The organism is Arthrobacter sp. TJ-266 (assembly GCF_058269115.1).
The window spans coordinates 341,147-565,467 of the sequence record NZ_JBZCNC010000003.1 but is presented as its reverse complement, the minus strand read 5'-3'; the positions used below and the strand labels follow the sequence as shown (position 1 = coordinate 565,467).

217 protein-coding genes, 4 tRNA genes and 2 riboswitches (2 of these 223 running past the window's edge) are annotated in these 224,321 nt (G+C 69.0%); of the genes, 105 read left to right on the top strand and 116 right to left on the bottom strand.

Annotated features, from left to right (window positions below):
- Positions 1-211, bottom strand: partial view of a DUF4287 domain-containing protein gene (locus AC4D12_RS11335; protein WP_490950020.1) — the 5' portion only. 92 nt of this gene lie to the left of the window's left edge; the window shows 211 of its 303 coding nt (coding positions 1-211); it begins with the start codon at positions 209-211; its stop codon lies off the left edge, out of view.
- Between the two features lie 2 nt (positions 212-213).
- Positions 214-777: a dihydrofolate reductase family protein gene (locus AC4D12_RS11330; protein WP_490950019.1), complete on the bottom strand. Its 564-nt coding sequence runs from the start codon at positions 775-777 to the stop codon at positions 214-216.
- Between the two features lie 131 nt (positions 778-908).
- Here AC4D12_RS11330 and AC4D12_RS11325 point away from each other — a divergent pair, with 131 nt between their 5' ends.
- The 3 genes from AC4D12_RS11325 (at position 909) to AC4D12_RS11315 (ending at position 2,689) form a co-directional block, all read left to right on the top strand.
- Entirely contained in the window at positions 909-1,928 is a 1,020-nt protein-coding gene (locus AC4D12_RS11325; protein ID WP_490950018.1) for a sigma-70 family RNA polymerase sigma factor, read from the top strand.
- A 104-nt stretch (positions 1,929-2,032) separates the two neighbouring features.
- On the top strand, positions 2,033-2,365 hold the full coding sequence (locus tag AC4D12_RS11320; RefSeq protein ID WP_490950017.1) for a histone-like nucleoid-structuring protein Lsr2: 333 nt from the start codon (positions 2,033-2,035) through the stop codon (positions 2,363-2,365).
- A gap of 18 nt (positions 2,366-2,383) precedes the next feature.
- Positions 2,384-2,689, top strand: a complete 306-nt coding sequence (locus AC4D12_RS11315; protein WP_490950016.1) for an NIPSNAP family protein — start codon at positions 2,384-2,386, stop codon at positions 2,687-2,689.
- Between the two features lie 55 nt (positions 2,690-2,744).
- Here AC4D12_RS11315 and AC4D12_RS11310 read toward each other — a convergent pair whose 3' ends face one another.
- The gene (locus AC4D12_RS11310; protein WP_490950015.1) at positions 2,745-3,179 is read right to left on the bottom strand and encodes a hypothetical protein; all 435 of its coding nucleotides are present in this window, start codon (positions 3,177-3,179) and stop codon (positions 2,745-2,747) included.
- A 192-nt stretch (positions 3,180-3,371) separates the two neighbouring features.
- Here AC4D12_RS11310 and AC4D12_RS11305 point away from each other — a divergent pair, with 192 nt between their 5' ends.
- From AC4D12_RS11305 to AC4D12_RS11290, 4 genes are all read left to right on the top strand, one after another.
- Entirely contained in the window at positions 3,372-4,469 is a 1,098-nt protein-coding gene (locus tag AC4D12_RS11305; protein WP_490950014.1) for a WD40/YVTN/BNR-like repeat-containing protein, read from the top strand.
- Positions 4,470-4,482: 13 nt separating this feature from the next.
- Positions 4,483-4,779 carry a MoaD/ThiS family protein gene (locus AC4D12_RS11300; RefSeq protein ID WP_490950013.1) on the top strand — a complete coding sequence of 99 codons (297 nt, stop codon included), beginning with the start codon at positions 4,483-4,485 and terminating at the stop codon, positions 4,777-4,779.
- Between the two features lie 171 nt (positions 4,780-4,950).
- Entirely contained in the window at positions 4,951-6,237 is a 1,287-nt protein-coding gene (locus AC4D12_RS11295) for an ammonium transporter (RefSeq protein ID WP_490950012.1), read from the top strand.
- Positions 6,238-6,378: 141 nt separating this feature from the next.
- A complete protein-coding gene (locus AC4D12_RS11290) occupies positions 6,379-7,305 on the top strand; it encodes an aldo/keto reductase (RefSeq protein ID WP_490950011.1) in 927 nt (308 codons plus the stop codon).
- Positions 7,306-7,346: 41 nt separating this feature from the next.
- On the opposite strand, the gene AC4D12_RS11285 is transcribed toward AC4D12_RS11290, so the two are convergent.
- Positions 7,347-7,715, bottom strand: coding sequence for a hypothetical protein (locus AC4D12_RS11285; protein WP_490950010.1), 369 nt, complete (start codon positions 7,713-7,715; stop codon positions 7,347-7,349).
- Between the two features lie 208 nt (positions 7,716-7,923).
- Between AC4D12_RS11285 and AC4D12_RS11280 the strand changes: the two genes are divergently transcribed.
- The gene (locus AC4D12_RS11280; RefSeq protein ID WP_490950009.1) at positions 7,924-8,283 is read left to right on the top strand and encodes a histone-like nucleoid-structuring protein Lsr2; all 360 of its coding nucleotides are present in this window, start codon (positions 7,924-7,926) and stop codon (positions 8,281-8,283) included.
- A 138-nt stretch (positions 8,284-8,421) separates the two neighbouring features.
- On the opposite strand, the gene AC4D12_RS11275 is transcribed toward AC4D12_RS11280, so the two are convergent.
- The 12 genes from AC4D12_RS11275 to AC4D12_RS11220 all read right to left on the bottom strand — a co-directional run bounded on the left by AC4D12_RS11275 (position 8,422) and on the right by AC4D12_RS11220 (position 20,680).
- The gene (locus tag AC4D12_RS11275; protein ID WP_490950008.1) at positions 8,422-10,002 is read right to left on the bottom strand and encodes a 5-oxoprolinase subunit B/C family protein; all 1,581 of its coding nucleotides are present in this window, start codon (positions 10,000-10,002) and stop codon (positions 8,422-8,424) included.
- Positions 10,003-10,006: 4 nt separating this feature from the next.
- Positions 10,007-10,756, bottom strand: coding sequence for a LamB/YcsF family protein (locus AC4D12_RS11270; RefSeq protein ID WP_490950007.1), 750 nt, complete (start codon positions 10,754-10,756; stop codon positions 10,007-10,009).
- Positions 10,757-10,827: 71 nt separating this feature from the next.
- The gene (locus AC4D12_RS11265) at positions 10,828-11,805 is read right to left on the bottom strand and encodes a serine hydrolase domain-containing protein (protein WP_490950006.1); all 978 of its coding nucleotides are present in this window, start codon (positions 11,803-11,805) and stop codon (positions 10,828-10,830) included.
- A 131-nt stretch (positions 11,806-11,936) separates the two neighbouring features.
- Positions 11,937-13,829 (bottom strand): IucA/IucC family protein, encoded by a 1,893-nt coding sequence (locus AC4D12_RS11260; RefSeq protein ID WP_490950005.1) that lies wholly within the window; start codon positions 13,827-13,829, stop codon positions 11,937-11,939.
- Complete coding sequence (locus AC4D12_RS11255) at positions 13,826-14,386, bottom strand: GNAT family N-acetyltransferase (RefSeq protein ID WP_490950004.1); 561 nt, start codon at positions 14,384-14,386, stop codon at positions 13,826-13,828. The genes AC4D12_RS11260 and AC4D12_RS11255 overlap by 4 nt, the downstream gene beginning before the upstream one ends.
- Entirely contained in the window at positions 14,383-15,732 is a 1,350-nt protein-coding gene (locus tag AC4D12_RS11250) for a lysine N(6)-hydroxylase/L-ornithine N(5)-oxygenase family protein (protein WP_490950003.1), read from the bottom strand. The genes AC4D12_RS11255 and AC4D12_RS11250 overlap by 4 nt, the downstream gene beginning before the upstream one ends.
- The gene (locus AC4D12_RS11245) at positions 15,725-17,239 is read right to left on the bottom strand and encodes a pyridoxal phosphate-dependent decarboxylase family protein (RefSeq protein ID WP_490950002.1); all 1,515 of its coding nucleotides are present in this window, start codon (positions 17,237-17,239) and stop codon (positions 15,725-15,727) included. The genes AC4D12_RS11250 and AC4D12_RS11245 overlap by 8 nt, the downstream gene beginning before the upstream one ends.
- Before the next feature lie 153 nt (positions 17,240-17,392).
- On the bottom strand, positions 17,393-17,755 hold the full coding sequence (locus AC4D12_RS11240) for a hypothetical protein (RefSeq protein ID WP_490950001.1): 363 nt from the start codon (positions 17,753-17,755) through the stop codon (positions 17,393-17,395).
- 38 nt (positions 17,756-17,793) lie between these two features.
- Complete coding sequence (locus AC4D12_RS11235; RefSeq protein ID WP_490950135.1) at positions 17,794-18,003, bottom strand: CDGSH iron-sulfur domain-containing protein; 210 nt, start codon at positions 18,001-18,003, stop codon at positions 17,794-17,796.
- Positions 18,004-18,044: 41 nt separating this feature from the next.
- Positions 18,045-19,079 carry an iron-containing redox enzyme family protein gene (locus AC4D12_RS11230; protein WP_490950000.1) on the bottom strand — a complete coding sequence of 345 codons (1,035 nt, stop codon included), beginning with the start codon at positions 19,077-19,079 and terminating at the stop codon, positions 18,045-18,047.
- Between the two features lie 216 nt (positions 19,080-19,295).
- Entirely contained in the window at positions 19,296-19,757 is a 462-nt protein-coding gene (locus AC4D12_RS11225) for a DUF4383 domain-containing protein (RefSeq protein ID WP_490949999.1), read from the bottom strand.
- Between the two features lie 41 nt (positions 19,758-19,798).
- The gene (locus tag AC4D12_RS11220) at positions 19,799-20,680 is read right to left on the bottom strand and encodes a manganese catalase (protein ID WP_490949998.1); all 882 of its coding nucleotides are present in this window, start codon (positions 20,678-20,680) and stop codon (positions 19,799-19,801) included.
- A gap of 281 nt (positions 20,681-20,961) precedes the next feature.
- On the opposite strand from AC4D12_RS11220, the gene AC4D12_RS11215 reads away from it, so the two are divergent.
- Genes AC4D12_RS11215 through AC4D12_RS11205 form a run of 3 tightly spaced genes read left to right on the top strand, consistent with a single transcriptional unit; the run spans position 20,962 to position 22,966 of the window.
- On the top strand, positions 20,962-21,822 hold the full coding sequence (locus AC4D12_RS11215) for a hypothetical protein (protein WP_490949997.1): 861 nt from the start codon (positions 20,962-20,964) through the stop codon (positions 21,820-21,822).
- Complete coding sequence (locus AC4D12_RS11210) at positions 21,822-22,274, top strand: phage holin family protein (protein WP_490949996.1); 453 nt, start codon at positions 21,822-21,824, stop codon at positions 22,272-22,274. Before AC4D12_RS11215 ends, AC4D12_RS11210 begins: the two co-directional genes overlap by 1 nt.
- Positions 22,271-22,966 (top strand): DUF3618 domain-containing protein, encoded by a 696-nt coding sequence (locus AC4D12_RS11205; protein WP_490949995.1) that lies wholly within the window; start codon positions 22,271-22,273, stop codon positions 22,964-22,966. Before AC4D12_RS11210 ends, AC4D12_RS11205 begins: the two co-directional genes overlap by 4 nt.
- 137 nt (positions 22,967-23,103) lie before the next feature.
- On the opposite strand, the gene AC4D12_RS11200 is transcribed toward AC4D12_RS11205, so the two are convergent.
- Both AC4D12_RS11200 and AC4D12_RS11195 read right to left on the bottom strand, forming a co-directional pair.
- Complete coding sequence (locus tag AC4D12_RS11200) at positions 23,104-23,715, bottom strand: cysteine hydrolase family protein (RefSeq protein ID WP_490949994.1); 612 nt, start codon at positions 23,713-23,715, stop codon at positions 23,104-23,106.
- Positions 23,702-24,097 carry a hypothetical protein gene (locus AC4D12_RS11195; RefSeq protein WP_490949993.1) on the bottom strand — a complete coding sequence of 132 codons (396 nt, stop codon included), beginning with the start codon at positions 24,095-24,097 and terminating at the stop codon, positions 23,702-23,704. The genes AC4D12_RS11200 and AC4D12_RS11195 overlap by 14 nt, the downstream gene beginning before the upstream one ends.
- 416 nt (positions 24,098-24,513) lie before the next feature.
- On the opposite strand from AC4D12_RS11195, the gene AC4D12_RS11190 reads away from it, so the two are divergent.
- Both AC4D12_RS11190 and AC4D12_RS11185 read left to right on the top strand, forming a co-directional pair.
- Positions 24,514-25,398 carry a DUF2382 domain-containing protein gene (locus AC4D12_RS11190; protein WP_490949992.1) on the top strand — a complete coding sequence of 295 codons (885 nt, stop codon included), beginning with the start codon at positions 24,514-24,516 and terminating at the stop codon, positions 25,396-25,398.
- Positions 25,399-25,599: 201 nt separating this feature from the next.
- Positions 25,600-26,022 (top strand): MarR family winged helix-turn-helix transcriptional regulator, encoded by a 423-nt coding sequence (locus AC4D12_RS11185; RefSeq protein WP_490949991.1) that lies wholly within the window; start codon positions 25,600-25,602, stop codon positions 26,020-26,022.
- On the opposite strand, the gene dnaB is transcribed toward AC4D12_RS11185, so the two are convergent.
- From dnaB to AC4D12_RS11120, 13 genes are all read right to left on the bottom strand, one after another.
- Positions 26,019-27,395, bottom strand: coding sequence for a replicative DNA helicase (gene dnaB / locus AC4D12_RS11180; protein WP_490949990.1), 1,377 nt, complete (start codon positions 27,393-27,395; stop codon positions 26,019-26,021). The two genes, AC4D12_RS11185 and dnaB, sit on opposite strands and share 4 nt — an antisense overlap.
- 631 nt (positions 27,396-28,026) lie before the next feature.
- On the bottom strand, positions 28,027-28,476 hold the full coding sequence (gene rplI / locus AC4D12_RS11175; RefSeq protein WP_490949989.1) for a 50S ribosomal protein L9: 450 nt from the start codon (positions 28,474-28,476) through the stop codon (positions 28,027-28,029).
- Positions 28,477-28,491: 15 nt separating this feature from the next.
- Positions 28,492-28,731, bottom strand: a complete 240-nt coding sequence (rpsR, locus tag AC4D12_RS11170) for a 30S ribosomal protein S18 (RefSeq protein WP_005273147.1) — start codon at positions 28,729-28,731, stop codon at positions 28,492-28,494.
- 114 nt (positions 28,732-28,845) lie between these two features.
- Positions 28,846-29,421 carry a single-stranded DNA-binding protein gene (locus AC4D12_RS11165; protein ID WP_490949988.1) on the bottom strand — a complete coding sequence of 192 codons (576 nt, stop codon included), beginning with the start codon at positions 29,419-29,421 and terminating at the stop codon, positions 28,846-28,848.
- A gap of 78 nt (positions 29,422-29,499) precedes the next feature.
- Positions 29,500-29,805: a 30S ribosomal protein S6 gene (gene rpsF / locus AC4D12_RS11160; protein WP_043442549.1), complete on the bottom strand. Its 306-nt coding sequence runs from the start codon at positions 29,803-29,805 to the stop codon at positions 29,500-29,502.
- A gap of 209 nt (positions 29,806-30,014) precedes the next feature.
- Positions 30,015-31,295 carry a M18 family aminopeptidase gene (locus AC4D12_RS11155; protein ID WP_490949987.1) on the bottom strand — a complete coding sequence of 427 codons (1,281 nt, stop codon included), beginning with the start codon at positions 31,293-31,295 and terminating at the stop codon, positions 30,015-30,017.
- A 156-nt stretch (positions 31,296-31,451) separates the two neighbouring features.
- On the bottom strand, positions 31,452-32,156 hold the full coding sequence (locus AC4D12_RS11150; protein ID WP_490949986.1) for a response regulator: 705 nt from the start codon (positions 32,154-32,156) through the stop codon (positions 31,452-31,454).
- Entirely contained in the window at positions 32,062-33,441 is a 1,380-nt protein-coding gene (locus AC4D12_RS11145) for a sensor histidine kinase (protein WP_490949985.1), read from the bottom strand. The genes AC4D12_RS11150 and AC4D12_RS11145 overlap by 95 nt, the downstream gene beginning before the upstream one ends.
- A gap of 24 nt (positions 33,442-33,465) precedes the next feature.
- A complete protein-coding gene (locus AC4D12_RS11140; RefSeq protein ID WP_490949984.1) occupies positions 33,466-34,368 on the bottom strand; it encodes an ABC transporter permease in 903 nt (300 codons plus the stop codon).
- Between the two features lie 2 nt (positions 34,369-34,370).
- Entirely contained in the window at positions 34,371-35,336 is a 966-nt protein-coding gene (locus AC4D12_RS11135) for an ABC transporter ATP-binding protein (protein ID WP_490949983.1), read from the bottom strand.
- Positions 35,337-35,516: 180 nt separating this feature from the next.
- Complete coding sequence (locus tag AC4D12_RS11130) at positions 35,517-36,302, bottom strand: ABC transporter permease (RefSeq protein WP_490950134.1); 786 nt, start codon at positions 36,300-36,302, stop codon at positions 35,517-35,519.
- A gap of 86 nt (positions 36,303-36,388) precedes the next feature.
- The gene (locus AC4D12_RS11125; RefSeq protein ID WP_490949982.1) at positions 36,389-37,435 is read right to left on the bottom strand and encodes an ATP-binding cassette domain-containing protein; all 1,047 of its coding nucleotides are present in this window, start codon (positions 37,433-37,435) and stop codon (positions 36,389-36,391) included.
- 32 nt (positions 37,436-37,467) lie between these two features.
- On the bottom strand, positions 37,468-38,658 hold the full coding sequence (locus tag AC4D12_RS11120) for an MFS transporter (RefSeq protein ID WP_490950133.1): 1,191 nt from the start codon (positions 38,656-38,658) through the stop codon (positions 37,468-37,470).
- A gap of 185 nt (positions 38,659-38,843) precedes the next feature.
- Between AC4D12_RS11120 and AC4D12_RS11115 the strand changes: the two genes are divergently transcribed.
- A complete protein-coding gene (locus AC4D12_RS11115; RefSeq protein ID WP_490949981.1) occupies positions 38,844-39,368 on the top strand; it encodes a MarR family winged helix-turn-helix transcriptional regulator in 525 nt (174 codons plus the stop codon).
- 42 nt (positions 39,369-39,410) lie between these two features.
- On the opposite strand, the gene AC4D12_RS11110 is transcribed toward AC4D12_RS11115, so the two are convergent.
- The 4 genes from AC4D12_RS11110 to AC4D12_RS11095 all read right to left on the bottom strand — a co-directional run bounded on the left by AC4D12_RS11110 (position 39,411) and on the right by AC4D12_RS11095 (position 47,861).
- On the bottom strand, positions 39,411-43,310 hold the full coding sequence (locus AC4D12_RS11110) for a S8 family serine peptidase (protein WP_490949980.1): 3,900 nt from the start codon (positions 43,308-43,310) through the stop codon (positions 39,411-39,413).
- A 255-nt stretch (positions 43,311-43,565) separates the two neighbouring features.
- Positions 43,566-44,573 (bottom strand): glycosyltransferase family 2 protein, encoded by a 1,008-nt coding sequence (locus AC4D12_RS11105; RefSeq protein WP_490949979.1) that lies wholly within the window; start codon positions 44,571-44,573, stop codon positions 43,566-43,568.
- Positions 44,570-46,066 carry a polysaccharide pyruvyl transferase family protein gene (locus AC4D12_RS11100; protein ID WP_490949978.1) on the bottom strand — a complete coding sequence of 499 codons (1,497 nt, stop codon included), beginning with the start codon at positions 46,064-46,066 and terminating at the stop codon, positions 44,570-44,572. Before AC4D12_RS11100 ends, AC4D12_RS11105 begins: the two co-directional genes overlap by 4 nt.
- Positions 46,067-46,178: 112 nt before the next feature.
- On the bottom strand, positions 46,179-47,861 hold the full coding sequence (locus AC4D12_RS11095) for an ABC-F family ATP-binding cassette domain-containing protein (RefSeq protein ID WP_490949977.1): 1,683 nt from the start codon (positions 47,859-47,861) through the stop codon (positions 46,179-46,181).
- A 100-nt stretch (positions 47,862-47,961) separates the two neighbouring features.
- On the opposite strand from AC4D12_RS11095, the gene AC4D12_RS11090 reads away from it, so the two are divergent.
- Positions 47,962-48,507, top strand: coding sequence for an AAA family ATPase (locus AC4D12_RS11090; RefSeq protein WP_490949976.1), 546 nt, complete (start codon positions 47,962-47,964; stop codon positions 48,505-48,507).
- A 68-nt stretch (positions 48,508-48,575) separates the two neighbouring features.
- Here the strand turns inward: AC4D12_RS11090 and AC4D12_RS11085 are convergent, their stop codons facing one another.
- The gene (locus AC4D12_RS11085; RefSeq protein WP_490949975.1) at positions 48,576-49,334 is read right to left on the bottom strand and encodes a response regulator; all 759 of its coding nucleotides are present in this window, start codon (positions 49,332-49,334) and stop codon (positions 48,576-48,578) included.
- Positions 49,335-49,446: 112 nt separating this feature from the next.
- On the opposite strand from AC4D12_RS11085, the gene AC4D12_RS11080 reads away from it, so the two are divergent.
- Both AC4D12_RS11080 and AC4D12_RS11075 read left to right on the top strand, forming a co-directional pair.
- On the top strand, positions 49,447-50,280 hold the full coding sequence (locus AC4D12_RS11080; protein WP_490949974.1) for an alpha/beta fold hydrolase: 834 nt from the start codon (positions 49,447-49,449) through the stop codon (positions 50,278-50,280).
- Between the two features lie 119 nt (positions 50,281-50,399).
- Positions 50,400-50,843: a MarR family winged helix-turn-helix transcriptional regulator gene (locus AC4D12_RS11075; RefSeq protein WP_490949973.1), complete on the top strand. Its 444-nt coding sequence runs from the start codon at positions 50,400-50,402 to the stop codon at positions 50,841-50,843.
- A gap of 252 nt (positions 50,844-51,095) precedes the next feature.
- Here the strand turns inward: AC4D12_RS11075 and AC4D12_RS11070 are convergent, their stop codons facing one another.
- The 3 genes from AC4D12_RS11070 to AC4D12_RS11060 are packed head-to-tail and all read right to left on the bottom strand — an operon-like array spanning position 51,096 to position 54,348.
- Positions 51,096-52,448, bottom strand: a complete 1,353-nt coding sequence (locus AC4D12_RS11070) for an ABC transporter substrate-binding protein (RefSeq protein ID WP_490949972.1) — start codon at positions 52,446-52,448, stop codon at positions 51,096-51,098.
- Positions 52,449-52,495: 47 nt separating this feature from the next.
- The gene (locus tag AC4D12_RS11065) at positions 52,496-53,368 is read right to left on the bottom strand and encodes a carbohydrate ABC transporter permease (protein ID WP_490949971.1); all 873 of its coding nucleotides are present in this window, start codon (positions 53,366-53,368) and stop codon (positions 52,496-52,498) included.
- The gene (locus AC4D12_RS11060) at positions 53,368-54,348 is read right to left on the bottom strand and encodes a carbohydrate ABC transporter permease (protein WP_490949970.1); all 981 of its coding nucleotides are present in this window, start codon (positions 54,346-54,348) and stop codon (positions 53,368-53,370) included. Before AC4D12_RS11060 ends, AC4D12_RS11065 begins: the two co-directional genes overlap by 1 nt.
- 520 nt (positions 54,349-54,868) lie before the next feature.
- Between AC4D12_RS11060 and AC4D12_RS11055 the strand changes: the two genes are divergently transcribed.
- Positions 54,869-55,054, top strand: coding sequence for a hypothetical protein (locus AC4D12_RS11055; RefSeq protein ID WP_490949969.1), 186 nt, complete (start codon positions 54,869-54,871; stop codon positions 55,052-55,054).
- A gap of 6 nt (positions 55,055-55,060) precedes the next feature.
- Here AC4D12_RS11055 and AC4D12_RS11050 read toward each other — a convergent pair whose 3' ends face one another.
- The 3 genes from AC4D12_RS11050 to gcvP are packed head-to-tail and all read right to left on the bottom strand — an operon-like array spanning position 55,061 to position 60,437.
- Positions 55,061-56,434 carry an L-serine ammonia-lyase gene (locus tag AC4D12_RS11050; protein ID WP_490949968.1) on the bottom strand — a complete coding sequence of 458 codons (1,374 nt, stop codon included), beginning with the start codon at positions 56,432-56,434 and terminating at the stop codon, positions 55,061-55,063.
- The gene (gene gcvT, locus AC4D12_RS11045) at positions 56,431-57,567 is read right to left on the bottom strand and encodes a glycine cleavage system aminomethyltransferase GcvT (RefSeq protein WP_490949967.1); all 1,137 of its coding nucleotides are present in this window, start codon (positions 57,565-57,567) and stop codon (positions 56,431-56,433) included. Before gcvT ends, AC4D12_RS11050 begins: the two co-directional genes overlap by 4 nt.
- 11 nt (positions 57,568-57,578) lie before the next feature.
- Positions 57,579-60,437, bottom strand: coding sequence for an aminomethyl-transferring glycine dehydrogenase (gene gcvP / locus AC4D12_RS11040; RefSeq protein WP_490949966.1), 2,859 nt, complete (start codon positions 60,435-60,437; stop codon positions 57,579-57,581).
- A 50-nt stretch (positions 60,438-60,487) separates the two neighbouring features.
- A riboswitch (glycine riboswitch) is annotated at positions 60,488-60,588 on the bottom strand.
- Positions 60,589-60,691: riboswitch (glycine riboswitch) on the bottom strand.
- A gap of 191 nt (positions 60,692-60,882) precedes the next feature.
- Here gcvP and aqpZ point away from each other — a divergent pair.
- The 3 genes from aqpZ (at position 60,883) to AC4D12_RS11025 (ending at position 63,146) form a co-directional block, all read left to right on the top strand.
- Positions 60,883-61,620 carry an aquaporin Z gene (gene aqpZ, locus AC4D12_RS11035; RefSeq protein ID WP_490949965.1) on the top strand — a complete coding sequence of 246 codons (738 nt, stop codon included), beginning with the start codon at positions 60,883-60,885 and terminating at the stop codon, positions 61,618-61,620.
- 151 nt (positions 61,621-61,771) lie between these two features.
- Entirely contained in the window at positions 61,772-62,821 is a 1,050-nt protein-coding gene (locus AC4D12_RS11030; RefSeq protein WP_490949964.1) for an SGNH/GDSL hydrolase family protein, read from the top strand.
- A 76-nt stretch (positions 62,822-62,897) separates the two neighbouring features.
- Positions 62,898-63,146, top strand: a complete 249-nt coding sequence (locus tag AC4D12_RS11025; protein WP_490949963.1) for a DUF2798 domain-containing protein — start codon at positions 62,898-62,900, stop codon at positions 63,144-63,146.
- 9 nt (positions 63,147-63,155) lie between these two features.
- On the opposite strand, the gene AC4D12_RS11020 is transcribed toward AC4D12_RS11025, so the two are convergent.
- Both AC4D12_RS11020 and AC4D12_RS11015 read right to left on the bottom strand, forming a co-directional pair.
- The gene (locus tag AC4D12_RS11020; RefSeq protein ID WP_490949962.1) at positions 63,156-63,563 is read right to left on the bottom strand and encodes a four-helix bundle copper-binding protein; all 408 of its coding nucleotides are present in this window, start codon (positions 63,561-63,563) and stop codon (positions 63,156-63,158) included.
- 134 nt (positions 63,564-63,697) lie between these two features.
- Complete coding sequence (locus AC4D12_RS11015; RefSeq protein WP_490949961.1) at positions 63,698-64,618, bottom strand: LysR family transcriptional regulator; 921 nt, start codon at positions 64,616-64,618, stop codon at positions 63,698-63,700.
- Positions 64,619-64,690: 72 nt separating this feature from the next.
- Here AC4D12_RS11015 and AC4D12_RS11010 point away from each other — a divergent pair, with 72 nt between their 5' ends.
- Complete coding sequence (locus AC4D12_RS11010; RefSeq protein WP_490949960.1) at positions 64,691-65,641, top strand: EamA family transporter; 951 nt, start codon at positions 64,691-64,693, stop codon at positions 65,639-65,641.
- 14 nt (positions 65,642-65,655) lie between these two features.
- Positions 65,656-66,093 (top strand): SgcJ/EcaC family oxidoreductase, encoded by a 438-nt coding sequence (locus AC4D12_RS11005; RefSeq protein WP_490949959.1) that lies wholly within the window; start codon positions 65,656-65,658, stop codon positions 66,091-66,093.
- 120 nt (positions 66,094-66,213) lie between these two features.
- Here the strand turns inward: AC4D12_RS11005 and AC4D12_RS11000 are convergent, their stop codons facing one another.
- Positions 66,214-67,794: an alkaline phosphatase D family protein gene (locus AC4D12_RS11000; RefSeq protein ID WP_490949958.1), complete on the bottom strand. Its 1,581-nt coding sequence runs from the start codon at positions 67,792-67,794 to the stop codon at positions 66,214-66,216.
- A gap of 382 nt (positions 67,795-68,176) precedes the next feature.
- Between AC4D12_RS11000 and AC4D12_RS10995 the strand changes: the two genes are divergently transcribed.
- The 5 genes from AC4D12_RS10995 (at position 68,177) to AC4D12_RS10975 (ending at position 72,235) form a co-directional block, all read left to right on the top strand.
- Entirely contained in the window at positions 68,177-68,929 is a 753-nt protein-coding gene (locus AC4D12_RS10995; protein ID WP_490949957.1) for a GAF domain-containing protein, read from the top strand.
- 57 nt (positions 68,930-68,986) lie between these two features.
- Entirely contained in the window at positions 68,987-69,670 is a 684-nt protein-coding gene (locus tag AC4D12_RS10990) for a hypothetical protein (protein ID WP_490949956.1), read from the top strand.
- A 68-nt stretch (positions 69,671-69,738) separates the two neighbouring features.
- On the top strand, positions 69,739-70,770 hold the full coding sequence (locus AC4D12_RS10985; RefSeq protein WP_490949955.1) for an LLM class flavin-dependent oxidoreductase: 1,032 nt from the start codon (positions 69,739-69,741) through the stop codon (positions 70,768-70,770).
- A 211-nt stretch (positions 70,771-70,981) separates the two neighbouring features.
- Positions 70,982-71,590, top strand: coding sequence for a sigma-70 family RNA polymerase sigma factor (locus AC4D12_RS10980; RefSeq protein WP_490949954.1), 609 nt, complete (start codon positions 70,982-70,984; stop codon positions 71,588-71,590).
- Between the two features lie 207 nt (positions 71,591-71,797).
- On the top strand, positions 71,798-72,235 hold the full coding sequence (locus AC4D12_RS10975; protein WP_490949953.1) for a hypothetical protein: 438 nt from the start codon (positions 71,798-71,800) through the stop codon (positions 72,233-72,235).
- Here the strand turns inward: AC4D12_RS10975 and AC4D12_RS10970 are convergent.
- Together AC4D12_RS10970 and AC4D12_RS10965 are read right to left on the bottom strand one after the other, a co-directional pair.
- Positions 72,205-73,005, bottom strand: coding sequence for a response regulator transcription factor (locus AC4D12_RS10970; protein WP_490949952.1), 801 nt, complete (start codon positions 73,003-73,005; stop codon positions 72,205-72,207). The two genes, AC4D12_RS10975 and AC4D12_RS10970, sit on opposite strands and share 31 nt — an antisense overlap.
- Positions 73,006-73,066: 61 nt before the next feature.
- Entirely contained in the window at positions 73,067-75,340 is a 2,274-nt protein-coding gene (locus tag AC4D12_RS10965; RefSeq protein WP_490949951.1) for a putative bifunctional diguanylate cyclase/phosphodiesterase, read from the bottom strand.
- Between the two features lie 118 nt (positions 75,341-75,458).
- Between AC4D12_RS10965 and AC4D12_RS10960 the strand changes: the two genes are divergently transcribed.
- Together AC4D12_RS10960 and AC4D12_RS10955 are read left to right on the top strand one after the other, a co-directional pair.
- Positions 75,459-76,253 (top strand): class I SAM-dependent methyltransferase, encoded by a 795-nt coding sequence (locus AC4D12_RS10960; protein WP_490949950.1) that lies wholly within the window; start codon positions 75,459-75,461, stop codon positions 76,251-76,253.
- A 67-nt stretch (positions 76,254-76,320) separates the two neighbouring features.
- Positions 76,321-76,716: a DUF7793 family protein gene (locus AC4D12_RS10955; RefSeq protein ID WP_490949949.1), complete on the top strand. Its 396-nt coding sequence runs from the start codon at positions 76,321-76,323 to the stop codon at positions 76,714-76,716.
- Positions 76,717-76,719: 3 nt separating this feature from the next.
- Here AC4D12_RS10955 and AC4D12_RS10950 read toward each other — a convergent pair whose 3' ends face one another.
- Positions 76,720-78,201, bottom strand: coding sequence for an MFS transporter (locus tag AC4D12_RS10950; protein WP_490949948.1), 1,482 nt, complete (start codon positions 78,199-78,201; stop codon positions 76,720-76,722).
- Between the two features lie 89 nt (positions 78,202-78,290).
- On the opposite strand from AC4D12_RS10950, the gene AC4D12_RS10945 reads away from it, so the two are divergent.
- From AC4D12_RS10945 to AC4D12_RS10935, 3 genes are all read left to right on the top strand, one after another.
- Positions 78,291-78,857: a TetR/AcrR family transcriptional regulator gene (locus tag AC4D12_RS10945; protein ID WP_490949947.1), complete on the top strand. Its 567-nt coding sequence runs from the start codon at positions 78,291-78,293 to the stop codon at positions 78,855-78,857.
- A 60-nt stretch (positions 78,858-78,917) separates the two neighbouring features.
- On the top strand, positions 78,918-79,817 hold the full coding sequence (locus tag AC4D12_RS10940; protein WP_490949946.1) for a DNA/RNA non-specific endonuclease: 900 nt from the start codon (positions 78,918-78,920) through the stop codon (positions 79,815-79,817).
- 113 nt (positions 79,818-79,930) lie between these two features.
- Complete coding sequence (locus tag AC4D12_RS10935; RefSeq protein WP_490949945.1) at positions 79,931-80,998, top strand: LacI family DNA-binding transcriptional regulator; 1,068 nt, start codon at positions 79,931-79,933, stop codon at positions 80,996-80,998.
- A 16-nt stretch (positions 80,999-81,014) separates the two neighbouring features.
- Here AC4D12_RS10935 and AC4D12_RS10930 read toward each other — a convergent pair whose 3' ends face one another.
- Positions 81,015-82,268 carry a glycoside hydrolase family 32 protein gene (locus tag AC4D12_RS10930; protein WP_490949944.1) on the bottom strand — a complete coding sequence of 418 codons (1,254 nt, stop codon included), beginning with the start codon at positions 82,266-82,268 and terminating at the stop codon, positions 81,015-81,017.
- A gap of 115 nt (positions 82,269-82,383) precedes the next feature.
- Between AC4D12_RS10930 and AC4D12_RS10925 the strand changes: the two genes are divergently transcribed.
- From AC4D12_RS10925 to AC4D12_RS10910, 4 genes are all read left to right on the top strand, one after another.
- Entirely contained in the window at positions 82,384-83,700 is a 1,317-nt protein-coding gene (locus AC4D12_RS10925; protein ID WP_490949943.1) for an ABC transporter substrate-binding protein, read from the top strand.
- 81 nt (positions 83,701-83,781) lie between these two features.
- Positions 83,782-84,777 (top strand): carbohydrate ABC transporter permease, encoded by a 996-nt coding sequence (locus AC4D12_RS10920; RefSeq protein WP_490949942.1) that lies wholly within the window; start codon positions 83,782-83,784, stop codon positions 84,775-84,777.
- Positions 84,774-85,724 (top strand): carbohydrate ABC transporter permease, encoded by a 951-nt coding sequence (locus tag AC4D12_RS10915; protein WP_490949941.1) that lies wholly within the window; start codon positions 84,774-84,776, stop codon positions 85,722-85,724. Before AC4D12_RS10920 ends, AC4D12_RS10915 begins: the two co-directional genes overlap by 4 nt.
- A gap of 50 nt (positions 85,725-85,774) precedes the next feature.
- The gene (locus AC4D12_RS10910) at positions 85,775-86,377 is read left to right on the top strand and encodes a LacI family DNA-binding transcriptional regulator (RefSeq protein WP_490949940.1); all 603 of its coding nucleotides are present in this window, start codon (positions 85,775-85,777) and stop codon (positions 86,375-86,377) included.
- A 35-nt stretch (positions 86,378-86,412) separates the two neighbouring features.
- On the opposite strand, the gene efeB is transcribed toward AC4D12_RS10910, so the two are convergent.
- From efeB to AC4D12_RS10885, 5 genes are all read right to left on the bottom strand, one after another.
- Positions 86,413-87,690 carry an iron uptake transporter deferrochelatase/peroxidase subunit gene (efeB, locus tag AC4D12_RS10905; protein WP_490949939.1) on the bottom strand — a complete coding sequence of 426 codons (1,278 nt, stop codon included), beginning with the start codon at positions 87,688-87,690 and terminating at the stop codon, positions 86,413-86,415.
- A 5-nt stretch (positions 87,691-87,695) separates the two neighbouring features.
- The gene (efeO, locus tag AC4D12_RS10900) at positions 87,696-88,901 is read right to left on the bottom strand and encodes an iron uptake system protein EfeO (protein WP_490949938.1); all 1,206 of its coding nucleotides are present in this window, start codon (positions 88,899-88,901) and stop codon (positions 87,696-87,698) included.
- On the bottom strand, positions 88,898-89,746 hold the full coding sequence (efeU, locus tag AC4D12_RS10895) for an iron uptake transporter permease EfeU (protein WP_490949937.1): 849 nt from the start codon (positions 89,744-89,746) through the stop codon (positions 88,898-88,900). The genes efeO and efeU overlap by 4 nt, the downstream gene beginning before the upstream one ends.
- A gap of 264 nt (positions 89,747-90,010) precedes the next feature.
- The gene (locus AC4D12_RS10890) at positions 90,011-90,961 is read right to left on the bottom strand and encodes an alpha/beta fold hydrolase (RefSeq protein ID WP_490949936.1); all 951 of its coding nucleotides are present in this window, start codon (positions 90,959-90,961) and stop codon (positions 90,011-90,013) included.
- Positions 90,958-91,404, bottom strand: coding sequence for a nuclear transport factor 2 family protein (locus AC4D12_RS10885; RefSeq protein ID WP_490949935.1), 447 nt, complete (start codon positions 91,402-91,404; stop codon positions 90,958-90,960). The genes AC4D12_RS10890 and AC4D12_RS10885 overlap by 4 nt, the downstream gene beginning before the upstream one ends.
- A gap of 122 nt (positions 91,405-91,526) precedes the next feature.
- Between AC4D12_RS10885 and AC4D12_RS10880 the strand changes: the two genes are divergently transcribed.
- Positions 91,527-92,141 carry a TetR/AcrR family transcriptional regulator gene (locus AC4D12_RS10880; RefSeq protein WP_490949934.1) on the top strand — a complete coding sequence of 205 codons (615 nt, stop codon included), beginning with the start codon at positions 91,527-91,529 and terminating at the stop codon, positions 92,139-92,141.
- A gap of 59 nt (positions 92,142-92,200) precedes the next feature.
- Here AC4D12_RS10880 and AC4D12_RS10875 read toward each other — a convergent pair whose 3' ends face one another.
- Positions 92,201-93,010: an IclR family transcriptional regulator domain-containing protein gene (locus AC4D12_RS10875; RefSeq protein ID WP_490949933.1), complete on the bottom strand. Its 810-nt coding sequence runs from the start codon at positions 93,008-93,010 to the stop codon at positions 92,201-92,203.
- Between the two features lie 99 nt (positions 93,011-93,109).
- On the opposite strand from AC4D12_RS10875, the gene AC4D12_RS10870 reads away from it, so the two are divergent.
- From AC4D12_RS10870 to AC4D12_RS10855, 4 genes are read left to right on the top strand one after another with little or no spacing between them, the layout of a single operon-like run.
- Positions 93,110-94,348: a 4-hydroxybenzoate 3-monooxygenase gene (locus AC4D12_RS10870; RefSeq protein ID WP_490949932.1), complete on the top strand. Its 1,239-nt coding sequence runs from the start codon at positions 93,110-93,112 to the stop codon at positions 94,346-94,348.
- A complete protein-coding gene (locus AC4D12_RS10865) occupies positions 94,345-95,547 on the top strand; it encodes a thiolase family protein (RefSeq protein ID WP_490949931.1) in 1,203 nt (400 codons plus the stop codon). Before AC4D12_RS10870 ends, AC4D12_RS10865 begins: the two co-directional genes overlap by 4 nt.
- A 4-nt stretch (positions 95,548-95,551) precedes the next feature.
- The gene (locus AC4D12_RS10860; RefSeq protein WP_490949930.1) at positions 95,552-96,346 is read left to right on the top strand and encodes a 3-oxoacid CoA-transferase subunit A; all 795 of its coding nucleotides are present in this window, start codon (positions 95,552-95,554) and stop codon (positions 96,344-96,346) included.
- Positions 96,343-96,978, top strand: a complete 636-nt coding sequence (locus AC4D12_RS10855) for a 3-oxoacid CoA-transferase subunit B (protein ID WP_490949929.1) — start codon at positions 96,343-96,345, stop codon at positions 96,976-96,978. The genes AC4D12_RS10860 and AC4D12_RS10855 overlap by 4 nt, the downstream gene beginning before the upstream one ends.
- 138 nt (positions 96,979-97,116) lie before the next feature.
- Here the strand turns inward: AC4D12_RS10855 and AC4D12_RS10850 are convergent, their stop codons facing one another.
- Positions 97,117-98,364, bottom strand: coding sequence for a saccharopine dehydrogenase family protein (locus AC4D12_RS10850; protein WP_490949928.1), 1,248 nt, complete (start codon positions 98,362-98,364; stop codon positions 97,117-97,119).
- A 107-nt stretch (positions 98,365-98,471) separates the two neighbouring features.
- Here AC4D12_RS10850 and AC4D12_RS10845 point away from each other — a divergent pair, with 107 nt between their 5' ends.
- Together AC4D12_RS10845 and AC4D12_RS10840 are read left to right on the top strand one after the other, a co-directional pair.
- Positions 98,472-98,852: a PadR family transcriptional regulator gene (locus AC4D12_RS10845; RefSeq protein ID WP_490949927.1), complete on the top strand. Its 381-nt coding sequence runs from the start codon at positions 98,472-98,474 to the stop codon at positions 98,850-98,852.
- Positions 98,849-99,562 carry a hypothetical protein gene (locus AC4D12_RS10840; protein ID WP_490949926.1) on the top strand — a complete coding sequence of 238 codons (714 nt, stop codon included), beginning with the start codon at positions 98,849-98,851 and terminating at the stop codon, positions 99,560-99,562. The genes AC4D12_RS10845 and AC4D12_RS10840 overlap by 4 nt, the downstream gene beginning before the upstream one ends.
- A 96-nt stretch (positions 99,563-99,658) precedes the next feature.
- On the opposite strand, the gene AC4D12_RS10835 is transcribed toward AC4D12_RS10840, so the two are convergent.
- Both AC4D12_RS10835 and AC4D12_RS10830 read right to left on the bottom strand, forming a co-directional pair.
- Positions 99,659-100,009, bottom strand: coding sequence for a hypothetical protein (locus AC4D12_RS10835; RefSeq protein WP_490949925.1), 351 nt, complete (start codon positions 100,007-100,009; stop codon positions 99,659-99,661).
- Positions 100,010-100,014: 5 nt separating this feature from the next.
- Positions 100,015-100,434, bottom strand: a complete 420-nt coding sequence (locus AC4D12_RS10830) for a GNAT family N-acetyltransferase (RefSeq protein ID WP_490949924.1) — start codon at positions 100,432-100,434, stop codon at positions 100,015-100,017.
- A gap of 196 nt (positions 100,435-100,630) precedes the next feature.
- Here AC4D12_RS10830 and AC4D12_RS10825 point away from each other — a divergent pair, with 196 nt between their 5' ends.
- Positions 100,631-100,924 carry a hypothetical protein gene (locus AC4D12_RS10825; RefSeq protein ID WP_490949923.1) on the top strand — a complete coding sequence of 98 codons (294 nt, stop codon included), beginning with the start codon at positions 100,631-100,633 and terminating at the stop codon, positions 100,922-100,924.
- A gap of 20 nt (positions 100,925-100,944) precedes the next feature.
- Here the strand turns inward: AC4D12_RS10825 and pcaC are convergent, their stop codons facing one another.
- The 5 genes from pcaC to pcaH are packed head-to-tail and all read right to left on the bottom strand — an operon-like array spanning position 100,945 to position 104,812.
- A complete protein-coding gene (gene pcaC / locus AC4D12_RS10820; protein WP_490949922.1) occupies positions 100,945-101,355 on the bottom strand; it encodes a 4-carboxymuconolactone decarboxylase in 411 nt (136 codons plus the stop codon).
- The gene (locus tag AC4D12_RS10815; RefSeq protein ID WP_490949921.1) at positions 101,352-102,092 is read right to left on the bottom strand and encodes an alpha/beta fold hydrolase; all 741 of its coding nucleotides are present in this window, start codon (positions 102,090-102,092) and stop codon (positions 101,352-101,354) included. The genes pcaC and AC4D12_RS10815 overlap by 4 nt, the downstream gene beginning before the upstream one ends.
- Positions 102,089-103,474 (bottom strand): lyase family protein, encoded by a 1,386-nt coding sequence (locus tag AC4D12_RS10810; RefSeq protein ID WP_490949920.1) that lies wholly within the window; start codon positions 103,472-103,474, stop codon positions 102,089-102,091. Before AC4D12_RS10810 ends, AC4D12_RS10815 begins: the two co-directional genes overlap by 4 nt.
- Positions 103,461-104,015: a protocatechuate 3,4-dioxygenase subunit alpha gene (gene pcaG / locus AC4D12_RS10805; protein WP_490949919.1), complete on the bottom strand. Its 555-nt coding sequence runs from the start codon at positions 104,013-104,015 to the stop codon at positions 103,461-103,463. Before pcaG ends, AC4D12_RS10810 begins: the two co-directional genes overlap by 14 nt.
- Positions 104,012-104,812, bottom strand: coding sequence for a protocatechuate 3,4-dioxygenase subunit beta (pcaH, locus tag AC4D12_RS10800; protein ID WP_490949918.1), 801 nt, complete (start codon positions 104,810-104,812; stop codon positions 104,012-104,014). The genes pcaG and pcaH overlap by 4 nt, the downstream gene beginning before the upstream one ends.
- A 182-nt stretch (positions 104,813-104,994) precedes the next feature.
- On the opposite strand from pcaH, the gene AC4D12_RS10795 reads away from it, so the two are divergent.
- The 6 genes from AC4D12_RS10795 (at position 104,995) to AC4D12_RS10770 (ending at position 111,645) form a co-directional block, all read left to right on the top strand.
- On the top strand, positions 104,995-105,975 hold the full coding sequence (locus AC4D12_RS10795) for an ABC transporter substrate-binding protein (RefSeq protein WP_490949917.1): 981 nt from the start codon (positions 104,995-104,997) through the stop codon (positions 105,973-105,975).
- Between the two features lie 89 nt (positions 105,976-106,064).
- The gene (locus tag AC4D12_RS10790) at positions 106,065-106,820 is read left to right on the top strand and encodes an ABC transporter permease (RefSeq protein WP_490950132.1); all 756 of its coding nucleotides are present in this window, start codon (positions 106,065-106,067) and stop codon (positions 106,818-106,820) included.
- Entirely contained in the window at positions 106,817-107,590 is a 774-nt protein-coding gene (locus AC4D12_RS10785; RefSeq protein ID WP_490949916.1) for an ABC transporter permease, read from the top strand. Before AC4D12_RS10790 ends, AC4D12_RS10785 begins: the two co-directional genes overlap by 4 nt.
- Positions 107,580-108,527, top strand: a complete 948-nt coding sequence (locus AC4D12_RS10780) for an ABC transporter ATP-binding protein (protein ID WP_490949915.1) — start codon at positions 107,580-107,582, stop codon at positions 108,525-108,527. The genes AC4D12_RS10785 and AC4D12_RS10780 overlap by 11 nt, the downstream gene beginning before the upstream one ends.
- Positions 108,524-110,152 (top strand): thiamine pyrophosphate-dependent enzyme, encoded by a 1,629-nt coding sequence (locus AC4D12_RS10775; RefSeq protein ID WP_490949914.1) that lies wholly within the window; start codon positions 108,524-108,526, stop codon positions 110,150-110,152. Before AC4D12_RS10780 ends, AC4D12_RS10775 begins: the two co-directional genes overlap by 4 nt.
- Before the next feature lie 35 nt (positions 110,153-110,187).
- Entirely contained in the window at positions 110,188-111,645 is a 1,458-nt protein-coding gene (locus AC4D12_RS10770; RefSeq protein ID WP_490949913.1) for an aldehyde dehydrogenase family protein, read from the top strand.
- 285 nt (positions 111,646-111,930) lie between these two features.
- Here AC4D12_RS10770 and AC4D12_RS10765 read toward each other — a convergent pair whose 3' ends face one another.
- Genes AC4D12_RS10765 through AC4D12_RS10750 form a run of 4 tightly spaced genes read right to left on the bottom strand, consistent with a single transcriptional unit; the run spans position 111,931 to position 116,590 of the window.
- Complete coding sequence (locus tag AC4D12_RS10765; protein ID WP_490949912.1) at positions 111,931-112,512, bottom strand: YdeI/OmpD-associated family protein; 582 nt, start codon at positions 112,510-112,512, stop codon at positions 111,931-111,933.
- A 23-nt stretch (positions 112,513-112,535) separates the two neighbouring features.
- On the bottom strand, positions 112,536-113,978 hold the full coding sequence (locus AC4D12_RS10760; RefSeq protein ID WP_490949911.1) for a phytoene desaturase family protein: 1,443 nt from the start codon (positions 113,976-113,978) through the stop codon (positions 112,536-112,538).
- Positions 113,975-115,102 (bottom strand): lipid II:glycine glycyltransferase FemX, encoded by a 1,128-nt coding sequence (locus AC4D12_RS10755; protein WP_490949910.1) that lies wholly within the window; start codon positions 115,100-115,102, stop codon positions 113,975-113,977. Before AC4D12_RS10755 ends, AC4D12_RS10760 begins: the two co-directional genes overlap by 4 nt.
- Positions 115,103-115,150: 48 nt before the next feature.
- Positions 115,151-116,590 (bottom strand): glycosyltransferase family 87 protein, encoded by a 1,440-nt coding sequence (locus tag AC4D12_RS10750; RefSeq protein WP_490949909.1) that lies wholly within the window; start codon positions 116,588-116,590, stop codon positions 115,151-115,153.
- A gap of 185 nt (positions 116,591-116,775) precedes the next feature.
- On the opposite strand from AC4D12_RS10750, the gene AC4D12_RS10745 reads away from it, so the two are divergent.
- On the top strand, positions 116,776-117,861 hold the full coding sequence (locus AC4D12_RS10745; RefSeq protein ID WP_490949908.1) for an inositol-3-phosphate synthase: 1,086 nt from the start codon (positions 116,776-116,778) through the stop codon (positions 117,859-117,861).
- 69 nt (positions 117,862-117,930) lie between these two features.
- On the opposite strand, the gene AC4D12_RS10740 is transcribed toward AC4D12_RS10745, so the two are convergent.
- Positions 117,931-118,551 carry a MerR family transcriptional regulator gene (locus AC4D12_RS10740; protein ID WP_490949907.1) on the bottom strand — a complete coding sequence of 207 codons (621 nt, stop codon included), beginning with the start codon at positions 118,549-118,551 and terminating at the stop codon, positions 117,931-117,933.
- A gap of 92 nt (positions 118,552-118,643) precedes the next feature.
- Between AC4D12_RS10740 and AC4D12_RS10735 the strand changes: the two genes are divergently transcribed.
- Complete coding sequence (locus AC4D12_RS10735) at positions 118,644-119,132, top strand: DUF2306 domain-containing protein (protein ID WP_490949906.1); 489 nt, start codon at positions 118,644-118,646, stop codon at positions 119,130-119,132.
- A 15-nt stretch (positions 119,133-119,147) separates the two neighbouring features.
- Here the strand turns inward: AC4D12_RS10735 and AC4D12_RS10730 are convergent, their stop codons facing one another.
- The 6 genes from AC4D12_RS10730 to AC4D12_RS10705 all read right to left on the bottom strand — a co-directional run bounded on the left by AC4D12_RS10730 (position 119,148) and on the right by AC4D12_RS10705 (position 125,982).
- Entirely contained in the window at positions 119,148-120,815 is a 1,668-nt protein-coding gene (locus AC4D12_RS10730; protein ID WP_490949905.1) for a formate--tetrahydrofolate ligase, read from the bottom strand.
- A gap of 25 nt (positions 120,816-120,840) precedes the next feature.
- Positions 120,841-121,611: a phosphatase gene (locus tag AC4D12_RS10725; protein ID WP_490949904.1), complete on the bottom strand. Its 771-nt coding sequence runs from the start codon at positions 121,609-121,611 to the stop codon at positions 120,841-120,843.
- A gap of 31 nt (positions 121,612-121,642) precedes the next feature.
- Entirely contained in the window at positions 121,643-122,890 is a 1,248-nt protein-coding gene (mshA, locus tag AC4D12_RS10720) for a D-inositol-3-phosphate glycosyltransferase (protein ID WP_490949903.1), read from the bottom strand.
- A gap of 298 nt (positions 122,891-123,188) precedes the next feature.
- Entirely contained in the window at positions 123,189-123,506 is a 318-nt protein-coding gene (locus AC4D12_RS10715; protein WP_490949902.1) for a hypothetical protein, read from the bottom strand.
- Positions 123,507-123,892: 386 nt separating this feature from the next.
- A complete protein-coding gene (locus AC4D12_RS10710; protein ID WP_490949901.1) occupies positions 123,893-124,543 on the bottom strand; it encodes a histidine phosphatase family protein in 651 nt (216 codons plus the stop codon).
- Positions 124,540-125,982 carry a CCA tRNA nucleotidyltransferase gene (locus AC4D12_RS10705; protein WP_490949900.1) on the bottom strand — a complete coding sequence of 481 codons (1,443 nt, stop codon included), beginning with the start codon at positions 125,980-125,982 and terminating at the stop codon, positions 124,540-124,542. Before AC4D12_RS10705 ends, AC4D12_RS10710 begins: the two co-directional genes overlap by 4 nt.
- A 142-nt stretch (positions 125,983-126,124) precedes the next feature.
- Between AC4D12_RS10705 and AC4D12_RS10700 the strand changes: the two genes are divergently transcribed.
- From AC4D12_RS10700 to AC4D12_RS10675, 6 genes are all read left to right on the top strand, one after another.
- The gene (locus AC4D12_RS10700; protein ID WP_490949899.1) at positions 126,125-126,655 is read left to right on the top strand and encodes an NUDIX hydrolase; all 531 of its coding nucleotides are present in this window, start codon (positions 126,125-126,127) and stop codon (positions 126,653-126,655) included.
- Positions 126,656-126,727: 72 nt separating this feature from the next.
- Positions 126,728-128,467 carry a murein biosynthesis integral membrane protein MurJ gene (gene murJ / locus AC4D12_RS10695; protein ID WP_490949898.1) on the top strand — a complete coding sequence of 580 codons (1,740 nt, stop codon included), beginning with the start codon at positions 126,728-126,730 and terminating at the stop codon, positions 128,465-128,467.
- Positions 128,468-128,542: 75 nt separating this feature from the next.
- Positions 128,543-130,111 (top strand): ABC transporter substrate-binding protein, encoded by a 1,569-nt coding sequence (locus AC4D12_RS10690; RefSeq protein WP_490949897.1) that lies wholly within the window; start codon positions 128,543-128,545, stop codon positions 130,109-130,111.
- Positions 130,112-130,323: 212 nt separating this feature from the next.
- Positions 130,324-131,316, top strand: a complete 993-nt coding sequence (gene trxB, locus AC4D12_RS10685) for a thioredoxin-disulfide reductase (RefSeq protein WP_490950131.1) — start codon at positions 130,324-130,326, stop codon at positions 131,314-131,316.
- 25 nt (positions 131,317-131,341) lie between these two features.
- Entirely contained in the window at positions 131,342-131,668 is a 327-nt protein-coding gene (gene trxA, locus AC4D12_RS10680; protein WP_490949896.1) for a thioredoxin, read from the top strand.
- Positions 131,669-132,603: 935 nt separating this feature from the next.
- Complete coding sequence (locus tag AC4D12_RS10675; RefSeq protein ID WP_490949895.1) at positions 132,604-132,801, top strand: hypothetical protein; 198 nt, start codon at positions 132,604-132,606, stop codon at positions 132,799-132,801.
- A 1,517-nt stretch (positions 132,802-134,318) separates the two neighbouring features.
- Here the strand turns inward: AC4D12_RS10675 and AC4D12_RS10670 are convergent.
- From AC4D12_RS10670 to rpmH, 8 genes are all read right to left on the bottom strand, one after another.
- Complete coding sequence (locus AC4D12_RS10670) at positions 134,319-135,398, bottom strand: ParB/RepB/Spo0J family partition protein (protein ID WP_490950130.1); 1,080 nt, start codon at positions 135,396-135,398, stop codon at positions 134,319-134,321.
- A gap of 529 nt (positions 135,399-135,927) precedes the next feature.
- Positions 135,928-136,815, bottom strand: coding sequence for a ParA family protein (locus AC4D12_RS10665; RefSeq protein WP_490950129.1), 888 nt, complete (start codon positions 136,813-136,815; stop codon positions 135,928-135,930).
- 303 nt (positions 136,816-137,118) lie between these two features.
- The gene (gene rsmG / locus AC4D12_RS10660) at positions 137,119-137,790 is read right to left on the bottom strand and encodes a 16S rRNA (guanine(527)-N(7))-methyltransferase RsmG (RefSeq protein WP_490949894.1); all 672 of its coding nucleotides are present in this window, start codon (positions 137,788-137,790) and stop codon (positions 137,119-137,121) included.
- On the bottom strand, positions 137,783-138,406 hold the full coding sequence (locus AC4D12_RS10655) for a Jag family protein (protein ID WP_490949893.1): 624 nt from the start codon (positions 138,404-138,406) through the stop codon (positions 137,783-137,785). The genes rsmG and AC4D12_RS10655 overlap by 8 nt, the downstream gene beginning before the upstream one ends.
- Entirely contained in the window at positions 138,403-139,365 is a 963-nt protein-coding gene (gene yidC, locus AC4D12_RS10650; protein ID WP_490949892.1) for a membrane protein insertase YidC, read from the bottom strand. The genes AC4D12_RS10655 and yidC overlap by 4 nt, the downstream gene beginning before the upstream one ends.
- A 14-nt stretch (positions 139,366-139,379) precedes the next feature.
- The gene (gene yidD, locus AC4D12_RS10645; protein WP_490950128.1) at positions 139,380-139,703 is read right to left on the bottom strand and encodes a membrane protein insertion efficiency factor YidD; all 324 of its coding nucleotides are present in this window, start codon (positions 139,701-139,703) and stop codon (positions 139,380-139,382) included.
- A 23-nt stretch (positions 139,704-139,726) separates the two neighbouring features.
- Positions 139,727-140,107 (bottom strand): ribonuclease P protein component, encoded by a 381-nt coding sequence (rnpA, locus tag AC4D12_RS10640; RefSeq protein WP_490949891.1) that lies wholly within the window; start codon positions 140,105-140,107, stop codon positions 139,727-139,729.
- Positions 140,108-140,176: 69 nt separating this feature from the next.
- Complete coding sequence (rpmH, locus tag AC4D12_RS10635; protein WP_022892375.1) at positions 140,177-140,314, bottom strand: 50S ribosomal protein L34; 138 nt, start codon at positions 140,312-140,314, stop codon at positions 140,177-140,179.
- 463 nt (positions 140,315-140,777) lie between these two features.
- On the opposite strand from rpmH, the gene dnaA reads away from it, so the two are divergent.
- From dnaA to AC4D12_RS10575, 12 genes are all read left to right on the top strand, one after another.
- A complete protein-coding gene (dnaA, locus tag AC4D12_RS10630; RefSeq protein ID WP_490949890.1) occupies positions 140,778-142,190 on the top strand; it encodes a chromosomal replication initiator protein DnaA in 1,413 nt (470 codons plus the stop codon).
- Positions 142,191-142,664: 474 nt separating this feature from the next.
- Positions 142,665-143,789 (top strand): DNA polymerase III subunit beta, encoded by a 1,125-nt coding sequence (dnaN, locus tag AC4D12_RS10625; RefSeq protein WP_490949889.1) that lies wholly within the window; start codon positions 142,665-142,667, stop codon positions 143,787-143,789.
- Positions 143,790-143,851: 62 nt separating this feature from the next.
- Complete coding sequence (gnd, locus tag AC4D12_RS10620) at positions 143,852-144,757, top strand: phosphogluconate dehydrogenase (NAD(+)-dependent, decarboxylating) (RefSeq protein ID WP_490949888.1); 906 nt, start codon at positions 143,852-143,854, stop codon at positions 144,755-144,757.
- A gap of 10 nt (positions 144,758-144,767) precedes the next feature.
- A complete protein-coding gene (recF, locus tag AC4D12_RS10615; RefSeq protein WP_490949887.1) occupies positions 144,768-146,027 on the top strand; it encodes a DNA replication/repair protein RecF in 1,260 nt (419 codons plus the stop codon).
- Positions 146,020-146,628, top strand: a complete 609-nt coding sequence (locus AC4D12_RS10610; protein ID WP_490949886.1) for a DciA family protein — start codon at positions 146,020-146,022, stop codon at positions 146,626-146,628. The genes recF and AC4D12_RS10610 overlap by 8 nt, the downstream gene beginning before the upstream one ends.
- A gap of 290 nt (positions 146,629-146,918) precedes the next feature.
- Positions 146,919-148,946 carry a DNA topoisomerase (ATP-hydrolyzing) subunit B gene (gene gyrB, locus AC4D12_RS10605; protein WP_490950127.1) on the top strand — a complete coding sequence of 676 codons (2,028 nt, stop codon included), beginning with the start codon at positions 146,919-146,921 and terminating at the stop codon, positions 148,944-148,946.
- A 138-nt stretch (positions 148,947-149,084) separates the two neighbouring features.
- Positions 149,085-151,754 carry a DNA gyrase subunit A gene (gene gyrA, locus AC4D12_RS10600; protein ID WP_490949885.1) on the top strand — a complete coding sequence of 890 codons (2,670 nt, stop codon included), beginning with the start codon at positions 149,085-149,087 and terminating at the stop codon, positions 151,752-151,754.
- Positions 151,751-152,305 (top strand): DUF3566 domain-containing protein, encoded by a 555-nt coding sequence (locus AC4D12_RS10595; protein ID WP_490949884.1) that lies wholly within the window; start codon positions 151,751-151,753, stop codon positions 152,303-152,305. Before gyrA ends, AC4D12_RS10595 begins: the two co-directional genes overlap by 4 nt.
- A gap of 95 nt (positions 152,306-152,400) precedes the next feature.
- A tRNA-Ile gene (locus AC4D12_RS10590) sits at positions 152,401-152,474 on the top strand.
- A gap of 37 nt (positions 152,475-152,511) precedes the next feature.
- Positions 152,512-152,631: a DLW-39 family protein gene (locus AC4D12_RS10585; RefSeq protein WP_490949883.1), complete on the top strand. Its 120-nt coding sequence runs from the start codon at positions 152,512-152,514 to the stop codon at positions 152,629-152,631.
- Between the two features lie 36 nt (positions 152,632-152,667).
- A tRNA-Ala gene (locus tag AC4D12_RS10580) sits at positions 152,668-152,740 on the top strand.
- A gap of 100 nt (positions 152,741-152,840) precedes the next feature.
- Positions 152,841-153,755 (top strand): DMT family transporter, encoded by a 915-nt coding sequence (locus AC4D12_RS10575; RefSeq protein ID WP_490949882.1) that lies wholly within the window; start codon positions 152,841-152,843, stop codon positions 153,753-153,755.
- Positions 153,756-153,876: 121 nt separating this feature from the next.
- On the opposite strand, the gene AC4D12_RS10570 is transcribed toward AC4D12_RS10575, so the two are convergent.
- The gene (locus AC4D12_RS10570) at positions 153,877-154,845 is read right to left on the bottom strand and encodes a hypothetical protein (protein WP_490949881.1); all 969 of its coding nucleotides are present in this window, start codon (positions 154,843-154,845) and stop codon (positions 153,877-153,879) included.
- Positions 154,846-155,010: 165 nt separating this feature from the next.
- On the opposite strand from AC4D12_RS10570, the gene AC4D12_RS10565 reads away from it, so the two are divergent.
- Entirely contained in the window at positions 155,011-155,553 is a 543-nt protein-coding gene (locus AC4D12_RS10565; protein ID WP_490949880.1) for a peptidylprolyl isomerase, read from the top strand.
- Positions 155,554-155,557: 4 nt separating this feature from the next.
- A complete protein-coding gene (locus tag AC4D12_RS10560) occupies positions 155,558-156,433 on the top strand; it encodes a rhomboid family intramembrane serine protease (protein ID WP_490949879.1) in 876 nt (291 codons plus the stop codon).
- A 262-nt stretch (positions 156,434-156,695) separates the two neighbouring features.
- Here the strand turns inward: AC4D12_RS10560 and AC4D12_RS10555 are convergent, their stop codons facing one another.
- Together AC4D12_RS10555 and AC4D12_RS10550 are read right to left on the bottom strand one after the other, a co-directional pair.
- Positions 156,696-158,831: an acyltransferase family protein gene (locus AC4D12_RS10555; protein ID WP_490949878.1), complete on the bottom strand. Its 2,136-nt coding sequence runs from the start codon at positions 158,829-158,831 to the stop codon at positions 156,696-156,698.
- Positions 158,832-158,892: 61 nt separating this feature from the next.
- The gene (locus AC4D12_RS10550) at positions 158,893-159,141 is read right to left on the bottom strand and encodes a cell division protein CrgA (protein WP_490949877.1); all 249 of its coding nucleotides are present in this window, start codon (positions 159,139-159,141) and stop codon (positions 158,893-158,895) included.
- Between the two features lie 174 nt (positions 159,142-159,315).
- Between AC4D12_RS10550 and AC4D12_RS10545 the strand changes: the two genes are divergently transcribed.
- From AC4D12_RS10545 to AC4D12_RS10535, 3 genes are read left to right on the top strand one after another with little or no spacing between them, the layout of a single operon-like run.
- A complete protein-coding gene (locus AC4D12_RS10545) occupies positions 159,316-160,137 on the top strand; it encodes a class E sortase (RefSeq protein WP_490949876.1) in 822 nt (273 codons plus the stop codon).
- A 5-nt stretch (positions 160,138-160,142) separates the two neighbouring features.
- Positions 160,143-160,304, top strand: a complete 162-nt coding sequence (locus AC4D12_RS10540) for a hypothetical protein (protein ID WP_490949875.1) — start codon at positions 160,143-160,145, stop codon at positions 160,302-160,304.
- A 3-nt stretch (positions 160,305-160,307) separates the two neighbouring features.
- Positions 160,308-160,952 (top strand): aminodeoxychorismate/anthranilate synthase component II, encoded by a 645-nt coding sequence (locus tag AC4D12_RS10535; RefSeq protein WP_490949874.1) that lies wholly within the window; start codon positions 160,308-160,310, stop codon positions 160,950-160,952.
- Here the strand turns inward: AC4D12_RS10535 and pknB are convergent.
- From pknB to AC4D12_RS10500, 7 genes are read right to left on the bottom strand one after another with little or no spacing between them, the layout of a single operon-like run.
- On the bottom strand, positions 160,949-162,994 hold the full coding sequence (gene pknB, locus AC4D12_RS10530) for a Stk1 family PASTA domain-containing Ser/Thr kinase (protein ID WP_490949873.1): 2,046 nt from the start codon (positions 162,992-162,994) through the stop codon (positions 160,949-160,951). The two genes, AC4D12_RS10535 and pknB, sit on opposite strands and share 4 nt — an antisense overlap.
- A gap of 58 nt (positions 162,995-163,052) precedes the next feature.
- Positions 163,053-164,837, bottom strand: a complete 1,785-nt coding sequence (locus tag AC4D12_RS10525; RefSeq protein ID WP_490949872.1) for a protein kinase domain-containing protein — start codon at positions 164,835-164,837, stop codon at positions 163,053-163,055.
- Complete coding sequence (locus tag AC4D12_RS10520; protein WP_490949871.1) at positions 164,834-166,276, bottom strand: peptidoglycan D,D-transpeptidase FtsI family protein; 1,443 nt, start codon at positions 166,274-166,276, stop codon at positions 164,834-164,836. Before AC4D12_RS10520 ends, AC4D12_RS10525 begins: the two co-directional genes overlap by 4 nt.
- Positions 166,273-167,697, bottom strand: a complete 1,425-nt coding sequence (locus AC4D12_RS10515) for an FtsW/RodA/SpoVE family cell cycle protein (RefSeq protein ID WP_490949870.1) — start codon at positions 167,695-167,697, stop codon at positions 166,273-166,275. The genes AC4D12_RS10520 and AC4D12_RS10515 overlap by 4 nt, the downstream gene beginning before the upstream one ends.
- A complete protein-coding gene (locus AC4D12_RS10510; RefSeq protein ID WP_490949869.1) occupies positions 167,690-169,324 on the bottom strand; it encodes a PP2C family protein-serine/threonine phosphatase in 1,635 nt (544 codons plus the stop codon). Before AC4D12_RS10510 ends, AC4D12_RS10515 begins: the two co-directional genes overlap by 8 nt.
- Positions 169,321-169,809, bottom strand: a complete 489-nt coding sequence (locus AC4D12_RS10505; protein WP_490949868.1) for an FHA domain-containing protein FhaB/FipA — start codon at positions 169,807-169,809, stop codon at positions 169,321-169,323. The genes AC4D12_RS10510 and AC4D12_RS10505 overlap by 4 nt, the downstream gene beginning before the upstream one ends.
- The gene (locus tag AC4D12_RS10500; RefSeq protein ID WP_490949867.1) at positions 169,806-170,546 is read right to left on the bottom strand and encodes an FHA domain-containing protein; all 741 of its coding nucleotides are present in this window, start codon (positions 170,544-170,546) and stop codon (positions 169,806-169,808) included. Before AC4D12_RS10500 ends, AC4D12_RS10505 begins: the two co-directional genes overlap by 4 nt.
- A gap of 309 nt (positions 170,547-170,855) precedes the next feature.
- On the opposite strand from AC4D12_RS10500, the gene AC4D12_RS10495 reads away from it, so the two are divergent.
- Both AC4D12_RS10495 and AC4D12_RS10490 read left to right on the top strand, forming a co-directional pair.
- Positions 170,856-170,938 (top strand) — tRNA-Leu (locus AC4D12_RS10495).
- A 218-nt stretch (positions 170,939-171,156) separates the two neighbouring features.
- Entirely contained in the window at positions 171,157-172,194 is a 1,038-nt protein-coding gene (locus AC4D12_RS10490; protein WP_490949866.1) for a M14 family zinc carboxypeptidase, read from the top strand.
- Between the two features lie 53 nt (positions 172,195-172,247).
- On the opposite strand, the gene AC4D12_RS10485 is transcribed toward AC4D12_RS10490, so the two are convergent.
- From AC4D12_RS10485 to AC4D12_RS10470, 4 genes are all read right to left on the bottom strand, one after another.
- Entirely contained in the window at positions 172,248-175,667 is a 3,420-nt protein-coding gene (locus tag AC4D12_RS10485; protein WP_490949865.1) for an error-prone DNA polymerase, read from the bottom strand.
- A gap of 90 nt (positions 175,668-175,757) precedes the next feature.
- Complete coding sequence (locus AC4D12_RS10480; protein ID WP_490949864.1) at positions 175,758-177,383, bottom strand: DNA polymerase Y family protein; 1,626 nt, start codon at positions 177,381-177,383, stop codon at positions 175,758-175,760.
- On the bottom strand, positions 177,380-178,243 hold the full coding sequence (gene imuA' / locus AC4D12_RS10475) for a DnaE2-dependent mutagenesis accessory factor ImuA' (RefSeq protein WP_490949863.1): 864 nt from the start codon (positions 178,241-178,243) through the stop codon (positions 177,380-177,382). Before imuA' ends, AC4D12_RS10480 begins: the two co-directional genes overlap by 4 nt.
- 486 nt (positions 178,244-178,729) lie before the next feature.
- Positions 178,730-179,122, bottom strand: coding sequence for a DUF5997 family protein (locus tag AC4D12_RS10470; protein ID WP_490949862.1), 393 nt, complete (start codon positions 179,120-179,122; stop codon positions 178,730-178,732).
- Positions 179,123-179,189: 67 nt separating this feature from the next.
- Between AC4D12_RS10470 and AC4D12_RS10465 the strand changes: the two genes are divergently transcribed.
- On the top strand, positions 179,190-179,906 hold the full coding sequence (locus AC4D12_RS10465) for a LysR family substrate-binding domain-containing protein (RefSeq protein ID WP_490949861.1): 717 nt from the start codon (positions 179,190-179,192) through the stop codon (positions 179,904-179,906).
- Here the strand turns inward: AC4D12_RS10465 and AC4D12_RS10460 are convergent.
- A complete protein-coding gene (locus AC4D12_RS10460) occupies positions 179,903-181,303 on the bottom strand; it encodes a GntP family permease (protein ID WP_490949860.1) in 1,401 nt (466 codons plus the stop codon). The two genes, AC4D12_RS10465 and AC4D12_RS10460, sit on opposite strands and share 4 nt — an antisense overlap.
- Positions 181,304-181,342: 39 nt before the next feature.
- Positions 181,343-181,858, bottom strand: coding sequence for a gluconokinase (locus tag AC4D12_RS10455; RefSeq protein ID WP_490949859.1), 516 nt, complete (start codon positions 181,856-181,858; stop codon positions 181,343-181,345).
- 178 nt (positions 181,859-182,036) lie between these two features.
- Here AC4D12_RS10455 and AC4D12_RS10450 point away from each other — a divergent pair, with 178 nt between their 5' ends.
- On the top strand, positions 182,037-182,849 hold the full coding sequence (locus AC4D12_RS10450; RefSeq protein ID WP_490949858.1) for a FadR/GntR family transcriptional regulator: 813 nt from the start codon (positions 182,037-182,039) through the stop codon (positions 182,847-182,849).
- A 164-nt stretch (positions 182,850-183,013) separates the two neighbouring features.
- Here AC4D12_RS10450 and AC4D12_RS10445 read toward each other — a convergent pair whose 3' ends face one another.
- Positions 183,014-183,508 carry a Dps family protein gene (locus AC4D12_RS10445; protein ID WP_490949857.1) on the bottom strand — a complete coding sequence of 165 codons (495 nt, stop codon included), beginning with the start codon at positions 183,506-183,508 and terminating at the stop codon, positions 183,014-183,016.
- Positions 183,509-183,715: 207 nt separating this feature from the next.
- Here AC4D12_RS10445 and AC4D12_RS10440 point away from each other — a divergent pair, with 207 nt between their 5' ends.
- Complete coding sequence (locus AC4D12_RS10440; protein ID WP_490949856.1) at positions 183,716-184,261, top strand: SRPBCC family protein; 546 nt, start codon at positions 183,716-183,718, stop codon at positions 184,259-184,261.
- Positions 184,262-184,340: 79 nt separating this feature from the next.
- Here AC4D12_RS10440 and AC4D12_RS10435 read toward each other — a convergent pair whose 3' ends face one another.
- From AC4D12_RS10435 to AC4D12_RS10420, 4 genes are all read right to left on the bottom strand, one after another.
- Positions 184,341-184,562, bottom strand: a complete 222-nt coding sequence (locus tag AC4D12_RS10435; RefSeq protein WP_490949855.1) for a hypothetical protein — start codon at positions 184,560-184,562, stop codon at positions 184,341-184,343.
- A gap of 101 nt (positions 184,563-184,663) precedes the next feature.
- Complete coding sequence (locus AC4D12_RS10430; protein WP_490949854.1) at positions 184,664-185,461, bottom strand: SDR family oxidoreductase; 798 nt, start codon at positions 185,459-185,461, stop codon at positions 184,664-184,666.
- 103 nt (positions 185,462-185,564) lie between these two features.
- Positions 185,565-186,029 (bottom strand): Hsp20/alpha crystallin family protein, encoded by a 465-nt coding sequence (locus tag AC4D12_RS10425; RefSeq protein ID WP_490950126.1) that lies wholly within the window; start codon positions 186,027-186,029, stop codon positions 185,565-185,567.
- A 217-nt stretch (positions 186,030-186,246) separates the two neighbouring features.
- A tRNA-Val gene (locus tag AC4D12_RS10420) sits at positions 186,247-186,320 on the bottom strand.
- 134 nt (positions 186,321-186,454) lie between these two features.
- Here AC4D12_RS10420 and AC4D12_RS10415 point away from each other — a divergent pair.
- From AC4D12_RS10415 to nhaA, 5 genes are all read left to right on the top strand, one after another.
- A complete protein-coding gene (locus AC4D12_RS10415) occupies positions 186,455-186,706 on the top strand; it encodes a DUF2630 family protein (protein WP_490949853.1) in 252 nt (83 codons plus the stop codon).
- On the top strand, positions 186,706-187,374 hold the full coding sequence (locus AC4D12_RS10410; RefSeq protein WP_490949852.1) for a haloacid dehalogenase type II: 669 nt from the start codon (positions 186,706-186,708) through the stop codon (positions 187,372-187,374). Before AC4D12_RS10415 ends, AC4D12_RS10410 begins: the two co-directional genes overlap by 1 nt.
- 168 nt (positions 187,375-187,542) lie before the next feature.
- Positions 187,543-188,958 carry a TrkH family potassium uptake protein gene (locus AC4D12_RS10405; protein ID WP_490949851.1) on the top strand — a complete coding sequence of 472 codons (1,416 nt, stop codon included), beginning with the start codon at positions 187,543-187,545 and terminating at the stop codon, positions 188,956-188,958.
- Positions 188,959-188,965: 7 nt separating this feature from the next.
- Entirely contained in the window at positions 188,966-189,649 is a 684-nt protein-coding gene (locus AC4D12_RS10400; protein ID WP_490950125.1) for a potassium channel family protein, read from the top strand.
- 101 nt (positions 189,650-189,750) lie between these two features.
- Positions 189,751-191,139, top strand: coding sequence for a Na+/H+ antiporter NhaA (gene nhaA, locus AC4D12_RS10395; protein WP_490949850.1), 1,389 nt, complete (start codon positions 189,751-189,753; stop codon positions 191,137-191,139).
- A gap of 69 nt (positions 191,140-191,208) precedes the next feature.
- Here the strand turns inward: nhaA and AC4D12_RS10390 are convergent, their stop codons facing one another.
- Both AC4D12_RS10390 and ku read right to left on the bottom strand, forming a co-directional pair.
- Positions 191,209-191,457: a hypothetical protein gene (locus tag AC4D12_RS10390; protein WP_490949849.1), complete on the bottom strand. Its 249-nt coding sequence runs from the start codon at positions 191,455-191,457 to the stop codon at positions 191,209-191,211.
- Positions 191,457-192,296 carry a non-homologous end joining protein Ku gene (gene ku, locus AC4D12_RS10385; RefSeq protein ID WP_490949848.1) on the bottom strand — a complete coding sequence of 280 codons (840 nt, stop codon included), beginning with the start codon at positions 192,294-192,296 and terminating at the stop codon, positions 191,457-191,459. Before ku ends, AC4D12_RS10390 begins: the two co-directional genes overlap by 1 nt.
- A 58-nt stretch (positions 192,297-192,354) precedes the next feature.
- On the opposite strand from ku, the gene AC4D12_RS10380 reads away from it, so the two are divergent.
- The 4 genes from AC4D12_RS10380 (at position 192,355) to AC4D12_RS10365 (ending at position 198,445) form a co-directional block, all read left to right on the top strand.
- On the top strand, positions 192,355-192,849 hold the full coding sequence (locus AC4D12_RS10380; RefSeq protein ID WP_490949847.1) for an SRPBCC domain-containing protein: 495 nt from the start codon (positions 192,355-192,357) through the stop codon (positions 192,847-192,849).
- Between the two features lie 93 nt (positions 192,850-192,942).
- Entirely contained in the window at positions 192,943-195,507 is a 2,565-nt protein-coding gene (locus tag AC4D12_RS10375) for an ATP-dependent DNA ligase (RefSeq protein ID WP_490949846.1), read from the top strand.
- Positions 195,508-195,558: 51 nt separating this feature from the next.
- Entirely contained in the window at positions 195,559-197,946 is a 2,388-nt protein-coding gene (locus tag AC4D12_RS10370; protein WP_490949845.1) for a phosphoketolase family protein, read from the top strand.
- A 34-nt stretch (positions 197,947-197,980) separates the two neighbouring features.
- Positions 197,981-198,445 carry an SRPBCC family protein gene (locus tag AC4D12_RS10365; RefSeq protein WP_490949844.1) on the top strand — a complete coding sequence of 155 codons (465 nt, stop codon included), beginning with the start codon at positions 197,981-197,983 and terminating at the stop codon, positions 198,443-198,445.
- A gap of 82 nt (positions 198,446-198,527) precedes the next feature.
- On the opposite strand, the gene AC4D12_RS10360 is transcribed toward AC4D12_RS10365, so the two are convergent.
- On the bottom strand, positions 198,528-199,244 hold the full coding sequence (locus AC4D12_RS10360; protein ID WP_490950124.1) for a FadR/GntR family transcriptional regulator: 717 nt from the start codon (positions 199,242-199,244) through the stop codon (positions 198,528-198,530).
- A gap of 139 nt (positions 199,245-199,383) precedes the next feature.
- On the opposite strand from AC4D12_RS10360, the gene AC4D12_RS10355 reads away from it, so the two are divergent.
- From AC4D12_RS10355 to AC4D12_RS10345, 3 genes are all read left to right on the top strand, one after another.
- The gene (locus tag AC4D12_RS10355) at positions 199,384-200,748 is read left to right on the top strand and encodes an SLC13 family permease (RefSeq protein ID WP_490949843.1); all 1,365 of its coding nucleotides are present in this window, start codon (positions 199,384-199,386) and stop codon (positions 200,746-200,748) included.
- A 62-nt stretch (positions 200,749-200,810) separates the two neighbouring features.
- Positions 200,811-202,019, top strand: coding sequence for a CaiB/BaiF CoA transferase family protein (locus AC4D12_RS10350; protein ID WP_490949842.1), 1,209 nt, complete (start codon positions 200,811-200,813; stop codon positions 202,017-202,019).
- Positions 202,016-203,515, top strand: a complete 1,500-nt coding sequence (locus tag AC4D12_RS10345; protein ID WP_490949841.1) for a carboxyl transferase domain-containing protein — start codon at positions 202,016-202,018, stop codon at positions 203,513-203,515. Before AC4D12_RS10350 ends, AC4D12_RS10345 begins: the two co-directional genes overlap by 4 nt.
- Positions 203,516-203,671: 156 nt before the next feature.
- Here AC4D12_RS10345 and AC4D12_RS10340 read toward each other — a convergent pair whose 3' ends face one another.
- Positions 203,672-204,781 carry a GTP pyrophosphokinase gene (locus AC4D12_RS10340; RefSeq protein WP_490949840.1) on the bottom strand — a complete coding sequence of 370 codons (1,110 nt, stop codon included), beginning with the start codon at positions 204,779-204,781 and terminating at the stop codon, positions 203,672-203,674.
- Between the two features lie 65 nt (positions 204,782-204,846).
- Between AC4D12_RS10340 and AC4D12_RS10335 the strand changes: the two genes are divergently transcribed.
- Positions 204,847-205,728, top strand: coding sequence for an alpha/beta hydrolase family protein (locus AC4D12_RS10335; RefSeq protein ID WP_490949839.1), 882 nt, complete (start codon positions 204,847-204,849; stop codon positions 205,726-205,728).
- A 52-nt stretch (positions 205,729-205,780) separates the two neighbouring features.
- Positions 205,781-206,299, top strand: a complete 519-nt coding sequence (locus tag AC4D12_RS10330; RefSeq protein ID WP_490949838.1) for an RES family NAD+ phosphorylase — start codon at positions 205,781-205,783, stop codon at positions 206,297-206,299.
- 15 nt (positions 206,300-206,314) lie between these two features.
- On the opposite strand, the gene AC4D12_RS10325 is transcribed toward AC4D12_RS10330, so the two are convergent.
- From AC4D12_RS10325 to AC4D12_RS10310, 4 genes are all read right to left on the bottom strand, one after another.
- On the bottom strand, positions 206,315-207,064 hold the full coding sequence (locus AC4D12_RS10325; protein WP_490949837.1) for a phosphotransferase: 750 nt from the start codon (positions 207,062-207,064) through the stop codon (positions 206,315-206,317).
- Between the two features lie 93 nt (positions 207,065-207,157).
- On the bottom strand, positions 207,158-207,937 hold the full coding sequence (locus AC4D12_RS10320) for an isocitrate lyase/PEP mutase family protein (protein ID WP_490949836.1): 780 nt from the start codon (positions 207,935-207,937) through the stop codon (positions 207,158-207,160).
- Positions 207,934-208,572 carry an alpha/beta hydrolase gene (locus tag AC4D12_RS10315; RefSeq protein ID WP_490949835.1) on the bottom strand — a complete coding sequence of 213 codons (639 nt, stop codon included), beginning with the start codon at positions 208,570-208,572 and terminating at the stop codon, positions 207,934-207,936. The genes AC4D12_RS10320 and AC4D12_RS10315 overlap by 4 nt, the downstream gene beginning before the upstream one ends.
- 8 nt (positions 208,573-208,580) lie before the next feature.
- Positions 208,581-209,558, bottom strand: a complete 978-nt coding sequence (locus AC4D12_RS10310) for a ring-cleaving dioxygenase (protein ID WP_490949834.1) — start codon at positions 209,556-209,558, stop codon at positions 208,581-208,583.
- Positions 209,559-209,716: 158 nt separating this feature from the next.
- Here AC4D12_RS10310 and AC4D12_RS10305 point away from each other — a divergent pair, with 158 nt between their 5' ends.
- Together AC4D12_RS10305 and AC4D12_RS10300 are read left to right on the top strand one after the other, a co-directional pair.
- On the top strand, positions 209,717-210,175 hold the full coding sequence (locus tag AC4D12_RS10305) for a PGPGW domain-containing protein (RefSeq protein WP_490949833.1): 459 nt from the start codon (positions 209,717-209,719) through the stop codon (positions 210,173-210,175).
- Between the two features lie 126 nt (positions 210,176-210,301).
- Positions 210,302-210,682 carry a DUF7793 family protein gene (locus AC4D12_RS10300; RefSeq protein WP_490949832.1) on the top strand — a complete coding sequence of 127 codons (381 nt, stop codon included), beginning with the start codon at positions 210,302-210,304 and terminating at the stop codon, positions 210,680-210,682.
- A gap of 30 nt (positions 210,683-210,712) precedes the next feature.
- Here the strand turns inward: AC4D12_RS10300 and AC4D12_RS10295 are convergent, their stop codons facing one another.
- The gene (locus AC4D12_RS10295) at positions 210,713-211,552 is read right to left on the bottom strand and encodes a helix-turn-helix transcriptional regulator (protein WP_490949831.1); all 840 of its coding nucleotides are present in this window, start codon (positions 211,550-211,552) and stop codon (positions 210,713-210,715) included.
- 144 nt (positions 211,553-211,696) lie between these two features.
- On the opposite strand from AC4D12_RS10295, the gene AC4D12_RS10290 reads away from it, so the two are divergent.
- The 6 genes from AC4D12_RS10290 to AC4D12_RS10265 all read left to right on the top strand — a co-directional run bounded on the left by AC4D12_RS10290 (position 211,697) and on the right by AC4D12_RS10265 (position 217,252).
- Positions 211,697-212,446 carry an SDR family oxidoreductase gene (locus AC4D12_RS10290; protein ID WP_490949830.1) on the top strand — a complete coding sequence of 250 codons (750 nt, stop codon included), beginning with the start codon at positions 211,697-211,699 and terminating at the stop codon, positions 212,444-212,446.
- Positions 212,447-212,458: 12 nt separating this feature from the next.
- Positions 212,459-213,382: a carbohydrate kinase family protein gene (locus AC4D12_RS10285; protein ID WP_490949829.1), complete on the top strand. Its 924-nt coding sequence runs from the start codon at positions 212,459-212,461 to the stop codon at positions 213,380-213,382.
- Positions 213,383-213,466: 84 nt separating this feature from the next.
- Positions 213,467-213,994: a YbhB/YbcL family Raf kinase inhibitor-like protein gene (locus tag AC4D12_RS10280; RefSeq protein ID WP_490949828.1), complete on the top strand. Its 528-nt coding sequence runs from the start codon at positions 213,467-213,469 to the stop codon at positions 213,992-213,994.
- Between the two features lie 63 nt (positions 213,995-214,057).
- Entirely contained in the window at positions 214,058-214,867 is an 810-nt protein-coding gene (locus AC4D12_RS10275; protein WP_490949827.1) for an HAD family hydrolase, read from the top strand.
- Positions 214,845-215,660, top strand: a complete 816-nt coding sequence (locus AC4D12_RS10270; RefSeq protein WP_490949826.1) for a glycerophosphodiester phosphodiesterase family protein — start codon at positions 214,845-214,847, stop codon at positions 215,658-215,660. Before AC4D12_RS10275 ends, AC4D12_RS10270 begins: the two co-directional genes overlap by 23 nt.
- 71 nt (positions 215,661-215,731) lie before the next feature.
- Positions 215,732-217,252, top strand: a complete 1,521-nt coding sequence (locus AC4D12_RS10265) for a dihydrolipoyl dehydrogenase family protein (RefSeq protein ID WP_490949825.1) — start codon at positions 215,732-215,734, stop codon at positions 217,250-217,252.
- Between the two features lie 197 nt (positions 217,253-217,449).
- Here AC4D12_RS10265 and AC4D12_RS10260 read toward each other — a convergent pair whose 3' ends face one another.
- From AC4D12_RS10260 to AC4D12_RS10245, 4 genes are all read right to left on the bottom strand, one after another.
- A complete protein-coding gene (locus AC4D12_RS10260) occupies positions 217,450-218,913 on the bottom strand; it encodes a glycoside hydrolase family 43 protein (protein ID WP_490949824.1) in 1,464 nt (487 codons plus the stop codon).
- 119 nt (positions 218,914-219,032) lie between these two features.
- Positions 219,033-219,971: a hypothetical protein gene (locus AC4D12_RS10255; protein ID WP_490949823.1), complete on the bottom strand. Its 939-nt coding sequence runs from the start codon at positions 219,969-219,971 to the stop codon at positions 219,033-219,035.
- Between the two features lie 58 nt (positions 219,972-220,029).
- On the bottom strand, positions 220,030-221,031 hold the full coding sequence (locus tag AC4D12_RS10250; RefSeq protein WP_490949822.1) for a phosphotransferase family protein: 1,002 nt from the start codon (positions 221,029-221,031) through the stop codon (positions 220,030-220,032).
- 28 nt (positions 221,032-221,059) lie between these two features.
- Entirely contained in the window at positions 221,060-222,388 is a 1,329-nt protein-coding gene (locus AC4D12_RS10245) for a uracil-xanthine permease family protein (protein WP_490949821.1), read from the bottom strand.
- Between the two features lie 113 nt (positions 222,389-222,501).
- Here AC4D12_RS10245 and AC4D12_RS10240 point away from each other — a divergent pair, with 113 nt between their 5' ends.
- Complete coding sequence (locus tag AC4D12_RS10240) at positions 222,502-223,350, top strand: SDR family NAD(P)-dependent oxidoreductase (protein ID WP_490949820.1); 849 nt, start codon at positions 222,502-222,504, stop codon at positions 223,348-223,350.
- Positions 223,347-224,321, top strand: the 5' portion of a protein-coding gene (locus AC4D12_RS10235; protein ID WP_490949819.1) for an aldehyde dehydrogenase family protein. Its footprint extends 393 nt past the window's final position; 975 of the gene's 1,368 nt are visible here — the first part of the coding sequence; it begins with the start codon at positions 223,347-223,349; its stop codon lies beyond the right edge, outside the window. Before AC4D12_RS10240 ends, AC4D12_RS10235 begins: the two co-directional genes overlap by 4 nt.

The following is a 224,321-nucleotide window of genomic DNA, read 5'->3' as shown; positions in this document are numbered from 1 at the left end:
TGTCGCCGATGGTGGCACCGTTCTTGATCACGTGGACGAGTGCCATCGCGTGACCGCGGCCGAGGTCGTGGTCCTCCTTGAGCCAGGCGACGATCACTCCCGCCTTGGTTCCCGGTGCGTCGAAGCCGCGCTCCTTCGCCTGCTCCACGAGCTGCCGCGGGGTGAGTCCGGTCTTCGTCTCGATCGCGTCGAGATAGGCCTGGAAGGACACTCCTACTGCCCCACCGTTCCGGGGCGGAGGCCGTAGGAGGCGAGCACGTTGCCCCTGCTGGTCGTCGTGACCTCCTGCAACTCGAGTCGCGTCACGGCATCGGAGGCCACGAACAGGTGGCGGCCCGTCCCTGCCACCACGGGGTGGATCATCAGCGTCAGAGAATCGAGGAGGCCGGCGAACAGGAGCTGGCGGACCAGGGAGATGCTGGCGCAGATACCGATGTCACCGCCGTCGGTCTGCTTGAGCGACTGCACGAAGTCCTCGAGCGGCTGGTCCATGAGCGAGGCGTTCGTCCACCCCAGCTCGCCGGTCAGCGTGCGGGAGGCCACGAACTTCTCCACGGGGTTGATGAAGGCACCGAAGGGGTCGCCCGCCTCCGCCCGGGGCCAGTACTCCGACCACTCCTCGTAGCCGTGCCGACCGAGCAGCACGGTGTCCACCCTGCTGATCATGGCGCCCATCCCCGCGCCGAGCTCGTCGTCGAAGCTGTCGAACTGCCAGAGCTGGGGATCCTCGACCACCCCGTCCACGGAGGAGAAGAGGCCTGCTGTGAGTCTGCGCACGGGGCGCTCCTTGTCTTTCGAGGGGTGCTGTCACCCAGTAGACGGTACGGACGTCCCGGAGTCATCGGTCCACGCGCGGATTCTCCCCCGTGGCCCTCGTGCAGCGCCCGCGGCGTCGCTACTGTCGATGCATGCAGCCCACCATCGCTCCTGACACCACGCACGCCGCCGGGCCGGGCGATCATCCCTTCGAGCACCTCCTCGAAGCCTCGCGGCGGGACCTGACGGGCTATTGCTACCGTATGCTCGGCGCGTCCTCCGAGGCCGAGGACGCCGTCCAGGAAACGCTCATCAAGGCCTGGTCCAAGAGGACGACCTTCCAGGGACAGTCTGCCCTCCGCACCTGGCTGTTCCGGATCGCCCACAACGTGTGTGTGGACATGCTCAGGAGCCCGCAGCGGCGTGCCCGTCCCATGGACCTCGGGCCGTCGACGCGCACGGCCGACGCCGTCCTCGGCGCCCCGCTCACCGAGAACACGTTCGTGCAGCCGATCCCGGACGAGCGCGTCATCGACACGTCGGGGGATCCCGCCGTCGTCGCCGAGGCACGGGACACCATCCGCCTCGCCTTCGTGGCCGCCCTGCAGCACCTCCCGCCGCTGCAGCGCAGCGCCCTGATCCTCTGCGAGGTTCTCCGCTGGTCCGCCGCCGAGGTGGCGACACTCTTGGAGGTGACTCCTGCGTCCGTCAACAGCGCGCTCCAGCGGGCACGCAGGACGATGGCGACGCAGCAACCCGCCGCACACATGCCCCTCGAGGACCCGGCGCACCGCACCCTCCTGCGGAAGTACCTCGCAGCGTTCGAGGCGTACGACATGGACGCCCTCGCGGCACTGCTGCGCGACGACGTGGTGCTCTCCATGCCGCCCTTCGACCTCTGGCTGTCGGGGCCCAAGGACGTCCTCGCCTGGTTCGTGGGCAAGGGAAGCGTCTGCGAGGGAGGGCGGCTCCTTCCCGTGGACGTCAACGGCGCGGGAGGCTTCGCCAACTACCACCTCGTGGAGCCCGGCCTGTGGGAGCCGTGGGCCATCCAGGTCATCGAGACCGACGGCGGACGTATCATCGGCCATCACAATTTCCTCTCCCCGGCATTGTTCGAGGAATTCGGGTTCCCCCTCGTCATCGACGAGAGGAATGGCCCTACCCGATAATCCTCCGCTCGTCACGGCAATGGCGCTTTCTCTCTTTCGCGGACCGCGCGATATGGTCGACGAAGGGGAACAGGGAATTGCACCGGACACCACAGGAGAATCACATGGCTCAGCGGGTACAGGTTGAATTGGTCGACGATCTCAACGGGGAGGAAGCACAGGAGACCGTCCGTTTCGGCCTCGACGGTGTCGCCTACGAGATCGACCTCACCAGCGACAACGCGAACGCACTGCGGGAGGCACTCGCGCAGTACGTGGAGAAGGGCCGGAAGTCCGGTTCCGCGAAGCAGCAGTCGGCCTCGGGGAAATCGAATTCGCGGTCCAAGCGCGAGGACACCCAGCAGATCCGCCAATGGGCCCAGGAGAACGGCTACAACCCGAGTTCACGCGGACGTATCACGCAGTCGATCATCGACGCCTACAACGAAAGCCGCTAGGGACGCGACGGACGCACCGTGATCACCGTTCATCTGACCTACGAGATCGACGCAGAGAAGCTGGCCGACTTCGAGGAATACGGCCGGCGCTGGATTCGGATCGTGGGCCGGATGGGCGGTAATCATCACGGGTATTTCCTGCCGAGCGAGGGGGACAGCGATAAGGCCTACGCCATCTTCACGTTTCCCTCGCTCGCCGATTACGAGACGTACCGCGAGGAGTCGCGGACGGACCCAGATTGCGTGGACGCGTACCGTCTCGCCCGGGAGAGCCGCTGCATCCGACGGTACGAGCGGCGATTCCTCGCACCCGTGTTCGGGTAGAACCCGATGAAGGACGCCGCCATCCAGGGAGCAGGACCGGAGCGGCGCCCGGGTGTCAGGTGGCGCGGGCCCAGGCCTCCGCGGCGTCGGCGCACTCGAAGTAGCGGGTCTCGGTGAAACCGGTCTCCGCGAAGGCGGCGATCACGCGATCCACGGGGCTGCCGCCGACCAGCGCCACGCGGGAACTCAGCGCGTAGTGCGTGAGGGCATCGCGGGCATCGGGCAGGAACCCCACGACGTCGTGCAGGTGCTCGACGAGCGGGAGGGCATCGCCGTCCGAGAGCTCACGCAGTGCGTCGAAGGCTCCGAGCACGTCCGTGCCGGTAATCAGGGAGTCTCGCTGCCACCACAGCACCAGGAGGCCGGCGCGGCGCTCGAGGCAGTACCTGCCCGCACAGCGGTGGGACGCGGACTGCACGCTCACGGCCGACGGCGCGTGGCGCGGACCGGCGCCGGGCTGCGCTCGACCGACCGTGACGGGATGCACCATCTCCTCCAGGATGAACGGGTGTTCCGCTCCCCGGGCGACCGCACAGTCCACTGTGGCACGGGGCTCTCACCGTTCCGGCTGCCCGGGCGGAAATCGCGTGGTGCACCCTGTACAAATCGAGTGCAGCGTGGGATCGTCCGAGTGATCCGACTCACGAGCGGCGTGGCCGGATGGACGCCAACGGGGGCAGCCATGACATCGACGCAGGACACCACCGTCCTCATGATCGGGACCAAGAAGGGTCTGTGGCTCGCTCGCAGTGAGGACCGCCACACCTGGACCGTCTCGGCGCCGGAGTTCCTGATGGAGGAGATCCCGAGCGTCGCGGTGGACACGCGGGGCGATAGGACGAGGATGTTCGCCGGTCGCATGTCCTGGCACTTCGGACCCTGCATCTCCTCCTCGGACGATCTCGGGGTCACGTGGTCCGAGCCGCGCGAGGGCAGTTTCCGCTTCGCGCCCGAGGACGGAGCGGCCCTCGAACGGGTCTGGCAGATCCAGCCCGACGCCGAGCACCGGCCCGGCGTGGTGTGGGCGGGGTGCCAGCCCATCTCGGTCTGGAAGTCCACGGATCACGGCGAGACGTTCGAGCTCAACCGCGGACTGTGGGACCACCCGCACAGGAGCGAGTGGGGTGCGGGTTTCGGCGGGGCCGCCGCGCACACGGTCCTCCCGAGCCCGGTGGACGAGACCGTGCACGTCGCTATGAGTACGGGCGGGGTGTACCGCTCCGACGACGGCGGCACCTCCTGGCAGCCCCGCAACAGCGGCATCAGTGCGTACTTCATGCCCGGTCCCGAGCCCGAGTTCGGCCAGTGCGTCCACAAGGTGGCCCGCGACGCCGTGGATCCGGACCACCTCTTCGCGCAGAACCACCACGGGGTGTACGCGAGCGCCGATCGCGGCGATTCCTGGCAGTCGATCGCCGAGGGCCTCCCGGCGGACTTCGGCTTCGTGATGCTCACCCACCCGCACCGCGCGGCGACCGCGTGGGTGATACCACTCAAGGCCGACGGCGAGCGTATCCCCCCGGACGGGCACCTGCAGGTGCACCGGACGGACGACGGCGGTGCCACCTGGCAGGCCTCCGACGCCGGACTGCCGCAGGCGGAGTACAACGCGGTGCTGCGGGATGCCGCGTGCGTGGACACGGCCGAGGTGCCGGGCGTGTACTTCGGCACCCGGGGCGGGAGCGTCTACGCCAGTACCGACGAGGGCATGACCTTCACCGAGGTGGCGAGCCACCTGCCGGACGTCCTGTCCGTGCGCGCCGCCGTCGTACCCGCCTGAACGGCGGCGCGCCGTGCCCGCACCGACCGACGTGACCGTCCTCATCCCCACGCTGCTGCGCCCCTACGTCGAAGGACGCAGCGAGGTGGCGCTCCCGGTCGCCGCGGGCGGTGACGTGGCGGCGCTGCTGGACACGCTGGGTACCGGGCGGCCGCTCCTGGGCCAGCGCATCCGCGAGGAGACCGGTGCTCTGCGGCGGTACGTCAACATCTACGTGGACGGTGAGGACGTGCGGAGGCTCGAGGGCCTCAGGACGCCGGTGCCCCCGGGCGCGACGGTCATGATCATCCAGTCCGTGGCGGGTGGATAGGGGCGGGCCCCGTCGTAACACAGAGTTAACGCGACCGGGCGGCGGCCCGAAATGTGTCGCTGCCTACCATGACTCAGCGCGGCGTGCCGCCTGCTCCCCCGCTTCGTCCGCGTGGGGGCGGAGACCGTCCCCTCCGGCACCGGCAAGCGCTGTCACTGAAATGGAGTGCTCATGGATTCTGGAAATGTCGCGTGGATTCTCGCGAGCTCCGCGCTCGTCTGTCTGATGATCCCCGCCCTCGCCCTGTTCTACGGGGGCATGGTGGGGTCCCGTCGCATCCTCAACATGATGATGATGTGCTTCGGCGGCGCGAGCCTCGTCGCCGTCCTCTGGGCCCTGTTCGGCTACTCGATGGCGTTCGGCAACTCCGTCGGCGGCCTGGGGCTCATCGGTGACGTCGCGGAGTACGCGGGGATGGGCCAGCTGCTGGCCGAGGACCCCGCGGCGTCGATCCCGCCCATCCTCTTCGCCGCGTTCCAGCTCTTCTTCGCCTGCGTCACCACGGCGCTCGTGGCCGGTGCCGCTGCGGGCCGCATGAAGTTCGGCGCGTGGATGCTGTTCGCGGGCGTCTGGGCCACGCTGGTGTACTTCCCCATCGCCCACTGGGTCTTCGCGTTCAGCTCGGAGGACGGCTCGGTGGTGGGCGGCTGGATCGCCAACAATCTCGGGGCCATCGACTTCGCCGGCGGGCTCGCCGTGCACATGAACGCCGGGATCGCGGCTCTCGCGCTGTCGCTCGTCCTCGGCCGGAGCCACGGCTGGCCGAAGGTCGACCACGCCAAGCCGCACAGCAGGCCGCTCGTACTCGTGGGGGCCGGGTTGCTCTGGGTGGGCTGGTTCGGCTTCAACGCGGGCTCCGCGCTCTCGGCCGGCCAGTCGGCGTCCGTGGTGTTCCTCAACACGGCGGTCGCGGCCTCCGCGGGCCTGCTCGCGTGGGCCCTCGTGGAGCGCATCCGGAACGGGGCCGCCACCAGCATGGGCGCGGCCTCGGGGCTGATCGCCGCACTCGTGGCCATCACCCCCGCCTGCGGTGCCGTGAGTCCGCTCGGAGCGGTCGCCATCGGCGCCATCGCCGGTGCGGTCTGCTCCCTCGCCGTGGAACTGAAGTTCCGCCTCGGCTTCGACGACTCCCTCGACGTGGTTGCGGTGCACCTCATCGGCGGCATCCTCGGGACACTGCTGATCGGTCTCTTCGCCACCGAGGAGGCCCCGAACGGCGTGGCCGGCCTGTTCTACGGCGGCGGGTTCGACCTGCTGGGCGTGCAGGCGCTCGCCACGGTGGCCGTGCTCGGCTACTCCTTCGTGGTCACCTGGGTGATCGCCCAGGTCATCCACCGCACCATCGGCCTGCGGATCGAGCAGGAGGACGAGCTGCGCGGTATCGACATGGCGGCCCACTCGGAGTTCGCCTACGTGACCGACGAGGACCCGGTGGAGCTCGGCGCTCCCCGGGGCTGATGCCCTGCCCGGCACATCAGCCGGCATAGATACGGAGTACGAAGGGAAGGCAGTGCCCTCGGGGAGGGGCGCTGCCTTTCCTGCATTGACCTATCCTCCGCTTCGTGGAGAATATAGGATCTTTGATGTTGTCCAGATCACATGCACCACGACGAGGAGTTCATCGAGATGTCCGAGCGAACCACCCCCTCCCCCGACCCGTCCGCGTCACCCGACACCGCCGGTGCTGCTGTCGGCGTCGAATCCCTCGAGATCGCACCCGGCGTCCTGCTGCCCACCATCGGCCTGGGTGTGTTCCAGGTGCCGCCGGACGAGGCGCAGCGCGTGGTCGAGGACGCGCTGGAGGTCGGCTACCGCCACATCGACACCGCTGCTGCCTACGTCAACGAGACCGGCGTGGGAGCGGCCATCGCGGCCAGTGGCATCCCGCGGGAGGAGATCTTCGTGACCTCCAAGCTCCGCAACGGCGACCAGGGGTACGAGTCGGCGCTTCACGCCTACGCCGCCTCGTGCGAGCGCCTCGCCCTCGATCGGCTGGACCTCTACCTCATCCATTGGCCCTACCCCTCCGCCGGCCTCTACGTGGACAGCTGGCGCGCGCTCTCGAAGCTCGCGGACGAGGACGCCGTGCGCGCCATCGGCGTCTCGAACTTCCTGCCCGAGCACCTCGAGGCCATCAGGGAGGTCGGGCCGCACACACCCGCCGTCAACCAGATCGAACTGCACCCCACCTTCCAGCAGCGCGACCTCGTGGAGGTCAGCCGCACGCATGGCGCGGCCGTCCAGGCGTACTCGCCGCTGGGTCAGGGCGCGGACCTCGACGCCGAGGCGGTCGTGGCAGCCGCACGCGCCCACGACGCCAGCCCCGCCCAGATGGTGCTCGCCTGGCACCTGCACCACGGCACCATCGTGATCCCGAAATCCAGCAGGCGCGAGCGCATGGTCGAGAACCTCGGCGCCGCCCGCCTCCGCCTCGACCAGCAGGAACTCGATGCGATCTCGGCGCTCGACTCCGACCAGCGCATCGGCGGGGACCCCGCGACCTTCGCCTTCACCCAGATCCGCTGAGCCCTCCGGCGGTCCCGGTGACTCCTTCGGGGTAGGTCGCGTCAGAGTCCGAGGCTCGCCGCGTCGTCGAGCACCGGGGCCGGAGTCACCGTCGCGATGCCGTGGACACGCGCCCAGCAGACGAGCTCCTCGAGGACCACGGCCGAGACACCGGACCAGCGCGCGTAGGGCACCACGTAGACGCAGACGGTGGCCGCCCGGCCGTCGGCGCGGATGCGGAGACCGCCGCACCCGACGGGCTGCCCGGTGGCCACCTCGTAGATGATGAGGAATACGGCGATGCCCTCGCCGTCGTCCGGCGCGGCGGGCTGCACTGCGGAGCCGCGGTCGGCTTCGGCGCGCAGGGCCTCGCGGAGACCCACGGCCACCGGGTTCCCCCAGGGCACCTGCCTGGCTCTCAACGTCTGCATGGCCGCCTCCCGGAACCGTGAATGCTCCTACGCTAGGCAGCGCCCGTTTCGGTGGTATTTCCGCCCGCGAAACACTGCGGGTCCTCGAGAATTCCGGTACCTCCCGCGAGAAGTGCCACATGGGGCCCGACTGGCACGTGCCGTGGGACAGGCGTCAAGGCCGGTGATCGGCCACAGACGGTCAGCGCGGTCTGATCTAATACGTCGAATGGAGAACACGGGATCCGCGACGACGCGGAACAGTGCGCGGGGCCGGCACGGTGACTCTGGCGACTTCGGCGATCAGCGGAAGACCGTCCGCTTCGCGCTCGACGGCGAGGAGTACGTGATCGACCTGCCTCCTGAGGAGGCGGCGGCCCTCCGCCATCTCCTGTCCGGCTACGCGCGGAAGGGCCGCCCGACGGCACCGCGGCGGGGTCGTTCACGGCGCGGTGACGGCGCGTCGGGCAGCGGCCACCCGTCGGAGGAGACCCAGCGGATCAGGGTCTGGGCCGAGGAGCACGGTCACGCCGTCAGATCGAGGGGACGCATCCCACGGCAGGTCTTGGAGGCCTACGAGCGGCGCTGACGCAGTGTCCGCTCCTCAGCCGCCGTGCGTCCCAGCAGGAACCAGAGGCAGCCGACGAGGACGATCCCCGCGACGTGAGGAACAGCCCGACCGGCAGGGCAGCGAAGGCGACGATCAGGAGGCCGAGGAACAGGGGCGTCACGCCGTCGTCTCCTCGGGTGAGAACCGCACAAAGGCTCCGGGGGGCAGCTGTGCCGCGCGGTCGAGGTCCGCCGAGACGACCACGGCGATCACCGGATAGCCGCCCGTGACGGGGTGGTCGGCGAGGAACAGGACGGGAAGGCCCGACGGCGGCACCTGGAGCGCACCCTTCACCGTCCCCTCGCTGGGCAACTCCTCGCGTCGGGTGCGCCCGAGAACGGGTCCGTCGAGGCGCAGGCCGATCCGGTTCGACTGCGCAGTGACCGTCCATTCGCTCGCGCAGAGGAGTGTCAGGGCGTCGTCGTCGAACCAGTCCTCCCGCGGCCCGGGGACCACGCGGAGGACCTCCGGTGAGCGTGGCTGCCGGACCGTCTCGGGGTCTCCGACGATCGAACCCGGGGCAGGCGCACCGACCAGGAGCGGCTCATCAGGTGCGAGGGGCGGCGGACCCAGGCCGGACAGTGCGTCGGTGGATCGGCTGCCGAGGACGCCGGGCACCTCGAGCCCGCCGCGCACCGCGGTGTAGGACCGGAGGCCCGACGCCGGGGCGGACTGCCGCAGCACCTCGCCCTCGCGGAGGAGGAACGGCGCACACAGCCGTGCCTCGCGCTCCCCGCCGTCGGGCGTGGTGATGGTCAGGGCCACGTGGGCGCCGGTGACGGCGAGCACCTGATCGGCGAGCGCCCGTACGGCGAGACCGCCGAACAGGCTCTCCACGGCGGCTGCTCCGGGGTGGTTCCCAACGAGCCTGTTCGCCTGCCGGAGCGCCGCGCGGTCGAGCGCCCCGGATCCCGCGACGCCGAGCGCCATCGAGCCCGGACGCCCGAGATCCTGCGCTGTGCTGGACAGGCCCGGGGCCACGACCACCAGACCGGCCCTTCCCGCGGTGCCGTGCGCCCCGCCCGGTGGCAGGGGCGCTGCTGCGCTGTCCGGCCGCGAGCACGTCCCGACCACCTCTCGTACGGCGACGAACTGCACACGGGAACCGGGCCGGATCAGGGCGGGCTCGGCGCGGTCGGTGTCCCACAGGACGGCGTCGGTGTGCCCGATCAGCTGCCAGCCGCCGGGTGAGGCACGGGGGTAGACGGCGGAGAAGGTACCGGCCAGCGCCACGGATCCGGCGGGCACGGCCGTGCGGGGCGAGTCCCTCCGCGGCATCTCGAGCCGGGGGTCGCCGCCGGTGAGGTAGGCGAACCCCGGGGCGAAGCCGCCGAACGCTGCGAGCCAGGGCGCCTGGGTGTGCGCCGCCACGACCGCCTCCGCGCTCAGTCCCGTGCGGGCGGCGACGTCGTCGAGGTCCGCGCCGTCGTACACCACGTCGACGGTGACGAGTGTGTCCTCGCGGGCCGGCGGCACGGAGGTGTCGATACTGCGGAGCCGGCCGGCGAGCGCAAGGAGCTGCCGGGCCTCACGGACGGTGACCAGGACGGTGCGTGCCGCCGCGACGACGTCGATCTGACCGTCGACCGGGCGCTCGAGCAGCTGCGCCTGCACGCTCAGGACCTCCGGGAGTCCCGGCAGTTCCGCGAGCAGGGCGAGGTCGCCGACGCGCCGGAGGGTCAGGCCGGGACCCGTCACCTCGTCAGGCGAAGGCACCGACGTGCACCCCTGCGCCCGTGAGCGCGCGGCGGACGGCCGCCGCCATGACCACGGCGCCGGGTGTGTCACCGTGCACGCAGATGCTCTCCGCGTCGATCGTCACGCGCGATCCGTCGACCGCGACCACCTCGCCGTCGTTGACGAGCCGGAGCACGTGCTCGACGACGTCGGCCTCCGCGGTGAGCACCGCGCCCGGTTCGCGGCGTGACACGAGGCCGCCGTCGGGCGTGTACGCGCGGTCGGCGAACGCCTCCACCACCGTGCGCAACCCGGCCGCACGGGCCTCGGTCTCGATGACCGTGCCGGGAAGGACGAGCAGCGGCAGGGTGTCATCGACGTCGCGGACGGCACGGACCACGGCCCTCGCCTGCGCCTCGTGCACGGCGATGGTGGTGTAGAGCGCGCCGTGCGGCTTCACGTACCGCACCGTTGTCCCCGCCGCCCGCGCGAGGGCCTGCAGCGCCCCTATCTGGTACACGACGTCGTCGGTCAGCTCCGCGGGCACCACGTCGAGGAAGCGGCGGCCGAAGCCGGCGAGATCGCGGTACCCGGGGTGCGCGCCGACGGTGACGCCGGCGGCCGCTGCGGCCGCGCACGTGGCGCGGATACCCGTCGGGTCACCCGCGTGGAAGCCGCATGCCACGTTGACGCTCGAGACGGACGCGATGATCTGGGCGTCGTCCCCGAAGCTCCACGTGCCGAAGGACTCCCCGACGTCGCTGTTCAGATCCATGGCTCGTCCTCGATGTCCTCTGTCGGCGTCTGCTGCTGCGGGGGCTCTCCTGTCGGGTGGCTCCGGGTCGATCAGACCCCGGAGACCACCGCGTTGTCCAGCTCGTCGAGCTCGACACCCGGCCGGACAGCGCGGTTGGTCAGCAGGACGAAGGCCACACCGGCAGAGGGGTGGATCCAGAACTCCGCGCCGGACCAGCCACCGTGCCCGTACACGTCGCGGTCGATGAGCCCGGCGGCGCGCGTCCGCAGGTTCCAGGTGAAGCCCCAGTCCTGCCCGCGGTCGGCGGGGTAGGGCTCCAGCCGCGGTACGTCCCCGGTCAGCGGCCGGCGCATCATCGCGAGCGTGGCCGGCCGGACCACCTCGCCCGTGTCCCGGAGCAGCGCGGACCCGATGAGCAGCAGATCCTCGGCCCGGCCGATGAGCCCGGCCCCCGGGTGACGGAGCGCTGCGAACCGTCGGATGTCGAGCCCCGCAGCCGCGGCATCCGGGATGGAGTGCGGGTTCGACTCCTCGTCGAGGGTGAGGCCCGTGGCGCCGAGAGGGCCTGCGAGCTCGAGGACAGCCGTGTCCCAGGAGCGCGACGTGCGCGCTTCGATCATGCGGGCAATTCCGTGGAAGGCGATGGTGGAGTACCGCGACGCGGTGCCGGCGACGAAATCGCGCCCGCCGAACAGTCCGTGCTCCAGCCCGGCCTGCGTGTCCAGGGGAGGCTCCGTGATCCCGGACGTGTGACCGACCAGGTGCCCCAACCGGACCACGTCGTCCCGCGTGCGCTCGAAACCCGGGACGTCCTCGTGGAGGGGTGTCTCGACGGTGAGCAGTCCCGCTTCGACCAACCGCGCGGCCGCGAGCCCGACCAGGGGCTTCGTGACCGAGAACAGCCGGTAGGGGTCGTCCACCGTCGCCGTCCGCGTGCCGGTGGCGCCGAAGGCGTGGAGTTCCTGGATGCCGGTCGCGGTGGCCACCCCGAGCACCGCGCTCGGCAGGGCCCCGGACGCGACGTGCCGTCGCGCCCAGTCGAAGGCGTGATGGACGGACGCTGACATGTGACTCCTGATGCATCTCGGGACCCTGTGCAGGCTGCTACCGGATCCGGCGGCCGCCCTTGTCGACCGTACTGCGGTCGCCGGGGCCTGTCACCCATCACCGGCGGCACCCACAGCACCCGCACCCGGCGTCATCGCCCGGACAGCGGGTTGGCCAGGCGCCCGCTGAACTGCAGACCGCCCGACTGGTCGGAGAGATCGAGCATCTGCCGCGTGTTCCGCAGCTGCAGGCGGTTGAGGCAGGAGAGCGCGAAATCCTCCGCGAAGAGGTCGTACCGCGCGAACTGGTCCACGAGCTCCGGGTGGGCCGCCTGGTAGGCGTGCGCCACCTCGGCGACGGTGTCCCAGAACGCGTCCGTCGAGAGCACGCCGTCCTCCTGCAGCGTGGCCCCGAGGAAGCGGAAGAAGCAGTCGAAGACGTCGGTGAACACCGCGAGCACGCGCTCCTCCTCGGGCACCTGCGACACCACCCGGGCGACGTGATCGGGGACCGTGAGGCGGTCACCCATGACGACGATCTCCTCGCCGATGTCCTTCATGAACACGCGTTCCGGAGCGCCGTCCCGCAGCACGAGGATCAGGTTCTCGCCGTGCGGCATGAACGCGAGCTCGTAGGCGTAGAGGGAGTGCAGCACCGGTACGAGGTACGCGCGCAGGTACCGGCGGAGCCACTCCTCGGCGGCGAGGCCGGAACGGAGGATCAGGTGCCGGACCACGGACTCCCCCGCCTGGTCGCGGTGCAGCAGGGACGCCATGGTGGCGAGCTGCTCGCCGGGCTCGATCGCGCCGATCGGACTCTCCCTCCACAGGGCGGCGAGCATCTTCCGGTACGGGGACCCGGGTTCGGTGGCCGCCTCGAACAGCTCGCTGCGCACTCCCACCGCTGCCACTTCGCGGAGGAGGCCGAAGCGCACCGCGGCGAAGAGCGGATCGGCCCGGACCACGCCGTCGAGCCACTCGTTGATGGCCGGCGTGGCCTGCATGTACGCGGCGGAGAGCCCGCGCAGGAAGCCCATGTTGGAGACCGAGAGGGCCGTCTTCACGTAGTGCCTCGACGGTTCGGTGCGGTTGAAGAACGTGCGGATGGATTGCTGCGCCTGGTACTCGTCGGCGCCGGGACCGAGGTACACCAGCCGGCGCCGTGCGACGTCCGCGGCGAAGGTCACCGAGAGGCGGTTCTCCCACTGCCAGGGGTGCACCGGAACCAGGACGTAGTCCACGGGATCAAGGCCCCCGGCGCGCAGTCGCTGCTCGAGAGCGTCGAACAGCGTGCCGAGTTCGTCCCGCAGGAAGGAGCGGTAGGAGAGCCCGGTGACGGCATCGAACCGGGCGGTATCGCGATGGGCTGCGACCCAGTGCACCTGCACGGGCCGGCCGGCCTCGGGGGCGTACGCCGCGTAGTCGTCCGAGCCGAAGCCGAGCCGGCCGTTGTTGGCGACGAAGCACGGGTGCCCCTCGGACATCGCCGCCTCGACGGCCTGGAAGTCCGCCGCCGGATCGGCGCCGAGCGTCACGCCGCGAGCGAGTTCCCGCGCACCGTGCTGCTCGTGGGCGGCCTTGAAGCAGGCACTCGTGAGCGTGCTCGTCAGCTCCTCGAGGTAGACCGGCAGCAGGTCCGCGGGGATACCGAGCCGGTTCCTCATCGCGAGTACGAACGCGAGCGCGTCCGGGTCGGTGACGTCGCCGGCGGCCTCCACCCGCAGGGAGCCGGGGAGCACGCGCCAGTGATCGAGCACGCCCACCTCCGCCTCGAAGACGTAGCGGGCGGCGCCGTCGTCCGTGGTCAGGGACCACCAGCCGCTGCCCTGCCCGCCCACCGGCTCGGGCACGAGGATGCGCTCGTGTGAGAACTCGGCGATCGCCTTGGCGGTGACGTGGCGGTTGGCGTGCGCCCACCGCTCGGGGGTCAGGAAAGCGGCGGGGTCCGCGGACGGCGCGGGAGTCGTGGGGGCCGGCGTCGTGGGGGCCGGCGTCGTGGGGGCCGTGGGGACCAGGGGTCCGTGTGCGGTGGGGGCGAGGGTCATGGTGCGGTCTCCTGGAGGGCGGCGTATGCGCCGCACGAGCGGGCGGCGAAGGAGGCACGCGTGCAGAAGCTCAGCAGCGCCTCCTTGTCGGGAAGGGTGACGGTGGCGGAGGCACGGAAGCCCACACGCGCGTTGAGCCGGTGCACGGCGTGGTTCCGGACGTCCGGTTCCACGACCACGCGGTGGACTGTGGGGTCGGTGAGAACGTGTCCGAGGACCGCCGTCAGCACGGCCGTGGTGAAGCCGGGCTGCCGGGTGATCATCGGGGCCGTGATGAAGTGCATGCCGCGGTCGCCGGGCTGCACCTCGTAGGTGGCCCCCACCGGATCCTGTGCCGGGTCGTAGGACTCCATGAGGAACGCCGGGCCGGTTTCGCCGAACCCGAGCAGCGCCTCGCGGTGCGCTGACGCGGCCACTGCGGCGTACTCGGCGACGACCTCGTGGAGCGTTGCCCGCTGCATGCCCCAGAAGTGTGCGTAGGGGAGCACGAGCCACGAGCGGACGAGCGGCGCATCCGCCACCGGGTCGACCGGGCGGAGGGTGAAGGCGGGCGTCATCGCGCCCGACCCGCCGGTCGGAGCGCGTGCGATCCGCGTGATCCGGTTCCCGCGGCACCGCTACCCGGCGCTCCGAAGTGCTGGAAGGCGATGCGCTCCTCGATCGGGTAGTGCTCATACCCGAGGATCCGCGCCAGGATCACGGAGTTCCGGTACGCACCCATGCCGAGGTCGGGGGCGGCGAACCCGTGCGTGTGCAGCTCGGCGTTCTGCACGAGGATCTCGCCCGGCACGCGACTGATGCCGTACTGGCGGTCGACGTCGAACCGGCCGTCGGGCAGACGCGCGATCCGCTCCTCGATGCCCTGCAGGAACGCCGGTTCGCGGTAGCCGTAGCCCGTGGCCAGCACCACGGCGTCGGTCCCGAGGGAGAACGCGGTGCCCTGCTCCACGTGGTGCAGGTCGAGGTGCAGCGCCCCGTCCGCGGGCCGGACTGCCGTGAGCGCCGTGTTGGTGAGGATCTCGACGTCGGGCGCTCCGGCGACACTGCGCTGGTAGAGGAGGTCGTAGATGGCGTTCACCAGATCGCCGTCGATGCCCTTGTACAGGTTCTTCTGCGCCGCCCCGAGGCGGTCCCGCTCCTCCGGCGGCAGGGCGTGGAAGTAGTCCACGTACTCCGGAGACGTCATCTCCAGCGTGAGCTTGGTGTATTCGAGCGGGAAGAAGCGCGGCGACCGGGTGACCCAGCGCACCTGCTGCTCCCTTCCCTCGGACAGCAGGTCGTGGAACACCTCGGCCGCACTCTGGCCGCTGCCCACAACTGTGACGCGGTTGCGCTGCAGGAGGTCACCCCTGGCCGCCGTGTACCGGGAGGAGTGGAGGACGCCGGACGCTGGATCCGCCTCGAGGTCCCTGCAGCAGTCCGGGACCACCGGGGCGGTGCCGGTGCCGAGGACGAGGCGGCGGGCGAGGTGCTGCGTGGCGCCGGCCGCCCCGGCCGCGGTGACGCGGTAGGTGCCCGCGGCGTCGTCGTACGTGATGTCCTCGACACTCTCACCGAAGCGCACGGACGGCAGGGACTCCGCCACCCACCGGCAGTAGGCGTCGAACTCCGCGCGCAGCGGGTAGAAGTCCTCGCGGATGTAGAACGGGTAGAGGCGCCCGGCCTGCTTGAGGTAGCTGAGGAAGCTGTACGGCGAGGTCGGGTCGGCCATGGTCACGAGATCGGCGAGGAACGGTACCTGGAGGTGGGCCGACTCCAGCATCATGCCGGGATGCCAGCTGAACGCGGGCCTGGCGTCGAGGAACAGGGCATCCAGGTCGGTGATCGGCGCGGCCAGGGCGGCGAGGCCCAGGTTGAAGGGCCCCACGCCGATCCCGAGGAGATCGTGCACGCGCTCAGCCACGGTGGCCTCCCGCGAGGATGATCTGCTGCGCGGCGGCGCGGATGGCGTCGAGGATGGCTCGGACGTCGTCGAGCGTGGTGGCGGGATTGAGGAAGGTGAACTTCAGGTAGGTGCGGCCGTCCAGCGTGGTGCCGGCGATCACGGCGTCCCCGGCGGCGAACAGCGCCTTCCGGATCCGGGCGTTCAGGCGGTCCACCTCGGCCTGGTCCGTCCAGCCCTCCGGGACGAGGCGGAACACCACGGTGCTGAGTTGCGGGGGAGCCGCGAGCTCGAAGGAGCGGTCCTCCCCCAGCTCCGCGGCGGTCTCCCGCGCGAGGGCGACGACGTCGTCGAGCATGTCACCGATGCCGTCCGCACCGATGGTGCGCAGCGTGAGCCACAGCTTGAGCGCGTCGAAGCGCCGCGTGGTCTGCAGGCTCTTGTCCACCTGGTTCGGATTCACCTCGCCCTGCGGGTTCAGGTAGTCGGCATGGAGCGTGACGTGGCAGAGCATCGCGGCGTCGCGCACGATCACCGCGCTCGAGCTGACCGGCTGGAAGAACGTCTTGTGGAAGTCCACGGTCACGGAGTCGGCCAGCTCCAGGCCGTCGAGGAGCCCGCGGTGCGCGCGCGAGACCAGCAGCCCTCCCCCGTAGGCCGCGTCCACGTGCAGCCAGGCGCCGAAGCGGCGGCACAGCGCGGCGATGCCCTCGAGGGGGTCGATGCTCCCGTAGTCGGTGGTGCCCGCCGTCGCCACGACCGCCATCGGGACATGGCCGGCGTCGGCGTGCGCGGTGAGCGCTGCCTCGAGGGCGTCCACGCGCATCCGCCGGTCGGCGTCGGCGGGGATCTCCACGACGGCCTCCGCCCCGAGCCCCAGCAGGGACGCCGATTTCCCGACCGTGAAGTGCGCCGAGGCGGAGGCGAAGACCCGGAGCGGTCCGAGCTTCTCCGGCAGGCTCCCCCGCCCCGCGAGCGCCGGCTTCTCGACGGCGTCGTTGCGGGCCATGAGGAGGCCCTGCAGGTTGGACTGGCTTCCCCCGCTGGTGAAGACGCCGTCGGCCTGCACGCCGAAGCCGATGCGGTCGGCCGTCCACCGGACGAGCCGCTGTTCGATCAGCGTGGCTCCGGCGCTCTGGTCCCAGGTGTCGAGCGAGGAGTTCACCGCGCCGATGATCGCCTCGCCGATGACGGCGGGCAACGCCACGGGGCAGTTGAGGTGGGCGGCGTAGCGGGGCGAATGGAAGTACACGGCGTCACGCAGGTAGACCTCGCGCACCTCCTCGAGGGCAGCCGGGAGTCCGCCGAGCGGTGCATCGAGATCGATCGCGTCGATCATGGGGCGCAGGTCGCCGGGCACGACGCCGGTGAACGGCTTCTCCGCGGCCGTGAACGCGGCGGTGATGGCGTCCACGGTCTGCCGCATCTGCTGCCGGTAGGCCGGCAGCGACTCCCCGCTGAGGAGGTGACCGGTTGCAGGGGACGCACGGCGCCGGAGGGCGCCGTGGGCGAGGACGGAAGCAGGCATGAGACCCTCTCTTCGGAGCGACCGAGGGTCGCCAGTTCTTCTTAGGTATGGCTAACCTAACAAGAGCTCGAGGGGAGCGCAGTCCTCTCGCGGCAAAGAGTGATGTGCATCATAGGGGCAGGCAGAGTGCTTCCCTTCACCAGCCCGCCTTTCCTACTGTCCGGGCGGGTCGACCAGCACGTACACGTGGGTGATGAGACCGTCGGTGATCCTCAGGACGTCGCGACCGGTCACCACGGGCGGTGCTCCGGCAGGCCCGAGCGACCACGCGTACGTCGAGAGCTCCTGCGCCGTCCGGATGGGCCCCACCAGCGCGAGCTGCATATTCGGGAGCATCTGCTGCAGTCCGTCGATCGCCTCGGAGAGCCCGGCCAAGCCCGCGTACACCGCTTCCGATTCGAGGACGGCCACCTCGGGCGAGTAGACCGACACCGCGGCCGCATCCCGCTCCGGCCCCGGCGCCGAGTTCCACACGGACAGGTGGTCAACTGCGATCTGGTCGATGGTCCGGCTCATGGGGTCTCCTCGTGTCGTGGTTCCGCGACCCGGTGCGCTTACGGCTCCGAACGGAAACCCGTCAGCTTGTGCGACCCGTCGCAGTAGGGCTTGAGTACGGACGCTCCGCACCTGCACAGGGCCACCGTACGGCGGGTGCGGGGCAGTTCGATACCGTCTGCGCCCACCAGTTCGAAATCACCGCGGATCAGCAGCGGGCCGTTGGGGCATGCGACGACGGACACCGGAGCATCGATCCCCGAGTTCAGGGACCGCGCGGGCGAGAGCTCCTCGGGCCCCTCCCCGATACTCACGAGGCCATCACGGGTGAGGGCCGCAGCGAGGAGCGGCCGGCGTCCCACGCGTCCATGATGTGCACGGTCATCAGCGTGTCCACCGCGAGCCCGGCCGCGGCACCGAAGATCACGTCCTCGAGCAGGTCCGGCTCCGATTCCACCAGCCCGCCCGCCATGTCCCGTCCGGCGATCTGCTCGTGCACGGCGTCCGCCGCCACGTGCTCGTCGAAGTACTCGATGGCGTCCTCGCCGTAGCCGTGGCGCGCGAATCCGCGGGAGTAGAGGCGGTTCGGCTGCGACGACGTCATCTCGTAGGCGGCCAGGTGCCCCACGATCGCCCCGCGGAGCCGGCGGTTCAGGCCGAAGAGGGACATCAGGTTGTTGACCGAGAGCGTGATCGCGGGAGTGGCGTCGAGGTAGGCGCCGAAGGTGTCGTCCATGCCGAGTGCGCGCATGGTGCGGGCGAACAGTGCCGAGTGCATGCGTGCGGGCAGACCGTTCCCGTACTCGTCCGCCTGGATCTCCACCATCGCCGCCTTCGAGCGGCCGGCGAGCCTCGGGATGGCGAAGGTGTGCGGGTCCGCCTCCTTGAGCTGGTATACGGACTTGTGCACGAGGAACTCGCGCAGCTGCTCCTCGGTGGCGCTCTTCGCCACGAAGCGCGACATGCTCGGGCCGGTGTCCTCGCCGGTGAGGCGGAACAGTTCGTCGCAGACGGCCTGCCCGGTGGCCGCGGGTAGCGCCCCGAGGGTCACCTCGTCGCGGACCCGCTGTTCGAACGCGGCCTCGATGAGCCGGCGCACGCGCAGGAGATCCGGTTCCCATTCCCAGTCGTCGCCCGCGCCGTCGAGGCCGCTGTAATGCAGTTCGTACAGGCAGAAGAGGGCGAGCTGGAGGTCGTCGTCGTGCAGCAGATCGGGGGTCGCGGCCAGCGCCGACTCCACGAGCCGATGCAGCTCGCGGAGATGCTCCTGCTGCCCGGCGATGGGGCCGGCGACCACGGACAGGACAAGCGCGCTGACGTCACCGCGCGGGGAGGGCTGTTTCATCAAAGACCTCTTCTCTCGACGAACGCGCCGGACCCCGCCGACGCAGTGATGCTAAGCGTACTTCGCATCTCCGACACGTGCGTCGGCACACCCCACGCACGACGACGCCGCGCCGGCGGGCACCCTCGGGTGCGCGTCGGCGCGGCGTCGTCGATGTCGGCGAGTACAGGCTCCGGCGGGCTGGAACGCCCGCCGTCCCCTCATCAAGCCATCGCGTCAGGTGCGCGCCGTCGTGGTGCGGGTGGTGCGACCGAGCGCCAGGGCGAGGGCGATCATGCCCACGGCCAGCAGGAGGTGCAGCACGTTGTCGGCGCCGTTCAGGGGCACGAAGTTCGCGGTCGACTCCTGGCCGATCACGAGCCCGTAGATGAACAGCACGGCGTAGATGATGCCGCCGCCCAGCAGGTAGGTGCGTGCACCGGATGCGGTCTTCGCCATGGCGAGTCCCGCGACACCGAACAGCAGGTGCACGATGTTGTGGAGGATCGACACCTGGAAGAGACCGAGCAGCAGGGCGCCGGACTGGTGACCGGCGAACTGCAGGGAGTCGTACTCCGAGGTGATCCCGGGGATGAACCCGAGGATGCCCACCAGGAGGAAGACGATGCCGACTGCCTGAGCGGCGCGCTGCACTGCGGTGCGTCCGTTCGAGACCGTGCGGTTGTTGGTGTTAGCCATGGGAGTGTCCTTTCGAAAGACGAAACGAGAAGGCCCAGCGCCTACTCGCGGTTGAGCTTGTCCTGTACCGAGCCGGCCATCTTCTCGACCGTGTTCGGGATCTCCGTGGTGCCGTAGAACCGCGAGTCAGGATGCGTGGGCGGCGGCATGGGCGCCGACGTGGTCGGGCCCTCGTGATAGGTGAACTCACCCTTGCCGTCCGGAGTGGGGCCGGAGGCCCAGCTGCCCTCGGACGCCGTCTTGCCGTCGGAGAAGTTGAGGTACTGGTAGGAGACGTCGCGCAGTTCCTTCTTGATCGGGAAGTTGCTCGGCACGGGCAGCTCTTCCATCTTCGACTCCTGCAGTTCGCGTGCGGCTGCGGTCCACTGGTTCTGGTGCATGGTGTCCCGCGCGAGGAGGAAGGACAGCATGTCCCGGATCCCGTGGTCGTCGGTCATGTGGTAGAGGCGTGCCACCTGAAGGCGGCCCTGCATCTCCGCGTTGGCGTTGGCCGTGAAGTCCGCGAGGAGGTTGCCGCTGGCGGTGATGTAGCTACCTTGCCAGGGGTTGCCGTTGCTGTCGGCAGCGCGTGCTCCCGCTCCGGCCACGATCGCCTGCTGCATGTCGGTTCCACCGATGACGGCGGCGACTGCCGGGTCGGCCTGGATCGAATCCTCCGTGATGCCGAGGGGTGCCTTCTCGAGTAGCTGCGCGATCATGGTCGCGAGCATCTCGACGTGCCCCATCTCCTCCGCGCCGATCCCGAAGAGCAGGTCGCGGTACTTGCCCGGGATGTGCGCGTTCCAGGCCTGGAAGCTGTACTGGAGGGCCACGGTGATCTCGCCGTACTGCCCGCCGAGCACCTCCTGCAGTTTGCGCGCGTAGATCGCATCCGGCTTGTCCGGGGTGGCTTTGTACTGAAGTTCCTGCTTGTGGAAGAACACAGGTGTCTCCTTCTGCCGGTGGTCCGTACCGGGTTGACCCGCTCCTTCTGGAAGCGGCCGCGATAGGTCCCTCTGCTTCGACGCTAAGCCGATAGGGAGCCTTTCGAAAAGGTAGTAAGCCGACTTATTTTAACCTTGCGCGATCACGAGAAAGGCCTTGCGTTACCGAACGTAAGCATGCTTAGCTTCAGAGATACGTCCGGCATTCGTGCCGGACCAGTACATCGCCCCACAGCGATGGCGCGTCCGCTGTAACGGCAAAATCAACGTTAGGAATCACCATGACTACGCAGAATTGGCCGCAGGATCCCCTGGTCCCCTCCACCAGCGGCACCGAGGGATCGACGTCCGATCTCGGAGCACACGAGCTCGGCACCTCGGACTTCTCCGGCGGCGTCGGGACGACCACCGGCTCGGACGATCCCAAGACGTCCGTCGCCAAGGACCAGGCCAAGCAGGTCGGTCAGGACGGCAAGGAGGCGGCGAAGAACGTCGCCGGGACCGCCGCCTCAGAGGCCAAGAGCGTGGCCGCGGAAGCCGGCACGCAGGCCAAGAACCTCCTCGGCACCGTCACCCATGAGGTGAAGAGCCAGGCAGGCACGCAGCAGCAGAAGATCACCGAGGGCATCCGCAGCATCTCGGACGAACTCAAGTCGATGGCCGAGAAGTCGGACAACCACATGGTGTCCAGCGTGGTGCAGCAGGCCTCGCAGCGCACCAACTCCGCGGCGTCCTGGCTCGAGAACCGCGACGCGGCCGACATCCTCGAGGACGTCAAGGCCTACGCCCGCCGCAAGCCGGGCGCCTTTCTCGCCATCGCGGCCGGCTCCGGCCTCGTTGTCGGGCGTCTTACCCGCGGTCTCACCGGCAACAAGGGCCCCAGCGAGTCCGACGCCGGCCAGGGCCTCAGCGCCACGGGTACCGGCATGACCACGGGTACCGGCACCTACGCCGGGTACACCGAGGCCGATTCGGACCTCTACAGCGGCACTCCCGTCACGGGCGGCTACACGGACACGACCCGTGGCCAGCACGTCGCGGACTCCAGCCCCGCGTTCGTCGACCCCGCCGACGACTACCCGACGATCCCGCCGGGAACCCCGCCCGTGGGCACCGTCACGAACGACGGAGGTCTGCGCTGATGAGCGACGCCTACACCACCGGCGCGCACCAGGCAGCCGCGCCACCACCCTCGGAGGCCGAGCAGCGCTCCGCCAACGCCTCCGTCGGTGAACTGCTCGGGCAGGTGACGAAGGACCTCTCGAAGCTCATGCGCCAGGAAGTGGCCCTGGCCAAGGCCGAGGCGACCGAATCCGCGAAGAACGCGGGGAAGGGCGCCGGCATGTTCGCCGGTGCCGCCGTCGGCGGCCACTTCGTCCTCCTGTTCCTCTCCCTCGGGCTCATGTACGCGCTCGGGTCCTTCATGCCGGACGGCTGGGCCGCGGTCATCGTGGCCGTCATCTGGGGCATCATCGCCGCAGTCCTCGCCCTCACGGGCAAGAAGGAAATGAAGCAGATCAAGGGCCTCCCGCAGACAGCGGAGACCGTCAAGGAAATCCCGCCGACACTGAAACCAGGTGAGCACACACGATGAGCCAGACCCCAGATGAGATCCGCGCCGATATCGAGCGCACCCGCCAGGAACTCGGCACCGACGTCGATGCGGTCGCGGACAAGGTCAATCCCGCGAACATCGCGCACCGTCAGACCGAGAAGGTCAAGCACAGCTTCAGCAACGTGAAGGAGACCGTCATGGGCAAGGCCGAGGACGTGAAGGACGCCGTGACCAACAAGGCCAGCGACGTCAAGGGCACGGTGCAGGACAAGGCCGGGCACGCGAAGGACAAGGCCGGCAGCGGCATGCACAGCGGCGTGGGCTCCGCCCAGTCCGCGACCGGGACGGCGAAGGACAAGCTCGGGCAGGCCGGACATGCGGTCCAGGGTGCGCCCCAGCAGCTGAGCAGCAAGGCAGCGGGCAACCCGCTCGCCGCCGGGCTCATCGCCTTCGGCGCCGGCCTCCTCGTCTCGTCGCTCATTCCGGCGAGCCAGAAGGAGCAGCAGGCCGCGTCGCAGCTCAAGGAGCAGGCCGCTCCCCTCAAGGAAAAGGTCACCGAGGCCGCAAAGCAGGTCGTCCAGGACGTGAAGGAGCCGGTGCAGGACGCCGTCCAGTCCGTCAAGGAGTCGGCCACCGACTCGGTGCAGACCGTCAAGGACGAGGGCCAGCAGGCCGCCAGCGACGTCAAGGGCAGCGCACAGGACGCCAAGTCCACCGTGCAGCAGGGCTGATTCAGCCCCAGTAGTGACGGAGGCCGCCGGGATGAACCCGGCGGCCTCCGTCGTCGTATGCGGGTCGTCGTGTGCGCCAGGTCGTCCCCGGCGTGCCCCGGCCCCCTCCATGCCCGCGGTGCGCCGCGGAGCTCTCGTCAGCGGGCAGCGAGGAGCGCCTCCGCCTCCTCCTGGCCGATGATCGGCTGCCGGTACTCCACGGAGAGGATCTCCAGCATCGCGTCGGCATAGCTGGCGTTGGTGCTGCCGATCGCGTCGAGCGCGTAGCTCACGCGGAAGTTCTCCGCGAACGCGTCGGCCCCTGTGTGCGCTACGCAGTTCTGCGTGGACACACCGGCGAGGACGAGGTGGTCGATGCCCCGCTCCCGCAGGCGCTCGGCCAGGTCCGTGCCGAAGAAAGCACTGTCACGCCTCTTCGTGACCGTCTCCGCACCGCGGAGCCGGAGGCCGTCCACGAACTCGGCCTGATGTGTGCCCTCGAAGATGAATCCCTGGTCGTCGTCGAGCATGGAGCGCGTCCACGTGGAGCGGTCGCGGAGGTGCTCCGTTCGGGCGGCGAGCACGGGGGTTCCCGCGCTCTCGGCGGCGTCGATCAACCCGTTGCAGGCCCTGACGAGGGCGGGCTGGAGCGCCGCGAGCGTCTCGTTCTCGAAGAACGCGTTCTGCATGTCGATGACGAGGAGGGCCGCGCCGCCCCCGGTGCGCTCGATGTCCCGCCCGTTCTGCCGGCCGTTCTCACGGCGCTCCATCGGTCACCTCCAAGGGGGCGGCGGCACTCGCGCACTCCTGGACGGGCCGGAGCGGGGTGACGGCGGCCAGGGCATGAGCTGCACCGGCGGACCCTGCGGGGTGCACGGCGACACCGCGGGTGCCCCACTCCGTCGTCACCGCTCCGGCATCGAGGTCGTCCAGTTCCGGGACGGGGCCGGGTTGTGCTGCCAGGCGGAGGACGTCCGCCTCCTCGAGGGCGACGGCGCGCGCGATGTCCGCCGTCGTGCATCCGGCAGCGAGCGCCCTGCGCACGGCGTCCCCGCAGATGAGCGACAGCCTGTCGCGCTCGAACTCGGCGTTCTCGAGATCCGCAGCGGCGATCATGACGGCGGTGATGGGTGATGGTCGTGAGACGGACATGAGGCCCTTTCTCGGGCTTCGCGAATCCGGCGGCGGCACCTCCACGAGTGCGGGCGTTCCGTGGGGCGGCCGGACCCGGCTCACCGGGGCTGCCGCCCGATCGGAGGGCCCTCTCGCACGGGCGTGACCGCTCGGACTCGAAGGAGTGAAGGCCGGTGGCTGGACCCGCGGTCCATCATACGGAGGCGACCGGGCAGCGTCACGTTCCTCGACCGAACCTCTTCGCCCCTTCGCCTCGAGGGGGTGCACCAGAAGCCGCTCGGGAGGTGATCGGGACGAAAACCCTAAGCAGGCTTCCCATTAGGTACTAAGTATGCTTACTCTAGAGGCCGGTGGTTCATCGGGGCGAGGTCCCGGACGAACCAGTAACCGGATAGTTCCAACCTCGCAGTGAGATTACTCAGAAGGAGAAGAACATGATCACTCAGCAGAACATCGACACCCTGCTCGGCAACGGCGGCAACGTCCTCGGATCTGACGGAGAGAAGATCGGCTCCATCGGCCAGGTCTACCTCGACGACCAGACCGGCGAGCCCAGCTGGGTCACGGCGAAGACGGGTCTGTTCGGCACCTCCGAGTCCTTCGTGCCGCTGCAGGGCGCAGACGTCTCAGGCAATGACGTCCGCGTTCCCTACACCAAGCACCAGGTCAAGGACGCACCGCGTGTCGACTCCGACGGCAACCTCAGCCCCGAGGAAGAGGATCGCCTCTACCGTCACTACGAGATCGGCGGCGGCACCAGCGGCCACACCGACACGACCGGCATGACCGGCATGGGAACGGGCCACGTCGGCACAGACCGCGACGTCGACATCGACAGGTCAGGTCGCCACGCCGACCTGACCGACGGCCGCACCGACACGCACTCGAACTCGCACGGCACCGTGGGTCACGACACCTCCGGTCCCACCACGGACGACGCCATGACGCGCTCCGAGGAGCAGCTTCACGTCGGCACCGAGCGCCGCGAGGCCGGCCGGGCGCGCATGCGCAAGTACGTCGTCACCGAGAACGTCACCCAGACCGTCCCGGTCAGCCGCGAGGAAGTCCGCGTGGAGCGCGAGCCCATCACGGACGCCAACCGTGGCGATGCCTACGACGGCCCCGCGATCAGCGAGGAGGAGCACGAAGTGACCCTGCACGCCGAGCGCCCCGTCGTGGACAAGGAAGCCGTGCCGGTGGAGCGGGTGCGCCTGGACACCGAGACCGTCACCTCCAACGAGACGGTCAGCGGAGAGGTCCGCAAGGAGAAGATCGAGGTCGACGGAGCGGACGAGACGCACCGCGACCGCAACCTGTAACGAGCACCACCCGTCACAGGGGCTGAAACGGCAGGGGCCCGGAGCGCAGCTCCGGGCCCCTGCCGTCGGTCGCCCGCCATCTTCGTTGCCTTCAGTGCAAGGAAGATCCTAAGCTAGCTGTCTATTTCCCATGAAATTGACTAGAGTAACAAAAGGGCAAGCGCGTCAACCGCGTACATCTAAGGGGAAGGACAAGCCATCGTGCCGGAATTGAACGATTGGTCCACGAGCCGCCTGCTGACCACCGCGGCCCGCATCGTTGAGCATTCATGGAACGAGAAGCTCCTGAGCATCGGCATCACGCATGCCGGACTGACCACGCTCGGTGTCCTGGAACGCGAGGGCACCCTGACGGGCGTGAGGCTCGCTCAACTGGTCCACGTCCAGGCGCAGACCGTCGGCCGTACGCTGGACCGCCTCGAGAAGCGCGGCCTGGTGACCCGTCTGCGCAACACGGCGGACCGTCGCAGTCAGCGCATCTCCATCACGTCGGCCGGCATCAAGGCCCTCGAGCGTGCCAAGAACATCGAGCACGAGCTGATGGCCGAGGACGGCCTCGCCTCCGAGGACCTGCGAGATCGCCTCAAGACCGTGATCAACGAGCTCGGCCCGAAGAAGGACTAGTAGCCGCCTCCGTCAGCAGCCATGTTGTTGAACCGCGAGTAATGGCCCTGGAAGCCGACCACCAACGTCTTCGTGGGGCCATTACGGTGCTTGGCCACGATGACGTCGGCCTCACCGGCCCGCGCTGACTCCTTGTCGTACACGTCGTCGCGGTGCAGCAGGATCACCATGTCGGCGTCCTGCTCGATCGATCCCGACTCCCGGAGGTCCGAGACCTGCGGACGCTTGTCCGTGCGCTGCTCGGACCCACGGTTGAGCTGCGAGAGCGCCACCACAGGAACGTTGAGTTCCTTCGCCAGGAGCTTCAGCGCCCTCGAGAACTCGGACACCTCCTGCTGGCGGGACTCCACGCGCTTCCCCGAGGACATCAGCTGCAGGTAGTCAAGCACCACGAGCTTCAGGTCATGACGCTGCTTCAGGCGCCGGCACTTGGCGCGGATCTCCATGAGCGACATGTTGGGGCTGTCGTCGATGAACAGCGGAGCGTCGTTCATGCGCCCCATCGTCGTGGCGATCTTCCCCCACTGCTCGTCCTTGATGGTGCCCTTGCGGAGGTCCTGCAGGCCGATCGTCGCCTCGGCCGAGAGCAGCCTCATGGCGATCTCGTTGCGCCCCATCTCGAGGGAGAAGAAGACCGTGGTCATGTTGTGCTTGATCGCCGCCGACCGCGCCCAGTCGAGGGCGAAGGTGGACTTTCCCATGGCGGGGCGGGCGGCGATAACGATCATCTGACCGCCGTGCAACCCCTGGGTCAGCTCGTCCAGCTCGTAGAAGCCAGTGGGGACGCCCGTCATCCCCTCACCCTTGTGCCCGGCGGATTCGATCTCGTCCACCGTGCCCTCGATGATGTCCTTCAGGGGCACGTAGTCCTCGGCCGTACGCCGCTCGGCGACCGCGTAGATCTCCGCCTGCGCGGCGTTGACGAGGTCGTCCACCTCGCCGTCGTTCGAGTAACCCAACTGCACGATCTTCGTCCCGGCATCGACGAGGCGGCGCAGCACCGCGCGCTCCCGCACGATCTCCGCGTAGAAACCGGCGTTCGCCGCGGTCGGCACGGACTGGATCAGGGTGTGGAGGTAGGCGGGGCCGCCGATGCGCGAGATCTCGCCGCGTTTGGTCAGCTCGTCGGAGACGGTGACCGCGTCCGCGGGCTCTCCCCGGCCGTACAGGTCGATGATCGCTTCGTAGATGCTCTCGTGGGCCGGACGGTAGAAATCGATGCCGCGCAGCACCTCCACACAGTCCGCGATGGCGTCCTTGGAGAGCATCATGCCCCCGAGGACGGACTGCTCCGCCACGAGGTCCTGAGGGGGAGTACGCGAGAATTCCGACGCTCGTGTGTCCATTGATGAATCTGCATGTGCCAGGGACACGGGGCCTCTTTCCTGCTGTCGAATCGGTGACCGCCGGAGCGGGCCCACCGGACGCCCGGGTCGGGTCCGACAGGACAGGCCTATCACCCGACACCGTCACTCTGGGCGGTCACCCGCCACCGTAGCCCCGTCCACGAGACCCACCAAGCGCCAACCCAACAGGGGCTGTGGGTAAGTGTGAATAAGCTGTGGATTGCGAGGCGTGTCTTGTGCACAGGATGGGGAGAACCCTGTGGACAAGAAAGTTCTTTCGGTCCGAACCTGCCTCTGACCAGGGAAGACGTTGTACCCAGCTTGTGGAGGACAACTACTTCCCACGCCCCTCCATCCACAGGACCGCTGTTGACAACCCCCGCGAAAGTACTTCACTAGGCGCCCTAGCAGACGCTCCGCAGCGGGGTCCGTGGGCCCGCGAGGTGTGCCGCAGGTCACAATCGCGCGTCACCTGCGCGTATGCAGCCTCTGGAATACGGTGCGGCGTGACGCACGGCTCCAGGAGTCGCCCACGAGCATATGTTCAAGCGTCCATCAGGTTCCCGACATGCAGTCGGAGAGGAGCTACAACGCAGGAAGCCCCCGCGTGAGCGGGGGCTTCCTGATACATCTGGACCGCTGGTCAGCGGGACGTGCTCTAGATCGCGACGACGTCCAGATCGATGACGGCTGCGACGTCCTCGTGAAGACGGACGTTCGCCTGGTACGAGCCGACCGACTTGATGTGTGCGGGCAGTTCGACCTTGCGCTTGTCGATGGTGCCGAGACCGGCGGCCTCGACGGCCTTCGCGACGTCGTCGGCCTTGACCGTGCCGAACAGGCGGCCGGAGCCACCCGCCTTGACGGTCAGGGTGACGGGCTTCGCCGACAGGGCAGCTGCCTGCCGCTGTGCGTCCTCGAGCGTGGAGTGCTCGCGGGCGGTACGCGCGGCCTTGATGGAATCGACCTGCTTCTCGCCACCCTTGCTCCACATCAGGGCGAAGCCGCGGGGCAGAAGGTAGTTACGTGCGTAACCGTTCTTCACCTCGACGACGTCGCCTGCTGCACCGAGTCCGGTGACTTCCTGGGTCAGAATGAGCTTCGACATTGTGTGTCCCCTTCCCTAGCCGCGACCGGCGCCGGAGTACGGCAGGAGCGCGACTTCGCGGGCGTTCTTGATTGCCTGGGCGATCTTGCGCTGCTCCTGGACGGTCACGCCGGTGACGCGACGGGCACGGATCTTTCCGCGATCCGAGATGAACTTACGCAGCAGGGCTACGTCCTTGTAGTCGATGACGGTGACGTCAGCGGCCTTCAGGGGGTTGGACTTTGGTTTGGGCTTACGGAGTTCAGCCTTAGCCATCGTGGTGCTCCTTTTCGTTGGAGCCCGCAGAACTGTTCTGCGGGATGGGACGTGCAAGCCACATGACGTGGCTGTGGCGGGGAGGCCCGGGAACGGGCTCCTCCGCCGGGAATGCTAGAAGGGCGGCTCGGAATCGGCGCCGTTACCCCAGCCCTGCGAGTTACCGCCGGCCGGAGCTCCCCACGGATCGTCTGCGGGCTGCTGGGCCTGCTGGCCGCCGCCCCAGCCCGAACCGGAGTTACCGCCACCGGAGTTACCGCCGGAGTTGCCGCCGCCTGAGTTGCCGCCGAAGCCGCCACCCGAGCCGCCGTTCCCGCCGCCGGAGCGCTGGGTACGCGAGACCTTGGCCGAGGCATAGCGCAGGGATGGACCGATCTCGTCCACCTCGAGCTCCATGACGGTGCGCTTCTCGCCTTCCTTGGTGTCGAACGAACGTGACTTGAGTCGGCCCTGGGCGACCACACGGGTGCCCTTGGTGAGCGTCTCGGCCACGTTCTCGGCCGCCTCACGCCAGACCGACGCACGGAGGAACAGCGTTTCGCCGTCCTTCCAGTCGTTGCTCTGACGGTCGAAGGTCCGAGGAGTGGACGCGATGGTGAAGTTCGCCACCGCGGATCCCGACGGCGTGAACCGCAGCTCGGGGTCGTTGGTGAGGTTTCCGATCACCGTGATGACTGTCTCGCCTGCCATGGTGCCTCCTTGGGTCACTGCTCGAATAGCTACCCGCCGGAGCGGGATGAAGCGGAGTTGTGAGAGCTCCTACCGACGTTATTCGGCAGAGACCTTCTGCTCCTCGGGACGGATGATCTTGGTGCGCATGATCGTCTCGTTGAGGCTCAGCTGGCGGTCGAGCTCGGAAGCCACGGCCGGGGTCGCGGTGAAGTTGACGACGGCGTAGATGCCCTCGGTCTTCTTCTGGATCTCGTAGGCGAGGCGCCGACGTCCCCAGATGTCCACCTTGTCCACAGTGCCGCCGCCGTTGCGGACGACATTGAGGAACTTCTCGAGTGTCGGGTCGATGGAGCGTTCCTCGACATCGGGGTCGATGATTACCATCAGTTCATAAGCACGCATGTGTGAACCCACCTCCTCTGGGCTGAGCGGTCGCGGTCTTTCCGCAACAGGAGGTTCTTCAGCGTTGATCGTGTCCGGCCGCCGCCCGCGAAATGGTACGCGGACCGGCTGAGGCGCGGACGGATCAATGTTACCGGACGAAGCACGGCGCGCGAACTCCTGTGGACGAACGCCCCGGAGGAGCCCCCGGGGCGGGTGACAATGCGGGCTCAGCGGCCCCCACGGAAGAAGGCGGCGGTGACCGTGGCCAGGTACCCGGGGTCCTGCACGCCGCACAACTCGCGCGCCGAATGCATCGAGAGCAGCGGCGTGCCCACGTCCACCGTGCGGATGCCGAGCCTCGTGGCGGTCAGCGGGCCGATCGTCGAGCCACAGGGCATCACGTTGTTGGACACGAACTCCTGGTAGGGCACCCCGCTGGCGCGGCAGAGCTCCGCCCAGGCGGCTGCGCCCGGCGCATCCGTGGTGTACCGCTGGTTGGCGTTGATCTTCAGCAGCGGGCCCCCGTTGAGGACCGGCAGGTTCGCCGGGTCGTGCCGCTCCGCGTAGTTGGGGTGCACGGCGTGCCCGGCGTCGGCGGACACGCAGAACGACGCCGCCAGTGCCCGGAGGCGTTGCTCGGTCCCCGCGCCGAGCCCGAGGGCGATCCGCAGCAGCATGTCCTCGAGGAACGGGCCGCTCGCACCCGACCGTGAGCCGCTGCCGACCTCCTCGTGATCGAAGGCCGCGAGCACCGCGATCGGTGCGCCGGGCCGGGGGGACTCAGCCGCCTCGATCAGCGCGACCAGCCCTGCATGCACGGACGAGAGGTTGTCGAGGCGCCCGCTGGCGAAGAATTCCCCCTGCGCGCCGAAGACCCGCGGCTCCTGGGTGTCGGCCACGACGACGTCGAACCCTCCGATGTCCCCGGGGGCCACTCCCGCCTCGGCGGCAAGGAGCCCGAGGAGGTCGGCGTCCGCGGGCTCCCCCAGTCCCCACACCGGGTTCATGTGCCGCTGCTTGTCGAGGGCGAGGCCGTCGTTCACGGACCGGTCGAGGTGGATGGCGAGCTGCGGGAACCTCAGCAGCGGACCGGTCGCCACGAGGTGCTCGGTACCGTCCCGCAGGGTGAGGCGGCCGGCGAGCGCGAGTTCGCGGTCCAGCCACGAGTTGAGCAGCGGGCCCCCGTAGACCTCGACGCCTGCCTGCAACCAGCCGTACCTGCCCGTGGTCGGTCTCGGCTTCAGCTTGAAGGAGGGCGAGTCCGTGTGTGCTCCCAGGATGTGGAACCCGGTGGTGGCCTCGGCGGTCTCCGGGACCACCCAGGCGATGAGGGCGCCGTCGCGGAGCACGAACCAGCGGCCGGTACCACCCTCCCAGGCCTCGTGTTCCTGCAGCTGCCGGAAGCCGGCGCCCCGGAGTCGGTGACCCGCCTCGGCCACGGCGTGGAAGCTCGACGGCGACGCCTGGACGTAGGCGCCGAGGTCCTGGATGTGCGTGGAGGTGCTCATCCCCCGATTCAACCAGAAGCCACCACGCCGGTTCGGCCCGGGCCTCTTCCTCCGTGCGGTTTCCTACCGGTCACCTGATCGGCCCCGCATCCCCACGCCCGGCCCGGGCGGCCCCCCGGCAGCGCGTCCCGTCGCGCGGTCGGGTCACCCGCCCGGTCAGTGGGCCCCGGCCGGTCCGGGCACCACGATCCCGTTCTCGTACGCGTAGACCACGGCCTGCACGCGGTCGCGCAGGTCGAGTTTCGTGAGGATGCGGCGGACGTGCGTCTTGATGGTGGCCTCGGAGAGGAAGAACCTCGCCGCGAGTTCCGCGTTGGACAACCCCTCCGCGATCGCCTCCAGCACCTCGCGCTCCCGCGGCGTCAGGTCCGCCAGCCGCTGGTCCGGCGCCGTCGCCGCGGTGGGTGCGTGGGGAAGGGAGCGCACATAGGTCTCCAGGAGCCGCTGCGTGACGCGAGGGGCGACGACGGCGTCCCCGCTCGCGACCACCCGCACGGCGTGCACGAGGTCCACGGGCGCCACATCCTTCAACAGGAACGCCGAGGCACCCGCCTGCAGACCGGCGAAGGCGTACTCGTCGAGGTCGAAGGTGGTCAGGATGATGATCCGCGCGGTGGAGCCCGAGGTGGTGATCATGCGCGTGGCCTCGATCCCGTCACCCTGCGGCATCCGCACGTCCATCAGCACCACGTCGGGCGAGAGGTCGGTCGCGAGCCGCACCGCCTCGTCCCCGCTGGAGGCCTCGCCGGCGATCTCGAAGTCCGGCTCACCCTCGAGGATGAGCCGGAAGCCCATCCTCAGCAGCGGCTGGTCGTCCGCCAGCAGGATCCTGATGCGTTCGGTGGTGTCGTCGTTCTCCATGCCCGTGTTCTCTCCCCTGATGATGATCCTGACCTGCGGCACTCTCCCCGGACGGCCCGGGCACTCTCAACTGCACGTCCACGAACCAGCCACCGATGGATCGCCTGCCGTAGTCGACCTTCCCCGCGTAGATGGCCGCCCGCTCCCGCATGCCGGCGATGCCCTGGCCGGAGCCGAGGGACACCACGGGCCCCATGGCGCCCGCGCCGTCGTCCGTCACCCGCAGCGAGACGACCTCCCCGGTCCTGGCAATCGAGACGTCCACCACCGTCACGCCCTTCGCGTAGCGCAGCACATTGGTCAGCGACTCCTGCAGGATCCGGTACACCGTCAACTGGAACGCGGGGTCATCCGGGAGCCCGGGGCCGCTCGCCGTCACCCGGAGGGGCAGGCCCGCGGCGCGGAATCCGTCGAGCAGGCCCGCGAGAGAGCTTGACGCCGGCAGCGGGGCGAGTGATTCGCTGGCTGCCTCGGCTCTCAGCACGCCGAGCACGCGCCGCATGTCCGCAATGGCCGTCCGCCCCGTCCGGGAAAGCTCCTCGAGTACCGTCACGGCCCGCTGGGGGTCCCGTTTCATGACCACTCCGGCGCCGTCCGAGAGCGCCACCATCACGGTGAGGGAGTGCGCGACGACGTCGTGCATCTCGCGCGCGATCCGGTTCCTCTCGGCCGCTGACGCGAGCTCCGCGTTCCGCGCCGCCCACTCGCGCAGTTCGGTCTCGTGCTCGCGGTCGCGGCGCACGGTGACCCCGGCGCCCACCGCGAAGCTCAGGAACATCACGACGAAACCGCTCAGGAGCCAGATCACCCCGGGCGGTTCGCCGTACGTCTCGAGGGGCATGAGGAACAGCGACCCGACGGAGAGCACGGTCGCGAGGACCGCCGCGACCAGCGCAGGCCGCAGCGGGTAGGCGACGGCGACGGCATAGAGCGCGAACATCGTGGCGATCCCGCTGCTCCCGATCCCCCCGGTCAGGAGGCTGACGGGGATGTCGAGGAGCGCGACGGCGGCGAGCACCAGGAGCGGGCGGTCGCGCCGGAAGGCGAGCGCGGCGGACGCGACCACCATGCCCGCGACGCCGATCCAGTTCGACTCGTCGGCCACCAGGATCAGCGCGTTGGGGAACGTGAGTACCAGGAACGCGAGGATGACCACGAGGTCCATCACGCGCGGGTGCCGACGGAAGAAACGCCGGACGGGACCGAGCCGTCGGGCGTTGAGCTCGGTGAAGGAGACCGCGGCCGTTCGTTCCGCGGTCCCCTTCAGCGAGGGCTTGTCATCCATGTGTCGTCGTCATGGGTGGTGGTCCTAGATGTCCCGCTTCTTGGTGACGACGAGGGCGATCACGAGGAGCACGAGAGCCCACCCGCCCATCACGAGGCCGCCCTCGAGCTGCGTGAGCGCGCCATCGTCGATCGTGATGGCCGTCAACTGGGTACCGGCATTCGTCGGGAGGAAGCGGGCGGCGTCCGGGATCCAGTCGGCTAGCCCGGAGATCAGGGTCACGACGATCAGCGGGAATACGAAGAACAGAGCAACAGCAGTCACGATCCCTCCTGCCGTGTTGCGCAGCAGCGTCCCGATAGACATCGAGATGACAGCGATCAGGGCAAGGTAGGTACCGGTGTTGAGGATGCTCGGCAACACGCCTTCTACCGTGATGCTGAAATCGATGTCTTCACTGGCGAGGATCGGCTGCGCGACGGCGTAGGAGAGGAGGGCGGACAACGCACCGACCACGAAGGAAACGAGCGCAACGATCACATTCTTGGCCAGGAGCGCCGGGATGCGCTTCGGAACGGCCACCATGGTTGACCTGATCATGCCCGTGGCCCACTCGGACGCGATGAGGACGACTGCGAGGGATGCGATGAGCAGCTGACCGAAGACGAGTCCGGACGGCGGAACCGTGAGAGCCTCGGCCGCGGGGTCGAACGTGGCGAAGTCCGGTGCTCCGGGGGGAGTCGGGTTGGCGCCTGCCGTGCCCGCTGCTTCGAGGGCCTCTGCCGTGATCGTGGTCGCCCATGCGGCGAGCGCGGCCAACCCCACCATGACGATGACCGTCGAAATGATGAGGATCACCGTCGACGGGACCGTGGTGACCTTGATCCACTCGGACTTCAGCACCCGCCCGAAGTTGACGCCGGGTCCGGTCTCGCGATGCTGTCGGGGCCGCTGGGTGGCGGGAGCCTGTGAGGTTGACGTGGCCATGATCAGCGCCCTTCCATCGAAGCGGGGACCTGCTGCTCGGCCGGGGTGTCCGGCGTGATGGGCAGGTTGTGGGACTGGTACTCCACCTCGGACTGGGTGAGTTGCATGTAGGCGTCCTCGAGGGACACCTGGAACGGCGTGAGTTCGTACACGAGGATCCGTTCGCGCAGGGCGATCTCCGCGATGCGGCGAGCATCCAGGCCGGTGACCTCGACGAGTTCCGGCTCGAGGACCTGCGAGCTGACGCCCTCGCCGGCGAGACGCCCGAGAAGGTCCTGCGGCTGATCGGTACGGACCCTCACGCGCGCCTTCCCCTGTCCGTCGATGATCGACTGGATCGGGGCGTCCGCGATGATGCGGCCGCGGCCGATGACGATCAGGTGGTCCGCAGTCAAGGCCATCTCCGACATGAGGTGCGAGGAGAGGAAGACGGTGCGCCCCTCGGAGGCGAGGCCCTTGGCCAGTCGCCGAACCCACTGCACGCCCTCGGGGTCTAGCCCGTTGACGGGTTCGTCGAGGATCACGGTGTGCGGATCGCCGAGCAGCGCCGCCGCGATACCGAGGCGCTGGCCCATTCCGAGCGAGAAACCGCCCACGCGCTTCTTCGCCACCGGTCCGAGCCCGGTGAGCTCGATGACCTCCTTGACGCGGCTGTTCGGGATGCCGTGCGTGGCAGCCATGGCGCGCAGGTGGTTGTAGGCGGACCGCTTGGTGTGGACGGCCTTCGCGTCGAGCAGGGCGCCGACCTCGCGCAGCGGCGCCTTGTGCTGGGCGTAGGGCCGGCCGTTGACCGTGACGCGGCCACCGCTCGGGTTGTCGAGGCCCATGATCATGCGCATGGTGGTCGACTTGCCGGCACCGTTCGGGCCGAGGAACCCGGTGACCTTACCGGGCTGCACCGTGAAGGACACGGCATCGACGGCGGACTTCGAGCCGTACCGCTTGGTCAGTCCCTGTGCCTCGATCATCGCTGCACCCTTCTGCTGTCGGAACGTTGGTGAGCCCGCTGTTCCGGGCTCGTGTTCCACAGTAGGCCCGGGGCCGGCGCCGGTCACCGGCCCCAGGGATGATCCCTTCCTGCAGCGCCGTACCCCTTTCGGACGACGACGGCAGCGCCGTCTGCGACGCCGGTGACGCCGGTGACGCGGTCAGCGGCTGCTGATGGACGCGAACTTCCTGATGCAGAGCGGCACGAAGATCACGAGCATCACGACGATCCCGATCAGGATTGTCACCAGCGCGTTCTCCATGGGCCATACCTCGGGGACCGGCACGCTGCCGGTGTTGCCGAACAGCTCGCGCACCGCCTGGACGAACCAGGAGACCGGGTTGTAGTTCGCGAACGTCTCGAGGGCAGCGGGCAGGTTCTGCGGTTGCACGAAGGCGTTGGAGATGAACGTCAGCGGGAACAGGATCATGAAGGACGCGTTGTTGATGACCTCCGGGGACTTCACCGACATGCCGAGCAGCGCCATGACCCAGCTGAACGCGTATGAGAACAGCAGCAGCAGTCCCACGCCGGCCAGCGCCTCGAGCGGCGACGTGTTGATGCGCCAGCCGACCACCAGACCCGTGAGCATCATGATCACCACGGACAGGGTGTTGAGCACGAGGTCGCTGTTGGTCCTGCCGATCAGCACCGCCGAGGAACTCATGGGCAGGGTCCGGAACCGGTCGATGATGCCGTCCTTCAGATCCTGCGCCATCGCGGAGCCTGAGAACGTGGAACCGAAGATCACCGTCTGGGCGAAGATGCCCGCCATCAGGTACTGCGTGTAGTCGCTGCCCTCCACCGCGATGGAGCCGCCGTAGATCTGGCTGAACAACAGCACGAACATGATGGGCTGCAGGATCGCGAAGACCAACATGTCCGGCGAGCGCTTCAGCTTGGTCAGGTTCCGCTTGGTGACGGTCCACCCGTCCGAGAACCACATGGACACGTCGGACTGCTGGTTCGGTGTGACGGATCGCTCGCCCGGGCGCTGGTTCTCGGGCTGCCGGTCCTCGCGCGTCAGGACGCTCATGCTGCTGTCTCCCTCTTGTGTGCTGACTTGTCCTTCTTGGATGAACCCTTGCCCGTGCCGCCGTCGGCATCAGCGGAGCCGTCGTCGTCGGCGTTGTCGGCACGCCGTCCGGTGAGCTTGAGGAAGACGTCGTCAAGGCTGGGCCGGCGCATGCCGGCGTCGTGCAGGCTGACGCCGCTCGCCCCCAGTTCGGACAGGACGTACTGCAGTGCCCGCGGTCCGTCCTCGACGGCGACCTCGATGCTGCGTCCGTCGTCGCCCACCGACGGAACGCCCGCACCGTGCCGCCCGAGGATCTCCCTCGCGGTGCCGGCGTCGGAGGCATCCACCAGCGAGACGACCACGCGGTGGCCGCCGATCTGCGCCTTCAGCTCGTCCGCCGTTCCCTCGGCGATGGCCTTGCCGCCGTCGATCACCACGATGTCGTCGGAGAGCTGATCGGCTTCCTCGAGGTACTGGGTGGTGAGGAGCAGCGTGGTGCCGTCCTTCACGAGGTCCTTGATGATGCCCCACAGCGAGAGGCGGCTCCGCGGGTCGAGGCCGGTGGTCGGCTCATCGAGGAAGAGGATCTTGGGGTTGATCACCAGGGCTCCCGCGAGGTCGATCCGGCGCCGCATGCCGCCGGAGAAGCCCTTGACCGGGCGGTTGCCCGCTTCGGTCAGCTCGAACTGGTCGATGAGCTCGGTGGCCCGGCGGCGCGACTCGCGCGCTCCGAGGTGGTAGAGCCTGCCCACCATCTCGAGGTTCTCGAACCCCGTGAGGTTCTCGTCGACCGCGGCGTACTGGCCTGAGACGCCGATGATCCGTCGCGCTGCCTGCGGATCCCGGAGGACGTCGATGCCGTCGATGTGCGCGGTGCCCGCAGTGGGCTGGATGAGGGTGGTCAGGATCTTGACCACGGTGGTCTTCCCCGCGCCGTTGGGGCCCAGGAGGGCCTTGACCGTGCCCTGCGGGACGGAGAGGTTCATGCCGTCGAGAGCGTGGACGGGTCCGCTCTTCGACGAATAGGTCTTGGTGAGGCCTTTTGCTTCAATGATCGCCATGCAGTCAGGGTAGAACCGCTAGCGCGCTCCACCTAGACCTGTCGGTCAGAACCTGTCCGCAATGCTCCGACGTCCTCCGCGCTCCTTTCGCGTGCGGCAGGAGCCACGAGGAACGAGGCGAGGACGGCGATGCCCACGGCCAGCAGTGCGGTGCGGATACCGACGACATCACCGAGGAATCCGATGAGCGGCGGACCCGCGAGGAACGCCGTGTAGCCGATAGTCGAGACGACGGACACGCGGGCCGCCGCACGCTCCGGTTCGTCGGCCGCTGCGGACATCCCCATGGGGAACCCGAGTGCCGCGCCGGCGCCCCACAGGACGGCTCCGACGGCGGCGAGCGGCACACTGGGTGCCGCGACGAAGATCACCAGCCCCACGAGCGAGGATCCGAGGCTCGCCTGCAGCACACGGACGCGGCCGAATCTGTCGATGACTCCGCCACCGAAGAAACGCAGGGCCGTCATGGCGGCCACGAAGACGGCGAACATGATCGCGCCCGTGCTCTCGCTCGTCCCGAGTCCGTCCACACTGGCTTTCGCCACCCAGTCGTTCGCGGCGCCCTCGGTGAGAGCCGCCCCGAGGACCACCAGACCGATGAGCAGCGTGCGCGGCTCACCCCAGGCACCGAACCCCTTGCCGCGCGCCGCGGAGGAGGCGCCGTCGTCGTGCCCCTGACCCGCCTCGGGGAGGAAATGACGCGGTGTCCAGAGGGAGACGGCGAGGCTGAGCGCCGCGACCGCTGCGAGATGGGCGGGCAGTCCGACGTCGAGCGCGGAGAGGCCGGCGCCCACGAGCGCACCGATGAACGCGCCGCCACTGAAGGCGGCGTGGAAGCGCGGCATGATGGTGCGGCCGACGAGGCGTTCGACGTCGGCCCCCTCGATGTTCTGTCCCACGTCCCACAGGGCGATCCCGCAGCCGAACAGGAACAGCCCGACGGCCACGACGGGCACAGAAGTCGTGACGAGCCCGACGGCGACAGCGCTCGCCGCGATCGCGGCGGCCGTTCCGCCGATGCGGACCGTGTTCGCCGTACCGACCCGTGACGAGAGGAGACCCGCGAGCGGCAGCGAGAGGACGGAACCGATCGCGCCGACGAGCAGGAGGGCACCCATCTGTCCCGGTCCGAGCCCGAGCGTGGCCGACGCCGCGGGGATGCGGGCCGCCCAGCTCGCGAAGACGAGTCCGTTGAGGCCGAAGATGGTGTAGGTGGCGAGCATGGCCGCGCGGACGGAGGAGGTCACTGGTCCAACGGTAGGCGGCTGCGGGCGGGCACCACAATCGTCACGCGTAGGGGATGCACTGCGAGCGTGACAGCAACGGCCGGGCATGACGCCGATGCTCGGCGTCGGCGATACTGACAGGACGTTACGTCCACGGCCCTTTGTGCCGTTCGGGAGACCACATGACCGAGCCATCGACCCAGAGCACCTCCTTCGTGATCGCCGAGGTGGAGAACAGCATCAGTGCACTGTGGCGACTCGAGACATCCGTCTCGCGGGCTCTGCAGTGCGCGGACGGCCTCACGCCGGCCGCGTACGGGATCATGGCACTGCTCGAGCCGCCCGCACGCCTCTGCCTCAGTGAACTGGCCGACAGACTCGGGCTTGGCAAGCCAGGTGTGAGTCGTCAGGTCTCAGCGCTCGTCGCCACCGGTCTCGTCACCCGGGTACCCTCTCCCGACAGGGCCAGCGTCCGGGAATTGAGACTGACGCACCGCGGGCTGGAGGTACTGTCGCTCGATCGCATACAGCGCCGTGAGCGGTTGCGTCACGCCATGTCGGGTTGGACGTCGACGAGCATCAACGACCTCGCCCGGCTCCTGGGCAGGCTCAACGACTGCTACGGGCAAAATCTGACACGGCAATACATCGTCTCGCACCATCACGCGACTGCAGCGGCACGCGACGAAGGCCGCCCAGTGGACTGAGCGGCCTTCGCCGTGGCTCACCGGTGAGAACCGGCTGACTCCTTACTCGGGTGCGCAACCGCCGTTCTCGGTCTCGTACGCGTCGAGCCGCTGGATGAACGCCGCCATCGCATCACGCGCGACGGGGGTCACCGGACGGTAGGTACCGTCCGGGAAACCGGTGCTGATGCCCGATTCCTTCATCCAGGAGATCTCGCGTGAGAACTGGAGGTTCGTGGGCACATCGTTGAATGACGCCGCTGCCGGGTTCGTGTAGTCCGCAGCGTCATCGATGCTGCAGTACTGCCCCGCGAAACGGTTCATGAACGCGGCCATCGCGTCACGGTTGACAGGCGCCAGCGGCCGGTAGGTGCCGTCGTCATAGCCCGTCGTGATCCCCGTTGCCGCCAGCCAGGACATCTCCTTGTAGAAGAGGTCGTTCGGATTGATGTCCTTGAAAGGCGACGTGGCAGGCGGCTGGTAGGCCGGCTCACCCGCGAGGCGGTAGAGGAACGCCGCCATCGCGTCACGATTCACGGATCCGAGCGGCCGATAGGTGCCGTCCGGGAAGCCCGTTGTAAGGCCCTGATCGGCGAGCCAGTTGATCGCGCCTTCGTGCTCGTTTCCTGCGACGTCGGAGAAACGCAGTTGACCCTGCTGAATCGCGAGAACCTCATCACGTTCACCTGAGACGTTGTGGTGATGGATGAACAGACCCTTGCTGGTGGTGTCACCGGCTTCGCGGTGGACCCGCAGCGAGTCACCGGCGCCGACGATGAAGCTGACGTCCGGGCTGTCACCCTCGAACCACAGGGCGGGTTCGGCGACACTGAAGTCGATCCAGTCCGTCTCGTCGATCGGGACGTACTCACCGTCCGCGTTCACGCTGAGCGGGCTGGACGTCGAGACACGGTAGGAGATGTCCCCACCGGCAGTGAGATCCAGGCCCAGAGCGGCGACGGGGATCGGCAGCACCACGACGTTGGAGTCGAGGAGGTTGGTGTCGATGTTTCCCTCGACACCGTTGCCGAACGTCTCGACGACCGAGTCCGCGACGAGGTTGCCCTCGTCGTCGACCGCGTACGTGTCCACGAGGACGATGTCCAGATCGGCTGCACGCGTCGTGAAGGTCACGAAGTCGGTCTCGTCGTTGTTGTCGACGTCGATCTCGACCTGCAGGGCGTCGGTCAGGGTGTTCCAGTTCGACCACGTGCTGACGCCGATGGACAAGAAGCCCTCGGCCGGATCCTCGTCCGCCGCGAGCAGACCCGGGACTGTCGACGAGGCGCCGACCGACTTGAGGTCACTCGAGTAGAACGACTCAAGGGCCAGGTTCTCCTGGCGATCACTCTCTGCGCCGAGGACGAACGGGGACACGATCGAGGCGTACAGGGTGTCCGTACCGCCCTGCAACAGGCCACGGCCCGTGAACTCGATGTCCGTCTCAAGCTCAGACGGCGTTCCGAACGGGATGTTGACGCCAGCGGACAGGTCGGCCGTGGGCTTCGGTGCGGCATGCACCGGCACCCGCAGCGTCGAAGCCGTGGCGCTCGTGAACTCGACACGGCCTGAGGCGTCCGCGATGAACTGGCGGAGAACGCCGAGCTGCTCCACGTCGGCCGCCGGATCGATCGTCTTGGCGAGCGCCGACGGATCGGCGATCGACATGGTCACGTCGAAGGTCGCCGTCCCGTTGGCCGGGACGGGTGCGCTGGAGGACGTGCTTCCGGTAGCGGTGACCGAGATGTCGACGCCGGGGATCGACGTCGCTTCCAAGTACTCCGCGGTGTAGTCCACCACGGCGTCCGAGCGGTTCTCGACCGTGATCTGTTTGACGAGTGTCACGGGGTCGACTCCCACCTCGAGCACGCCGAAACTGACCGAGGTCAGCACCGGATCCGCGGTGGCGTACGCGAGCGATGTGGAGTCAAGGGCGTCCAGGGCGTCCACCCGGCCGGAACCGGTGCGGTTCGGAGCGTACGGGACGCCGTCTGCCGTGAGGATGTCCGTTGTCGCCGTGTTCATGATGACGCTCTTCACCTGGTACGGGTTGTAGTCGGTCGCACCCACGAGGAGTGCCGCGATGCCGGCCACGTTCGGAGCGGACATCGACGTGCCGGACTTCACGGACGGCAGGTTACCCGTACCGACCTGGACCGAACCGATGGAGGTGCCCGGAGCCGTGACGTCGGGCTTCACGACACCGTTGGACCCGTGCACACCACGCGACGAGCTCGAGTTGAGCGTGTCGAGGGCGTTCGATGCGCCACCAGCAGTCCCTTGGAGCTGGGGGTCGAGACGAACCTCCAGGGTGCCGGCGACCGCAGCGGCACGAAGCCTCTCCGAGAACTCGGCGTTGAACTGAGCGCCCGGAATGGTCGCGTTACCCGCGATTCCGGCCTCGAAGACGAACCGCGGCGAGTCCAGGACGACGCCGGTCGCACCGGCTGCCTCGGCGTTGTTGAACCGCACGCCTGAACCACAGGGGAATGCGCCGTTCTCCTCCCACTGCAGCCAGACCCACTTACCGACCAGCGAATTCGGTTCGAAGGGATCGCAGCCGAAGGCGTTGGTGTCAGGAGCAACAACGACCTCACCGGTCAGTTCCGCCTCGGAGGCTGTGCTGTAGTCGAAGTTCGCGCTGTACTGGCCGGCGGCGAGTCCCGCGACATCCGCGGGCGCGACTACCTCGATGCCATCAAGGGTCACCTGGCTGCCGACGGAATTTGCTACCGTCAACGCTGACGCGGCGCTACCCGGGGTACCACCGACGTCGAAGACGTCGCCGTCATTGCCGGAGGAGACCACCGAGAGGATGCCCTGAGCGGTGAGTGCGTTGACGATGTCGTTCTCTGGGTCGTCGTACGTGGGGAAGTTGGAGCCGAGCGACATGTTGACGATGTTCGCGCGGTCGGAGAAGTCGCCGTCGCGGTTGGGGTCCAGAACGTAGTCGAGAGCTAGGCCCACGACCTCACTCGAGCCCTCGCAGCCGAAGACGCGCAGCGCCACGAGGCCGGCCTCCGGGGCAGTACCCGGTCCGATCCGCATCTCGTTGACCTGATCGGAGGTCAGCGTCGAGTAGTCGCCACCGAAGGTTGAACCGTCGGCGTTGACGCCGTACCCGGCGGCGGTGCCGGAGACGTGGGAGCCGTGGCTCTCGCAATCGAGGGGGTTCTCGTCGGGCACCGGCACCGGGCTGTAGGTCTCGGCCGCCGGGTCTGCGTTGTAGAGATCGCCCACGAGGTCGTACCCGCCGATGAACTTCGCGGGATCGTAGAGGCCGAGGCTCTCATCCGGAATGGTGGGGGAAGCCTGTGCTGCTTCGAACGCTTCGATCGTGCCGGGCCCGCCGAAACCGGAATGCGTGTAGTCCAGGCCGGTGTCGAGGACGGCGATGGTGACGCCCTCGCCGGTCTGGTCGCGCTGCACCCAGGAGGTGAGGGCCTGGGTGTCGATCACGCCGCCCTTGTTGTCGAGGGTCTTCGGGACGATGCCCGTGATCTTCTTGACGTCCGGACGAGCGGCGAGCTCGCGGATCTGCGCAGCATCGCCGGTGATGGCGACACCGGGAATGGTGTTCGTGGTGGTGTACAGGCTTGTGGCCTCGGCCTCGGCCGTGACGTCCTCGGCCTGCGCTTCGATCTCGGCGCGGATGCTCTGCACCTCCGCGACCTTGCGCACCGGTGCAGCCTGACCGGAACGAACTGCCTCCGGCTGCGTCTGCTCGAAGGCTCCTGCGCCTTCGAACTGGATGTAGACCGACACCTGACCGGTCCGATTCCGCAGATCCGTGGCGATCTTCGCATCCGGACGAGCCGGTGCTCCGAGACCTTGTGCGGTCGGTTCCCCCTGCGGTGCGCCCTCTACAGCTGAGGCGGGCGTCACCATGCTGGAAGCCAGGACTATGCCGGTGAGCGTAGCGAGCGCTGCCGATCCCACCTTCCGACGGTATGACTTGCTCATACTTCTCCTTCGTGAGGATCGATCAGGCCGAGCAGCCAAGGACGTGGTGTCCCTGCAGTCCGCTGGCACGGCCGTGAAAGATGTGAGTGATTCCTCGTGCTGAAAGGAGCGTTACCAGCGTTGACCGGACGTTGCCCTGCGGGCCGATTCCGGTGTTCCCACTGTTGTGTCTTGGGGCAATGGAGTCAACGGATCTCGCAACCTGAAAGGCTCCTGATGATAACGATTGGGACACGCCCCGGTGCTGCACGGCAATCAGGACCGTCGCCGTTCCCCGCGGGCACGTTGGCGGTCCCTGAAGCGCCGGTAGCGCCGACGCACGAGACTCACCACGCTGGCATCGCTCACAGCGGCCTCGAGGAGGTGGAGACTCTCCTCGAGCCGGGCGGAGCGCTCCACCAGCCCGTGAAGCAGCTCCTCTGAGTAGTTCAGCCTCCGATGAAGGTGATCAGCCTGGTCCTTGCTCTCCCCGGCGAGGTAGAGCAGCGCTCCGAGCCCGTTCCGCTCGGCGTACTGCAGCAGGTACCGCTCGCGCACGGTTCTGTCGAAATACACGTGGTCGCTCTTAGCTGCGAAGAAGCTGTTGCCCGCGGGGCCTTCCTGGTCATCGCGATGATGCCAGTGGGCGAGCGCAGGTCCCTCGATGAACCCGAGCGTGTGGCGCTGCAGCACGCGCAGCTGGAACTCCCAATCACCCACCGCGCCGAGTGACTCGTCGTACTCGCCGACGTCCGCGTGGAGCGATCGTCGGTACAGCAGTCCGATCGGCACGCACCTGTTGTAGCGCAGGGCATCGATGAGCACCAGTTGCGTGATCTCGGGGGAGAACGTGTCCCGTCCCGTCTCGACGATGTCGCCACCGTCGATGCGCTCATGGATGATCTCCGTCCGCACTCCGACGCCGCCGTCCACCGACGCGTCGAGGTGGGCGGTGGTGCGTGCCAGGAACTCGGGATGCCAGGTGTCGTCGTCGTCGTGGATGACCACGAACTCCGAGGTGACGGCTGCCAGCCCGGCGTTCGAGGCGGCTTCCATGCCGCGGCTCTCGTCATGGTGCAGGACCGTACAGCGGCCCTGCAGTCGTGACCTCCGTGCGGTCAGGGCCTCGACCTCGAGGCTGTTCCCGCCGTCGTTCACGACGACCACGTGCCAGTCGTCGAAGGTCTGGGCCAGCACGTCGTCCAGCGCACGGGCGAGGAACAGGGGCCTGTTCTTCGTGCGCACGATGATCGCGACACGGGCGGGTGCGGGCGAACCGTTCATCGGCCGCGCCTCGCCACCGAGGCCACGGAGCCGATTCGCCGGGCGAGCTTCATCGACCGCGAGTCCAACCACGCGGCCAACTCGCTCCTCGCGTCGTCCCGCTCCCCCCGCAGGGTGTCCGTCTCGCCCCGGAGGTGCTCGATCTCGACACGGAGGTCGGCGACGGCGGCGGACATGCGCACGAAGGTGCGGGCGGAGGCGGCCGACCGCGCCCGCCAGTCCGCGTCGAAGGTCGGCGCCGCGATCTCCGGCAGATCCACCGCTTCCTCGGCCCATCCTCCCCGGAGGACGCGGGCGACGTCGTCCCACCAGCGGTCATGCCGGGACTGCTGATGCGGTCGGCACTCCGCCAGGTGGGACAAGAGGACGGTGCGATGACGCCAGACGTCGAGGGCGACGTCGACGAACGTCCCGTCGAAGACCTCGGGCAGCGTCAGGGCGAGGTCCTCGAGCCCCCAGTGACGGAGCGCTCCCCTCATGCGGACGTCGCTGTAGGCGTCCGGTGACACGGCCACCACCGGCACCCCGGCGTCCAGGCCGAAGACCACGGGGTGGTAGCGGGAGGTGAGGACCAGCGAGGACCTGCGGGTGAGCTCGATCGTCCGGTGCGCGTCCTGGATGGGGAGCAGCACCGGTTCCCCATCGGACATCCTCGCGGCGATGTCCCGGTGCATGTGTTCATCGACGTCACCCTGCTCGTGATGCGGCGTGGCCATGTGCGGCAGGAACACCACCGGCAGGCCCGTGGCGGCACTGACGTCGTCGAGGGCGCTGGCCACCGCCGACAGATATTCCTCGCGATCGGTCTCGCCGTGACCCGGCGCGAAGGTCGCGACGATGAACGGCTCCTGCGGAGCGATCCGCTCGGGTTCGGTACCTGCCGGAACGGCGTAGAAGGAGGCGTCGTCGAGACAGGACCGGATGCTCGGGCCGGGCTCCGTGGAATCCAGCAGCTCCTCGATGAGGTGGAGTGACGCGTCCTCCCGTGCACCGACGAGTCGAGCGCCACCCAGGAGGTCCCGCGCCACCTCGCGGTCGACCCCGAACAGCTGGGGGCCGAGGGTCTGCCCGCTCACCACGACCGGCATCCCGAGGGTCCGCGCGATATCCACCGTGGCGGCACGTTCGTAGAGGAGCCAGCCGTAGAGAGAGTTCATGTTGCCGCCACCCGCGACGAGCAGTGCATCGCATGACCGCAGCTGATCGATGACGCGCCAGGCCTGGTCGGAGGAGGGGAGCGCCCCCGAGTCACCCCGGACCGCGGCGCGAACCTGACGCAGGTAGTCGGAGCGTTCCCGGGGCGGCCAGGGGAACGTGAGCGTCCGGGCTGCTTCGACGCCGAAGGCTGCCCGTGAATGCTGAACATCCCGTGTGAGGACCACGAGATCATCGAGGCCGCGAGCGGTCAGATGGGCGATCGCGGCGTGCGTCATGGCTTCGTCGCCGACGTGATAGACCGGCTGGCCCACGTCTCCCAATACAGCTACCTTCATTGATCCATTCTCTCTATCCGTTGCATCCGTGCGGGACGAGGCTCGAGGTGAGGTTCTCCACACACTGTGGACAACCCTGTGGGCATTGTGTGGACAGAAGTGGAGAACCCGCTCAGCGGGCGCGCACCACGCGGCTCTCGTCCCAGACCGGTTCCTTCGTCTCGTACACCTTGCCGTCGGAGCCGAACACCAGGAACCTGTCGAAGCTCCGCGCGAACCAGCGGTCGTGCGTGACCGCCATGACGGTCCCCTCGAAGGCGTCGATGGCCCGCTCGAGGGCCTCGGCGGAGTGCAGGTCGAGGTTGTCGGTGGGTTCGTCGAGCAGCAGCAGCGTGGCTCCGGAGAGCTCGAGGAGTAGGATCTGCAGGCGTGCCTGCTGCCCGCCGGAGAGCGAGTCGTAGGGCTGCTCCGCCTGGGACGCCAGGCCGTAGCGGTCCAGCACGGCCGACGCCGCCTCGCGGCCCAGCCCGGAACGGTGCTCGTCACCGCGGTGCAGGATGTTCACGAGCGTGCGCCCCAGCAGGTCCGGCCGCGAGTGCGTCTGCGCGAAGAACCCGGGGCGGATACGCGCGCCGAGCTTCACCGAACCCTCGTGCGGCACCTCCGCGATGTCGACGTCGGACACCGGCAGGTGCTCCTTGTCGGGGTCCGATCCCCCGGCGGCGAGCAGCCGCAGGAAGTGGGACTTACCGGAGCCGTTGGAGCCGAGCACACCCACGCGGTCCCCGAACCAGATCTCCGTGCTGAACGGCTTCATGAGACCGGAGAGTTCGAGCTTCTGCGCCACGACCGCGCGCTTCGCCGTGCGGCCACCGGCCAGGCGCATGGACACGTTCTGCTCGAGCGGTATGGCCTCGGGCGGGCCGGCCTCGAGGAACTTCGCGAGCCGCGTCTGCGCCGCGTGGTACCGGTTCGCCATGTCGGAGCGGAACGCGGCCTTGTTCTTGTACATGTTGACGAGTTCCTTGAGCTTGACGTGCTCCTCGTCCCATCGCTTCCGCAGCTCCTCGAACCGGGCATTGCGGTCCTCGCGCGCCTTCAGGTAGGTCGCGAAGCCGCCGCCGTGGGTCCACGACGACGCCCCGATCGCTCCCGGCTCGAGCGTCACGATGCGCGTGGCGGCGTTGGCGAGGAGCTCGCGGTCGTGGCTGACGAACAGCACGGACTTCTTCGACTCCCCCAGCTTCGCCTCGAGCCAGCGCTTACCGGGCACGTCGAGGTAGTTGTCCGGTTCGTCGAGGAGGAGCAGCTCGTCCGGCCCGGAGAACAGCGCCTCCAGCACCAGGCGCTTCTGCTCACCACCGGAGAGCGACGACGCCGCCCGGTACTGCGCGCGGTCGAACGGGACCCCGAGGGCGGCCATCGTGACCTCGTCCCAGGTGGTCTCCAGCTCGTAGCCCCCGGCGTCCCCCCAGTCCGCGATGGCCTGCGCGTACGCCATCTGGGTGGGCTCGTCGTCGGCCTCCACCATCGCCAGCTCGGCGTCGTCGATCCGCTTCGCCGCAGCAGCGAGCACGGGGGGCGCGGAGGAGACGAGAAGGTCGCGCACCGTGGTGTCATCGCGGACCTGGCCGACGAACTGCCGCATGATGCCCATGGTCCCCGAGCGCCCCACCGATCCCTCGTCGGGTGAGAGATCGCCCGAGATGATGCGCAGCAGCGTCGTCTTACCCGTGCCGTTGGGGCCGATCAGCGCCGTCTTGTGGCCTTCACCGACCTTGAAGGCGACGCCGTTGAGCAGCTGCCTGCCGTCGGAGAGGAAGTAGTCGATACCGGATACGTCGAGGTGAGCCACGTTCCCAGTCTTCCATCCGGGGCGAAGCACGGCCGAACGACGGCTCACCACGGCGGCACCTCGGACCACCATCCGCATACCCATCGGTTAGGTTCGGACCATGGAACGTCGGGTGATCGTCCTGTCGGGGCCGCCGGGTGCGGGTAAGTCGACCACGGCCAGAACGGTGGCCGCCACCTGTGCCAAGGCCGTGCACCTGCACACGGACGATTTCTGGCGCTTCATCGCCGCCGGGTACATCCCGCCGTATCTTCCGGGAGCCGATCCGCAGAACCAGACCGTCACCCGTGCCATTGCAGCGGCGGGCTTCGCCTACGCCGCCGGTGGGTTCACGGTCCTGGTCGACGGGGTGGTGGGGCCGTGGATGCTCGACCACTACCGCCGTGCACACAGCGAGTCCTCGGCCGCGGGCTTCGACTACATCGTCCTGCGCCCCTCGCGAGACGTCGCCCTGGAGCGCGCCCAGGCCCGGAGGACGGCCGGTGCCCTGGTGGAGGAGTCCGCGGTGACCGGCATGTGGGACCAGTTCGCCGATCTCGGTGCCTACGAGCGCCACGTCATCGATACGACGGAACACACGGCGGAGCAGACTGCGGCGGCGGTGCTCGAGGCGGCCGCCGGCGGCCGCTTCACGATCGACGGCTGATCGCTCCGACCACCGACCACGGCACGACGCCGGCACGACGCCGGATGACGGCTCACCGCCGTCGCACTTCAGTCCTTCGCCGCGACCGGCATCATCCGGTAGCCGACCCCGCGGACGGTGCGGATGAACGTCGGGTTGCTGATGTCGTCGCCGAGCTTCTTCCGCAGGTTCCCGATGTGCACCTCGACGAGGTGGTGATCCTGTGCCCAGCCCTCTCCCCACACCCGGGTGAGCAGTGCCTCGCGGGTCCAGACGCGCTGCGCGTTCGTGAGGAGCGCTTCAAGGAGATCGAACTCGATGCGCGTCAGGGCCAGTTCCCGTCCGTCGACGGTCACCATGCGCCCCGCGGCGTCCATCACCAGGGTCCCGTGGCTCAGGAGCACCTGTTCGTCGTCTTGAGGTGCGGGCACGGGAACGGTAGGAACCGTCGCAGGGGTTGCCGTGGTGCGCCGGGGCCGCCGGAACATCGCCGTCACCCGGGCGGAGAGCTCGCGTGGGCTGAACGGTTTGCCGATGAAGTCGTCGGCGCCTGTCTCCAGCCCGATGAGGCGGTCGATCTCCTCCTGCCGGGCGGTCACCATCACGATGTACGCATCGGTGCTGGCACGGCACTGCCGGCAGACCTCAACGCCGTCGAGATCAGGAAGGTTGAGGTCCAGGGTGATGAGGTCCGGCCGGTGCTCCCTGAGGAGCGCCAGGCATTCGCCCCCGGATGCCGCCTCGAAGGTGGTGAACCCGTTCATGCGCAGCGTCGTGACGAGCAGATCGCGGATGTCAGGGTCGTCCTCGACGATCAACGCGGTGCGCTGGCTCGTGGGATCGGACATGATCCCAGCCTTCCACACACTCCTGTGTTCCGGCAGGTGCCCGGGGCCGGTTGTCAGGAGGCCCGTGGGCGGCAGGGCACGGTGGGGGCGCCGGACCCCGTAAGCTGCTCTGATGCCCTCGACCCTCGTGAGAACCGTGCAGATCCGCGGCTTCACGGTCACCGTGAGGACCACGAGCTCGGCCGCCGAGTGCCACCCCGACCGCCCGCCGTACGTCCTGGTCCACGGTCTAGGCATGACGCACCGTTATCTGGAGCCGCTCGCCGCGGAACTCGCCGCGGACGCCGTCGTGCACTCGATCGATCTTCCCGGGTACGGCTGGGACCCCCAGCCGCGGGCGCAGCTCACGGCCGAGGACCACGGGGCGCTGATCGTCGCGGCGCTGGCCGCGCTCGGGATCCGACGCGCCGTGCTGGTGGGCCACTCCATGGGGGCCCAGTTCGTGACGGCCGCCGCGCTCGCCGCCCCGGAGCTGCCCGAGCGCGTGGTGCTCCTCGGGCCCGTAGTGGACCGGCTCCGGCGCACCGTTCTGCAGCAGTCCGTCTCCCTGCTGCACGACACCTTCCGGGAGAGCCCGCGCAGCAATGCCGTGGTGTACACGGACTACCTCCGCACCGGCGTCCGATGGTACGTGCGCCAGCTGCGTCCCATGATGGAGTACCCGCTGGAGCGCGCGGTGGAGGCCGTGCCGTGCCCGGTCCTGGTGATCCGGGGAGGCCGCGACCCGGTGGCGCGACGACGGTGGTGCCGGGAGCTCGCTGACCGCGCGGTGGACGGTTCGTTCGTCGAGATCACTGGTCAGGCGCACGTGGTGCAGATGCTCGCTGCCGCGCACGTCGCCGCGGAGATCGCGGCATTCGGACGCCGCCCACCCCGGGCCGATGCGCAGAACTTGTTCCAGTCTTCGGCAAGGGCGAAGGGGAAACTTGAAGATACAAGCGCATAGTGGGACTACAGCAACGAAGATCCCGTCCCCTGATCACGTGATCTCGTTGCGATGACACAACGCCCTGCCGGGGCTGGTTCACAGCACCGGCAGGGGGTTCCAACGCTCCGGAGGATCGCATGTCTGACTTGGAAGAGTGGTCAACCAGCCGCCTGCTCACCACCGCCGCGCGTCTCGTGGACCATGCGTGGAACGAGAAACTGCTCGACATCGGCATCACCCATGCCGGGTACACCACGCTCGGCGTCCTCGCCCGACAGGGCACCATGACCGGCGCACGGCTCGCCGTGGCGGTGCACGTGCAGGCGCAGACCATCGGCAAGACCATCGAGAAGCTCGAACGCCAGGGCTTCATCTCGCGGATCCGTGACAGCATCGATCGTCGCAGTCAGCGCATCACCATCACCCCCGCCGGCCTCGACGCCCTGACCGCCGCCGAGAACATCGAGCGCACGCTCATGGTGGGTGAGGGACTGGAGTCCTTCGAGCTCCGCACCCTGCTGCGGGGTATCATCGGCGAACTCGCACCCCAGCGCCAGAAGACCACCGCCGTGGTGGTCTGAGGCGTAGCCCCCGAATTTCTCAAGAGAACACGGCAGCGGGGGCCCCCCCAGGGGGGCGAGTCTGTTTGGGGGTCGGGGCGCCACAAAGGCGGGGAACCACACNNNNACGGCGTCGGCCCCCCCCTGGGGCGCCCGCTTCTGTGTGCGGTACGGCGCTCCCTGACGGCGGTGACCCGACCCCGGCGACGCATCGCTGAAGACCATCCGGGTGGTGAAGGAGTAGGGCCGGCCGGCCCTACTCCTTCCCAGGGGTCAGAGGTAAGGCTCCACGTTCTGCTCGTAGGAGCGCTGGATGGCGGTGCTCGCGGTCGCGAACGCCTCAGCCGGGTCGGCCTGCTGGAGGATGATGCCCTCGAGCGCCGTCGTGAGCTCCTTGTCACCGCCGGGAACGAACACCCGCGCCCAGTCCTGGGTGCGCGTGGTGGCCAGCTGGTCGACAGCGGTGCGGAACTGGGGCGACTCCGCGTACACGGCTGCCATGGTCTCGCTCTCCAGGGCCGAGGTGCGCACGGGCATGTAGCCGGTGTTGGAGGAGTAGTACGCCGTGCTCTCCGTGCTCGTGAGGAACTTCAGGAACATACCCGCGGCGAGCTGCTGCTCGGGCGAGCGGTTCGCGTTGATCGCCACGCCGGTGCCGCCGGTGGGGCACGCCGGGCCATCGGGGCCCTCGGGCAGGAAGCCGGTGCCCACCCCGAACGATGCCGCCTCCAGGATGCCGGTCAGGGATCCGGTGGATCCGATGGTGCAGGCGGTCAGGCCGGCACCGAAGTCCGCGACGTTGTCGCTCGCCGCAACGGCCGCGAACTTGTCGTCGAAGATCATGGACTGAACGAAGGTGGCGGCCTCGATGGCCTCGGGGGTGTCGAGCGTGGTGGTCCATTCGTTCGAGTAGGCGCCGCCGCTGCCCCACAGGAAGTTGCAGAACCACCAGGCCACCCAGGACGTCCCCTTGCCGAGCCCGAGCGGCGTGATGCCCGCGGCTGCGAGCTGCGGCCCCCACTCGCGGAACTCGTCCCAGGTGGCGGGCGAACGGTCCGGCAGGCCCGCAGCCGCCCAGACATCCTTGTTGTAGTAGAACAGCGGCGTGGACCGGGCGTAGGGCACGGCCCAGTGCGAGTCCTTGTACAGGTAGTCGCCGTAGAGGGTCTCGTTGTAATCCGCGGTGTCCATCTCGAGGTGCTCGGCGAGCTGGTCGATCGGCAGTATCTGCCCGTTGATCATGTAGCGGAACCACCACACGTCACTGGAGATGACGACGTCGGGCCCGGCGTCCGTGCCGGTGGCCGCCTGGAACTTCTGTGCCACCTCGTCGTAGTTCGCGCCCGCGGTGACGAGGTTGACGGTGATGCCGCTTTCGGCGGTGAAGCGTTTGATGAGCTCCTCCTCCACGGGCTTGGACGCACCCGGGTGGTTGCTCCACCAGGTGATCTCGGTGGCCGGCGTGATGGACGCCCAGTCGGTGGCATCCTGTGTGGCGGCGCCACCGGAGACGTCGGTGCTGACCGCCGGGCCACTGCAGGCCGCGAGCGCCGCGGCGCCGCCGAACATGGCACTGAGTTGCAGGAGCTGACGGCGGTTCAGGTCGAACTGCGGGCGTGGGGACATGGGGGAACTCCTCGGGTTGGTCGGACGGACGGGGAAGGGAAGGAAGGTCAGCCGGTGACGGCCCCGGCGGTCAGGCCGGAGACGATGCGCTTCTGCAGCGCGAAGAAGGCGATCAGCACGGGGGCGGTGACGAGCACGGTCGCTGCCATGAGGACGCCCCAGTCGGGGATGCCGTCGTTGTTCTGCAGCAGGGTCAGGCCCACCGGCAGCGTCATCATCTCCGCGCGGTCCACGACGAGGAGCGGCCACAGGTACTCGTTCCACTCCGCCACGATCGAGACGAGGGCGACGGCGGCGATGGTCGGCGCGGAGATGGGCACGATGAAGCGCCACAGGCGCTGCCAGTGACCGGCGCCGTCGAGCGCGGCCGCCTCGAGGATGGAGATCGGCAGCGTGAGGAAGTGCTGGCGGAAGAGGAACGTGCCGAAGGCGGAGGCGAGTCCGGGCACGATGATGCCCTGGTAGGTGTTGATCCAGCCGAGCTCGGCCACGAGTGTGTAGTTCGGGATGATGACGATCTGCTGCGGCACGAGCAGGGCGAAGATGACGACGCCGAAGACGACCTTCTTGAACGGGAACTCGAGGAACACGAGCGCGTACGCCGTGGTGAGCCCCAGCATCATCTTCAGCCCCGCGCCGATCACCGTGGTGATGGCACTGTTGACGAAGAAGTTGCCGAACGGGACCTGGCTCATCGCCGTCTCGTAGTTCGAGGCGTCCACCGAGCCGGGCAGCCACTGGATGGGCGAGGTGTAGATCTCGTCGCGCTCCTTGAACCCCGCGAGCACCATCCACACGAGCGGGAGCACCATCACGGCGACGGCGAGCAGAAGCGTGAGGTAGCTGCCCCACGGCGTCGGTGCCTTGGTGCGGGGTGCCGCGGCCGCCCGTGCGGGGCCCGGTGTCAGGGTGGCGGCCATCAGTAGTGCACCTTCCGGTCGACGAACTTCAGTTGGGCGAACGTGACCGCGAGCAGCACCACGAAGAGAATGGTGGCGATCGCCGACGAGTAGCCGGCGCGGCCGCTCTGGAAGCCCTCCTGGTAGATCTGGTACATCATCGTGGTGGTCCCGCCGAGGGGACCACCCTTGGTCATGGCCTGGATGATGTCGAAGGACTGCAGCGACGTCAGCAGCGTGGTGATGGCGAGGAAGAACGTGGTGGGTCCGAGCAGGGGCAGCACGATCGCCCGGAAGGACCGCACGGCGGAGGCGCCATCAATGGATGCGGCCTCCACGAGGTCCCGTGGCACGGACTGCAGGGCGGCCAGGTAGATGAGCGCCACATAGCCCACGTTCTTCCACAGGTACACGATGATCACCATGGCGAGCGCCCACTGGGGATCGTTGTACCAGTCGGGTGAGGCGAGGCCCACGAGGCGGAGCAGGGCGGCGGTGACGCCGAAGTTGGGGTCGAACACGAACAGCCAGAGCAGGCCCACGGCGACGCCTGAGAGCACGTACGGCGCGACGACGACGGTGCGCGCCGCGCCCGTGCCGCGCAGCTTCCGGTTCAGCACCAGCGCGAGCAGGAGCCCGATGACCATGCCGCCGCCCACGGTGGCGAGCGTGAAGACCAGGGTCACGGTGACGATGCGCGGCGTCGTCGGATCAGTGAACCAGTCGATGTAGTTCTGGAAGCCGACCGGCATGGCGACCGGGGAACCGATGTTCCACTGCAGCGTGGAGTACTGCAGGGACTGCAGGAGCGGCTTGTAGGTGAAGATCACCAGCAGCGCCACGTTGGGGCCCGCGAAGGCGAGGAACAGCAGCCACTGCTTCCACGGCGTGCGGCGACGGCGCTGGACCACGGCCCCCGGGCCCGTTCCCGAGGACGACGGCGGGACCTGTCCTACGCCGTCGGACCGCACTGCCGGGCGTACCCGAGCGGTATCCGTCACCTGGCCCATCCCTTCACCCCTTCGCTTCGCTTCGGCCCCATGCCATTGCAAGGGTAGGGAGCGGGCGGCCGCACGAACCTCGAAAGCGGCTCTCACGAACGAGTTGTCCGCCAGAGTTCACCGCCGGTTCAGCCTTGTGACCTGCTGTTCGCCTTCTGGTTGCCGGACGCGTGGCGCCGGGCGGCGTCGGGAAGGCATCGGCGGTACATTGTCCAGGCACCGAACGCACAGCAGGACACAGTGAACGAGCCGGACGTCACGCGAGCGGGGGCTGCCACGGACGGCACCGTGGTCCAGGGCCTCGCCGATCATCTGGGCGATCTCGCCCGCAACCTGCATCACCGCGACGACGGCGAGGGCCCGCTGACGGATATCGTCCGGACGGCGCTGCGGCTGATCCCTCAGGCCTCCGAAGCCTTCATCACACTGGTGAGGGACAATCGGCGGACACCTCCGGGCCCGGCGGAAGCCAATGAACGACCGCTGGAGGGTTCTGCAGCCCCAGCTGACGAACCGTGCGATGCGCGAGGTGAATCTCACCCTGCCTGTGATCTGGCTGCGCTATGTCGGATGCAACGGCGCACTCGAGGCACCTGAGCTCCCCGTCTGGGCCCACAACCTCCTGGCCCTCGCTCTGAACGAGCTCATCGACGAGCTTCCCCAGCGGCCCCGGGTCGACGACGAAAAGACCCTGCGGTTCATCTGAGGGGCGTCAGCACTCCACGACGTTGAGGGCCAGGCCGCCGCGCGCGGTCTCCTTGTACTTGTCCATCATGTCCGCGCCGGTCTCCCGCATCGTCTTGATGGCGACATCGAGGGAGACGTGGTGCTGACCGTCCCCGCGGACCGCCATACGGGCCGCGGTGATGGCCTTCATGGCTCCGACGGCATTTCTCTCGATGCACGGGATCTGCACCAGACCGCGTACGGGGTCACAGGTGAGGCCGAGGTTGTGCTCGATCCCGATCTCCGCCGCGTTCTCCACCTGCTCGGGTGTGCCACCGAGGACCTCGGCCAGCGCGCCCGCTGCCATGGCGCACGCCGACCCCACCTCGCCCTGGCACCCGACCTCCGCGCCCGAGATGGACGCGTTCTTCTTGAACAGGGCACCGATCGCGGTGGCGGCGAGCAGGAACCGGACCACACCGTCGTCGTCCGCTCCCGGCACGAAGTCCACGTAGTACTTCAGGACGGCAGGGATGATGCCCGCCGCGCCGTTGGTGGGCGCCGTGACCACGCGGCCGCCGGCCGCGTTCTCCTCGTTGACCGCGAGGGCGAACAGCGTGACCCACTCCATGGTCCCGAGGCGGTCGTTGGGATCATCGGCCTTCTCGAGGAGCTGCCGCTGCTTCTCCGCGCGGCGACGCACGCTGAGGCCACCGGGGAGGATGCCACCGGTGGTGGTGCCGCGCCGGATGGTGTCCTGCATGACGTCCCAGATCTCCAGCAGGCCCGTACGCACCTCGTGCTCCGAGCGCACCGCCAACTCGTTCGCCAGGATGACATCCGAGAAGCGCCTGCCGGTGGCTCCGCAGATACGCAGGAGCTGATCCGCCGAATCGAAGGGATACGGCACGGGCAAGGGTGCCACCGCGGCCGTCTCGGAGCGGATCTCGTCCTCGTCGAGCACGAAGCCGCCACCTACCGAGAAGTATTCCCTCGTCCGTATAATTTCGTTCGCTGGGTCGTATGCCGTGAAGCGCATACCATTCGTGTGGTAGTCGAGGCGCTGACCGCGGTGCAGCAGCACGTCCGTCTCCGGATCGAACGCGATGCGCTGCTCCCCCGCCAGCAGCAGCGAGCGGCACTCCCCGATGTACGCCACGCGGGCGTCGGCCGAGGTGGGATCCACCAGGTGCGGTTGATCCCCCTCGAGACCGAGCAGGACGGCCTTCACCGTGCCGTGGCCGTGCCCCGTCACGCCGAGCGAACCGAAGAGATCCACCTGCACACGCTGCACGCGCGGGAGAAGCCCCTCGGCGCGGAGCACCCGGGTGAAGAGGTGGGCAGCGGTCATCGGTCCGCCGGTGTGGGAGCTCGAGGGGCCGATGCCGATCTTGAAGAGGTCGAACGCGCTGATCGTCACAGAGCGGTACCGGCCGATTTCTCGCGCCGGTAGAAGGGCGTGGGGATCACGGTGAAGGCCTCGGGCCGTCCGCGGAGGTCCACCTGCAGCTCCGTACCGAGGGCCGCGTACTCCGATGCCACGTACGCGAGCGCCACGGGGTATCCGAGCGTCGGGCTGGGAAGCCCGGACGTGACGGTGCCGACCGGCACCCCGTCCACCACGACGTCGTACCCGGCCCGTGCGGACCGGCGGCCGACCCCGCGGAGACCCACGAGCCGACGCGCGGGCTCCACCGCCTTGAGGGGCTCCAGGACGGCGCGGCCCACGAAGTCGTCCGTCTTCTTTGTGCTCACCACCGGACCGAGGCCGGCCTCGAACGGGTTGATGTCGAGACCGAGTTCGTTGCCGTACAGGGGCATGCCGGCCTCGAGCCGCAGCGAATCCCGTGCCGCGAGCCCGCAGGGCAGCAGGCCGTGCGGTTCACCGGCGGTCAGGGCGGCCTGCCACAGGCGCACGGCGACGTTGGTGCCCACGTAGATCTCGAAGCCGTCCTCGCCGGTGTACCCAGTCCGTGCGAGGAGGACGGGCAGGCCGGAGAGCTCGATCTCGACGGCAGCGTAGTACTTCAGCTCCTTGATGGTCGCGGCGTCCTCGGGGCGCGCGAGCTCGAGGAGGACGGCTTCGGACGTGGGCCCCTGGATGGCGATCAACGCGGTCGCCTCCGACTGGTCCTCGATGGCGACATCGAAGCTCGACGCCCGGATGCGCAGCGTCTCCGCCACCATCTCGGCGTTGGCGGCGTTCGGCACCACGAGGAAGGAGTCCTCGGCGAGGCGGTACGTGATGAGGTCGTCGATCACGCCGCCCTCGGCGGTGCAGATGAGGGAGTACTTCGCCTTGCCCACGGCGATGACGGCGAGATTGCTCACCAGCGCGTAGTTCAGGAAGCGCGCGGCATCCGGCCCGGTGACGAGGACCTCGCCCATGTGGGAGAGGTCGAAGATCCCCGCGGCCTTGCGGACGGTGTGGTGCTCCTCCAGCTCGCTGCGGTACTTCAGGGGCATCTGCCAGCCGCCGAAGTCGGTGAAGGACGCACCGTGGAGCTCGTGCTGCGTGAACAGCGCGGTGTGTCTGCTCGTGTCGTCGGTCATGTACGGCGGTCCTAGTCCTCGAAGGCTTCGATGGGCGGGCAGGAGCAGATCAGGTTGCGGTCGCCGTGGGCGCCGTCGATCCTGCGCACCGGCGGGAAGTACTTGTCATGGCGGAGGGACCGCAGCGGGTAGGCCGCGAGCTCGCGCGAGTAGGCCTGGGTCCACTCGTCCCCGATGAGCACCTGCGCGGTGTGGGGTGCCTGCCGCAGCGGGCTCTCCTCGAGCGTGAAGTCACCTGCCGCCACGCGGTCGATCTCGCCCTTGATGGCGATCATGGCCTCCACGAAGCGGTCCAGCTCGGCGAGGTCCTCGGACTCCGTGGGCTCGACCATGAGCGTCCCGGCGACCGGGAAGGACAACGTGGGCGCGTGGAATCCGTAGTCGATGAGGCGCTTGGCGACGTCCTCGGCGGTCACGCCGGTCTCCGCGGTCAGCGGGCGGAGGTCGAGGATGCACTCGTGCGCCACGAGTCCCTGCACGCCGGTGTAGAGCACGGGGAAGTGCTCGGTCAGGCGCGCGGCCACGTAATTGGCGGCGAGGAGGGCGTGCGCCGTCGCGCTCGTGAGGCCCTCGGACCCCATCAGGGCCACGTAGGCCCAGGAGATGGGCAGCACGCCGGCCGAGCCGTACATCGAGCCGGACACGGGCGTGCCACCCTCGGCGCTCGCGCCACCATCCGTGGCGACGGCGCGGTTCGCGTCGCCGGGCAGGAACGGCGCGAGGTGCGCGGCCACCGCCACGGGGCCGACGCCGGGCCCACCGCCACCGTGCGGGATGCAGAACGTCTTGTGGAGGTTGAGGTGCGAGACATCGCCGCCGAACTCACCCGGCTGCGCGAGGCCCACGAGGGCGTTGAGGTTGGCGCCGTCGATGTAGACCTGGCCGCCGGCGTCGTGGATCTGCTCGCAGACCCAGCGGACGTCCTCCTCGAACACGCCGTGCGTGGACGGGTAGGTGATCATGATGGCCGAGAGGTTAGCCGCGTGCTGCTCGATCTTCGCCAGCAGGTCGTCGTGATCGATGTTCCCGTTGGCCGCCGTCGCGACCACCACCACCTTCATGCCCGCGAGCACCGCGGAGGCGGCGTTGGTGCCGTGCGCCGAGGACGGGATGAGGCAGATGGTGCGGTTCTCGTCGCCGCGCGAGCGGTGGTAGCCGCGGATGGCCAGGAGTCCGGCGAGCTCGCCCTGCGACCCGGCGTTGGGCTGCAGCGACACGCGGTCGTACCCGGTGATCTCGGCGAGGCGCTCCTCGAGGTCGGTGATGAGCTCGCGCCAGCCCTCGGTCTGGCTCTCCGGCGCGTACGGGTGGATCGAGGCGAACTCGGGCCAGGAGATGGATTCCATCTCCACCGTGGCGTTCAGCTTCATGGTGCAGGAGCCCAGCGGGATCATGGTGCGGTCCAGCGCGAGGTCCTTGTCGGAGAGCTTCCGCAGGTAGCGCAGCATCGCGGTCTCGGAGCGGTGGCGCGAGAACACGGGGTGCGTCATGAACGACGACGTCCGGTGCAGCTCCGACGGGATGCGCTCGGCCGGGGCCTCCGCAGTGGCGGCGGCCGTTCCCTCGAAGACGGCGGCGACGGCCGCGATGTGCTCGCGTGTGGTCGTCTCGTCGCAGGAGATGCCGAGGTGGTCGGCGTCGATACGGCGGAGGTTGTAGCCCGCCGCCTCCGCGGCGTCGGCGTACTCGGCGGCCTTCCCGGGCACACGGACCAGGAGGGTGTCGAAGTACGCCCCGTGCACCACCTCGGCATCGGTCGAGGCCAGGGCTGCCGCGAGCTCGACGGCGCGCTGGTGGATGGTGCGGGCGATCGCCGTGAGGCCCTCCGGGCCGTGGTAGACGCCGTACATCGACGCGACGATGGCGAGCAGCGCCTGCGCTGTGCAGATGTTGCTCGTCGCCTTCTCCCGGCGGATGTGCTGCTCGCGGGTCTGCAGCGCGAGGCGGTAGGCGGGAGCGCCGTCGGCGTCCTTCGAGACACCCACGAGGCGGCCCGGCAGCATGCGCTCGAGGCCCTTGCGCACGGCCATATAGGCGGCGTGTGGGCCGCCGAAGAAGAGCGGGACGCCGAAACGCTGGGCGGAGCCGACGGCGATGTCCGCGCCCTGCTCGCCCGGGGCGGTGATGAGCGTAAGGGAAAGGAGGTCCGAGGCGACCGTGACGAGGGCGCCGCGCTCCTTGGCGGACGTTATGACGGCGGCGTGGTTCCGCAGGGCGCCCGAGGCGCCGGGCTGCTGGAGGACGACGCCGTTGATGTCGCCGTCGGGCAGTCCCGCGGAGAGATCGGTGACCTCCACCTCGAAGCCGAGCGCCTCGGCGCGGCCGCGGACGACGGCGACGGTCTGCGGGAGGGCGTCGGCGTCGATGACGGTGCGCCCCTTGTTCTTGCCCGAGCGGCGCATGAGCAGCACGGCCTCGGCCACGGCGGAGGCCTCGTCAAGCAGGGACGCGTTGGCGATGTCCAGGGCCGTGAGGTCCTGCACCATGGTCTGGAAGTTCAGGAGGGCCTCGAGGCGGCCCTGGGAGATCTCGGGCTGGTACGGGGTGTAGGCGGTGTACCAGGCAGGGGATTCGAGGACGTTGCGGCGGATGACCGGCGGCGTGACGGTCTCGAAGTAGCCCTGGCCGATCATCTGCACGGCCGTCCGGTTCTTCCCGGCGATCCGGCGGAGCTGCGCGAGGACCTCGGTCTCGCTGAGGGCGCCGGGCAGGTCCAGCGCCCTGTCGAGGCGGATGCTCGCGGGCACGGCCATGTCCACGAGCTTCTCGAGGCTCGGGTAGCCGAGGACCTCGAGCATCCGTGCGGCGTCGGAGGTTCGCGGGCCGATGTGGCGGTCGGCGAAGGTAGCTGCAGCGGGTGAATGAGCCATGGGGAACTCCGTACGTCAGTAGGGTGCGCGGCGCGCGAGACTGTCGGGTTCCTCCCCGCTCTGTAAGGGACCTGAGAGTTTCCGCGGACCTGGAGTCCGCTTGCACCGTCGGTGAGCGCCGGTGGCTTCCGGGGCTGCTTTCCAGAGTTGCCTACCCGCAGCGGTCCTTCGGCCTGAGAGATTCCTGGGGAGGATTTGCTCCTACGGCGCCCGCCGGTCCGAAAGGGACGGCGGAACTCTCCCGCTGCAGATCACGGGCGTATTCAGTTGGAGTGGGCGCCGGGGTGTGAGCCCGTGACCGCCCCACAGCCTACCGCCCGCCCCCTGCGCCGGGCAATGACGTCGGGAACCCGACGTGGCGCGGATCACGTCCGTGCGCCGTGCGGATTCCTCGTCCGGGCTCGACCTACGGGTGTCCCTCATCGCTCCACGATCGGAAATAGCCATGCACCCCCGCCTCCCAGCCCGCCTGTCCGCCGAAGCCCTCGGCACGTTCGTCCTCGTGTTCGTCGGATGCGGGAGCGCCGTGCTCGCGGCGCAGTTCCTCGACGGCGCAACCGACGTGGGGATCGGCTTCCTCGGTGTGGCACTCGCCTTCGGTCTGTCGGTCATGGTGGCCGCCTACGCCGTCGGCCACATCTCGGGCGGGCACTTCAACCCGGCGGTCACCCTCGGCGCCGCGCTCGCCGGGCGCCTCGAGTGGAAGGCCGTGGCGCCCTACGTCCTCACGCAGATCGCCGCCGCGACCGTTGCCGGCGCGGCCCTCCTGACCATCGCGTCCGGCAGGCCGGGCTTCGACGCCGTGGAGTCCGGCTTCGCCTCCAACGGGTACGGCGAGCTCTCGCCCGGCGGCTACGGCCTCGTGGCGGCACTCGTCATCGAGGTCGTCCTCACTGTCGTCTTCCTGTACGTGATCCTCGGGAGCACCGACTCCAGGGCCCCGAAGGGATTCGCGCCGCTCGCGATCGGCCTCGGCCTCACGGTGATCCACCTCGTCGCCATCCCGGTCACGAACACGTCCGTGAACCCGGCGCGTTCACTCGGCGTCGCCTGGTTCGCCGGTCCCGAGGCTCTCGGTCAGGTGTGGCTGTTCATCGTGGCCCCCCTGATCGGTGCCGCCATCGCGGGCCTGAGCTACAGGGTGCTGTTCCCGAACGAGGAGAGCGTGGTCCTCGAACGGTAGCGGGACGGCGACCGGGCAGATCGTAATGCCTCCTCCCGCCCTCGGGAAGGGCGGGAGGGAAAGATCCGCCGTGCCGACGCCTTCTGGCGCCACCCGTCACCAGTGGGCGCTAGCGTGAGCGCAGTCACACCCACCGTTCCCGGAGGAACCGATGCCGCTTCCCCGCCTGTCCGCCCTCGCCGCCACCGCAGCGCTGCTCGCCGCGCTCCTGGCCGCCGTCGCCCCCGCCACCCCTGCGAGCGCTGCGGGTGAGCCGTACGTGGCGCTCGGTGACTCCTACTCCTCCGGGACGGGCACCCGCTCCTACCTCGCCGACGGCTCGGCCTGCCAGCGCTCGGTGTACGCGTACCCCTCGCTGATCGCGAGCGCGAAGGGATACGCGCTGAACTTCCGCGCGTGCTCGGGCGCCACGGTACCCGACGTCGTCGCCACCCAGCTGGGCGCCCTGACGCCGTCCACCGCCTACGTCTCCCTGAGCGTGGGCGGCAACGACGCCGCCTTCGTCTCGGTGCTCACCGAGTGCGCCAAACCGGCGTGGATGAGCGACTGCAACGCGGCGATCGACCGCTCGCAGGCCATCATCGCGCAACAGCTCCCCGGCAGCCTCGCCTCGCTGTACGGGCAGGTGCGCTCGCGTGCGCCGCGGGCGTCCGTGACGATCGGCGGCTACCCGCGCGTCTTCAACGGCGAGGACTGCAACGCCGCCACCTGGTTCTCCCCCGCGGAGGAGGCACGGCTCAACGAGACGGCGGACCTGCTGAACCGGACGACGGCGGCCGCGGCGGCGAGCGCCGGCTTCGCGTTCCGGAACCCGACGTCCGCCTTCACCGGGCACGCGGTGTGCGACGACGTCGAGTGGCTCAACGGCCTCTCGAACCCCATCGCGGAGTCCTACCACCCGAACCGCACCGGCCACGCCTCCGGCTACGTACCGCTCATGGGGGCAGCACTGACGGGAAGCCGTCTCGCCGTCACCGATTCCACGACGGCGGCCGCGGAGGCGTCCGCGCCGGCGCTCGCCGAACAGCAGCGCAGGTTTGCCGTCCAGGACTCCCGGATCGTGCCGGAGACCTTCGTGCTCCCGGACCTCAAGAGTCCTGCGGCGCGTGCCGCGGCAGCCCGCGCCGGAGTGGATCTCGAGGACCGCGCGAGCATCGACCGCGCGGACAGGGCGGCCGAGGCGCGTCAGAACCTGCGCTGACCCCGCTTGCATCTGCGAGTCGCATCGCACTTCCACGGGCACTCCCAGGGCTGATGCTCCCTGCGAGGATGAGCGCATGCGTGCTTTACTCGGAACACTCCTCGAGTCCTTCGTGGGCTCCGCCCTGATCTCGACGCCGCTCTCCTTCGTGCTCACCGTCTACAACGTGGGCCTCACGGAGACGTTCTGGAGCTCGTTCATCCCCAACGTACTGATCGCCATCGCCGTGGCCACGGTCCTGACGCCCCTCATGACGCCCCTGGCCCAGCGGATCACCCGGCGTACCCCCGCCGACAGGGCAGCCGCGTCGAAGCGGACTGCCTGACCGCATCCATCAGCCGAGGGTGGCGGCCAACTCCCGGCACGCGCTCTCGCAGCGGCGGCAGGCCTCCGCGCAGATCCTGCAATGCTCGTGCATGCCGGCGTGCTGCTCGCACTCGTCCGCGCACGTCCTGCAGGCCACCTCGCAGGCGAGCAGGAGGGCGCGGGTGATGTTCGCGTCGTAGCCGGTGTGCCGCGAGAGGACCCGGCCCGCGGTGAGGCAGATGTCGGCGCAGTCGGTGTCCGTCCTGATGCAGGTGGTGAGCTCGGCGACCATGTCCTCGCTCAGGCACGCATCCGCGCACGCCGTGCAGGTCTGGGCGCATTCGAAACAAGCCGCGATGCACTCGGCCAGCTTGTCGCGGTCCACGCCGCCGAGAACCTTCGGGTACGCGTCGAGCATAGAGGTGATGTGGGTCATGGTTCCGCTCCTCTTCCCTGGCTGGTGATCGACACGCTAACCGCCCGACGGCGGGGCCCACCAGCACCCGGCAAGGGCCGGGACCGGATGCGCGACGGTCCGGATCATGTAAGGACCCCGGGTGCGGGAGCTCCCTACGACGCGGGTGGCGCCACGCTCTCCCGCGCGGCGTCGCGCAGCAGCGCCACGAGGTGGCGGATCCCCGGGCTCTCCGCCATGGTGCGGCGGTGCACCACGCCCACCTGCCGTGCCGGCGTGGGCCGCACCACGGGCACCGCGACGACGGCGGCCGGCAGCGCGGGCCGTCCGAGCCGCGGCACGAGGGCCACGGCGACGCCCTGCTCCACGAGGGCGATGTGCGTGGCGAAGTCGTCGTCGTACATCCTGATGTCCGGGAGACGCCCCAGGTCGGCGTGCAGTTTCAGGAGGGCCTCGTTGCAGATGGCGCCCTGGGGGGTGCTGACCCACGTCTCGTCGACGAAATCGGCGGGCTCCACCTCGGTGCGCCCCGCCAGTGGGTGGTCCTCGCGGACGAGGAGGTCGGCGACGTCCTCGCAGAGCCACTCCAGCACCAGGTTCTCGGGGACGGCCAGGGGCACGGAGTTCCAGTTGTGGACGATTCCCAGGTCCGCCTTCCCCTCGGCGACCCGCGCCACTGCCTCACGGGGATCGTCCGAGGTGACCCGGACGTCGAGGTCGGTGCCCTCGTCCGCGATCCGCCCGAGCACCGGCCCCACCAGCCCCCTGCACGCGGTGGAGAAGGCGACGAGCTGTAGGCGGCCGCGAGGCGCACCCGGGCCGGCCAGCAGGGTGGACTGCAGCTCTTCGAGGTCGGCCAGCATACGGCGGCCGTAGTCTGCGAGCGCGAGACCCCGCTCCGTGATCAGCACTCCGCGCCCGTGCCGCTCGAGCAGCACCACGCCGGTCTGCCGTTCGAGCTTCTTGACCTGCTGCGAGATGGCCGAGGGTGTGAAGCCGAGCGCCGCGGCGGCCCCCACCACGGAACCGTGCTGATGGACGGCGGCGAGCGCCTGCAGGGCTGAAGGATCGATCATGAAGGAACAGTACATGGATCACGGTATTTCTGTGCGCTGGTGCTTCATTGTCATCCGGGCTTGAATGGCATCATGACCCGACGCCACACCCTTCTCGCCCTGCTCGTGGCCGTCCTCTGGGGCCTGAACTTCGTGGCCATCGATCTCGGCCTGCACCCCGCCGGCGGGGAGGACGTCCCACCCCTCCTGTTCGTCGCCCTCCGCTTCGCCCTGGTCGTGTTCCCGTGCATCTTCTTCATCCGGAAGCCGGACATCAGCTGGGCGGCGATCCTCGGGATCGGCACGTTCATGAGCGCCGGGCAGTTCGGACTCCTCTACCTGGCCATCGCGCTCGGCATGCCTGCAGGCCTGGCCTCGCTCGTCCTACAGGCGCAGGTCCTCCTGACGGTTCTCCTCGCGGCGATCTTCCTCGGCGACCGCCCCCGGCGGCTGCAGCTCGCCGGTCTCGTGCTCGGCGGTGTCGGGCTGCTCGTGGTCGCGGTGGGGCGGAGCGCCGTGGCGCCGGTGCTGCCGCTCGTCGTCGTGCTCGCCGCCGCGCTCTCCTGGGCCGCGGGCAATGTCATCGCGCGGAAGGCGCGCTCCACCTCGGGGCTGGGCGTGGTCGTCTGGTCCGGAGCGGTGGTGCCGGTGCCGCTGCTCGGGCTCTCACTCGTAGTGGACGGGCCTCCGGCCGTGGCCTTCGCGCTCACCCACCTCGAAGGGGTGACGATCGCGAGCGCCGTCTACACCGCCGTCCTCGCCTCGCTTGTGGGGTACGGCATCTGGAACCACCTCCTGGCGGTCTACCCGCCCGCCTCCGTGGTCCCCTTCACGCTCCTCGTGCCCGTGGTGGGCATGGCGACGGCGTGGCTCGTGCTCGCCGAGGTCCCGACCGGGCTGGAGATCCTCGGGGCCGTGATCCTGCTCGCCGGCGTGGCGACGGCCATTGCACCGCGCGGCGGTTTCCGCAAGGATCGGGCACCTGCGATGAGTTCCGGCGTCGAACCCCGTCTGGTGGGTACGGGCCGCGCCGCGGACCGATGATCGAAGGGAACACCATGACCGATCACCCCGGCACGGATGCCGTCCTCGCCGCGTACACCGCGGCCGTGTGGGAGCGGGACCTCGAGGCCCTGCTGACCCTCTACGCCGATGACACGCGGATCTTCGACGTCTTCGACCACTGGTCCTACGAGGGCCGGGACGCGTGGCGCACGGCGATCGCCGCCTGGTTCGCCTCGATGGGTGACGAGCGGGTGAGGGTGGAGTTCGACGACGTCCGCACCCTAGGAATCGCGGGGGCGGACGGCGTGGTGACGGTCAGCGCGCTGATCACCTACCGCGAGGAGGGCGGCTCGGCCGACGACGCGGCGAACTCGATGACCAACCGGCTCTCCTGGGTACTGCGGCGGGACGGCGATGCCTGGGCGATCGCGCACGAGCACACCTCGGTGCCGATCGACGGCGAAACCTTCGCCGGTACGTTCCAGCGCTGAGGTTCCGCTGACCAACCGGACGGACCGGAGGGCGGAGTGCGCCGCCCCCCGGTCGGATCGCCGGACCAGCGATGGGGCCCGCGGTCATGCGTCGGACCAGGCGCTGGATCAGGCGCTGGATCAGGCGCGGAGTCCGGGGACGCCGTCGTCGATCCGGAAGGACGCCTTGGTGCTGACGGGCGAGCCCGGCGTGGTGACGTAGTCGAGCACGCGGAAGTCCGCCGTCAGGGCGTCCTTCGTGATGCGCGTGTTCACGTAGCCGCGCTGGTCGTTGTAGAACTTCAGGTGCGGGTTCCACGCCTGCACGGGATCGCTCGTGGCGCCCGTGCCGTCACCGGTGGAGGTGACGGACGTGCAGACCAGCTCGGTCCCCACCGTCGCGGAGTCGGGGTCCTTGTAGTCCACCTTGACGTCGGCCGCCCAGTTCCGGTGCACGTCGCCCGTCAGCACGACGGCGTTGCGGACGCCCGCGTCCACCCAGCCCTCGGTGATGCGGCGCCGGGAGGCGGCGTAGCCGTCCCAGCCGTCCATGGAGACGTCGTCGACCGCGGGTGAGCGGTCGCGGTCCCGCTCGGTGAAGAACACCTGCTGACCGAGCACGTCCCAGCGCTGCGTGGACTGCTGGAAGCCGTTCAGCAGCCACTGCTCCTGCTGGGCGCCCGTGATGCTGCGGTTCTCCGCGAAGCGCTCCACGATGTTCTTCCGGAAGCCGTCGCCCGCGAGCTGGTCGTCGCGGTACTGACGCGTGTCGGTCATGTGGAAGTTGGCCAGCTGACCCCACTGCACCGTGCGGTAGATCTTCATGTCCGGTCCGGCCGGCACGGAGGACGCCCGGAGCGGCATGTTCTCGTAGTAGGCCTTGAACGCGGCGGCCCGGCGGAGGCGGAAGCGCTCGAGCGTGTCGTTCTGCTCGGCCACGTTCGTGTTCTCCGGGATGTCGTCCGCCCAGTTGTTGTCCACCTCGTGGTCGTCCCACACCACCAGCCAGGGGGCTACCGCGTGCGCGGCCTGCAGGTCGGCGTCGGACTTGTACTGGGCGTGGCGCTGCCGGTAGCCCGCGAGGCTCACCGTCTCGGGGCCGGCGTGGTCGCGCGGGTTGCCCGCCGGGATCACGTAGCTGTCGGCACGGTACTCGTAGAGGTAGTCGCCGAGGTGCAGCACGAGGTCCGGCTGGTCCTCCGCGAGGCGGCGGTAGCCGGTGAAGTAGCCGTGCTCGTACTGCGCGCAGCTGGCGAAGGCCATCGCGAGCGCGGCGGGGGTCTCGCCCGGCGCGGGGCTCGTGAGCGTGCGGCCGATGACGCTCTCGTGCCGGCCCGTGCGGAACCGGTAGAAGTACTCGCGGCCGGGGCGGAGTCCGGCGAGTTCCACGTGCACCGAGTGTGCGTCCTCGATGGTCGCGTGCTCGACGCCGCGTGCCACCACCTTCCGCATCCCCTCGTCCTCCGCGACCTCCCAGGCGACGGCGACGCGACGCGAGGGCATGCCGCCCAGTCCGTCCTCGGCGAGCGGGTCGAGGGCGAGGCGCGTCCACAGCACGAAGCCGTCGGGCGAGGGTTCACCCGAGGCGACGCCGAGGGTGAAGGGGTCGGAGCGGACACCGGAGTCGTTGCCGGGCCGCGCGTGGGCGGTCCCCGGGAGCGCGATGACGGCGCCGGCGCCGAGGCCTGCACCGAGGACTGTTCTGCGGGAGAGGGTGGTCATGGTCCGACCGTAGGCGCGGCACTTTGACGAGAGTGGTTGCTCCGGCGAACACTCAGTGAACTGTGGGGTGCACGGTCCCACCCGGCTGACGAAGGAGATCCTGCGATGAGCGCTTTCCCCGGTCGACTGGAAACCGGGGCCCGCGGACGGGACGGGAGGGACCCCTTCTCGCAGGGTGGGTGCGAAGTGGCGCACGAGGGCGCACACTGGGGCTACCCGGCCGCATGCCCCTCGCGGCATGTGCGAGCCGGCCGACATCACCGGAGCGCGGAGTTCCCGGTGCTGCACCCCTCGGACGGTCACGAAGCGTACGGCTGAGGGACCACATGACCACCCCGCTTCTTCGGTGAGAACCCGACACCCGTCCTGAGGAAAGTGTCCGATGCCGACTACCGAAGAATCCCGTTCCGACGCGCACCGTCCCGAGACCACCGCCCGGCTCCAGGAGATGGTCCTGGAGAGTCCCGACGTGCACGCCTTCCTGGCGAGCCTGGCCGGCGTGGCCGCGGAATCCTTCGCGGTCGCCTTCGGCGAGGTGTTCTGCAGCATCAGCCTCCTCCACCCGGGGATGAACAGCACGGTGGCCAGCAGTAGCCTGCAGGCACAGGCCATGGACGAGGTGCAGCACACGTTCGACGACGGCCCATGTCTCCTGGCCGCGCGGAGCGGGCACGTCGTGATGGTCGCCGATTTCGCCACCGAGACGCGCTTCCTGCAGTACCGTGACGCGATCGCCGTCCACGGGATCCGATCGGCCCTCGGGGTCCCGATTCGCCTCGACAACGGGGCGAGCGCCGCGCTCGACTTCTACTCCTCCTCCCCGGACGCGTTCGACGCGCGGGCCATCGCCGTCGCCGAGGGGTTCGCACGCGAGGCCTCGCGGTCCCTGCGCCTGGCCGTGAAGATGGCGACGCTGAGCGACGCGGCCAACAATCGCGCGCGGATCGTGGCGTGCCTGACGACGATCGACCTCGCACGCGGCGTCATCATGGCCCGGAACGGCTGCACCCAGGACCAGGCCCTGGAGTTCCTGAGCCGCACGTCGGTGACGCGGAGGATCGACCTCCGGGACCTCGCCGCGGCCCTGCTCGACACCGTGGGCGGGGGCACGGCGCCGACGACGCACGCCGCGTGACGCGACCGCTGGGCCCGGTGACGTAGTCGCTCGGCGCGTCAGCGGTCGAAATGCGTCATGGTGCCCGCTTCACTGACGGACCTGATGACGGCGGCGGCGACCGTGTGCAGTGTCGTGTTGCGGACGCTGGACGCCGTCTTGAGGATGAGCATCGCCTCCTCCTGGCTGGACCGGTTCTACGCCATCACGATGCCCGCAGCGAGGTCGATCGAGGTACGCGAGCGCAGCGCTGCGGTCAGATTCTCGTCGGCGTCCGTGAGCCGGGCGATACGCACAGCCAGCCGCAGGGTGGCCGACGTCCTCCTCGCGAATTCCTCGGCTTCCCGGATCGCCTCATCGGTGAACGCCGCGGGTGATCCCGAGTACAGGCTCAGTGCACACGCCGCCTCAGACCAGCGGACTCCACACGAACCGTGGGTTCAGGAGGGTGTCCGGGACCACGAGCGGCGCCTCCCGCTCGATCGTGAGATTGCAGAAGGCGAGATCACGGGGCAGTTCACGCTGGAAGCTACCGGTGACGGACTTGAGGAACTGACGGTCGACCGCGATCAGGGAGATGATCGCCGTCGCCACCGAGGAACGGGCGCGCGCCTCGCGGGTCAGGCGGTCGAAACGCTCCTCGTCGCCGGTGTCGAGGAGCCGGTCCGCTCGAGTGAACGGAGCCGCAGACGCTCGAACTCCCTCCCACCCCGTCAGGAAATCACGGAGGCAGTTCCTTCTGCATGCATATGCATGGAATAGGCGCGGCGTCCCGACCGTTCCCTGATCAGGCCCACGGTGGGCCGATCAGCAGACACGGGAGTTGCACCATGGCACGGACACTGGAACTCGGACTCGATACCTTCGGTGATGTCACCCGCGGGCCGGACGGCACCCCGGTCCCCTACCCGCAGGTCATCCGGAACGTCATCGCGGAGGCCGTCCTCGCGGACGAGGTGGGCATCGACTTCATCGGGCTCGGCGAGCACCACCGCGACGACTTCGCCGTGTCCGCACCCGAGACCGTCCTCGCGGCCATCGCGGGGCAGACGAAGCGCATCCGCCTCGGTTCGGCCGTCACGGTCCTCAGTTCCGACGATCCCGTCCGGGTCTACCAGCGCTTCGCAACCCTCGACGCCGCCTCGAACGGTCGCGCCGAGGTCATCCTCGGCCGGGGGTCCTTCACGGAATCCTTCCCCCTCTTCGGGTACGAGCTCTCCGACTACGAGCGCCTGTTCGAGGAGAAGCTGGACCTCTTCTCGGAGCTCATCAAGGAGGGGCCCGTCACCTGGTCCGGCAGCACCCGGCCCGGGCTGAAGGAGCACGAGGTGTATCCGAAGACGGAGAGTGGCCGGCTCAAGACCTGGATCGGCGTCGGTGGGAGCCCCGAGTCCGTGGTGCGGGCCGCGCGCTACGGCATGCCGCTCATGCTCGCGATCATCGGCGGGGACCCGGCGCGCTTCGCGCCCTACGTGGACCTGTACCACCGGGCGCTGACGCAGCTCGGTCAGCCCACCCTGCCCATCGGCGTGCACTCCCCCGGGTACATCGCCGACTCGGACGAGCAGGCCCGCGAGGAGCTGTGGCCGGACAACCGGATCATGCGCGATCGCATCGGCCGTGAGCGTGGCTGGGGACCGACCACCCGCGCCGAGTTCGACCAGGAGTCCGATTCCGGCTCGCTGTACGTCGGCTCCCCCGAGACGGTGGCGCGGAAGATCGCCGCGACCGCGCAGACCCTCGGGATCGACCGCTTCGACATGAAGTACAGCGCCGGCCCTCTCCCCCACGAGAAGCTCATGCACAGCATCGAGCTGTACGGGACGAAGGTCATCCCGATGGTCCGGGAGATGCTCGCCTGACCGACCAGTACGGGCGACGGCCCAGCCCTCCGCGGGCGGACGGCAGCGGCCGTCCGCCCGCCAGGCGCAAGATTCGCGCAGCTCCCCTAGGAAGCTCTGCCGCCGCGCCCCGACACGTGGTTGTCTTGCAGCAGCCACCTCCACGATCACCTGGGCGTCCGACCTCACGGGCTACCGGCACTGACCGACGGGACCGTGGCCGGAAGGTCTCATGCGCACTGCCCCGTTCCCCGCCGCGGCGGAACCCCTCGCGGATGCGTCGTCCCTGCGTGCCGGCATCATCCGCTCGCTCCTCGCGCGCGTGGCGCTCGGCGACGTGAAGGCCTTCGACGAGCTCTACGCGCTCACGTCACGCCGCGTGTACGGCCTGGTGCGCCGGACACTGCTCGACGCCGAACTGAGCGCCGACACCACCCAGGACGTGTTCCTCGCACTCTGGCAGGGTGGCGCCGCCCGATTCGACCCGACGCTCGGCTCGGGGATGTCCTGGATCCTCACACTCGCGCACCGCAGGGCCGTGGACAGGGTCCGCGCCGAGGAGTCCCACCGCTCCCGCAACCTGCGCTGGTCAACGAAGAACCATGAACCGGAATGCGACGACGTCGCCGACGTGGTCGTCCGGGACAGCGAGGCCGACGCCGTACGGGCCGGTCTCCGCACGCTCTCGGCCGTTCAGCACGAGGCCATCCAGCTCGCCTACTTCGCGGGCCTCACCTACGTGCAGGTCGCCGAGCGTCTGGACATCCCGATCCCGACGGCGAAGTCGCGCATCCGCGATGGCATCCTGCGCCTCCGGAAGGCCCTCGCCGAGGAGGTCTGACGCCTCCGGCTGCCCGCTTCGCCCTTTCTTCGGCGTTCTTTCGCCCTTCCGCACCGGCCCCATTGATCGGCATCGCCCAGAGTTGTCATCAGGAGCACACCGCTCCTGATCATCTTCCCGCCGGTTCCGGTCCGTCCGCCGGAACCGGCGGGCAGCATCGGCCGGGCACCCGCCCGGGTCATCGGACCAGCCGAACAGGGAACAGGCGTGACGACTCTCGATCTTCCCGCTCTCGCCGGGGCATCGGACACATCAGCAGCCGGCCACGACGCACCCTCACCCCAACCCGACAGGACCACCGTGTCTCAGCTCCCCGTGCTCGACCGCAGCGTCCTCGACACGCTCGGTGAGGAGCTCTCCAACCGGGAGGGCGCCCTGTATTTCGCCGCGACGTTCGCGCATCTGCTCCCGCAGCGGATCGGCGCCATCGAGGCGGCCTTCGCGGCCGACGACACGGACGCCGCCGTCGTGGCGCTCCTCAGCCTCAACGTCAGCTCGTCGATGGTGGGCGCACGGCGCCTCGAGGAGGCCTCGTCAGCGGCACTCGGTCTCGCAGGGGTCGGGTCAGCGCACTCCACGCTGATCGCACAGCTGCGGACGCTCGGGCTCGAATTTCAGTCGGCGCTCGGCGGCATCATCCGGTAACCCACCCCGCGGACCGTGCGGATGAAGCGCGGGGCCTTCGTGTCCTCGCCGAGCTTCTTCCGCAGGTTGCGGATGTGTACCTCCACGAGGTGCTGGTCGTTCACCCAGCCATCGCCCCAGATGCGCGAGAGCAGGGTCTCCCGCTGCCACACACGGCGCGGGCCGGAGACCAGGGTCGCCAGGAGATCGAACTCGATCCGCGTGAGCGGGAGTTCGACGCCGTCGAGCTGCGCGATCCGCCCCTCCGTGTCGATCCTGATGGGACCGTGGACCAGCATTCCCTCCTCGGGTTCCGCGGTGACGGTCGGGGCGGCAGGAGCGGGAGGAGCCTCGACGGCCACGGCCGCGGGCTCGAGCAACGGCTGGGCCACGCCGCGCACGGTGCTCCTCGGCCGGCGGAACATGGCGTTCACCCGCGCACCGACCTCCCGGGGGCTGAACGGCTTGACCACGAAGTCGTCCGCGCCGATCTCCAGCCCGATGAGGCGGTCGATCTCGTCCTGACGTGCGGTGATCATGATCACGTAGGCGTCGGTCAGCGGCCGGATCTGCCGGCACACCTCCACGCCGTCGATGTCCGGGAGGTTGAGGTCCAGCGTCACGAGGTCCGGCTGATGCTCTCGGACCAGGGCCACCCCCTCCCGTCCCGTCCCGGCCTCGAGGGTGGTGAATCCGTTCATGCCGAGGGTCATCACGAGCAGGTGCCGGACGTCGGCGTCGTCCTCGATGATGAGGGCGGTACGCGCGTCAGGATCGTTGCCGGAGGTCATGAGCACCACAGTGCCAGAAGAATCGAGGGCTTCCGAGCACCTCGCGGGAATGCTTGCAAAGTCATGAGCGGGCGCTCGGGGCGGTCGCCGCGATCCATGGCCCCACGTCCACGGCGGGAAGAGGCACGGACACGTGGAAGCCCTGCCCGAAATCACAGCCCTTGCGCCGCAGCTCCTCGAGCACCGATTCCTCGTCGATCCCCTCGGCGACCACCCTGAGGCCGAGGCTGTGCCCGAGCTCGATGATCGAGCCGACCAGCCCCCGTGCTCTCGACCCCTCGCTCATCGCCGTCACGAAGGACCTGTCGAGTTTCAGCTCGTCCACGGGCAGGTCGCGGAGATAGGCGAGGGAGCTGTACCCGGTCCCGAAATCATCGATCGAGATCTGCACGCCGGCCTCGCGCAGCTGCGCGAGGATCGCCGCGGTGCCCTGCGGCGTGGACATCAGCACGTCCTCGGTGATCTCGATCAGCAGGCACGACGACGGCACGTCGTTCAGCTCGAGCTGATGCGCGACGTCGCGGGGCAGACACGGCAGGATGCACGAGGCGGACATGTTCACGGCGACCGTGAGGTCCAGCCCCTCGCTCCTCCAGATCGCCGCGCGCCGGACGGCCCGCGAGAGCACCAGCGCGGAGAGTTCGGGCATGAGGCCCGCTTCCTCCGCCAACGGCAGGAAAGCGCTGGGAGGCAACTGTCCGCGCGTGGGGTGGTTCCAGCGCACCAGGGCCTCGACGCCGGCCACGGTGCGGTCCGCCAGCCGGACCTTCGGCTGGTAGTGCAGCTCGAACTCGTCGGAAGTCAGGGCCGTCCGGAGTTCCTGCACCGTGCGGAGCCGGAGCACGCCGTCGTCGTCGTCGGACGCCGTGTACACGTGGTGGCCGCCGCGCTCCGTCTTGGCGCGGAACATGGCGATGTCCGCCTTCCGCATGAGCAGGCCCACGTCCGTGCCGTCCCGCGGCGCCAGGGCGATCCCCACGCTCGCGCTCATCTGCAGGAACGCCGACCCCACCTCGACGGGCGTGGCGAGCTCGGCCCGTAGGCGGCCCGCCACCAGCACCGCCTCCTGCTCGGTGGCGCCCTCGAGGAAGAAGGCGAACTCGTCGCCGCCGAGCCGCGCCAGCAGGTCGTTGCTCCGCACATGCCGGGCGAAGCGTTCTCCCACCTGCACCAGCAGGGCGTCACCGACGTCGTGCCCCAGGGCGTCGTTGACGTGCTTGAAGCGGTCGAGGTCGAGCAGGAAGAGCGCTCCAGGGCGGTCGTGGCGAAGTCTCGGAGGCACATCCATGAACAGCGCGCGGCGGTTCGGCAGGCCCGTGAGTTCGTCCGTGCGGGCGAGGGTGACGAGCATCCGGTGGCCCAGGGTGAGCGGCACCACCGCCAGGGCGAGTGCGAGGGCTGCGAAGACGACCGCGAGCATGGGGATGTGCGTCTGCGAGGCGACCACGAGGACTCCGAGGGCGGCCGCCGTGGAGACGAGGGGAGCCGAGAGATTCGGGATGGCGTGACCCCGGTGGCGGCTCCCGGCACCCTTCGCCGCGCCGTCCACCCAGGCTGCGATGGCCGTGAGCCCTGCCACCCAGCCGGCGTCGACGATCGATCCGACCGTGTAACCCTCGATGTCCAGGGCGAAGATGACGTCGGCGGCGGTGAACAGCAGGATACCGATGATGAGCAGCAACCAGCGGGGCCCGATGTCGAGTCCGCGCGAGGCGAGGACCCCGCCGACGGCCGTGATCAGCAGGAGATCGAGGAGCGGATAGGCGACGCTGACGGCCACCTCGAACGAGGCGTCGCTCGCCGGGCCGATCGTCAGGACGGGCGCGAGCAGCAGGGACAGCAGCGACGCCGAGGCCAGCGCCCCCACGACGCTGTCCAGGAACAACGGCCACAGCAGGCCCTTGAGGTTCCGGACCACGGCGACGGCGAGCGCCAGCAGGAGCAGGGGATAGAACGCCAGGTAGGCGACATCGGCGAGTGACGCGGAATCCAGGGCACCTGCGCCGTCGAGGGACAGCACGTAGTAGGCATCGCCCGCGCAGTACGCTGCCACGGCCACCGTCGCCAGGACCACGTCGGGTCGCCGGAAGCGGGTGCGGATGCAGCCGGCCAGGCAGAGGGCGAGGGCGGCGATCTCCGTCGCGGCGCAGAGCCAGCCGTCCACGATCGGGTCGAACGTGTCGGGATCCCCGATGGCCAGGCCCACGACGTAGAGCACGAGCAGGCCCACCATGAGGGCCATGATCACCGTGGCAGCCGGGAACGCGCGACGACCCCTCGCAGCGACGCCGGGATCCTCACGCCGTACGACATCCCTCGTGCTCGCTGTGTCCATGGCTCGGCCAGCTTAGGGGGAAACGCCGTGTGCTGACCTTCTCCCGGGATGCACCGGAGTGTTTCCTGACGAAATCCTCGGTTTCGTCCGCTCCTGCCGCCGTCGATACCCTGTCCCCATGCCCCGCTCCCCCCGCTTCGTCGAGCAACTGAAGATGCTTCCCGAGATCGCGCGCCTCGCGGTCCGCACGCCCCGCGATTCGACGAAGGCGTGGGAGGGCTACTGGAGCCGCGTGCGCGCCACGGGCTCAACGGGTGAGGTGCTCTGGGACACGGAGATCGGCGTCGAGGCGGACCAGTACAGCACGCCGATCACCGCCTTCATGGACACCTCGCTCCCCGTGGTGGACGTGGGCTGCGGGAACGGCCGCTGGACCCGCTGGCTCACCGGGCAGTTCCCCAGTGCGATCGGCGTGGACGTCTCCGCGAGCGCCGTGCGGCGGGCCGGGCAGGAATGGCCCGACGTCCCGGGCCTGTCCTTCCGGACGGTGGATCTCACAGCGCCCGGAGCCGGGCGGCTGCTGCACGGCGAGCTCGACGACGTGAACGTGTTCGTCCGCGGCGTCCTGCACGTCCTGAAGCCCCGCGAGCGCGCAGCGTTGGCCGCCAACCTGCAGCACCTCGTGGGTACCCGCGGCCGCGTGCTGTTGAGCGAGACGAACTTCCCGGGGACCACGCTCTCCTACCTGCAGAGCCTGGGCGCGAAGCCGGGCGCCATCCCGCTCCCGCTGCGCCATGCGATCGGCGGAATCCCCGCGCCCGGGCACTTCGGCGCGGCAGAACGGCGTCGCGCCTTCCCCGACAGCTCATGGACCGTGCTGGACGACGGACCGGCGACCATCGAGGCGGTCCCCATGGCCGGGAGAAGAACCACCAGCATCCCGGCCTACTTCGCTATGCTGGGTGCACGCTGATCCTTGGTCTCACGAGGTGTCGGGGCCACCGGCCCGGAAGCATCGGCGCGTTCTCAGGAGGTGGGCCATGCCCGCACAGCGTATCGACGGCGGCAAGGCCACCCTCGACCTACTGCCCAACGGCATCCTCCACCTCGAGTGGGACAGGGACTGCACCATCACGGAAGAGGACGCGGAGTCCGCGATGGACGCGGTCAACGGCCTCGCGGAGGGCTTCGACCATCCGATGCTCGTCGACATGGAGACCACGAAGACCGTCACCCGCGGTGCTCGCCTGGTCTTCGCGATTCCCTGCGCGGCCTCCCGGATAGCACTTCTCGGGGCCTCGCCCGTGGACCGCATGATCGCGAACTTCTTCCTCGGCGTGAACTCCCCACCGTGCCCCACCCGGTTCTTCACCTCCCGCCACATGGCGATGGCGTGGCTGCAGACCGGCGCACACGAGCACTCCGCCAGCGCCTGAGCGTCAGCCGAGGAGCGCGGGTTCGCCCGAGGTGGCGAACTCGTCCCTGCGGATGGTGATCATGAACCACGAGATCGGCGAGGCGAGCGCCACCGCGACCGCCGCCGCGAGGAATACCACCGAGTACCCGTCCACGAGTGACTGGAGGCCCGCGGCCGGAGCGTCGGAGGCGCCTGTGGCTGCACCCACCGTGTAGAGGGCGGTGAACACGGCCGTGCCGACCGAGCCGCCGATCTGCTGGGTGGCGGTGACGGCCGCACTGGCCACACCGGCGTCGCGAGGCGCGATACCGTGCAGCGCAACGTTCTGCATCGGCACGAAGATCAGCGCGAGCCCGATGCCGAGCAGGATCTGCGAGGGCAACACCTCCAGCGCGAACGAGCCCTCGACCGTGATCCGGCTGAGCAGCAGCAGGCCCGCGGCGGCGATCAGGGGACCCACGGTCATGAGGATGCGCGGGCCGACGGTCGGTAGGAGCCGTGAGACCACGCCGGCGGACACGATGATGGCGCCCGTCATCGGTAGCGATGCCAGTCCGGAGATCAACGGACTCATCCCGAGGACTATCTGGAAGTACAGCGTCAGGTAGAGCAGGGCGCCGAGGAGCGCAGCGCCCACCGCGATCGAGGAGAGGTAGGCACCGGCCCGCGCGCGGTTGGTGATGATGCGCAGGGGTAGCAGCGGGTGGGCGGCGCGCGATTCGACGAGGACGAAGAGCGCGAGCAGCACCACACCGAGCGCCAGGAACCCGAGGGTGTCCGCGCGGATCCAGCCGGCCTCGGCCCGCGTGAAGCCGTACACGACGGATGCGAGGCCCAGGCTCACGAGCACGGCCCCGGGGACGTCGTACCGGGTGTCGCCCTCCGCCCGGCTCTCACGGAGCAGAGGGATGCCCGCGGCGATGGCGACGACGGCGATCGGCACGTTGACGAGCAGGCACCAGTGCCAGCTGACGTACTCGGTCAGCACCCCACCGAGTACCAGCCCCACGGCCGCGCCGCCACCGGCGATGGTCCCGTACACGGCGAAGGCCCGTACGCGGTCCTTGCCGCCGGGGAAGGTGACCGAGAGGATGGCCAGCGCCGCCGGCGCGAGCAGGGCGGCGAAGACACCCTGGAGCCCGCGGGCGAGCAGGAGCATCTCCCCCGTGGTCGCGATCCCGCCGACCGCGGAGGCCAGGGCGAAACCGCCCATGCCGACCAGGAACGAGCGCTTCCGGCCCCAGAAGTCGGCGATGCGCCCGCCGAGGAGGAGCAGCGCGCCGAACGTGAGCGCGTAGAGGGTCACCACCCAGCTGCGGTCGGTGTCGGACATGCCGAGCTCGGCCTGGGCCTGCGGGAGCGCGATGTTCACGATGGTGCCGTCGAGCACCACGGTCAGCTGCGCGAGCGCGACGATCGCCAGCACGAGCCATCGGTTCGCGGGGGCGGCGCTGCGCTGGCGCGTGGCGGGGGCAGCGGAAGGACTGGAGGGCGGGACGGGCATGGATCTCCTCGGAAGTGATGTCACCTCCGAGCGTAGAAGGCGCCCTCGGCTGAGTCAAACGAACTAGTTCGTTTGGTTATACTGGCGGAATGACGACGACGACGACCGACGTACGTGCCCGGGTACTCCTGGCGGCGCGCGCCGAGTTCGCCGCCCACGGACTCGCCGGCGCGAGGATCGACCGCATCGCAAAGGCCGCCGCGGCGAGCAAGGAGCGCCTCTACGCGCACTTCACCGAGAAGACGGTTCTCTTCCAGGCCGTCCTGGACGCGAACGTCGCAGAGTTCGACGAGGCGATGATCCTGGACCCCGGCGACGTCGCAGCCTTCGTCGGCCACGTCTTCGACCACACGCACGAGCACCCGGACATCCTCCGCATGCTCACCTGGGCGCGGCTCGAAGGGCTGCAGTACGACGTCCCGAACCCGTCGCCGAAGGCGGCCGGCATGCTGTCCGCCATCCGCGAGGCCCAGGAGCTGGGCACGGTCGACACCACCTGGGTGCCCGAGGAGCTCCTGACGCTCCTGTTCGGGCTCGCCAACGCCTGGGCGCAGGCTCCGCTCATGGCGCACGAGCACGCGGCGGGAAGCACCCTCGGCTCCCACCGCACCGCGGCCGTCGAGGCCGCGCGCCGCCTGCTGAGGCCCGTGCCCTGAACCGCAGCGGCGGACCCGCCCGTTCACGGGAAGGTCACCTGCCGCTGATACGTTCCGGACATGGACGAACTGCTGCCCGTACCCACCGCGGTCACCGCCGCCGACCTCGAGGACCGCGACGGCTACGACGCCGGGTTCCTGGCCACGGGCGAGGACCTGCCGCTGCCCGCACTGACCGGTGACGTCGACACGGCACTGCTGCCGTACACGCACTTCTCCGTGCTCATGCGGCTCGACAAGCGCCTCGCTGCGGTGGCCGGGCTCTGCATCGACGGCGCGAAGCTCATGGACCTCAGCCGCTCCGGGATCAACTGGCGGCTCGATCCGCGGCTCTCCGAGGACCAGCAGACAGGTGAACGGGCCTACGCCCGCAACGACATCGACCGCGGTCACCTCGTTCGGCGGGCGTCCGCCGTGTGGGGGGACACCCGGGCGGAGGCGTCGCAGGCCAACGTGGACACCTTCCACTACACCAACGCCGCTCCCCAGGCGGCGGAGTTCAACCAGGGCATGGAGCTGTGGCTGGGCCTCGAGAACTACCTGCTGGACAACGCCGCGCAGTACGAGCGCCGCCTCGTGGTGTTCACCGGGCCCGTGTTCGGCGAGCTCGATCCGGTGTATCGGGGGGTGGAGATCCCGCTGCGCTACTTCAAGGTGGCGGCCTTCGTGCAGGACGGCCGCCTCGCCGCGACCGCCTACGTGATCGACCAGACCCCGCAGCTCTCCGAGCTGCCCGACGTCCCGCGCCCGGGAGCGGTGGACGACGCCCCGCCGCTCGGACCGTTCCGGACGTTCCAGGTGCCGGTGGGGGCCGTCCAGGGCCTGACGGGTCTCGATCTCGGGACCCTCGTCGCCGCCGATCGTCTGCCCGCCGCGGACCCCGCGCTCCGCGGGGACTCCTCGATCGGGGGGAGCTCTGCGTGGCGGGAGTTGGCATCCCTGGAGGACATCCGGGTGTAGCGCCGGACCACGTCCGGCGCGGGACCGGTTCCGAGCGCGACGAATCCTGAGCGCACGGCCCGCGCCGTCCGGGGTCTAGAGTTCTGCGTAGCCGCGGAGGACGACCGGAGGGGGTGGGGCAGGTGTCGCACAGTGCCGCCCCGAAGCCCGTCGGCATTGCGGATGTCGCACGGGCGGCCTCGGTGTCCATCACCACGGTGTCGCACGCCCTGAGCGGCCGCGGACCCGTCGCCGAGGCGACGAGGATCCGCGTGCGTCGCGTGGCCGACGAACTCGGCTATGCGCCGAACCGGCTCGCGAGCGGGCTCCGGAGCCGCCGGTCGCAGACCCTGGGGCTCGTCTCGGACGACATCGCCACCACGCCGTTCGCCACGCGGGTGGTCCTCGGTGCGCAGGATGCCGCGTCCGAGCGTGACCAGTTGCTCGTCGTGGTGAACTCGAGCCGCGACACCGGCATCGAGTCCCGGCAGCTCGCTGGACTCCTCGCCGCGCAGGTGGACGCCGTGATCTACGCACGGATGTTCCACCAGGACTCCGCGATCCTGCCCCGCGAACTGGACAGGATCCCGTCCGTGCTCGTCGACACCACGGATGTCCGTGGTGGTCTCCGTTCGGTGGTGCCGGACGAGGAGCAGATCGGGCGCCTCGCGACGGAGACGCTGATCGCCGCAGGCCATACGGCGATCGCCCACCTGACAGTCTCGGCGACGGGCCGCGGGAGTGTGGGCCGCCTGGCCGGGTACTCGGCCGCCCTGCACGATGCCGGGCTGCGTCCGCGGATCTTCACGGGCGGTGATCCCGGTACCTCGGCAGCAGGGCGCGCCGCCTTCGCCGAACTGATGGCCGCGAGGGCCCACGACGTCACGGCGGTGTTCTGCTTCAACGACCCCATGGCCATGGGTGTGTACCAGGCCGCCGAGCGCGCGGGGGTGAGGATCCCCGATGACCTCTCGGTGATCTCGGTGGACGACTTCGAACCGGTGTCCTCGGGCCTGCTCCCCGGGCTGACGACCGTCTCCCTGCCGCACTACGCGATGGGCCGGTGGGCCGTCCTCACGGCCCTGGCGGAACTGGACGGCGCCGTCCGCGAGGCGCAGGTCGAGACGCGCCTGCCCGGCACCCTCGTCACGCGTGGCTCCGTCTCGGCCCCGCGATCACACGGTCCACTGTGGGGCGGCTAGGGTCAGCGGTCCGCCGTCACCCGGCCGAGGGGTGGCGCAGGCCGAAGACCGTGATCCCGTCCCCGGCCGCCGTCACCGCCCCCTCCGAGCCCGGGAGCGGCGCCGCGAAGATCCCCGCCTCGGAGGAGACCTCCACGATCGGACCGTCGACGACGACGCGCAGGTCCCCCGCCCACGGCACCTCGAACTCGTCCGCGCCGATCCGGACGACCACCGTGGCCGGATTCCGGTGCATCGCGAGGATCACGGTGCCGGCCCGCCGGACCTCCAGCGCGTCACCCGCAGCAGGCGGCCACAGGACGTCGACGGCGTCGCTGCCCCCGGCCTCGGTCCGGTACCGCTCGAGGTCCCCGTGGGGCGAGGCCACCAGCACGTCGTCCTGCACGCGGAGCCGGTACGGGATCGAATGGGCGCCAGCCCACCCCGTACCCGCGACCTCCCGAAGCCAGAACATCAGGCAGGGCGAGCCGTCGGCGTCCGTGAAGGTCGTGGCCGCGTACGGGGACGGGCCGTAGCTCAGCCGACCCCACGTCCGCGGGGCGAAGGCCCCGTCGGTGAAGGTACCGAGGGCGTAGACGACGTCGCAGAGCACGTCGTCGTCCCAGACGGACACCAGGAGCACGTGCCGGCCGTCCACCCCGATGATCTGGGGGCACTCCCACATCGAGCCGGCCCACAGGGGCAGGTTCTCCGCACCGGAGCGCCGAACGGCGATCCTGTCCTCACGCCAGTCCACGCCGTCGTCGGACACGTACCCGAGAGCGCCGGCGCTCCCGTCGGCGAAGCCGGCGCCCACGAGCATCCGCACCGTCCCGTCCACCTGGACGATCGTCGGGTCGCGGTACACGACCACCCCCTGTTCCCGGGGCGGCACGGCCACGACAGGTCCCTTCTCCCAGCGGAGCCAGTCGTCGTCGAGCGGCGTAGCCGACCGCACGCTCCCCACCGCGGGATGGTCCGCCGAGACGGACGTGTAGAAGATGCGCGCGCGTCCCGCCGCATCCACCATCAGCGATCCGGACCAGACGCCGTCGTCCCCGTCGCCGGGCGCCAGCGCCGGCGGCAGCTCGGTCAGCGAGAACAGATCGGGACCGGCGGCATGGCCCCAGTGGCACCCCAGCCCCCAGGACGTGTCGCCCGGGACGTGCTGGAAGAACAGGTGGTACCTGCCGTCGGAGAACGTGATCCCGTGGGGATCGTTGATCCACCCCTCCGAGGTGAAGTGGAACCGGGGGCGGTCATGGCCGCGGAGCTTCTCCATGGTGTCCATATCGTTATGTGATCGAGGCCTAAAACGTTTTGTGGTTCGTGATGACGCTCACTAAGGTCAGGAGCTATCAAAACGTTTTGGGTAGATGCTACCCCGCAATCGAAAGGACGAAGCGATGAGGCTTCCACAGAAAATCGCCGGGTCGCTGACCGTCGCCCTGGCCCTCGCGATGACCGGCTGCAGCGGAGGCGGAGGAGGTGAGGCCGAGGGCGGCGACGGAGGGCCGATCACCATCATGGGTGCGTTCACCGACGCCCAGGCCGAGGCCTTCCAGGCGGATCTCGACGTGTGGTCCGAGACGTCGGGCATCGAGGTCACCTATGACGGCAACACCGATTTCCAGACGGCCGTCGTGGCGCGGGCCACCGCGGGGAACCCCCCGGACATCGCGATCTACCCGCAGCCGGGGGTCCTGAAGAGCCAGACGTCGTCCCTGTTCCCGCTCGAGGAACTCGGGATCGACGTCGAGGCGGTCATCGCCGATGAAGCCAACGGCCTCGGCACCATCGCGCAGGTGGACGGACAGACGTTCGGCCTGCCCTACTCCATCAACGTCAAGTCCCTCGTCTGGTACAACCCCAGCGCCTTCGAGACGGCCGGGCTGACCATCCCGACCACGGATGCGGAGCTCACGGAACTGCAGCAGACGATCATCGACCGCGACCTCGGCTCGCCCTGGTGCATGGGCCTCGAGTCCGGCGCGGGTACCGGCTGGGCCGCCACGGACTGGCTCGAGGAGTACGTGCTGCGCTACGGCGGGCTCGAGGAGTACAACGCGTGGATCGCGGGGGACGTGACCTTCGACAGCGATCTGGTGCGCCAGGCCGGCGACAAGGTCGCGGAGCAACTCCTCGCACCCGGCAAGGTCAACGGCGGCGGGCCCGCCGCGGCGACCACCTCCTTCCAGACGGCGGGCAACCAGCTGTTCACGGAAGGCAGGGACAACGGCCAGTGCTTCATGATGCGGCAGGGATCGTTCATCTCGGATTTCTTCCCCGAGGACATCAAGGCCGAGATCCAGGCCGGCGACCTGACCAACATCGACTTCTTCCAGTTGCCCTCCCCCGAGGGGACCGACGTCGCGATGCTCGGCGGCGGCGACCTCGTCGGTGCGTTCACCAACTCCGACGAGACCCGGCAGGTCGTCGAATACCTCGTCGGCAAGGACTTCGGGACCAACGGGTACGCCAGCCAGGCGATCTTCCTGTCCCCGCACAACGACTTCGACGCCGCCAACTACACCACGGAGTTCCAGCGGAAAGCACAGAGCCTGCTCGCCGAATCGACCATCTTCGGATTCGATGCCTCCGACCAGATGCCCGGTGAAGTGGGAGCCGGCACCGAATGGACGCAGCTCACCAACTGGTTCTCGGGCCAGACGACCATGGACGAGGCTTTCCAGGCCATCGACGCCTCCTGGCCCAACCGCTAGACGACGCTCGCGACGGCCGGGGTCCCGCCGATCCCGGCCGTCGTCGCCACCTCCTCACAACGACGTCAGGTAGCAGACACCATGCCCATCCTCAGCGCACTCGTCTCGGTCGTCCTCGGACTCGGGATCTCCCTCCTCATCTTCTGGAGCCTCAACTGGCTGGTGGAGAAGAGCAGCAACCGCTGGAAAGCGCGGCTCCTGCCCTACGTCTTCCTCGCGCCCGTCCTGATCCTCGTGTCCATCTTCCTGCTGTACCCGGCCGTGAGAACCCTGTTCCAGAGCTTCACCCAGACGAGTCAGCGGCGCGGGGAAGGTGACCGCTTCGTCGGGCTGCAGAACTACGTCGAGCTGGTGACGGACCCGGGGTTCCTCGGGGTCCTCCTCAACAACCTGCTCTGGGTGCTCGTCGTCCCTGCGGTGACGCTCGTGATCGGGCTCCTCGTGGCGATCCTCACCGACCGGCTCGGCAAGAAACGCGAGACCACCTTCAAGGCGATGATCTTCCTGCCGATGGCCATCAGCGGTGTGGCGGCAGCCGTCACCTGGAGATTCATCTATTTCTACGCGCCCCCGGGCAACCCGCAGATCTACCTCCTCAATGCACTCTGGACGGGCGTCACCGGTCAGGATCCCATTCCCTGGCTCACGCTCGACCAGGGCCGCCTGAACAGCTTCCTCCTGATGGTCATCGCCATCTGGCTCCAGACCGGGTTCGCCATGGTGCTGCTCTCCGCAGCCATCAAGGCCGTTCCTGAGGAGACCATCGAGGCCGCCCGCCTCGACGGCGCCAGCGAACGGCGGGCCTTCTTCCTGGTGATCATCCCGCAGATCCGCGGCACGGTCCTCGCGGTCTTCGTGACCATCGTCATCTTCGTCATGAAGATCTTCGACATCATCTACGCCATGACCGGCGGGCAGTACAACACGAGCGTCCTCGCCGTCGACTTCTACGCGCAGCTCTTCAGCTTCCAGAACCCCGGCAAGGCCGCGGCCGTCGTCATCATCCTGATGATCGCCGTCGTCCCACTGATCGTCTACCAGGTCCGCAGCTACAAAGCGCAGGAGGAACTCCGATGACCATCATTCCGACACCGATCGTCGACGACGCCGAGGGGCGCGTGCAGATCGACACCCGTACTGCGAAGAAGCCGCGCCGACGTACTCCCGAGGAGACGGCGAAACCCCGCGTCCTCAGCACCGTCATCATGGGGGCCATCGCCCTGGCGTGGCTCTTCCCGCTCGTCGGCCTGCTCATCACGAGCTTCCGCACCAGGGCCGGCGTCGATGCCACCGGCTGGTGGACCGTGTTCGTCGACCCCTTCGGCCAGGGGTGGACCGGCCAGAACTTCTCCGACGCCTGGCTGGCACTCGACGTCGGGACCACGTTCTGGAACTCGGTCGCCGTGACCATCCCGGCCACGGTGCTCCCGGTGATGATCGCGGCGATGGCTGCCTACGCGTTCACGTTCTTCCAGTTCCGGGGCAAGGAGATCTACTTCGGGATCGTCCTCGGGCTCATGGTGGTTCCCGTGCAGCTGGCGATCATCCCCGTGCTGCAGCTCTTCGTCTGGTTCGGGAACACCACCGGCATCCAGATCATCGGCCAGTACCCCGCAGCGTGGATCGTCCACGCGACGTTCGCCATGCCGCTCGCCATCTACATGCTGCGCAACTACATGCAGACCCTGCCCAACTCACTCATCGAGGCCGCGAAGATCGACGGCGCGAGCCACTTCCAGACGTTCTGGCGGCTCGTGGTGCCGATGTCCGTCCCCGCCCTCGCGTCCTTCGCCATCTTCCAGTTCCTCTGGGTCTGGAACGACTTCCTCGTGGCGTACATCTTCATCCAGAGCGGGCCCAACGCGGTCATGACGCAGGGCCTGTACACGTTGCTGGGCCAGTACGGTCAGGGCTGGCAGCGCGTTGCCGCGGGCTCCTTCATCACCCTCGTGGTGCCCCTCGTGATCTTCTTCGGGCTCCAGCGGTTCTTCGTCCGGGGGCTCACCGCCGGCAGCGTCAAGTAGCCCGGCCGCGCCCGGACCCCATCACGGTTCCCGTGAGCCAGGTGCATCCCGTGCATTCCGTGACGATGGCCGACGTCGCCGATGCCGCCGGGGTGTCCGGCGCGACGGTGTCGCGGGTCCTGAACGACCACCCGGGCGTCAGCGCGCACACCCGCCGACGGGTGGAACGGGCCGTCCGGGAGCTGGGCTACACGCCGAACCGCGTGGCGAGTTCCCTCGCAGGGGGTCGGGTCATGCTGGTCGGGGTCGCGCTCCCCCTCGGCGCGGTCGGTGCGTCGATGACGCTGGCGGTGATCATCGACGTCCTGGGCCGGCAGGGTTTCGAGGCCGTGGTGCAGGACGCGGCCGGCGATCCGTCGGGAAACGGGCGCATCCTGGAGCGCTTCCTGGGACACCGGGTGGATGGCGTGCTCTTCGGCGTCGCCCGCCGCGTCGCGCCGCCGTGCCCCGATCGGGACGGCACCCCCGTGGTCGTCGCGGACCTGTTCGGTGGTCCACCGCCCGAGGCCGCGGGAGCGGAGGGCGGCTGCGTGCCGGAGGGTCAGGCGCCGGCCCGGCTCGGTGCCGACGCCGCCACCCGGCTGCTGTGCCGGATCAGGGCAGCCACGCCTCGGGATACCCCGACGGTACGACGGCGCCCGGCACGTTCGTGAGCGGTGCCACCTCTCGCGGGTGGGCAGGAAACTGGTCAGGCCTCGAAGAGCCGCGCCCCCACGAAGCTTCCCTCGGCCACGCCGCCGGGCACCGCGAACAGCGCCGAGCTCACGTGCTTGATGTACTCGTTGAGGATGTCCGAGCCGGCGAGGCGCGTCTGCACCGGGATGAAGCCGCGCTCGGGGTCGCGCTGGAAGCAGATGAAGAAGAGACCGGCGTCGAGCCGCCCGAGCTCGTCGTTGCCGTCCACGAAGTTGTAGCCGCGCCGCAGCATCCGGGCGCCGCCGTTCGCGTCGGGGTGCGCGAGCCGCACGTGGGAGTGCTCGGCGATGATCGGCTCACCGCCCTTGCCCGGCATGGAGAAGTCCGGTGCCGTGAACTCGTCGCCACCGGAGAGGGGCGCGCCGGCCCCCTTGGTCCGGCCGATGGAACGCTCCTGCTCGGAGAGCCGCGTGCGGTCCCAGGGCTCGATGTTCATGCGGACCTTGCGGGAGACGAGGTAGGAGCCGCCCGCCATCCACGCCTGGTCGTCGTCCTGGCCGACCCACACGTGCTCGTCCACGGCAGCCGGGTCCTCGGCCTTGAGGTTGGAGGTCCCGTCCTTGAAGCCGAAGAGGTTGCGCGGGGTCACCTGCGCCGTGCTGGTGCTCGAGGTCCGGCCGAAGCCCAGTTGCGAATAGCGCAGCGACGCGCGGCCGAAGGCGATGCGCGAGAGGTTCCGGATGGCGTGGACCGCCACCTGGGGATCGTCGGCGCACGCCTGGATGCAGAGGTCACCGCCGCTGATGCGCTCGTCGAGCATGTCTCCGGAGAATTTCGGCAGCTGGACCAGGGCCCTCGGCTGCCGCGCCGCGAGACCGAACCTGTCCACGCCGTCGGCCGTGCGGAAGAGCGTGGGGCCGAAGCCGAACGTGATGGTCAGGCCGGTGGGGCCGAGGTCCATCGCCTCACCCGTGTCCTCGGGCGGGGCCTCGTAGGGACCGGCGTCGGGGTCGAACTCGCCCGCACTGCCGCCCTGGCTCATACGTGCCGCGGCGACCGTCCAGTCCTCGAGGAGGCCGATCAACTTCTCCCGCGGCACGTCGTCCATGTCGAAGACGGCGAAATGCAGGCGGTCCTGCGCCGGGGTGGTGATACCGGCCTGGTGCTCGCCGTGGAACGGGTAGCTGAGTGCGTCGGGATCGGCCGGGCTCGCCGTCGCCTCCGGGACCGAGCGTCCGGCGGCCACACCGGCGCCCACGCCCGCAGCGGCACTGACCCCGGCCAGGGAGAGCGCCCTGCGGCGCGAGATGCGGAAGGTACGGGGTGACATGTCGGCTAGCCCAGCAGTGACGCGGTGATCCGCGAGAGGGGTTCGCTGAGTGCGTTCACGCGGTCTGACAGCGCCTTGACGTCCTCGGGGCCCAACTCGCCGTACGTGACGTAGGTGATGTCCCGCTGGGCGGCGTCGGGGGCGCTGGTACGGTGCTCGTCGAGTGCGGAGGACAGCGCGGTGAAGTCGGCCTCGAGGGTCGTCACGAGCTCGGGGTCCTTGACCGCGAGGAGGTCCTTCAGGCCGTCGAACAGCACCCGCGCGCCCTCGACGTTGCCCTGGAAGTCCCAGAGGTCGGTCCCGGACCAGATCTCCTCCTCACCCGTGACCTTGCCGTTGGCCACCTCGTCCATGAGGGCGATCGCCCCGTTGGCGAGCTGGTCGAGGGAGAGCTCGATGTCCTGGATGCTCGCATGCAGCGTGGTGGTGTCCTCGACGAGCTGCGCGGCAACGGCCTCGCGTTCGGCCTGCGTCAGGGGCGTGTACGCGGCGTCGGCGGGCGGCCAGAGATCCTTCTCGATGCGGTGCCAGCCGGTCCACTCCTCACCCTCGGCGAGGTCCGCCTCACGGTTGTCGAGCTTGGGGTCGAGGTCGCCGAAGCTCTCGGCCACGGGCTCCACGCGCTCGAAGTGCATGCGCGTGGTCGGGTACAGGCGCCGCGCCTCGTCGTCGTTCCCGGCGATGTAGGCGGCGGCGAAGTCCTCGGTGCCCGTGAGCAGCTGGTCCACCTGGTCCTTGACGTAGGCCTTGTAATTGAGCACGGCGGTGTCGATCTGCTCCTGCTCGTCCCCGCTGGCCTCGACGGCCGTCCCGGAGTCGGTGACGGTGAAGGCGGCGCGCCCCACGCCGTCGCCCACCATGCCCGGCTTGCACACGGTGTAGTAGGAGCCGGGCTTGGCGTTGACCACCAGGTTGCGGCTGATCCCGGGGCCGATGTTCTCCACTTCGGAGACGATCCGCAGGCCGTCCTCGGCCAGGAGGTAGAACTCCGTGACCTGGTCACCGGAATTGGTGATCGCGAAGGCGAGGGGGCCGCTCCCGGCCGTGTCCGCGGAGACCGCGCACTCGCCGGCGGTGCTGGTGACCGTCAACTCACCCGGGGCAGCGCCGTCGGACGTGCCGGCCGTGGCGTTCGGGGTGCAGGCGGTGAGGAGGACGACGCCGCACGCCGCCAGGAGGGCGGCGGGCTTCGGCAGGCGGGCGGTGATCACTGGACTCCTTGGGGAACGGGCTGTGCGGTGGCGGGAGCGGGCGTGCGCCGGAGGCTCTGCCGGATGAACAGGGTCATGGTGGGGATGGTGTAAGCCAGCCAGGCGATGCCTTCGAGCCAGGTGGTGGCGGGCGAGAAGTTGACGGTGCCCTTCAGGATCGTGCCGTACCAGCTGGACGGCGGCACCGCGGCGCTGACGTCGAACATGAGGGTGTTGAGGCCTGGCAGGATGCCCGCTTCCTGGAGGTCGTGGATGCCGTAGGAGAGCACGCCTGCCGCCACGATGATGAGCATGCCGCCGGTCCAGGTGAAGAACCTCGAGAGGTTGATGCGGAGCATCCCGCGGTAGAACATCCAGCCCAGCACGACGGCGGAGGTGAGTCCCAGCGCGGCGCCCAGGATGGGCTGGGTGGTGGACCCGGTGGCCTGCACCGCGGACCAGATGAACAGGGCGGTCTCGAGGCCCTCGCGGCCGACGGCGAGGAAGGCGACGACCACGAGGCCCTTACCGCCCGCCGCGAGGTGCCGATCCACATGGCCGTGCAACTCGCCGCGCATGTTCTTCGCGGTCCGCGCCATCCAGAAGACCATCCAGGTCACGAGCCCCACGGCGATGATGGACAGCGAGCCGCCGATCGCCTCCTGGGCCTCGAAGGTCAGGCCGTGCGTGCCGTACGTGAGGAGCGCGCCGAACCCGAGGGACAGGGCGGCCGCGAGGGACACCCCGAGCCAGATGCCGGGCAGCAGGTCCTTGCGCCGGATCTTCACCAGGTAGGCGATGAGGATGACCACCACGAGCGCGGCCTCGAGGCCTTCGCGCAGGCCGATCAGGTAGTTCGCGAACATGAGAGGGCTTCCTTGCCGAGAAAAGCCCTGCCCAGGTCGCAGAGGCTAGGCAAGCATAACCTAACTTCTCAGTCGTACGAAGAGTTGATCGGCGGCCGTCAGGGGCGCAGCATCAGCGCCGTGATGGGCTTCGCGGCGGCGATGTCGCGCTCGATCGCGGCCTACTGGGAGCGAACCGAGGCTGCGGACCGACCATCATGAGGGTGCCCTCTGTCGCCAGGCATCATGGTGGCAGCATCACGGGTCAAGGGGCGATACTCCCCGTCACCCGGTCGACCTGGTGTGATGCGCTTCCTGGCGGTCCAGGTGGTCGAGCAGGAGCCGGGCGATCTCGTCGGGCCGCTCGTCGGTGAGGAAGTGTCCGGCCGGCACGGTCACCTGGATGACGTGGGCGGCGATGTCGCCGGCGACGGCGGCCATGGCGGCTCCCATCGAGTGCTCGCCGCCGATGGCGAGGGTCGGGACCGTCAGCAGGCCGTCCTGGTCGAGGTGGGCTCGGGTGTCGGCCGCGTCCTGGCCGAACCAGGCGGCGTACGTGGAGACCGCCGCGTGCACGGCCCCCGGACGTCGGAGCGCGTCGGCATAGAACCGTCTGTCCTCGGGCCCCACGGTTCGACGATCGAGGAGGAAGGTGTCGAAGAAGTGGTCGACGTAGACCTCCTCACGGCCGGAGATCAGCGCGGTGGCAAGGTCCACCTGTTGATGGAAGCCGAAGTGCCATGCGGCACCGCCGGCAACGATGGCCTGGAGAGTCGCCGTGCCGGGCACGACGCCCTCGACGAGCGTCAGGCTGCAGACGTCGGCATCATGCTGTCGGGCGTAGGCGTGGGCGATGGTCGTGCCGATGTCATGGCCGACGACGTGCGCAGCGTGGTCGCCGGCTGCGGCGAGTGCTGCAACGACGGCGTGGAGGTCAGCGGCCATCGTGCTCTTGTCGTAGCCGTCGGCCGGCACGTCGGACCCGGCGGCGCCGCGGTAGTCGGGGACGATCACCCGGTAGCGCTCGGCCAGGATCGGAGCCACCCGATGCCACTCGTAGCCGCTCTGGGGGAAGCCGTGGATCAGCAGGACCGTGGGGCCCTGGCCGCCGACGCGGTAGCCGATACGGGTGCCGTCGTGGTCGACCGTGCCCGTCTCCCAGCCGTCGAACCCGCGTTTCAGCGCGGCGGTGCGGACTGCCTCATGGCGCGTCGTGCCGGCGTCGGCGGCGCTCATGGACGCAGGTCCGTCGCCGCGCGGCCCTCGAGAGCCATCGGCACCGATTCGTGCTCGTGGACGATCACCCAGGAGCCGTCGATCTTGGCCAGGGCGAGGGTCTTGCGGAACCACAACTCGGTGCGTTGCCCGGCGACCGTGTAGGCGATCCGGGACAGGCTGTAGGTGACCGCGACGCCATGACCGACCAGCTCGTGCTGGTCGACGACCTCGTAGTCGACCGGTCCCTCGAAGTTGTGGAATGCCTGCTCGAGGTAGGCGGCGTCCATCCGGGTCTCGCCCGCCAGCTGGAGTGGGCCGTTGAGCCCGTATTGCACGAAGTCCCGCGACTGGGTGGCCAGCGTGCCGGTGGCGGAGGTCGTCCGCAGAGCGTCGGCGCGCTTCGCGAGGACCTCGCGCACTGCGGCGATGTCGCCGCTGATGTCGGAGTCGGTGGTTGTCATGGTTGCGTCCGTTCTGTCGAAGGCCACCAGCGTTGCATCTTTGACCAATCGTTTCAACATGGGCCACAGAGTCTGTCCAGGGAGGAATCGGTGCGGGAGAGCGTTAGACTGATTATTCCAAGATGAACGGGGAGGACATGGCCGGCCGCAAGCAGTTCGACCCTCAGGTCGCCCTCGAGGCGGCACTGCGGGTGTTCTGGACCCAGGGCTACCGCGGCACGTCGGTGCAGGATCTCGAAGCGGCGACGGGCATAGGACGGGCCAGCATGTACAGCACCTTCGGGGAGAAGGAAGACCTGTTCCTTCTCGCCCTCGACTCCTACGTCGACCGGTACGGCCCCCCGGTCCGCGAGGCGTTCCGCATCCACGCCGACAACTCGGCTCAGGCCCTGCGCGCCACCTTCGACGCAGCCCTCACCCGGATGTCCGACACCGGGCTGCCCGCGGGCTGCCTGATCGCCCAGAGCACCTCCGACCTGCCGTCACTGGGTATACGCTCCCAAGCCGTGGTCTCCGATTTGCTCCGCACCCAGATCAGCACCATCACCGCCGCACTTCACGCAGACCGCCGGAGCGGCCGCCTCGACGAGAGCGCCGACCCTGAGGCACTTGCCGCTTTCCTCGCAGGCACCATTCACTCGCTGTCGCTCCTGCACCGCAACGGCATCGCGCTCGAGGTCCTCGCGCGGGTTGCGGCACATGCTCTCGCAACCATCCCGATCTCAGTGAGGACCTAGGAGATCGCCTCACGCTCGGAGCCGGGATCCGATGGCCCCGAGAGCTTTCTCCTCCACCCTCAGGGGCGCAGCATCAGCGCCGTGATGGGCTTCGCGGCGGCGATGTCACGCTCGATCGCGGCAGCCGCGCGGCTGAGTGGAGGCTCGTAGATCGCGACGACGTCCTCACTTCCGGAAGCCTGCGTGGACACGTTGATGGCGGCGATGACGCGCCCGTCCCGGTCACGCACCGGCACGGCGATGGAGCGGAGCCCCACCTCGAGCTCCTCGGACACCGACGCGTAGCCGTCACGGCCCGCGCGGGCGATGATCTGCCGCAGCGCCTCGGGTTCGTGCACCGTGTTCGCCGTGAGCGGGCGGAGGTCCGCCGTCGCGAGGTACTCGTCGAGTGTCCCGCGGTCTACGTCCGCCAGAAGTACGCGCCCCATCGAGGTGGCGTACGCCGGGAACCGGGTGCCGAGGTTGATCCCCACGCTCATGATGCGGCGCGTGGGCACGCGGGCCACGTAGACGACGTCATGCCCGTCGAGGACGGAGGCGGAGGTCGACTCGCGCAGCTCGGCGGAGAGCTCCTCCAGGTGCGGCTGGGCGATCTCGGGCAACGAGAGGCCGGAGAGGTAGCTGTAGCCGAGCTCGAGGACACGCGCCGTCAGCGCGAACTGCCGGCCATCGGTACGCACGTAGCCGATCTCGACGAGGGTCAGGAGGAAGCGGCGGGCCGTGGCGCGCGTCAGGCCCGTCTCACGCGCCACCTCGCTGAGCGTCATCTGCGGATGCTCGCTGTCGAAGCAGCGGATCACGGAGAGGCCGCGCGCCAGCGACTGGACGTACTGGCCGCTGGGGTCGGGGGTCTCCTGCTCCACGCTCATCCCAGCATCCTAGTCACGAGGCCCACCCCACTTGTACGCCAGAGGAACAGATGTTCTACTGGTGAACAAACACGCGGTAGGCAACGGGACGGTGGGTCGATGGCGACGGGAACAGGCGACGGACGGACACGCTCCACACAGGTGGGAATCATCGGGGCCGGGCCCGCCGGTCTCCTGATGTCGCACCTGCTGCACCGCGCGGGCATCGACAACGTGCTGCTCGAGCAACGCGACCGCCAGTACACCCTGGACCGCATCCGCGCCGGCGTCCTGGAGCAGGGCACCGTGGAGTTCCTCACCGAGGCGGGCCTCGGGGACCGCCTGCACAGCGAGGGCCTGAAGCACCACGGCATCTACCTGCAGTACGGGCAGGAGCGGCACCGCGTGCCCTTCACCGACCTGATCGGCCGCAGCGTATGGGTGTACGGCCAGCAGGAAGTGGTGAAGGACCTCGTGGCCAGCCTCGACGCCGCCGGTACGCCCGCCCTGTACGAGGCCACGGACGTCGCCGTCCACGACCTCGAGTCGGACCGCCCGTCCATCACCTACACGCACGACGGCGGCGAGCACCGCCTCGAGTGCGACGTGATCGTCGGCGCGGACGGCTTCCACGGAGTGTGCCGCCCGAGCATCCCCTCCACGCACCTCACCACCTACCAGCGCGACTACCCCTTCGGCTGGCTCGGCATCCTCGCGAACGTGGCCCCCTCCACGGACGAGCTGATCTACGCCCTCCACGAGAAGGGCTTCGCGATGCACAGCATGCGGTCCGAGAGCGTGAGCCGGCTCTACCTGCAGGTGGACCCCGCGGACTCGATCGACAACTGGTCCGACGACCGCATCTGGGCGGAACTGGACGAGCGGCTCGCCACCCCGGGCTGGAGCCTCGCACACGGCGAGATCTTCGACAAGGGCATCACGCCCATGCGCAGCTTCGTGAGCTCGACCATGCGCCACGGGCAGCTGTTCCTCGTGGGGGATGCCGCGCACATCGTCCCGCCCACCGGGGCCAAGGGCCTCAACCTCGCCGTCTGGGACGTCGCGATGCTGAGCACCGCCCTGCAGGACCACTTCCTCCATCACTCCTCCACCGGCCTCGAGACCTATTCCGAGAAGGCCGTGCAGCGCATCTGGGAGATCCAGCACTTCTCCACCTGGATGACCCGCATGCTGCACCGCTTCTCCAGCACGCCGGGTGCGCCCACCGAGGCCGACGAGTTCGACTACCAGGTGCAGCTCGGCCAGCTCAGCCACCTGGTGCGCTCGCCCAACGGCATGGCGCACGTCTCCGAGTACTACACGGGCCTCGACATGGGGCTCGGCGGGAGCCGGGCATGACCGAGGCGTTCCTGTTCGACGCCGTCCGCACGCCCTTCGGGAAGCTCGGCGGCGCGCTGGCCTCCGTGCGCCCCGATGATCTCGCGGCGCACGTCATCCGGGCCCTCCTCGAGCGCAACCCCGGCGTGGACCCGGCCGCGATCGACGACGTCGTGTTCGGCAACGCCAACGGCGCCGGCGAGGAGAACCGGAACGTGGCACGCATGGCCGGCCTGCTCGCCGGGCTCCCCGTCTCGGTGCCCGGCACCACGGTGAACCGGCTGTGCGGCTCCAGCCTCGATGCCGCGATGATCGCCTCCCGCCAGGTCGCGGTGGGCGACGCCGAGCTGGTGCTCGTGGGTGGCGTCGAGTCCATGAGCCGAGCGCCCTGGGTGGTCCCGAAGCCGGAGCGCGCGTACCCCACGCAGAACACGGCCATGGTCTCCACCACGCTCGGCTGGCGCCTGGTGAACCCGGCCATGCCCGAGGCGTGGACGGCGTCGCTCGGCGAGGCGACCGAGCAGTTGCGGCAGCGGCACGGCATCTCCCGTGAGCGCCAGGACGCGTTCGCCGCGGATTCGCACCGGCGCTCCGTTGCCGCGTGGGACGAGGGCCGGTACGCCTCCCTCGTCACCGAGGTCCCCGGCGTCGACCTGACCCGTGACGAGAGCATCCGCCCCGGTTCCACGCCCGGGAAGCTCGCGGGCCTCACACCCGTCTTCCGGCCCGCGAGTGACACCGAGGACGGTGGCACGATCACCGCCGGGAACGCCTCACCCCTGAACGACGGCGCCTCCGCGGCGTTCATCGGGTCCGCCGAGGCCGGCTCCCGCGCCGGGCTCACCCCGGGCATGCGCATCGCGGGACGTGGAGCGCACGCGCTCGATCCGCAGTTCTTCGGCTTCGCGCCGGTCGAGGCCGCGAACCAAGCACTCTCACGCGCAGGAATCGGCTGGGACGAGGTCGGCGCCGTCGAACTCAACGAGGCCTTCTCAGCGCAGTCCATCGCCTGCACGGATGCCTGGGGCGTGGACCCGGCGATCGTGAACGCCTGGGGCGGAGCGGTCGCGATCGGTCATCCCCTCGGCGCCTCGGGCGTGCGGATCCTCGGCACCCTCGCCGAGCGCATGCGCGGCGGCGGCGTCCAGTGGGGCGTGGCGGCCATCTGCATCGGCGTGGGCCAGGGCCTCGCCGTCGTGCTCGAGAACACGGGGAGGTAGCGGCATGGTGCTGATCATGGGAACGGCGGCCGACGCCGTCGCCGGGACCGCGGACGGTTCCACGGTGATGATCGGCGGGTTCGGGAATGCCGGCCAGCCGATGGAGCTCATCGACGCGCTGCTCGCGTGCGGCGCCACGGACCTCACCATCGTGAACAACAACGCGGGCCAGGGCGACGCCGGCCTCGCCCTCCTCATCCGGGAGGAACGCGTGCGGAAGATCATCTGCTCCTTCCCGCGGCAGAGCGACTCGTGGCACTTCGACCGTGCCTACCGCGCCGGCACGGTGGAGCTGGAGCTCGTGCCGCAGGGCAACCTCGCGGAACGGATCCGCGCCGCCGGAGCCGGTATCGGCGGCTTCCTGACGCCCACCGGCTACGGCACCCCGCTCGCCGCGGGCAAGGAGTCACGCGTGATCGACGGCCGCGGCTACGTCATGGAGTACCCGCTGCACGCGGACGTGGCGCTCATCAAGGCCCACCGCGCTGACCGCGCCGGGAACCTCGTGTACCGGAAGACCGCCCGGAACTTCGGGCCGGTCATGGCCACGGCCGCGCGCCGCACCGTGGTCCAGGTGGAGGACGTCGTGGACGTCGGCCTGCTCGATCCCGAGCACGTGGTGACGCCCGGCATCTTCGTCGACACCATGGTGCGCATCCCGGCCGCCCCCGTGCCCGGGCCGTCGATCGGCGCGCCCGTCGCCGCCGTCGTCGTCGGTGCCCACCCGTCCGCGTCCGACGCCGGGCCGGGCTTCCACCCGTCAGACGTCCGGGCGCCCGCACAGGGGCGCACCCGATGAGCGGCGGCCTGACGCGCGAGGCGCTGGCGCAGCTGGTCGCCGGTGACATCGCGACCGGCAGCTTCGTGAACCTGGGCATCGGCCAGCCCACTCTCGTGGCGAACTACCTGGAACCGGAGCAGCACGTCACCCTGCACACCGAGAACGGCATGCTCGGAATGGGCCCCGAAGCGCACGGTGCGGACATCGACGAGGACCTCATCAACGCCGGCAAGGTTCCCGTCACCGAGCTGCCCGGCGCCGCCTACTTCCACCACGCGGACTCCTTCGCCATGATGCGCGGCGGTCACCTCGACGTCTGTGTGCTGGGCGCCTTCCAGGTGTCCGCCGGCGGAGACCTCGCGAACTGGCATACCGGCGCCCCGGACGCCATCCCGGCCGTGGGCGGCGCCATGGACCTCGCCACCGGCGCGCGCGAGGTCTACGTGATGATGGGTCTCTTCGATCGCAGTGGCGCTCCGAAGCTCGTGCCCGCGTGCTCCTACCCGCTCACCGGGATCGGGTGCGTGACGCGCATCTACACCAGCGAGGCGGTGTTCCTGCTGACGCCCGACGGCGTGCGGGTCCGCGACGTCTTCGGCACCACGTTCGAGGAGCTCGAGGCGAGGCTGGACGTGCCGCTGCTGCGCTGACCTGCAACCCGCCGGACTCGGGGGCTTCGATGCCGCTCGGCGCCTGTCGCGCTGCAACACGCCGTGGCAGGGGCTCTGGACTGTCCAGAGACCCGGGTTCCGAGCGTCGACGTCGTACCCGGGGTGTAGCCGCTTCCGTCAGTCGAGCCGGGTGACCTCGTAGGTGTGTCCGGCTGCCCGCAGCCGCTCGACGAGCACGTCGCCGAGGGCCGATGCGGGGGTCAGTGACCCGCTGACCGGGGGCAACCGGTCGCCGTCGAGCGTGAGCGCGAGCGCCGACTCGCCCGCCATGACCGCGGTGGCCGCATACCCGGGGTCACCCGGTCCCGCTGCCACCGCGCGGTACCGGGCGCCGCGCTCGGTGCGGGCGGTGACCTCGGAGCGGAACCAGCCGCTCTGCTGCGTGGCCACGCTGGGGCCTCGTCCCGGTGCGGGGAGCACGCGATCGAGGACCGCACGGGTGGGCGGGAACGCCATGGCGCGCAGGAAGGCGCGCATGCCGACCGCGGTTCCGCGGGCGATGGCCGCTCCCGCCGCTCCGCGCGCCGTCCCGGAGACCTCGCCGTACTCGAACGAGCGCCCGTAGGCCCACCCCTGGAGCGCATTGCTGCGCCGGACGATCCGCGTGTTGTAGGGCGCCATGACGAAGGGTGCGGTCCACAGGCCGTTCTCCGCCTGCTGCACCGGGCCGGCGTCAGGTGGCTGATGCGCGCCGGGCTCGCGCCCCCGGTCCGGGCTGAGGGAGTGCGCGTCCTCCGCGAGCGCGCGGAGCGCAGGGCTCAATCGCACGCCGTCGAGGTGTCCGCGCATGGAGTCGATCGTGCCCCCGCTGACACCGCCCTTGGCCGTCGCGACCAGTTGGACGTCGGTCAGACCGCCCGCGCCGTCGGCCTCCGCTGCCCGGTGGAGCATCAGCACGGCGAGGTCGGAGGGCACCGAGTCGTAACCGCACGAGTGGACGATCCTGGCGCCGCTCGCCGTCGCGAGGGCGTCGTAGCGGTCGATGGCCTCGCGGACGAAGGACACCTCACCCGTGAGGTCGCCGTAGTGGGTTCCGGCGCGCGCGCAGGCCTCGACGACGGGTAGGCCGTACTTCATGTAGGGGCCCACGGTGGTGAAGAGCACCCGTGTACGCCCCGCCAGCGCTGCCGTGGAGTCCGCGTCCGTGGAATCGGCCTCGAGGAGGGGCCACGCGTGCGCTGCGGGAGGAAGCCCGGACCGGGTCTCCGCCAGTTTCGCCGCCGATCGCCCTGCGAGGCCGACACGCAGGCCCGCCGGCGCGTGCTCCGCCACGTAGGCGGCGATCAGCCTGCCCACGAAGCCGGTGGCGCCGTAGATGACGAGGTCGTGATCGCGATCCGCTGTGTCCGTGTTGTCCTGGTCCATGCTGTCCTCCTCGTGTGCCGACTGCGTCGACGGGTGGGTCGGGCCGGACCGCCCGCCGAATGAGCTCGGGTCTTTACAGGCTAACTACTTAGAGAGACAATCTAGTTATGGACGCCATGACGGAGAGCTCCGGGGCCGCAGTGAGTACCGAGTGGCCGAGCGATTGGCTCAGAGCCACTCTGGGCTTCCTCTGCCTCCGTGCGCTCGCTGCCGGCCCCTCCTACGGGTACGCGATCATCACCGAGTTGGAGCGCTCCGGGCTCGGCACGATCAAGGGTGGAACCTTGTACCCGTTGTTGACCCGATACGAATCGGCGGGCCTCGTCACGACCGAATGGCGGGCGGGCGACGGCGGCCCCGGCCGCAAGTACTTCGCCCTGACCGCACATGGCCGCGCTGAACTATCCCGCCTCAGCGCCCGGTGGGTGCGCTTCTCCGACACCACTGTCCGCTACCTCGACCGACCTACCGAGAAGGACCCGACATGATCCAGCGAACCAGCGATCAGCGATGGTTTGACCAGCTCGTCATGGAACTCCGGCTTCGACAGGTGCATGGAAGCGCCATCGGGGACACCGTCGCGAGTGCGAAGGAACTGCTCGGGGACACGGGTCAGGGCGCCGAGGAGACCTTCGGTACCGCTCGTGACTATGCTGAGGCGCTGGAGCTCCCCGCCGCCCCGGAACGTGCGTGGGTGCGGGAGGCGCTCGTGCCCGTGACCCTCTCGCTCCTGGCCTTCCTGCTGTTCAACCAGGCCGTGGTCCCCTGGACACGCGCCGAGCCGATGCTGGTGTCGGCGGCGCAGTTGGCTTTCCTCGCCGCGCCCGTGGCCCTCATCGCTCTCCTGCCGCTCTATCTCGATGCCATAGTCCGCCATCTGTGGGTCTGCATCGTGATCAGTTGTATCGGTGGGGCTGCGGGAGTTCTTTCAGCCGTCACCGTGCCGGAGTCCCGTGCAGACGCCTGGTTGGTGACCGAACCGCTCCCCTGGCTCGTGGGCTCCGCCCTCGTCATGGTGACACTGTCCATCATCAGGACGGTCCGGACCCCTTCAACCGACGACGTAAATATCGTCGACCCCAGCTCGGCGACCACGGAGAGCACCGAGAAGGGCGCGAGGTCCCTCACCCTCGTCACCACGTGGCTCTTCCCGATCCTCGCCCTCGCCATGCTCGGTCTGGCATTGGTGCTCCGCTGACCGGCCAGGAAGTGAGCAACTGACTCGCCCTGCGCGACGTCGACCCTGCCGAACCTCGGCAGTTCCGCCGGCAGTCACACGACGCATCGACGCGAACTACGAGCGACCCGCCGAGCCGTCCAGGACTGTCTCGATGAGCAGGAGCGCTCGTGCGGGCGTCATGCGGCGGTTCTGTTCCGCAGCCCTGGCTACGGCGATGCCGTCGACGACCGCCAGCAGGAGTGCGGCGTCGTCAGCAATGACCGCGGAGTCGGGGTAGGCGTCCGCGAGGAGGAGGAGCGTGAAGTCCTCCGTCTCGGCCCACCGGGCCGCGTGCGTGGAGCGGATGGTCGCATCGGTGCAGGGAAGTCCGCCGTGCTTCAGGAGGTCCTCGCCCTGTCGGACCTGACGCACGAGGAAAAGCGCCGAATCGTCGAACTCGATGCTCGATTGTAGGGAACGAACCACCGCGCTCATCCGACGTGGTATTTGAATCCTCGATGGGAGCCGATGAACCCGAGCCGCTCGTAGAACCGGTGGGCGTCCGTCCTCACCTCATCGGACGTCAACTGCACCAGAGTGACCTCGAGGGAGGGCGCCGCAAGGTCGAGGACCCACCGCATCATCGCCGAACCGATACCGGCCGATCTGTTGCCGGCCCCGACCCGGACCGCCTCGACCAGAAGCCGCGTGGTTCCACGACGGGCCAGACCGGGAATGCGCGTGAGTTGCATCATTGCTAGAGGTACGTCCGTCTCGCCGACGATCACGAGCACGTCGTTGGACGGATCCGCGCTGATCGCCGTCAGCGCCGATGCACATGCCCGGAGATCGACGTTGCCCGCCCGGTCGCCGCGCTCGGCGCTCACGGGGTCGTCCGCGAGCAGCAGCATCAGCGTCCATATATCCTCCGGACGCGCTCTTCTCAGCTCGAACCTCCCGCCAGTACACGTGAGCACGAGTGGTAGGTCGAGGGTGGCAATCACCAACGCAGTGTCCCATCCGCACTCCGTGATCGCTCGGACCCTCCGGTATCGTCAGCCGCGGATCGAAGGCACACCCGGATGCAACCCAGGAGTGAGGTACCCCGTGACCGACAGCAGCAGGCTCGACCCCGAGAAGGACTTCCCGGAGGATCTGACGTCGGTCGACCGGGACGATCTCGACATCCTCAACAGCAGGAATCACAGGGCGCGGGACACGCAGTACATCCGCGATGGCGAGGTGGACGCTGAGACCGAGGGCGAGCACCACGACCTCCGCGACGAGCTCGACCGCCGGCAAGCCCTCCGGGAAGCGACCGCCCTGGGCTCAGGGGACGGGGCGGCTGCGGACGATGCATCCGACAATGCAGTGGATGAAGAGGACCGCGCTACCGGTTGACCGCCGGGCGGGGAGAAGCGTTACCCGGCCGCGCGATGCTCGGCGATGATCGGCTGCGCGACCGTGAAAGCGGAGTTGGCAGCAGGTACGCCGCAGTAGACGGCGCACTGCAGCAGGATCTCCTTGAGTTCGTCCGGCGTGACCCCGTTGCGCAGGGCCGCCCGCACGTGCATCGCGAACTCGTCCCAGTGGCCGTGCGCGATCAACGCGGTGAGGGTGACCGCACTGCGCATGCGGCGGTCCAGCCCCGGACGCGTCCAGATCTCGCCCCACGCCGTGCGCGTGATCATGTCCTGGAACTCGGCGGTGAACTCATCAGCCTTCGCCGTCGCGCGGTCCACGTGTTCGGCGCCGAGGACCTCGCGCCGCACCACCATTCCGGCGTCGTAGCGCTCGGAATCCTCCGCGGACCTCCCCTCACCGATGTTCATCCGATTCCTCCCATGAAAGCTCGCAGTGCGGCGGCCACGGACTCCGGCTTCTCCGCGGGCGCGAGGTGTCCGGCCCCTTCGACGACGTCGAACGAGGACCCGGGGATGAGCTCGGCGGTGGCGCGCGCGTGGTCGGGCGTCACCACGCCGTCGTGCTCCCCTGCGAGGATCAGCGCAGGAACGGTGACGCCGGCCAGATCGTCGAGGACGTCGAACGCGGCGAGTGCCTCGCACAGCAAAGCGTAGGACGCGTCGTCGGCATCGGACAGGTCATGCAGCAGGGCCGACACCACCTCCGGATGCGAGGCGATGAAGCCGGGCGCGAACCAGCGTCCCGCCGAGGCACCGACGAGCACGGGCGTGCCTTGCGCACGGACGGTAGCGGCACGCTCACGCCACGCCTCCGCCGACCCTATACGTCCGGCGGAGCATATAACGGATATGGAATACAGACGTTCCGGGTGATACAGCGCAAGGGCGAGCCCCACCGCCCCGCCCAAGGAGATCCCCGCGTAGTGGAAGCGACCGATCCCCGAGTCGTCAGCGGCAGCGACGACGTCGTCCGCGAGATCCTGCACCGAGAACGGGGCAGTGCGCGGACCGCCGCCGCCGTGACCGGGGAAGTCCAGGGGAAGCACGCGCCGCTCGGGCGCGAGGAGCGACTGAACCGCACTCCACACACGGGAGCTCGTCCCGAGGGACGGGCCGAGGATCAGGGGTGCCTTCTGGGCCGTCATGAGATTCCGTCCTGCGAGGGGGCAACGGTATCGGCCGCCAGGGCACGGTGGATGAACGTCTGCGCCGCTCCGAGGTATTCGGCGGGGTCGAGCAGCCGCTGCACGTCGGCATCATCGAGCCTGCCGTCCGGTAGTGCCTCGTGGCGCAGCGCCAGCAGCGACGCCCGGAGGTCGCCGCCGGTCCCAGCGGCTCGTACGAGATCGCGGAGGTGCGCGGCACCGATCACCGGCCCGAGTTCGACCGACAGCCGCTCGGCCAGCACCAGCCCCTGCGTGAGATCGAGGTTCGCCCGCATGCGGCCGGCGTCGGCCGTCAGCCCTTCGAGAAGTGCCGCAGCATGGGCAGCCGCTCCGCCGACCGTGCGCAGCAGGTCCCGCAACGCGGCCCACTCGACGTGCCACGCGCCCGCGGGACGCTCGTCTGACGAGACGGCCGCCCTGTGCAGGTCCGCGGCGAGCCCGGCGGCGGGTGCGCAGGCTGCGGACACGAGCACGCTCCCCACAGGATTGCGCTTCTGCGGCATCGCCGAGGATCCGCCCTTGCCCTCGGCCACGGCTTCGGCCACCTCGCCGATCTCCGTCCGCGACAGGAAGGAGACGTCCGCGGCCAGCGTCCCGAGCACGGAGGCGCACCCCGCGAGGGCGTCACCCACGCGCGTCACCGGAAGGCGCTGCGTGTGCCAGGGAAGTGCGGGGGCACGAAGCCCGAGCCGCGCGGCCAGCCCGTCGACGACGGCGAGCGCGACCTCCTCGCCCGACCGCGCGGTGGAGGCCGCGAGCGTGCCGGTCGCGCCGCCGAACTGCACCGGGAGCCGGTGACGTGCATGCCGCAGGTCCGCGGACGCCTCCGTGAGCCCGTCGAGCCATCGCGCGGCCTTGAGCCCGAAGGTGATCGGGGTGGCGTGCTGCGTCAGCGTCCGCCCGGCCATGAGCGTGGTGCGGTGGGCGTGGGCGAGGGACGCCGCGGCGGCGGCAGCTCGCCGCAGGTCGGTCAGGACGACGGCGGTCGCGCGGCGCGTCATCAGCATCAGCGCCGAGTCGATGATGTCCTGGCTCGTGGCTCCCACGTGCACCGAGCCTCCCGCACCGGGTGCGACGTCGTCGGCTGCCGCGCGCAGGTCCATCACCAGCGGGATCACCGGGTTGCCGCCGTCCAGGGCCCGGGATGCGAGATCGGCGACGGAGAAGCGTGACGCGACGGCGCACGAGCGGATGGCAGCGGCGTGCGCGGGCGGAAGGACCCCGAGTGCGGCCTCCGTCTCGGCGAGGGCCGCCTCGACATCGAGCATCGCCTGCAGGTAGGCCTCGTCCGTGGTGGCCTCGGCCACCTCGCTGCCGGACCACGCGGGCGAGAACAGGGACAGGGCGTCAGCTGAAGGCAAGGAAGACCGTCTCCCGTGCGCCCTGCAGCCGGAGGTCGTGCCGCAGCGTGCCGTCCCTCTCCTCGATCGCCACGAGGGAGGACCGCTCCTCGACGGTCAGGCCCGTAAGGAACGGGTCCACGGCGTTCAGCGCCCCGTGCTGCGGGAGGTAGATGCGGGTGTGGAGCTTGTTCATGAGGCCGCGTGCGAAGAGGGCGACGGCGATGAACGGTGCGCGCCCCTCGGGGCCGACACCCGGGACGAGCGTCGTGAAGGAGAAGGTGCCGTCGTCGCGCGTGGGGCACCGGCCGAAGCCGGTGAAGGACCGGCCGTCACGCGCCAGCGAACCGCGCGCGCTGGGCGGGACGCCGTCGGCCCCGGGTTGCCAGATCTCCACGACGGCGTCGGGTACGGGCGCTCCGGCGCCGTCGGTCACCGTGCCGTGGAGGAGGACCGCTCCAGGTACATGGGGCGGCACGAGGCGGGGGCCGTCGTCGTACGGGAGCGCGTAACCGAAGAAGGGCCCTACGGTCTGGCCGGGGGTGGGGGGAAGCATGCTCATTCGTCTCCGCCTTCGGCTTCGGTCCACGTGGCACGGCGACCCGTCAGCACGATGTCCCAACGATAACCGAGGGCGTATTCGGGGGACGTGAGCGAGTGGTCGTACGTGGCGACCAGCCGGTCGCGGGCGTCCTGGTCCACGATCGACTGGTAGATGGGGTCGAGCGGGAAAAGCGGATCCCCGGGGAAGTACATCTGCGTCACGATCCGCTGCGTGAAGGCGTCGCCGAACACCGAGAAATGGATGTGCGCCGGGCGCCAGGCGTTCCGGTGGTTCTTCCAGGGGTACGCGCCGGGCTTGACGGTCTGGAAGCGGTACCAGCCGTCGTCGTCCGTGATGCACCGGCCCGTGCCTGTGAAGTTCGGGTCCAGCGGAGCGGGGTGCTGGTCACGCTTATGGATGTAGCGGCCGCTCGCGTTGGCCTGCCAGACCTCCACGAGCTGATGGCGCACCGGGCGGCCCTCGCCGTCGAGCACGCGCCCCTGGACGGTCATGCGCTCACCGAGCGGCTCACCCGTATGGGCGATGGTGAGGTCCGCCTCGAGCGGGGAGACGTCGGTGTGGCCGAAGGCCGGCGAGACGCGCTCGATCGTCTCCGGGTCCACGTGGTGGGGGTCCTTCGTGGGGTGTCGGAGCAGGCTGCTGCGGTAGGGCGGGAAGTCCAGGCGCGGCTGCAGCTCAGGGGGTCCGCCGGCGGCGCGATCAGCGGCGTAGGACGCATGCTGATCGGCGATCTCGGCGGACAGCTCCTCCTGCGTGCCCACCCCCGCGTCCGAGGTCTGCTGTCCCGATCCCATGGCATCTCCTTCGGTGTCCGGTGTGCGTCCTACTCGTACCACTCGCCGCTGCTACGTGACCTGAATGTGACCGGGGCCACCTCTTGACCTGCTGCGTGTGCCATTCTAGTTTATCTAGAGAACAAATGTTCATCATACGAACTCGATGAAGCGTCCGCCCATTGTATGAACAGAGGAATCCCATGCGCACCAGAGCAGCTGTCGCGGCATCCGCCATCCTTCTCCTGATCACCGGCTGCGGCTCCGGATCCCCGAGCGGCGGCACCGAGACGGCGGCCGAAGAGGGTGGGGGGGATACCTCGCTGGACCCCGTGACCGTGGGAGTCATCCCCATCGTTGACACCGCACCCATCTACCTCGGGCAGGAGCAGGGCTTCTTCGAGGAGGAGGGCATCGAGCTGGAGCTCCAGCCCACGTCCGGCGGAGCCGCGGCCGTCCCGGGCGTCGTGAGCGGGGACTTCGACTTCGCGTTCGGCAACGTCATGTCCATCATGGTGGCCGCCGGTCAGGGCCTCGACGTGCGCTTCGTGGCCAACGGGGCCTCGACGACCGGCGACACGGCCTCCGACTTCGGCGCCGTCGTGGTTCCCGCGGACTCCGACATCCGGACGGCTGCCGATCTCGCCGGCAAGCGCGTCTCCGTGAACAACCTCGCCAACATCGGTGACACCACCATCCGCTACGTGGTGGAGCAGGACGGCGGCGACCAGTCGTCGATCGAGTTCGTCGAGGTGCCCTTCCCCGACGCCCCGGCGGCCCTCGAGAACGATCAGGTGGACGCCGCCTGGATCCTCGAGCCGTTCCTCACGCAGGCCCTCTCCAACGGTGCACGCGTGGTCTCGTACAACTACGCGGAGGTGAGCCCGGACCTCGACATCGCCGGCTACTTCACCACCGGGGAGACCATCGAGGCCGACGCCGACCTCGTGGAGCGCTTCACCACCGCGATGAACCGCTCGCTCGAGTACGCCCAGGAGAACCCGGACGCCGTCCGCGACATCGTGGGCACCTACACGGAGATCAGTCCGGAGCTGCGCGCCGAGATGGTGCTCCCCTCGTTCAAGGCCGAGTTCGATCGCGACGCCGCCACCACGCTCGGCGAGGCTGCGACCGAGTACGGCACGCTGACCGGGGCGCCGGACCTCGACACCATCCTGCCGTGACCTCGCAGACGACCCAGCCGACGACGACGGCGGAGGCGCCCACCTCCGCCGCGTCACCGGCGCGGCGGAGGAAGGCGCCGAACTCGCTCGTGCTCGGCGCGATCGGGATCGTCCTCTTCCTCCTGATCTGGGAACTCGTCTCGCGCACCGGGCTCATCGACCCGCGGTTCCTGCCGCCCGCCACCGAGGTCCTCGCGGCCCTCGCGCGGAACGCGGGCCTCACCGCGTTCTGGGTGGCCGTCGGGCAGACCCTGCTCGCCTGGGGGCTCGGCCTCCTCATCGCCGTGACTCTCGCCGTCGTGGCCGGATTCGTCATCGGCTCCTCGGCCGTGCTGCGGCGCCTCACGCACTCCACCATCGAGTTCCTGCGGCCCATCCCCTCCGTGGCGCTGATCCCCCTCGCCGTGCTACTGTTCGGCGTGCAGCTGGAATCGACCCTGCTGCTCGTGGTCTACGCCTCCTTCTGGCAGGTCCTCATCCAGGTGCTCTACGGGGTCGCGGACGTGGACAACGTGGCGATGCAGACCGCGAGGTCCTACGGGCTCGGGCCGGTGGCTCGCGTGCGCCACGTCATCTTCCCCACCACGCTGCCGTTCCTCATGACCGGTGTCCGCCTGGCCGCCGCTGTGGCCCTCATCCTCGCCGTCACCGCTCAGCTGATCATCGGGTCGCCCGGGCTCGGCCGACAGATCGCCCTGGCGCAGACCGGCGGGGCGATCGCGGCGCTCTACGCGCTCATCGTCGCCACCGGCCTCATCGGGGTGGCGATCAACCTGCTCATGCGGTGGCTCGAGCGCCGCACCCTCTCGTGGCACTCGTCGGTGCGGTCCGAGGTGATCGTATGACGCTCGCCCGCGGTGTGGTCCACACCCTCGCCCTGCCCGCGGCGCTCCTCACCGTCTGGTGGGTCGCCACCCTGGGCGAGCCGAACTTCTACGTCCCCACGCCCGCCCTCCTCGGCCAGACCTTCGTCGAGACGTGGTTCGGTCCCCGCATCCTCTCGGACGTGCTGCCGAGCCTCGGACGGTTGCTCATCGGGGTCAGCCTCGCCATCATTCTCGGCGTGGCCGGCGGCCTCCTCATCGGCTCCGTCCGCTGGCTGCGGGCACTGACCGAGCCAGTCCTCGAGTTCTTCCGTGCCATCCCGCCGCCCGTCCTGGTGCCCGTGTTCATGCTGCTGCTCGGCATCACGGACACCATGAAGATCGTGGTGATCGTCTCCGGCTGCGTGTGGCCCGTGCTCCTCAACACCATCGAGGGCGTCCGCGCCGTGGACTCCGTGCTCTCGGACAGCGCCCGCACCTACGGTGTGTCCGGGTGGGCGCGCACGCGTCACCTCGTACTTCCCAGCGCGAGCCCGCAGATCATGACCGGCGTCCGTCAATGCCTGTCCATCGGCCTGATCCTCATGGTCATCTCCGAGATGTTCGCCTCGTCCTCGGGCCTCGGGTACACCATCGTGGCCTTCCAGCGCTCCTTCGCCATCCCCGAGATGTGGTCCGGCATCGTGGTCCTCGGCCTCATCGGCATCGCGCTGTCCTTCGTCTTCCAGTGGGCCGAGCGCCGCATCCTGCGCTGGTACCACGGCCTGAGAGAGGTAGAGAATGCAGTCTGAGACAGACCCCAGGGTCATCCTGTCCGTCCGGAACATGAAGAAGGTGTACCAGACCGACGGCGGCGCCGTCGAAGCCGTCCGGAACCTCACCTTCGACCTCCGCGCGGGTGAGCTGGTCTGCCTCGTGGGGCCGTCCGGCTCCGGCAAGACCACGCTGCTCAAGTGCATCGCCGGGCTCATGGAGCCCACCGAGGGCGAGGTGCTGCTCGACGGCAAGCGGGTGGCCGGTCCACCGAAGAAGATGGCCGTGGTGTTCCAGGAGTACGGCCGCTCGCTCTTCCCGTGGATGCGCGTGCGAGAGAACGTGGAGCTGCCGCTCAAGAACCAGGGCGTGCCCAAGGCCGAGCGCGACCGCCTCGTGGACGAGGCGCTCGAGGCCGTGGGTCTCGAGCACGTGCCGCGCTCCTACCCGTGGCAGCTCTCCGGCGGCATGCAGCAGCGCGTGGCCATCGCCCGTGCGGTGGCGTACCAGCCCGAGGTGCTGCTCATGGACGAGCCGTTCGCCGCCGTGGACGCCCAGACGCGCGCAGATCTCGAGGACCTCATCCGCACCGTGTGGAAGAGGCTCGGCGTCACCGTCCTCTTCGTCACGCATGACATCGACGAGTCGGTGTACCTCGGCGAGCGCGTCATCATCCTCTCGAGCTCGCCCACCGTGGTGCAGGAGGACATCGTGATCGACCTCCCCGCGGATCGCGACCAGGGCACCACCCGCTCCCTGCCCCGCTTCACCGAGCTGCGCGGCCACGTGTACGAGCAGATCCAGATCGCCAAGCGAGGCCACCGCCCGGCAGGTACCGCGGCCCCCGTCGTGGCGGGCTCACACGCGGGCGTGAATCACGGCGCGCAGTACACGGCGAATGCCGGCGCATCCGCCTACCCCGCCGGCGGCGTCGCCACGGGGGACGGAGCCAGTGGCGGCGGCGACCTCGGGTGAGTGGCGCTCCCCACGCCGGGACGGTCGCGGAGCAGACCTTCGAGGTGCTGCGCCACCACGGCCTCACCACCATGTTCTCGAACCCCGGATCCACCGAGGTGCCCTTCCTGGCGCTCCTCCCGGACGACTTCACGTTCGTCCTCGGGCTCCACGAGGGCTCCGTGGTGGGCATGGCCACCGGGTACGCCATCGCGAACGGCCGCGCCGCGCTGGTGCTGGTCCACACCACGGCGGGGCTCGGCAACGCCGTCGGCGCCATCGCCACCGCGAGGGTGAACCGCGCCCCGCTGGTGATCGTCGTCGGGCAGCAGGACCGCCGCCACCTCGCCTTCGAGCCGTTCCTCACCGGACGTCTCGCGGGCCTCGCGGGCGACTACCCGCTCGCCGTCCTCGAGCCCGGCCGTGGCGCGGACGTCCCCGCCGCCATCGCGCGGGCCGCGTTCACGGCGGAGCAGGGCCGCGGCCCGGTGATCGTGATCGTGCCGATGAGCGACTGGCTGGATGCCGCGGAGCCCGATGCGATGGCGGCGCCCGCCCGCGTGGCCGTCGCCGCGCCGGTGCACTCCGAGGCGGTCAACGACGTCGCCACTCTCCTCCGCGCGGCCCGCTCGCCCGCCCTGGTGGTCGGCGCGGGGATGGACACCGACGCCGGGTGGTCGGCCGCCGTCGGGCTCGCAGAACTCCTCGGCGCCCCCGTGCGGCTCGAACCGTTCGGTGCGCGCGCCGCCTTCCCCCAGGACCACCCGCTGTACTCCGGGCAGGTCCCCGCGGACCGCACGCGTGTGCGGCAGGCCTTCGAGGCGCACGACGCCGTGGTGGTTCTCGGCACCGCCGCCCTGCGCCAGTACCCGTACCAGGAGGGGCCGCTCTTCCCGCCGGGCACGCGCGTGGTGGTGCTCACCGCCGACGCCGCGGAGGCGAACCGCTCGCCCGCCGAGCTCGTCGTCGTGGGTGATCCGGCGGCCCTCACGCAGCAGCTGACCGCTGCGCTCCGGAAGCTCGGCGTCGAAGCGCCCGAGCCGCTCGCCGCACGCCCACCGCGGACTCAGACGGGTGGGTCCGCAAGCGACGGTCCGCTCCGCGCGGCCGACGTCTTCACCCTGATGGCGGAGCTCCTGCCCGAGGACGCCGTCGTCATCGAGGAGTCGCCGTCGTCGCGCCCTGCGCTGCAGGCGATCCTGCCCGCGCGGCAGCCGCTCGCCTTCCTCTCCGCGGCCATGGGCGGCCTCGGCTTCGCCCTCCCCGCGGCCATCGGCGTCCGGATGGCCCTGCCGGAGCGTCCCGTGGTCGCCGTGATCGGCGACGGCTCCTCGCTGTACTGCATCCAGGCACTGTGGACGGCCGCCAGCACGGCCACGGGCGCGCTGTTCATCGTGCTCGCCAACGGCGGCTACGCCGTGATGGACCGCCTCGCCGAACAGCGGGACGCGAAGCCCGCCTGGCCGCCGTTCCCCGAGGTCTCCGTCCGTACACTGGCGGCAGGCTTCGGCGTCGAGGCCGTCCGCGTGGACGATCACGGGCAGTTGACCGCCCTTCTCACCGACGTGCTGCCCTCCCTCGCCGGGCGGTCCACGCCCCTGGTGATCGAGGTCGGCGTGGCGGCCGATACCACCTTCCAGCCCTGAGACATCCGCGGCACAGAAACACCTAGGAGATGACGATGACGTTCTTCGACACCGATCACTGGACCGGCAAGCTCTACTCGGGCGGCTGGACGACCGGCAGCGGCGGCACCGCGGAGATCCGCGAACCCGCCACGGGCGGCACGCTCGGTACCTACGGCGTCGCCACGGGCGACGACGTCGCCACCGCGAGCGCACGCGCCGCTGCGGCCCAGCCCGCGTGGGCGGCGCTTCCCTTCGAGGCGAAGGCCGCCATCTTCCGCCGCGCCGGAGCCCTGATCGAGGAGCACGCGGGCATCGCCGCCGAGTGGCTCATGCGCGAGGCCGGGTCCGGGCAGGGCAAGGCCGGCTTCGAGGCCCACCTCGTCGCGGCCGAGTTCTACTCCGCCGCGTCCCTCGTAGAGGCTCCCTACGGGCAGCTCCTGCGCTCCGGCAAACCGCGCCTGTCCATGGCGCGGCGCCTGCCCGTCGGCACCGTGGGCGTGATCTCGCCCTTCAACTTCCCGATGATCCTCTCCAGCCGCTCCGTGGCGCCGGCCCTCGCGGCGGGGAACGCCGTGATCCTGAAGCCGGATCCGCGCACCGCCGTCTCCGGCGGGCTCCTCCTCGCCGCGGTCCTCGAGGCCGCAGGCCTCCCCGAGGGTCTCTTCCACGTGCTGCCCGGCGGGGCTGACGTCGGTGTGGCTCTCGTCGACGCCCCGAGCGTCCGCGTCATCTCCTTCACGGGATCGACGGCGGCGGGCCGCACGGTCGGCGAGGCTGCCGCGCGACAGCTCAAGCGGGCGCACCTCGAACTCGGTGGCAACAACGCGTTGATCGTGCTCGACGACGTCGACCTCGCCCACGCCGTCTCCGCGGGAGCCTGGGGATCGTTCCTCCATCAGGGCCAGATCTGCATGACGACGGGCCGCCACCTGGTGCACGCCGGCATCTACGACGAGTACGTGGAGCGGCTCTCGGCCACCGCGAACAACCTTCCCGTCGGGAACCCGACCACGGGCGCTCCGCTCGGCCCGATCATCAACGAGGCGCAGCGTGACCACGTGCACCGGCTCGTGACGTCCTCGGTGGACGCGGGCGCCCGCCTCGCGGCAGGAGGTACCTACGACGGGCTGTTCTACCGGCCCACGGTGCTGGCCGATTCCGCCCCGGACCATCCGGGCTTCGCGGAGGAGATCTTCGGCCCGGTGGCACCCGTGCTCTCCTTCGAGAGCATCGACGAGGCCGTGGAGATCGTGCGGCGCAGCGAGTACGGTCTCTCCCTCGGCATCCTCACGCGCGACGTCATGAAGGGTCTCTCGATCGCAGACCGCATCCCCACGGGCATCGTGCACATCAACGACCAGACGGTCGACGACGAATCGGTGGCCCCGTTCGGTGGAGTGGGCGCTTCGGGGACGGGCGCACGGTTCGGGGGCGTCGAGGCGAACCTCGACGCCTTCACCGAGACGCAATGGGTGACCATGCAGGGGGACATCGCCAGGTACCCGTTCTGACGCATGCCCGGGCCGCACCGCAGTGGGCTTGAGGGTAACCAGAACTGCTCCGGAGAGTGGACGAGGGGTACAGGGCGCACACTGGGGGGTAGGCAACAAAAAGATCCTGGACGTGTCCGCGTTCTTTCGTTGAGTACATCGAGGCGCTTGCGCGGACATGGGTTCTCGTCCGGGGTCAAGAAGTCGGCTCCGGGCGGAGAATGCGCCCGCCACCCTCGACACCTCTGCTGCTCCAGTCAGCCCCCGGTCACCTCCCTCGTTCAGCGCCCCTGTTCAGCTCCCCGCTCAGCTCCCCGGGAGGCGTTCACCGCGCGCCCCGAGATCCGCCATGGTCCTGATCCGCTTGCTTCTCGTGCCCGGGGTCTTCGCGAGCTTGATCCACCGCAGTGTGAAGCGCGTGCTCGCCGGCGGAATGGTCGCGAAATACTCCGCCGCCCCGGGCCTGGCGGCGAGCGTCTCGGCGAGATCCTCCGGAACCACGAGGTCGTCGACGTCATCCATGAACGTCCACAGCCCGCTGGCCCTGCCCTCCTCGACAGACCTGAGCCCGGCCGCGTGCATGCGCCCCTCCTCGGTCAGGACGGCGACCCGCTCCTTGTAACTGCGGGCCCAGTGCTGTGCCCGGCGTGGAGTGATCAGCTGGATGGTCCGCTCGTCGTCGAGCTTCCGCGCCACGCCGTCGATCCACCCGAAGCACAGCAGCTCGTCGAGCACCTCGGACTTCGAGACGTACCGCGACCCGGCGTGCTTCTTGAAGGTGACCACCCAGACGCCCGCCTCTTGGCCGTGGTGCTCGGTCAACCAGGCGCGGAGCTCCGCTGCGGACTCCACCTGGACCTTGTCGAAACGTCCGGTCCCCACGGCCATGCGAGCCTCCCCGATCCGTCGGGTCAGAGTCCCAGAGCGGGCACGCTCAATCCGAACTCGCGCTTCAGCGCAAGCTTCGCAGCGTTGAAGCCGGCCATGCCGTGCACTCCCGGCCCGGGCGGGGTCGACTGCGAGCACAGGTACACACCCTTGATCGGCGTGGCCCAGGGCTGGAGGGAGGGCACCGGGCGGGCAATGATCTGGCGCAGGTTGACCGCTCCGCTGCTGAAGTCCCCGCCCACGTAGTTGGCGTTGTAACGCTCGAGCTCCGCCGCCGTCGTCGTGTGACTCTGCACCACGACGTCCCGGAAGCCGGGCGCGAACCGCTCGATCTGCGCGGTCACCGCCTCCGCCATGTCCCGGGTGGAGCCCTTCGGCACGTGGCAGTACGTCCACAACGTGTGCCGGCCCTCGGGTGCGCGCGTCGGGTCGAACTGCGACGGTTGGGAGAGCAGCACGTAGGGGCTCTCGGGGTGCCTGCCCTGATTGACCTCCTTCTCGCCGGCGGCGATCTCCTCGCGGGTTCCGCCGAGATGGGCCGTACCGGCCCTGTGCAGCTCCGGATGGGCCCACGGCACGGGCCTGGAGAGGATGAAGTCCACCTTGCAGGCGGCGTTGCCGTAGGTGAAGGTGCTCAGCGCGGCGCGGTAGGCCGAAGGGAGGCGCCCGCGTGACATCGTCTCGAAGTTCTTCGGTGCCACGTCGAGGAGGACGGCCCGCGCGCCCGACACCTCGGCGAGCGAGTCGATCCTCGACGCCGTCACCACCTCGCCGCCGTGCTGTACGAGATCGAGGGCGAGGGCGTCCGCGATCGACTGCGACCCACCGACCGGGATGGGCCAGCCCACGGTGTGCGCGAGCAGATTCAGCACCAGGCCCGCGCCGGCGCCCGTCAGGGACGGCAGCGTACCGACCGGGTGCGCCATCACACCGGTGACGAGCGCACGGGCCTCATCCGTGCGGAAGCGCCGGTTCCAGGTCGGCAGCCCCTGGTCGAGCACGGCCAGCGCGAACCGGACCGCGGCCTCGGGCCGCTTCGGGATGCGGACCACGTGGTTGAGCGTGAAGGCGAGGACGTCCTGTTCGCGGTCGCTGAGGGGCTCCACCAGGCGACGGTACGCGTCGCCGTCCACACCGAGGCCCTCCACGGTGCGCTCCATGCTGCGGTAGGCGATGCCTGCCCGGGCGTCGTCGAGGGGGTGCGCGAAGGAGACCTCCGGCACCGCGAAGCCGATGCGTCGGCTGAGTTCGAAGGCGCGGAAGAAGGGCGAGGCCAGCGCCATCGGGTGCACCGCGGAACAGAAGTCGTGCAGGTGGTCCTGCTGCATGAGCTCGAGGGAGCGTGAGCCACCACCGAGCGTGTCGGCCGCCTCGTGGACGCGGACGGACAGACCGGCCCGCGCCATCACGACGGCGGCCGCGAGGCCGTTCGGTCCGGCACCGACCACCTCGACGTCGGGCGTCACGACGGCGTCCCGTCCGACGCCGGCCCTGTGGACGCCGGGACGGGAGCGGGCCGTCTCCGCGCCCGTGTCAGGAGCTTCCTCTGGGCGGCCCGCACCGTCCTCAGAGTGCCCGGCAGGGTGCGGCGCGCGCCGAGGAGGGCCGCGACGGCGGCGTACCGCACGGGATCGAGGGGGATGTCGTACGTCGTGGGGACCACCACCACGTTCTTCGAGAAGTTCCGCTTGAACGTGGTCACGTTCGCGAGGCCGGGGTAGTTCTCGCTGACGATCCCGGTCAGGCCGCACGCGGTGTTGCCGGCGGTCTTCAGGGCGCGGAAGGCCTCCCACAGCAGCAGATAGGGAGCGAAGGTCGCGCGTGCCTCCACCGTGCTGCCCGCGAAGTAGTACACCGAGTAGCCGCGGTACTCGGTGGTGATGAGCCAGCTCAGCGGACGGCCGTCCTGGTAGGCCACCAGGAGTCGCAGGTGGTCGCCGAGGACCGTCAGCAAGGTCTCGTAGTAACGGGAGTCGAAGGGTGAGAAGCCGTCCCGTTCCGCGGTCTCCTGCATGATCGGGTACAGCTCGTCGGCGAAGACCCTCGTCCATTCCGGACGGGGAATAGTTCTGATCTCGACGCCGTTCCGCTGCGCCCGGCGGATGCTGTTGCGCGCGTTCGGCCTGAAGCTCTTGAGCAGATCCCCCTCGCTGGGAGTGAGATCCACGACGATCTCGCGCTCGTACCAGCCGTGCTCGATCGGCCCGGTGGCCGGAAGCTGCATCAGCGCGACCTGCATCCGGACGTACAGCGGATGAAGGGACTTCTCCGCTGCGAACTGCTCACGGATGGTGGTCATCAACGTCCGCTCGGCCGCGGGCGTGCGATCGGCGAACCACACGGGTCCGTTGACCACGACGACCGATTCGCGCAGCCGCCTGACCACGTGGACGAAGCTGGCAGTCGCGACCAGCGCACCCGTGCGGTCCGTGTAGGCCCAGATCCCGAGGGGGGTCCGCCCGAGGGCGTGTTCGAACTCCACCCAGTCAGGCGTCTGTTCGATCGGGATCACAACATCGGGATGCTCGTCCGCGAGGGCGTCGAAGGCGCTCCGTGAGAGCTGCGTGAAGGTGAAGGACGGTGCTGGCACAGGTGTCTTCCGCTGGTCGTCGGGGGAGTCTGGTGGCGTGCAGCAAGCCTAGCCGAGGCTCATGCGCGGGCGCCTCGCCAGCGTGAACACGTCGGCCGCACGGTCGAAGGGGCCACCCTGCGGATCGTCCTGTCCGTCGGCGCGGACCACATCGTGCTCGGGCGCGAGAATCTCCCGCACCACCACAGCCATGATCCATGCCGTTGAAAGAATATGAGCAAGCACCGACAGCGCATAGACGCCGAGGCCCACGTTGTTCTCCGGCGGACCGCCGCCGGTCAGGCCGCCGAGGTACATCCACACCGCCCACCAGTGCAGCACCTGGACGAACTGCCACATGAGGACGGTCCGCCACCGGGGCAGCACGAGCGCGATCAGCGGCAGGAGCCAGAGGGCGTACTGCGGTGAATACACCTTGTTGCACAGGACGAACGCGCCCACGATCAGCAGTGCGAGCTGCGCGAGCCGGGGCCGCCGTCGGGCCCCGAGAGCCAGCAGCGCGATGGCCGCACAGGCGAGGAGAAAAAGTATGCCGCCGGCGGTATTGATCAGCGCGGGCGAGAGCTCGGCCGCGCCGAGACGCTCCGCGTAGGCGTTGTAGACGTACCAGACGGAGGAGAACCCTGCGGGGCGGTCCTCCGTGAAGGTCAGGAAGTACCCCCAGCTCTCGGAGTCCCGGACTGCGAACGGAACATTGACTGCCAGCCAGGCGCCCGCGGCACCCAGCCCTGCGAGAACCAACGGTCGGTATCTGCCGGTCCGGATCGCGAGGACCACCACCGCGCCGAGGAGCAGCACCGGGTAGAGCTTGACGGCGGCGCCGAGGCCCCAGAGTGCACCGGCGAGCACGGGCCGCTCCCGGGCGAAGGCCAGGAGACCGGCGCTCGCCAGCAGTACGGCCCAGAGATCCCAGTTGATGGTGCCGGAGAGGATGATCACCGGAGCCGTGGCGACGATCGCCGCATCCCAGGGGCGCCCGCGCGCCAGCCGGAGGGTGATCAGGGCCGTCAGGATCCAGACGCCGGCGAGCAGGACGGCGTTGACGTCGAAATACAGCAGGGACGCCGCCGCCGGATCTGCGCCATCGGTGAGCAGACCCACCAGCAGGGCGGTACCCGACGCGAGGAGGCCCAGCAGCACGGGGTACTCGAAGAGGGCGCCGGGCGTGATGAACGGGAGGCTGCCGTCGGCGAAGCCCCGCGACTGGTAGAGCTCGGTCCAGTCCGAGTAGCAGGCTCTGTAGAAGTACGTGGGGGCGGACCAGCCCTCCTCCCGGCAGGGGTTCTTGACCACGACCGCGAGGACGGCCGAGAGGACGGTGAGGAGGATGATCACGCGGGGAACGGTGAACCATCGCGGAGACGTGCGGCCCGGCTCGATGTGGCGCCCATGCGGCCCACCCACACCTTCCGTCAGGGCGCTGAGCAGCGGGTCCTCCCTGCTCGGTACGTGATGGGCGCCGTCGCGCCGGCCGTCGTCCGAGGTCATGCATCGAGCCTATCCGCAGGGCCGAGCCGGCCGGCCGGTGTGTCCACGGCTGAGCCGTCCGTACCGGGCGAGGAATGCACCATGCGACGCCTGCGTTGTGCAATGAACGTAGACTGGTCCTTTCTGCCAGCCGCGCTTCGGGCGATGACGGTCGAGGCATATTCATCAGGCATTCGAGGAGAACCGTGGGACAGAACCCCATTCGCGTGGCAATCATTGGAGTCGGCAACTGCGCCGCGTCGCTGGTGCAGGGCGTGCACTACTACCGCGACGCCGATCCATCCGCGGTGATCCCCGGCCTGATGCATGTCGAATTCGGCAAGTACCACGTGGGCGACGTCCAGTTCGTCGCGGCGTTCGACGTCGACGGCAAGAAGGTGGGCCACGATCTCGCCGAGGCGATCGGTGCCAGCGAGAACAACACCATCAAGATCGCCGATGTCCCGCCGACCGGCGTGATCGTGCAGCGCGGCCACACCCTCGACGGCCTCGGCAAGTACTACCGCGAGACCATCGTCGAGTCCGACGAGGAGCCCGTCGACATCGTCGCGCAGCTGAAGGCTTCCAAGGCCGATGTCCTCGTCTGCTACCTGCCGGTCGGCTCGGACCATGCGGCCAAGTACTACGCCCAGTGCGCCATCGATGCGGGCGTCGCGTTCGTCAACGCCCTGCCCGTCTTCATCGCCGGCACGAAGGAGTGGGCCGACAAGTTCACGGAGGCCGGCGTGCCGATCGTCGGGGACGACATCAAGAGCCAGATCGGCGCCACCATCACCCACCGCGTCATGGCGAAGCTCTTCGAGGACCGCGGGGTGACCCTGGACCGCACGTACCAGCTGAACGTCGGCGGCAACATGGACTTCAAGAACATGCTGGAGCGCGAGCGCCTCGAGTCGAAGAAGATCTCGAAGACGCAGGCCGTCACCTCGAACGTCAAGGCGCACCTGCACGCCGATGACGTGCACATCGGACCTTCCGACTACGTGGCCTGGCTGGACGACCGCAAGTGGGCCTTCGTGCGCCTCGAGGGCCGCAACTTCGGGGACGCCCCGGTGTCTCTCGAGTACAAGCTCGAGGTGTGGGACTCCCCGAACTCTGCCGGCGTGATCATCGACGCCATCCGTGCCGCGAAGATCGCGCTCGATCGCGGCATCGGCGGGCCCATCCTCTCGGCATCGAGCTACTTCATGAAGTCGCCGCCGGAGCAGTACGCGGACGACATCGCCCACGAGAAGGTCGAAGCCTTCATCCGCGGCGACCTCGACCGCTAGCACCTCTCCTCCGGAAGGCCGGGACGACGTCGTCCCGGCCTTCCGTGCGTCCGGCTCCGGACGCGTGCGTCATGGTGCGCCGTAGCGCCTGATGGATCTGCTGGCCTGTGCCAGCGCGATCACCGACAGGATGAGCTGGTTGTGCATGTGCATCCCGACGGCCGCCGTGAGGATGACGTCCTCGATGGTCTCCCGTTCGTCGGTGACCGCGAGCTGAGCGGCCGCGATGGCGTCGGCGGCCCGGCCGTAGGCCTCCAGCACGCCGTCGTCTGTTGACACCCCCAGCTCGCGCATCGCCTCGAGATGCCGGTCCACGGCGGTGCGGGCCTGACTGCTCACGTCGGGCCACCCCATCGCCCGAACCAGCGCGTCGCCGTCCTCGGACGCCGGAGCAGGGGCGCCGTCGAAGCCCAGCACCACCGACTGCACCGTGCCGAGGAGCGCGAGCCGACGGTCCGGGGTCAGGTCGGCGCCGTCGGCCGCGTCGATGATGCGCCTGATGTCCTCGAGCCCGAGGCCGATCACCGTTCGGAGCCCCTGGATGAGGCGCAGGCGCCGCACATGGACGTCGCCGTACCGCGCCCTCGTCGGATGGATGGACTCTCCCGGCTGGAGCAGTCCCTCGCGGAGGTAGAACTTGATGCTCGCCGGGCTCGTGCCGGTCTCCTCGCTCAGCTCACCGAGTCTCATCCCGCACCCCTTCCCTCCGGCGTCGTCGGATAGCTGACGGCGCCTGCACTCTCCTGATGTCCATTACAGGATAGTGCAACTATCCTTTCTCCATGGCCTGGAACCCGCTCCTCGTGTCCCACATAATCGCCGCCCTCGCGGCACTGTTGATCGCACCCGTCAACGGGTTACGCCGCCGCCGTGACCGGACCCACCGCCTGCTCGGGCGCGTCTGGGTGGGCGCCATGCTGTACGTCTGCGTGAGCAGCTTCGGCATCGTGACCGACAGTCACTTCAGCTGGCTGCACGGCCTGTCGGCCCTGACGCTGGTCACGGTGATCCTCGGCGTGGTCGCCGCGCGCCGGCGCAACCTCCGCGGCCATGTGATGAACATGGTGGGCAGCTACCTCGGACTCCTGATCGCGTTCTTCTTCGCCGCGCTGGTCCCGTCGCGGACCATCCCGCGACTCCTCGCGGATGACCCGATGACGGCCGTCGTCGTCGGGCTCCTCGTGGTCGGCGCGGTGGCGGCTCTGGTCGCGGCGCTGCTGCCGAGGTCACGGCGAGCCACGGCCTCCGCGACCGTCATGGAGGAGCCGTGATGGAGGAGGGGACGCTCAGAAGAGCCCGACGGCGTGCCCTCCGGCGTCCACGTCCATGCGGAGCGCGGCGGGCTCGCGTGGCAGGCCGGGCATCGTCATGACATTCCCGGTGAGGGCGACGACGAACCCGGCGCCCGTCTTCGGGATGAGATCACGCACCTGCAGGGTGAAGCCCGTCGGCGCACCCAGCAGGGAGGCGTCATCGGAGAAGGAGTACTGCGTCTTGGCCATGCACACCGGGAGGTCGGACCAGCCGTTCGCCTCGATCTCGCGGAGCTTCCGGCGTGCTGTGGAGGAGAAGTCGACACCGTCGGCGCCGTAGATCTCCCGCGCGATGGTCCCGATCTTCTCCTCGATCGACTGGTCCAGCGGGTAGAGGTGCCGGAACCCTGTGGGTCGGTCGAGCGCGGCGAGCACGGCAGCCGCGAGGTCGTCGCCGCCCGGTCCGCCACCACCCTGCCCCCACACGTCGGCCACGGCGGCGTCGATGCCCTCGCCGGCGCACCACGCGAGCAGCCAGTCGAGTTCGGCGTCCGAATCATGGGTGAAGCGGTTGACCGCGACCACGGGCCGGATGCCGAACTTCTCGATGTTCCGCACGTGGCGGAGGAGGTTCGCCGTCCCGTCCTGCAGCGCGGGGAGATTTTCCCCGGCGAGATCGGCCTTGTCCACGCCGCCGTGCATCTTGAGCGCGCGGACCGTGGCCACGATGACCACGGCGTCGGGGGCGAGATCGGCCGAGCGGGCCTTGATGTCCATGAACTTCTCGGCGCCCAGGTCCGCACCGAAGCCGGCCTCCGTGACCACGATCTCCGCGAGACGCTGGGCCGTGCGAGTCGCGATCACGGAGTTGCAGCCGTGTGCGATGTTCGCGAAGGGTCCGCCGTGGACCAGCGCGGGCGTCCCGGCGATGGTCTGGACGAGGTTGGGCTTGACCGCGTCCTTGAGCAGCAGCGTCAGGGCCCCCGCGACGCCGAGGTCATCGACCGTCAGCGGACGGCGGTCGAAGGTGTACCCGAACGTGATCGCGCCGAGCCTCGCCCGCAGGTCGTCGAGGTCCGCGGCCAGGCAGAAGACGGCCATCACCTCCGAGGCGACCGTGATGTCGAAGCCGTCCTGGCGCGGGGTGCCCTGCGTGGGACCGCCGAGCCCGATCACCACCTCACGGAGGGCTCGGTCGTTGACGTCGAGCACCCGCTTGAAGGTGATGCGTCGAGGGTCGATACCGAGCGCGTTGCCCTGGTGGATGTGGTTGTCGATCAGTGCGGCGAGCGCGTTGTTCGCGGAGGTGATGGCGTGGAAGTCGCCCGTGAAGTGCAGGTTGATCTCGTCCATGGGCAGCACCTGGGAGTAGCCGCCACCGGTGGCCCCGCCCTTCATGCCGAGCACGGGCCCCAGCGAGGGCTCCCGCAGGGCCACCAGGACGCGCTTGCCCGCACGTGCGAGGGAATCGGCCAGCCCCACGGTGCAGGTGGACTTCCCCTCCCCGGCCGGTGTGGGGCTCATGGCGCTGACGAGCACGATCCGGCCGCGGGCACCGCCGGTCTCCGGCAGCAGGTGCGGATCGATCTTCGCCTTGAAGCGCCCGTACAGCTCCAGTGATTCACGTGGAACACCGGCGGCGGCGGCGATGTCCTCGATGGGCCTGATGGTCGCGGCGCGGGCTATCTCGAGGTCGCTCATCCTGAGAACCTATCAGCGGTGCCGCTCAGGTCAGGGGCAGGCCGGCCCTGTCGAGCACGTACCGGACCAGCGGGTCGTACAGGCCCGGGCACACGTTGTCGTCGAGGGGCACGGCCACCTCGAGGTGGCCCTGCGCCTCCGAGACGAACAGTCCCGGGTCGTTGCAGTCCGCGAACCCGAGGGTGGGCAGACCCACCGCCGCTGCGTGGCCGGCCCAGCCGTGGTCCGCGACCACGAGGTCCGGCAGTGCCTGCCCGTCCGCGACGAGCGAGTCGAGGCTGAGGCGCATCGGCTCGGGGAAGTGCGTGTGCATGAGGCCGCCGTGCTGATGCCAGACCAGTACCCCGAAGATCTGCCGGATGTCCCCCTCGCGGAAGCGGCGTCCCTCCGGCACGCGGACCGCCTTCGCGCCCACCTGCGTCACCGACCGCGCGAAGGCGGCGTGGACGGGCAGCAGGCCGGCGGGATGACCGGTGGCGAAGAGGATGCGCTCCTGACGGTGCGCGGAGGCACCGAGGCGGTCGGCGAAGCGGTCGAGTGCCGCAACGCAGGTGGCCGCATCGATGGTGTCCTGGCCCTCCACGTGGTCGCGGTCGGGGCTGGTCCCCACGCGCTCGTGCATGAGGTCGAAGACGTCGTCGTACGTCCACGCGCGCGTGAGCTCCACGCCGAACTCGAGGTTCTCGTTGCCCTCGAGGAACTGCCGCATGTGCTGGAGGTTGTTCTCCCGCGGCGTCGCCACCTCACCGGTGATGTGGACGGAATCGAGGTACGCGGCGAGCTCGGTGGGTGTCACGCCTCCATCCTAGGCGGGGCGCCGTGCCGCCTCAGTGTGCAGCGGCCGTGGGGAAACGGTCGACGGCGGTGCGATAGCTCTGGGCGGTGAGCAGCGCGGTGCGCTGCCACCCGAAGGCGAGCGCGTGCGTCGCAGCGCCACGCCCCAGGGTGTTCCGAAGCAGGGTGTCGTCATGCAGCCGTTCCAGGGCCGACGCCCACGCTGCCGCTGTATGGCCCTCGACCAGGAGGCCGCTGCGTCCGTCGCTGATGGCCTGCGGGAGACCGCCGACGTTCGCCGCCAGGACGGGGGTTCCGCACGCCTGGGCCTCGAGGGCCACCAGTCCGAAGGATTCGCTGAAGGACGGCATGACGACGACGTCGGCCGCCCTGAACCAGTGCGCCAGGTGCGCCGGGGTGACCGGCGGGTACAAGCGGATCTCGTCGCGCAGCCCCGCTTCCTCGATGAGCGGCTGGAGCGCGAGGGCCTTCGAGCCGCTGCCGGACCCGAGGATGCTCACGGCCAGCGGGATGTCGGGGCGGCGCCGCTTGAGTTCCGCCGCGGCGGCGACCAGCACCTGGGGGCCCTTGAGCTTCTGGATGCGCCCGGCGAAGACGACGTGGAACTGTCGGGGCGCCACGCCCAGCGCTATGCGGGCGGCGCCCCGGTTCCCGGGGTTGAAGGTGGCGAGGTCCACGCCGGGCGCGACGACGTCGACCCGGTTGGGCTCGGCACCGTAGTGCGTCACGAGCTCGGACGCCTCGGTGCTCGTGTTCGCGATGAAGCGCGACGCACCGCGGACGATCTCCTGTTCGCCGATGACGCGCTCCTCCGGCTCGGGCGTCGCGATGGCTTTCATCCGGAGGTTCTTGACCCTCGCCATGGTGTGCATCGAGTGCACGAGCGGCAGGTTCATCTCACGGCTCAGCGTCAGGCCCACGGTCCCGGAGACCCAGTAGTGGGAGTGGAGCACGTCGAAGTGCCCGTTCGCGAGGAGATCGGCCACATCGGTGATCGCGTCGGTCAGCGTCTCCCGCAGGCCCGGGAGCGCTTCCTTCGGGATGGGGCGTGGCGGGCCGGCGTCGAGGTGGTGCACCACCACGCCGTCCGCGAGCACCTCGCGGTCCGGCCGGCCTGCGCCCGCCTCCCGCGTGAAGATCTCGACGTCGATCCCGACGCGCGCGAGCTCGAGGGCCGTGCTCCTGATGTAGACGTTCATGCCGCCGGCGTCGCCGGCTCCCGGCTGCTCGAGCGGGGAGGTATGCAGGGACAGCATGGCCACGCGCTTGACGCCGGACACACTCGCTCCCTTCCGACCGGCTGCGGGGTGGGCCGGTCGAGTGACCACACGACCCTATAACGTGGCGCTCCCACGCCTCATTCCTCGGTGCCGCCTCCGCGATCGGCGGAGGACCGGCATCGAGGCACCGGCCCCGGAACGGCGGAAGCCCGCGCCGGGCGGCGCGGGCTTCGCACGGGGTGTCCTCAGGGACATCATGTCCTCCTGATGCAGGGCGGTCCGGACGTACCGGATGACCGTCGTCGCCGGGATCGCTGATCTGATCGCCGGTCTCGGGCAGCCGTGTGCGCTCGGGTGGTCACTTGATCTGGAGGGTGTGCTGCGGCAGCCTGAGGTCGGCCGGACGGCCGTCGCGCTGGGCCTCGGCCCTGGACAGGACGAGCCCCCAGAGGGCGACGCTCCGGCGCCACCTCGCGAGCATCCGCTGCACCTCCTTCCGATGCTGGAAGCCGGGCATGGGGCCGGCCGCAGGGTCGCGCAGCTCGTCCACGGTGCCCACGGGAGTGAGATACCCACTCATGATGAATTCGCCGGTGGCGCGGAGATCGGGCGGCTGTGATTGGTCAGGAGGATTGATCTCCTGAAGGGGGGCGGAATTGACGTGCGAAGCGGGCATGACGAATCTTTCGAATGACGCGCGGAGAAGCGCAGAGAACAAGAAGCCGCTGAACGGCGGAAAAGGAGCAGGAAGTCGCGCAGGGGCGCGGGATGAGCGAGGAGCTGGCCGGCCGGTGCCGGTGCGCGAACTTCCTAGTGCGTACGGATGATGAAGGCGGGATTGGCGCCGCGGGCAAAGGCTCCGCTGAGCATGGTATTCACAATCTCCACCTCCAATTCATCGGGAACTCGCACAGTCCTGCGTGCCGGCGTCGACCTCATGTTGGGAAGCCCCAATGGCACAAGAACAAAGCTACCCCAGGAACGGGCGGTGCGTACACCCCTGCGCGGCCGAATTCCGGAATTGTTTCGGCGTCATTCGACGATTCTCGAGAAGAAGGTGTGTCAAAGATTCCAGTGGACGATCGCGGGAGTCCGCTTGTCCCACCCCAGGGCACAGACGGCCGCCGTGCCGAGCACGAACCTGCGACCCTCGATCCCACCGAACTGCAGCCACCGCGCTGCGACGATGCGGAGGAAGTGACCGTGGGCCACCAGCAGTGCGTTCTGCACGGGAGCGGCACCGGGGTCGCGGTCCTCGGGAGTGCCACAGCCCGCCTGCACCCGGGCGATCACGCGATCGGCCCGCTCCGACACCTGGCCGAGGGTCTCGCCGTTCGGCGCGCCGTCGTTCCAAATCAGGTACCCGGGATTGTCACGGCGTACGGCCGCGCTCTCCAGCCCTTCGTTGTCGCCGTAGTCCCACTCGTGGGCGAAGGGCAGCACCTCGGCCTCCGGGAAGCCCGCGAGTTCCGCCGTCCGCACGGCGCGCTGCAGCGGCGAGGTGAGCACCAGGTCGAACGGCACGCCCGCGAGATGCTCCCGCGCGGCGAGCGCCTGCTCCTCGCCGTGCGGCGTCAGCGGCAGGTCGGTCAGGCCCGTGTAGCGGCCGTCCCTGGACCATTCGGTCTCGCCGTGCCTGAGGAGCCACAGCTTGGGCAGCGGAGTGCCCGCAGGGGTGGTGTCTGGCGCCGCGGCGCCGGTCATGGGTCTCATGGGGTCTCCTGCGCTTCGGGCTGCTCGGTCCACCATCGGCGGAGTTTCGCCTCCGCCTCGTCCGGTTCGTGTGGGCCGTGCTCCATGCGCTCCTCCAGCAGGAACCGGTAGGCGCGGCCCACGGCCGGGCCTGGGCGGATCCCGAGGAGCGCCATGATCTGCTCACCGTCGAGGTCCGGGCGGATCGACGCGAGTTCCTCCTGCTCCGCGAGCGCGGCGATCCGCTCCTCGAGGTCGTCGTACGCGAAGGCGAGGCGCTCGGCCTTCCGCCGGTTCCTCGTGGTGACGTCGGAGCGTGTCAGGCGGTGGAGCCGCTCGAGGAGGGGGCCGGCGTCGCTGACGTACCTGCGCACGGCGGAATCGGTCCACCCGGCCTCGCCGTACCCGTAGAACCGCATGTGCAGCTCCACGAGCCGGGCCACGGCCTTGATGGTGTCGTTGTCGAAACGCAGGGAGCGCAGGCGCTTGGTGGTGAGCTTCGCGCCCACCGCGTCATGGTGCCGGAAGCTGACGGCTCCGCCGGGCTCGAACCGGCGTGTGGCGGGCTTGCCGATGTCGTGCAGGAGGGCGGCGAGCCGCAGCACCACGTCGGGGCCCGGCACGGCGCCGTCGCTCCTCGTCTCCAGCGCGCAGGCCTGGCGCAGCACGGTGAGGGAATGCTGGTAGACGTCCTTGTGGCGGTGGTGCTCGTCGGACTCGAGCCGTAGGGCGGAGACCTCGGGCAGCACGTGGTCGGCGAGGCCCGTGGCGACCATCACGTCGATCCCGGCGTCGGGCGCCGCGCCCTCGATGAGCTTCACCAGCTCGTCCCGCACCCGCTCCGCCGAGATGATGCTGATCCGCTCGGCCATCGCCGTCATCGCCTCCGACACCTCGGGCGCCACCTCCACGCCCAGCTGCGAGACGAAACGCGCGGCGCGCATCATGCGCAGGGGGTCGTCGGAGAAGGACGACGACGGCGTACCGGGCGTGCGCAGCACACCCGCGTGCAGGTCGCGCACACCTCCGAACAGGTCCACGAGCTCCAGTGAGGGCAGGCGCAGCGCCATCGCGTTGATGGTGAAGTCGCGGCGGAGGAGGTCGTCCTCGAGGTTCGTGCCGAAGGAGACGGCGGGCTTCCGGGACTCCGGATCGTAGGCCTCGGCTCGGTACGTCGTGATCTCGATCTGGTGCTCGCCCTTGCGCAGCCCGATGGTCCCGAAGGCCCTGCCGATCTCCCAGTGCGCGTCCGCCCACCCCTTGATCACGGCGAGCGTGCGGTCGGGGTCGGCGTCCGTGGTGAAGTCCAGATCCGGTGACACCCGGCCGAGGAAGAGGTCCCTCACGGGCCCGCCCACGAGGGACAGCTCGTGACCCGCCGCGGCGAAGAGCTGACCCACCTCGAGGACCACGGGGGGTAGGGGTGCGGTGAGGGTGGAGGTGTCCAGCAGGTGCGCCATAGTCCTCCAAGGGTGCCAGATCGGGCCCTGTTTCCCACACCGGACGTGTGCCCGGAGCGGGCCGTACAAGGCGTTGCGGGAGTGCCGTTCCGGGGTTCCGTACCGTTAAGGCGTCCCGGGAAAGATCGTTAGAGTGGTCTGCATGGACCGACCCGTTCCAAGTGCACCGAAACGCACCCCGTTGACAGTGTCAATGGGAACCACGGGTATGCCTGCCGTGCACCACCAGTTACCCACGGTGGAGGAGGTGTCGGCCGGCGGGATCGTCGTGGACACCGCCCGGGACACGCTCGACGTCGCCATCATCGCCCGGCTGAACCGTGGCGGTCGCCTCGAGTGGTGCCTCCCCAAGGGCCACCCGGAGGGCTCGGAGAACAGCGAGCAGGCGGCCGTCCGCGAGATCGCCGAGGAGACCGGCATCGAGGGCAGGATCGTCACCGCCCTCGGCAGCATCGACTACTGGTTCACGGTGAGTGGCCACCGCGTGCACAAGACGGTCCACCATTTCCTGCTCATCAGCACCGGCGGGTTCCTCACCATCGAGAACGATCCCGATCACGAGGCCGTGGACGTCGCCTGGGTGCCGCTGCACGAGCTCGGCCGCCGGTTGTCCTTCCCCAACGAGCGGCGTATCGCCGACCTCGCGCGCGAGGTCCTGCCCGAACACCTCTAGGCAGCGCGTCGGGGCGGTGTGTGCGGGCCCGGCTCGCGCCGTCGTCGCCCGCCGGGTGAGACGATGGGAACGATGTCTGACACGAACACCGCCTCCATCCCCTCGCAGGACGCCGGACGAGCCGCACCCTCACCGGCGGCATCCGCACCCGGTCCGACGACGAGCGGATCGACCGCACGCTCGAGTGCGATCATGGCCGCGGGCACGCTGCTCTCACGCATCCTCGGTCTCGTCCGCGTCGCCCTCCTCGCGACGGCCATCGGTGCCTCCGGGCAGGTGTCGGACCTCTTCACCTCGGCGAACACCCTGCCGAACTTCATCTACCTGATGCTCGCGGGCGGCGTGTTCAACGCCGTGCTCGTGCCGCAGATCATCAGGGCCAGCAGGCAGCAGGACCGCGGGGCGGACTACGTCAGCCGGCTGCTCACGCTCGCTGCCGCGGCCCTCCTCGTCCTCACCGTGCTCGCGACACTCGCCGCCCCGGTGATCGTGTCCCTGACGACGGGTTTCACGGGCGCCAACCTCACCTTGACCACGGTCTTCGCCTACTGGTGCCTCCCGCAGATCTTCTTCTACGGCATCTACGCCGTGATCGGACAGATCCTCAACGCCAACGGCTCCTTCGGTCCCTACATGTGGGCACCCGTGGTCAACAACATCGTGTCGATCGCCTTCCTGGTGCTCTTCATCGTGCTCATCGGGGGCGAGCAGGCGGAAAGGCACAGCCCGGACACCTGGACCCTGACCCAGACCCTGCTGCTGGCCGGTGGCACCACGCTCGGCATCGTGATGCAGGCGCTCGTCCTGATCGTCCCGCTCAAGCGCCTGAAGCTGGGCCTGCGCCCGAGATTCGGTGTGCGCGGAACGGGCCTCGGCCGGACGGGCCGACTCGCCTCGGTCACGATCGTCACCATGCTGATCGGCAACGGTCTCTACCTCGTGAACCTGCGTGTCGCCACCAGTGCCGCGGATGCGCGCCAGAGGTTCCTCGCACAGGACCCGCCCGTGGAGATCGCAGGATGGACCAACCTCGAGATCGGGGCGATGGTGTACCAACTGCCGCACGCCGTGATCGCCCTGTCCCTGGCCACGGTGATGTTCAACCAGCTCTCCTCCGCGCACGCGGACGGCGACCTGGCCGCCGTCCGGGCCACGCTCTCCGAGGGCCTGCGCATCATCGGCGTCGCCACCGTGTTCGGCGCGGCGGCCCTGCTCACGTTCGCGGGCCCCCTCGGCATGCTGTTCAGCGAGTCTCCCGAGATCGCGGCCATCAATGGTGTGGTCATCGCGATCCTCGCCGTGGGAGCGCCGTTCCTCAGCGCCAACTTCTTCCTCAATCGCGTCTTCTACGCCAGTGAGGACGTGAGGACGCCGCTGAAGATCCAGCTCATCCTGTCCGTCGTCGGCGTGGTGCTCGCACTGATCGCGGGCATGTTCGACCCCCGCCTGATCGTGCCGCTGCTCGCTGTCGCCTACTCCGTCGGGAATGCGATCGCCGTCGTCGTCAGTCATGTCTTCCTCACGCGCTCCATCGGTTCCTACGGCGCCGGGCACGTCTTCGACGTCCATGTGAAGCTGGCTCTCGCAGGGATCGTCGCCGCGATCGCGGGGAGCGCGCTGTGCTGGTCCTTCGGCGGGTACGAGATCGAGGGCTTCCTGTGGGAGTCGAAACTGAACGCCGTCGTCGTCCTCGCCCTCGGCGGAGTGGTCATGATGCTGGTGTACCTCCTGATGCTGAAGCTGCTCCGCGTGACCGAACTGAGCGAGTTCCTGCGGCCCTTCACCGCGAGATTCCGCCGGAGTGGCGCCTGACGCAGGCGCCCGGCATTGCGCCGATCGACCGGTAGCATGGGGAGAAATCAGCCAGGTGTCGCCGGGGAGGAACACGTGCCAGAAGCAGTAGACGTCGGTTCGGTGCTGGGCGGCCGTTACAAGGTGACCGCCTACGTGCTGGCATCTGCTGAGAAGGATCTCGTGCTCGACGGCGTGGATCAGGTGCTCAACCGGCCCGTCAGCATCCTCGTCGCGGCCGCCGGCAATGCCTCGCAGGTCGCCACGAGCGCGCGGGAGCTCGCCACGGGTGACCGCGACAGCAGAATCCAGGTCCTCGATCTCGGCATCACCGATAGCGGAACCTACCTCGTCACCAATCGCGCTCCCGCGGTGGACATGCTGGACCTCATCGTCCAGCAGGAGGCCCGCCGTGAGGATGCGCCGTACATCGAGCCGTTCTTCACCGACACCCTCGGCTCCGAGATCTTCGGCCGCCCGCGGTCCTCGGAGCCCGAGACGTACGACGACGACGAGGAGTACGAGGACCACGAGCGCCCCCGGCGGTCGCGCCTCGGTGGTTTCTCACGCCGGTTCGGGCGGCACTCGTCCTCAGCGGACGGGCGGGATGACGACCTGCAGGACGACGACACCTCGGGGCTGCCGCCGGTCGTCGCCGGTCCCGTGCCCCGATCTTCCTCCCACACGGTCCCACCGCCGCCCGCGCACAGGCCCGGCGGAGCGTCCGCAGCAGCGCCCGGCGGCGGGTCACGTGACGACCGGCAGAACCACGAGCGCCGCCGGCACGACGACGGTGACCGCCGCAGCGCTGCCGCCGTCGGTGCCGCCGGCGTCGCGGGTGCCGCGGCTGCCGCTTCGCACCAGCCCGAACGCGCCGCCGCCCGCTTCCCGCTCTCGGGCGGACGCGACAACGACACCTATCGCACGCCCGACGATGCCGACGTGTACGACGGCGACGAGTACGACGACACCGACAACCCGTCAGGGGGTCGCACGTTCACCCGTGTGCTCGTGGGGGTCGTCATGGCCATCGTGCTCGTCGTGGCCGTGTTCGCTGCGGCAACGCAACTGAGCACCATCTCCGGCGGCACACAGGTGGCCGATGGCGGGGGGGCCACCGAGCAGGTCACCACCGAAGCGCCCGAGGACACCGCTCCGCCCGCCGCGCCCACGGCCAGCGCTGAGCCGACCCCCGAGGCAGTCACACCCGTGGTCACAGGTATCTCGCGGCTCGTGCCGCAGAACCCCGGGCTCGATGCCGCCAATGACACCACACTGCCCCTGATCATCGACGGCAACCCGTCCACCTTCTGGGGTAATCAGGTCTATGCCAGTGAGACCTTCGGTGGACTCGCGACGAATCTCGCTCTCGTCGTGCAGCTCGAGGAGGAGTCCACCGTCTCATCGGTGAGCATCGCCCAGCTCAACGGATCCGGCGGCTCGTTCTCCGTGCTGGTCAATGACCAGCCGACGCTCGAGGGCGCAGAGCAGATCGCCCAGGGCGGCTTCACGGCGCCCACGGTCACCCTGCCCATCCCTGACGGCGCGGACGGGCCCCGGACGGGTCGGTACGTGATCGTCAACTTCACGCAGCTCCCACGCCTGTCCAACATCCAGGCGCAGTATCCCTTCGGCCTACGGATCGCGGAGATCACCGTCGAGTGATGCGGACACGCACCTCCGGGCAACCCTTGCCTTGAGGAGATGCAGGCGGAATAAGCATCTGCACGGCACCGTTGTGGGGAGTGTTCGCGGCTCCGCCCAGCATGGGCTGCGCAGCGTATGACAAGACAGAAAGGTCTTTCGAGAACGTGACAACGAACACCGAAGTCCCAGTCGAGGTCCCCACGACCGACGGGCCCGATGCCGGGACCACGATCCACGACGTGATCATCGTGGGTTCCGGTCCGTCCGGCTACACCGCAGCCGTGTACACGGCGCGCGCGAATCTGAAGCCCGTGATGATCGCCAGCTCGGTCAAGGCGGGCGGTGAGCTGATGAACACCACCGACGTCGAGAACTACCCGGGCTTCCCCGAGGGCGTACTCGGCCCCGATCTGATGGATCAGTTCGAGAAGCAGGCGCGGCGCTTCGGCACGGAGATCCTCTACGAGGACGTCGTCTCCGCGGACCTGTCCGGCGACATCAAGAAGCTGACCATCGCCACGGGCGAGGTGTTCCTGGCCCGCTCCGTGATCATCTCCACCGGCTCCGAGTACCGCGAGATCGGGCTCGACGACGAAAAGCGTCTGTCAGGTCACGGTGTGAGCTGGTGTGCCACGTGCGACGGCTTCTTCTTCCGGGATCAGGACATCGCCGTGGTCGGCGGCGGCGATTCCGCGATGGAGGAGGCACTCTTCCTCACGAAGTTCGCGCGCTCCGTCACCGTCATCCACCGACGGGACTCCCTGCGCGCCTCGAAGATCATGCAGGACCGCGCATTCGCCCACGAGAAGATCCGATTCCTGTGGAACGCGGAGGTCGTGGGTATCCACGGCGCCGAGAAGGTCTCCGGACTGACCGTGGCGAGCACCGTGGACGGCACCACGAGTGACATAGCGGTGACAGGCATTTTCGTTGCTATAGGCAACGATCCTCGCGTCGATCTCGTGAAGGACCAGCTCGAACTGACCAGTGAGGGCACGATCGCCGTTCAGGGGCGTACGTCGAAGACCTCGATTCCCGGCGTGTTCGCCGCGGGCGACGTCATCGACCCGACCTACCGCCAGGCGATCACCGCGTCGGGGAGCGGCTGTGTCGCAGCCCTCGACGTGGAGCACTACCTGGCTGACACCGTGCCCTCGTCCGAGACAGCTGCGCGCGTCCCCACCCCGCCCGCAGAAGCAGTCTCCGAAATAGCTTCCCTCTGATTCAGCAACCGCAAGGAGTAATGCCATGAGCAACGCAAAAGATGTGACCGACGCGTCCTTCGACGCCGATGTCCTGCAGGCACAGAAGCCGGTCATCGTCGATTTCTGGGCGGAGTGGTGTGGCCCCTGCCGCATGCTGTCCCCGATCCTCGATGACATCGCAGCCGAGCACGCGGAGAAGATCGACGTCGTGAAGGTCAACGTCGACGACAACCCCGCCATCGCCGCGAAGTACGGAATCACCTCGATTCCTGCGGTGTACGTCTTCAAGGGCGGCGAGGTCGCGGCGAAGTCCATCGGTGCCAAGCCCAAGCAGGTCCTCGAGCAGGAGTTCGCAGCCTTCATCGCTTGATTCAAACAGCTCGACCTGCGCGCGGGTCCCACGAAGAGCCCGTCGGCCATGCGGACGGGCTCTTCCTGTAAGCCGAACCGCATGCATGATCGGCGTCGACGAGTGCGTCGACGCCTGAGAACGGCCGTGAGGTGAAGGCGCGGACGCCCCGCGTCGGGTCCGCGGCGGAACTAGCGCGATGGTTCGACCAGCGCGTCGGTTTCACGTGGAACAGCTCAGTGCCCAATCAAAACGTTGCTCTCCCGCCGGTCACCGGAACCAAGCGCCATACAGTGGTCGTGTAGGGCACACCCACAGAGCCCACTCGTGTTGAGAGACGCATCACGGAAAGCACGCCTAGCCGGACCACCGGTGAAGAGATCGTGACTCTGGGGCGACCATAGAACAGCAGAAGCGACAAAGCCGGGCAAAGCCAGGAAATCTGCAAGGAATCTCCTGACTACGAGGGTTGCCGCTGGTATGACGTGCGCATCCGAGCCGGTACGTGGTGGGCATCCGACGAGTACAGAAGTCGGCTGCCGCTCTGAGGACGGAGCAAGCCGGACAACGAAACGGCCGGGTCGCCGCCGCCAGAGAGACCGCATATCTGTCGCTACCTGCCACCCGCGAGAATTCGAAGGGCCGGTCCAATAATTGCCTTTACGCCTTCCTCTGCAGGACTGCACGGCATTGACGATGCCTCTCCGCTAACGGGCGCTGGCATCGTTCTCGCCAGAAGTACAGGACAACCGAAAAATAGTCGCCACCGTACGGAGCAGTTTCACGTAAAACACAGCCCATGGCCAGCCGGTCATCAGCGTACGGCGACCTACCAGGACCGCGTAGCTGAGGAACACTCCTAATTACACAACTGCGTCCAGCCGGCGCGTGGGTCATCAGCAGGGCGAGACCACACCTACGCTCCTTGCTCATTTCACTCCTGAAACGTTCTAGTCGTGGTTTCCGTTCTCGTACTGATCTTCGTTCTCGCTCTGGTCCTCGTTCAGGTTCCGGATTCCGGTGACGACATGCAGCTCGGTAGCCGCACCGATGAAGCCGTGCAACAGAGAATCGACCCTTTTACCGCCGTCAATGTGTTCAAGCCTGCACCCGACGTCCTTGACCCGCTGCCAGGCGGCATCTCCCGCCGCTAGTAAGGACGATCTGACAACATATGCATAGCGAGTTTCACGTGAAACCGTACGACGCTGCACGTGGTAGGCGAACGGTCACTGACAAGAAAAGAATGCCCGCCGCCAGGATTAGACGTGGCGCGAGACGTGGCGCGTTACGTGACGGCGGACGATTCGGGTGCCTCCTCTGGCAAGCACCGGCGCTCATCACAGCTCGTCCTGCGCGCGACGGGAACCTCAACTCGCTCAACCGTTCAGATCTTTAGTGCCTACAACGGCCGCAGCGGGCCACATCTGTCGCTCGCACCACGTGAGAAACTTCCAATCGGTGATCCGCCGCCGTCCGAGGAGTAGAAATCAGGGGTTTCACGTGAAACGGGAAGAAGGATCAACGCGTTCCTACGAGGCGCTGTGCGAAGTTGCCATCGACAACTCAGCCAAGCTGGAACAATCTCAAGCCAAAACGTTGCCTGTACGTCCGGGCTCATTGAACGATCACCAGTTCAGTTTGAATCGCCGGCTGAACGCTGCGCTCAATCGATCCGTGATCTGCGCATCGTCCTCGCAGCTCCCTGTGGAGTTACCACCACATTCGAGAAGCTCATGTGCTCGCACGAATCGCCGCCGCACTCGTCTATCTCGATCGCGGGCGAAAGTTCCGACCACTAAACTTCTGCGCTGGCGCCGTGTTTCACGTGAAACCCCCTGACACGCTGGCTACAACTCTCGAGTGACCGATCAGCCAAACCCTTCGGCTTCACTCGCTTGGGATTCTGACCTCAGGAGGCTGCCGCACCCTCTAATCACGCCGGTATCGTCGCCCAATGGTACGCGAAGGGTGCCAGCGGCGGTGCGAGTGCAACCAGTCGGCCGACGAAGCGTTCAACAGCTCCTCGGGATAGGCACCGGGAACCGGTCATACTTTGATCGGAGGCAGCTAGGAAAGGTAGGAGTCGGTCGTCCCACCGGCTGCCAGGCACTTTTGAGCGCCTGCGAACGCCGAGCAATTACCCCGACCGCCGAAGGCTAACACCTTGGCGACGACCTTCTCGCGTCAGAAAGAATGTTCGAGCGGCCTGCCCTGTAGGAGGCATCTGTGCTTGTTTCACGTGACACAGATCGATTGTGTGCAGTTCTGCGGTGCATAACGGCCGCTCAGCAGGCCCTCACCGTCGATCCGAGGTCGACCCCGCAGCGCCACAGGAGTGGGCCCAAGGCATCCGCCCACTCGATCTGCCAACGGTTCCACGCGATCACGACAGCGCGATGTGGGGCACACCCGCGGTACCGGTGTACCAGCCACCAGCACCGATTGGGGTCCCATAGAACAGGGCGCTCCACGCTGACACTCATCGCTATGGCCCTCGATCGCGTCTCCGACTCGCAGATCCCTCCGACGGGGCGCACAACGTTCCACGTGAAACGGGGATCAATGCCAGTCAGACTCCAGACGTGCGCATCGACAAGCCGCGCGGTATAGAGCCCCCGGCGCGGGTCAGCTGTACCGTTGCGCACTGAGGGCGCAACCCGTTCAGGCTCTATTGATCGGGCGAAGGGGCGAGGACACCGACGATCCGGTTGAGGTCATCGACGCTTGCGAATTCGATACTGACCCGACCTTTTTTGGCGCCGAGAGTAATCTTGACGTTGGTATCAAGGCGGTCCGAGAGCGACGTGGCGAGATAATCCAACCTCTCGTGCCTGGCCCCATCACGCGGTGTGTTTGCCCTGGTCGCTCTCCGCAATCCGCCGCTCAGCGCAACGATCTCCTCGGTGGAGCGAACGGACAACCCCTCAGCGACGATTCGCTGGGCAAGCTTCTCCATCTCCGCCGCGTCCTCCAGACCGAGCAGGGCCCTGGCATGACCGGCTGAGAGTACGCCCGCGGCAAGCCGCCGCTGTACGAGCGGGGGGAGTTTCATGAGGCGCAGCGTGTTCGAGATCTGGGGGCGAGAGCGACCGAGCCGTCCTGCGAGCTCATCATGGGAGCACCCGAAATCATCGAGGAGCTGTTGGTAGGCAGCAGCCTCTTCGAGTGGATTCAGAGCGCTACGGTGGAGGTTCTCGAGAAGCGCATCGCGCAGGAGGTCGTCATCGAGCGTCGACCGGATGATCGCGGGAACGGTCTCCTTACGGGCTTCACGCGATGCCCGCCACCGACGCTCACCCATGACCAGTTCATATGTTGCGTCGCCGCCTTCTTGGGAGGGTCGAACGACGATCGGCTGCAGGACACCGATCTCCCTGATGGAATGCACCAGTTCGGCGAGCTCATCCTCATCGAATTCCACTCGGGGCTGCTTGCGGTTCGGGTGGATGTCATCCAGGCGCAGATCGGCGAAGGTGACACCGGGTACCTCCACCAAACCCTCGTCGCTGCGTGACTGTACAGGATCGAGCACTTCCCCGGACGGCGCAATGCCCTGATCGGCAGTTTCACGTGAAACGGTCCGGCCAAATTCCGCCGCTGCGACCTCTTCGCCGCTCTCCGCCCCGGCCGCTGATGACAGAGCCGAGTCGGCCGTCATCGAGCTCTCGGGCGATGAAGCACCTTCTGCACCGGACGTGACGACAGACGTCGACGTGTCGCTCTCACGATACTCACCATCGAGAGACACCGACGCTGATCGAGGGTGCTCGGTCTCCGACGAGTGGTCCTGCCGCTCGGCACCGCCCGAAGTCGTCGACCCCGCAGCTGGTGCGACTTCCTCTGTCGTTTCCCGCCCTACCGTCTGTCGCGAGGCCGTCGTCTTCCTACCCGATGTCTTCGCAACCCTTTTGGTTTGCGCGTCGAGGACGTTCTTGTTGATCCCACTCCGCAGGGCCGATGAATAGGACCGTGGCTGGTCGACCACATCCTCCTCCGTCACGCGCTCGAAGAAGAGGTCGGCCGGACGTCCCGACTGCTTCTTCTGAGTCGCGGATTCGCGTCCCGACGGGCGGTCGTCACGCCTGGGCGAAGCCTCCTCAACGGGTACTGCAGGCGCGGGGGCCTCGTGAGCAGCCTCCGCCGGTCCGCTGGGAATGAGAGCTCCCAGTCCCCGTCCGAGACCGCGTCGCTTCTCTACCATGTTGTTCCTTCCGGGGGCGGAACCCTGCTCCGTCCCTCTACTACTCTTCGCCCGGCTGACCGGATACGACGTTGGCCTAGGAGCGGGATGCGATTTCTGCGGCGGCTTCCTGGTAGGAGAGCGCCCCGCTCGACGACGGATCGTACGTCATCACGGTCTGCTGGTAACTGGGAGCCTCGGAGATCCTCACAGAACGGGGAACCACCGCCTTGAGCACCTGCTTCGGGAAGTGCTCGCGCACCTCCGCGGCAACCTGGGCCGCGAGGTTGGTCCTGCCGTCGTACATCGTCAGGAGGATCGTGGACACCGAGAGGTCGGCATTCAGATGCTTCTGGATCATCTCGATGTTCTTGAGGAGCTGGCTCAGGCCTTCCAGGGCGTAGTACTCGCACTGGATGGGTATGAGTACCTCTTGAGCAGCAACGAAAGCGTTGACGGTGAGGAGCCCGAGACTGGGCGGGCAGTCGATGAACACGTAATCGAGCCTCTGTTCGCCCCGCTGCTCCCTCTCCTTGGCGTAGACGTCGATCGCCCTGCGGAGTCGCTGTTCCCGAGCCACGAGGGACACGAGTTCGATCTCCGCGCCTGCGAGATGGATAGTGGCCGGCGCAACGATGAGGTTCGGCACATCGGGGCATGGGGCGACGACGTCGGCGAGGGGAACATCGTCGATCAGCACGTCGTAGATCGAATCGACGTCGGCGTGGTGATCGATGTTGAGAGCCGTGGACGCGTTGCCCTGTGGGTCGATGTCGATGACCAGGACCTGCAGACCGGCCGTTGCCAGGGCGGCGGCGATATTGACGGTGGTCGTCGTCTTCCCGACGCCACCCTTCTGGTTGCTGATCGTCATGATCCGGGTGTGCTGTGGCCTCGGTAGCTGCTTGCCCTGCAGCTTCTCACGGCGTCTGGTCTCGCTGGCTAGCTCCCTACCGAGGGGTGAGGATTCGTCCATCGCCTCCATGACGCTCTTTCCCTTGTTCGCGGGCCGCGCCACGGGTGTCTCAACTGCCACTACCCGTACCTCCGGCGCTGTGACGCCTGTATTGGCCGGATCGGTGAACACTCCGGGCTGAATCTCGCGAAGGCCGACGGCCAGTGAAGCAGCGTTACTCAGCCTCGAGCCGGCCGCCACGACGGATCCGTCCTTGATGGTCACTGTCGGAACTCACTCTCACATGCTGGTCGACGTTCGTCCTAAGCCTAGCCGCAGGACGTCGGGTCCTCGATCGCCGAACGGCCGAGCCGAACTGTCAGACACGACCGATCATCGTGCCCGGAGGGGGATACGGACCACCGTGGTCGGCTCCTCGAGAAGTGCGCCGCCGACCTGAAGGATCTCAGGCGTACCTCCACCGAGCTTCCTGATCTGCTTGCGAGCCTTCTCCACCTCGTCGGCCGCGCTCCGACCCTTGATTGCGAGTACCTCGCCGCCGGCCGTCGCGAGGGGAAGAGTCCATCCCGCGAGTGTCGAGAGAGCGGAAACGGCCCGAGCCGTCACGTACCGGCCGCTCACGGTACCGATGACCTGCTCTGCACGTGCACGATGCACGGTGACGTTCACCAACCCGAGCTCGGCGACCACCTCGTTCAACCAGGTCACCCGCCGCTCCAGGGGCTCCACGAGATGCAGTTCCAGATCAGGTCGCGCAATCGCGATGGCGAGCCCCGGGAGCCCGGCTCCACTCCCTACATCGACCACAGAGGAGTGCTGATCCATCAGCTCTCCGACGACGGCACAGTTGAGCACGTGCCGCCCCCACAGACGCGGCACCTCGCGCGGACCGAGCAGCCCTCGCTCGATCCCGCTCGTGGCAAGGTGCTCGACGAAGCCATGGGCCAGTCCGACACGTTCGCCGAACACCGATGCCGCTGCATCGGTCTCGGACGCTGTCAGCGGGGGTACGACGACGTCAGGGCGCGTGACGTCGTCAGTCATCGCCCGGGGAGACGACGATGTGCCGGGCTTGACCCTCACCCTCGGACTCGCTGACGAATCCGAGATCAGCGACGACGTCGTGGACGATCTTCCGCTCGTAGGCGGACATCGGGGGAAGGGCGATCTCCTCGCCCGTCTCCTTGACCTTCGCGACGGCGTCCTCGGCCACCTTCGTCAATTCCTTACCGCGCTGGTTCCGGTACCCGTCGACATCGAGCACGAGCCGGGACCGCGTCTCCGTCGCCGTCAGGACACTCAGCCGTGTCAGTTCCTGCAGTGCCTCGAGGACTTCGCCGTCCTCTCCGACGAGGGCGTCGAGGCCCGTGTCGGGCCTGCCCTCCGAGACGATGGAGATGTACGTCCGGCCGCTGCGCACCTCGATGTCGATGTCACCGTCGATGTCCGCGATGTCGAGGAGCTCCTCGAGGTAGTCGGCCGCGACGTCGCCCTCCTCATCCAGACGGGCAGCCTTGCCACTCCCGGTCGACTCCTGATCCGATGCGCCGCCCTCGGCGTCGTCGAGTACGCCTTCGGGCGCATCGTCAGGTCCGCCGACCGTGGGCTCGACCTCGGTGTCGGGCGCCTCGGGAACCTGCTCTTCGTTGTCCACGGTCATCGCTTCTTCCTCTTCTTCCGCTGGGGCTGTACCCGCTGCACCCTGGGCTCGGGAACGGTCTCGACCACGGGCTCCGGCTTCCGCTCACCGAGCAGGGGCACCATGGGCAGGCCCTTCTTGGCGCGACGCTCGGCGAGGGCCTTCGCGGCGGGCGAACCCGGCGTGGGCATCCGACGGATCACGTAGAACTGCTGCACCATCGTCCAGACGTTCGTCGTCGTCCAGTACACGAGCACGCCGATCGGGAAGTTGATGCCACCGATGCCGAAAACCAGCGGGAGGATGTAGAGCATGATCTTCTGCTGACGCATGAAGGGGCTCTGCATCGCCTCCTCGGACATGTTCTTCGCCATGATCTGCTTCTGCGTGATGAACTGCGAAGCGGTCATGGCGATGATCATCACGACCGAGAGGATGATCACGCTGATGTTGCCGTTGGCGCCGAAGCTGCCGAGGAACGTCGAGGAGAGCGGGGCGCCGAAGATCGTGGCGGCATCGAACTGGCGCACCGACTCCGGCGAGAGCGCACCGATCTCGGTGCCCTCCTCGCTGGCCCGGGAGATCCCGTTGAGCACGGTGAAGAGCGCGAAGAAGAACGGCATCTGGATCAGGATGGGAAGGCACGCGGCGAAGGGGTTGGTGCCGTGCTTCTTGTACAGGGCCATCTGCTCCTGCGTCATGGCCTGGCGCGAGAGCTGGTCCGTCTTGCCCTTGTACTTCTGCTGCAGCTTCCGCAGATCCGGCTGCAGGGCCTGCATGCCGCGCTGCGCCTTGATCTGCTTGACGAAGACGGGGATCAGGGCGGCACGGATGACCACGACGAGACCGACGATCGACAGCACCCAGGTCCACCCCGATGCCGGATCCATGCCGAGAAAGGTGAACCCCTCGTGGAACATGAACATGATCCACGACACGAGCCACCTGAACGGCGCCAGGATCGTCTCAAAAAAACCCATAATCAGTTAGCTCCTCAAGCCGCCGGGCGGCTCTCGTCATCGGCGGGGATCACCGGGTGGTTCAACACAACAATCGACGGGACCTTCCCCTCCGGGAAGGTCCTGGAACCGGGCGGTACGTGATCCACGCCGCCGTCGTTCCAGGGGTGGCAGCGAGCCACCCTGCGCGAAGCCAGCCAGCTCCCGCGCGCGAAACCGTGCACGGTCACCGCCTCGAGGGCGTAGGCGGAGCAGCTCGGGTAGAACCGGCACACCTGCCCGTAGAGCGGCGAGACGACCTTCCGGTACGAGACCAGGAGACCGATCACGAGGAGGCGAGGCAACCCGACAAGGAACATCAGCGCGCCCACGACCACCCTCCTCACGATACTCTGCCCGGTTGCTGGGGAGCGGGCGCCCGCTCGAGCTTCCGCAGGACCGCTTCGGCTCCCGCACCGACATCGCGGTGGAGCGCCTCGTAGTCACTGTCCGCCGCTGCCGGCAGAGCCCGCACGACGACGTCGAACCCGGTGGGGTGGGCCGCGACCCATTCGGCGGCGATATGACGCAGCCTCCGTTTAACGAGGTTCCGCATCACCGCGTTCCCCACGTTCTTCCCCACGATGAACCCGACGCGTGAGGCGCCCGGCCCCGAGGTCCTGACCCCGTATAGCACGACGTTCCGGCGCCCAGACCGGGCACCGGAACGTACGGTTCGTGCAAACTCCGCTGCTGTCCGTACCCGATGATCCTTGGGGAGCACGATCACTCACCGTCGATTCATGAGGGGGACCCGGAGCCACCGCGTGGTTGCACGGAGCGGTGGAGGGGATTACGCCGAGAGTTCGGTGCGGCCCTTGCCCCGTCGCGCTGACAGGATGGCACGGCCGGCACGGGTGCGCATGCGAAGACGGAAACCGTGCTTCTTGGCGCGACGGCGGTTATTCGGCTGAAAAGTCCGCTTGCTCACTGTAGTTACTCCAGAACGATCTTGAGATGCGTCCGGCCCATTGCAACAAGGGGGAAGAACAGACTGACGCGATGAAGGTGTACATCCGACATTCGCTGAAGTAGCTGTCACCTCCCGAGGCCTCTTAGTACCCGGGAAACCAGTGATGGCATGCGAAATGCAGACATGTTGGACTACATCACGTTAGGGGACACAGCCGAGGAGCGTCAAACCAGCCGTCGACGCGAGCGGCGCGCCGTGCTGTCTACAGCCTGTGGACAACTCGTCCAGCAGACACAGTACAGGTACCCCGGAACGCTGTTCCCGAACACTCCGATCGGCGCCTCGGAGGCGCGCCAGCGCGGTATCTTCTGCCATCTGCATCCTCTACTCTTGGCTCTGGTCCGCTTATCCACGACATGTGTACAAGTCTGTGGATGGTGGGCCTTTTCCGAGTGCGGCCTGAACGGCAAAAGGGGTTTTCGTGGGAACAGATGAGGTCAACGACGTCGGGAGCTCCTGGCGCAAGGTCATCAGGACCCTCGAACAGGACGAACGCGTGACGCCGCGGCAGCGGGGCTTCATGGTCCTCGCGCAGGCCCAGGGACTGATCGGCACCACCATGCTCATCGCGGTACCCAACGAGCTCACGCGTGAGGTACTGCAGACACAGTTGAAAGGTGTGCTCGACGAGGCGTTGAGGGACGTCTTCCGCCAGGACATCCAGTGTGCCTTCGTCATCGATCCGGATCTGACGCCGGTCGTCGAGGAGGTTCCGGACCAGGAACCGATCGCGGTGGTGACCGAGCCGAGGGGTGAGACGAAACCCTCACCCACGCCTCCGAGCAACTCCCACGAGTTCGGGCGCCTCAATCCGAAGTACATCTTCGACACCTTCGTCATCGGCTCCTCGAACCGCTTCGCCCACGCGGCCGCCGTCGCCGTCGCCGAGGCCCCCGCGAAGGCCTACAACCCCCTCTTCATCTACGGCGACTCCGGTCTCGGCAAGACGCACCTCCTCCACGCCATCGGACACTATGCACGGCACCTCTACACGGGTATCCGGGTGCGCTACGTGAACTCCGAGGAGTTCACCAACGACTTCATCAACTCGATCCGCGACGACGAGGGGTCGAGCTTCAAGCAGACCTACCGCAACGTCGACATCCTGCTGATCGACGACATCCAGTTCCTCTCCGGCAAGGACAGGACGATGGAGGAGTTCTTCCACACCTTCAACGCGCTGCACAACCACAACAAGCAGGTGGTCATCACCTCCGACATGCCGCCCAAGCAGCTCATCGGGTTCGAGGAGCGGATGCGGTCGCGCTTCGAGTGGGGTCTGCTGACGGACATCCAGCCCCCGGAGCTCGAGACGCGCATCGCGATCCTCCGGAAGAAGGCGATCAGCGACAGCCTGAGCGCTCCCGACGACGTCCTCGAGTACATCGCCTCGAAGATCGCCACCAACATCCGCGAGCTCGAGGGCGCCCTCATCCGCGTGACCGCCTTCGCGAGCCTCAACCGGCAGACGGTCGACGTGAACCTGGCCGAGATCGTCCTGAAGGACCTCATCTCCGACGACGGCGCACAGGAGATCACCTCGACCGTGATCATGGCGCAGACCGCCGACTACTTCCAGATCAGCATGGAGGAGCTCTGCAGCAAGTCACGCACGCGCACGCTCGTGACGGCTCGTCAGATCGCCATGTACCTCTGCCGGGAACTGACGGACATGTCGCTGCCGAAGATCGGACAGGAACTCGGAGGTCGCGACCACACCACGGTGATCCACGCGGACCGGAAGATCCGGGAGCTGATGGCGGAGCGCAGGGCGATCTTCAACCAGGTGACGGAACTGACCAACCGCATCAAACACAAGCAGCGCGAAGGCTGAACCGGACCGTGACCGCCGGACGCCCCTGGAGTTCAATTAACAGGTGTGGACAGAGGTGTGGATAACCAGGGCCCCTAGGCGGGTCAACCTGAGGACAACTACCCATCGGGCTGTGGATCCCCGGAATCACAAGGATTTGATGCACAGGACGGTCCGTCGGCCGGTCGTCCGGACCCACACCTTCTCCACAGGGCAGATCGCCGTCGATCCGTGAACGAGGAGGGTTATCCACAGAATCCACAGGGGTTATTAACACTACGAACCTTAAATTCAAAAGGTTCTTCACATAACACTTCGCGTTCCGTTCGACCCTCGCCCGGCGCCCTCCAGGCCCTCCGGCCCTCGCGCTACCGGGCCGGGCCGGCACCCAGTAGGGTGGGAGCTCCCGGGGCCTGTGAGCCTCTTGACCCCACGCACCGAATCATCCGCCGGCCTCTCGTCGGTGGCTGTTTTTTTGAAAGGCGGCACTCTTCCGTGAAATTCAGAGTCGAACGGGATGTCCTGGCCGAGGCTGTCTCCTGGACTGCTCGGTCACTGTCGCCGCGTCCGCCGGTGCCGGTTCTCGCGGGACTGCTCATCAAGGCCGAGGCAGGGATGCTGAGTCTCGCGAGTTTCGACTACGAGATCTCCGCACGTCTCGAGATCGCCGCCGATGTCGCCGAGGAAGGCACCATCCTCGTCTCGGGGCGTCTGCTCGCCGACATCTGCAGGAGCCTCCCGTCCGCACCCGTCGAGGTGGTCACCGACGGCTCGAAGGTCACACTCACCTGCCGCAACAGCCGCTTCAACCTCGCCACGATGCCCGAGGGCGAGTACCCGGAGTTGCCGAAGCTTCCCGCTGTCAGTGGAGTCGTCGACGGTGACGCCTTCGCCCAGGCGGTCTCGCAGGTGATCATCGCCGCCAGCAGGGACGACACCCTCCCGATCCTCACGGGCGTGCGGATGGAGATCGAGGACGATCTCATCACCCTCCTCGCGACGGACCGGTACCGGCTCGCGCTCCGCGAGGTCAGCTGGAAGCCCACGACGCCCGGGATCTCCACCAGTGCACTCGTCAAGGCCAAGACCCTCAACGAGGTCGCCAAGACCCTCGGCGGCGCAGGGGACCTGAACATCGCGTTCTCCGACGATTCGGAACTGATCGGCTTCGAATCGGGTGGACGTCGCACCACGTCGCTGCTCGTCGACGGCGACTACCCCAAGATCCGGTCCCTGTTCCCCGAGAAGACCCCGATCCACGCGACGGTGCAGACGAGCACCCTCGTGGAAGCCGTGCGGCGTGTGTCCCTGGTCGCGGAGCGGAACACCCCCGTGCGGCTGGCATTCGCCGAGGGGCAGTTGACCCTCGACGCCGGTACCGGCGAGGACGCACAGGCCTCCGAGGCCATCGAGGCCACGCTCGACGGCGACGACATCACGGTCGCCTTCAACCCGCACTACCTCAGCGAGGGCCTCGGCGCCTTCAGCAGCCCGTTCGTGCGCTTCTCGTTCACGTCCCCGCCGAAGCCCGCCGTCATGTCCGCGCAGCAGGAAGCGGCCGGCGAGGATTCCGAGGACTACCGGTACCTGCTGATGCCGGTCCGGCTGCCAAACCAGTAATCGCCCAGCACCACCCACGCAGTACCCGGTACACCGCCCACGACGTCAGGAAGAAGATCCCCATGCACATCGGCCTCATCGGACTCGGCAAGATGGGTTTCAACATGAGGGAACGGCTCCGGAAGAGCGGCATCGAGGTCACGGGCTTCGATCGCAATCCGGAGCGGACGGACGTCCCCGACCTCGCAGGGCTCGTGGCAGCACTTCCCGCCCCGCGCATCATCTGGGTCATGGTGCCTGCCGGGCAGGTCACCGATGCCGTGATCAAGGATCTCGCCGGGTTGCTCACGGAGGGCGACCTCGTGATCGACGGTGGTAATTCGAAGTTCACGGACGACCAGATCCACGCGACCCTGCTGGCACAGAAGGGCGTCCGGTTCCTCGACTGCGGCGTCTCGGGTGGCGTGTGGGGGCTCGAGAACGGCTACGGGTTGATGGCTGGCGGGAGCGCGGAGGACGTCGAACGCGCCATGCCGATCTTCGACGCCCTGCGTCCGGAGGGCGAGCGCGCCGAGAGCTTCGTCCACGTGGGCGACATCGGTGCCGGTCACTACGCCAAGATGGTCCACAACGGCATCGAGTACGGACTCATGCAGTCCTACGCGGAAGGCTACGAGCTCCTCGAGGCGAAGGACATCGTCAAGGACGTCCATGGGACGTTCGCCGCCTGGCAGAAGGGCACGGTGGTGCGGTCCTGGCTGCTCGACCTCCTCGTGAAGGCACTCCAGGAGGATCCCGGCCTGTCGAAGATCGCCGGATACGTCGAGGACTCCGGTGAAGGCCGGTGGACCGTCGAGGAAGCAATCGCCAACAGCGTCCCGGCACCGGCGATCACCGCAGCGCTCTTCGCCCGGTTCACATCGCGCCAGGATGATGCGCCTGCCATGAAGATGGTCGCCGCCCTTCGCAACCAGTTCGGTGGGCACGCGGTCAAGCCGGCCCAGTCGGCACCGCCGACGCCGGAGTGAGTGGGGTGTCGTGTACGTCGAACACCTGTCCCTGACGGGGTTCAGGAGCTACGGACACCTCGACACCGAGCTGCACCCCGGCATCACGGTCTTCATCGGCCCCAACGGTGTGGGGAAGACCAACATCGTCGAGGCCATCGGCTACCTGGCCACGTTGACCTCCCACCGTGTGTCCACGGACCGCCCGCTCATCTCCTTCGACGCCGAAACGGCAATCATCAGGGGAAAGTTGGTGCGCGGCACCCAGCGCACGAGCGTCGAGGTGGAGATCAACGCCGACGCCGCGAACCGCGCCAGGATCAATCGGGCGAACCCGGTACGAGCCCGCGACGCCGCGGGCATCCTGAAGACGGTGCTCTTCGCGCCCGAGGACCTCGCGCTGGTCAAGGGTGATCCGTCCGGACGGCGCCGCTACCTCGACGACGTCCTCGTGTCACTGCTGCCCCACCAGTCGGCGCTCCGTGCCGACTACGAACGCGTTCTGAAGCAGCGCAACGCCCTCCTGAAGTCGGCGCGCTCAGCAGGACGATTCTCGACGGCGCACGAGGCGACGCTCGACGTCTGGGATCAGCATTTGGCCGAGGCCGGCTCGCGCCTGCTGTTCGCGCGGCTCGAGCTCGTGGACCGCCTCAGCCCGCTGGTGGCTCGCGCGTACACGGAGCTGACCGACGGATCCAAGAAGGCGGGGCTCACCTACGTCTCCTCGGTCTCCGCCGGTGTGGACCCGTCCGCGGAGGACGACGGCGTGGTCAACAGCATGGTCGGTTCGACGGTCGCGACCCAGGATGTCCTCCGCGGAGCGGACGTCGGGGCCCTCACCGAGCTGTTCCTACAAGCGCTGCTGCGCCACCGCAAGAAGGAGCTGGAACGCGGGATCTCCCTCGTGGGGCCCCACCGCGACGAACTCGCACTCCTGCTCGGGCAGGCTCCCGCCAAGGGCTACGCCTCCCACGGTGAGACGTGGTCCATGGCGCTGGCCCTCCGCCTCGCCTCGTACTATCTGCTCGTGGAGGAGGACCGCACACCCGGCGGGGATCCCGTGCTGATCCTCGACGACGTGTTCGCCGAGCTCGACACGCAGCGCCGCGCGCGGCTGGCAGGGATCGTGGCTTCGGCGGAGCAGGTGCTGGTCACCGCGGCCGTCGCGGACGACATCCCTGCTGCGCTCCAGGGGCGACACCTGCGTGTGGTCCCCGGAGGGATCGAGGTGTCGTCGGAGGCCGCCGACGGTACGGTGCCGCTTCCTGTCGTCGAGGATGCGCATGGCTGACCGGCAGGGCGGGGACATACCGCGGCCGGACGGCCGGAAGGAGACGTTCGAGACCGGCGTTGTGGACGGGACAGGTGAAACGGAGGCGGACGGTGAGCCCGACGAGCCGGAGCGGGACGGGCCACAGGCGCTCCTGAATCGGCTGCGCAGCGCGTCCCAGGCGAGGGGGACGCCGCGCGAGAAGGGGCCGAAGCGGCCCTCCGGCCCGGCACGACGACGGCACACCCCCGACCCCGTTTACGGCGGGCGCGATCCCGAGGGTGTGGGGAACGTCTTCACACGGATGCTCGCGGAGCGCGGGTGGAAGTCGCCGGTGGCCATCGGGTCGGTGCTGACGCGCTGGCACGAGATCGTCGGGGCCGACATCGCGGCGCACTGCGTCCCGGAGAGCTTCGACGCCGACACCGTTCTGGTGCGCTGCGACTCGACGGCCTGGGCCACGCAGCTGCGGCTCATTGCGCCTCAGGTGCTGCAGCGTTTCGAGGCGGAACTGGGTCCGGGCGTCGTGAAGAAGCTGTCCGTGATCGGTCCCGCAGCGCCCAGCTGGCGGAAGGGTGGCCGAACAGTGAAAGGGCGCGGCCCGCGCGACACCTACGGGTGAGCCGAGGCCCGGTCCCAAGACCGGGGGACGGACCGCGGCGGGATCACCGCTGCAGCCGAGGACCGATCGCCGCTGGGAGCCCGTCAGCGCCGTCGAGGGGTAGCTCGGCGTATCGGTCCCTATGGGAGGACCCTCCATGGGCTCAGGAGGCGCATTCTTGGCGAATGAGGGGCTGTCAGTGCGTTTATGTGGGCCTCCACGGGGTAGAATGGAGAAGCTTTGTTGTGGTCCACCCAGTTGAGGAGCCGTCTACGCCCGTGACACACGAGAACGAATTGAACGCAGAAGACGTGTTGATCGGCGAAGGTGAGTCCCCGATTCTGGAGGCAGCGACCGAGCACGCCTACGGCGCCAGTGAGATCACAGTCCTCGAAGGACTGGAAGCGGTCCGGAAGCGTCCCGGCATGTACATCGGTTCCACCGGCCCGCGCGGACTCCACCACCTCGTCTACGAAGTCGTCGACAACTCGGTGGACGAGGCTCTCGCCGGGTACTGCGACCACATCGAGATCACGCTCCAGACCGACGGCGGCGTGAAGGTCGTCGACAACGGGCGCGGTATCCCCGTGGACATGCACCCCACCGAGGGGCGTCCCACCGTCGAGGTGGTCATGACCATCCTCCACGCCGGCGGCAAGTTCGGTGGTGGCGGCTACGCGGTATCGGGCGGTCTGCACGGCGTCGGTATCTCCGTCGTCAACGCCCTGTCCAAGCGCGTCGAAACCGAGGTACGCCGCCAGGGCCATGTCTGGCACCAGTCCTTCGCGGACGGCGGCAAGCCGGTGGGTGAGTTGCGCATGGGCGAGGAGACCTCCGAGACAGGGACCACCCAGACGTTCTACCCGGACGACACGATCTTCGAGACCACTGAGTTCGATTTCGAGACCCTGCGGGCGCGTTTCCAGCAGATGGCCTTCCTCAACAAGGGCCTCCGCATCACCCTGACCGACGAGCACGTCGACGAGGTCGAGGACGAGGTCGCGGCGGAGACCGGCGAGGATTCCACGCCGAAGCACCGCGAGGTCGTCTACCTCTACGAGAACGGACTGCTCGACTACGTCCACCACCTGAACTCCTCGAAGCGCGTCGAGGTGGTCCACCCCGACGTCATCGCCTTCGAGACGGAGACGCCGGACCGGACGATGTCGGTGGAGATCGCGCTCCAGTGGACCTCCGCCTACTCGGAGAGCGTCCACACGTACGCCAACACGATCAACACGCACGAGGGTGGCACCCACGAAGAGGGATTCCGTGCCGCCATGACGACCTTGATCAATCGATATGCGCGCGAGAAGAACATCATCAAGGAGAAGGACGACAACCTCACGGGTGACGACATCCGCGAGGGCCTGACCGCCGTCATCTCCGTGAAGCTCTCCGAGCCGCAGTTCGAGGGCCAGACGAAGACCAAGCTCGGCAACTCCGAGGTCAAGGGATTCGTGCAGCGCGTGGTCACCGACCAGCTGGGCGATTGGCTCGAGCGGAACCCCGGACCGGCCCGCGACGTCATCCGCAAGTCGATCCAGGCCTCGCAGGCACGCCTCGCCGCCCGTAAGGCGCGCGAGTCCACGCGTCGCAAGGGACTCCTCGAGTCCGGTGGCATGCCCGGCAAGCTCAAGGACTGCCAGTCCAAGGACCCGGCGCGCTCCGAGATCTACATCGTCGAGGGTGACTCCGCCGGCGGCTCGGCCGTACGCGGCCGCAACCCGGAGACGCAGGCCATCCTGCCCCTGCGCGGGAAGATCCTCAACGTCGAACGCGCGCGGCTGGACCGGGCGCTCGGCAACAGCGAGGTCCAGGCCATGATCACCGCGTTCGGCGCGGGGATCGGCGAGGACTTCAACGTCGAGAAGGCCCGGTACCACAAGATCGTGCTCATGGCCGATGCCGACGTCGACGGCCAGCACATCACCACGCTGCTGCTCACGCTCCTGTTCCGCTACATGCGGCCGCTCATCGAGAACGGGTTCGTGTACCTGGCGCAGCCGCCGCTTTACCGGATCAAGTGGTCCAACGCGAAGCACGACTACGTGTTCAGCGATCGGGAGCGCGACGAGGTCATCAAGATGGGGCTCGCGCGGAACCAGCGGCTGCCCAAGGACAACGGGATCCAGCGCTACAAGGGTCTCGGTGAGATGGACTACACCGAGCTCTGGGACACGACCATGGACCCCGACCACCGGACGCTGCTGCAAGTGACCATGGACGACGCCGCCGCGGCCGACCAGGTGTTCTCGGTGCTCATGGGCGAGGACGTCGAATCCCGACGCAACTTCATCCAGCAGAACGCGAAAGATGTGCGTTTTCTCGATATTTGACGGCTCGCCCCGGCATTCTGCCGGCGCAACGAAATTTGCTCGTTCCTCGCAAATACTAAAGCGCCTACACAGAACGCAGGGGCAACCCTTGCTCAGCTTCGGCAGCACTGCGCGCACGACAGACGAACGGATTGATTGATGAGTGACGACAGCATGGGTAATGGGCCGGACGAGGTCCTCGAGGGTGAGGTGCTGACCGACCGCGTCGAGCAGGTGGATCTGCAGACCGAGATGCAGCGGTCCTACCTGGACTACGCGATGGCGGTCATCGTGGGGCGCGCCCTCCCGGACGTGCGGGACGGGCTCAAGCCCGTGCACCGCCGCGTGCTCTACGCCATGTTCGACGGCGGCTACCGCCCGGATCGCTCGTTCAACAAGTGTGCCCGCGTCGTCGGCGAGGTCATGGGGCAGTACCACCCGCACGGTGACACAGCGATTTACGACGCCCTGGTGCGCCTGATCCAGGACTGGACCATGCGGTACCCGCTCGCGCTCGGGCAGGGCAACTTCGGCTCGCCGGGCAACGACGGCGCAGCGGCTCCCCGGTACACCGAGACCAAGATGGCGCCCCTGGCCATGGAGATGGTCCGCGACATCGACGAGGAGACCGTCGACTTCCAGGACAACTACGACGGCAAGAACCAGGAGCCGACGATCCTCCCGTCGCGCTTTCCGAACCTGCTCGTCAACGGCTCCTCGGGCATCGCCGTCGGCATGGCCACCAACATCCCGCCCCACAACCTGCGCGAGGTCGCGGAGGGTGTGCAGTGGTACCTCGAGAATCCGACCGCCACGAAGGAGGAGCTCCTCGAGGCCCTGATCGCACGGATCAAGGGACCGGACTTCCCGACCGGCGCCCAGATCCTCGGGCACAAGGGCATCGAGGACGCGTACCGGACGGGCCGCGGGTCGATCACCATGCGCGCGGTGGTCAACGTCGAGGAGATCCAGAACCGGACCTGCCTCGTGGTCACCGAGCTGCCGTACCAGGCGAACCCGGACAACCTGGCGATCAAGATCGCCGAACTCGTGAAGGACGGCAAGATCAGCGGGATCGCCGACCTCCGCGACGAGACCTCGGGTCGCACCGGCCAGCGCCTGGTGATCGTGCTCAAGCGCGACGCCGTCGCCAAGGTGGTGCTGAACAACCTTTACAAGCACACGCAGCTGCAGGACAACTTCAGCGCGAACATGCTCGCGATCGTCGACGACGTCCCTCGCACCCTGAGTCTCGACGCCTTCATCCGCCACTGGGTGACGCACCAGCTCGAGGTCATCGTGCGCCGCACCCGCTACCGGCTGCGCAAGGCGGAGGAGGAGGCTCACATCCTCCGCGGGCTCCTCAAGGCGCTCGACGCGCTGGATGAGGTCATCGCCCTGATCCGAGCATCGGCGACCAGCGAGGAAGCCCGTATCGGCCTGATGGGCCTGCTCTCCATCGACGAGCTGCAGGCGAGGGCCATCCTCGACATGCAGTTGCGGCGCCTCGCGGCCTTGGAACGGCAGAAGATCCAGGACCGGCACGCAGAACTCGAGCAGATGATCACCGAGTTCAACCGCATCCTCGCGTCCGAGGACGTGCAGCGCGGGATCGTGAGCACCGAGCTCGGCGAGATCGTGGCCAAGTTCGGCGACGACCGACGCACCGAGATCCTCATGGGCTACGACGGTGACATGAGCATGGAGGACCTGATCCCCGAGGAGGAGATGGTCGTCACCATCACCCGCGGCGGGTACGTCAAGCGCACCCGAAGCGACAACTACCGCCAGCAGGCGCGTGGCGGCAAGGGAATCAAGGGCGCGCAGCTGCGCGGCGACGACGTCGTCGAGCACTTCTTCGTCACCACCACCCACCACTGGCTCCTGTTCTTCACGAACCTGGGACGCGTGTACCGGGCGAAGGCGTACGAGCTCGTGGAGGCAGCACGGGACGCCAAGGGCCAGCACGTCGCGAACCTGCTCGCCTTCCAGCCCGACGAGACCATCGCGCAGGTCCTGGATCTCCGGGACTACCAGCAGTCCCCGTTCCTCGTCCTCGCGACGAAGCGCGGACTGGTCAAGAAGACCCGGCTCGAGGACTACGACACCAACCGCACGGCGGGTGTCATCGCGATCAACCTGCGCGACAACGACGAGCTGGTCTCCGCACAGCTCGTCTCGAGCGAGGACGACATCATGCTCGTCTCGCGCAAGGGTCAGTCCCTCCGCTTCACCGCCGACGATGACGCCCTGCGTCCCATGGGCCGCGCGACCTCGGGTGTCACGGGCATGAAATTCCGCGACGACGACGAGCTGCTGGCCGCGAACGTGGTCACGGACGACTCCTACGTGTTCATCGTGACCGAGGGTGGGTTCGCCAAGCGGACCAGGGTGCAGGACTACCGGGTCCAGGGCCGTGGCGGCCTCGGGATCAAGGTGGCCAAACTCGCGGAGGAGCGCGGGGATCTCGTGGGAGCCCTCGTGGTGCAGGAGGAGGACGAGGTCCTGGTCGTGATGGGTGGCGGCAAGGTGGTCCGATCCGCGGTGAGCGGCGTGCCGGCCAAGGGTCGCGACACCATGGGCGTCATCTTCGCCAAGCCGGACAAGACCGACCGCATCATCGCCGTCGCGCGTAACAGCGAACGCAGTGTCGCCGTGGAGGAGGGCCTGATCGACGACCCCTCCGAGGCGAGCCCGGAGGTGGATGTTATCGATACGATCACGCCACAGGACGATCCTGCGGAGTTCACAACCGATGAAGTACGGTTGTCGACAGAGGAAACGGCTGAGCCAGACGCTGAGTCGCCCGACCACGGAGGTAGCGAGTGAGCTCGGCCAACAGCAACCCGCGATCGTCCGGCGGGCAGGTTCGGACAACCGGGACGGCCCCCCGAGTGAACGCACCGGCCCGCCCGGCGCAGCGCCCGGCCTCCGCGAACGGCCAGGCTCCGCGTCCCGGTCAGCAGCGCACGGGTCAGCAGCGCCCCGGCCTCGTCAAGCCACCGCCCAAGGCGAAAGCCCGCAAGGCGCGGTTGCTCGTCAGCAAGGTGGACCCCTGGTCCGTTCTGAAGATGTCCTTCCTGCTGTCGGTGGCGCTGGGTGTGGTGACCGTCGTCGCCTCCTTCGTGATCTGGACCGTCCTCGATCTCACCGGCATCTTCGACGGGGTCAACGAGCTACTGCGGGAGATCGCGGGCTCGGAGAGTGGCGGGTTCGACCTCCGCCAGTTCGCATCCCTGACGCAGGTCCTTTCCTTCGCGACCATCATCGCGGTGGTGAACGTGGTGCTGTTGACGGCCCTGGCCATGCTTTCGGCCGTGCTGTACAACATCTCCTCCACCCTCGTAGGTGGTATCGGGGTCACGCTGACGGACGACTGATCCGACGACCGCTTCGAGCCGGCAGCGGTCCCGCGAGGATTTGGGGATCGCTGAAGCACTACTGTAAAGTCGTGTCTCGGCCCGAAGAGGTATCGGGGCGTATAGCTCAGGCGGTTAGAGCGCTTCGCTGATAACGAAGAGGTCCCAGGTTCAAGTCCTGGTACGCCCACGGATCCATCACACGCAGGTCGCGCTAGGAGACGGTCATGAAAAGGTTGCTCATCGCAGCAGCGGTTTCAGCAGGTCTCGTCGTGTACAAGCGGTGGCAGGATTCAGAGAAGAGCAAGAGCGTCTGGAGCAACGCGACGGACGACATAGCTCGCTAGGGCCCATCCGGTGAGAAAGCCGGAAGCGGTCCGTTCGGGGGCATGGCGCAATTGGTAGCGCACCTGCTTTGCAAGCAGGGGGTTCGGGGTTCGAGTCCCCGTGCCTCCACCGAAGGGGAAAGCCCCGGCCACAGGCCGGGGCTTTCGTCGTCTCCGGGACCACCTGATTCCTCCGGGCCGCCGTCCCGGGGTGCACTACTGTTGCCCGGGTGATCATCTTCCTGTCGGTCCTCGGCGTCATCGGGGTGTCCGCCTCGGGTCCCATCATGGCCGCCACCGCGGCGCCGGTGCTGGCCATCGCGTTCTGGCGCAACCTGCTCGGGGCGGTGCTCATGGGCGTCCCCGCCGCGGTATCGAAGAGGGCTGAGTTCGCTGCTCTCGGCCGCGCGGATCTGCGCCGGCTCGCTGTTGCCGCAGTGGCGCTCGCCCTGCATTTCGCCTGCTTCATCACGGCGCTCAAGCTCACGTCCGTCGCCGCCGCGACGGCACTCGTCTGCCTGCAGGTCGCCTGGATAGCGTTGTTCGACGCCCTTCTCGGCTCGCGCCCGCCCCGCGCGGTGGTGGTGGGTCTCGGGGTGGCCTTCGTCGGCGTCGTGGTGATCACCGGGTTCGATCTCTCGCTGTCCCGGGACGCGCTCCTCGGGGATGTCCTCGCTCTAGCGGGCGGGGCGCTGGCCGCCGTCTACCAGATGGCCGGCGCCGCTGCTCGACGCACGCTCTCCACCGGGACCTACACCACGCTCTGCTACGGTGCATGCGCGGTGATCCTGCTCGGATTCTGTGCGGTGGCGGGTCAGCCTCTCGTTGGCTTCACGCCCGCGGCGTGGCTCGGCATCGTCGCCGTGACGCTCATGGCGCAGATCATGGGCCACTCGGTGTTCAACCACCTCCTCGCGGTGATGAGCCCGCTCGTCGTGTCCATGATCATCCTCCTCGAGATCCCGGGCGCGGCGATTCTTGCGGCGGTCTTCCTCGACGAGAAGCTCCCGGCCGCCACCTATGCCGGGCTCGCTCTGGTCCTCGTCGGCCTGGCCGTCGTCATCCGTGGTCAGCAGCGACGGCGGAGCCGCGCGCTGCGCGACGAACCGGGGGTCGCTGCGACCCCGCCACTCGGCGCCGACTGAGGCCGGAACGGACGAAGACCCCCGGCAGGAGCCGGGGGTCTTCGTCCGTGTCTATCCGTACTGCCGGTTCACGACGGATTCCGCGAGCCCGGAGGCGTCAACGGGGTGCCGCGGCGGGGTCTCAGGCGGTGTCGCCGGGCTTGGCTGCGTGCTTCGCCGAATCGGTGACGTCCTTCGCCTTGTCGGCGACGCTCTGGGTCGCTTCCGCAGCCGGGGTCTTCGACGCGGTCTCGTCGCTCTTGGCCGCGCGGTCGGCGGCCTCCTTGATCGACGCCACCACCTCCTTGGCTTCCTGCGACTTCTGGCTCGAGACCGGTGCAGGGTTCGCCTTGATCGGTGCGGGGGTCTTCCAGGGATCCTCGACGGGCTTGGACGCCCGCCAGGCGGCGACGACGGCGACGACGGCCGCGGCGATGACACCGAAGACCAGCCACCCCTTGCCGGAGGACCGCTTCTTGCTCTTGCCGAGGTCCTTGGACGCCTGCTGCGCGACGGCGACGAGGTGCTTCCGGGCCTTCTTCACGGCTTTCTTGTCGCCCGTCACCTTCGTGACCGCCTTCTCGACCGTGGGGTGGACGGTCGCGGAAGCCAGGGAACGGGATGCGCTGTCAGCGGCTTCGCCGAGCTTGGACGACAGTGCGGGCAGGTAATCGTCCACGACCTTCGCCTTCGCCGAGGTGATCGCGGGCGCCGCCTTGTCGAGGGTGCCCTGGATCTTCGGGGTGGTCTCGTCGATGACCTGCGTGATCTTCGGCCCCACCTTGTCGATTCCGTCCTGGATCTTCGGCGTGACGACGGCGATGCCGCCCGAGATACCCTCGGATGCCTTGCGGACGGTGTCCTGAAGCGCGGGCATGGCCGTCTCGAGCCCCTTCTCGAGGCGCGGCTTGGCCCAGCCGTAGGCCGAGTCCACGTGGGGCTGCGCCCAGGTCTGCGCGGCACTCATGTGAGGCTGTGCCCAGGTCTGCGCGGCACTCACGTGAGGCTGTGCCCACGTCTGCGCGGCCGCGACATTGGTGGACAGTCCGGCGGCCAGTCCGGCGGCGAACCCTTCCTCGAGCTCGTGCGTCATGCGATCGTTCTTCTTCACAAAAACCTCCAGGGGATGGTTGCTCGTCCTCATCAGCCTACGTGGCAAGTGCAGACCGTGCTATTGCGAGCAGGGGCCGGAACACCTCCTCTGCACCCGGTTTCACTGTGCGCGGAATGGCTGCGGTCCAGCGGATTGTCAGGAGCACCGTGGAACAATGGCCCCATGACTGCTATCCCAACCGCACACGCGACCATCACGACGAGCCAGGGCACCATCAAGGTGAACCTGTTCGGGAACCACGCCCCGAAGACGGTCAACAACTTCGTGGGCCTCGCCACGGGCGAGATCACCTGGACACACCCGCAGACCGGTGAGGAGACGGACGCACCCCTGTACAACGGGACCATCTTCCACCGCATCATCAAGGACTTCATGATCCAGGGCGGCGATCCCCTCGGCCAGGGCATCGGTGGCCCCGGCTACAAGTTCGACGACGAGATCAACCCCGACCTCACGTTCAACGAGCCCTACAAGCTCGCCATGGCCAATGCTGGCCTGCAGGGCGGCCGCGGCACCAACGGCTCGCAGTTCTTCATCACCTCCGTGCCCACCACCTGGCTCCAGGGCAAGCACACCATCTTCGGTGACGTGACCGACGAGGAATCACGCGCCGTCGTCGACAAGCTCAACTCCATCCCCACGGACGGAAGGGACAAGCCCCTCGAGGACGTCGTCATCGAGAGCATCACCGTGGAACAGCTCTAACCGAATGTCCTACGGAGTCCCCGCGCCCGACGCCGGCAGTGAGCAGGCGCCGGTCTGCCCGCGGCACCCCGACCGCGTCAGCTACGTGCGGTGCCAGCGGTGTGGCAGGCCGGCGTGCGCCGACTGCCAGCGTCCTGCCGCCGTCGGCTTCCAGTGCGTGGACTGCGTCCGCGAGCAGGCCGCCAACGCGCCGGTCCGGAAGAACGCGTTCGGCGGAGTCGCGCGCGGGGGCACACCGATCGTCACGTACACCCTGATCGGGCTGTGCGCCGTCGTCTTCCTGCTCCAGATGGTGATCCCCGGGTTCATCCAGGTGTTCGCCTACCGGCCCGTCGACACCGCGGGGGTCGCCTCCGCCGGGCTCCCCGCGGAGCCCTGGCGCATGCTGACGGCGGCGTTCCTCCACTCGCCGGGCTCGATCGTGCACATCGGCTTCAACATGTACGCCCTGTTCATCCTGGGGCGTGAGCTCGAGCCGGCCATGGGACGGGCTCGCTTCCTGACGCTCTACCTCCTGTCCGCGCTCGGCGGGTCCATCGGGGTGCTGTTGCTCAGCAACCCCGGACAGTACGTGGTCGGAGCATCGGGCGCGGTGTTCGGGCTCTTCGGGGCGCTGTTCATCATCCAGCGCAAGCGGGGTGGGGACGTACGGCAGATCGTGGTGCTGATCGCGATCAACGCGGTGCTCGGCTTCATCGTGCCGAACGTCGCGTGGCAGGCCCACCTCGGCGGTCTCGTCGCCGGCGCTGCGTGTGCCACCGCGATCGCCTACGCCCCTCGCGGTGCCCGACAGGCGCGCACCCAGTGGTTCGGGATCGGCGGCGTCGGGGTGGGGCTCGTGGCGCTGACGGCGCTCGGAGTGGCGCTCCTGCCGTTCTGACCGCGTTCTGACCCCTGGTCAACCCCATCACGAGGGCCGGTACACATGTACCGGCCCTCGTGCTGTGTGGACCGGGCGCTGGTGGCGGTTGTCCACAGGGTTTATCCACATCGGGGACAACTTACACACATGTAATTCCACAGATGTGGATAACGTAGGCGCGGAATCGCCCGGTTTCGCGTGAAGCATCAACAATCATGTGCACAGCTGTGGATAACTTCGTGCACACGCTGTGCACATCGCCGACAGGCCGCTTCGTCTGTCAGAAGCCGAAGAGCGACCTGCGGAGCGGCTCGGCCAGGGACAACGCGTAGGTGTCGCTGATGTGGTTGTCGCGGTAGACGAGCAGATTACCGATCACGTAGGGGCAGGCCCCGTCACGGCAGAAGGACGGCGAGAGGTCGACGACGGTCACGCCCTCGAGGCCGTCCGCCGCCTCGAGCATCGGGTCCTGGGACGCGACCTCGTCCGAGCGGTCGACACACTCCGCGGCGACGTCGTCCGCGGTTGCCACGCACTCGGGCGCGGGCCGGGAGGGCAGGGGCGAGTCCGTGATGACGCGGACGTCGATCCCGGCGTCGACGAGGGGCTGCCACAGGGCACGGTAGCCCTCGATCGTGGCCTCCCGATCCTGCCAGGACCACGACAGCTCACGTTCGTACCCCGCAGGCCGCAGGTTGCTGGTGATCACCATGTCGGGAGGATCGGTGAGGAGTCCCTCGAGCGTCAGCTGGTTCCGCTCGATGCAGTCCTGGAAGTAGGCCCCGTTGCTCCCGAGGGGCTCCGCATTGAACGGACAGCCGTTCCTCACCTGGACGTCGAGGGCGAAGCCCTCCTGCCCGAGAACGGCGTCCAGCGGGGTCATGAACTGCGCCGCGTGCGAGTCCCCGACCAGCACGGCGCGTGATCCGCCGTCGGCGGCTCCGAAGCGGCACTCGTCCGCCGCCATCTCCTCGGGATCCCAGAGCAGGCATCCGTTCCCCGCGAGGACGTTCTGGTCCTCGAACGCCACGGCGGCATCGGGCCGGATCGGCGCGTCCGGTCCCGGTTCCTGGTCCCATGCCGCCGCTCCGGGATACAGGACGGGATCGAGGGTGCCGATGATCTCGCGACTGCTCTTCAGCGTGATCAGACCCCAGGGCAGGGCGGCCGCGGTGAGCGAGAGCACGAGCATGCCCGCCCCGAGGACGTACGAGTACCGCTTCAGTTCGCGGCCCGGAGAGCCTGAACCGAGGGTTCGCCGGCCCGAGGTCCGTGCGCGATTCAGGGGCAGTTCCACGTAGCGCGTGCTCACCCACGCCAGACCCACCGAGAGCAGCAGGATCACGACCGCGTCGATGTGTCCCGCTGCGCGGTCGGCGACGAACAGGTACAGCACGATGACCGGCCAGTGCCACAGGTAGAGGGAGTACGAGATGTCGCCGACGAAGACGACGGGCCGGAGGGCGAGGAGCCGCCCCGGACCCCCCGCGGGGACGGACCCGGCCCAGAGCACGAGCAGAGCACCCGCGACCGGTACGGCGGCCACCCATCCCGGGAAGGCCAGGGCGGTCGTGTAGGTGGCCGCGCTCCACCCGATGAGGAGGCCGCCGGCCACGACGGCGAGGCCGGCGCCCCGCGCGCCCACCCGCGGGGCGAGGATGGCGAGGATGCCGCCGGCGAGGAGCTCCCAGAGCCTGGTGGTGGTGGCGAAGTAGGCGATGTCCGGTGCTGTCGCCGACCACACGACGGAGTGAATCATGGAGGCCACGGCCACGAGGGTGAGGGTGGTGAGGATGAGGCGGCGTCGCCGTCGGAGGTCACCGCCGCGGCCGGACCGGATGGTCACCACCACGAGGAGGATGAGCAGTGGCATCACGAGGTAGAACTGTTCCTCCACCGCGAGCGACCAGAAGTGCTGGAAGATCGACACCGGACCGCCGGCCTGTTCGTAACTCGTGGAGCCGAGGGCGAGATTCCAGTTCTGCACCTGCAGCGCCGAGGCTGCTGCGTCCCGCGCGAGCTGCGCCCACCTGTTCGCGGGCAGGACGGCGAGGCTCACCAGCGTGGTGAGCGAGAGGACAACAGTGGCGGCCGGGATGAGGCGCCTGATGCGCCGGCGGTAGAAGGCGGCGAGGTCGATCCGGCCGGACGTGATCGCCTCCTTCGCCAGGGAGCCGATGATCAGGTAACCCGAGATGACGAAGAAGACGTCGACGCCGACGAAGCCACCGGGCAGGAGTTCGGGCACGAGGTGGTAGACGACCACCAGGAGGACGGCGACAGCTCGCAGGCCCTGGATGTCCCGGCGTCGGTGGCCGTGCCCGGTCGGGAGGAGGGACGGGCACGCAGACCCTCGGGAACGGTTGGCGGATCCGCTGTCCTCATCGGCAGCGTCGGCCTCAACGACTATCGTCACCGCGCCACTGTGCCGGAGGAACCAAGGTGGGGGCGCGAAGCGCGCCGTACTGGTGGCTCGGTCAGCGCCAGCGCGTGGTCATGAGGAAGCCGACGATCGCGATGCCGAAGCCGACGAGGATGTTCCACGACCCCCAGGCGGCCACGGGTAGCAGTGACTCCGAGATGTAGAACGTGATGATCCACAGCAGTCCGATGATCATCAGACCGAACATCACCGGTTTGTACCAGACGGGGTTCGGCTTGGGCTGCGAGGACTTCACGGCGGGAGCCGCGGACGCTGCTTTCTTGCGGGGCTTCGACTCGGGCACGATTTCTCCTCGACAGGGCACCGCTGGGAGTCAGCGGCGCCGATGGTCAGACGGGCCGCTCGGGGCGTTGCCCTCCCCGCAGGTATCCTGAGGGGAACATCGCCCGACGGCCCGGTTCTCCCCTCGATTCTAGCCAGGAACGCCCCGCCGTCGGCGCAGGCCCGGCGGACAGGAGTGGCAGTGGGATCCTCGGCACTCGACACCGCTCCGCGCACCCCCGGTGTCCGTCCTCCCCGCACCCGCCGCCGTCGTACTCCCTTGCAGGTCATCAGTCAGGTGGTGGGTGAGCTGCTGATCACCGTCGGGGTGGTGCTGCTGCTCTTCGTCGGCTGGGAGCTGTGGTGGACGAACATCGATTCGGACATCAAGCAGGGCCAGGCCCTCGAGGAGTTCTTCGCGGACGTCCCGCCGGTGGTGCCTGCCCCTGCACCGGAGACGACCGACGGCGCCGCGACCGCCCCCGAGGACTTCGGCGATCCCCCGGTGCTCGCACAGTCAGACCTCACGGGGACCTTCGGCGTCGTGTACATCCCCCGCTTCGGCGAGAACTACTCGCGACCGGTCACGGCGGGAGTCGGCGCGGACGTGTTGGACAACCTGGGGCTCGGCCACTACCCGGGGACCGGCGCTCCTGGTGAGGTGGGCAACTTCGCGCTCGCCGGGCACAGGCAGACCCACGGGCAGGTCCTCGACCAGATCCACACGCTGGTCCCCGGGGACCGCGTGTACGTGCAGACGCGCGACGGCTACTACACGTACGTGTTCCGGAACACCGAGATCGTGCTGCCCGACCGCGTGGACGTGATCGCCCCCGTACCCACACAACCCGCGGCCGAGCCGGTGGACAGGATCCTGACCCTCACGAGCTGCAACCCGCGCTTCGGGGCGCAGGAGCGCATCATCGCGTACTCGGTGCTGGAGTCGTGGCGGCCGATCGACGCCGGACCGCCGGCGGAGATCGCCGACCAGGTGGCGCGCGCCGCCGGGCAGGCGTAGGCACTATGTACGGCTGGATCTTCCGTGCCCTGCCCGGGCCCCTCTGGGTGCGCATCATCCTCTCGGTGATGCTCGTCCTCGTGACCGTCACCCTGTTGATGGTCTTCGTGTTCCCCTGGATCTCCCAGTTCAACCCCCTGACGGATTCGACGATTGGTTCTTCCTGACTCATGACTGACAGCACGCGCATCCTCGTCGTGGACAACTACGACAGCTTCGTCTACACCCTGGTGGGATACCTGCAGGAACTCGGCGCCGAGACGACGGTGGTGAGGAACGACGACATCACCCTCGCGGAGGCCGAGGAGATGGCGGCATCGCGCGACGGCGTCCTCATTTCTCCCGGTCCGGGCACGCCCGCCGAGGCCGGGGTCTGTGTGGACCTCATCCGCTGGTGCGGGCAGGAGAGCAAGCCCATGCTCGGGGTCTGCCTCGGGCACCAGGCCCTCGCCGAGGCGTTCGGGGGTACGGTCACGCATGCCCCGGAACTCATGCACGGCAAGACGTCCCTCGTGGAGCACGACGGGACGAGCGTCTTCGCAGGCCTACCCTCCCCCGTCACAGCCACGAGGTACCACTCGCTCGCCGCCGTGAGCGACGACATCCCCGCCGACCTCACGGTCACCGCCCGGACAGCGAGCGGCATCATCATGGGGCTCGAGCACCGCACCGCGCCTCTCACCGGCGTGCAGTTCCATCCGGAGTCCGTGCTGACCGAGGGGGGCTACCAGATGCTCGGCACCTGGCTCGAGTCCCTGGGACTCGTCGGCGCCGCCGAGAAGGCCGCCGGGCTCAGCCCGCTCATCGCCCGCTAATCGTCCCCTTCGGTGGGGCGCGGGTTGGATCCGTTGCCGTTGCCGTTGCCGTTGCCGTTGCCGTTCCCGCCGCCGTTGCCGCCGCCGTTCCCCGGCTCGGGGTCCTCCGGGGTCTCGGGGTCCTCCGGGGTCTCGGGGTTCTCGGGGTCCGGCGTAGGGCTGGGAGGTGCGATGGGCTGCTCCGGCGCAACCGCGATCGTCAGGACGATCTCCGTGCCCTGGTCCACGGAGGACTGGGCGGGCCGTGACTGATTGGTGATGGTCCCCGGCGTGACGACGCTGTTCTCCTCCTCGTCGATCCGGTAGGGAAGCTGCACCGCGGGATCGTTCAGGAGCAGCTCCGCCTGGGGGACCGTGAGGTCGGTGAGCAGCGGGACCGTCACCTGGCCCGTGGAGAGCACCAGGTTCACGGTACTGCCGGACGGCGCTGAGCCGCCCACCTGGGGATCCGTGCTGATGACCCGGCCCTCCTCGACCGTCGCGCTGTTCTCCTCCTCCACGGTTCCACCGCGGAGGTTCAGGCCCTCGAGGGCGTCGCGGGCCGAGGATTCGGTCATGCCGATGAGGCTTTCCGGAACCTGCACGTTCGCCGGACCGAGCGACAGCACGAGGTTCACGCGGGTACCGGGAGCCACGGACGCTCCGGCCGCCGGGTCCGAGCTGATGACGTTCCCCTCCTCGACGGTGCTGTTGAAGGCCTCGTCGGTCGACGAGTTCAGTCCGGCGTCCTCGATGAGGTCGATCGCGTCCGCCTCCGTGAGGTTCGTGAGCTCGGGGACGGTGACGTCCGTGACCTCCTGCGCTGTTTCGTTGTCGCCGAGACTCGTGAGGACCACGTACCCGCCGCCGAGGACGGCGAGGACGATGATGAAGAACACGGTGATCCAGGCGGCGCGCGACGACGAACGCCGCTTCTCGTCGCGGCGGTCGCGGTCGTCGCCCCGTGCGCCGCCGAGGACGTCGTAGTCCTCCTCGTGGTGATCGGTGTCCGGGAGCGGCGCGACCGGGAGGGCGCGCTCGGCCGCCACCCTGTCCATGGCCCGGGTCCGCGGATCCCCGTCCGCGAACGCCGCGGCACCGACGGCGGCTCCCGCTCCTGCGGCTCCCAGCACCGCTCCGCGCGTCATCGATCGGGTGCGGGGATCCTGGAGGTCCATCGCCTCGGTGGGTGCGGCGGCTCCCGGCAGGGCGATGCCCCGACCGGCGTCGAGCAGTGCTGACCGGAAGGCCGCGGCGGTCTGGAAGCGGTCCTCACGGTCCTTCCGCAACGCCTTCGAGATCACGGAGTCCACTGCCGGGGTCACGGCGGGGTTGAGGCTGCTGGCCAGTGGCGGTTCCTCCCGCACGTGCTGATAGGCCACGGACACCGGGCTGTCACCGATGAACGGCGGCCTGCCCGTCAGGAGCTCGAACAGGAGGCAGCCGGCCGAGTAGAGGTCGCTGCGGGTGTCCACCGTCTCGCCGCGTGCCTGCTCGGGTGAGAGGTACTGCGCGGTGCCGAGCACGGCCTGGGTCTGGGTCATGGTGGCCTGCGAGTCGGCCATGGCACGGGCGATGCCGAAGTCCATCACCTTGACCATGCCCTCGGGCGTGATCATGACGTTGGCCGGTTTGATGTCCCGGTGGACTATCCCTGCCTTGTGGCTGTAGTCGAGTGCTCCGAGGACACCGACGAGGTGGGCGATGCTCGCTTCGGGCGTGAGGTCGCCCGCACGGACGTGGTCGCGCAGCGTGCGGCCCTGGACGTATTCCATCACGATGAAGGGGACGCGCATCTCGTGCTGGTGACGGTCGCTGACCTCCTCCTCGCCCGTGTCGTACACCGCGACGATGTTCGGGTTGTTGAGCCCGGCGACAGCCTGCGCCTCCCGACGGAACCGGGACTGGAACAGCGGATCGCGGGCCATGTCCTGGCGGAGCACCTTGATGGCGACCGAGCGCCCGAGCCTCAGATCACGGCCCAGGTGCACGTCGGCCATGCCGCCGCGCCCGATCAGTTCGAGGACCTCGTAGCGTCCATCGAGGACGCGCTCGGCGGACATCAGCTGGCCTCCTCGGACGGACCGGTTGCCCGAAGCGCGGAGTGATCCATGACGTACCTCATGGGCCGGTGGTCGCCGAGGGGGAGGCCGACGGCGTCGTCGGTGCCGGCGTGGGCGTCGGCGTGATGGGGGCCTGGGTGGGCTGAGGACCACTGGAGACGACGTAGTAGACCTCGGTGCCGACCGGGATCACCGCTCCGGCTCCCGGGTCGACGCGGATCACGGTGCCGGCCGGCTGCTGGGACGGTTCGGGTCCGGCGTTCACCGGCTGCAGGCCGAGTTCTGTCAGTTGCCGCTCCACGTCGGTGGTTGTGAGTCCCGTCAGACCCGGAACAGTCACGACCTGGCGAGAATACGTCACGTTGATCGTCGTACCGGCAGGCAGCGGACCGACGGGATTGACGGCGATCACCGTTCCGTCGGGTTCGGACGAATCCTGCTGGATCGCGTTCACGCCGAAGCCCAGCGCGACCAGGTCCTGTGTCACGTCATTGAGCTGCCGACCCTGATAGCTCGCCTGCGAGACGTTCTCCAGGTTGTCCTCCGCGTCGGTGGTGCTCGGACTCGATGACGGAGTGGCCGATGAAGGCGAGGAGGACGGCGACGCCGTGCGGGACGTCGTCGGCGTCGGACTGGCGGACGTGGTGTCGGCAGGCCCGGGCGAGGGGTCGCCGTCGTCGCCTGCGAGCAGCGGCTGGAGGATCAGGAAGGCGATGGCAGCGAGGGCCAGCAGGAGCAGGACGATCAGCGGGATCAGCCAGGGGCTTCGCCGGTTCTCCTCCTCGCGCCGGTAGGGCTGCGCTGCGGGCTCCGGGTCGGCATCGTCGGGGGACCAGGTGCGTGACGCCGCGATGCCCGCGGCGCCCACCGCGGCCGGGGCCGCGACCGTGGGGAGCGCCGACGTCGTGGTCGGCGGGACCGCCGTCGTCGCCTGGGTGTCCTGCCGGGGCACTGCCGCCGTGGGGATGTCCGCACCCGCGGAGAACGCGAGCATGCCGGGTACGGCCGCCTCGGCGGCCCGGATGTCCCCGGCACGGATGGCCTCGACCGCGCGCGCGAGTGCCTCGGCGTCACGGGGCCGGTCAGCCGGATCCTTCGCGAGCATCGAGCCGATGAGTGCGCGAACCGGTAGGGGAATGGACTCGGGCAGGGGCGGTGGGGCGTCGTTGACCTGGGCGAGTGCGATGGCGATCTGCGACTCACCCGAGAATGGACGACGTCCGGCGAGGAGCTCGTAGCCGATCACGCCGAGGGCGTAGATGTCCGAGGAACCGGTGGCCTGCTGACCCGTGGCCTGTTCGGGCGCGAGGTACTGCGCCGTTCCCATCACCTGTCCGGTGGCGGTCAGCGGCACCTGATCGGCGAGACGGGCGATCCCGAAGTCGGTGATCTTCACGCGGTCGTCCGGCATCACGAGGATGTTGCCCGGCTTCACGTCGCGGTGCACGAGCCCCTGGCGGTGCGCGACCGCCAGAGCCGTGGCGGTCTGTCCCACGATCGACAGCGTGCGGTCCGGCGAGAGGACCTGCTCCTTCTCGATCACGGCGGACAGGGGCTGCCCCGGCACGAGTTCCATGACGAGGTAGGCCGAGCCGCCCTCCTCGCCGTAGTCGAACACGTTGGCGATCCCCTCGTGGTTGAGGAGCGCCGTGTGGCGCGCCTCCGCCCGGAAGCGGTTGAGGAACGCGGGATCGCCCGAGTACTCCTCCTTGAGGATCTTGATCGCGACGATGCGACCGAGGATCTGGTCGCGTGCCTTCCACACCTCGCCCATGCCGCCGATGGCGATGCGCTCGGTCAGTTCGAACCTTCCGCCCAGGGTGATACCTGACGTTGGCCTCATCTGCTCAACACCGCTTCCATGAGTCTTTTGGCACTGGGTGAGGTCAATTGCTGACCGGTGGGGATGTCCACGTCCTGCATCACGATCGAGACGGCGACCTGGGGCTCGTCCGCGGGAGCGAATCCGGTGAACCAGGCGTTGTCGCCGGAGCCCGGCACCTCGGCGGTGCCGGTCTTCCCGGCCACGTCCACGCCGGGGATCCGTGCCCCCTGGCCCGTGCCGTTCTCGACCACGTTGACCATCCAGTCCGTGAGCTGGTTCGCGGTCTCCTCGCTGACGGACTCCCGCAGCGTCTCGGGTTGCGGGGAATCGATCAGTTCGAGATCCGCTGCCCGAACCGACCTGATGAGCTGGGGCTTCATCTGCTCGCCGTCGTTCGCGATCGCGGCCACCACCATCGCCATCTGCAGCGGCGTCACGCGGGTGTCGAACTGACCGATCGCGGACTGTGCGAGCTCGGGCTCGTCGAGATCCGTGGGGAAGATGCTGGCGGAGACGCTCGTGGGAATGTCGAGGGGCTCGCCGAAACCGAACCGCTGCGCTTGGTCGCGAAGCGCCTCCTCACCGAGGTCCAGTGCGATCTGCGCGAAGGGCGTGTTGCAGGACTGCTCGAGCGCGAACTCGAGGTCCGCCGTCGTCCGAGTGGCACACTGGCCTGTAACGAAGTTCGGCAGCGTGTAGTTGATGCCCGGGAACTCGAGCGCGGGAGGGTTCGCAATCTCGGAGTCGGCGTCGTAGTCGCCGGACTCGAGCGCGGCCGCCGCGTCGATCAGCTTGAACACGGAACCGGGTGCGATGAGTGACTGCGTGGCGGGGTTCTCGTAGATGGAGAGGCCCGGCTGTTCCGTGAGGGTCGCGACGTTCTGTTCGATGATCGCGGTGTCGTGGCCCGAGAGCAGGTTGGGATCGAAACTCGGCTTCGACACCATCGCGAGGATGTTGCCGGTCGCCGGTTCCATCACCACGATCGAGCCACGCTGACCTTCCGGGATGAGATCGAAGGCGAGCCGCTGGATCTCCGGGTCGATGGTGAGTTCCACCGACGCGCCCTGCGGTTTCACACCCGAGAACAGCTGCACCATGCGATCGTAGAAGAGTGAACTGCTGGTACCGGCCAGCTCTTTGCCCTGAGCATTCTCCAGCTGCGTGGAACCGAGCGACAGCGAGTAGTAGCCGGTCAGGTGCGCGTACAGTTCCGGCTCCTCGTACACACGCTGGAAGTTGAACTCGTCGTTCGAGGGCACGGACTCGGCGATCGCGCGGCCGTCCACGAGGATGGCACCGCGCTGACGGTCGAAGTCCGCGAAGATCTGGCGGCTGTTCCAGGGGTTGCCGTTGAGTTCCGAGGCGGCGAAGAACTGGACGTACGTGAGGGAACCGAGCACCAGCGCGAACATGGTCATCGCCACGATCCACGCGCTCCGGATGGCCTGGTTCACAGCTCGGCCCCCTTCGTGGCTTTCTTTTTGACGGGCTTGCCGCTGACCCCGAGCGCCTCCGGGAAGGAGTCCTTCATGGGTGCCGTCGGCGCGGGCCGCCGCGCGGTCTCCGAGATGAGGAGGAGCAGACCCACAATGAGCCAGTTTGCCAGCAGTGAGGACCCACCCGCGGACATGAACGGCGTGGTGAGCCCGGTCAGCGGGATGAGGCGCGTAATGCCGCCGATCACCACGAAACACTGCAGCGCGATCGTGAAGGACAACCCGCAGGCGAGCAGCTTCCCGAACCCGTCCTTGGTGCCCAGCGCGGCCCTGATCCCCCGGGACACGAGGAGGACGTAGAGCATCACGATGGCGACGACGCCGATGAGTCCGAGCTCCTCGCCGAGAGCGGCGATGATCATGTCGCTGTTGGAATAGGTCACGAGATCCGGCCGGCCCTCGCCGAAGCCCGTGCCGAGCAGGCCACCGTTCGCCAGGCCGAACAGGCCCTGGACCACCTGGCGGCTGCCTCCCGGTGCCCGCTCGTAGATGTCCGGCGAGAACGCGTTCAGCCACGAGTCGAAGCGCAGGGCGACGTGGCTGAAGAGCTCGAGGGCCACGAAGACGCCGACGCCGATCATGGCGAGACCGATCAACACCCAGCTCACGCGACTCGTCGCCACGTAGATCATGACCATGAACAAGCCGAAGAAGAGGATGGAGGAGCCGAGATCGCGCTGGAAGATGAGCACGCCGATGCTCACCAGCCACGCGGCCGCCATGGGCGCGAGGTCCCGGAACCGGGGCAGCTGGAGCGGCCCGATCTTCTTGCCCGCCAGCAGGATCAGGTCCCGATTGGTGGACAGGTAGCCGGCGAAGAAGATCGCGAGGGTGATCTTCGCGATCTCGCCCGGTTGGAACGTCCCGAAGCCCACGGAGATCCAGATGCGAGCGCCGTTGATCTCCAGACCCAGCGGAGTGAGTGGAAGCAGGAGTAGCACGGCGCTGACGATCAGCGAGATGTAGGTGAAGCGGCGCAGGATGCGGTGGTCCCGCAGGACGATCAGACCGACCGCCGCTGAACCCATGGCCACCGCCGTCCACAGCACCTGCTGGGGAGCCACCGGTGCGAACTCGGGATTGATCAGGGCGGCCGAGAGGTCCAGGCGATGGATCATCGCGAGCCCGATCCCGTTCAACGCGACGACGATGGGAAGGATCACCGGATCGGCATACTTCGCCTTCACCCGCAGGATCACGTGGATGAACAGGCTCATCAGTCCGAGCGTGAGGGCCTGCGCCCAGAAGTAATCGTTGAACGCCTCCTCGCGGCCGATCCCCGCGAGGTAGTTGGCGCCGACGGCCACGGCGAGGGCGATCACCAGCAGGAAGAGTTCCACGGTCCGCCGGGACCTCGGCACGGTCAGGACGTCACTCATTGGCTGCACCTCCGCAGTCGAGGTCGGATGCGGCGGCGTCGGGCTCCTGCGAGGCCGACGCGGAAGGAGCCGGCTCTGCCGCGGCCGGGGTCGGCGAGACGGACGCGGTGGCGTCCGGCGTCGGCGTCCCGGCGGTTCCCGAGGGGGCGGGTGACGCGGGCGGTTGTGTGCCGGATGGGCTGGCGGACGGAGTGCCGTCCGGGCCGGCCGTCGCGGTGCCCGTGGCTGCAGGGTCACAGGCGACGGCGCGCAGCTCGCTCCGGAGATCGCCGACGATCCGCTCGGCCTCGTCGAGGCTCGCCGCGGGAAGGGTGTTGGCGACCCTCGACCGCTGGTACTCGGGCAGGTTCGACACGGGGATGTCCGTCATCTCGTAGAGCTCACTGAGGACGAGCGGCCCCACCCGCTGCGGGACACCCGTGTAGATCGCCACACGGTTCTCCGCCTCCGCAACGTAGTAGCGGGTCTGGGTCCAGGTGTACCCCAACCCCAGCACCGTGATGAGGATCAGGGTCATGAGGGTCAGGAACGCGGGCACCAGCCAGCGTCGCTTGCTCGGCCCGGTCTCCTCGTCGACGTCGTCCGGCTCGTCGTCGGCCCGGTGGGTGAGCATCACGGCGGCGCGGCGCTCGGTGGAGCGCTGCGTGACGATGGGGATCTGACCGGTCTCGGTGGCGAGGGCGGCGGATCCCACGAGCACGTGCGGACGAGACATGAGATCACGCCGGATGACGTCCGCGCGGATGGCCGTGCTCGGGAGGTCGCCGTTCCCGTCGATCTCCGCGGGCGGCGCAGGATCCCGCGTCGCCGGGGCGGCGTTCTTCCCGGTGGTCTTCCCGGGCCTGCGCTCGCCCGTTCCCCGGTCCGCCGGTGGCGCCGGAGCCGCGTCGGCGTCCTCCATCTCGACGACCTCCACCACGGCGATCGTGATGTTGTCCGGGGACCCGCCCGCGAGCGTCAGCTCCACCAGGGTGTCCACGCAGTCACGGAGGTCCGGCGTCTCGCGCATGACCTGCTCCACCACGCGGTCCTGGAGTACGGCGTTCAGCCCGTCCGAGCAGAGCAGCCACCGCTCCCCGACCTCGGCGTCGAACTGCTCGAGGTCCAGCTCGGGGCTCGCGTCGACATCACCCAGGACCCGCATCAGCACGTTCTTGTGCGGGTGGATCTCCGCTTCCTCGGGCTTCAGTCGCCCCTCGTCGATGAGCCGCTGCACGAAGGTGTGGTCGCGGGAGATCTGCTCGAACGTCCCGTTCTTCAGCCGGTACGCCCGGGAGTCGCCGATGTGCGCCAGCTGCAGCGTGCCGTCCTCGAGCAGCAGCGCGGTGACGGTGGTGCCCATGCCCGCGAGCTGAGGGTTCGTGGACACGAGCTCGGACAGCAGGGAGTTGGCGGTCTGGATCTCGTCGGCGAGGTGAGTGGCCGCCTCGCCCCCGTGATCGGCGTGGTCGAGGTGCACGAGGTCCAGCACGGTGGACGCGGACGCCACGTTGCCACCCGCATGCCCTCCCATACCGTCGGCCACGACGGCGAGGTAGCGCCCCACATAGGCCGAATCGTCGTTCTTGGAGCGCACCATGCCGACGTCGGAGCGCGCGGCGAACCTCAGGGCGAGCCGCACGCTCATGGCCTCAATTCGATGACCGTCTTACCGATCCTGATGGGTACCCCGGGCTCCACGGGCAGGGCGCGGGTGAGCTGCGCCCCTCCGAGATAGGTGCCGTTCGTCGACCCGAGGTCCTCGATGAACCACCGGCTGCCCTGGGGGAACAGCCGTGCGTGCCGACCCGAGGCGTAGTCGTCCTCGAGCACGAGCGTGGCCTCCTGCGCGCGGCCGAGCAGAATGGGACTGGCCGCGAGATCGAGCGAGGTTCCCGCGAGGGGTCCTTCGGTGACGACGAGCCGGTGGGCTGCGGCGCGGGCCGGCGGCGGCGTCTCCTCGAGCTCCGGGTTCCGTCGGATCTCCCGGGCCGTCGGGGTTCCCACCTTGTTGCGGCGGCCGACCACGAGATCACGCCGGAGGGCCCCGACGGTACTGAGCACGAGGACCCAGAGCAGGATCAGGAACCCGAAGCGCAGGAGCGTCACGGTGAGTTCTCCGGCTTCGCTCATCGGTCCGCCCCTCCGCCCTGCGTGGTCACGAGGTGGAACGTCATGCGGGAGCGGCCCATCGTGATGGTGGAGCCGTCCGTGAGTTCGGAGCGGCCGTCCACGCGCTGCCCGTTGACGTAGCTGCCATTGGTCGAGCCGAGGTCGACGGCGAAGAAGCGGCCGTCGGTCGCGCGGATCTCGAGGTGTCGGCGTGAGACACCGGTGTCATCCACCATGATGTCCGCCTCGGACGAGCGACCGAGGACGATGGACGAGGAGTTCATGGAGTACCGCCGGCCGTCGAGGTCGAGCACCGGCTGGTACCGGGTGGGCTGGCGTCGTGGCGCGGCAGGAGCGGACGGCGTGGCAGGGCGCCGGGGAGTGGCTTGCTTCTCGATGGACGAGTCGATCTCGAACACGCCCGCACGGAGCTCGGGATCGTGCTCGAAGGACACCCGCACGGGCCCCTGCAGGCTGTACTGCTGGCTGTTGACGTGAGCGATGACCACATCGCACAGCTCCTCCGCCAGCGCCGAACCCCACTGCTGCGCGAGATCGAAGTCGGAGTCCGAGAGCCGGGCCGTGAAGACGTTCGGCGCGAGGGTGCGTCCCTGGGAGAGGACGAGCGAGCGGTTGTCGAGCTCCTTACGCAGCGCGCTGGCGATCTCCAGCGGCTGTACCTGCGACTTCGAGCCCGTGCTGAAGGCACCACGGACGAGCTTCTCGAGTCCGCGCTCCACATTGTCGAGGATGCCCACCGTCTGCCTCCTTCCGCTGGTGCCCTATGCCGTTCGGCCCCGCAGCAGAGCTGCCGCAGTGCGTCCCCCGGTCCTGCAAACGGCGTGCTGCAGCCGGGCATGTCCTGTCCGATACTACTGGGACGACCCGGCGCCGAGGCCAGGTCGGCCGGGCGGAGGGTCACTGTGTCACAACGATCCCGTACGCGGCGCGTTCCGCCGACCGCCGTCGTCGTGCCCCGGTTTAGGCGAACGCCGCAGCATTCGGCTATGCTTGACTCTGCTGTTCACACCGCGGGCGTCAGGCGCCCGTGCGTGGAATCTCGAATTGCGCGAGTGGCGGAACGGCAGACGCGCTGGCTTCAGGTGCCAGTATCCGAAAGGGTGTGGGGGTTCAAATCCCCCCTCGCGCACAGTGAAGAACGGTCAAGGGCTCCCGCTCGGCGGGGGCCCTTTTCTCATGCCCGGATACGCGCGCCCAGACCGTCGACGAATTCCGAAACTGGTTGACACAAGCAAGGGGTGGCGTTTCACTGTCTGCACCGCGTCCGTGCGGTACTCGCATCGAACCATCCCCGGACCCTGCGCACCACTGTCGCAGCACCTTTTCGCACCCCTGAGGAGAACGAGCATGAGAACATCCAGGACGATCACCGCCCTGTCGCTGGCAGCCCTGCTGGCATCGGGCGCCGCAGCAGCACCCGCCGTCGCCGTCGGTGAGGGCCCGAACTACGGCGGGAACGAGACGATCAACACCTCGATCCTCCGCACCTACGACGAGGTGGTCGCCGAACTGCAGAAGCAGGACGCACGCCAGCCCGCGATGGAGCTCGAGGTGATCGGGCAGTCGGTCAAGGGCCGTGACCTCTACCTCGCGAAGTACATCTCCGATCCCAGCAACCCGACCATCCTGTACCTGACGCAGCAGCACGGGAACGAGCAGCTGACCACGGAGGGTGCCCTCGAGTACATCAAGCACCTCGGGACGGGCAAGACGAAGGGTGTGCTCGACGGCGTGAACATCCTGATCGTCCCCATGCTCAACCCCGACGGCGCCATGGGCGACGTCGACTTCCCCCTCGACGGTTACATCGCCGACGGCGGACGCACGCTGACGCGTGCCAACGCGACCGGCACGGACCTCAACCGTGACCACGTGGCGAAGATCCAGCCGGAGACGCAGGCCCTCCATCAGAACGTGATGCGTGCGTACGACATCGACTACATGATCGACCTGCACCACCAGGGCACGCAGAGCGAGCGTGACGGCGAGCTCGTCTCCGGCTCCATCCTGTTCCCGACCACCGAGAATGCGACGGCGGACGTCGTCGAGGGGTCCAAGCGCCTCGGGGCCGTGGTGTTCGACGCCGTCGATTCGACCGGCTGGGGCCACCTCGGCCGGTACGTGGGCGGCTCCGCGGAGACGATCAGCCGTAACGGGATCGCCGTCGAGTACGGAATCTCCACCCTGCTGTTCGAGATGCGCGGCATGTCCGACAACACCGCCGAGTCCGCGGTGCTGGGACAGAAGAGCAACGGCTACCTGATCAAGCAGACGGTGACGACGCTCGACGCCACGGCACGTGCCATCGCCGACGGTTCCATCGACACCGCCGACACCTCCTTCTGGGACACGCTCGCGGAGCAGACCACGCGCGACACCGAGTAGGGACCACGAAGTACGACGGTCCTCGCGGCTCCTGCTGACCGGCTCCCCGCCGGTCAGCGGAAGTCGCGGGACTTCGTGGTCGCCTTGAGTTGCAGCACCTCGATGCGGTCGGCGACCACATTGACGATCCCCTCGGCTGAGCGTTCCAGGATCCCGCGCACGATCACGCTGCTCGCCTCGCGGGCCACGCGGCGGTGCCGCTGCCAGACTCCGACCGAGCAGATCACGTTGACCAGGCCGGTCTCGTCCTCGAGGTTCATGAACGTGATGCCGCTCGCCGTCGCCGGCCGCTGCCGGTGCGTCACCACCCCCGCCACCTCGACCCGCCTCCCGGATTCAGCCGACTTCAGTTCGACGGCGCTCAGGGCACCCCTGCGCCTCAACCTGGCGCGGACGTGCCGCACCGGGTGGTCGTCCGGGGTGATGCCGGTGGACCACAGGTCCGAACCCACCTTGTCGATGTCCGAGAGCTCCGGCAGCAGCGGCGGCTGGATGTAGACGGCCGTCCCCTTGATCTGGCCCTCCCGCTCCGTGGAGGCCGGCCCTGCGTTCCACAGGGCCTCGCGGCGGCTCAGACCCATCGAGTCGAACGCCCCGGACGCCGAGAGGGCTTCGAGCTGACCCGCGTTGACCCCCGTGCGGCGGGCGAGGTCCGGCATGTCCTCGTACGGCCCGTTCTCCTCCCGTTCGGCGACGATCCTCTCGGCGAGCTTCAGCCCGAGACTCTCCACGCTCGCGAGGCCGAGCCGCACCGCGTAGTTACCGTCGCGCCGATGGGGCGTGGAATCGAACGGGGTGTCGCGATCGAAGTACCCCACGGGCGGCTGCTCGTCCTCCAGGCAGCACGCCATGCCGGTGGCCCGCTCGCGGGGATCCTCCGGCGGCTCGAAGCCCTCGAGGGGTTCGAGGTCCGCGTGGACGCCCGAGTGGAGGATGTCTGGCCGGAGGACGACGGCCCCGTGCCGCCGGGCGTCCGCCACGAGGGTCTGCGGCGAGTAGAAACCCATGGGCTGCGCGCGCAGCAGGGCCGCGAGGAACGCACCCGGGTAATGGAGCCGCAACCACGCGCTGACGTACACGAGGAGCGCGAAGCTGATCGAGTGGCTCTCGGCGAACCCGAAGTTCGCGAACGCGTGGATCTTGTTGTAAATGGTGTCCGCGACCTCACCGGTGATCCCGTTCGACTCCATGCCCTCGTAGAGCTTCGCCTTGAGGGAGTCGATCCGCTCCTCGCCCCGCTTGGACCCCATGGCCCGGCGCAGCACATCGGCGTCCGCCCCCGAGCAGCCGCCCACCACCATGGCCATCTGCATCAGCTGTTCCTGGAACAGGGGAACGCCGAGTGTCCGCTCGAGGACGGGCTTGAGGTCGGGGTGGATGTACCGGACCTCCTCCTCCCCGGTCTTCCTCTTGACGTAGGGGTGCACGGCGCCGCCCTGGATGGGCCCCGGCCGCACGAGGGCCACCTCGATCACGAGGTCGTAGAACTGACGGGGCAGCAGGCGGGGCAGCATGCCCATCTGCGCGCGGCTCTCCACCTGGAAGACGCCCACGGAGTCCGCGAAGCACAGCATGTCGTAGACCCCCTGCTCCTCCTTCGGGATGGAGTGCAGTTCCCACCGCTCCCCGAAGTGCCGTTCCACGAGGTCGAAGTTGTACTGGATGGCGGCGAGGATCCCGAGGCCCAGGAGGTCGAACTTCACGAGGCCCATCCACGCGCAGTCGTCCTTGTCCCACTGCAGGACCGTCCGGCCGTCCATGCGCCCGTGCTCGATCGGGCACACCTCGCCGACCGGGCGGTCCGTGAGCACCATGCCCCCGGAGTGGATGCCCATGTGTCTCGGGAACTTCAGGACCTCCTGTGCCAGGCCCACCACGGATTCCGGGATGTCGTGGTCGTCGCTGGAGACCAGCCCGCCCCACCGCTCGATCTGCTTGGACCAGGCGTCCTGCTGGCCGGGGCTGTGGCCGAGGGCCTTCGCCATGTCCCGGACGGCGAACTTGGGCCGGTAGGTGATCACGTTGGCCACCTGCGCGGCGTTGAAGCGCCCGTACTTCCGGTAGACGTACTGGATGACCTCCTCCCGGCGGTCCGAGTCGAAGTCGACGTCGATGTCCGGTTCCTCGTCGCGCATGCTCGAGAGAAACCGCTCGAAGGGGAGCTGGTACTTGATGGAATCGACGGCGGTGATCTCCAGGAGGTAGCAGACCGCCGAATTGGCCGCCGAGCCCCGCCCCTGGCACAGGATGCCGCAGCGACGCGCATAGTGCACGAGGTCGTGGACGATCAGGAAGTAGCCCGGGAAGTTCTTGTCCTCGATGACGTCGAGCTCCCGCTCGATCCTCTCCCGTACGTCCTCCCGCCCACCGTAGAGCTTGTCCGCCCCCCGCCAGACGAGCTCGCGGAGGTAGCTCATCTGCGTGTGGCCCTCCGGCAGGTCGATGTTCGGCAGCCCGGGTTTCACGCTGCGCAGGGTGAAGGAGAGATCGGCGGCGATGTCCACCGTGCGCTCCACGGCCCCGGGGTAGTCCCTGAACCGCCGTGCCATCTCGGCGCCGCTGCGCAGGTGCGCAGACCCTGCGGCGGGGAGCCAGCCGTCCATCTGATCGAGGCTCCGGCGGGCCCGCACCGCGGCGAGTGCGGAAGCGAGCCGGTGCTGTTTCGGGGTGGCGTAGTGCACGTTGTTGGTGGCCACGGTGGGCAGCTTCAGGCGCTGCGCGACGGCGGTCAGGGCGTCGTTGTGCGCGGAGTCCAGCGGGTTGCCCTGATCGATGAGCTCGACGGCGACCGAGTCCCTGCCGAACAGCTCGACGAGCGCACGGACCTCCGCCTCGGCCGCGGCGTCACCTTCGGCCGTGAGCGCCGAGCGGACGGTGCCCTTCCGGCAGCCCGTGAGCACCATCCACCTGCCGTCGGCGTGGGCGGCGAGGCTCTCGAGGTCGTAGCGGGGCTTCCCCTTCTCGGCGTCGACGGCGAGCTGGGCATCGGTGATGGCCGTGGACAGGCGGTGGTACCCCTCGGATCCGCGCGCGATGACGAGGAGGTGCCGCCCCTCGGGATCCGCCTCACCGTTCTGGGGTTTCGTCAGTTCGAGGGAGAGCTCCGTGCCGTACATGGTGGAGAAGCCCGGGTACTTCTCGGCCGCCTCGGCGAAGTGCACTGCGCCGTACAGGCCGTCGTGATCGGTGAGGGCCATGCCCGAGAGGCCCAGCCGCTGGGCCTCCTCGGCGAGGTGCTCGGGGCTCGAGGCGCCGTCGAGGAAGCTGAAGTTCGAGTGGACGTGCAGTTCCGCGTACGGCACCACCGGGCCCTCGGGCGCGGATGCCTCAGGCGGTGCCGTGTACGGCTGCCGCTTCCGCGACCACGCGGGGCTGTCCCCGCCGTCCGCTCCGAGAGGGGGGGAGCCGGGGCGGGTGTCGGACAGGTTCCGCTCGAAGTCCGACCACGGAATGGGTGGGTTGTTCCAGCCCATGGTGCTTCCCCGTTCGGATCTCGTGTGTGCGTGCGTGTGTGCGGTGTCGTCTGTGCTCCGGTGCTCCGGTGCTCCGAGTCAGCCGTCGGGTCAGTCGTAGCCGGCCTCGACCCACCACGCATGGTCCTCGAGCAGGAGCAGCCAGGCGGAGCCCGACCGGTCCACCACTTGGAAGCGGTTGAGGACACGGCCCTTCGGGTCCCACCAGCGTTCGTTGATGGGCCAGGGTCCGGTCCAGGAGTGCACGGTCCGGCGGTCGTCGTCGGGCCCCGCACTGAAGAACGCAGGGTCGGCGCTGAGGACGCCGCGGGGGTCCACGTCCACAGGGTTGCCGCGGGAATCCACGACGACGGCGGGCACGGGATGCGCGAACACCGTGGCGGGTGCCGGTCCGGGCACCCGCCCGGGCCAGGGCTGCTCCCGGTTCCTGACCGAGGCCTTCCCGGACTGCTGCGGGTCCGACGGCGTGTCCCCCCACGGGATGAACACCCGGCGGTCCGCGAGCAACCGCCCGCCGGCGATGATCGCGGTGAGCACGGCGCCGTGCCCGAGCATGCTCTGCACGCGGGCGAGCCCGTGGTGGATTCCCTCATCCGGTCCCGTGCCCCACAGGCCGTCGGCGTGGTCGGCGAGGTCCTCGACGATGTCCGGGACCACGTGGACACGGCTGATGCCGGAGGTCAGGCCGTGATCGGACGCGTTGGTGCCCTGGAGCTGCCAGCGCACGCGGTCCACGACGTCGTCGGCGTCGAACCAGCGCGGATGCTGCCAGCGGCGCTCGGAGACCTCCCCCGATTCCGTGTGCAGCGAGACGTGCAGGGCGCTGCACACCAGCCCCGCGTCACGGAGCGCCCCCACGAACTCCTCGGCCTTCGTGCGGAACGCGAAGGCGAGCTGGTCGATACGGGCGAGCGGGGGCTCGAAATCGGCCTGGGTGTCCAGGTCCGGTGGCGGTTTCCGCGCCACGACGTTCCGGTGGTCGAGGCCGCTCGCCTGGCGGTGCGCGATCGCCCCCTCGATCCCGAAGCGGTTCCGGACGTCCGAGGCCTTGAGCGCCGCGAAGTCGCCGAGGGAACGGATACCCAGGCGCTTCAGCAGGACGGCGAGTTTCGGTACCTCGAGGATCTCCAGGGGGTAGCTGCTGAGGAACAGGGGCGAGCGTCCGGGCGGGATGACGACGAGGCGCTCGGTGTCCAGCTCCTCCACCTGGTCCGTGGCCTTGGCGGCCTGCTCGGCGGCGAACGGACCGTCCGCGATGCCGATCCGCACGTCCGTGAGCCCCATGGCCTCGAGTGTCGCGAAGACCACGTCCGCCGCCTTGTCCTCGCCGCCGTAGTAGCGCGAGGGCCCCTTGACCCTGATGGCGCACAGTCCGGGCCGGATCACCTGGACGCCGGGCATGATGGTCTCCACCGCGGCGGTCACCGGTTCGAAGGTGCGGTCGTCCAGGGAGGGATCGTAGGGCAGGCACACCAGTCCGGTGCTGCGTGCCTGTGCTTCGCGGATACGCAGACCCCTCTTCACGCCGTCCTGGCGAGCGGCGGGAGAGCAGGCGAAGACCTCACCCCGCTCCACGAGCGCGAGTGCAGCGTCGGTGGGCAGGGCGTGCTCGCGGAGCGCTGCGGTGATGGGCCAGTCGGGGCACCAGAGCATCATGATCCGGGTGGCCGTGGGTGCGGCAGGCGTCAGGGACGGAACCGACGGGGACGCGGTCACGAGGACTTCACCAGTAGCGGCTCGAACAGGCCGGGTGCGGCGTCACCCATGGGAAGGCCGGCGGGAAGGCCTGCGGGGACCCCGGCGGGGACCCCTGCGGGGATTCCGACGGGCGTACCCGCCGGGTGCGACGCCGCCGGTTCCACCGCGGCCACGCCCTGCAGATCCGTGAGCCCCACGTAGGCGTGACGGAGCCTGCCCGAGGGTTGGGTCGCGGTGATCTTCATCCGGCGTCCCCGCAGGTGTCCGGTGCCTGCGCCGAGGCCCTCCCAGGCGCTCTCGGCGACGCCGAGCGTCGAGTCGCTCTGCTTCCAGGCACCCAGCGTGATCAGCGCTGCTCCCCGTTGGCGGAGCCTGGCCTTGAGCCGGGCCCATTCCGTGGGGGCGAGGTGTTCCGGGGCGCGGGTGAGGACGATCGAGACGACGTCCACGAGTGCTGCGGTGACCGTGAGCCACTGGCTTCCGGGATCGGGGATCAGGATGAGGCGTTCGAGATTGATGCCGAACCCCTGTGCTGCCTCCACGCTGAAGTCCGGGATGCCGATGACGCTGCACCAGGAGCCCGTGGACGACGGGCCCGCGAGCAGGGCCATGGCGAGGGTGGTGGAGTTGCGGACGGCGTAGGAGCCACCCGATTGCAGTCCGCCGCCGGGCAGGATCCGCGCCAGGGCCGGAACAGTGGGCAGTCTCCGTGAATCGAGGGTGGGAGCCTGCATGCTGTTGATGCGGGACTGGAGATCCTGTGCGACATCCCCGCGGCCACGGGTCGCGGAGGTGCCGGGGGCGTCGGGACGTGGCGCTTCAGCGTCGGGGTACGGCTCATCCCACTCGAGGGCATGGCCGGCAGCTGAGGGCGTCACCCACCAATATTCGAATACGTGTTCGATTAAGTCAATCGGCGCGCCTTCGCAGGAATTCGGCACTTCCATGGTAGGCGCGCGCCCGGATCACGAACGCGCACAGGGCTTTCTCAGAGCCTGCGCGGCGTGAGGCGACGGGCCATGACGTCCTCCGGAGACACGGGACACAGGACACAGGACACGAGACACGCCGGGCACGGGGACGTGCCGACATACAGGGGCACAGGGATGTCGCCGATACGGACACACGGAGACCCGCCGACACACAGGAACGCTGGAGGCACGCTCAGGGACGCACGCCCAGGAGCCGCTCACGGGGGCACGAGGACGGCGCCGTCGTGCCCCGGCGCGTCTTTCCACACCGAGTCAGGGTCGACGGAAGAGGACCGGCTTTGTTCGCCGGCGCCGGACCAAGCCTCAGGGCCATGCCGCTGGGTCGAGCCGCCGGACGACTTGCCGGACGACCCGACGACCACTATCCGATGATTACTCGGTGTCGGCGGTGGTGCTCGCTGCGCGCTCCTTGACCCGTGCGGCCTCCGCGCGGACGGCGGCCTGCGTGGACCGCTCCGCGACCAGCCAGGCCGGCGGGTCCTGCAGCAGTGCCGTGATCTGCTCGCTCGTGAGGGGATCGGTGACCCCTCCGCGGGCGAGACCGCCGATGGAGATCCCCAGCTTCTGCGCGACGACGGGGCGGGGATGCGGGCCGGTGCGGCGCAGTTCGGCGAGCCACTCGGGCGGGGTCTGCTGGAGTTCGTTGAACTCGGCGCGCGTCAACTCCGTCTCCTGGAACTCCTGCGGAGCAGCGGGCAGGTAGATCCCCAGTTTCTTGGCCGCGGTGGCGGGCTTCAGCGTTTGCGGCGTCTTCGAGGGAGTCATCCTCCCAGCTTAACGGGCGGACCCGGCCCATCCACCCGCCGCAGGGCCCGGAGGCTACTGTGATGAGGTGCACGCCGACCAGTCCCGATCCCTGTCCGTCGGCTTCGTGCCGGGCGTGACCCCCGGGAAGTGGGTGGCGCGCTGGCGTGAGCGCCATCCTGACGTGCCGCTGGAACTCCACCAGCACGACGACGATCCCCTCGCCGCCCTGAGGGCCGGATCCGACGACGTCGCCTTCGTCCGGCTTCCCGTGGACCGGGCCGGCTTCCATCTGATCCCGCTCTACGAGGAGCAACCCGTGGTGGTCATGTCGCGGGAGAACGAGCTCTCGCTGTACGACGACGTCCCGGCCGAGGAGCTCGACGGCGAGACGCTGCTCGACGTCGTCGCATGCGGGGGTGCGCGGCTGGCCGTCGAGGTGGCGGCGTCGGGTGCCGGCGTCGTCGTCCTGCCCATGTCGCTGGCCCGCCTGTACGCGCGGAAGGACGCCGTGCACCGTCCGGTTCCCGGTGTCGCGACGACCACCATCGGTATCGCGTGGCGTGTGGAGGACGAGTCCGACGACGTCGAGGAGTTCATCGGAATCGTCCGGGGGCGCACGGCGCAGAGCTCCCGGCAGCCCTCCCAGCGTGAGGCGCCGAAACGGTCCGCGGCGCAGAAGGCCGCGGCGAAGAAGGCGACGGCCAAGGGTGCGAGCGGGTCCGCGAATCCGAGGGCGGGCCGTCCGAACACCCCCGGGACGAAGCAGGGTGGGCCTGCAAGGTCCCGGGGGAAGCGTCGCTAGCCCACGGAGGCGAGGGCGAAGACCCCGGCGGCGATGACGAAGCCCATCAGGCCGATGGTCGTCTCCATGACGGTCCAGGTCTTCAGCGTCGTCTTGACGTCCATGTTGAGGAACCGGCCCACGAGCCAGAACCCGGAGTCGTTGACGTGACTCGCCACCACCGAACCACCGGCGACGGCGACGACGAGCGCTGCGAGCTGCAGGGCGTTGTAGTCGCCCGCCGCGATGGCGGGTGAGATCAGGCCGGCCGCGGTGGTCAGCGCCACGGTGGCGGAGCCCTGTGCGATGCGGAGGATCGCGGCGATGAGGAACCCGGCGAGGATGATCGGGATGCCGAGATCGCCCAGGACGTTCGCGAGGGCGTCACCGATGCCGCTGGTCCGGAGCACTCCACCGAACATGCCGCCGGCGCCCGTGATGAGGATGACGGAGCAGACCGGGCCGAGGGCGGATTCGAGCGTGCTCTCGAGGACGGTCTTGTCGATGCCACGACGGCGCCCCAGGACGTACGAGGCCACGAGCAGCGAGATCAGCAGCGCCACCGGCGTCTCGCCGAGCGTGCGGAGGAACTGGAACCAGCCCTGTTCGGTGAGGGTCTCGTCGAACGCACCTGACCGTGCGGCGGTGTTGAGCCCGGTGTTGAGGAAGATCAGCAGGAGTGGCAGCAGCAGGATCCCGACGACCGTCCCGAACTTCGGCGGGTTCGCCTCGGCGTGCTCGTCCGCGGTACCGAGCAGCTCGGGCACGGGTAGCACGTACTTCTTGCCCGCCCACAACCCGTAGAGGTAGGAGGTGACGTACCAGGTGGGGATGGCTGCCACGAGGCCCACCATGATGACCACGCCGACGTTCGCGCCGAAGAACTCCGATGCGGCCACGGGTCCCGGATGCGGCGGTACGAAGATGTGCATGACGGAGAAGGCGCCCGCAGCCGGGAGGCCGTAACGGAGTACGCCGCCGCCGAGGCGCCGTGCCACCGAGAACACCACGGGCAGCATGACCACGAGCCCGGCGTCGAAGAAGATGGGGAACCCGAAGATCAGGGAAGCGATGCCGAGCGCCAGGGGCGCCCTGTTCTCACCGAAGACCCTGATCAGGTAGTCGGCGAGCACCTTCGCTCCACCGCTCGTCTCCACCAGGCGGCCGAGCATGGCGCCGAGCCCCACGAGCAGCGCCACCGCACCCAGGGTGGAGCCGAAGCTGCCCACGAGGACGGTGACGATCTGCGAGGTGGGGATGCCCGTGGCGAAGGCGGTCGCGAGGCTGATGAGGATCAGCGACACGAACGCGTGGATGCGGAGCTTGATGATCAGGAAGAGCAGGGCGAGGATCGCCGCCGCGGCGATCAGGAGGAGCGGACCGGCGGTGAGGCTCTGGGTCCAACCTTCGATGGGCATGGAGGTTCCTTCGGTGGGGACGGGACGATCGGGGGGTGGTCAGGTGCTGCGGAGGTCGAGCTCGGAGACGACGCGCTCCGTGACCTCGTCGGGGGTTCCGATGTTCTCGATCTTCACGCCGTGCTCGTCGGGTTCCAGTGGCTCGAGCGTGCTGATCTGCGAGGGCAGGAGGGACTGCGGCATGAAGTGGCCGGTGCGGGTCTTCATGCGGTCGAGGATCAGGTTCGTGTCCCCGATCAGGTGGACGAAGCTGGTGGTGCCCTCTGCCTGCGTGAGGACGTCGCGGTAGGAGCGCTTGAGGGCCGAGCAGGTCACCACGGTGCTCCGACCGGCCTGCGCCTGCTCGGTCATCCACGCCTGCATGGCGTCGAGCCACGGCCAGCGGTCCTCGTCCGTCAGGGGGGTGCCGGCGGACATCTTCTCGATGTTGGCGGCCGGATGGAACTCGTCCGCCTCGGCGAAGACCCACCTCAGGCGCTCGGCGAGCCGGGTGGCGATCGTGGTCTTGCCGGATCCCGAGATCCCCATCACCACGATGTGGCGCGGTGTTCCCATGCTGACTCCTTCGTCGGTGCACTCGATGCGTGCTGTGCGCTGCATCACGATTCGGCAAAGGTATCACCTTTGATTTCTGAAAAGTAGTACCTTTCGAAGCCCGGATGATCGCCCTAGGGTGGGGTGATCACCCTCTGCCGTGCGTACATGGCGGCCGACGTTCTCCCGGAGGAGGAGCATGACAGCGCAGTCGATGCCCCCGCTCCTGCCTGCGGGCCACGGGGAACAGAAGGAACAGAAGGAACAGGCGGCGGGAACGACGCCGACAGCAGGCACGTCGTCATCGGCCGCTGAGGCGAAGGGACCCGCGACGGCGACGGTGTTCCACACACGGATCATCGATGCCCTGGGTCAGGACATCGTGGACGGCGTCATCGCCGCCGGGTCCCGCCTCACGATCGAGGGACTGCAGCAGCGGTTCGGTGTCTCACGCACCGTCGTCAGGGACTGCATGCGCGTCCTCGAGGCCATGAACCTGATCGTCCCGCGGCGGCGTGTGGGGCTCGTGGTCCAGGCGCCCTCGCAGTGGAACGTGTACGAGCCGCGCGTGATCCGCTGGCGCCTGAACGGGCCGGGCCGTGATGACCAGTTCCGGTCCCTCACGCAGCTGCGGCGCGCCGTCGAGCCCGTCGCGGCGGCGCTCGCCGCCGAGAACGCCACACCCGCCCAGAGGGACCGCCTCGACCACCTGGGCCGCGAGCTGCGCCGCCTGGGCGAGAGCGGCGAGCTGGAGACGTTCCTTGAGATCGACATCGAGTTCCACGCCCTGATCCTCGAGGCCAGCGGCAACGAGATGTTCGTCGCGCTGCGGCAGGTCATCGCTGAGGTGCTCTCGGGGAGGACTCACCAGGGCCTCATGCCGCAGAATCCGAGGGAGCACGCCCTGCACAGCCACGAGCAGGTGGCCGCGAATGTCCTCGTGGGGGACGCTGCCTCCGCCGAGCAGCACATGGCATCCCTGCTGGCGGAGGTCCGGAGCGCGATCACCTGACCGAGGTCCGTACGTGGCCCGACGCCGGGACGCGGCGGCGCTCGAACGCGATGCACCGGGACTGCACCGGGACTGCACCGGAACGCGACGAGGGAGGCACCCTCGGGTGCCTCCCTCGTCCTGCGATCCGTGTGCCCGTGATCGGGCGAGATCTCACACCGTCGTCAGACGGTCGCGTGCTCGGTTCCCACGGGGGTGACGACCTCCGCCGTCGGTTCCATGTTCTCGGCGTCGACCATCCAGGCGTACTGCTCGAGCTTGCCGATGAAGCCGTGGAGCAGGTCCGCCGTGGTGGGGTCCTCCTCGTCGATCTGGTCGTGGACGTCGCGCATGGTCTTCACGGCCGCGTTCAGCATGTTGACCACGAGCCCCACGGTGTCCTTGGTGGACACGAGGCCGGACGGGAAGGGCTGGATCTTCGTGCCCTCGGCCACGGCCACGCTGCGGCCGTCGGGTACGGCGTGCAGGGCGCGCATGCGCTCGGCCATCTCGTCGGCGAAGGCACGGGCGTCGTCGATGATCTCGTCCAGCTGCAGGTGCATGTCCCGGAAGTTCTTGCCGACCACGTTCCAGTGGGCCTGCTTGCCCTGCAGGTGGAGTTCGATGAGATCGACCAGGACGGCCTGCATGTTGTCCGTGAGGGTGGGTGAAGCCTTCATGAATCCTCCAGTGCTAGAGAAAAATACGCCGCCCGGCCGAGCACATGACGTACCGATCAGAACCGGGTGACCTTCTTTCACCCTAGACCCGTGCGTTGGCCAAATCCAACCGGTTCGGCCTACGCTAAGGGAACTTACGGTTTCGGTCACAATGCTGTTGAAGAACGGCGTCGTGGCGCTTCCGGAGTCTCTACGAAGGAGAATCTTTTGGCTTCAGTTCAGGAATCGATCGACGTAGCAGTACCGGTCACCACGGCCTACAACCAGTGGACGCAGTTCGAGAGTTTCCCGCAGTTCATGGGCGGAGTGGACTCCATCACCCAGACGTCGGACACCCACACGCACTGGGTGACCAGCATCGGAGGCGTCAAGCGCGAGTTCGACGCCGAAATCACCGAGCAGCACCCCGACGAGCGCGTCGCATGGAAGAGCACGGACGGCGAATCCCATGCGGGAGTCGTCACGTTCCACCGTCTCGACGACAACCTCACGCGGCTCATGGTGCAGATCGACTGGCACCCGGAGACCTTCACGGAGAAGATCGGGGCCGTCGTGAATGCCGACACCGCCCAGGTGAAGGGTGACCTCAAGCGGTTCAAGGACTTCATCGAGAAGAGCGGCGGTGAGACGGGTGCCTGGCGCGGCAACGTGGAGGCCCCGCCGACCGGCGGCTCCGGCGGATCGCCGGCGAACGGCTCGCTGCCCGACGCATCGACGAACGACCCGGATTCGGGTGGGCCCCGCATCAGCTGATGCGTTTTTCATGACGAAGGGCGGGTCCCCTCGAGGGATCCGCCCTTCGTCATGTCGGGGCTCGTGCAGGGGCCCCGGCTCAGCCCCGGTGCACCCGGTATCCGTCGGCGCGGTGCACCAGGCGCCGCCCACCGCCGTCGTTGAGGTGGATCCACAGCACGGAGGCGTCGTCGCTGCGCATATCCAGCACCCCGCGGAGGTGCGTGCCGGCGGGATGCTGGAGCGTGATGCGCTCGCCCCGGCGGAAGCCGGACCAGTCCTGCTGGTCTGTATCGGTGGAAGTGGTGTGTGGAGCATCCATGGCGGGCCTTTCGAAGCAGCTGGAAGCGCCACGGTATCGGGACGGACTGAACGCCACGTGAACGGCTGCTGAAAGTTGTGCCCGATGTCACACCGGAGGGGTCAGAGCGTCCGCCAGTCGTTGCTCGTGAGGTGCGAGCCGGCCTGCGGCCCCATCAGGAGCATCCCGCCGTCCACGACGAACGAGGCGCCGTTGACGTAGCTCGATGCTCCGGAGGCGAGGAAGGCGACGACGTCCGCGATCTCCTCAGGCGCACCGGGCCGGCCGAGCGGGATGCCCGGGCGTTCCATGGTGTGCGGGTCCTGGTCGGCGGAATCGTTCATGGGCGTGTTGATCTCGCCCGGCAGGACGGCGTTAGCGGTGATGCCACGGTCCGCGAGCTCGAGGGCGATGGTGCGGATGAGGCCTCCCAGGCCGTGCTTCGAGGCGTCGTACGCGGCGGACCCCACGCGCGGCTGCTCCTGGTGCACGCTCGTCACCGCGATGATCCGGCCGCCCCGGCCGCCGTCGATCATGTGGCGGGCTGCCCGCTGGATGCACACGAAGGCGCCGTCGAGGTTGGCGCCGAGGGTTCCGCGCCACGTGTCCCAATCCGTCTCCATGAACAGCGTGCCGCCGTTGACGCCGGCGTTGTTGACGAAGACGTCCAGCCCGCCGAGCTCCCGGGCCAGCTGATCCACCACGTCACCGCAGGCGGGTGCGTCCGTGGTGTCGAGCCGCGCGACGGCGGCCCGCACGCCCTTCTCGCGGACGAGGCGCGCGGTCTCCTCCGCGCCCTCCTGGTCGGAGTGCCAGGTCACCCCCACGTTGCAGCCCGCTGCTGCGAGGGCGACGGCGGTGGCGCGGCCGATGCCGGAATCGGAACCGGTGACGATGGCTGAGGTGGGTGTGAAGTCCATGCCTTCATCCTTGGCGTCCGGCCCCCGACGTCGCAAGCCTTTTCCGGGGCCGGACGCAGCAGTACCCCCGGACGGGCGTCCGGGGGTACTGACGGGGTGGGGACTACGCCTCGACGGAGTGCTGCTGGGTCCCAGCGGGGGACTCGACGGTCGCGGTCTCGATGGGAGTGGAGGACTCCCCGCTCACGACCTCGATCTTGCGGGGCCTGGCTCGCTCGCTGACGGGGATGGTGACGCTGAGGACACCGTTTTCGTAGCGGGCCGAGATGCCTTCGGTGTCCACGCCCTGCCCGAGGTTGAGCTGGCGCAGGAACGAGCCGCTCTCGCGCTCGCGGGTCAGCCACTTCACGCCCTCCGCCCCGCGCAGGGTGCGCTCGGCGCGGATGGTCAGGAGCTGGCCGTCGACGTCGATGTCCACGGATCCGGGATCGATACCCGGGAGGTCGGCCGACAGGACGTAGTGGTCCTTCTCGCGGTAGAGGTCCATCGGCATGAGACGCAGCCCGGGACGGGGATCGAGGAGAGCGCCGGCGACGCGGTCAAGCTCACGGAACGGATCGAATTTCATGGCCACGGGAAACAACTCCTTCATAGGTTCCGCACGGTGTGCGGTAGTCGGTTCTTCGAGGTTGAGCGACCTCCGCTCAACTACGAAGATATTAGCACTCCCTATGGCCGACTGCTAAGAGATTTCCTGTTCACCGTCGACGAACACATCAGACGCAGGAAGGCCCGTACCGACGTGCGGTACGGGCCTTCCTGATGCTGTTCCCAGCAGGTGTTCGTGCCTGCGCGGGGCCTCGATCCCCGGGCCTTCCGCGTGTGAAGCGGATGCTCTACCAGACTGAGCTACACAGGCGGGTTGTTCCTGAACAGCTTAGGGCATCTCACCGGCCCGCCAAATTCGGGCGGGCCGACGCCGCTCCTAGCCAGCCTGGAAGGGCATCAGTAGCCTGAGCAGTAAGCCAGCTGACGACGACGAAGGACGGCACCATGGACGAGCACGACATCCTGCAGCGCATCCAGGCACTGGTGCAGGAGGAACACGACCTCCGCGACCAGCCCCAGGACGCGGGCGACGGCGAGGCCCACCAGGATCACGCCGTACGGCTCAAGAAGCTGGAGGAGGATCTCGACCAGTGCTGGGACCTGCTCCGCCAGCGCCGAGCCAAGGCCGACGCCGGAGAGAACCCCGCGGACGCCGGCGCCCGGCCCATCAGCCAGGTGGAGGGGTACCGCCAGTAGTGGCACCTCCCCTGATCCTCCTCGACGTCAACGAGACGCTCTCGGACATGGGCCGCATGGCGCAGCACGTCGAGGAGATCGGGGCGCCGCCCCACCTGGCGGCGCACTGGTTCTCCGCGGTGCTCCGCGACGGCTTCGCCCTGACCGTCCTCGGTGACAACACGGCCTTCCGCACGGTGGCCGAGGGCGCACTCCGGTCCGTCCTCGCGGACCAGCCCCTCAACCGCGGGCTCGACGACGCCGTCGCGCACGTCCTCGACGCGCTGCAGGCGCTCCCGCCGCACGACGACGTCGCCGACGGCATCCGCGACCTCGCGCAGGCCGGCCACGAGGTGGTGGCACTGACGAACGGCGCGGCCGCGACGGCGTCGGGCCTTCTTGAGCGGGCGGGCGTCCGCGACCTGGTGTCCGCCGTCCTGTCCGTCGAGGACGCCCCTCTCTGGAAGCCCGCACCCGAGGCGTACGCGTACGCGCTGGAGGAACGGGGGCGGGACGCGGACGACGCCGTGCTCGTCGCGGTGCATCCGTGGGACGTCGACGGCGCCTCCCGTGCCGGTCTCCGTACTGTCTGGCTCAACCGTGGCGGAGCGCCCTACCCGCCGGCCATGACGCGGCCCGACCACGAGGTCGCACGGCTCACCGACGTGGCCGGAGCCCTCCGGGCCTGACGCCCCGTCCTGCGCGTCCGCGGGGACGAAGCCGACGGCCCACAGCATCAAGAAGCCGTAAAGACACCCTCCAGGGCCGCGCCGCTCGGGTTGAATGGCCTCTGGCCCGGGGCCCCTCCCGTGATGCCGCCACAGCGTCATCCCACCGCCGGAGGTTCGAGCGTTCCCGTGAGGCCGAGCACAGACACCCCTCGGGAAGCGCAGGCCTCCGCCGTCGTCCGCGGGTTCCTCACGCGCTCCGCCGCCTGGGCCCGCCACCTGAGCCCCCGGCACCCGGCGCAGGTGATCGTCCTCGGGTTCGCCGCGGCCATCGCCGGCGGGACCGCGCTCCTGATGATCCCGACCGCGAAGGTGGGTGCCGGCAGCGCCACCCTCCTCGAGGCGCTCTTCACCGCGACGTCCGCCGTGTGCGTGACCGGGCTGATCGTCGTCGACACCCCCGTGTACTGGACCGGGCTCGGTCACGTGATCATCCTCGCGCTCATCCAGGTGGGCGGCTTCGGCATCATGGCCTTCGCATCCCTCCTCGGGGTGCTCCTGGCGCGGCGCATGGGCTTGCGCTCGCGGCTCTCGGCCGCAGCGGAGACGAAGAGCGCGGGCATCGGCGACGTGCGGACGGTGCTGCTCGGGGTCCTGCGCATCACCCTGATCGTCGAGTCGGTGACCGCCGTGCTGCTCGCGGCCCGGTTCGGGCTCGGGTACGGCCACGGGTTCTGGGAGGCCGTGTGGCTCGGCGTCTTCCACGCCGTCTCCGCCTTCAACAACGCGGGCTTCGCGCTCTTCAGCGACAACCTGATCGGGTACGCAGGGGATCCCTGGATCTGCCTGCCCATCTGCGCGGCGGTGATCATCGGCGGGCTCGGCTTCCCCGTGCTCTTCGAACTGCGCCGCCACTTCCGCTACCCCGCCAAGTGGCACATGACCACCAAGCTCGTGCTGAGCGGCACGGTGGTGCTGCTGCTGCTGGGGTCCGCGGCAATCACCGCCCTGGAGTGGAGCAACCCGGGCACGCTCGGAGCGTTGCGGCCCGGCGAGCGGATCCTCGCGGGCTTCTTCCAGTCCACGATGACCCGCACCGCCGGCTTCAACAGCGTGGATTTCGCCGCTCTGGACCCTGTCACGCTCCTGGTCATGGACGTCCTCATGTTCATCGGCGGCGGCCCGGCAGGCACCGCCGGCGGGCTGAAGATCACCACCTTCGGTGTGCTGTTCTTCATCCTCTACACCGAGATCAGCGGAGGCACCGCCGTGAACGTCTTCGGGAAGCGCCTCCCGCGCTCGGTGCACCGCCAGGCCATCTCGATCGTGCTGCTCGCCGTGGGCCTCGTCATCGGAGCCACCATGTTCCTGATGCTCATCACCGATTTCGGCCTCGACCGCATCCTGTTCGAGGTGATCTCCGCCTTCGGCACCGTCGGGCTGTCCACGGGCATCACCGCGGGCATCCCACCCGTGGGTCAGGTGGTGCTGATCCTCGTGATGTTCGCCGGACGCCTCGGCCCCGTGACGCTGGCCTCCGCACTGGCGCTCCGCTCCAAACCCCTCTACTACGAATTCCCGAAGGAAAGGCCGCTCATTGGCTAGGCAACGCATGTTCTCCTCCCGGCCCATCGAGGCGATCGCCGCCGCCGACTCCGTGGCGGTGATCGGCCTCGGGCGCTTCGGCGGGGCGCTCGCCCTCGAGCTCGAGGAGGCGGGTACGGAGGTCCTCGGGATCGACGCCGACGAGGACATCGTCCAGTCCTACAACGGGCGCCTGACGCACGTGGTCCGCGCGGACACCACGAAGGAGGAAGCGCTGCGCCAGCTCTCCCTGCCGGAGTTCGACCGCGTGGTGGTCGGCATCGGTTCCGATCTCGAGGCGAGCATCCTCACGACGTCGATCCTCTTGCGCTTCGAGCGGCCCACCATCTGGGCGAAGGCCATCAGCGAACCGCACGCACAGATCCTCGCGCAGCTCGGGGTGGAGCGCGTGATCCGGCCCGAACACGACATGGGCAAGCGCGTGGCGCACCTGGTACGCGGCACCATGCTCGATTACGTGGAGCTCGCGGACAACTTCGCGATGGTGAAGACGAGGCCGCCGAGGGAGTACTGGGACCGCGAGCTCGGGACCACGGGCCTGCGGGCGAAGTACGGCGTCACGGTAGTGGCCGTCAAGCGCAAGGGCGGCGAGTGGGACTACACGACTGCCCAGACCACGCTGTACGACGACGACGAGATCATCGTGGCCGGTCCGACCGGCAAGGCGGAGCACTTCAGCTCGGTGGTGTGACCCGGCCGAGCCCGAGGGCCTTCTGCGGGTACGCTGGAGGTTCTGGTGAGCCGGGAAGTCTGGTCGGCGCTCACTCGAGCATGCCCGACCGAAGGACGCACATGACAGATCACCCGGATGACCACAGGACCGGCTCGACGGTCTTCTCCCGCAGCAGCTACCGCGAGCACCTGCGCATCACCACCATCCTCCGCAAGGAGACGGTGGGTGGCGCACTGCTCCTCGTCGCGACCATCCTCGCCCTGATCCTCGCGAACAGTGCCGCCGCGGACACGTACTTCTCCGTCCGCGACTTCACCTTCGGCTACGAGCCCTGGCATCTGAACCTGAGCGTCGGCACGTGGGCGGCGGACGGACTGCTGGCCCTCTTCTTCTTCCTCGCCGGCCTCGAGCTCAAGCGCGAGTTCGTGGCCGGGGACCTCAGGAAGTTCGACCGCGCGGTGGTGCCGGTCGCAGCGGCGATCGGTGGCGTGATCGTCCCCGCCCTCATCTACGTGGCCATCACGCTCAGCGCCGGGCCGGATGCCCTCCGCGGCTGGGCCATCCCCACCGCGACGGACATCGCGTTCGCCGTCGCCGTCCTCGCCGTGGTGGGCTCCTCCCTGCCGAGCGCGCTGCGTATCTTCCTGCTCACCCTCGCCGTGGTGGACGACCTCCTGGCCATCATGATCATCGCGTTCTTCTACTCGGAGGACATCCAGGTCCCGCCGCTGCTCATCGCGCTGGCACCGCTGGCGCTCTACGCGTTCCTCGCGCAGAAGTTCCCCACGTTCTTCCAGCGGAAGTCCTGGTCGTCCTGGGTGATCCTGCTGCCGCTCGCCTTCGCCGTGTGGGCCCTGGTCCACGAATCCGGTGTGCACGCCACGGTGGCCGGCGTGCTGCTCGGCTTCACCATCCCCGTGCTGCCGAAGGGCGTCGACGCCGAGGTCTACGAGATCGGCGTCGAGGACGACGACGGCCCCACCCAGGCGCACGACGTCGCCCCCGACGGCCTCGCCGACACCCTCGAGCACCGGCTGCGGCCACTCTCCGCCGGGTTCGCCGTCCCCGTGTTCGCGTTCTTCTCGGCCGGGGTGGCCATCGGTGGCACCGAGGGACTCGTCAACGCCTTCACCGATCCGATCGCCATCGGCATCGTCGTGGCGCTCGTGCTCGGCAAGCCCATCGGCATCCTGCTCGCCACCGTGGCGGTCACGAAGACGACCAAGGCGGCACTCGATCCCGACCTCGCATGGGTGGACATCCTCGGGGTCGCCATGCTCGCCGGTGTCGGTTTCACCGTCTCGCTGCTCATCAGCGATCTCGCGTTCGGTCAGGGGACACCGGCCGACGACCACGCGAAGGTGGCCATCCTCGCCGGTTCGCTCATCGCGGCGCTCGCGGCCGCCGTCGTGCTCCGGACGCGCAACAAGCGCTACCGGGAGCTCGATGCGGAGGAGAAGGTCGACGCCGACAACGACGGCGTGCCGGACGTGTTCGAGGGGCGCTAGGCCGGGACCGAGCGACGACGCGGAGCCGGGGCGGGGTGGTGACCGCGCAGGGAGCGGCCCGGGTGCGGCTCAGGTGCGGCGGAACAGCCAGGACAGCGTGAGGGCGCCGGCGCTGCGCCGGAAGCCGCTCCGGCCCGAGACGACCTCGAGCGCCGCCCAGATCGCCAGACATGCCGCACTCGCGGTGCGCAGGCGCTGCCTGTTCGCCTCGTCGAGCGCCATGAAGGACGCGGCGCCGAGCAGGGCCCACCCGAGGATGGGGGCGTTCGGTGTCTGGACGATGGTCTGGCGGCCCAGGCTGTCGGTGAAGAAACCCATCAGGCCCCCTTCTTCTTGGAGGAGCCGGCATCCTTCGTGGCGCCGGCCTTCTTCTCACGGTTCTTCTCTACGCTGCGGCGCAGGGCCTCCATGAGGTCGAGGACGTTGTCGCCGTCGTCGTGCTCCTCGCCCTTGCCGAAGGTCTCCTCCGTGTCGATGGTGTCGCCCTTCTCGATCTTCGCGTCGATCAGGGTGCGGAGCTGCGCCTGGTACTCGTCGGTGAAGTTCTCGGGGTCGAAGTCGGTGGAGAAGGAGTCCACGAGGGCCGCCGACATCTGCTTCTCCTTCGCGGAGATCCGTACCTTCTCCTCGAGGGCGGGGAAGGAGGCCTCGCGCACCTCGTCGTCCCAGAGCAGGGTCTGCAGCATGAGGACGTCGCCGCGTACCCGCAGCGCGGCGAGGCGGCTCTTCTGGCGGAGCGAGAACTGGACGATCGCCGTGCGGTCGGTCTCCTGGAGGGTCCGCCGGAGCAGTACGTACGCCTTGGTGGAGGTGCTGTCCGGCTCGAGGTAGTACGCGCGGTCGTACATGATGGGGTCGATCTGGTCGCTCGGCACGAACTCGACGACGTCGATCTCGCGGCTCTTCTCCACCGGCAGCGACTTGAGGTCCTCGTCGGTGAGCACCACGGTGTGCTCGCCGTCGTCGTACGCCTTGTCGATGTTCTTGAAGTCCACGATCTCGCCGCAGATCTCGCAGCGGCGCTGGTAACGTATGCGGCCGCCGTCCTGGTCGTGCACCTGGTGGAGCGAGATGTCGTGGTCCTCCGTGGCGCTGTAGACCTTGACCGGCACGTTGACCAGCCCGAACGCGACGGCACCCTTCCAGATGGCTCTCATGGGTCAAGTGAACACCACGCCCGGTGGGCGGACCAGAGGCCTCCTCTAGACTTGCCCGGTGACTTCAGAGACCGTAGAACCCATCGTCAGCAGGACCACGAACGACGACGGCGGGACCGTGCTCCGCCTGGAGTTCCAGTTCGCCTTCCCGCCGGCGGTGCTGTGGAAGCACCTGACGGACGCCGACAAGCTGAAGTACTGGTTCCCGTGCGAGATGGAGTTCCAGCCGCGTCCCGGCGAGGAGATCCTCTTCACGTACGCCGACCAGAAGCCCCTGCGCGGCACCGTGCTGGAGGCGGAGCGGCCCTCACTGCTCGCCTACACGTGGGAGAAGGACGCCCTCCGCTGGGAGCTCGCACGGACCCCGGACAACGGCACGCAGCTGGTCCTGCTCCTCACGCCCGGGAGCGTGCGGCACTCGGCGACCATGGCCGCGGGATGGCACCTCACCATCGCCGGGCTCGACGACTTCCTGAACAAGCGCAACCTCGGGCAGGATCCATCCCTGTGGGACACCTACGTGGCCCGGTACCGGGAGCAGTTCGGGGTCTGACCCGGCTCGCGGCGGCTCGGCGGTCCCAGCTACCCGGCGGCCGCTGACAGATCCGTGCTGGACCGCCCGGGGCATCCGGTCAAGACTGGAGGAATGGCGCCCCCTCGCACGGCCACGCAGCAGACCGTCACCGTGGACGGCCGGACGCTGCGCCTGACGAACCTCGACAAGGTGCTCTACCCCGCCACGGGCACCACGAAGGCCGACGTCCTCGCGTACTACGCCGCGGTGGCGCCGCACCTGATCCTCCACGCGGGGCACCGGCCCGTGACCCGGAAGCGCTGGGTGCACGGCGTGGGGACGCCCGAGGAGCCGGGCCAGGTGTTCTTCCAGAAGAACATCGATGACAATGCCCCGGCCTGGGTGCCGCGGAACGGGATCCAGCACAAGGACCACGTCAACGTGTACCCGATGGTGGACGACCTCGGGACGCTCACCTGGCTGGGGCAGATCGCGGCGCTCGAGATTCACACGCCGCAGTGGCGCTTCGCGCCCGACGGCGGCAAGGGCAACGCGGACCGGCTGGTACTGGACCTCGACCCGGGGCCGGGTGCGGGGCTCGCCGAGTGCGCGGAGGTGGCCCTGCTGGCGCGGCCCATCCTGCAGGACATGGGGCTGGAGCCGTTCCCCGTCACCAGCGGCTCCAAGGGCATCCACCTCTACTGCGCGCTCGACGGGCGGCAGACCTCGGAGCAGGTGTCCGCCGTCGCCCACGAGCTGGCGCGCGCCCTGGAGGCCGACCACCCCGATCTCGCCGTGAGCGACATGAAGAAGGCCCTGCGGTCCGGCAAGGTCCTCGTGGACTGGAGCCAGAACAACGCGAACAAGACGACGGTGAGCCCCTACTCCCTGCGCGGCCGCTTCGAACCGACGGTCGCCGCACCGCGGACCTGGGACGAGATTGCGGAGGACGGCCTCGCGCAACTCGAGTACCACGCGGTGGTGGAGCGCATCGGCACATTGGGGGACATCCTCGCCCCGGCGACCCCACCCCTACCCGGGCCCGACGGCGGTACCGCTCCGCAGGACCGCCTCTCCACCTACCGGGCCATGCGTGATGCGGACCGGACCCCCGAGCCGGTGCCGGACGCCGTGGGTCCCACCGGCGGCAACAGCTTCGTGATCCAGGAGCACCACGCGCGGCGCCTGCACTACGACTTCCGGCTGGAGCGCGACGGCGTCCTCGTCTCCTGGGCCATCCCCAAGGGCCCGCCCATCACGCCGAACAAGAACAACCTCGCCGTGCAGACCGAGGACCACCCCCTCGACTACGGCAGCTTCGAGGGAACTATTCCCAAGGGGGAATACGGCGGCGGCGAGGTGACGATCTGGGACGCCGGCACCTACGAGGCGGAGAAGTGGCGTGAGGGCAAGGAGGTCATCTGCACCCTTCGCGGGAAGGCGGACGGCGGCCTGGCGCAGGGTGGCGCGGCGATCCGGCGGTTCGCCCTGATCAACACCGGGGGCGGACGCTCCGGCAAGAGCAACTGGCTGATCCACCTGATGAAGGAGCAGCCCGCGGAGGCGGAAGGCACAGGTTCACGGGAACCTGACGACACGGGAGGCGCACTCGTTCATGCCGATAGCGGAATGGATGGGGCAGAGGCACAGGCCGAGAGCGCCTCGCCGGCGTCCGAGGTATTCGGACGCACACCCGATCGGCGCCGGGCGGCAACCGGCAAGCGCGTCGCCGATGCGGTGCGCCCGATGCTGGCCACGCTCGCGCCCGGTGCCACCCTGCCCGATCCGGAGGACTGGGCGTACGAGATGAAGTGGGACGGCGTGCGCTGCATCGCCACGGTGCGCGACGGCGAGGTCACGCTCGCGAGCCGCAACGGCATCGATACCACGGGCACCTACCCCGAGCTCTCAGACCTGGCCGATCACGTGAGTGCTGACCGCGCCGTCCTCGACGGCGAGATCGTGGCGCTGGACGCGAGGGGGCGCCCCGACTTCGGGCTCCTGCAGACGCGGATGAAGCTCACCCACAGCTCCGAGATCGACGCCGCCCGGCGGGTGACCCCGGTGCGGCTGATGCTCTTCGACCTGCTGGACCTCGACGGCAACGACCTCACGGGCCTCCAGTATCGGCAGCGCCGGGAGCTCCTCGAGAGGGCGGTGGACCCCGCAGAGGACGGCCACGTGCAGGTGCCGCCCGCCCTCGACGCGACGCTCGAGGAAGCCGTGGAGGCGAGCAGGCAGCTCGGCCTCGAAGGCATCATGGCCAAGCGTCTGGCAAGTGACTACCAGCCCGGCGCCAGATCCTCCTCCTGGGTGAAGATCAAGCACGTGCACACGCAGGAGGTGGTGGTGGTGGGGTGGCGGCCGGGACGCGGCAACCGGTCCGCCACCATCGGGTCCCTGCTGGTGGCCGTGCCCGACGGCGTGGACCTCCGGTACGTGGGCCGCGTGGGGTCCGGGCTCACGGAGCGGGACCTCGCCGAGGCGGGTGCGCGCCTGAAGAAGCTCGCCCGGAAGACCGCGCCGCTGGCGGACGTGCCGAGCGCCGATGCGTCCGACGCCCACTGGGTGCGGCCGGCGCTCGTGGGAGAGGTGCAGTACAGCGAGCACACCGGGTCGGGGCGGCTGCGTCATCCGGTGTGGCGGGGATGGCGACCGGACAAGACACCGTCCGACGTCGTCGTCGAATTGGCGTGACCTGAGACAGAAGCCGTGACCGGAAACAGAAGAATCACCGAGGAGGCATACATGACAACGCTGGATGTTCAGGGGCTCGACGCCTGGTGGCGCGCGGCCAACTACCTGTCCGTGGGCCAGATCTATCTGCGGGACAACGCGCTGCTGACGCGCCCGCTCACGGGTGAGGACGTGAAGGCGCGGCTGCTCGGCCACTGGGGCACCACGCCCGGCCTCAACTTCATCTACACCCACCTCAACCGGGTGATCTCCGAGCGCCGTCAGGAGATGCTGTTCGTGACGGGGCCCGGCCACGGAGGTCCTGCGAACGTGGCCAATGCGTGGCTCGAGGGCACCTACTCCGAGGTGTACAGCCACATCGGCTCGGACGGCGCGGGCCTCAACGCGCTCTTCAAGCAGTTCAGCTATCCCGGCGGCATCCCCTCGCACGCGGCACCGGAGAGCCCCGGCTCCATCCACGAGGGCGGCGAGCTCGGCTACACCCTGGCGCACGCGTACGGCGCCGTGTTCGACAACCCGACGCTGATCGCCGCCGCGGTGGTGGGCGACGGCGAGGCCGAGACGGGGCCGCTGGCCACCAGCTGGCACTCCAACAGTTTCCTCGACCCGGCGGTGGACGGCGCCGTGCTGCCGATCCTGCACCTCAACGGCTACAAGATCGCGAACCCCACCGTGCTCGCGCGCATGCCCGAGGAGCAGCTGCGGCATCTCATGGAGGGCTACGGGTACGAGCCGCGTTTCGTGACCGTGCTCGATCCGTCCGCCACGGAGGAGGCCCACCGCGACTTCGCCGCGGCGCTCGACGACTGCGTGGACGGCATCCACGCGATCCAGGAGGCCGCGCGGACCTCAGCCGCCGGACCGGACGCCGCGGCGGCGCGCTGGCCCATGATCGTGCTGCGCTCGCCGAAGGGCTGGACAGGCCCCGCCACGGTGGACGGCAAGCAGACCGAGGGTACGTGGAGGTCGCACCAGGTGCCCCTCACCGACATCCACGGCGGGGGACCCGAGCACCTGCACCAGCTCGAGGAATGGATGCGCTCCTACGATCCGGCGTCGCTCTTCACCGAGGAGGGTTCGCTGCGCCCCGAGATCGCAGCGCTCGCGCCTGACGGCGACCTCCGGATGAGCGCGACGCCCTACGCCAACGGCGGGTGGCTGCTGCGCGATCTCGCGCTCCCCGCCTACGCGGACCACGCCGTCGAGGTGGCACGGCCCGGTTCCGAGAAGGTGAGCCCGATGATGACCGTGGGCGGCTACCTGCGCGATCTCATCGAGCTGAACCCGCACAACTTCCGCCTGTTCGGGCCGGACGAGACGGCGTCGAACCGGCTCTCCGCGGTGTACGAGGTGACGGACAAGGTGTGGCAGCCGCGCATCGAGGACGTCGACGAGCACCTCGCGCGCTCGGGTCGCGTGATGGAGGTGCTCAGCGAGCACCTCTGCCAGGGCTGGCTCGAGGGCTACCTGCTGACCGGCCGCCACGGCGTGTTCACCTGCTACGAGGCCTTCGTGCACATCGTCGACTCGATGTTCAACCAGTTCGCGAAGTGGCTCAAGGTGCACCGCACGCTCTCGTGGCGCCGGCCCATCTCCTCCTTCACCTACATGCTCTCCAGCCACGTGTGGCAGCAGGACCACAACGGGTTCTCGCACCAGGACCCGGGGTTCATCGACCACGTGGTGAACAAGAAGGCGGACATCATCAGGGTGTACCTGCCGCCGGACGCCAATACGATGCTCGCCGTGACCGAGCACTGCCTGCAGACCCGGGACACCGTCAACGTGATCGTCACCGGCAAGCAGCCCACGCCCACGTGGCTCGGACCCGAAGAGGCGTACCTCCACGTGAAGCGCGGTATAGGCATCTTCGACTTCGCGGGGTCGGAGGAGCCGGGAGTGGAGCCCGACGTCGTCCTCGGATGTGCGGGCGACGTGCCCACGCTGGAGGCGGTGGCCGCGGCCGGACTGCTGAGGGCCGCCGTGCCGGGCCTGAAGATCCGCGTGGTGAACGCGGTGGACCTCATGCGCCTGCAGGACAGCTCGGAGCACCCGCACGGCCTGTCCGCGCGTGACTTCGACACGTTGTTCACGACGTCGAAGCCCGTGGTGTTCGCGTACCACGGCTATCCGTGGCTCATCCACCGGTTGACCTACCGCCGCACCAACCACGCCAACCTGCATGTGCGAGGCTACAAGGAGGAAGGCACCACCACCACGCCGTTCGACATGGCGATGCTGAACCAGATCGACCGGTTCCAGCTCGCCATGGACGTGATCGATCGCGTGCCGACCCTCGGAGCCACGCAGGCGCGGTTCCGGCAGGACCTGCAGGACCAGCGGCAGCGCGCCTGGCAGTACACGCGCGACGCCGGCAAGGACATCGAGTCCATCACCGGCTGGACGCTCGACGAACCTTCGCCGGACGACGCGAAGTAAAACCCGTCGCCCACAACCAGAAGGAGAACGCCGTATGACAGAGTCACGCATTTCCTCCACCCGCACGATCGACGCCCCCGCGGCGGCGATCTTCCAGATCCTCTCGAACCCCGCGCGGCACGCGCAGCTGGACGGCTCGGGCATGGTGCAGTCGGACAGCAAGACCGACCGCATCACCGCCGTGGGCCAGAAGTTCACCATGAACCAGCAGTGGGACAAGATGGGCGGCGATTACCAGACGGACAACCACGTGGTGGGCTACGACGAGAACAAGCTCCTCGCGTGGAAGACCGCACCGGCCGGGCAGGAGCCCCCGGGGTGGGAGTGGGTGTGGCGCCTCGAGGCCTCAGGGTCAGAGGCCACCGAGGTCACGGTGACCTACGACTGGTCCGCCGTCACGGACAAGGAGATCCTGAAGATGATCACCTTCCCGGCCGTGCCCCAGGAGGCCCTGGACACGACGCTCGGCAACCTCGCCGCGCAGGCGTCCGAGGCGTAAACAGCACCAACGATCGGAAACGACGGCCGGCCCCCACGGGGGCCGGCCGTCGTCGTACGCGGGGTACGAACGACGACGCGGATCAGCCGGTGGAAGCCTCTTTCAGCAGCGCGACGTCCGAGACGAGTTCGATGTGCTGCTGCATGGCGGCGCCCGCAGCCTCCGGGTCCTGCGCGCGGATGGCCTCGGCGATGGAGCGGTGCGAGGTGAGGGACTGCTCGGGCCGGCCGGGCTGCGCGAGGGATTCGAGGCGGGTCTCCAACACCATCTCGCCGATGAACGCCATGAGCTGCGCCATGACGGTCGAGTGCGCGGCCGCGGTGACGGCCTGGTGGAAGAGCTCGTCGCCGTGCGCTCCGCGGTCGCCGTCCTCGATCTCCGCCCGCATGGTCTCGAGGGCGTGGTCGATCGCGGCGAGGTCGGCATCGGTGCGGCGTTCCGCGGCCAGCGCTGCGAGCTTCACCTCCAGCGTGCTCCTCGCCTCGACGATGTCCGGCAGGCGGCTCCGGTGCTCCCGAAGGCCTTTGATGACGCTGGCCACGCTGGCCCGGTGCCGGAGGACCGCACCCGTCCCGTGCTGCACGTCGATGACGCCGAGGACCTCCAGTGCCACCAGGGCCTGGGCGAGGGTGGCGCGGGAGACGCCCAGCCGCTCGGCGAGGTCCCGCTCGGCGGGAAGCAGATCGCCCGGCTGGAGCTTCGCCGCCTCGATGTAGCCGAGGAGCTGCTCGACGAGCTGTTCGTACAGGCGGGGGCGTGCGACACGGCCGAGCGGCGTCGGACTGGCGGCGTCGGTCATCCTGATCCCCTCGGGTAGATGTGGGCTCATGCTACCGGTGGAGTGTTGACACGCACACCGGGTCTCCTACAGGCTAGGCCAGTGATCCTGTTAGCCAGGTCACACCTTACCGTCATCCCATTCCCGCCGGAGGATCCTGATGTCCGCCCCACTCCTGTCGATCATCATCCTCGCGGCGATGTTCCTGATAGCCACCCTGCTCCCGATCAACATGGGCGCGCTCGCGTTCGTCGGCGCCTTCGTCCTCGGCGCCCTGGTGCTCGGGATGGACACCGACGACATCATCGCCGAGTTCCCCGGCGGCCTGTTCCTCACGCTGGTGGGCGTCACCTACCTGTTCGCGATCGCACAGAACAACGGGACCATCGACCTCCTCGTGCAGGGTGCCGTCAAACTCGTCCGCAACCGCGTGGCACTCATTCCCTGGGTGATGTTCCTGATCACCGCCGTCATCACCGCGGTCGGCGCGCTCGGCCCCGCCGCCGTGGCCATCATGGCTCCCGTGGCCCTCGGATTCGCCGCGCGGCACAAGATCTCCCCGCTGCTCATGGGCATGATGGTGGTCCACGGCGCCCAGGCGGGCGGCTTCTCGCCCATCGCCGTGTACGGCGTGATCGTGAACGACATCGTCGGCGAGTCCGGCTTCGAGTCGAGCCCCCTGGCGGTGTTCCTCTCCAGCTTCATCTTCAACTTCCTGATCGCCGTCGTCCTCTTCATCGTCCTCGGGGGGCGGAAGCTGATGAGCTCCCGCATGGGGCAGTTCGTCGAGGAGGCCGCGGAGGCCCGCTTCAACGCGAGCCCCGGCATGCGCAAGGCCGACGTCGCCTACAAGGGCACGGGCAGCGGCACCTACGGACCGCGCGATCCCGCGGGCGACGGCATCGTCGCCACCAAGTCACGCGAGGACCGCATCTCGCAGCCGGCCACGATCCTCGGCCTGATCGCGCTCGCCGTGATTGCCCTCGGCTTCAAGGTCGACGTCGGATTCGTCGCCATCACGATCGCCGTGATCCTCGCGCTCATCTCCCCGAAGGCCCAGAGCGGTGCGGTCAACAAGATCGCCTGGTCCACCGTGCTGCTCATCTGCGGCATGCTCACCTTCGTGGGCGTGCTCACGGAGGCCGGCACCATCACCTACGTGTCCGACGGCGTCGCCAGCCTCGGTGCGCCGCTGCTCGCCGCACTCCTCATCTGCTACATCGGCGCCGTGGTGTCGGCGTTCGCGTCCTCGACCGCCATCCTCGCGGCCCTGATTCCCCTCGCCATCCCGTTCCTCGAGACCGGTGCGGTGAGTGCCGTCGGCGTGGTCTGCGCACTTGCGGTGTCCTCGACCATCGTGGACGTCTCGCCGTTCTCGACGAACGGTGCGCTGGTGCTGGCGAACGCGCCGGAGGGTACCGACAAGGACCGCTTCTACAAGCAGATCCTCGGCTACGGCGCCATCGTTGTGGTGGCCGGACCGATCATCGCCTGGCTCGTCCTCGTGGTACCCGGCTGGCTCTAGACCGGCGAGCTCCCCACGCAGGCCCACGCAGACGCACCGACGATCCACCGCACGGAGGAACCATGACCGCCGAGACCACTTCCACCGCACAGGCCGGACCGCTCGCCGGTCGACTCGTCGTCGATCTCAGCCGCGCGCTCGCCGGACCGCACGCCGGCATGATGCTCGGGGATCTCGGTGCTCGCGTGATCAAGGTCGAGACGCCGGGCACGGGCGACGACACGCGCGGCTGGGGTCCGCCGTTCGTCGGCCCGGAGGAGGACCGCCAGTCCACCTATTTCCTGTCCTGCAACAGGAACAAGGAATCCATCGCGCTGGATCTCAAGAGCGACGACGGCAAGCAGGTCCTCACCGAGCTGCTGCGCCGCGCGGACGTCGTCGTCGAGAACTTCCGGCCGGGAGTCCTCGACCGGCTGGGCTTCTCGACGGAAGCCATGCACGCGCTCAACCCCGGGCTGGTGATCCTCTCCATCACGGGTTTCGGCCATGACGGGCCCGAGGCGAAGCGCAGCGGGTACGACCAGATCGTCCAGGGCGAGGCCGGCCTCATGTCCGTCACGGGCCCCGGCCCCGAGAATCCCCAGCGCGTCGGCGTGCCCATCGCCGATCTCCTCTCCGGCATGTACGGGGCGTACGGCGCCGTCGCCGCTCTGCTCGAGCGCGAGCAGACCGGCAAGGGCCAGGTGGTACGGACCTCCCTGCTCGCCGCCATCGTCGGTGTCCACGCCTTCCAGGGCACCCGCGCCACGGTCGCGGGCGAGGTCCCGCAGGCCCAGGGCAATCACCACCCGTCCATCGCGCCCTACGGGCTGTTCAACTGCCGCGGCGGGAAGGTGCAGATCAGCGTGGGCAGCGAGAAGCTCTGGGCCACGTTCTCCAGCACGTTCGGCATCGAGGGGCGGCCGGAGTTCGCCACGAACGCCGACCGCGTGGGGCACCGCGATGTCCTGATCGGTGTCATCGAGGACGCCTTCGCAGCTTTCGAGGCGGAGCCCTTGCTCGCCAAGCTCAACGAGGCCGGGATCCCCGCCGGCAAGGTGCGCTCGCTCGACGAGGTCTATGCGTGGGACCAGGTGCTCTCTCAGGGTCTGCTCCTGAACGTGCAGCACCCTGTCCTCGGCGAGATCGCACTGCCCGGTCCGCCGTTGCGCTTCTTCGACGGGGCGGTGGAGACCACGCAGACCACGCACGCCGCACCTCCGCTGCTCGACGGCGATGGGCCTGCCATCCGCGCGTGGCTCGCCGAGTCGCCCGGAGGGCCGGCGGCGTGACGGAACCGGCCCGGCACCTCACCGCCCGGGAGCTGATCGGCACGGTGCTCGACGCCGGCTCCTTCGCCTCCTGGGACGCCCCGGTCACCGACGTCGACGGGAGCGCGGGCTACGCGGACGAACTCCGACGGGCGCGCGAGAAGAGCGGCGCGGACGAGTCCGTCCTCACGGGTGAAGGCCTGATCCACGGCAGGCGGGTGGCCGTGATCGTCTCGGAGTTCACCTTCCTCGCCGGGTCCATCGGCAGCGCCGCGGCGCACCGCATCACCGCGGCCGTGCAGCGCGCGACGGCGGAGCGATTACCACTCCTGGCCGGTCCGGCGTCGGGCGGGACCCGCATGCAGGAGGGCACACCCGCCTTCCTGTCCATGGTGGACATCACTGGTGCCGTCCGGGCCCACCGTCAGGCCGGGCTGCCGTACCTCGTGTACCTGAGGCACCCGACCACCGGCGGGGTCATGGCGTCCTGGGGTTCCCTCGGCCACGTCACCGTCGCCGAACCCGGCGCCCTCCTCGGCTTCCTCGGCCCACGCGTGTACGAGGCGCTGTACGGCGAGGCCTTCCCCGAGGGCGTGCAGACGGCGGAGAACCTGTTCGAGCACGGCCTCATCGACGCCGTGGTGCCGCCGGAGCAACTCGCGGGCATCGTGGACAAGGCGCTCGCGGTCCTGCTCGCCGAGCCCTCGGGTCTCCCGGCGGAACCCGCAACGGCGTCGATGAGACCCGGAACGGGCGACGCGTGGTCGTCCATCCTCATCTCACGCAACCGGCGGCGGCCGGACCTCCGCCGCCTGCTCGCCCACGGCGCCGAGGACGTGCTGCCGCTCAACGGCACGGGCCAGGGGGAGAAGGACGCCGGGCTGCTGCTGGCCCTCGCGCGCTTCGGCGCCCAGCCGTGCATCGTCCTCGGCCATCAACGCCCGCGACGCCCCGGGGACGCCGTGATGGGCCCGGCGTCGCTGCGTGAGGCACGCCGGGGCATGAAGCTCGCGGAGGAGCTCGGCCTGCCGCTGCTCACCGTCATCGACACCACGGGCGCGGACCTCTCGCAGGCCGCCGAGGAAGGTGGTCTGGCCGGGGAGATCGCGCGGTCCCTGCACGACCTCATCGGGCTCGAATCGCCGTCCGTCTCCGTGCTGCTCGGTCAGGGCGCAGGGGGAGGGGCGCTGGCGCTGCTTCCGGCGGACAGGACCATCGCCGCGGACCACGCCTGGCTCTCGCCCCTGCCGCCCGAGGGCGCGAGCGCGATCGTGCACCGTTCCGTCGACCGCGCACCGGAGATGGCCGAGTCCCAGGGCGTGAAGATCGCCGCGCTCGTGGAGCGAGGCGTCGTGGACCACGTGGTCGACGAGCGGCCGGACGCCGCCGAGGAGGGCCGCGCCTTCTGTGAGCGGATGGCGACGGCGATCGAGTACGAGCTCGCGCGGGCCAAGGACCTGCCCGCGGCCGACCGCCTGAGCCGCCGCGCAGGGAAGTACCGCGCCGGCAGCAGCTGATCCACTGATCCGCGGTGTGACCTCCGACCGAGGTGTGCCGCGGTTCAGCCCTGCGGCGCCGACTGTGGCACCTGCGTTCACGACCGGGGCAGCAGCCGCAGCACCCGGGTTCGCGCATCTGGGTTCAGGACCGCGGGCACCAGCCGCTGGGAACGGTCAGCCCTCGGGGTGCTGCGCCCGGTAGATCTCCATCAGCCGACGCCGTCGCTGCAGGCTGTCCCGGCGAGGCGTGCTCTCGGCATCCGCGGCCTCGGCCGTCAGGTCGATGTGCCGCTCCCCGTAGTGCCACAGCAGCATGTCGTCGAGCAACCTGTCCGGACCCGGCGAGTATCGGTGGTCCAGGGCCTTGCGCACGGTGGTGATGGTGTCCGCCTGCAGGAGTGCGGCGAGCTGCTGCGTAGTCTTCAGCCCGTGCGCTGCGAGGAGCTCGGCGGCCCAGCCCCAGTTGTCGTCGGCCTTACGGTCCACGTGCGGCAGAAGCGTCTGCCACACGCGCCTGATCTGGTTCGGGGTGAGCGGCGCACTGCCCTCGCCCTCCTCGTCCCAGAACCCTGTGACGGTCTCGTACCGCTCGTGAAGCTCGGCGAACGCGGTCTCGACGGTCTCGAGCATGGCCGCCGTGCCCGTGAATTGCCGGTCGAAGTAGGGGTTCCACGCCTTCGGGTTGGAGGCCTTGAAACGGATGTCGTGCTCGATCTCGGACCAGGCGTGGGCGAGGACGGTGCGCACCTGCACCTCGAAGAGGTAGCTCCCGGCGGCTTTCGTGTCCGGGTCCACGGCCTGCTGGAAGGCCCTGACCACGTCGTTGTGGATGGTCCGCATGATCAGGTGGCGGCTCGAGTAGCCGTACGTGCCGGACTCGATGGAACCGATGTCCTTCTCCCGGTCGCCGCGGCAGTCGAACTCCTGGCGCTGACGCTTGAGCAGGTTCGCCGCGAGGTCCACCTCGTGCGGCAACGTGGTGATGATCCGGACGCCCACGAGGTCCGTGAGGTTGCGCATCGGGTCCGGGAACACGAGGACCGGCGGCGCTCCCACCTCGGGCGACGGCAGCGTGCGCGAGGCCTTGTCGCGGAAGGATTCCACCGACTTGGTCCGGGCCGTGACGAACAGCGGCTTGAGGTCCGTGCCCTCGAAGATCGCCGCGATGCTGTCGCGCATGGCGGCCGTGACGCGATCGAGTGCGGGCCGCACGCGCTCGAATTCACGGACGTGCGCCTCCACGGCAGGGCGCAGCCGCTCGTCGAGCTCGTCCCACGCACCCATGTGCGCACCCCTTTCCGTCGGTCGTGTCATCGTAGCCAGCCCGGGCGACGGTTACGCTGTCGCCTGTGAATCCCGTGGGCCGCCGTTCCGTCCTCGCCCTGCTGGCGGCTGCCGGCGCCGCAGTCCTCGCCGCGTGCGGCCTCCGCGCGGCCAGGCCCCCGAAGGTCGCCGCTCAGCGCTACGCCTATGGGCAGGATCCCAGCCAGTTCGCCGATCTCTACCTGCCGCCCGACGGCATCGAGGTGACCGGCATCGTCGTGGTGGTCCACGGCGGGTACTGGCGCTCGACCTACGGCGCCGAACTCGGCGAACCCCTCGCGCAGGACCTCGTGCACCGCGGCTACGCCTGCTGGAATCTCGAGTACCGGCGTGCCGGTAACGGCGGCGGCTGGCCGGCCACGTTCGACGACGTCGCAGCCGGTATCGACCACCTCGCCGTCGCGGCGCGGGAGCACGGCCTCGACGTGCGGTCGACGACGGCGCTCGGGCACTCCGCGGGCGGTCACCTCGCGGTCTGGGCGGCCGGCCGCCGGCGACTGCCTCCCGGCGCCCCGGGCGCGGGGGCACCCGCGGTGCCGCTCACCGCCGTCGTCAGCCAGGCCGGGGTGCTGAACCTCCGCGAGGCGCGGGAACTCGGACTGAGCGACGGCGCGGTGGAGAACCTTCTCGGGGAGCCGGACGACGCCGAGCGGTACGAGCTCGCCGACCCCATGACGGCGCTCCCGCTCGACGTCCCCGTTCACGCGGTGCACGGGGAAAGGGACACCACGGTGCCGATGAGCCAGTCGGAGAGTTACGTCGCCGCAGCGACGGCGGCGGGCGCGACCGCGGAACTCGTCACCGTGCCCGGCGACCACTTCGCGATCATCAGGCCGGGATCGAAGGCCTGGATACGGATCGTGGACCTGCTCGACGACATCCGCGGCGCTGCGGTGTCGGGCGCCTGAGCGAGAGTGACGGGCGGGGTGGCGGGCTGGTGACGGGCGAGGTGACGGAGCGGTGACGGAGTCGCGGCGCGAGGAACCGATCGTCGAGGTGACCGCGCCCCTGATGCGCACTGTTCGCGGGACATTCCATCGCGCCGTCGATCCCCGTCACCGCGAGGCAGCCCTCGCAGGATCCCGGGCCGCTGGGCGCTACTCGCCGCCGCACGCGCCGACGCTCTACCTCAGCTCGTCACCCGAGGGGGTGGCTGCCGCGATGATCGCGCACGCTGACGAGCGGAGCAGCAGCCTCGAGGTGCTGGGCTTCGAGGTGGACGCCGCTTCGATCGTCGATCTTCGCGACCACGAGGCCCTGCGGGACGTCGGCCTCGACCCGGCCGATGCTTCCGCGGACTGGCAGCGAGCGCTGGCGGCCGGGCTCACGCCGTCCTCGTGGAGGATCCGCGATGCGCTGGAGGCCCTGGGAGCGAACGGCGTAATCGACCCGTCGCGCAAGCGACCCGGGCTGTGGCACCTGACGCTGTTCTCCTGGAATGTGGAGGGCGGTCCCGTCGTCCGCCCTCGGACGCGATGAGGCCGTGACGGAAGATCAGGCGGTGAGCGCCCGTGCCCACACCTGCTCGTGGGTCCGCGCATACTCCGTCACCGCGTGCCAGTGGGCGCCGTGCCCGTCGGCGTACATCGACGCCCACGGCTCCTGCCCGGCATCGTGTGAGGACCTCAGCAGCTCGTACATCGCCGCCGCACGCTCGTGGAGGGTCTCCGGCAGGCGGTCGCGAAGGCGGTCGTCGGCGTCGTACCCGTCCACCAGCGCGCGCAGGTTCCGCGCAGCTGATCCGAGCGCTTCGGTGGGATCGGAGAGCGTGAATGCCTGAGCGGCGTAGGCGAGATCCCAGAGCCGCGTGCTCGGGGCGGCGGCGTCCCAGTCGATGAACGCCCATCTCTCGCCCATGACGAGGTTCCAGGGCGCGAGGTCGTTGTGGCAGACGAGCTCGGCGCCGGGGGACGGGATCGCCGTCGTCCACTGAGCGCCGACCGGCGGGACGAACGCGGCGCTCGCGTCATGGATGGCGCGCACCATCGCTCCCACGCGCTGCAACTCCGTGCGCGTCAGCGGAGCCGACCCGAGGGCGAGCCGTCCCGGCACGAACTCGATGACCTGGCGGCCCAGTTCGTCCCGGCCGAGGTGCGCGGGAACGTCGACGCCGGAGGATCGGACCGATTCCATGAAGGCGACGACGCTCGGCGTCGAGCGGGTCCATGCCTTCCGCACCGTGGCACCGACGCGCATCACGCTGCCGCTCGCGTTCCCGCCCGTCAGGCGCTCCTCCTCATCCACACCCCGATGCTAGCCACTGGGCTGCCGACGCCGGATGCACGACGACCCCGGCCCGCCCGAGAAGGGGCCGGCCGGGGTCGAGAGGAGGGTGGATCAGTTGAGCGGCAGAGTGCCCTCGGGCAGCTGGCCGTCGGCGAGCAGCTCGCGGGCCGAGTTCGCCAGGGCCGTGAGGGCCACGCGCTGCGTCCACGGACCATAGGAGATGCGCGCCACGCCCAGTTCCTGCAGGCGCGACGGCGCGAGGCTCCCCGGCACGTTGATGACGCTGAGGCGCTGCGGGCCGAATGCGCCCACGAGGGTGGTCACCGCGTGCTCGTCGAGCAGGCCGGGCACGAACACGTTCGTGGCTCCGAGATCGAGGTAGGCCTTGCCGCGCTCGACGGCGTCCGCGAGGACGTCCGCCGGGTCGCGGTCGCCGGCCTTCACGAAGGCGTCCGTCCGGGCGTTGAGCACGAAGTCGATGCCCTCCGCACGGCCGGCCTCGAGTACCGCCGTCATCTGCGCCACGGCGTCCGCGAGCGGCCGCATCTGGTCCTCGATGTTGGCGCCGACGATCCCCACGCCGATCGCTCGGCGCACGGTGTCACCGGGGTTGCCGTAGCCGGACTCGAGGTCGGCCGAGACAGGGAGGTCGGTGGCGGCAGCGATGCGCCCCACGGCGGTGATCATCTCCTCCACGGGGATGTTCTCGCCGTCCTCGTAGCCGAGCGACGCGGCGATCGAGTGGCTCGCCGTCGCGAGGGCGCGGGTGCCCGGGATGTCCGCGATGGTCTTCGCGCTGATGACGTCCCACACGTTGACCACCTGCAGGATCTCCGGGGCGGAGTGGAGCTGGGCGAGCGTGGTGGCCTTGGCGGCCAGTGTGTCTGTCATGTCGATACCTTTTCCGTGTGTGAGGTGATCCAGGCGGCAGCGGCGTCCACCTCGGTGGGGTGGATGCCGTGACCGCCCGCTCGGACGTTCCGGCTTACTTCGGCGCCGCGGCTCTCGAGGACCGAACCGAGCCGCACCACGCTCTCGAGCGGCGCCATGGCGTCGGCCTCGCCGTTGAAGAGTGCGATCGACGAACCGGCGAGGTCCGCCTCGACCGTCCTCCCCTCCAGCGGGTACATGCCGGAGAACGCGACGGCCGTCGGGAGGACGTCCGGGTGGAGGATGGCCGTCGCGAGACCGATGTTCGCGCCGTTCGAGAAGCCGACGGCGATGATCCTGCGCTCGCCGATGCCGTACCGCTCGCGGGCCCAGTCCACGAAGGCGGCCAGTTCACCCGCGCGCCGCACCACGTCGTCGACGTCGAACACGCCCTCGCCGAACCGGCGGAACCACCGGTTCATGCCGTGCTCCTGCACGGGCCCGCGCGGTGCCAGGTGGCCCGCGCCGGGCGCGAGGCGCTCGGCGAGCGGGACGAGGTCCTGCTCGGTGCCGCCCGTCCCGTGCAGCAGCAGCAGCACCGGGGTGCCGGGGGAGCCCGGCTCGAAGACGTGCGGCCAGTCGTGGGTCTCGCTCATGTCCGCTCCTACTTGACGAAGGCCTGGATGGCCGGGTTGTTCTCCCTGGGGAGTTCGATCTTCGCGACCGCGTGCGAGATGGCCTCGCGGTTCGGCTCGAGCCACGGCGGCAGCTTCAGCGAGCGGCCGAGTTCCAGCAGGGGCTCGTCGATGTCGAAGCCCGGGGTGTCCGTGGCGATCTCGAAGAGCGTGCCACCCGGCTCCCGGAAGTAGATGGAGGTGAAGTACTGGCGGTCGAGGATCGCCGTCACCCCGTAGCCGCGCTCGGCGAGCTCCTGGCGCCACTGCTCCTGCGTCTCCTGGTCGGGTACGCGGAAGGCGATGTGGTGCACGGTGCCGCCGGCCACGAGTCCGCGGTCACCGCGGGTGTCCGTGATGACGTCGACGACGGTGCCGGGCTCGCCCTCGTGCGTGCTGAGGCGGTAGCGACCGTCCTTCTCGGAGAGGAGGGTCATGCCGAGGTCGCGCGTCAGGGTCTCGAGCGTTCCGGTGGGGTCCTCGACCGTGAGGACGGACGAGTGCTGCCCGCGGACGGCGTACTCGGCGGGTACCGACGCGGAGTCCCACGGGTTCCGGGGGTCCGAGAGCGACGACGCCACGAGGTCGATCTGCAGGCCGTCGGGATCGCGCAGCGAGAGGCGCTCCTCCTCGGAGGAGGCGCGGGAGACGGTGGACTCGACGCCGAGTGCCTTGAAGTGTTCCTGCCACCAGCCGAGCGTGCCCTGCGGCACGGAGAACGCCGTCGTGGTCGACTGACCCGCGCCGATGCGCCCGCTGCGGATGCCCTGCCAGGGGAAGAAGGTCAGGAGCGAGCCGGGGCGGCCGGACTCGTCGCCGTAGTAGAGGTGATAGGTGCCGGGATCGTCGAAGTTGACGGTCTTCTTCACCAGGCGCAGCCCCAGGCCCTTGATGTAGAAGTCGATGTTCTTCTGCGGGTCCCCCGCGATCGCGGTGACGTGGTGGAGACCTTCGGTTCGTGCGGTCACTGTGTCCTCCTCGGATAGAGCCGGAAGATCAGCCGGCTTGTCCATGCAAACGCATGCATCACGATGATTGTTCCCGCTCCCACGGGGTGGTCCGGGAGGGCGGGTACGCAGTCTGCTGAGCGTCGTAAGTGCTCACCTTCCTATGTCATCCTGTGTTCATGGCAGCCAAGGAGCGGGTCCCGGGATGGGTACGCCGCGCCGTCATCGAAGTGGTCGGATGGTCGCTCGTGGTCCTCGGGATAGCTGCGCTGGTGCTCCCCGGTCCGGGACTCCTGATGCTCGCGGCGGGCCTCGCCGTCCTGTCGCGTCAGCACAACTGGGCACGCCGACACCTCAAGCCGCTCAAGGCCAGCGCCTTCCACGCCGCGGCGATCGGCGTCAAGACCATCCCCCGCATCGCCGTCAGCTGTGCGAGCGCTTTCGTGATCATGAGCCTCGGCGTGCTCTGGATCCTGCAGCCCGGCGTGCCCTCCTGGTGGTTCCTCGAGGACCGCTGGTGGCTCTTCGGTGGCGTGGGCGCGGGTATCAGCCTCGTGGTGTCCTCGCTGATCGCCCTCGTGCTCATCGTCTACAGCGTGCGGCGTTTCCGCGGACAGCCGGTCCCCGCGAAGCCTTAGCGGGCGTACGCGCGTGAGTCGAGGACCGGAGGGACGTTCGCCGATGGTGACGCGTGATGTCGGTCAGCGGCATGACCACGTAATGTGCGCAGCACATGACGACTGCCGGATCACGAGGGGGCGTGGATGAGTAGCGAGGGCACGGAGGCCGGTGAGTCGTTCACCGCGCGCGTGCACGGTGAGGTGATCTGGATCGAATGGGTCGCCCACACCACCGTGACCGATCACGAGGCCTTCTCCCTGGTGGACAGGGCGAATGCCCTCTGCCCGGACGTCTGTCCGCCCATGCTGGTGATCCTCAACGAGATGGTGACGCTGAGCAGGGGAGCATTGCAGGCCTTCTCGCGGCACCTGAACATCGCCGCGATGGCGCTGGTGGGACCGTCACCGGTGGATGAACTCCTCGTCAGCTACTTCACCGAGGTCCACGCACCCCCCTACCCCACCCGCCACTTCATCACCGTCGAGCAAGCCCACGCGTGGCTGATGGGCCATCCCCACTCCTGACGGTCGGGCGCCCCGCCCTCGGGGAGCCGCTCAGGCGATCTGCTGCCGGGCGGCGAGGATGCTGAGGAGCTGGAGCTTGTCGTGACCCTCCGAGCCCGGTGGTGCCGTCAGGACGAGGAGCGACTGCGCCTGGTTGTCCGTGAACAGGACCTGGCAGTCCACCTCGATCTCACCGAGCTCCGGGTGCACCAGGGTCTTGTGGTCGTCGAACCGGTTGCGCACCTCGTAGCTGCTCCAGACCGATGCGAACTCGGGACTCGCCGCGAGCAGGGCCTCCACGATCTCCCGGCCTCGGTCCGCCACCTGTTCCTGGGTGATCGCCGCACGCAGTGCTGCCGCCCTCACCCGGGACTGGTGCGCGTGGTCCCGCTCCGGGTAGGTGCTGCGCTCCGCCGGGTCGGTGAACCAGCGGTAGTAGGAACTCCGCGCAAGGCCCCTGTGCCGCGCGTCGTCACCCATCAGCGCCACCGAGAGCCGGTTCTGCACGAGCGTCTCCGCGAGCGAGGAGAGGATGAGGGCCGGGGTGTCCTCGAGTCGGTCGAACACGCGCATCAGGGCCGGGGCCACCTGCTCCGACGGGCCGGAGCGCCGCGGGGGGCGGTGACCGGCCAGCAGGAACAGATGATCGCGCTCGTCGAGGCTGAGCCGGAGACCGCGCGTGATGGCCAGCAGCATCTGGTCCGAGGGCTGAGGGCCGCGTCGCTGCTCCAGCCGGGTGTAGTAGTCCGTGGACATCCCGCACAGCACGGCCACCTCCTCGCGGCGCAGGCCTGCCGTGCGGCGCCGCACGCCGGGCGCGAGCCCCACATCCGCCGGACCGAGGGCTTCGCGGCGTGTGCGGAGGAACTCGGCCAGGTCGTTGCGGTTCATGCCTCAATGATGGCCCTGCGCCCGCGGCGGGAACAGGGACCGCCGATCCATGGATGAACCCTCCTCTCCCGCCCACGGCGGAAGCGGCGCAGTGTTGATCCGTCAGCACCGTTCCCGCTGGCACCCCCTGAACGAAGGATCATCATGCAGCTCACCGGACGAACCATCCTCATGGCCGGCGGAACCTCGGGTATCGGCCTCGGCCTCGCCCTGCGCTTCCTGGCTGAGGGCAACCGCGTCATCGTGGCCGGCCGTCGGTCGGACGTCCTCGAGGAGATCGCCGCCGACCACCCGGGCATCCACACGATCGTCCTCGACATCGCGGACCCCGCATCGATCGCCCGGGTGCGGGACGCCCTGCTCGCCTCCCACCCGGACCTCGACGTCCTCGTCGCGATGGCAGGGATCATGCATCCCGAGGACCTCCGCGACCCGGCCTCCCTCGCCACGGCCGAACGGACCGTCACCACGAACCTGCTCGGTCCGCTGCGCCTGATCAGCGCCTTCGTGCAGCACCTCGCGACCCGTGAGGACGCCGCGATCATCACCGTCACGTCCGGTCTCGCGTACGTCCCCCTGCCGGTCGCGCCGACCTACAGCGCCACGAAGGCCGCGCTGCACTCCTACACTGACAGCCTCCGGGTGCACCTCGCGGACACCCCGGTGCAGGTCATCGAGCTGGCGCCACCGCTGGTCCGCACCACCCTCATGGGCAACCAGGACAACGAGCACGGCATGCCGCTGGAGGAGTTCCTCGACGAGACGATGTCCCTGCTCGCCACGGAACCCGACGCCCGGCAGATCCTCGTGGAGCGCGTGAAGCGCCAGCGCTTCGCCGAGGCAAGCGGCCAGTACGAGGACGTTCTCGCCAGTCAGAGCATGCTGCCCGGCTGATACGTTGAGAGCGTGCTCACCGTTATCGGGGAAACCCTCATCGACGAAGTCGTCAGCGACACGGCCTCCATGCGTGCGCACGTGGGCGGCAGCCCCATGAACGTGGCCGTGGGACTCGCCCGCCTCGGGCATCCCGCGCAGTTCGTGGGCCGCTATGGCGACGACGACTACGGCCGCATGATCCAGCAGCACCTGCGCGAGAACTCGGTGCTCTTCCCGGTGCACGCAGACGCAGCGCCCACGAGCGTCGCCACCGCCCGTCTCGACCCCGCGGGCGGTGCGTCCTACGACTTCCAGCTCGTGTGGGACCTCCCTGATCTCGCCGAGCGCACCGAGTCCCTGCTCGACGGCTCGAGCGTGCTGCACACCGGCTCGATCGCCACGATGCTCGCACCGGGGTGTGACGACGTCCTCGCGCTGGTCACGGCAGCCCATCCGCGCGTCACCGTCACCTACGACCCCAACTGCCGCCCGACGATCATCCGCGACGCCGCCTACGCCCGTGAGCAGGCCGAGCGGTTCGTGGCGCTCGCCGATGTGGTGAAGGCCTCGGACGAGGACCTCGAATGGCTCTACCCGGACCGTACTCCGGAGCAGTCCGCGCGCGCCTGGCTGGACGTCGGCGCGGCCGTCGTCGTCGTGACCCGCGGTTCCAAGGGCCCCTGGGGCGTCTGCCGCGCCGGGGAGGCGTCCGTGCCTGCGCCCTCCACGAGCGTCGTGGACACCGTGGGGGCCGGTGACTCCTTCATGGCCGCGCTGGTCGGCGCGATCGTGGACCTGGAACTGGACGGCGCCCATCGGCGGGACGACCTGCGCCGAATCAACCTCGGGCAGCTCACCGGCCTGCTGCAGTACGCAGCCCGGGCAGCGGCCATCACGGTGTCCAGGGCCGGCGCCAACCCGCCGTCCCGCGACGAGATGGCCCGCCCCGCCTGACCCGGCGGCGCGCACCTGCCGAACTACGCCACCGATCCACGCCACCGATCCACGCCACCGATCCACGATCAGAGGAGCACAGCGATGACCCGCGACCCCTACGCAGACCTTCCCCAGGTACCCGAGTTCACGCTGACCAGCGAGAGCATGACCCACAACGCACCCCTCGGGGCGGCGCAGGCCTCGGGCATGATGGGCGCCGGTGGCCAGGACGAGTCACCGCAGCTCTCCTGGAGCGGCTTCCCCGAGGGCACCCGCAGCTTCGCCGTCACCGTCTACGACCCGGATGCGCCGACCGCCAGCGGCTTCTGGCACTGGGCGGTCCTCGACCTCCCCGTGTCCACCACATCACTGCCCGCGGGCGCGGGAACGGACGGGTCGGGGCTCCTGCCCGAGGGGGCGCTGACCCTGCGGAACGACGGCGGATTCGCGGGCTTCGTGGGCGCGGCACCTCCCGCGGGCCACGGACCGCACCACTACCACGTGGTGGTCCATGCGGTGGATGTCGACTCCCTCGGCCTTCCCGCCGACGCGACCCCCGCGTACCTCGGCTTCAACCTGTTCTCGCACAGCATCGGGCGTGCCCGCCTCATCGGTACCTTCGAGCAGTAGCCCGGCCCGCCTGCGGCCGGCCGGCCGCAGGTAGGGTGGAACGAGGGACAGAAGGAGTCGACGATGCGCCTCGTGGCGAGCGATATGGACGGGACCGTCGTGGGTCACGACGGCAAGATGAGCGAGCGCACCATCCGTGCGTTCCGGGCCTGCGTGGAGGCGGGGGTGGACGTCGTGTTCGTCACCGGCCGGCCGCCGCGGTGGCTCGAGCCGCTCCGCGACCAGCTCGGCCACACCGGCACGGTCATCTGCTCCAACGGCGCCCTGACCTACGACCTCCGGACCGAGAGCGTGCTCGACGCCAAGCTGCTGGACCCCGAGGCCATCTACGAGGCCCGCGACATCATCCGCGGCCTCTTCCCCGCGGCCACGTTCGCCGCCGAGACGGTCTCCGGGTTCAAAGTGGAGTCCGGTTTCGCGGACAGCGCCACCTCGGAGTTGCTCGGCGGGCTCACGGCGCAGCCGTTCGAGGAGTCCCTTCCCGGCGAGCAGGTGGTAAAGTTCCTCGCCCGCGAGAAGGACATCTCACCGGACGCCTTCCTCGCGGCCGTGCGCCCCGCCGTCGGGCACCTCGTCTCCACCACGCACTCGGCACCCACCATCGCCCTGCTGGAGATGGCACCCCCGCACATCGACAAGTCCGTCACGCTCGCCGAGTACGCGGCCGCACGCGGGGTGGACGCCGCGGACGTCGTCGCGTTCGGTGACATGCCCAACGACGTGCAGATGCTCGGCTGGGCCGGCTCCGGCTACGCCATGGCGTCCGGTCACGCCGACGCGCTCGCCGCCGCGAACCTGGTGGCACCGCCGTTCGACGAGGACGGCGTGGCGCAGGTGCTGGAGGAACGGCTTGCCGCGCTCCGGACGGCCTGAGGCGTCCCGCTTCCCCTACCTGGACGCGCGGGACGACGCCGGGCGGGCCCGCCCCCTGGCGCTCTCGCACCGCGGCTTCGCGCCCGACGGCGACGAGAACACCCTTGCAGCCTTCGAACGCGCCGTGGAACTCGGCTACGGGTATCTCGAGATCGACGTCCGGGCCTCCTCCGACGGCGTGGTCATGGTGTTCCACGACGAGACGGTGGAGCGCGTGACGACGAGCGCCGGCCCGGTGGCCGCGCGCACCGCCGCCGAGCTCGGGTCGCTGTCCGTCACCGGATCGGGCGGCATACCCACCCTCGAGCAGGTCCTTCTCCGCTGGCCGACGCTCCGACTCAACATCGACGTGAAGAGCGACGACTGCGTGCGGCCGTTCGCGGAGCTGATCAACCGGCGGCGTGCCCATGACCGCGTGCTCGTCGCGTCCTTCTCCGACCGTCGGCGCAGGCGCGTCCTGACGCTCCTGGCCCGGCCCACGGCGTCGTCCGCGGGCATGGTGGTCAACGCCCTGCTGCTGCTCGCCGCGCCCCTCGGGCTGGCGCGGGTCGTCGCCGCCCTCGGCCGCGTCCAGGCGGTGCAGGTGCCCGAGACCTACCGGGGCGTGCGCGTGGTGACGCCGCGCTTCGTGCGTCGCTGCCACGCGGCCGGCCTGCAGGTCCACGTATGGACCGTCAACGAACGCCCGGACATGGACCGGCTGCTGGGCCTCGGCGTGCACGGCCTCGTCTCCGACGCCGCCGACGTCCTCGCCACGTGCATGGCGGCCCGCGGCTCGTGGCCGCAGAACTGACCGGCCCGTCCACCCGAGGCCGGCGCACCACTCCCGCCCACCCCGCACCACCCCCAGTACGAGGAGCAGGCATGGCACGCAGGACGTACGACGTCGATCTCGCCGTGATCGGCGGCGGCACCGCAGGGCTCGTCGGGGCGCAGACGGCAGCCGGGCTGGGCGCCCGGGTGGTCCTCGTCGAGGAGCGGCGCACCGGTGGGGACTGCCTGTACACGGGATGCGTGCCGTCGAAGGCGCTGCTCGCCGCGGCGTCGGCTGCGGCACAGGCCCGCGGCGCCTCGCGGTACGGCGTGGAGGTCACCGGCGTGACGGTGGATTTCCCCCGGGTCATGGAGCACGTCCGCGGGGCCATCACGCACATCGAGCCCGTCGATTCGCCCGAGGCCCTCGAGGCGGCCGGTGTCGGTGTGATCAGCGGCCGGGCCGAGCTACTGCCCGACGGCGACCTCCGGGTGGACGGCCGCATCCTCTCGGCCCGGCACGTGCTCGTGGCCACGGGATCGGATCCCGTTGTCCCCTCGGACGCCGACGTACCCGGCATCGGTGACGTGCACGTCCTCACGAACGAGAACCTGTGGGACCTCGACGTCCTGCCGCGCGAGCTGGTGATCCTCGGTGGCGGGCCGGTGGGCTGCGAACTCGCGCAGGCCTTCGCGCGGCTCGGCTCCCGTGTGACGGTGATCCACCGCGGCTCCCGCCTGCTGCCGCGTGAGGACCCGGACGCCTCGGCGATCCTCCGCGCGGCCCTCGAGGCCGACGGCGTGCGGCTGCTTCTCGACGACACCGCCGCCTCGGTCAGGGCGCCGGCCACTACGCCGGATCATCCGGCGGGCGATTCGCCGGGAAATACGTCGGGCAGCCCGGCCGAGGCGGCCGGCGGCCCTGGCGGAACCGAATCCGGGACGGGCGCGGTCACGACGTCGTCGGGCCTTGAGCTCCCGTTCACACACCTGCTGGCCGCTGTGGGCCGGACGCCGCGGAGCCGCGGCTTCGGCCTCGAGGAGGCCGGGATCCTCCTCGACGACGCCGGTCACATCGTGACGGACCGGCACCTGCGGACGTCGAGGCCTGGCTTCTGGGCGTCCGGCGACGTCACGGACCACCCGAAGTACACGCACACCGCCGGCGTGCACGCGAGCATCGCCGCCGCCAACGCGATCCTCGGGCCGCTGCGGACGGTGAGCCGGATCGAGCCGCCACGCGTGACGTTCACGGACCCGGAGGTCGCCGCGGTCGGCGCTCCTACGGGCCGGGGCGGTACCGAGCAGACGGTGCCGCACTCCCACCAGGACCGCGCGGTGACGGAGCAGCGCATGGAAGGCTTCACGCGGCTCGCGTTCGATCGTCGCGGACGCGTGATCGGCGGCACCGTGGTGGGACCGCGGGCGGGGGAGTCGCTCGGCGAGATCTGCCTCGCCGTGCAGCGGAAGGTCCCCGCCACCGGACTCGCGGGGGTCACCCACCCGTATCCCACCCATAACGACGGCGTGTGGAACGCCGCGATCGCGCAGACCCGGACGGTGCTCTCACAGCCGGTGATCGTCGCCGTCGGGCGGCTCGCCCGGCGACTGCAGGCGCGTCGCACCGGCTGAACCGGTACCGGAGGTCCCGTCCGGGAGGGTCCGCCGCAGTCGGGCGGGTGGCGCCTGCCGCCGGACGTGCGAGAGCCCGGTCGAGGCCACTCCCTCGACCGGGCTCTCTCGGTATCGGTGCATCACAGGCGGTATCGCGCCCTCCCCTGACTCACCGAGCCTGGTGCCTGCGGCGCCCGTGCGGGCGCCGCAGGAGTCTACTTCCGGCTCTTGCCGGGCTTCGCCTCGACCGTCAGCTCCACGGGGTCGGTGGTCACCGTTCCGTGGGGGTTCGAGAAGGTCGCCCGGAACAGGCGGCCGTCGTCGGCCGAGTGCGCCTTCTTGACCTCGGCGGTGGAGGTGTACGTGCCGTCCTCGGCGCGCTCGGCCCGCTGCGTGACGTCCGCCGGCTGCCAGGTGGCGCCGTCGTCGTCGGAGCTCTCCCACACCGCGACCGGCTCGGGGGTGCCGAGGGCACTGGCCGTGAAGCGTGCCCTGTGGCCGTCGCGGACACGGACGTCCTCGGGGGACGAGACCATGGCGGGGAGTTCGACCGTCTGGTCCACCGTGGGCCACCCGTCCACCCAGCCCATCTTCTGCAGGCCGAGGGTGGGGATGTAGGGCGCGGCCGCGTTGCTCCGGTCGTAGTAGTGGAACGCGAGGTGGTCGTCGAAGACCGACTGTCCGCCGAGGCCGTTCATGGCGCCGTGCGACTCCATGAGGATGGTGCCGCCACCGCCGAACATGTCGCGGCCCTCCTTGTCGAGGTACGGGCCCGTGATGGATTCCGAGCGGCCCACGGCGATCTTGTACGTGGAGTCGGCCCCGCGGCAGCAGAAGTCGAAGGACGTGAAGAGGTAGTAGTAGCCGTCACGGTGCATGATGTACGGCGCCTCGATCGGGTTGCCGGGGATGAACCGGTCCGCGATGTTGACGGTCTGCGACTGCCAGTTCTCGACCGGCTTGCCGCTCGGCCACTCCAGGGGCACCAGGAAGATGCCGTACCAGAAGGAACCGATGGACATGTAGGGCTTGCCGTCGGCGTCCTCCACGATCCCCGCGTCGATGGCGTTGAAGGTCTTGTCCGGGTTGTTCGGGTCCAGGCCCTCCACCGGAGAGTCGACCACGAGGCCCTGGTCCACCCACTCGTAGTCAGGGTCCTCGGGGTCGAGGGTGGTGTTCGTCGCCAGGGCGGTGAGCGAGTTGTTCCCGCCGAACTGCGATGCCGAGTAGTAGAGGTAGAAGGTGCCGTCGTTCTCGTAGATCTCCGGGGCCCACAGGTTCTCCGGGAGCACGCCGCCCGCGTAGCGCTCGTCGATCCAGGCGGGGATCTCGTCCCACACCGTGCCGCGGTACTCCCAGGTGGTGCCCTCGTCCTTCGAGGACCACATCTGGATGGTGCCGCCGTTCTCGCGGGCCAGCAGGCCGGTGGAGTAGACGTACCAGGTGCCGTCGTCGTCGATGATGAGCGCCGGATCGTGGATGGGCGTGGTCTCGCCGACCACCGATTTTCCACCCACCAGATCCTCGAGGGACCCGGCGGCGGACTGCTGCGTGAGGGTGACCGGCTGGGCCGGGGCCTTGGGCCCGGCGCTGGCGGGAACAGCCGCTCCGGTCAGTGCCAGGGCGAGGACGGCGATGATGCTTGCCGGCCGTGACCAGATCTTCGAACGTGACGTCATTATCACGCGGTCCTTTCGATGGGGTGGGGGCAGGCGGGGGACGCGCACCGTTTACATCGTTGTCTACATCGTTGTAGAAGAGTGGCACGGGGCAGCGGGAGGCGTCAAGGTCTTCCTGCTCAGGAAGCGGTGGGGAGGCGCCTCCGGCGCCCGGCGCGAGTGATGAGCGGCGCCACCAGCAGGCCCGCGACCCCGAGCGCGAGCGCCAGCAGCACCGGGCCGAGTCCGCCGCCGGCCGGGTCAAGCGAGATCGCCAGCGCCGACCGGGCGAGCTCGAGCATCTCGCGCGGGTCGCCGAGCGTGACGCGGGTGCCGAACGCCGAGCGGACGGCCTCGAACACGGGCGGGAGCAGCCAGAGCAGCAGCAGGTCCGCGAGCCACACCCCGGCGTGTCGGACCGATCGGAGGCCGCACCACGCCAGGGCGAGCCCTACGAGGACGGCAGGCATCCACCGGAGTGCGAGGTACACCCAGGTGGGAACGGCGAACGAGTCCACGAAGGCGAGCACCCACTCGCCCACCCAGAGGGAGGCCGGTACGGCGAGCAGCCCGGCTCCGAGCGTCACGGTGGTCCGGGAGGGGGAGCACATCAGCAGGAGGGCGACGACGCCCGCGGCCAGTGCCGTGAGCACACCGGCGAGGATGCCGAGCACGTAGATGCGCGACGCCGAGCCCTCCAGGAGGCCGGCGTCGACCACGGTGAAGGACTGCACGGTCGCGGCCACCTGCACGGCCAGGAGACCTGCGACGGCGCTCCGAGTCCGCGCCGCCGGCCGCCCGGGCCGTCGCCGGCGCAGCGCCAGGCCCGCCAGGGCCCCTCCCATGACCAGCAGGGACACGAGCGGGACCAGGGAGTACTGGCTGATCGGCAGGAGCACCAGCGGCATGTCCTCCGGCAGCGTCTGCTCGGCCCACAGGTTCTGCAGCGGCAGCCGTGCCCCCGCCGCGAGCCACGGGGCGAGGCCCAGCACCCCCGCGAGGGCACCCGTCAGCAGGCCCGCGGCCACCTGGGCGAGCCTGCGGTGCCCCGCGGGCCGCTCCGTCGTCGAATGACTCATGCGCGCCGTCCCCCACCTGTTCCGGCCGCCGCGAACTGCGACGCACCGCGCGGCCATCCTAGCGAGCGGCGAACACCGGGTCGGCGAGGGTCCGCAGGTGGTGCAGCGCGGCGGGGGCGTAGGAAGCCATCGATGCGTCGTCGGCGTAGACCAGCAGCCGGAGCCAGGAGCCGTACCGGTGCACGTCCCCCAGGATCAGCGCGGGTTCGACGCCGGCGCGCAGGTCCTCGATGGGTGCGAGGTCCGTCCACCGCTCGAGGTAGGCGTCGATCACGGCGCCGATCCGCGGATCGTCCGGCGTGGTTCCCCACTGCTCGCACATCCGCGTCACGGGGACCAGGAGCGCGCTGAAGGGGTGCGCCCAGTAGGAGTCGGCGAAGTCCAGGAAGCGCAGGGGAGCCGCCTCCGTGGCCGGGAGGAAGCAGTTCCTCGCGTGGAGGTCGTTGTGGTCGAGCGAGAGCGGCACGGGGAGGCCGCGCAGCACGTCCACCGCCCTGCTGATCGCGGGCAGGCGCTGGACGACGCGGTCCGCGGCCTTCCCCGAGAGGTGCAGCGGGTGACCCTCGGGCAGCCCCGTGTGAAGGAGCAACTGGTTCTCCACGAAGTTCGCGGCCACCTCGGGGTTCATGACCACGAGGCCCGCGCGTGTGAGATCCTCCCCGTGCGAGGAGGCGAGCCGCTGGAGGTCGGCGAAGTCACGCGTGATCCGCGCCCACACCGCCGGTTCACCCGACGCGACCTCACTGAGCGTGGCGCCGTGATCGGCCGTGAGCATCCAGCCTCGCGACGGCTCGATCGCGAGGGGCGCGGCCACGTGGTCGGGTGCTATGCGGCCGAGCACCGAGAGGATGGACGCCTCCGCGAACTGGCCGAGGTTGTTCTCCTTGAACCAGAGCGTCCCGTGATCCGTGGGCACCGTCAGTTGCGTGGACCAGAAGCGGATGCGCGGCTGCTCGGAGGGGCCGGTGCGCGTCACCCCGACGTTCTCCAGCGCGAGGTCGATCCACTGGTCCGCCTCCCGCCGCCACTCCGCCGAAGCCCAGAGCTCGCGGGTGTTCACGGGCGGCCCGCCCGCCGTGCGGGGCCCATCAGCCGAGCTTCGACGGACGCGCGCCGTGGTCGCTGGACTCGAGTTCGTCCGCCCCGGCGACGTGCTCGCTACCGCGGGCCCGGGCGATCGCCGTCATGCCGTGGAAGATGACGAGCGCGGCCGCCGTGCCGAGCGCGATCCCCGCGAACGTGAGGTCGCCGATCACCCAGGTGAAGTCGGCGATCCCGATGACCAGCGCCACCCCCGCCGTCGAGAGGTTGATGGGGTTCGAGAAGTTCACCTGGTTCTGCACCCAGATGCGCACACCGAGGATGCCGATCATCCCGTAGAGCACCACACCCGCCCCGCCGAGCACGCCGGCGGGCACGGTGGCGATCAGCGCGCCGAACTTGGGGAACAGGCTGAGGAGGATCGCCACGATCCCGGCCACCCAGTAGGCGGCGGTCGAGTAGACCCGCGACGCCGCCATGACCCCGATGTTCTCGGCGTAGGTGGTGGTGCCGGACCCGCCGCCGGCGCCCGCGATCATCGTGGCGACGCCGTCCGCCATGAGCGCCCGCCCCGTCACGGGGTCGAGGTCGCGGTCCGTCATGGCGGCCACGGACTTCACGTGGCCGATGTTCTCCGCCACCAGCACGAGGACCACGGGGACGAAGAGCCCCACGACCGAGAGGTGGAACTCGGGGGCGGCGAACTGCGGCAGGCCGATCCAGGCGGCGTCGTTGATCGCGGCGAAGTCCACCTCACCGCGGAGCATCGCCACCGCGTACCCGGCCAGCACGCCCACCAGGATGGAGAGCCGCCCGAGGATGCCCTTGAACAGCACCGTGACCAGGAGGATGGCGATCACCGTCACGAGGGCGGTGACCGGGGCCTGCTCGAAGCTCGCCTTCGCCGTCGGTGCGAGGTTCAACCCGATCAGCGCCACGATGGCGCCGGTGACGATCGGCGGCATGGCCACCTGGATCCAGCGGGCACCCGAGGTGTGGACGATCAGCCCGATCAGCGCGAGGGCCGCACCCGCCATGATGATGCCGCCCAGTGCCCCGGCCGCCCCGTGCTGCGACTGCGCGGCGGCGATGGGTGCGATGAACGCGAAGCTCGAGCCGAGGTAGCTCGGCACCTTCCCGGCCGTGATGACGAGGAACAGGAGCGTGCCGATCCCGGAGAAGAGCAGCGTGGTGGACGGCGGGAAACCTGTGATGAGGGGCACCAGGAACGTGGCGCCGAACATCGCGACCACGTGTTGCGCGCCGATCCCGATGGTCCTCGGCCAGCTCAGCCGCTCCTCGGGCGCCACGTACCCTCCCGGCCGCACGTTCTTCCCGTCGCCGTGCAGCGTCCAGCCGATACCTCGTGAGCTCATGGGTCTGCCTTCCGAAGGTGGTGCGTTGGTGATGGGCGCGCAGCCGAAAGCCTAGCCGTACGGTGTTGCCCCGGTGTTACGTTGCTTGTCGGGGCGAGCAGACGGGCGGACACATGACATTCACGGTACGAGGGCGCACCGTCCTCATCACGGGCGCAGCCCTGGGCATGGGACGCCTCTACGCGGAGCGGGCAGCCCGGGAGGGCGCAGCTGTGGTCCTCTGGGACATCGACGGGCAGGGGCTCGACGCCGTCGTGTCGGAGCTTGCCGCGATCACACCGTCCGTGCACGCGTACGTGGTGGATGTCGGGTCCACGGAGTCCGTCATCGCCGCCGCGGAGGCGGTCCTGAACGACGTCGGCGTGCCGGACGTGCTCGTCAACAACGCGGGGATCGTCCGCGGCACGTACTTCTGGGAGCACCATCACACCGTCGACATCGACCTCACGCTGCGCATCAACACCGCTGGCCCCATGCACGTCACCCGCGCCTTCCTCCCGGCCATGATGGAACGCGGCACCGCGGCGAGGATCCTCAACGTCGCCTCGGCATCCGGGACGCTGAGCGTCCCCCGGATGAGCGTGTATGCGGCGTCGAAGTGGGCGGTGATCGGCTGGAGCGATTCGCTGCGGCTGGAGCTGAACGCGGTCCGGCAGCCCATCAGGGTCACCACGCTCATCCCCAGCTACATCCGCACCGGCATGTTCGAGGGGGTACGCGGGCCCCGGCTGACGCCCCTCATGGAGCCGGGTCACGTGGTGGACCGCGCGTGGCGCGGCATGCTCGCCGGGAAGGGGCGGGTGCAGTTGCCCTGGACGGTCCACCTCGCCGGGGCGCTGAGGAACCTGCTGCCCCAGCCGGTCTGGGATGTCGTGGCCGGGCGCGTCTTCAGGGTCTACAGCTCCATGGAACACTTCACCGGGCGCACGGGCGCCCCCGCGAACGAGAAGGACGGGCGATGACGGCTGCACAGCTCCTCGAGGAACGACGCCGGTACTTCGGCACGGGCGCCACCCGCCCCGTGACGTGGCGCCGCACCCAGCTGCAGGCAGTGGTGCGCCTGCTCACGGAGCGGGCGGACGACGTCACGGCCGCGCTGCGCGAGGATCTCGGCAAGAACGCCACCGAGGCGTTCCTGTCGGAGATCGCCGTCGTCCGGGCCGAGGTCGAGTACGCGTTGAAGCATCTCGACGCGTGGATGGCGCCCGAGAAGATCGCGGTGCCGGGCGGTCTGCGCCCCGGCCGCGCGTGGACACAGGCCAGGCCGCTCGGTGTGGTGCTCATCATCGGGCCCTGGAACTACCCGCTGCAGCTCGTGCTGGCCCCGCTCGTCGGTGCGCTCGCCGCGGGGAACACCGCCGTGCTCAAGCCCAGCGAGGTGTCGGCGGCGACGTCCCGCGTCCTCGCGCGCCTCGTGCCGCAGTACCTCGATCCGGAGGCCGTCTCGGTCGTCGAGGGCGGTGTGGAGGTGACCACCGACCTCCTGGCACAGCCGTTCGACCACATCTTCTACACGGGCGGTGAACGCGTGGGGAAGATCGTCATGCGCGCCGCGGCGGAGCACCTGACCCCCGTGACCCTTGAGCTCGGCGGGAAGTCGCCGGCGGTCGTCGTCGGCGGGGATGTGCGCACGGCGGCCCGCCGGATCGCCTATGGGAAGTTCATGAACGCGGGCCAGACCTGCGTCGCACCGGACTACCTGCTCACGACTCCGGCCGCGGCTCCCGCGCTCGCGGGCGCCCTGGCCGATGCGGTGAAGGAGTTCTACGGCGCTGATCCGCGCGCCTCGGCCGACTACGGCCGCATCATCAGCGAGCAGCATCTCGATCGGCTCGTGGGACTGCTCGACGGCGGCACCGTGGTGTCCGGCGGGCGTCACGACCGCGCGGAGCGCTATGTGGAGCCGACCATCCTGCGCCACGTCGATTCGGCG

What these genes read in the sequence shown, in the direction of transcription:
- AC4D12_RS11325 (WP_490950018.1), top strand. Translation starts at nt 909, where the DNA reads ATGCAGCCCACCATCGCTCCTGACACCACGCACGCCGCCGGGCCGGGC.
- AC4D12_RS11320 (WP_490950017.1), top strand. Translation starts at nt 2,033, where the DNA reads ATGGCTCAGCGGGTACAGGTTGAATTGGTCGACGATCTCAACGGGGAG.
- AC4D12_RS11310 (WP_490950015.1), bottom strand. Translation starts at nt 3,179, where the DNA reads ATGGTGCATCCCGTCACGGTCGGTCGAGCGCAGCCCGGCGCCGGTCCG.
- AC4D12_RS11305 (WP_490950014.1), top strand. Translation starts at nt 3,372, where the DNA reads ATGACATCGACGCAGGACACCACCGTCCTCATGATCGGGACCAAGAAG.
- AC4D12_RS11295 (WP_490950012.1), top strand. Translation starts at nt 4,951, where the DNA reads ATGGATTCTGGAAATGTCGCGTGGATTCTCGCGAGCTCCGCGCTCGTC.
- AC4D12_RS11290 (WP_490950011.1), top strand. Translation starts at nt 6,379, where the DNA reads ATGCACCACGACGAGGAGTTCATCGAGATGTCCGAGCGAACCACCCCC.
- AC4D12_RS11285 (WP_490950010.1), bottom strand. Translation starts at nt 7,715, where the DNA reads ATGCAGACGTTGAGAGCCAGGCAGGTGCCCTGGGGGAACCCGGTGGCC.
- AC4D12_RS11280 (WP_490950009.1), top strand. Translation starts at nt 7,924, where the DNA reads ATGGAGAACACGGGATCCGCGACGACGCGGAACAGTGCGCGGGGCCGG.
- AC4D12_RS11270 (WP_490950007.1), bottom strand. Translation starts at nt 10,756, where the DNA reads ATGGATCTGAACAGCGACGTCGGGGAGTCCTTCGGCACGTGGAGCTTC.
- AC4D12_RS11265 (WP_490950006.1), bottom strand. Translation starts at nt 11,805, where the DNA reads ATGTCAGCGTCCGTCCATCACGCCTTCGACTGGGCGCGACGGCACGTC.
- AC4D12_RS11260 (WP_490950005.1), bottom strand. Translation starts at nt 13,829, where the DNA reads ATGACCCTCGCCCCCACCGCACACGGACCCCTGGTCCCCACGGCCCCC.
- AC4D12_RS11255 (WP_490950004.1), bottom strand. Translation starts at nt 14,386, where the DNA reads ATGACGCCCGCCTTCACCCTCCGCCCGGTCGACCCGGTGGCGGATGCG.
- AC4D12_RS11245 (WP_490950002.1), bottom strand. Translation starts at nt 17,239, where the DNA reads ATGCCTGCTTCCGTCCTCGCCCACGGCGCCCTCCGGCGCCGTGCGTCC.
- AC4D12_RS11240 (WP_490950001.1), bottom strand. Translation starts at nt 17,755, where the DNA reads ATGAGCCGGACCATCGACCAGATCGCAGTTGACCACCTGTCCGTGTGG.
- AC4D12_RS11230 (WP_490950000.1), bottom strand. Translation starts at nt 19,079, where the DNA reads ATGAAACAGCCCTCCCCGCGCGGTGACGTCAGCGCGCTTGTCCTGTCC.
- AC4D12_RS11225 (WP_490949999.1), bottom strand. Translation starts at nt 19,757, where the DNA reads ATGGCTAACACCAACAACCGCACGGTCTCGAACGGACGCACCGCAGTG.
- AC4D12_RS11215 (WP_490949997.1), top strand. Translation starts at nt 20,962, where the DNA reads ATGACTACGCAGAATTGGCCGCAGGATCCCCTGGTCCCCTCCACCAGC.
- AC4D12_RS11210 (WP_490949996.1), top strand. Translation starts at nt 21,822, where the DNA reads ATGAGCGACGCCTACACCACCGGCGCGCACCAGGCAGCCGCGCCACCA.
- AC4D12_RS11205 (WP_490949995.1), top strand. Translation starts at nt 22,271, where the DNA reads ATGAGCCAGACCCCAGATGAGATCCGCGCCGATATCGAGCGCACCCGC.
- AC4D12_RS11200 (WP_490949994.1), bottom strand. Translation starts at nt 23,715, where the DNA reads ATGGAGCGCCGTGAGAACGGCCGGCAGAACGGGCGGGACATCGAGCGC.
- AC4D12_RS11195 (WP_490949993.1), bottom strand. Translation starts at nt 24,097, where the DNA reads ATGTCCGTCTCACGACCATCACCCATCACCGCCGTCATGATCGCCGCT.
- AC4D12_RS11190 (WP_490949992.1), top strand. Translation starts at nt 24,514, where the DNA reads ATGATCACTCAGCAGAACATCGACACCCTGCTCGGCAACGGCGGCAAC.
- rplI (WP_490949989.1), bottom strand. Translation starts at nt 28,476, where the DNA reads ATGTCGAAGCTCATTCTGACCCAGGAAGTCACCGGACTCGGTGCAGCA.
- rpsR (WP_005273147.1), bottom strand. Translation starts at nt 28,731, where the DNA reads ATGGCTAAGGCTGAACTCCGTAAGCCCAAACCAAAGTCCAACCCCCTG.
- AC4D12_RS11165 (WP_490949988.1), bottom strand. Translation starts at nt 29,421, where the DNA reads ATGGCAGGCGAGACAGTCATCACGGTGATCGGAAACCTCACCAACGAC.
- rpsF (WP_043442549.1), bottom strand. Translation starts at nt 29,805, where the DNA reads ATGCGTGCTTATGAACTGATGGTAATCATCGACCCCGATGTCGAGGAA.
- AC4D12_RS11155 (WP_490949987.1), bottom strand. Translation starts at nt 31,295, where the DNA reads ATGAGCACCTCCACGCACATCCAGGACCTCGGCGCCTACGTCCAGGCG.
- AC4D12_RS11150 (WP_490949986.1), bottom strand. Translation starts at nt 32,156, where the DNA reads ATGGAGAACGACGACACCACCGAACGCATCAGGATCCTGCTGGCGGAC.
- AC4D12_RS11145 (WP_490949985.1), bottom strand. Translation starts at nt 33,441, where the DNA reads ATGGATGACAAGCCCTCGCTGAAGGGGACCGCGGAACGAACGGCCGCG.
- AC4D12_RS11140 (WP_490949984.1), bottom strand. Translation starts at nt 34,368, where the DNA reads ATGGCCACGTCAACCTCACAGGCTCCCGCCACCCAGCGGCCCCGACAG.
- AC4D12_RS11135 (WP_490949983.1), bottom strand. Translation starts at nt 35,336, where the DNA reads ATGATCGAGGCACAGGGACTGACCAAGCGGTACGGCTCGAAGTCCGCC.
- AC4D12_RS11130 (WP_490950134.1), bottom strand. Translation starts at nt 36,302, where the DNA reads ATGTGGTTCTCGGACGGGTGGACCGTCACCAAGCGGAACCTGACCAAG.
- AC4D12_RS11125 (WP_490949982.1), bottom strand. Translation starts at nt 37,435, where the DNA reads ATGGCGATCATTGAAGCAAAAGGCCTCACCAAGACCTATTCGTCGAAG.
- AC4D12_RS11120 (WP_490950133.1), bottom strand. Translation starts at nt 38,658, where the DNA reads ATGCTCGCCACCTACACCATCTTCGGCCTCAACGGACTCGTCTTCGCG.
- AC4D12_RS11115 (WP_490949981.1), top strand. Translation starts at nt 38,844, where the DNA reads ATGACCGAGCCATCGACCCAGAGCACCTCCTTCGTGATCGCCGAGGTG.
- AC4D12_RS11110 (WP_490949980.1), bottom strand. Translation starts at nt 43,310, where the DNA reads ATGAGCAAGTCATACCGTCGGAAGGTGGGATCGGCAGCGCTCGCTACG.
- AC4D12_RS11105 (WP_490949979.1), bottom strand. Translation starts at nt 44,573, where the DNA reads ATGAACGGTTCGCCCGCACCCGCCCGTGTCGCGATCATCGTGCGCACG.
- AC4D12_RS11100 (WP_490949978.1), bottom strand. Translation starts at nt 46,066, where the DNA reads ATGAAGGTAGCTGTATTGGGAGACGTGGGCCAGCCGGTCTATCACGTC.
- AC4D12_RS11090 (WP_490949976.1), top strand. Translation starts at nt 47,962, where the DNA reads ATGGAACGTCGGGTGATCGTCCTGTCGGGGCCGCCGGGTGCGGGTAAG.
- AC4D12_RS11085 (WP_490949975.1), bottom strand. Translation starts at nt 49,334, where the DNA reads ATGTCCGATCCCACGAGCCAGCGCACCGCGTTGATCGTCGAGGACGAC.
- AC4D12_RS11080 (WP_490949974.1), top strand. Translation starts at nt 49,447, where the DNA reads ATGCCCTCGACCCTCGTGAGAACCGTGCAGATCCGCGGCTTCACGGTC.
- AC4D12_RS11075 (WP_490949973.1), top strand. Translation starts at nt 50,400, where the DNA reads ATGTCTGACTTGGAAGAGTGGTCAACCAGCCGCCTGCTCACCACCGCC.
- AC4D12_RS11070 (WP_490949972.1), bottom strand. Translation starts at nt 52,448, where the DNA reads ATGTCCCCACGCCCGCAGTTCGACCTGAACCGCCGTCAGCTCCTGCAA.
- AC4D12_RS11065 (WP_490949971.1), bottom strand. Translation starts at nt 53,368, where the DNA reads ATGGCCGCCACCCTGACACCGGGCCCCGCACGGGCGGCCGCGGCACCC.
- AC4D12_RS11055 (WP_490949969.1), top strand. Translation starts at nt 54,869, where the DNA reads ATGCGCGAGGTGAATCTCACCCTGCCTGTGATCTGGCTGCGCTATGTC.
- gcvT (WP_490949967.1), bottom strand. Translation starts at nt 57,567, where the DNA reads ATGACCGACGACACGAGCAGACACACCGCGCTGTTCACGCAGCACGAG.
- gcvP (WP_490949966.1), bottom strand. Translation starts at nt 60,437, where the DNA reads ATGGCTCATTCACCCGCTGCAGCTACCTTCGCCGACCGCCACATCGGC.
- aqpZ (WP_490949965.1), top strand. Translation starts at nt 60,883, where the DNA reads ATGCACCCCCGCCTCCCAGCCCGCCTGTCCGCCGAAGCCCTCGGCACG.
- AC4D12_RS11030 (WP_490949964.1), top strand. Translation starts at nt 61,772, where the DNA reads ATGCCGCTTCCCCGCCTGTCCGCCCTCGCCGCCACCGCAGCGCTGCTC.
- AC4D12_RS11025 (WP_490949963.1), top strand. Translation starts at nt 62,898, where the DNA reads ATGCGTGCTTTACTCGGAACACTCCTCGAGTCCTTCGTGGGCTCCGCC.
- AC4D12_RS11020 (WP_490949962.1), bottom strand. Translation starts at nt 63,563, where the DNA reads ATGACCCACATCACCTCTATGCTCGACGCGTACCCGAAGGTTCTCGGC.
- AC4D12_RS11015 (WP_490949961.1), bottom strand. Translation starts at nt 64,618, where the DNA reads ATGATCGATCCTTCAGCCCTGCAGGCGCTCGCCGCCGTCCATCAGCAC.
- AC4D12_RS11010 (WP_490949960.1), top strand. Translation starts at nt 64,691, where the DNA reads ATGACCCGACGCCACACCCTTCTCGCCCTGCTCGTGGCCGTCCTCTGG.
- AC4D12_RS11005 (WP_490949959.1), top strand. Translation starts at nt 65,656, where the DNA reads ATGACCGATCACCCCGGCACGGATGCCGTCCTCGCCGCGTACACCGCG.
- AC4D12_RS11000 (WP_490949958.1), bottom strand. Translation starts at nt 67,794, where the DNA reads ATGACCACCCTCTCCCGCAGAACAGTCCTCGGTGCAGGCCTCGGCGCC.
- AC4D12_RS10995 (WP_490949957.1), top strand. Translation starts at nt 68,177, where the DNA reads ATGCCGACTACCGAAGAATCCCGTTCCGACGCGCACCGTCCCGAGACC.
- AC4D12_RS10990 (WP_490949956.1), top strand. Translation starts at nt 68,987, where the DNA reads ATGGTGCCCGCTTCACTGACGGACCTGATGACGGCGGCGGCGACCGTG.
- AC4D12_RS10985 (WP_490949955.1), top strand. Translation starts at nt 69,739, where the DNA reads ATGGCACGGACACTGGAACTCGGACTCGATACCTTCGGTGATGTCACC.
- AC4D12_RS10980 (WP_490949954.1), top strand. Translation starts at nt 70,982, where the DNA reads ATGCGCACTGCCCCGTTCCCCGCCGCGGCGGAACCCCTCGCGGATGCG.
- AC4D12_RS10970 (WP_490949952.1), bottom strand. Translation starts at nt 73,005, where the DNA reads ATGACCTCCGGCAACGATCCTGACGCGCGTACCGCCCTCATCATCGAG.
- AC4D12_RS10965 (WP_490949951.1), bottom strand. Translation starts at nt 75,340, where the DNA reads ATGGACACAGCGAGCACGAGGGATGTCGTACGGCGTGAGGATCCCGGC.
- AC4D12_RS10960 (WP_490949950.1), top strand. Translation starts at nt 75,459, where the DNA reads ATGCCCCGCTCCCCCCGCTTCGTCGAGCAACTGAAGATGCTTCCCGAG.
- AC4D12_RS10955 (WP_490949949.1), top strand. Translation starts at nt 76,321, where the DNA reads ATGCCCGCACAGCGTATCGACGGCGGCAAGGCCACCCTCGACCTACTG.
- AC4D12_RS10950 (WP_490949948.1), bottom strand. Translation starts at nt 78,201, where the DNA reads ATGCCCGTCCCGCCCTCCAGTCCTTCCGCTGCCCCCGCCACGCGCCAG.
- AC4D12_RS10945 (WP_490949947.1), top strand. Translation starts at nt 78,291, where the DNA reads ATGACGACGACGACGACCGACGTACGTGCCCGGGTACTCCTGGCGGCG.
- AC4D12_RS10940 (WP_490949946.1), top strand. Translation starts at nt 78,918, where the DNA reads ATGGACGAACTGCTGCCCGTACCCACCGCGGTCACCGCCGCCGACCTC.
- AC4D12_RS10930 (WP_490949944.1), bottom strand. Translation starts at nt 82,268, where the DNA reads ATGGACACCATGGAGAAGCTCCGCGGCCATGACCGCCCCCGGTTCCAC.
- AC4D12_RS10925 (WP_490949943.1), top strand. Translation starts at nt 82,384, where the DNA reads ATGAGGCTTCCACAGAAAATCGCCGGGTCGCTGACCGTCGCCCTGGCC.
- AC4D12_RS10920 (WP_490949942.1), top strand. Translation starts at nt 83,782, where the DNA reads ATGCCCATCCTCAGCGCACTCGTCTCGGTCGTCCTCGGACTCGGGATC.
- AC4D12_RS10915 (WP_490949941.1), top strand. Translation starts at nt 84,774, where the DNA reads ATGACCATCATTCCGACACCGATCGTCGACGACGCCGAGGGGCGCGTG.
- efeB (WP_490949939.1), bottom strand. Translation starts at nt 87,690, where the DNA reads ATGTCACCCCGTACCTTCCGCATCTCGCGCCGCAGGGCGCTCTCCCTG.
- efeU (WP_490949937.1), bottom strand. Translation starts at nt 89,746, where the DNA reads ATGTTCGCGAACTACCTGATCGGCCTGCGCGAAGGCCTCGAGGCCGCG.
- AC4D12_RS10890 (WP_490949936.1), bottom strand. Translation starts at nt 90,961, where the DNA reads ATGAGCGCCGCCGACGCCGGCACGACGCGCCATGAGGCAGTCCGCACC.
- AC4D12_RS10885 (WP_490949935.1), bottom strand. Translation starts at nt 91,404, where the DNA reads ATGACAACCACCGACTCCGACATCAGCGGCGACATCGCCGCAGTGCGC.
- AC4D12_RS10880 (WP_490949934.1), top strand. Translation starts at nt 91,527, where the DNA reads ATGAACGGGGAGGACATGGCCGGCCGCAAGCAGTTCGACCCTCAGGTC.
- AC4D12_RS10875 (WP_490949933.1), bottom strand. Translation starts at nt 93,010, where the DNA reads ATGAGCGTGGAGCAGGAGACCCCCGACCCCAGCGGCCAGTACGTCCAG.
- AC4D12_RS10870 (WP_490949932.1), top strand. Translation starts at nt 93,110, where the DNA reads ATGGCGACGGGAACAGGCGACGGACGGACACGCTCCACACAGGTGGGA.
- AC4D12_RS10865 (WP_490949931.1), top strand. Translation starts at nt 94,345, where the DNA reads ATGACCGAGGCGTTCCTGTTCGACGCCGTCCGCACGCCCTTCGGGAAG.
- AC4D12_RS10860 (WP_490949930.1), top strand. Translation starts at nt 95,552, where the DNA reads ATGGTGCTGATCATGGGAACGGCGGCCGACGCCGTCGCCGGGACCGCG.
- AC4D12_RS10855 (WP_490949929.1), top strand. Translation starts at nt 96,343, where the DNA reads ATGAGCGGCGGCCTGACGCGCGAGGCGCTGGCGCAGCTGGTCGCCGGT.
- AC4D12_RS10850 (WP_490949928.1), bottom strand. Translation starts at nt 98,364, where the DNA reads ATGGACCAGGACAACACGGACACAGCGGATCGCGATCACGACCTCGTC.
- AC4D12_RS10845 (WP_490949927.1), top strand. Translation starts at nt 98,472, where the DNA reads ATGGACGCCATGACGGAGAGCTCCGGGGCCGCAGTGAGTACCGAGTGG.
- AC4D12_RS10840 (WP_490949926.1), top strand. Translation starts at nt 98,849, where the DNA reads ATGATCCAGCGAACCAGCGATCAGCGATGGTTTGACCAGCTCGTCATG.
- AC4D12_RS10830 (WP_490949924.1), bottom strand. Translation starts at nt 100,434, where the DNA reads ATGCTGCTGCTCGCGGACGACCCCGTGAGCGCCGAGCGCGGCGACCGG.
- pcaC (WP_490949922.1), bottom strand. Translation starts at nt 101,355, where the DNA reads ATGAACATCGGTGAGGGGAGGTCCGCGGAGGATTCCGAGCGCTACGAC.
- AC4D12_RS10815 (WP_490949921.1), bottom strand. Translation starts at nt 102,092, where the DNA reads ATGACGGCCCAGAAGGCACCCCTGATCCTCGGCCCGTCCCTCGGGACG.
- pcaG (WP_490949919.1), bottom strand. Translation starts at nt 104,015, where the DNA reads ATGAGCATGCTTCCCCCCACCCCCGGCCAGACCGTAGGGCCCTTCTTC.
- pcaH (WP_490949918.1), bottom strand. Translation starts at nt 104,812, where the DNA reads ATGGGATCGGGACAGCAGACCTCGGACGCGGGGGTGGGCACGCAGGAG.
- AC4D12_RS10795 (WP_490949917.1), top strand. Translation starts at nt 104,995, where the DNA reads ATGCGCACCAGAGCAGCTGTCGCGGCATCCGCCATCCTTCTCCTGATC.
- AC4D12_RS10785 (WP_490949916.1), top strand. Translation starts at nt 106,817, where the DNA reads ATGACGCTCGCCCGCGGTGTGGTCCACACCCTCGCCCTGCCCGCGGCG.
- AC4D12_RS10780 (WP_490949915.1), top strand. Translation starts at nt 107,580, where the DNA reads ATGCAGTCTGAGACAGACCCCAGGGTCATCCTGTCCGTCCGGAACATG.
- AC4D12_RS10770 (WP_490949913.1), top strand. Translation starts at nt 110,188, where the DNA reads ATGACGTTCTTCGACACCGATCACTGGACCGGCAAGCTCTACTCGGGC.
- AC4D12_RS10765 (WP_490949912.1), bottom strand. Translation starts at nt 112,512, where the DNA reads ATGGCCGTGGGGACCGGACGTTTCGACAAGGTCCAGGTGGAGTCCGCA.
- AC4D12_RS10750 (WP_490949909.1), bottom strand. Translation starts at nt 116,590, where the DNA reads ATGACCTCGGACGACGGCCGGCGCGACGGCGCCCATCACGTACCGAGC.
- AC4D12_RS10740 (WP_490949907.1), bottom strand. Translation starts at nt 118,551, where the DNA reads ATGAGACTCGGTGAGCTGAGCGAGGAGACCGGCACGAGCCCGGCGAGC.
- AC4D12_RS10735 (WP_490949906.1), top strand. Translation starts at nt 118,644, where the DNA reads ATGGCCTGGAACCCGCTCCTCGTGTCCCACATAATCGCCGCCCTCGCG.
- AC4D12_RS10730 (WP_490949905.1), bottom strand. Translation starts at nt 120,815, where the DNA reads ATGAGCGACCTCGAGATAGCCCGCGCCGCGACCATCAGGCCCATCGAG.
- AC4D12_RS10715 (WP_490949902.1), bottom strand. Translation starts at nt 123,506, where the DNA reads ATGCCCGCTTCGCACGTCAATTCCGCCCCCCTTCAGGAGATCAATCCT.
- AC4D12_RS10710 (WP_490949901.1), bottom strand. Translation starts at nt 124,543, where the DNA reads ATGAGACCCATGACCGGCGCCGCGGCGCCAGACACCACCCCTGCGGGC.
- AC4D12_RS10705 (WP_490949900.1), bottom strand. Translation starts at nt 125,982, where the DNA reads ATGGCGCACCTGCTGGACACCTCCACCCTCACCGCACCCCTACCCCCC.
- AC4D12_RS10700 (WP_490949899.1), top strand. Translation starts at nt 126,125, where the DNA reads ATGGACCGACCCGTTCCAAGTGCACCGAAACGCACCCCGTTGACAGTG.
- murJ (WP_490949898.1), top strand. Translation starts at nt 126,728, where the DNA reads ATGTCTGACACGAACACCGCCTCCATCCCCTCGCAGGACGCCGGACGA.
- trxA (WP_490949896.1), top strand. Translation starts at nt 131,342, where the DNA reads ATGAGCAACGCAAAAGATGTGACCGACGCGTCCTTCGACGCCGATGTC.
- AC4D12_RS10665 (WP_490950129.1), bottom strand. Translation starts at nt 136,815, where the DNA reads ATGGAGGCGATGGACGAATCCTCACCCCTCGGTAGGGAGCTAGCCAGC.
- rsmG (WP_490949894.1), bottom strand. Translation starts at nt 137,790, where the DNA reads ATGACTGACGACGTCACGCGCCCTGACGTCGTCGTACCCCCGCTGACA.
- AC4D12_RS10655 (WP_490949893.1), bottom strand. Translation starts at nt 138,406, where the DNA reads ATGACCGTGGACAACGAAGAGCAGGTTCCCGAGGCGCCCGACACCGAG.
- yidC (WP_490949892.1), bottom strand. Translation starts at nt 139,365, where the DNA reads ATGGGTTTTTTTGAGACGATCCTGGCGCCGTTCAGGTGGCTCGTGTCG.
- yidD (WP_490950128.1), bottom strand. Translation starts at nt 139,703, where the DNA reads ATGTTCCTTGTCGGGTTGCCTCGCCTCCTCGTGATCGGTCTCCTGGTC.
- gnd (WP_490949888.1), top strand. Translation starts at nt 143,852, where the DNA reads ATGCACATCGGCCTCATCGGACTCGGCAAGATGGGTTTCAACATGAGG.
- AC4D12_RS10610 (WP_490949886.1), top strand. Translation starts at nt 146,020, where the DNA reads ATGGCTGACCGGCAGGGCGGGGACATACCGCGGCCGGACGGCCGGAAG.
- gyrA (WP_490949885.1), top strand. Translation starts at nt 149,085, where the DNA reads ATGAGTGACGACAGCATGGGTAATGGGCCGGACGAGGTCCTCGAGGGT.
- AC4D12_RS10585 (WP_490949883.1), top strand. Translation starts at nt 152,512, where the DNA reads ATGAAAAGGTTGCTCATCGCAGCAGCGGTTTCAGCAGGTCTCGTCGTG.
- AC4D12_RS10565 (WP_490949880.1), top strand. Translation starts at nt 155,011, where the DNA reads ATGACTGCTATCCCAACCGCACACGCGACCATCACGACGAGCCAGGGC.
- AC4D12_RS10560 (WP_490949879.1), top strand. Translation starts at nt 155,558, where the DNA reads ATGTCCTACGGAGTCCCCGCGCCCGACGCCGGCAGTGAGCAGGCGCCG.
- AC4D12_RS10540 (WP_490949875.1), top strand. Translation starts at nt 160,143, where the DNA reads ATGTACGGCTGGATCTTCCGTGCCCTGCCCGGGCCCCTCTGGGTGCGC.
- AC4D12_RS10535 (WP_490949874.1), top strand. Translation starts at nt 160,308, where the DNA reads ATGACTGACAGCACGCGCATCCTCGTCGTGGACAACTACGACAGCTTC.
- pknB (WP_490949873.1), bottom strand. Translation starts at nt 162,994, where the DNA reads ATGTCCGCCGAGCGCGTCCTCGATGGACGCTACGAGGTCCTCGAACTG.
- AC4D12_RS10525 (WP_490949872.1), bottom strand. Translation starts at nt 164,837, where the DNA reads ATGAGGCCAACGTCAGGTATCACCCTGGGCGGAAGGTTCGAACTGACC.
- AC4D12_RS10515 (WP_490949870.1), bottom strand. Translation starts at nt 167,697, where the DNA reads ATGAGTGACGTCCTGACCGTGCCGAGGTCCCGGCGGACCGTGGAACTC.
- AC4D12_RS10510 (WP_490949869.1), bottom strand. Translation starts at nt 169,324, where the DNA reads ATGAGCGTGCGGCTCGCCCTGAGGTTCGCCGCGCGCTCCGACGTCGGC.
- AC4D12_RS10505 (WP_490949868.1), bottom strand. Translation starts at nt 169,809, where the DNA reads ATGAGCGAAGCCGGAGAACTCACCGTGACGCTCCTGCGCTTCGGGTTC.
- AC4D12_RS10490 (WP_490949866.1), top strand. Translation starts at nt 171,157, where the DNA reads ATGAGAACATCCAGGACGATCACCGCCCTGTCGCTGGCAGCCCTGCTG.
- AC4D12_RS10485 (WP_490949865.1), bottom strand. Translation starts at nt 175,667, where the DNA reads ATGGGCTGGAACAACCCACCCATTCCGTGGTCGGACTTCGAGCGGAAC.
- AC4D12_RS10470 (WP_490949862.1), bottom strand. Translation starts at nt 179,122, where the DNA reads ATGACTCCCTCGAAGACGCCGCAAACGCTGAAGCCCGCCACCGCGGCC.
- AC4D12_RS10460 (WP_490949860.1), bottom strand. Translation starts at nt 181,303, where the DNA reads ATGCCCATCGAAGGTTGGACCCAGAGCCTCACCGCCGGTCCGCTCCTC.
- AC4D12_RS10455 (WP_490949859.1), bottom strand. Translation starts at nt 181,858, where the DNA reads ATGGGAACACCGCGCCACATCGTGGTGATGGGGATCTCGGGATCCGGC.
- AC4D12_RS10450 (WP_490949858.1), top strand. Translation starts at nt 182,037, where the DNA reads ATGACAGCGCAGTCGATGCCCCCGCTCCTGCCTGCGGGCCACGGGGAA.
- AC4D12_RS10445 (WP_490949857.1), bottom strand. Translation starts at nt 183,508, where the DNA reads ATGAAGGCTTCACCCACCCTCACGGACAACATGCAGGCCGTCCTGGTC.
- AC4D12_RS10435 (WP_490949855.1), bottom strand. Translation starts at nt 184,562, where the DNA reads ATGGATGCTCCACACACCACTTCCACCGATACAGACCAGCAGGACTGG.
- AC4D12_RS10430 (WP_490949854.1), bottom strand. Translation starts at nt 185,461, where the DNA reads ATGGACTTCACACCCACCTCAGCCATCGTCACCGGTTCCGATTCCGGC.
- AC4D12_RS10425 (WP_490950126.1), bottom strand. Translation starts at nt 186,029, where the DNA reads ATGAAATTCGATCCGTTCCGTGAGCTTGACCGCGTCGCCGGCGCTCTC.
- AC4D12_RS10415 (WP_490949853.1), top strand. Translation starts at nt 186,455, where the DNA reads ATGGACGAGCACGACATCCTGCAGCGCATCCAGGCACTGGTGCAGGAG.
- AC4D12_RS10400 (WP_490950125.1), top strand. Translation starts at nt 188,966, where the DNA reads ATGTTCTCCTCCCGGCCCATCGAGGCGATCGCCGCCGCCGACTCCGTG.
- nhaA (WP_490949850.1), top strand. Translation starts at nt 189,751, where the DNA reads ATGACAGATCACCCGGATGACCACAGGACCGGCTCGACGGTCTTCTCC.
- AC4D12_RS10390 (WP_490949849.1), bottom strand. Translation starts at nt 191,457, where the DNA reads ATGGGTTTCTTCACCGACAGCCTGGGCCGCCAGACCATCGTCCAGACA.
- ku (WP_490949848.1), bottom strand. Translation starts at nt 192,296, where the DNA reads ATGAGAGCCATCTGGAAGGGTGCCGTCGCGTTCGGGCTGGTCAACGTG.
- AC4D12_RS10375 (WP_490949846.1), top strand. Translation starts at nt 192,943, where the DNA reads ATGGCGCCCCCTCGCACGGCCACGCAGCAGACCGTCACCGTGGACGGC.
- AC4D12_RS10370 (WP_490949845.1), top strand. Translation starts at nt 195,559, where the DNA reads ATGACAACGCTGGATGTTCAGGGGCTCGACGCCTGGTGGCGCGCGGCC.
- AC4D12_RS10365 (WP_490949844.1), top strand. Translation starts at nt 197,981, where the DNA reads ATGACAGAGTCACGCATTTCCTCCACCCGCACGATCGACGCCCCCGCG.
- AC4D12_RS10360 (WP_490950124.1), bottom strand. Translation starts at nt 199,244, where the DNA reads ATGACCGACGCCGCCAGTCCGACGCCGCTCGGCCGTGTCGCACGCCCC.
- AC4D12_RS10355 (WP_490949843.1), top strand. Translation starts at nt 199,384, where the DNA reads ATGTCCGCCCCACTCCTGTCGATCATCATCCTCGCGGCGATGTTCCTG.
- AC4D12_RS10350 (WP_490949842.1), top strand. Translation starts at nt 200,811, where the DNA reads ATGACCGCCGAGACCACTTCCACCGCACAGGCCGGACCGCTCGCCGGT.
- AC4D12_RS10340 (WP_490949840.1), bottom strand. Translation starts at nt 204,781, where the DNA reads ATGGGTGCGTGGGACGAGCTCGACGAGCGGCTGCGCCCTGCCGTGGAG.
- AC4D12_RS10320 (WP_490949836.1), bottom strand. Translation starts at nt 207,937, where the DNA reads ATGACAGACACACTGGCCGCCAAGGCCACCACGCTCGCCCAGCTCCAC.
- AC4D12_RS10315 (WP_490949835.1), bottom strand. Translation starts at nt 208,572, where the DNA reads ATGAGCGAGACCCACGACTGGCCGCACGTCTTCGAGCCGGGCTCCCCC.
- AC4D12_RS10305 (WP_490949833.1), top strand. Translation starts at nt 209,717, where the DNA reads ATGGCAGCCAAGGAGCGGGTCCCGGGATGGGTACGCCGCGCCGTCATC.
- AC4D12_RS10300 (WP_490949832.1), top strand. Translation starts at nt 210,302, where the DNA reads ATGAGTAGCGAGGGCACGGAGGCCGGTGAGTCGTTCACCGCGCGCGTG.
- AC4D12_RS10295 (WP_490949831.1), bottom strand. Translation starts at nt 211,552, where the DNA reads ATGAACCGCAACGACCTGGCCGAGTTCCTCCGCACACGCCGCGAAGCC.
- AC4D12_RS10290 (WP_490949830.1), top strand. Translation starts at nt 211,697, where the DNA reads ATGCAGCTCACCGGACGAACCATCCTCATGGCCGGCGGAACCTCGGGT.
- AC4D12_RS10280 (WP_490949828.1), top strand. Translation starts at nt 213,467, where the DNA reads ATGACCCGCGACCCCTACGCAGACCTTCCCCAGGTACCCGAGTTCACG.
- AC4D12_RS10275 (WP_490949827.1), top strand. Translation starts at nt 214,058, where the DNA reads ATGCGCCTCGTGGCGAGCGATATGGACGGGACCGTCGTGGGTCACGAC.
- AC4D12_RS10265 (WP_490949825.1), top strand. Translation starts at nt 215,732, where the DNA reads ATGGCACGCAGGACGTACGACGTCGATCTCGCCGTGATCGGCGGCGGC.
- AC4D12_RS10260 (WP_490949824.1), bottom strand. Translation starts at nt 218,913, where the DNA reads ATGACGTCACGTTCGAAGATCTGGTCACGGCCGGCAAGCATCATCGCC.
- AC4D12_RS10255 (WP_490949823.1), bottom strand. Translation starts at nt 219,971, where the DNA reads ATGAGTCATTCGACGACGGAGCGGCCCGCGGGGCACCGCAGGCTCGCC.
- AC4D12_RS10245 (WP_490949821.1), bottom strand. Translation starts at nt 222,388, where the DNA reads ATGAGCTCACGAGGTATCGGCTGGACGCTGCACGGCGACGGGAAGAAC.
- AC4D12_RS10240 (WP_490949820.1), top strand. Translation starts at nt 222,502, where the DNA reads ATGACATTCACGGTACGAGGGCGCACCGTCCTCATCACGGGCGCAGCC.